This is a genomic window from Microvirga terrae, from assembly GCF_013307435.2.
Classification (GTDB): Bacteria; Pseudomonadota; Alphaproteobacteria; order Rhizobiales; family Beijerinckiaceae; genus Microvirga; species Microvirga terrae.
In genome coordinates this window covers 2,507,822-2,736,420 of record NZ_CP102845.1, presented here as the reverse complement: position 1 = coordinate 2,736,420, position 228,599 = coordinate 2,507,822, and the positions used below count along the sequence as shown (strand labels likewise).

Below are 228,599 nucleotides of genomic sequence, written 5' to 3'. Positions count from 1 at the left end.
TCGTAGAGCAGCGCGCCGGTATTCTTGTTGTAGATGATCCGGTCGCTCGCATCGTGGGCGACCGATCCCACATGGAAAGCCCCCTTCGCAAGGGCTCCTTTCTTGATCGTGCTGAAGATCGACTTCGCCAGATGGATGGTGTCGTCCTTGAACGAGAAGTCGACGATGGTGTCCAAATTGCTCTTCTTGTTGACGGAATTGGTTTTGCCGAGCATGGAATCGAAAACGAAGATGTCGCGGTCCCGCCCCCCGGTCAGGATGTCGTTCCCGAGGCCGCCGTTGAGCGTGTCGTTGCCGAAGCCGCCACTGAGCCGATCCTTGCTCGCGCCGGCGATGATCTTGTCACTTCCAGCCGTCCCATCGGTCACCTCCGGAGAAATGTCGAGAACGGCGATTGTGAAGGTCTGATCCGTGAAATGGCCGGCCTTGTCCGTTGCTCGGACTGAAACCGTGTGCGTCTTCGACTGCTCGAAATCGAGTTTGATCCCATTGGCGACCACCAGCTTGGTGCCGGACGCGTCGAGGGTGAAGCGCCCGCCGGCATCGTCGGTCAGGCTGTAGGTAACGGAATCGCCCGGATTGGGATCAACGGCCGACAATACGCCGACCTGCTCGCCGCCCGCGGCAAGCTCCGCGATAGACTTTCCGCTCAGGTTCACTTGGCCGGGCGCTTCCGGGATGTCCCGCACGTCGATCGTAAAGGCTTGGTCCCTGAAGTGACCGGCCTTGTCCGTGGCGCGCACCACAATGGTGTGCATTTTCGTCTGCTCGAAGTCGATCTTCGAGCCGTCGGCAACGACGACCTTCGTGCCAGCGGCATCGAGCTTGAAACGTCCTCCGGCATCGTCGCTCAGGCTGTAGGTGAAGGTGTCGTCGGGATTGGCGTCGACGGCCGACAGGGTGCCGACCAGTTCCCCGCTTGCGGTATGCTCGGCGACGGAAGACCCGGTCAGGTTGACCTGTGATGGCTTCTCGTCCGGGAGAACCGACACGGTGGATCGCGTCGTGTTGCCGGTGCTGTCTTCCAGCGTGATGGAGATTTCGCGCGTCTCGACGGTCTGGCCGACGCTTGTGTAGGTCAGGGAGCGGACAAGTTCCTGGATCAGGGCAGGCGTGGCTCTGAAGTTCAATGAGATCCCGAGATGAGATCCAGTCTCGTCACTGATGAAACCGATCTGCGTGCCGTTGACGGAAATGGCGGAGGAGGAATCCCGACCGACCGTGCCGGTCGTGTCGATCCCCAGTCGATCCAACGCATCGGAACCGTCGACTACATCGACCCTCAGGGACGCGATGAACGCGCTGTCATCGGAAAGAACGACATTTCGTCCGTAATCCAAGAAGGTAGGTATCTGCGGCACGGCATAGAGACGGTCGCCATTCAGTCCGGAGATTTGCGGCGCTTCGTCAATATCCGTGCCCGTGCTGTCCTGAACGAACTTGAAGCCCTGCCCGTGCAATTGCTCCCGCTCGTCTTCAGTGAAGCTCCCTCCGGTCAGAACAACCCTGAGGCCAGTGGAATAGCCGTAGGACTTGAGGGCCAAATCCTTGTCGTCAAATGTCAGGATGCTGCCAGCAGCCGAGGCGAACCCGATTGACTCAATGTTGGTGATGGTCTTGCCGGAAAAGTCGACGGAGCCGCCGGTGATGATGAGGCTGTCATCCTCTGCGTTCGGATCGGAACCTGTCCCACCATCGATTGCCGTGATACCGGACACTTGCTGTGCCGTCAGCACGATGAAGTCGTCGCCGGTTCGGCCCACGATGGCTTCGATGTTCTTCAGTTCGGCGAACAATCTGAAATCGAAATCGCCTCCAACGCCGACGAGCTGCAAAGTATCGTTGCCATCGTCACCGTCCAGAGTGTCTCCCTCATCGAGGGCGTACGCCGAGACCGCGAACGTATCATTGGCCGATGTGCCCGTTCTGGTCTCGACCCCTTCATCCAGAAACACCACTGAAGCGGGCGCCACGCGCACTGTCGTGTCGGCGAAATAGGTGTCGTTCTCGGACAAGGCGGAGATCGAGATGGTTCGCTCGAAGATTGCCGAGGGATCTGCTGAGTTGGTGTAGGTCAGAGTGTGGATAAGCTCCTCGACGGGGGTCGTGGCAACCCCCACCTCGAAATCGACGATCATGCCGAAGGAATCCAGCGCCGAGACCGTGCCGATAACCGTTCCGTCGTACAGGATTTGAACGCCCACTTCGAGAGCCCCTGACAACGTGATGTGGCCGCGGCCCGTGTCGATCCCAAGCTCGTCGGTCGGTTCGCCGGCCCAACCGAGATCAACGAAGAGAGAGATCAACGGTTCGGCGGCCGCGATCGCGGCATCACCGTCCTTGTCGATAAATACGGGTTGCTGGACGATGGTCTGGACGGCGTCTCCGTTGAGATTGGCAATCGGCAAGGCCGCGAAAGGCTGGTGGACGGCTGATGACATGGGTTTCCCTCGCAATTGGTTTTGGCCCCTGCGACAGTTCGTTTGGGGCGGGTATGCTTCCAAGTCTCCATACCATGACGCAATGATATGTTAAAATATATCATAAAACGTTTGCCATCCACTGGCTGAAGAAAGCAAAAAGGGGGCTCAAGAGCCCCCTCGTCCGGTCGGACAAAAATTGGATCTTTGGTCGGCGGACCGGGCTACCGCAAAGCCTTGAGCGCCGCCCGACCCGCATAGCGCGCCTGTGGGCCGAGCTCCTCCTCGATGCGGATGAGCTGGTTGTACTTGGCGGTCCGGTCGGAGCGGGCGAGCGATCCGGTCTTGATCTGCCCGCAATTGGTCGCGACGGCGAGGTCCGCGATGGTGGAATCCTCGGTTTCGCCGGAGCGGTGGGACATGACCGCCGTGTAGCCGGCCCGGTGGGCCATGTCGACGGCGGCGAGCGTCTCGGTCAGCGAGCCGATCTGGTTCACCTTCACCAGGAGCGAATTCGCCACACCCCGCTCGAGGCCTTCGGAGAGACGCGTCACGTTGGTGACAAACAGGTCGTCGCCGACGAGCTGGCACTTGGACCCGATCAGGTCGGTTACGGCCTTCCAGCCCTCCCAATCGTCTTCGGACATCCCATCCTCGATGGTCGCAATCGGATAGGCGGACACGAGCTTCGCCAAGTATTCGGCCTGCTGCTGCGGGTTCAGCTTCTGGCCGGTGCCTTCGTAATGGTAGGCACCATCCTTGAAGAACTCGGTGGCCGCGCAGTCGAGGCCGAGGACGATGTCCTGGCCCGGCTTGTAGCCGGCCTGCTCGACGGACTTCATGATGAAGTCGAGGGCGGCCTCCGCGGACGGGAGGTTCGGGGCGAAACCGCCCTCGTCGCCCACATTGGTGTTGTGGCCGGCGTCCTTCAGGGCCTTCTTCAGGGTGTGGAACACCTCGGATCCCATGCGCACGGCTTCCGCCAGGGTCGGGGCGCCGACCGGCATGATCATGAATTCCTGGAAGTCAATCGGGTTGTCGGCATGCGCCCCGCCGTTGATGATGTTCATCATCGGAACCGGCAGGACGCGGGCCTGCGTGCCGCCCACATAGCGGTAGAGCGGCAGGGCAGACGCGTCGGCCGCCGCCTTGGCCACGGCCAGCGACACGCCCAGGATGGCATTGGCGCCGAGGCGGGCCTTGTTCGGCGTGCCGTCGAGCTCGATCATGGTCTCGTCGATAGCGACCTGCTCCTCGGCGTCCATGCCGCCGATGGCGTCCAGGATCTCGTTGTTGACCGCGTCGACGGCCTTGAGCACGCCCTTGCCGAGATAGACGGCCTTGTCGCCGTCGCGAAGCTCGACCGCCTCGTGAGCACCCGTGGAGGCGCCGGAGGGCACTGCGGCACGGCCCATGGAGCCGTCTTCGAGGGTCACATCCACCTCGACCGTGGGATTGCCCCGGCTGTCGAGGATCTGGCGGGCGAAAACGTCGATAATGGCGGTCATTGGGCGGGCTCCTGCGGGCTGAAGTGCGGCCGGCGCGGCCCGTCCGACGGGTGCGGCCTCAAGTCATGAATTGGCTTATTGACCGAAATGCCCATGTGAGCAAGGACGGCAAGAGCTTTCCCCTTATCAATCCAAGGTCAATTCCCGATGACGGAAACCACTCTCCAGCTCGGTCAGTCGAGCGCTCAGCCCCAATCTCCCGAGGAGGCTCAGCTCGACCGGGTGCCCAACCCGCATCCCGACACCGACTATCTCGCCCGCTTTACCGTGCCTGAATTCACCTCTCTGTGCCCGGTCACGGGCCAGCCGGATTTCGCCATTCTGGTGATCGACTACGCGCCCGGCCCCTGGCTGGTCGAATCCAAGTCGCTCAAGCTCTACATGCACAGCTTCCGCAACCACGGCGCCTTCCATGAGGATTGCACGGTGGCGATCGGCAAGCGCCTCGCCGATCTGTTGGAGCCCCGCTACCTGCGGATCGGCGGCTATTGGTATCCCCGCGGGGGCATTCCCATCGATGTGTTCTGGCAGACCGGCGAGCTGCCGAAGAACCTCTGGCTGCCCGACCAGGGCGTGGCGCCCTACCGGGCCCGCTGAGCGGCGGGTCTGGTCAGGAGGACCGAAGCGGCCACGCCGACCCCGACGATGATCAGGGCGGCGATACCGGTCGCTCCGGTCAACCCGATGTTGCGCAGGCCGAACCCCATCAGGACGACGCCGAGCGCCTGACCGCAGAAGAACGAGAAGGCGTGGAGCGCGACCGCCGAGGCCCGCGCTCCCGGGGCCACTTCCGTGACCTGAGCCTGGAACGTGTTGTGGAGCATGTAGAAGCCGAGGCCCATCAGCAGCAGACCGACGGCATCGAGCTTCCAGTCGCCGCCGAGCCCCAGGACGACCAGGGCGGCCCCGGCGAAGAAGCCTCCACCGAGAAGGATCCTGCCGATCCCGAGCCGCCTCAGCATCCAGCTCACGAGCGCGGAATAGATCAGGCCGCCGACCGCAAACCCGCCGATGGCGAAACCGGCCTCCGCCGCCCCGCCCCCGCCCCGCTCCTCGAGCAGCGGCGCCACGTAGGGAAAGATCCCGAAAATCGCGATGGCCTCGACGAAGACGAGGCTGAAGAGGGTGAGCGCCCGCGGGTTCGACAGGATGTCCCGGTAGCGCAGGAGAGCGCTCTTGAGATCGAATTGCCCGCCCGGCAACGCGCCCCGGAAACCGATCACGGTGGCGGCGAAGGCCAGGGCCACCAGGCCGGTCGACAGGGTGAACACGCCGCGCCAGCCGATCAGCTCCGCCAAGAGCCCGGCGAAGGAAGAGCCGGCCAGCTGCCCGATGATCACGGCGACCAGGTAGCGACTCAGGGCGACCTGGCGCTTGGCCATCTCGACCCGGTCGCCGATCAGCGCGATGGAGAGCGGCACCGCCCCGCCGGCCGCCGCGCCGGCCACGATGCGCAGCGTGAAGAGCGTCGCCGCATTGGGGGCGAAGACAGAGCAGGCCAGGGCCAGGAAGAGGAGCGCCAGCGCCACCTTCATGACGCGCTCCTTGCCGAGGGCGTCGCCGATCGGGCCGAGGACCGGCTGGATGAAGGCGTAAGGCAGCGCGAAGGCGGCTGACAGGAGCGCGATCGTCTGCGGGGCGGAGTTCAGGTCCCGGGCGATGATCCCGACCATCGGTTCGACGGCGCGGCCGGAGAAGGTGCTCGCGAAGCCGCTGGTGGCGAGGATCAGGATCAGGTTGCGGGAGGACATGGGATCCCAATGATGAAGGCCGTGAACGGAGCTCACGCTCCATATCACGGCCTCATCGCAGCACGAGGATCAGGAATGCAGACCTGACCTCCTGAAAAGTCATGGAAACGTCAGGCCGCCCTGCCCTTGGCCAGGGAATCGAAGGCCTTCAGCTGGGCCAGCAAGCCTTCCAGTTCCTTCAGCGGCACCATGTTCGGTCCGTCCGACGGAGCGTTGTCCGGATCGTGATGGGTTTCGATGAAGACGCCGGCTACGCCGACTGCCACGGCCGCCCGGGCGAGCACCGGCACGTATTCCCGCTGGCCGCCCGAAGTCGTGCCCTTGCCGCCCGGCTGCTGCACCGAGTGAGTGGCATCGAAGATCACCGGTGCGCCCGTCTCGGCCATGATCGGCAGGGAGCGCATGTCCGACACCAGGGTGTTGTAGCCGAAGGAGGCGCCGCGCTCGGTCAGCATCACGTTGGGGTTTCCGGCCCCCGCCACCTTGGCGGCGACGTTCGCCATGTCCCAGGGTGCCAGGAACTGGCCCTTCTTCACATTGACGACGCGCCCGGTCTTGGCCGCCGCGACCAGGAGATCGGTCTGGCGGCAGAGGAACGCGGGGATCTGGAGGATGTCGACCACCTCGCCCACCGGGGCGCATTGGTCGTTCTCGTGCACGTCGGTGATCACCGGCAGGCCGTATGTCTCCTTCACCTCGGCGAAGATCGACAGGGCCTTGTCGAGGCCGATGCCGCGCGCGCTGGAGCTCGAGGTCCGGTTGGCCTTGTCGAAGGACGACTTGTAGACCAGGCCCAGACCCAGCCTTCCGGCGATCTCCTTGAGCGCGGCCGCCATTTCGAGCGCATGATCGCGGCTCTCCATGGCGCAGGGGCCGGCGATGATGCTGAGGGGCAGGTGGTTGCCGAAGCGGACGGAGCCGGCCTCGACGACGGCAGGTTGGTGTTTCTGATCGGTCATGCGCCGTCTCTAGCCTTTCTGGACCGGCAAGCAAAGCGGTGATGCGCAGGCCCTGCCTTTGCGGATTGCGGCGGCCGAGCCCTCGGCAGCCGAACCATGGCCGTTTCGGGTTTGAGGAAGCAAAGCAACCTTTAACCAAAAATCAGCATGACCATAGCGTTAATCCAAAGGTCGATTTACTTTAGGTCAATTCCAAAACAGGATGCTATCTGCCTGGAAGAATAAGATAATTTGCCTGCAGGCGATCCTGAACCTGTACCAACCCATTGACTTGGCAGCGCGTGGGGGGCGCTCTGATGTCCGAAAACAGCAAAATGCAAGAACTGGTCGCTCTCAGAACCGCGCTGGGGTTCACGCAGAGCAGAATGGCGCATGAGATCGAACTGAACCTGCGCGACTACCAGTCGTTCGAATGGGGCGAGAACGAGATCCCGGATTTGTATCTCAGGGCGATCGAGCGAATCGCCATGCTGTATGCCGTCCGGCACAAGAATCCGATGCTGGTGCCCCCCGCCATGCGCGCGGAGGCCCTGCAGTTTGCCCGCATGGTCGAGGCCAGCCTCTGACGGCGTCTTGAGGAGAAACCCTCGACGGTCCCGTCCGGGGCGAACCTCTTTCAGAAGGTCATGGCCGCCGCATTGATGATGCCGGCCGCGAGCGAAGCGGCGCCGAGGAACAGGGCCGCGGCCATCTCGCCGCCGGCGATGCGCTGCGACAGGTTCGGCATCACGATCCGGACGAGCCAGTAAACGATGATCTGGACCGCAAGGGCGACGAGGCCCCAGACGAGGCAGTCGATGATCGTCTGAGCGTGCACGATGGCGCTCGCAAGAGGAAGCGCGAAGCCGACGAGGCTGAAGCCGAGGGCCGTCGCGGCCGAGATCACGTTCTCGCGAATGAGCGCGAACTCGTTGTGCATGGTCGCGAGCGTATAAATCGCGAGATAAAGGCCGACCAGGGCGACGGCAAGGACGAAGAAGATCAGGAAGTCGGGCAGGCCCGCCAGAGATGAAGCCACGGTCAATCCCCCATACGATTCATTATTTCAGTCAGTACAGGGGATATGGTTAATATTACGTTGGTTCGAACGCGATCGCGACCCCGAACGCCGTGCTGGCCGGCACGATGAGCCTGCTGCCGATATGCTGATAGGGGATATCGGCCGAGTCGAGCCAGGTCGCCTGCCGATGGATGTCCTCGACGCGCACGGCGAAGGCCACGAAGGACGGCTGATCGAGTTCCGCCTCCACCGAGCCATAGATCTCGGCCGCGTCATCGGGCGTCATCACGTCGACGCGATCCTCCGCGAGGGAAAACGAGAGGTCGTCGCCATCGGTGCTCGAGGGCTGAGCCCCGGTGAAGGCCGTCAAGAAACCGCGGCACCGCTCCGGATCCGGCGCCGCCAGGGTCACCGAGGCGATCCGGGAGGCCTTGTTGTCGTGGCGCTGGAATTCCGGATTCCAGAAATTCTCCGGATAGTGCTGCTGGCAGACGAAGAAACCGGCTTTAGACGCGCCTTCAGCGGCGGCAAAGGCCAGGGTGAACCCGACCTTCGTCTCGCTGCCGTCAGGACGCCGTCCGCTGCGCTCGAAATGGAACGGTTCGAACGATCCGATGCCGCTCCGGGCGAACAGGGCGGCATCCGCCTTCGCGTCCTGGCTGTCGAGGACGAGCATCGCAAGACCTTCACGGTCCCTGAGATAGTCCTGGACGAAAGCTCCGAAGCTGAAGGCGCTCGCCCGATGAGGCGCGATGGCGGCCCCCTCGCCTATCGCGATCAGCTCGATGAAGGAGTTCGACAACTGGACGATGCGGTTCTCGGTGCCCCAGGGGTGCCTGTTGCGGGCGCCGACCTGGAACCCGAGACGCTGGTAGAAGCTCCCGGCCCGGTCGAGATCGCGGACGGCAATGACGAGATGGTCGATCCGGCGTGACATCGAGCTCTTTCCTGTAACGAGAGCATACACCTAGCGCGCCATGCCCGGTTTGGCGAACGCCCCACGGGAAGCCGGCCCTCCGAGCAATGATGGGCTCGGCGGCTTTACGACCGTCATCGCCAGCCTTGTGCCGGCGATGACGGGGTGGCGGCGGTTAAACCAGGCGGCTCTGCTCCACGGCCGCATGGATGAAGCTCTTGAAGAGCGGATGCGGCTCGAACGGGCGCGATTTCAGTTCAGGATGGTACTGGACGCCGATGAACCAGGGATGGTCCTCGTATTCCACGATCTCGGGCAGCACGCCGTCCGGCGAGACGCCGGAGAACCGCAGGCCCTTCCCTTCGAGCCGGTCGCGGTAGGTCATGTTGACCTCATAGCGGTGCCGGTGACGCTCTGAGATCTCCGTGCCGCCATAGATCTCTGCCACCTTGCTCCCGGGCTTGAGCGCAGCCTGATACGCCCCGAGGCGCATGGTCCCTCCGAGATCGCCCCCGGTGGCCCGCTTCTCGAGCTCGTTGCCGCGCAGCCACTCGGTCATGAGGCCGACCACGGGTTCGGAGGTCGGTCCGAATTCCGTCGAACTGGCGTCCTGGATTCCGGCGAGCGAGCGCGCCGCCTCGATCACGGCCATCTGCATCCCGAAGCAGATGCCGAAATACGGCACCTTGCGCTCACGGGCGAAGCGGGCCGCACGGATCTTTCCTTCGGCGCCGCGCTGGCCGAAGCCGCCGGGAACCATGATGCCGTGAATGCCTTCCAGGAACGGAGCCGGATCCTCGTGCTCGAAGATCTCGCTCTCGATCCATTCCAGGTTCACCTTCACCTGGTTGGCGATGCCGCCGTGATGAAGGGCCTCGATCAGCGACTTATAGGCATCCTTGAGGCCGGTATACTTGCCGACCACGGCGATCGTCACCTCGCCTTCCGGATTGTGGACGCGCCCGGAAATTTTGGTCCAGCGCGAAAGATCGGGCGTCTTCGCGCCGTCGAGCCCGAAGGCCGCCAGAACCTCGCTGTCGAGCCCCGCCTCGTGATAGGCGAGCGGGACGTCGTAGATCGAACGGGCGTCGCGCGCTTCGATCACGGCGGTCTCGCGCACGTTGCAGAACAGGGCGAGCTTGCGGCGCTCGTCTTTGGGGATCTCGCGATCGGTGCGGCAGAGCAGGATGTCCGGCTGGATGCCGATGGAGCGCAGTTCCGCGACCGAATGCTGGGTCGGCTTCGTCTTCAGCTCGCCGGCCGACGGGATGAACGGCAGCAGGGTCAGGTGGACGTAGATCGCCTGCCCTCGGTCGAGGTCGTTGCCGAGCTGACGGATCGCCTCGAAAAACGGCAGTCCCTCGATATCGCCGACCGTGCCGCCGATTTCCACGAGAACGAAGTCGAAGCCCTCATTGCCCGTGAGCACGAAGTCCTTGATGGCGTTCGTGACGTGGGGAATCACCTGGATGGTCGCGCCGAGATAGTCGCCGCGGCGTTCCTTGGTGATGATGTCGAGATAGATGCGCCCAGTGGTGATGTTGTCGGCCTTGGTGGCCGGAACGCCGGTGAAGCGCTCGTAGTGCCCGAGATCCAGATCGGTTTCAGCGCCGTCGTCGGTCACGAAGACCTCGCCGTGCTGGTAGGGACTCATCGTCCCCGGATCGACGTTGAGATATGGGTCGAGCTTGCGAAGCCGAACCTTGTAACCGCGTGCTTGGAGAAGCGCTCCCAGAGCCGCCGAAGCCAGACCCTTGCCGAGCGAAGACACCACGCCGCCGGTGATGAATACGTACCGCGTCATGGACCCCTATCCATAAACATCGGGCACCGATTCGCAATCGCGAACCCGACAACCCGAAACCCATCCACAAAAAGAGAGGGCCGGAAGGTCCGGCCCTGGTTTCGCTTACTGCTGAGGCGCTGTCGGGGCTGGCGACCCGGGCGCCGGTGCGGCCGGCTGTTCGCCCTGGAGCCGCTGAAGCTGCTCGAGCACGTTGCCGCCCTGCGGAGCAGCCGGAGCCTGTGGGCCCGGAGCCGGTGCCGCCGGCGCGGCGCCGTCGAGAATCGACCGCGGAGCCCGCGTCGTGGTCGCCATGACGGTGAGGGCGATGCTCGTCACGAAGAACAGGCCCGCCAGGATCGCCGTCGCGCGGGTCAGCGCATTGGCCTGACCCCGCCCGGTCATGAAGCCGGACACGCCGCCTCCCCCGCCGCCGAGACCCATGCCGCCGCCCTCGGACCGCTGCAGGAGAACCACGCCGATCAGGGCGAGCACGATGATCAGATGGACAATGATGAGAACTGTTTGCATCGTTTTCAAAAACCTCAAGCGGCTGCGCACAGGGCGACAGCCGCTCGCAATCCGTTCGTTGCGGCGGCCTGTAGCATAGGTGGGCGCAGGATCAAAGACCCGCAAGCCGCCTTTTCGCCGTTACCCGAGATAGGCCCCGGCGATGGCGAGGAAATCGGCCGCGACGAGGCTCGCTCCGCCGACCAGGGCACCGTTGACGTTGTCCACGGCCATCAGCTCGGCGGCGTTCGAAGGCTTCACGGAGCCCCCGTAGAGGATGCGGACCTTGGGCGCCTCCGCCTTGCCCACGAGGCGGCGCAGTTCGTCCCTGACGAGGGCATGCACCTCCGCCACGTCGGCGATCGTCGGCGTCAAGCCGGTGCCGATGGCCCAGACCGGCTCGTATGCGACCACAAGGTTGTGGCTGTTCGAATCGACCGGAATCGAACCGCGCAGCTGCCTGCGGACGACCGCCAGGGTCTTGCCGGATTCACGCTCCTCCCGGGTCTCGCCGACGCACGCGATGGCAGTCAGACCCGCGCGATGGGCCGCCACCGCCTTGGCGCAGACATCCACATCCTTTTCCTTGTGGTACTGGCGGCGCTCGGAATGGCCGACGATCACGTAGGTCGCCCCCGCGTCGGCCAGCATCTCGGCTGACAGATCGCCCGTGAAGGCACCCGATTCCTTGGCATGGCAGTCCTGACCGCCGATCGCCACCCTGGAGCCGACCGAGTGGCGGGCGAAAACGCCCACCAGGGTGGCGGGCGGACAGACGGCGAGCTCGACCTTGGCCTTGAGACCTGGGGTATAGCCGGCATGGACCTCCTCCAGGACCTTGGCCGACGACCTCAATCCGTTCATCTTCCAGTTTCCCGCCACCAGCGGGCGCGGCCTATCGACGCTCATGTAAGGCACTCCTGTCACGCTTGATGATCCGGCAGTAGCAGAGGCTAGAGCCTTCTTTCAACCAGACTTGCCCTTTTCGTAGAGCCCCTGATCGTTTATCGGCAGGTTTAACGATTTTTTGGAAAACGGGTTCACGATGCTTCGGAACATGCGCAAGGCTGGGCAGACCGTGGTCGGCAAAGCGATCGCCACCATCTTCTTCTGTGCCCTCATCGTCAGCTTCGCCATCTGGGGCATCGGCGACATCTTCCGCGTCACCCCGGCTTCCGCGGTGGCCGAGGTCGGCAGCACGACCATCACGGTCGATCAGGTCCGCAACGCCTACACCAACGAGCTCCAGCGCCTCGGGCGCCAGTTCCGCACGGTGATCAGCCCGGAGCAGGCGCGTGCCTTCGGCCTTGATCAACAGGTCGTGTCCAATCTCGTCACGGAAGCCGTGTTGGCCGAGCAGGCCAAACAGATGGGCCTCTCCGTGTCGGATCAGCTCGTTGCCGCCTCCATCATGAACAACCCGGCCTTCAAGGGCGCCGACGGCCAGTTCAACCGCGCCCAGTTCGATCAGGCTCTGCGCAATGCCGGTCTCTCCGAGGCCGGCTTCGTGCAGGAGCAGCGCTCGGCCATGGCGCGCCTCCACCTGGCGGAAGCCATCGCCGGCGACATCAATGTGCCGGTCGCCGCCAGGGAGGCCCTGCACCGCTACGCCAGCGAGCGCCGCGCCGCCGCTTATCTGCTCCTGACCCCGGCCATGGCGGGCGACATCCCGGCTCCGACGGCCGAGCAGCTCCAGAGCTTCTTCAACGAGCGCCGAAGCGCCTTCCGGGCTCCCGAATACCGGGCCGTCTCCGTGATGGCTCTCGACGCGGCGGCGATCTCCAAGCCGGAGACCGTGTCGGAGACCGATGCCCGCCAGGCCTATGAGCAGCGGAAGGCGTCCTTCGGCACTCCGGAGCACCGTACCATCCAGCAGATCACCTTCCCGTCCCAGGCCGACGCCGAGGCGGCCGCCGCGAAGATCAAGGAAGGGACCACCTTCGAGTCCCTTGCCACCGAGCGCAATGTCTCCCCGCAGGATCTGGAGCTCGGCACCTTCACCAAGGCCGAGATGCTCGATCAGGCGGTCGCGGATGCCGCATTCACGCTGGATCAGGGAGCCGTCAGCGGCCCGATCGCCGGCCGCTTCGGCCCCGTGCTAGTGCGCGTCACCCAGATCAAGCCCGAGTCGGTTCGCGCCTTCGAAGAGGTCGCGGCCGAGATCAGGCAGCAACTCGCCCAGGAGCGCGCGAAGGATCAGATCGAGCGGATCCACGACGAGATCGAGGATCTGCGCGCTGGCGCCAAGCCCCTGGCGGAGATTGCGAAGGACAAGGGCCTGACCCTGATCCAGGTGCCGGCCGTCGAGGCCGGCGGCCTCGACAAGGCCGGCAATCCCGTGAACCTGCCCGAGAAGGATGCCGTTGTGAAGGCGGCTTTCGCCTCGGACATCGGGGTCGACAACGAACCCCTGCGCACGGCGACCGGCTATGTCTGGTACGACGTGACCGGCATCGAGGCCTCCCGCGAGAAGAACCTAGACGAGGTCCGCGATCAGGTCGCCGCCCAATGGCGGGAGGATCAGGTCGCGCAGCGCCTGTCCGAGAAGGCGAACGAGCTGACGGGCCGCCTCGAGAAGGGCGAGGCCATCGAGGCCGTGGCCCAGTCGGTCGGTGCACCGGTCGTGAACGCGACGGACCTTGCCCGCAACGCCGCCAAAGACGATCTCGCGGCCGAAGCCGTGAATCGCATCTTCGCCGTTCCAGTCGGAAAGGTCGGCCATGCGGCGAACGGGACCGACGCCCGCGCGGTGTTCAAGGTCACGTCCGCAACCGTGCCGCCCCTGGTCACCACGACCCAGGCCGCGCAGAACGCCGAGAACCAGCTCCGCACCGGCTTCGGCGACGATCTGCTCAGCCAGTATATCGCCCAGGTCCGCCAGGATCTCGGCGTCACCATCAATCAGCAGGCGCTGCGTCGCGCCACGGGCAGCGAATCCTAAACCGATGACAACCACGCCCGATTTCGACACCTTCGCGGCGGCCTACGAGGCAGGCGAAGCCGGCGTCCTGCGCACGACGCTCGTGGGCGATCTCCTGACCCCTGTCGCGGCCTTCCTGAAACTGCGGCACGACCGGAAGGGCTCGGCCTTCCTGCTCGAATCCGTGGAAGGCGGAGCGACCCGCGGCCGCTTCTCCATGATCGGGCTCGATCCCGATCTGGTCTGGCGTTGTCAGGATGGCGTGGCATCGATCGACCGGCAGGCGTTGAGCCGGATGAAGGAGTTCACCGTGGAGGAGGCTCCCCCGTTGGAGAGCCTGCGCGCGCTCATCAAGGAAAGCGCCCTGCCGCTGTCCGACGATCTGCCGCCCATGGCGGCGGGCCTCTTCGGCTATCTGGGTTACGACATGGTTCGTCTCATGGAGCGCCTGCCCGAGCCCAATCCGGACGTGCTCGAGGTTCCCGACGCGATTCTCATTCGCCCGACTGTCATGGTCGTGTTCGACGCGGTCAGGGACGAGATCTCTCTCATCACGCCCGTGCGCCCGCGGGCCGGTACCTCCGCCCGGGCGGCCTATGAAGGTGCGCTCTCTCGCCTCGACGACGTGACCACCGTCCTCGAGCGTCCCCTGCCCATCGACGACCGCAGCGATCCGACCCGGATCCATTTCGATCCTCCGGTCTCGAACACGACACCGGAGGAGTTCGAGGCGATGGTCGCCAAGGCGAAGGAGTACATCCGGGCCGGCGACATCTTCCAGGTGGTGCTCTCGCAACGCTTCGAGTCGGCCTTCCCCCTGCCGGCCTTCGCACTCTACCGTTCGCTGCGGCGGGTCAATCCGGCGCCGTTCCTTTGCTACCTCGACTTCGAGGACTTCCAGATCGTCTGCTCCTCGCCGGAAATCCTGGTACGGGTCCGAGAAGGCCGGATCACGATCCGGCCGATCGCCGGAACACGCCCGCGGGGCGCGACGGCGGCCGAAGACCGGGCCCACGCGGAAAGCCTGCTGGCCGACCAGAAGGAGCGGGCCGAGCACCTCATGCTGCTCGATCTCGGTCGCAACGATGTCGGCCGCGTGGCCGAGATGGGCTCCGTCGAAGTCACGGATTCGTTCTTCCTCGAGTTCTACAGCCAGGTGATGCACATCGTGTCGAACGTGGAGGGCCGGCTCGATCCCTCGTTCGATGCCCTCGATGCCCTGGTGGCGGGATTCCCGGCCGGGACGGTCTCGGGCGCGCCGAAGGTGCGGGCGATGCAGATCATCGACGAACTGGAGAAGGACAAGCGCGGGCCCTATGCCGGTTGCGTCGGATACTTCGGCGCCAACGGCGAGATGGACACCTGCATCGTGCTGCGCACGGCAGTCGTCAAGGACGGACGCATGGCCGTTCAAGCGGGTGCCGGCATCGTGTACGATTCCGATCCGGCCTCCGAACAGCAGGAATGCATCAATAAGTCGAAGGCTCTCTTCCGGGCGGCGGAGGAAGCCGTGCGTTTCGCCAGCCAGGCCAGGGTCGGACAATGAACGGGACGCCAGGCTGTCCCTTGACCGGGAGCTTCGCTTACGCGAACGTCGGCGCGCTATGACCCGCGTTCTCGTCATCGACAACTACGACAGCTTCACCTGGAACCTGGTGCATCTGCTCGGTCCGCTCGCGACCTCCGTCGACGTGGTGCGCAACGACGCCATCACGACCGACGAGGTGCTCGCCTCGCAGCCGGACGCCATCGTGCTTTCCCCCGGCCCCTGCACGCCGAACGAGGCCGGGATCTGTCTCGACCTGGTCAAACGCGCCTCGCCCGACATCCCGACCTTCGGGGTCTGCCTCGGTCTGCAGACGATCGGCCAAGTCTTCGGTGGCACCGTCTCGCGGGCGCCCCTCCCCATGCACGGCAAGGTCTCGGACGTGGAGCATGGCGGACAGGCGGTGTTCCGCGGCATCAACGGATCGTTCAAGGCGACCCGTTACCACTCGCTCATCGTCGATCGCGAAACCTGTCCGGCCGACCTCCAGGTCACAGCGGAAACCTCGGACGGCCTCGTGATGGGCCTGTCGCACCGCTCCCTGCCGATCCACGGCGTGCAGTTCCACCCTGAAAGCATCCTGTCGGAGCACGGGGTGACGATCATGCGCAATTTCTTCGAACTCGCAGCGGATTGGAACGCCAGACACCGGGCCACCGGCAGTGCCGCAGCGTCAGCAGGACAGTGAAAGCGATGGAATCGTTCAAATCCTATCTCGCCAAGGTCGCCACGGGCGCATCGCTGACGCGCGACGAGGCGCGGGACGCGTTCGACGACCTGCTCTCCGGTGAAGTCACACCTGCCCAGGGTGGAGCCTTCCTGATGGCCCTGCGGGTGCGCGGCGAGGCTCTGGAAGAGATCGTCGGCGCCGTCACGGCCATGCGCGGCCGCATGCTACGGATCAACGCCCCCGAGAAGGCCGTCGACATCGTCGGCACCGGCGGCGACCACAAGGGCAGCTACAACATCTCCACGCTTGCCTCGATCATCGTGGCGTCCTGCGGCGTTCCCGTGGCCAAGCACGGCAACCGGGCGGCCTCCTCGAAGTCCGGCACGGCGGACGTGCTGGCGGCCCTCGGCCTCAAGCTCGGGCTCGATCCGGAAGGCCTGGAGCGTTGTCTCGACGAGACCAAGCTCTGCTTCATGTTCGCCCAGACCCATCACGCCGCCATGCGCCACGTGGCGCCGGTACGCGTTGAGCTCGGCACCCGGACGATCTTCAACCTGCTCGGGCCGCTGGCCAATCCGGCCGGCGCCAAGCGCCAGCTTCTCGGCGTCTTTTCAGAAGCTTGGCTCGAGCCGCTCACCCAGGTTCTGAAGGAACTCGGCTCTCAGAAGGTCTGGACCGTGCATGGTTCCGACGGCCTCGACGAGATGACCACCACGGGTCCGACCTTCGTAGCGGCTCTCGAGAACGGCGCGATCCGCCGCTTCACCGTGACGCCCGACGAGGTCGGGCTGCCGACCGTCTCGCTCGACGATCTCCGGGGCGGCGACCCGGAGCATAACGCGGCCCAGCTTCGCGCTGTCCTGGACGGTGCCCGGATCCCTTATCGGGACGTGGCCCTGTTGAACGCCGCAGCCTCGCTGGTGGTGGCGGACGAAGCCGACAATCTGCGCGATGGTCTCGACCGGGCGTCTCGGGCTCTGGACAGCGGCGCCTCGAAGGCGACGCTCGAGCGTCTCGTCAAGATCTCGAACAGCTGAGCGAGGCTCCCATGGCCGACGTTCTCAGCAAGATCGAAGCCTACAAGCGCCGGGAGATCGCCGCCGCGAAAGCGGCGGTTTCGCTCCACGACATGGAGCGCCGCGCACGCTCGGCTGCTCCGGCTCGCGGCTTTGGCAGGGCGATCGAGCGGCATCTCGCCGAAGGGCGCCCGGCCCTCATCGCCGAGGTCAAAAAGGCAAGCCCATCGAAGGGATTGATCCGCGCCGACTTCGACCCTCCGAGCCTCGCCCGGGCCTATGCGGAGGGCGGCGCCACCTGCCTGTCGGTCCTGACCGACGAGCCGTCCTTTCAGGGCAAGCCCGAGTACTTGGCTCAGGCCCGTGACGCGTCGGGCCTGCCGGCCCTGCGCAAGGACTTCCTGTTCGAGCCCTACCAGGTCTATGAGGCGCGGGCCTGGGGGGCAGACTGCATTCTTGTGATCATGGCGAGCGTCACCGACGACGAAGCCCGCGCCTTGATCGACACCGCCCATGATCTCGGCATGGACGTGCTGGTGGAAGTGCACGATCGGGCGGAGCTCGACCGTGCCCTGCCCCTCGGCACCAGGCTGGTCGGCATCAACAATCGGAATCTGCGCACCTTCGAGGTATCGCTCGGCGTCAGCGAGGAGTTGGCACCTCTGATCCCCGCGGACCGCATCGTCGTCGGAGAAAGCGGGATCTTTACGCTCTCCGACATCGAGCGTCTGTCGAGGGTCGACATCCGCACGTTTCTTGTGGGCGAGAGCCTCATGCGTCAGGCGGATGTGGCGAGCGCCACGCGGAAGCTCCTGTTCGGCGAGGCGACATGACGAAACTCACGCATCTCGATGCGACCGGCCAGGCCAGCATGGTCGATGTCTCCGACAAGGGCATCACCAGCCGCACCGCGATCGCCGAGGGGTGCGTGATCATGCAGGCGGAGACCCTCGACCTGATCCGCCACGGCGAGGCCAAGAAGGGCGATGTTCTGGGCACAGCCCGTCTTGCCGGGATCATGGCATCCAAGCGCACTCACGAACTCATCCCGCTCTGCCACCCTCTTCTCATCTCGAAGGTCAAGGTGGACTGCACTCTGGATGACAGCCTTCCGGGCGTACGCGTCAGCGCTGAGGTGAAGGTGTCCGGCCAGACCGGCGTCGAGATGGAAGCTCTCACCGCCGTCTCCGTCGCCTGCCTGACGATCTACGATATGGTGAAGGCCGTCGATAAGGCCATGAGAATCGAGAACGTCCGCCTGCGTCGCAAGAGCGGAGGCCGTTCCGGGGATTTCGAGGCACCATGAGCCTGATTTCGGTCGAGGATGCTCTCTCCCGCATTCTGGCAGGCGTCGAAAGGCCGGTCGGGAGCGAGCATGTGCCCCTTGCCGCCTGCGCCGGCCGGACGCTCGCCGAGGATGTCAGCGCGCTTCGCGACCAGCCCCCCTTCCCGGCCTCCGCGATGGACGGTTATGCGGTACGAAGCGCCGATTGTGCGACCGTTCCGGCGACACTGCGGGTGGTCGGGGCCAGCGCGGCTGGAAACCGGTTCTCCGGGGCAGTTGGCAGCGGCGACGCGGTGCGGATCTTCACCGGGGCTCCTGTTCCGGACGGCACGGATGCGGTGGTGCTGCAGGAGGATACGGAGGGATCGGGCGATCAGGTAATCGTGAAGGAGGCGGGCCGTCCGGGTCGTCACATTCGCGCGGCCGGCCTCGATTTCCGGGCCGGCGATGTGCTCCTGCAGGCCGGATTGCGCTTGGATTCCCGCCACGTCGCTCTTGCGGCCGCCATGGGCCATGGGGGACTCAGCGTCCACCGCAAGCCCCGCGTCGCCATCCTCGCTACGGGCGACGAGTTGGTGCGGGCGGGCGCGCCCGTCGGACCCGACCAGATCACCGCATCGAGCCTGCCGGCGACGATTCTCATGGTGGAGAGGGCGGGCGCGGAGGCGATCGACCTCGGCATTGCCCGCGACACCCTGGAGTCGCTCCACGAGCGCATCCAGGCGGCCACGAGTGCAGGAGCCGACATCCTCGTGACGCTCGGCGGCGCGTCCGTGGGCGAACACGATCTGGTGCAGGAGGCTTTGAGCCGCCACGGCATGGATCTCGGCTTCTGGCGCGTGGCGCTGCGGCCGGGAAAGCCTCTGATGCACGGGCACCTCGGATCAACCCTGTTCCTGGGGCTGCCGGGCAATCCCGTCTCCTCGCTCGTCTGCGCCGTTCTCTTCCTGATTCCGGCAATCCGCGCACTCCTCGGCGATCAGAGAGCGGCCGACGACCCGACCGAGGACGCAATTTTGGGGGCCGATCTTCCGCCCAATCGCGAGCGTCAGGATTACATGCGCGCATCGCTCTCGCTCCAGGACGTCCCGGTCGGGCTGACGAGGGGGCCCGAGCGTTTGATGCTGCCCGTCGCAACCCCGCATCTGCTGCAGGATTCCTCCATGCTGAGCATCCTCGAGCGCTCGGACGCTCTCCTAGTGCGGCCGCCCCATGCGCCTGCGGCCACGGCCGGAGAGGCCTGCCGGATCATCAGGCTCGACAGATTTTGCTGACCTCCTGTTGATTTCCGAATACCCAGGCTTGCGGAACACAGCGGGAACAGCTACCTTGTTCTCGATTTGTTTCAGAATCGCTCCGCACGGGAGCAGTAGAGGCCAGCCATGCTGACGCGTAAACAGCACGAATTGCTCCGCTTCATTCATGAGCGGCTGCGTGAAACCGGGGTTCCGCCGTCCTTCGACGAGATGAAGGATGCGCTCGATCTCAAGTCCAAGTCGGGCATTCATCGCCTGATTACGGCGCTCGAGGAGCGTGGCTTCATTCGGCGCCTGCCGAACCGCGCCCGGGCCCTGGAGGTGCTCCGGCTGCCGGAGAGCACCAGCGGTGCGGGCAGCCAGCGCCGGTTCACCCCGAGCGTCGTCGAGGGGGGCCTTGCCGGAAAGGCCAAGGCCGCGCCGCAGCCGGCGTCCGATCCCCGGGATCGGGAAACGTCGATCCCCGTCATGGGACGGATCGCCGCCGGTGTGCCGATCTCGGCCATCCAGACCCGCAGTCATTCCATCACGCTGTCAGGTGATTTCCTGGCCCAGGGTGATCACTTCGCTCTGGAAGTGCGGGGCGACTCGATGGTGGAAGCCGGCATTCTCGACGGAGATCTCGTGGTGATCCGCCGGCAGGACACAGCCAATACGGGCGACATCATCGTGGCCCTCATCGACGACGAGGAGGCGACCTTGAAGCGCTTCCGCCGTCGCGGTTCCTCCATCGCCCTCGAGGCCGCCAACCAGGCCTATGAAACCCGCGTGCTCGGCCCCGACCGGGTCAAGATTCAGGGTAAGCTCGTCAGTCTGGTTCGCCGCTACTGACGTCCTCTTCGGGAAGATCCTGCTCGGGGATCGGCTGCGCTCGACGCAGCCCTTCCCGAGCGGGCGACGGCTCAAGCGGATGCGCCTTGTTCGACCAGGATCGGATCTGAGTTCCTGTTCGGACGGAGCGCACCTCGATGGCGTCGGGTGTGAAGCGGATCGTCGTTGCCCCGCTTTCCTTCAACGCCCTGCCGTCCCAGACGAAGCGCGCCTTGCAGCCTGGCGGCGCCTGGAGCTGTGAGACCACCACCGCGGCGCGGCGGCAATCCTCCTCGAATGCCGAGACTTCCTGGACGAATGCGATCCAGCGTCCGCTGTCAGCCGCCACCACGCAGCCGGCTTTGTCGCATCTTGCATCCTGTCTGAGGCTCGCATCGTCGGCGCTCCTCGCGTCGCCGTCGGCCCGCAGCCATTGCTCGGCGACGAAGTCGGACGGGCGCCCCACAAGGGTCAGCCGCCCGTTCCGGCCGCGAATGGCCGCCCCTGCCCCGTCCCGGTCGATGAACAGGTCGTAGCGATGCGGCGTAGCCGCGAAGGCCAGCCCGACACCGGCGGGCACGATCGCAAGCCATCGCAGGGACGACGCCGGCACCGTCATCACGATCAGTCCGACGGTCAGAAGAACGAGAGAGGCACTGCCAAGGGCCGGAACGATCACGGTCGACCCGCTGAAGCTTCCAACCCAGGCCGATACGTCGAGCACCTGCGAGACGGCGAAACCCATGATCTGCCAGATCGGCCGGTCGAGCCCGAAGGGATAGGCCAGTACGCCAAGAACGGCGGACGGCATCACGACGAGGGAGACAAGCGGCAGGGCCAGCGCGTTGCCGACGAGACCGTAAGGATTCAGGCTCTGGAAGTGATAGGCCGCGAAAGGCGCGGTCGCGATGCTGGCCACCAGGGTCGTCGTCGCAAGTCCGAGCGCCGGCCGCGACACCCAGGACGCGACGCGCGCGACGATACCGGAGCCCCTTCCGTCTGACTCCTTCAGGTGCATGAGAGGCACGAGGGCCATCATGGCGGCGACCGCGCTGAACGACATCTGGAAGCTCGGGCCGAGCAACGCCTCCGGCTCCCGGGCGAGCACCACGAGGGCGGAGATCGACAGGTTCCGGATGCTCAAGGCGGGACGATCCGCCAGAACCGCCCCGAACATCACGAGGGTCATGATGAGCGAGCGCTCGGTGGCGACATCAGAGCCCGAGAAGACGCAGTAGATCGTGGCCCCGATCATCGCCGCCACGGCGGCGATCTTCTTGACCGGCAACAGCAGGGCAAGGCTCGGCGCAAGGGCCAGGAGGGCCCGCACGAGCCAGAAGAAGGTCCCTGCAGCCAGCACCATGTGGAGGCCCGAGATCGACACGATGTGATAGATGCCGGCGCCACGCAGGATCTCGTTGGTCTGCTCCGGAATGAGGCCGCGCTTACCCGTCACCAGCGCGGCGCTGACGCCTCCGGCCGCTCCCCCGATGGAGGTGGCGATCCGCTCGGTCAGGGCATTGCGGGCTCCATCGACATACGCGGCCAGCCGCAGGGCCCAAGTTGGCGCCGGTGACGCAGCGTCCGAACGGACCTGCCCGACCATGGAACCCACCGCGCCGATCCCCTTGAAATAGGCATCCCGAGCGAAGTCATAGCCCCCGGGCCATGCAGGCTGCGGCGGGGGCAGCAGCCGCGCCGTGCCGGTGATCAGCTGCCCGGGCGAGAGTTCGATCCCCAGGCGCACGGAGACCCGAACCCGCTCGGGCCGCTCCGCATCCGGGACATCCCTCATCTCGACCACATGCAGCAGCAGCCGCTTGCCCTCCTGTCGATCCTCGATCGCCTCGATGAAGCCCGTCACCGGAGTGACGACGATGCGGGCGAGCGCCGGGGAAGCCACGTTCCGCATGCGGATGGCCGCGGCCGAGAATCCCGCAAAGAGCGCCGTGATCGCGATCACGGCGCAGAAGGCGGCTGGCTTCCGGCGAAGAGCGATCGCGGCAGCAGCACAGAATAGAGCTGCGCCGAGCGGAGCCCACAGGGCCGGCTGGCCATCAGCCTGGAAGAACAGCGCGATGCCAACGCCGAAGAAGACGGGGATCCAAGGAAAGAGCCGCCGCTGGTCGATCTCGTGAGCGATGCTCTTCGAGAGCCAGCCGCGACCATCGAGAAGACGCCATTCGATGGGGTAAGCCCAAGGCCGGGGCAGCGCCACGGCCCGCGCACCACGGCGCGGGATCCGGTCGGGCATTTCGCGGTTGTCTTCCATCGTGGCTTCGGCTTAACGCAGCTCCGGTTGCATGCTAGACGACCGCACGCTCCGGCCCAAACCGCCCTGTGGATTGAGTCGGATGACGCTGCGGACGATACAAGCCGCTCGGCCCATTGAGTTTTTCCAGTCAAGGTTTCCCGCGATGACCGTCGTCACCCGCTTCGCCCCCTCTCCCACCGGCTTCCTGCATATCGGAGGGGGACGCACGGCCCTGTTCAACTGGCTCTACGCCAAGCGCCACGGGGGCAAGATGTTGCTGCGCATCGAGGATACGGATCGGGAACGCTCCACGGATGCCGCGATCGCGGCGATCCTCGAGGGTCTCAAATGGCTTGGCCTCGACTGGGATGGTGACGTGGTCTACCAGTTCTCCCGGGCCGCCCGCCATCGGGAGGTCGCCGAGACCCTGCTGGCGCAGGGCCGCGCCTATCACTGCTATGCGAGCCAGCAGGAGCTGGAGGAGATGCGCGAAACCGCCCGCAAGGAGGGCCGGCCCCTCCGCTACGACGGACGCTGGCGCGATCGGGACCCGTCAGAGGCGCCGGCGGGGGTCAAGCCGGTCATTCGCCTCAAGGCGCCGACCGAGGGCGAGACGGTGGTCGAGGACGAGGTGCAGGGCCGCGTGGTCTGGCAGAACAAGGATCTCGACGATCTCGTTCTCCTGCGCTCGGACGGCACGCCCACCTATATGCTGGCCGTCGTGGTGGACGATCACGACATGAACGTGACGCACGTGATCCGCGGCGACGACCACCTGACCAATGCGGCACGGCAGACGCAGATCTACCAGGCGCTTGGCTGGGACGTGCCGAAGATGGCGCATATTCCGCTCATCCATGGCCCGGACGGAGCCAAGCTGTCGAAGCGGCACGGTGCCCTCGGCGTCGAGGCTTACCGCAGCCTGGGCTATCTTCCGGAGGCCCTGCGCAACTATCTTGTGCGCCTCGGCTGGAGCCACGGGGATCAGGAGATCTTCTCCACTCAGGAGATGATCGACGCTTTCGATCTCGGCAGCATCGGCCGGTCGCCGGCGCGCTTCGATTTCGCCAAGCTGGAGAACCTCAACGGACATTATATGCGCCAGGCGGACGACGAGCGGCTGGTGCAAGCCCTCGAGGATCTTCTGCCGGAGCTGGACAAGGACGAGCACCATCTTGGACGCACCTTCAAGCCGGCTTTGCGCGAGAAGCTTGTCGCCGCCATGCCCGGCCTGAAGGAGCGCGCCAAGACCCTCGTGGAGCTGCTCGACAGCGCGTATTACCTCTATGCGCAGCGTCCGCTGCATCTCGACGAGAAAGCGGCGAGCCTGCTCACAGACGGCACGACGCGTCTCGCTGGGATCGCTGACAAGCTCGACCACGTCACCGACTGGTCGGCTCAAAGCGTGGAAGCCGTCGTACGCGAGCACGCGGAGGCCATCGGAGCCAAGCTCGGACAAGTGGCTCAACCGCTCAGGGCGGCCCTCACCGGACGGGCCACATCGCCTGGTCTCTTCGACGTAATGGCGGTGCTCGGAAAGGACGAAACTCTGTTGCGTCTTCGAGACCAAACCAAGGATGCGCCTGCTGCATAGCAAGGGCATCCCGCCTTTAGACGTGCTTGCTCCGTTCCAACGGATAAGCTACCGAAGGCGCCATTATCCTACCGACCGACCGGCAAACCGCGGTTGGGCAGCCACGGAGGTCTTCTCCGATCCACCGGTTGCTCTAGGTTCTGCCCGGCCTCCTTTTTGAAAGGGCCACGACGCATGAGTTCCAACACCAGCACCGTCACCGTCGACAACAAGTCCGTGGAACTGCCGGTCAAAGAAGGCACCATCGGCCCGAGCGTCATCGACATTTCGAAACTCTACGGTCAGACCGGGATGTTCACCTACGATCCCGGGTTCACCTCGACGGCCGCGACCGAGTCGAAGATTACCTACATCGACGGCGACAAGGGCATCCTGCTCTATCGCGGCTATCCGATCGATCAGCTCGCCGAGCACGGCGATTTCCTCGAGACCTGCTACCTGCTCCTTTACGGAGAGCTTCCGACCGCTGCTCAAAAGGCCGATTTCGACTATCGCGTCACGCGCCACACCATGGTGCATGACCAGATGAACCGGTTCTTCACCGGCTTCCGCCGCGACGCGCACCCGATGGCCATCATGGTCGCCTCTGTGGGCGCCCTGTCGGCCTTCTACCACGATTCCACCGACATCTCGGATCCGCACCAGCGCATGATCGCGTCCATGCGCATGATCGCCAAGATGCCGACGCTCGCCGCCATGGCGTACAAGTACTCCATCGGCCAGCCCTTCGTGTATCCGCAGAACGAGCTGGACTACACCTCCAACTTCCTGCGCATGTGCTTCGCGGTGCCTGCCGAGGAGTACAAAGTCAATCCGGTGCTCTCGCGCGCGCTCGATCGGATCTTCATCCTGCACGCCGATCACGAGCAGAACGCCTCGACCTCGACCGTGCGCCTCGCCGGTTCGTCGGGCGCCAATCCGTTCGCCTGCATCGCGGCCGGCATCGCCTGCCTGTGGGGACCGGCTCACGGCGGCGCCAATGAAGCGGCCTTGAAGATGCTGGAGGAGATCGGCACGCCTGACCGCATTCCGGAATACATCGCCAAGGCGAAGGACAAGAACGATCCGTTCCGCCTGATGGGCTTCGGCCACCGGGTCTACAAGAACTACGACCCACGCGCCCGCATCATGCAGAAGACCACCCACGAGGTGCTCAACGAGCTCGGCATCAAGGACGATCCGCTCCTCGACGTCGCTGTCGAACTCGAGCAGATCGCGCTGAAGGACGAGTACTTCATCGAGAAGAAGCTCTATCCGAATATCGATTTCTATTCGGGCATCACCCTGAAGGCGATGGGCTTCCCCACCTCCATGTTCACGGTGCTGTTCGCACTTGCCCGTACTGTCGGCTGGATCGCGCAGTGGAGCGAGATGATCGAGGATCCGTCCCAGCGCATCGGCCGTCCGCGCCAGCTCTATACAGGCGAGACGGAGCGCGACTACGTGACGGTCGCCCAGCGCGGCTGAGACAAGCACACATCCTGATCATGAAAAGGGGCCGAAAGGCCCCTTTTTGTTGTCTCTCAGGTTTGTCGATTGGAGGCTCATGCGGGCTGGCGCATGCCCGACCGCTTAACGCGTCGCATTCTCCGGATCCGGATCACCGACCCCAGACCGCGAGGCGGACCGGAGGACCGTTCATCCCTGAAGCCTTTCAGACATGCTTGTGTGATGCCAGCACCTCTTCCACTATCCGCGCCGCGCGCTCGCTCGGCACTTCGTCGCCGATCCGCATCAGCTCATCGAGCTTGCCGAACGCAGCAAGCTGCCGCTGGCGCTCGGGAGAGTCACGAAGAAGAGGAAGAAGCGCATCGGCCAGCTTCTCGGGCGTGCAGTCCCATTGGATGAGCTCCGGGATGACGTTCTCACCGAGAACGAGGTTGGTCAGCACAATCGAGGGAGCCTTGATGAGATATTTCAGCACCTCTTCGATCTTGGAGACGCGATAGGCCACCACCATGGGGACGCCCGAGAGGCCAAGTTCGAGGGTCACGGTGCCGGAGGCCGCGAGCGCCGCATCTGCCTCCCGGAAAGCCGTCCATTTCGCCCTCTCCCCCTCGACGATCCGCGGTCGCACGCTCCAGGATTCTGCCCGGGCTTTGACGTCCTGGGCGACATGGGCGACGGCCGGGATCGTTACCTCGAAGGGACGCGGCGAGCGATCTCTGAGGAGGGTCAATGCCTCACCGAAGGGCTCCATGAGGCGGCTGACCTCCGAGCGCCGGCTCCCCGGCAGGACGAGCAGCTTGAGGGGTTCGTCGTCAGCGCCGCCGCGCTCGCCGGGCGCCGGCCTGATGTCTGCAAGACGCTCGATCAGCGGATGGCCGACATAGGTGGTCGGCGGACCGCCCAGGCGCTTGTGAGCGGCCGGCTCGAAAGGCAGCAGGGCCAGCAGATGATCCACGTAGGCCCGCATCTTCGGTGCGCGGCCCGGGCGCCAGGCCCAGACGGAGGGGCTGACATAATCGATGATGGGAATGTGAGGCGCACGGCGTCTCACCACTTTGGCGACCCGATGGGTGAAGTCCGGACTGTCGATGATGACGAGCATATCGGGCTTTGCAGCCACGATGGCATCGGCCGTGAGCCGGATCCGCTTCAGGATCGAAGGAAGTCGTGCAATGACGGCGGAGAACCCCATCACGGCAATCTCTTCGAGCGGAAACAGGCTCCTCAGCCCTTCTCTTTCCATGGCGTGGCCGCCGACGCCGCCGAAAAGCAGGCCGTCGCTTCCCAGCCTGGCCTTGAGGGAGCGCATCAGTTTCGCCCCGAGCTGATCGCCCGATTCCTCACCGGAGACGATCCAGATGGTCAGCGGCTTCGTATCAGCCACGGGAATCCTCCATCCAGGGCAGGTCGACGGCGATCAGAAAAAGACCGAGCCTGTCGGCGGTCGCGAGAGTCCTCTCGTGCTCCAGCACGAAAGTGGAACCCGCCCCTATGGCGATACCGGAAAGCCCGGCCTTTGCTGCCTCAACGACCGTGCGCGGTCCGATGGTGGGCATGTCGACCCTGAGATCCTGGCCTCGTTTGGCGGCCTTGATCAGGACCCCTCCCTCCTCCCGGCGCCGAAGGCCGAACCAGGACTGGCGCATCTTCAGCACCCGGCGGATCATCCGATCCGTGCCTTCGGGTCCTTCGATCGCCAGAACATGCCTGCGGGCGATGACCGCGCCCTGGCCGATATCGAAGGCCGAGAGGGATTTGAGGAGGTCGAGGCCGAGGCCAATGGCCTCGCGGTCGTCGGCACTGGGGCTCCGAGCTCCGCTGAGAGACCGGGCGGCGACGAGGTCGGGCGCAAGCTCGTGGGCGCCGACCACACGGTGTCCGCGCTCTTCGAGCAGCATTACGGCTCCACGCAGGACCTGGTCGTCGCCGCGCGTGATGACCTCCCTGACCTCATTCATGTTCCTCAGCAGCGAGTAGGCACTGAGGAGCGCGGAGAAGCCGGGGCGCCGCACCGCCCCCACGAGAGAGACGGCCTCGGGTCGCCATCCCTCAAGGGTATCCATGATCGTCTTCAGATCGAGGAGGTCGACGGTGGCATGAGCGCGCCGCCGCAAATCGGATTCCGCAAAGCCGCGGAAGGCCAACACACGGACATCCTTTCCCATCGTCTGGAGATGATCCACCACTTGGATGGGAAGCTGCCCGCCCCCGGCGAGGATCGCGATTGTGCCCGAAGGAAGGGGAGAATCGAACCCTGAAGCGGACTGGCGCTTCGGGGGTCCATTCGATGCATCTTTGTTCGGCGAACGCATCATGCGGTGCGGAGAGCCGGAATCACTTTTCCGCACGATGCACTAACCGGACGAACTGACGGGGTCCCGCGGCGTGCAGATCGCGCGATCCTTGCCCTCGCGGATGAAGTCGAGGATCTCGTGCACGAACGGATGATCGTCGAACTCTCCGGCCACGTCCTCGACACGCTCCGCCAGGGTGCCCTCATCGGCGAACAGGAGGCGATAGGCCCGGCGGATGTCGTGGATCTGTTCGCGGGTGAAGCCGCGGCGGCGCAGACCGATGATGTTGAGGCCTGCCAGATGCGCCCTGTTGCCCATGGCCATGCCATAGGGAATGAGATCGTTCTCGAGACCCGACATGCCTCCCACGAAGGCATGAGAGCCCACGCGGGCGAACTGGATCACCGCGGAACCACCGCCGAAGATCACGAAATCACCGACCGTGACATGGCCGGCCAGCATCACGTTGTTGGACAGGATGCAGTCGTTGCCAACCTTGGTGTCGTGGCCTACATGAGAATTGGCCAGAAAGGCGCAGCGGTCGCCGATCACCGTACGCAGGCCGCCTCCCTCGGTGCCGGGATTCATGGTCACGCCTTCGCGGATCATGCAATCGGCGCCGATTTCGAGGGTCGAGGCCTCCCCCTTGTACTTCAGATCCTGAGGGATATGGCCGATGGAGGCGAATGGAAAGATCCGGGTCCGCGGGCCGATCGTCGTCCGGCCGGCCAGAGCCACATGGCTCATGAGGTGACAGCCTTCGCCCAGCTCGACCTCTGGCCCGACCGTGCAGAGCGGACCGATCCTTACGCCAGGGCCGATCTTGGCTCCATCTTCAATGACGGCTGTCGGATGAATCGAGACGTCCATTACTCGAGCACCAGCATGGCACTGACCTCGGCCTCGCACACGAGAGTGCCGTCGACCTTCGCCTCGCCCTTGTACCACCACATGTTGCGTCGGTTGTTCAGCTTGCGCATGTGGAACTCGACCCGGTCACCCGGCTCCACGGGCCGGCGAAACTTCACCTTATCGATCGTCATGAAAAATACCTGCTTCGGCTTCGCCTGCTCGGCCATCTTCGCCTTGACGCAGATGGCACCAGCCGTCTGGGCCATGGCCTCGATCAGGAAAACGCCGGGAAAAATCGGCCGAGACGGAAAATGGCCCGTGAATTGTGGCTCATTGAAGGTGACGTTCTTGATGCCGATGCACGACCTGTCGCCGTCGATCTCGATGATCTTGTCGACCAGGAGGAATGGATACCGGTGCGGCAGGAGCTCCAGAATCTCCATGATATCGGCGGTTTGAAGCGTGGTGGGCGCTTCGGACATGACGTGAACTCCCGGCGGTAGTGAGTGTCTTCAACGAACGTTATGAAGACGCGTCGTCGTCTTTGGCGGAATCGCCCTGGGATGCAAGCTTTTTCAGGGCTGTGATCTCACGGAACCACTCGCGCATCGGCCGGGCCGGTATGCCGCCCCAGCGAGCGCCAGGGGGGACATCGCCGTTGACCCCGCTGGTCGCTGCAATCTGGGCTCCCATGCCGATCCGGACGTGCCCCTTGACGGCGACCTGCCCGCCGAGAGCCACGTAATCCTCGATGGTCGTGGACCCGGCGATGCCGACCTGCGCGACGATCACGCAATGGCGGCCGATCACCACGTTGTGTGCAATCTGGACCAGGTTATCGATCTTCGTGCCCTCGCCGATCACGGTGTCGCGGCTGGCGCCCCTGTCGACGGTGGTGTTCGCGCCGATCTCCACGTCGTCCTGAATGATGACGCGGCCGACCTGCGGAACCTTGAGGTGGCCCTGAGGTCCCATGGCAAAGCCGAACCCGTCCTGCCCGATCCGGACGCCCGGATGAAGGATGACGCGGTTGCCGATGAAGGCATGGGACACCGTCACGTTGGCCGCGATCGAGCAGTCGCGCCCGATCTTCACCTGCGGACCGACGACGGAATGGGCGCCGACGAGAGTGCCAGACCCGATTTCGGCGTGAGGCCCGATGACGGCGCCGGGATCAACCCTGACTCCATGCTCCAGTCGTGCGGATGGATGAACGAAGGAGCCGGGTGAGATCCCGGTGGACGCAAAGGCGGATTCCGGCCGCATGGCGGAGGGGAACAGGATCCCGAGAACCTGCGCGAAAACCCGGTAGGCCTGGGGAGTCACGATGCCGATCGTGCCGGACGGGACCTTCGCGGCATAGCGTGGTGTCACGAGGCATGCACGGGCCCGCGTGGTCGCCAGGGCTCCGACATAGGCAGGATTGTCCATATAGGCGAGATCGCCGGGCTCAGCGCTCTCGAGAGGGGCGACGCCCTTAAGCAAAAACTCCCCGTCGGTACCGTCGGGGAGCGTTGCGTTCGCCATTTCCGCCACCTGACGCAGGGTCAACGTCTGGCTTTGCGGGAAGAAATTGGATTCTGTCATGTACCATAAGCGAGGGCGCCCGCGGGCGCCCTCCCCGATTAGAAGCGCGTGCCGCCCGTGAAGCGGAAGGCCTGGGTACGGTCTGCACCGACGCGCACGCCATCCCTGATCACACCCTCTTCCTTCGAGAGCGCGAACGCGTAATCGAAGCGGATCGGGCCCAGCGGCGAGGACCACAGGATCGACGCACCAACGGCGGAGCGGATCTTCTTGCTGTCGAGAACCTCGATGCATTCCTGCGTCGTGGTCGCACTAGCGTTGCGCGTGCAGGTTCCGGAGTAGCCGTCGATGAAGTTGTTGCCGTTCACGTCGAAGGTGGTCGGACCATCGTAGCCGTAGAGGGTACCAGCATCGGCGAAGACCGCACCCTTGAGGCCCAGTTCGCGGGGCAGGCCCCAGATCGGGAACTGCACTTCGAGCGTGCCGCCGAAGTAAGTGGTGCCGCCGATGGCGTTGGCCCGGCTGTCGAGGCTCGAAATGTCCCGCGGGCCGATGCCGTTGGGCGCGAAGCCGCGGACCAGCGACGGGCCCATGAAGAAGTGGTCGATGATGCGCAGATCGCCGCCCTGTGCGAATTCGGCGCCGTTATCGCCGAAGCCCATGATGTGGCCACCCTGAATACGGGCGATACCCACCACATCCTCGAACAGCTCGCGATAGTAGCGCGCGTCGCCCGTGACGCGGAAGTAATGCGAGTCGCCTCCGAGACCAGCAACGTCTGTCTTCAGTTCGGCATAGAAGCCGTTCCGAGGCTCGCGAATGTTGTCGAGCGTATTGTAGTTGTAGGTCAGACCAACCAGCGAGGTAATCGTGTCACCCTGCGATTCCTTGATCGCCAGAGAGGCTTCGCCGTTGCCTTCGCAGAACTGCCGGTTCGGCGTTCCATCGGCGTTGGTAACAGTATATCCTGGGATCGGGATCGAGCAGTCGTTATAAGGCTGATCGGTGTCGTTCGGGATGTCCAGGGTCTGTTGATACAGCGAGTAGCGCGCCGTGATCGTGAACTCTTCCGTCATCGGAAGCCCGAGACGAAGCGTACCGCCGGTCATGCGGTTCTCGTAACGGGAGTACCGGGTCTGATCACTGAACTTCGAGAACAGGTCGATACCGGCCGACATCCGGTAGCCGAGGAAGTACGGCTCGGTGAACGAGAAGTCGACGCCATAAGCGCGCTGGCCAAGCTGCCCGGCGAGACGGACGAACTGGCCGCGGCCCAGGAAGTTGGTCTCGGTGACCGAGACTTCGCCGATGAATCCGTCGGCTGTCGAATAGCCGCCCGAGATCGCGAACGAGCCGGTGGACTGATCCTCGACATCCACGTTCACGACCACACGGTCGGCCGAAGAGCCGGGCTCGTTGGAGATGCGAACGCGCTTGAAGTAGCCGAGATTGTTCAGCCGGCGCTCGGCCCGGTCGACCAGAACCTGGTTGTAGGCATCGCCCTCGCCCAGCTCGAACTCGCGACGAATGACGTAGTCGCGGGTGCGGCTGTTGCCGCGCACGTTGATGCGCTCGATGTAGATCCGCGGACCTTCCTCGACCACATAGGTCAGATTGACCGTGCGGGTGGAGGGATCACGCGTACCGACCGGACGCACCTGGGCGAAGGGATTGCCCTGACGGCCAACGTTGCTAGTCAGCGCCTGAACCGACCGTTCGACCGCTTCGGCGTTGTAGACCGAGCCTTCAGAGGTCGAGATGTCCCGGCGTACAGCACCCGGATCCACACCGGCGATGCGGGGATCCACGTTCACGCTGCCAAATCGGTACTGCTCGCCCTCGTCCACCGTAATCGTGATGACGTAGCCGCCCCCGTTGGGGTCGAAGGCCACATCGCTCGAGACGAGGCGATAGTCGGCATAGCCGTTCTTGAGATAGTACCGGCGGATGAGGTCCAGATCTGTGGAGAGCCGATCGGGATCGTAGACGTCCGAGCTCTTCAGGAAGCTGAGGAGGTTCGTCTCCGTCGTCTGCATGAGGCCGCGCAGGCGGCTGGACGACACCTGGCCGTTCCCAACGAAGCGGATCTCCTTCACGCCGGTCTTGTCACCCTCGTTGATGGTGTAGACCACGTCGACGGTCCCGTTGGGCAGGTCCACCAGACGAGGGGTCACCTGGGCGAGACCACGTCCGGAACGGCGATAAACCTCGAGGATCCGCTGAACGTCGGCGTCCACGGCAGCCTGATTGTAGGGAGCGCGGGCGCGGGCCTGAAGCTGTTCCTCAAGAAGGGCCTTCTCGACCTTCTTATTTCCTTCGACCACGACGCGGTTGACAATAGGACCCTGTGCAGCGGAAGCGCGGCGGTTCCCCGGGGCCACCTGCTGGGCGAAGGCGCTCTCCGCGGCAGTAATCCCTGCCATCAGCGCGCTGATCGCGACAATGGCGGTAGTGGCCGGCTTCTTCCGGCGAGGCTTGGTCGTCGACATCATCAACTGGCCCGTTCTTTATATTCTGTCCTTGGCGAGGAAGATCCCGCCGGTCGGAGACGAGTGCCCCCAACCTTATCCGTGTGGACCGCTTGTACAAACTTTCGCCGCTATTGCAAACGGCACATCCACAACAGAGTACCAATTTTTGAAGAGCGTGGCGTCCTTGTCACGATCCCTGGCCCAGAAAACTGCTGCCAAGGTGAACAAGATCATTCCAAGTGGCGAACAGCATGAGCATCGCCACCAGGGCAAACCCTATCCTGAACCCGATTTCCTGGGCTTTCTCGCTAAGGGGACGGCCCCGCGCCGCCTCAATGGCATAGAACAGAAGATGGCCGCCATCCAGCAGCGGAATGGGAAAAAGGTTAATGAGTCCGATCGAAACAGACATGAAGCCGATCAGGCTGACGAGACTATAGACGCCGCCAACATCGAAGGCCGTGCCCGACGCCCGAGCGATCCCAATGGGCCCGGAGAGCTGGTCGGCCGATTCCCAGCCCATCACTAGGCGGCGGATGAAGTTCAGGGTCCGCTCGACGAGGTTCCAGGTCTCCACCACCGCGGCCTTGACGGCGCCCCAAGGGGAATAAGTGAGGCGCTTGATCGCCGACGGATCCCTGGAAGCTTCGACTCCCAGGAGCCCGATACGCTGCTTTCCGAAGGGGCTGGTTCTCTCGACGAAGTTCGGAGTGGCCGTCAAAGCGACCGTCTGCCCGTTTCGATCGATCGTGAATTCGAGGGGCTCCCCTGCACTGGAGCTGACGATGAGCTGCATGTCGGCGAAGGTCTGAATCTGTCGACCGTCAACCGTCAGGATCAGGTCCTTGGGCTGGAAGCCTGCCTTTTCGGCCGCGCTTCCCGGCTGGACCGCCTCGATTCTCGGCTCCAGCACCTGACGGCCGTTGAAGTAGTTGAAGCCCGCGAAGATGGCGATGGCCAGGATGAAATTCGCGATGGGACCAGCCGCGACGATCGCCGCGCGCTTGGCCACACTTTGGTGGGGAAAACTGATGGCCCGCTGCTCCAGGGGCATCCGGTCGAGCTGATCCTGGTCGGGAACGCTGGCCGCGTTGAGGTCGCCAACGAACTTGACGTAGCCTCCGAGGGGAATCGCCGAGATCTTCCAGCGGGTCCCCTTTTTATCGGTCCAGCCGATCAACTCACGGCCGAAGCCGATCGAAAAGGCCGTCACTCCGACGCCGCAGAGCCGCCCCACCCAGAAATGGCCGAACTCGTGGATGAACACGACCACCGTGAGAACCACGAGAAAGGAGACCAGCGTCAGGAACAGAGAGCCTGTCGCACCGCCGATCGTTGAAAGAAAGTCCATCATTATCCCCTTCGGGCTCCTTAGAGCCGCGCCGTTCCGGTCAGGGTCGGCAGAAGCTGCCGTGCCGCCTGGCGCGCTTCCTGGTCGATCCTCAATGCATCCGCCACTGTCGACGGCGCCGCGATATTTCTTCCGAAGAAAGTTGAGCAAACTCTCTCAACAAGCTCTGAAATATCGTAAAATCCGATTGCATCCGCGATAAAGGCCTCGACCGCGATCTCATTGGCTGCATTCAGGATCGTGGGCATGGCCCCTCCGGTCCTGAGTGCAGCCTTCGCCAGAGATAGGCATGGAAAGCGCCCTTCGTCAGGCTGCTCGAAGCTTAATCGACCAATCGCGGCAAGATCGAGACGAGGCAAGTCCATCTTCAGGCGGTTCTGATTCCGAAGCGCATTGGCGATCGGAACCTTCATGTCCGGCAAGGCGAGGCCTGCCGTTACGGCACCGTCGCTCCACTGGACGAGACCGTGCACGATGGCTTCCGGGTGTACCAGCACGTCCAACCGCTCGGGCTCGAGGTCGAACAGGTGATGAGCCTCGATCAGTTCAAGCCCTTTGTTCATCAAGGTCGAGGAATCGATGTTGATCTTCGAGCCCATTGACCAGACGGGATGAGCGGAAGCCTCCCGTGCATCGGCTCTTGCAATCCGCTCTTTGGTCCAAGTGCGGAAGGGGCCTCCCGAGGCGGTTATCACGGCCTTTTCCACATCCCGGTCCGAGCCCGCTGCAAGGGCATGATCCAGTGCGTTATGCTCGGAATCCACTGGCATGACCTGGACCCCGAGGCGGCGGGCGTCGGCCATGAAGACACCGCCGGCGCAGACGAGGCTTTCCTTGTTGGCGAGGGCAATCCGCCGGCCAGGCTTCAGCGCGGCATGAGTGGGGGCCAGGCCGGCTGTTCCGCTGATGGCGGCCAGCACGATGTCGGCATCGCGATCCACGGCCTCCAGAACGGCGGCGTGCCCAGCGCCTCCCCTGATTCCGCTTCCCGATAGAGCCAGACTCAACGCCTCTCCGGCCCCCTCGTCGGCCAGGGCGGCGAATTTTGCTCCGAGGTCCTGGGCGATCTTCGCCAAAGCGGTGGCATTGCGTCCCCCGACAACAGCTTCGACACGAAACTCCTCCCGGTGAGCCTGGATGACGCCGGACGTCGAGCGGCCAATCGAGCCGGTCGCACCGAGAATCGTGATGGAGCGGGTCATTGGCGCCTAGGGAGTGAAATGAATCGTCAGCAGGATCGCCCCGACGATTAGGCAGACGGCCCAAAAGCCATCAAGGCGATCCATGACACCGCCGTGCCCTGGGATGAGATGGCTCGAGTCCTTGACGTTGCAATGGCGCTTCAGAGCCGACTCGCCGAGATCTCCGATCTGGCTTGCGACCGATGCGACCACGGACAAAATGGCGATCGCCGGAAGGCCTAGTGGCAGGCTGTGGCCGTAGGCCTCGCCGGTCCAGGCGACCAATACGCCGCACAGGGCCGCAGCGACGACGCCTCCGACAAAGCCGGACCATGTCTTCTTCGGACTGATGGGCGGACAGAGCTTCGGGCCCCCGAAGGTTCGGCCGGTGAAATAGGCCGCGATGTCGGTTGCCCATACGACGGCGAACATCCACAGCAGGCCTAGAATTCCGAGTTCGACATGGTCGCGCACGATCGGCGGGACAAGAACGATCAAGGACGCATAAAGGAAGCCCGACGCCGACCAGATCCTGTTGGCGCCTCCCCCGGTTGCAAAGGTGCCCGTCACAAGGAAGACGAGCCCTGCCAACAGGAACAGGCCGAAGCGTGCCTCCGTCAGGAAAAGGACGGTCAGAACGGCAAGCCCGACCGCAAGGATACTCTGCACCAGGGGGCGTGGCTCGGCGCCCGTCATCCGGGTCCATTCCACCATCACGGCAGTACCGGCTGCGAGCCAGAATAGGGCGAAGGGCCAACCGCCCCAGTAGGCCGTCAGCAGGGCGGCTGCAATCATGACGATGGCGGATAGTACCCGCGTCGTCAGTTCCCTGGACGAGGTGGACTTTGGACGGGTCGGCAAGGACGAGCCCTGGTCTGCGACCATCGTCAGCCTGCCCGCGCGCTCAAACCGCCGAAACGGCGATCGCGCCTGTAGTACTCGTCGATCGCGCTCTGGAACGCCGTCTCGTCGAAGTCCGGCCAGAAGCAGGGCAGGAAGACGAACTCGGAATAAGCGGTCTGCCAGGTGAGAAAATTCGACACCCGCTGCTCCCCCGAAGTCCGAATGACGAGATCCGGGTCGGGAATGCCATGGGTGTCGAGGGTCGCTCCGACCGCATCCATATCGATGTCAGCCGGGTCGAGTGCTCCCTCCTTCACCTTGACGGCGAGAGCCCGTATGGCACTCACGATCTCCTGGCGGCCGCCGTAATTGAAGGCAATGACGAGGGTCAGGCCCGAATTCGAGCGGGTGAGTTGCTCCGCTTCGTCGAGGAGCATGCGGATATCGGACGGCAGACCTTCGCGCTCGCCGATGATGCGAACGCGGATGTTGTTGGCATGCAACTCGGCGAGGTCGTGGCGTACGAAGCGCTTGAGCAGCCCCATGAGATACGAGACCTCATCGGCAGGTCTGCGCCAATTCTCCGCCGAGAAGCTGTAGACGGTGAGGTAGCGGATGCCGAGATCCGTCGCGGTTCTGACCGCCCGGCGGATCGCGTCGATCCCCTTGCGATGCCCTTCGAACCGGGGCAGCCCTCTCTGAGCGGCCCACCGGCCGTTTCCATCCATGATGATGGCAACATGGGTCGGCATCCCCTCGCCTGCTTGCTTGCAGGCAAAGCTCGGGGCCGACTTTTTGGCTTCGCCGCTCATATTTCCGTCCCAATGCGCGCCTGTCTGTCAGACGTGCATGATTTCCTTTTCCTTGGTCACGAGAAGGCTGTCGATCTCGGCCACGAACTGGTCGGTTGCCTTCTGAACCTGGTCAGCATGACGCTTGCCGTCATCCTCGCTGATCGCGCTGTCCTTCTCAAGCTTCTTGAGCAGGTCGAGGCCATCGCGCCGGACGTGTCGAACAGCGACACGGGCCTCCTCGGCGTATTTGTGGGCCACCTTGACCATCTCTTTGCGGCGCTGCTCGTTCATCTCGGGAATGCGAAGGCGGATCACCTGCCCTTCCGTCTGCGGATTGAGCCCGAGATCCGATTCCCGGATCGCCTTCTCGACGGCCGCCACCATGCCGCGGTCCCAGACCTGAACGCTCAGCAGGCGCGGCTCAGGCACGTTGACGGTGGCAACCTGGGTGATCGGCATCAGGGAGCCGTAGGCGTCGATCTGGATGGGATCGAGGAGGTTCGGCGAGGCGCGCCCGGTGCGCAGGCTAGCCAGGTCGTTCTTGAAAGCGTTGATGGCGCCCTGCATGCGGCGCTTCACATCGGCGAGATCAAAGGTCGTGGCCATCAGATTTTGTCCTTACGCGAACTATTTAAACGGGCTTACGCTTCCCAGGGTCCAGCATCAAGGCCCTTGCATCAAGGGGCGACCACGGTGGACGGCACTTTCCCCTGAAGAAGCGCTGTCACCGAACTCGGGGCGTGTACAGAGCCCACGATGATCGAAAGCCTGCTCTCGCGCGCCAGGGCGAAGGCCGCCGTGTCCATGACCTTCAAGTCCTTGGCGATGGCCTCGTCGTGGGTCAGGCGGTCGAATCGGACCGCATCGGGGTGCTTTTTCGGATCCGCCGAGTAGACGCCATCAACCTGGGTCGCCTTCAGAACCGCGTCGCAACGAAGCTCGGCGGCACGCAGGACGGCAGCGGTGTCGGTGGTGAAGAAGGGGTTGCCGGTGCCGCCAGCCAGAACCACCACCTGCCCCTTGTCGAGGTGGTGCAGCGCCGGCTGACGGGCGTAGGTTTCGCAGATCGTCGGCATGGATACTGCCGACATGGTCCTGGCCGGAACGCCGGCCGCGTTCAGGGCCGTTTCGATGGCAAGGGAGTTCATGACGGTGCCGAGCATGCCCATGGAGTCGGCCGTGGGCCGGTCGATCCAGCCGGCGGCACTCATGCGGGCGCCGCGGATGATATTGCCGCCGCCGATGACGACGGCGATCTCGAAGCCGGCGCGGGTGGCCTGGGCCAGATCCTCTGCCAGGGAGGACAGGATCTGAGAATCGAGCCAGTAGCCATCGGGTGCCATCAGGGCCTCACCGGAAAGCTTCACAAGGATGCGCCGGAACGTTGCCATCGTCAGACCTTTCTTTTCGAGCCTCTCATGAAAACGGCGGCTGAAGAGCCGCCGTTTTACTCAGGTTCGATTTAGGACTTAAGGCCGGCCTGGGCGGCCACTTCAGCCGCGAAGTCAGGGGCCTCTTCCTTCTCGATGCCCTCGCCGAGGGCATAGCGGACGAACGCCTTGAGGGTCACCGGCTTGCCGGCCTTCGACTCGGCCTCCTTGAGGACCTGGGTCACGGTCTTCGAGGGATCGTGAACAAAAGGCTGCTCCAGAAGGGTGACCTCCTTGAAGTAGCTCTTCAGGCCGCTCTCGATGATCTTCTGCATGACGTGGTCCGGCTTGCCGGCGTTCTTGTCGCGCAGGATGGCGCTCTCGCGCTCGATCGTCGTCTGGTCGACGCCGGAGGCATCCAGCGCCACCGGGCTGGTGGCGGCCACGTGCATGGCGATCTGACGGCCGAGGGTTCCGAGGACAGTCACGTCGCCTTCGGATTCGAGCGCCACGAGAACGCCAATCTTGCCGAGGCCTTCGGTCACCGCGTTATGGACATAGGACGCGATCACGCCCGTCGAGACCTCGAGCTTGGCGATCCGGCGCAGGGTCATGTTCTCGCCGATGGTGGCGATGAGCTCCTGCAGCCGATCCTTTACCGTCGTCTGCGAGCCGGGGAAGTGAGCGGCCTCGAGAGACTCGATGGTGCCGTTGCCCATGAGCCCGATCTTGGCAGCTTCGCGAACGAAGGCCTGGAACTGGTCGTTGCGGGCGACGAAGTCGGTCTCGGAATTGACCTCGAGGATCGTCGCAGTGTGACCGGAGGATTCGACAGCCACGAGGCCCTCGGCCGCAACGCGGCCGGCCTTCTTGGCAGCCTTCGAGAGACCCTTCTTGCGGAGCCAATCGATCGCGGCCTCCATGTCGCCGTTCGTTTCGGCAAGCGCGGCCTTGCAGTCCATCATGCCGGCGCTGGTCGTGTCGCGCAGCTCCTTCACCATCGCAGCGGTAATGTTCGCCATGGCTATTCCTTTCAAAGGTTCATGCATAGAGGGAGCCCGGCGCTCGTGGAACGCCGGGCTCGGTCAATCGTTCAAGCGGCGCTGCATGTTGCGGCGCCGTAAGGCTTACGCAGCAGCGGCTTCGATCATCGAGCGGGCCTGGTTGATCCAGCCGTCACGCTCCAGGCGGCCGTTCAGCTTCAGGTCCTTGTCGAGCTGGGCGACATCGCCCGACTGCATGGCGGCCAGCTGCCAATAGTGGAAGATGCCGGCCTCGTTGAGCTTCTTCTCGAGCTGCGGACCAACGCCGTTCAGCTTGGTCAGATCGTCGGGTGCGCCGCGGGGAGCCGCGAGGCGTTCGAACTGCTCGCCCTCGTAGGCGGCGACAGACGTGTCGTTCGCCGGGAGCTCCTCGGCCATCGGGTTCTCGGACTCGCCGATATCGATGCCCATGGCGCCGGCGCCACGGGAGATTCCGTCGAGAGCCGCGCGGGCGACCAGATCGCAGTAGAGCGAGATCGCGCGACCGGCGTCGTCATTGGCCGGAACCGGGAAGGTGATGCCGTCCGGATCGCAGTTCGTGTCGACGATGGCAGCCACCGGGATGCCGAGGCGCTTCGCCTCCTGGATCGCCAGCTGCTCCTTGTTGGTGTCGATGACGAAGATCAGGTCCGGCGTGCCGCCCATGTCCTTGATGCCGCCGAGAGCACGCTCGAGCTTCTCCTTCTCGCGAGCGAGCATAAGGCGCTCTTTCTTCGTGAGACCCTGGCCACCGCCGGCGAGGATCTCGTCGACCTTGCGCAGGCGCTGGATCGAGCCGGAAATCGTCTTCCAGTTCGTCAGCATGCCGCCGAGCCAGCGGGAGTTGACATAATACTGGGCCGAACGCTTGGCCGCATCGGCAACCGCATCGGAAGCCTGACGCTTAGTGCCGACGAAGAGCACCCGGCCGCCCTTGGCAACCGTGTCGCTGACGGCCTGAAGGGCCCGGTGCAGCATCGGGACCGTCTGAGCGAGGTCGATGATGTGGATGTTGTTACGAGTGCCGAAGATGTACTGACCCATCTTCGGGTTCCAACGGTGAGCCTGGTGGCCAAAGTGAGCGCCAGCCTCAAGCAGGCTGCGCATCGAGAAATCGGGAAGCGCCATAGTGTATTCTCCGGTTAAGCCTCCGCGGAACAGTGGACCGGTTCGAACCGGCCACCGGGATACCTCATGGGCTTATGAGGTGGATTCCGCGTGTGGGATAGGCGCGCATATAGGGGTAAAGGCTCGGAAATGCAAGCCAAAGGATGATGGCCCGGTGGAACGGGTCTCGTCAGGCGGGGACGGCTGGAAAACGCCGGCGCAGGAAGAAGCGGGCATGGCCCCGGGGCCGCTCCCCGTCCTGATTATCCAAGGTTGCGAAGAGTTCATAGCCGAGCTTCTCGTAGAAGCTCTTCGCCCTTCGGCTGGAGGTGTCCAGCCAGGCTCCGTGGCAGCCCTGCCGAGCGACGGTCTCCTCGGCGAGGGTCATGATTCGGGTGCCGAGGCCGTGGCTGCGCAGATCTTCCGCCACCCAGAGGACCTTGATCACGAGCCATCCATAGGAGGTCCCGCCGACCAGTCCGCCGACGATCGTGCCGTCTCGGCCATGAGCCAGAATCCCGAAAGGTGCGTAATCGCTGGCCGGTTGGTTCTGCCTCAGAGAAGACAGGAGGCGCTCCTCGATCTCGCCGGCGAATGCGTCCGGGTCGGGCTCGACCGTAATGTTAACAGCGGAAAGCTTCTCGTCCATGGGTTGATCGATGAGCCGGCGGCTCATTCCCTTCCTGGGGTGCCCCCGCGACCGGATCAGTTCATGTGCACGTCCACCACGCCCGGGACCGCCCTGAGCGCCCCAGCGACCTGGGGGCTGGCCATGTACTTGCCGGGGAGCTTGACCTCGACCTCCCGATCTCCATCATCGAGGATGAGCACGAGGGAAACCTCCCCTTCGCCCCGAACCTTGAGCCGCTCGAAGACGCTCGGAATAGGACGTTCGTCGCGCAGGAAGATGCGCATGCTCTTCTGGTGTTTGGCAACGGCTTCATCCAACGGCTCGGCCATGCCGATCCGCGCCCTCACCTCTTCGCCTTCGAGGCCGGCCTGAAGCATCAGAACCACGGCGGAGCCCGGTTCAAGCACGTCGCGGAGACGTTGCAGGCCTTCGGAAAAGATGATGGCTTCGAATTGCCCGGTCTGATCCGACAGCACGAGGATGCCCATTTTGTTGCCGGTCTTTGTGCGGCGCTCCTGCCTGTCGAGAACGGTGGCCGCGACCCGGCCCACGGAGTTGCCTGCCTTGACCGAGCGGCAGAACTCGACCCAGGTCTGCACACGCAGCTTCTTGAGGAGGTCGCCGTACTCGTCGAGAGGATGGCCTGAGAGAAAGAATCCGACGGCGTCGTATTCCCGCTGCAGCCTCTCGGCGGCGGGCCACGGCTCGTAGGGTCCGATACGCAACTGCACATCCGCCGACGCAACGCCGCCGAACATGTCCATCATGCCGCCGTTGGCCGCCTCGTGGGATTGCTGGGCGAGGCTCATCATGGCATCGATCGATGCGCAGGCCTTCGCCCGGTCGGGCTCCAGTTCGTCGAAGGCGCCGGCTGCGATCAGGTTCTCGAGCGTGCGCTTGTTGATCATGCGCGGGTTGATGCGCCGGGCGAAGTCGGCCAGGTCCTTGAACGGCTTGTTCCCTCGCGCCTCGACGACGCTCTCGATGGCTTGGCGTCCGACGCCTTTGACGGCAGCAAGAGCATACAGAATCTGGCCCCTGCCCTGCTCGTCATAAGTCACGTCGAAGACGACGCCCGAACGATTGATCGACGGCGGAATGACCTTGAATCCGAGGCGCTGGGCTTCGCGGCGGAATTCAGCCAGCTTGTCGGTATTGTCGAGATCGAGCGTCATGGACGCGGCCAGGAACTCGACCGCATAATTGGCTTTGAGATAGGCCGTCTGGAACGCCACGAGAGCATAGGCGGCGGCGTGGCTCTTGTTGAAGCCGTAATCCGCGAACTTGGCGAGCAGGTCGAAGATCTCGTTGGCCTTGGCCTTGTCGAGCCCACCCTCCTTCGCGCCGGACACGAAGCGCTCGCGCTGCGCGTCCATTTCCGCCTTGATCTTCTTACCCATGGCGCGGCGCAGAAGATCGGCGTCGCCGAGCGAGTAACCGGAGAGGACTTTCGCCACCTCCATCACCTGCTCCTGATAGACGATGATGCCGAAGGTCTCATGCAGGATCGGCTCCAGCTTGTCGTGCGGATACCAGTCCCTTTTGTTGTGCTCGTCCTTGCCGAGTTTGCGCGCGCAGTAGACCGGGATGTTCGCCATCGGGCCCGGGCGATAGAGCGCCACGAGGGCGATGATGTCCTCGAAGCGGTCGGTCTCCATCTCGACGAGGGCCTTGCGCATGCCCGCCGATTCCACCTGGAACACCCCGACCGTCTCACCGCGCTGAAGCATCTCGTAGGTCTTGCGGTCATCCAGCGGCAGGGCCGAGAGGTCGACTTCGACTCCCTTTCGTCGAATGAGATCGACAGCGGTGCGCAGCACGGTGAGGGTCTTGAGCCCGAGGAAATCGAACTTCACGAGGCCTGCTTGCTCGACCCATTTCATGTTGAACTGGGTCACCCGCATGCCGGTCTTCGGGTCTCGGTACAGTGGAACCAATTCCTGCAGCGGACGGTCGCCGATCACCACGCCGGCGGCATGGGTCGAGGCGTGACGGTGGAGGCCTTCGAGTTTTTGCGCGATGTCGAGCATGCGCTTGACGACGGGCTCCTCGTCGATGGCGGCCTGAAGCTTCGGCTCGCCCTCGATCGCTTGCGCGAGAGTGACCGGATTGGCCGGGTTCTGCGGCACCAGCTTCGTGAGCTTGTCCACCTGACCATAGGGCATTTCAAGCACGCGGCCGACGTCGCGCATCACGCCGCGGGCGAGCAGCGTACCGAACGTGATGATCTGCGCGACCTGCTCCTCACCGTAGCGCTGCTGCACATATTCGATGACGCGCTCGCGCCCTTCCACGCAGAAATCGATGTCGAAGTCCGGCATCGAGACGCGCTCCGGGTTGAGGAAGCGCTCGAACAGCAGCGCAAACCGCAGGGGATCGAGATCGGTGATGGTGAGCGCGTAGGCCACGAGGGAGCCTGCACCCGAACCACGGCCCGGTCCGACGGGAATGTTATGATCCTTCGCCCATTTGATGAAGTCGGACACGATCAGGAAGTACCCCGGGAACTTCATGTTCCGGATGATGCCGATCTCGTAGGCAAGCCGGTCCCGGTAATCCTGCTCGGTCAGACCCGGCGCAGGTCCATGCGCCGCGAGGCGCTTCTCGAGTCCCTCCTCGGCCTGTCGCTTGAGTTCCTCGCCTTCGTCGAGGGCGGCGGCGTCTGGGCCGGTGCCGAAATTCGGCAGGATGGGCTTGCGTGTCCGCACCCGCGTGGCGCATCGCATGGCGATCTCGACGCTCGCCTGGAGCGCATCCGGCAGATCCGCGAACAGCTCCATCATCTGCTGGCGGGTCTTGAAGTGATGCTCTGGGGAGAGGCGGCGCCGATTGGGGTTCGAGACGATCTGCCCTTCCGCAATGGCGAGCAGCGCATCGTGCGCCTCGTAGTCCTTCGCGGACGAGAAGAAGGGCTCGTTCGCCGCGACGATGGGCAGGCCATTCCGGTCCGCCAACGCCAGCAGCTCGTTCTCGATTACACGCTCGTCGTCCAGCCCATGACGCTGGATCTCGACATACAGCTGATGACCGAATGCGCCTTTCAGCATGTCGAGACGCGCCTGCGCGAAGTCTTGGCGGCCCCCGTTGCGCAGCGCGCAATCGAGCGGGCCCGAGAATCCGCCCGTCAGGGCGATCAATCCCTCGCTATGCGCCGAGAGCGCGGGCGCCATCACCCGCGGGTCCTCACCCAGCGGCACGCCGAAATAGGCGTGGCTCACGAGACGCATGAGGTTGCGATATCCCTCCTCCGTCTGCGCAAGCAGCACAATGTTGGATGGCTGCGGCACCACGCGGGCGACGGGATCCGGCTCCTCGAAGCAGACGGAGAGCTGTACGCCTGCGATCGGCTGGATCCCGGAGCCTGCGAGCTTCTCGGAGAACTCGAGGGCCCCGAAGAGATTGTTGGTGTCGGTGAGCGCGAGCGCCGGCTGCTTGTCGGCGGCGGCGAGTTTAGCGAGTTGCGCGACCTTCAGCGCCCCCTCGAGCAGGGAGTATGAGGAATGGACATGCAGATGGACGAAACCGATATCGTGAAGAATGCGCGCCATAAACTCTACTCATCGAATGGCACGCATAGTTGCACGATTCTATGTTAACGGAGTCCAATCACCGGTTTCGAGGACTATGTTCCTGTGAATCCCGGTGGGTTCTTGTGGATCCCGGTATCAAGCGATGGGAGAAAGGACCAGAGCCCAGATTGCCACGGCAGACCCGAACATGGCCAGGGAAGCGATTTCGGCGGTGGTCTCGAGGATGAAGCGAAGCATGGTTTGATCTCCGTGTTCCCAATATGTTCATTTTTGTTCATTGGATGTTCTGTGTAAAGCCCGTGCGAAGCTCAGGCATGGGACGGAGTCAACAAAACATTAAAGGCGACAGCAGGCATCATTTGCCGCCGACCGTGTCGTCACAGCCGATCTCACGTGGAAGAGTGATCTCTTACGGCAGCTGAACGATCAGACCGTCGCGGATCGTCACGCGCCGGTCCATCCGAGCCGCGAGTTCCATGTTGTGCGTGGCGATCAGGGCCGCGAGCTTGGACGCTCGGACGATCGCCACCAGGGTCTGGAACACCCGATCGGCCGTATTGGGATCGAGATTGCCGGTCGGCTCGTCGGCGAGAAGCAGCCGGGGAGCGTTGGCCACCGCCCGCGCGATCGCAACGCGCTGCTGCTCACCGCCGGACAGCTCCCCGGGACGGTGATCGAGACGTTTGCCGAGACCCAGGAACGTCAGCAGCTGGGCTCCGCGGTCCTGGGCTTCCGCTCTCGGTAGGCCGCGGATGAGTTGTGGAATCACCACGTTCTCAAGGGCCGAGAACTCCGGCAGGAGATGGTGGAACTGGTAGACGAAGCCGAGCTCCTCCCGCCGGACGCGCGTGCGCTCCTGGTCGTTCATGGAGGCTGTCGGCTTCGAACCCACGAAAACCTCGCCGCCATCCGGCTTTTCGAGCAGGCCAGCCAGGTGAAGGAGGGTCGACTTCCCCGTTCCTGAGGGCGCGATGAGGGCCACGATCTCGCCCGGCCAGATTGCAAGATCGGCGCGGCGCAGTACCTCGAGGAAGCTGTCTCCCTGCGGATAGCGGCGCTCGACCTTGGAGAGATAGAGGGCGGGTTGGGACTGGGCTGCCGACATACTCAACCGTAACGCAACGCTTCGACGGGATCGAGCTTCGCGGCCCGCCAGGATGGATAGAGAGTCGCCAGAAGCGACAGAACCATCGCCATGATGAGGATGGTTGCCACCTCGGTCGGATTCACCTCGGCCGGCAAGCGGCTCAAGAAGTACAGTTCCGCAGGGAAAAGATTGGTATTCGTCAGCCGGGAGATGACGTCCCGAATGGTTTCGACATTGAGCGCAAGCAGCAATCCGAGACCGAACCCGGCAATCGTGCCGACGATGCCGATCGACGCGCCCGTGATCAGGAAGACCCGCATGACGGCCCCACGGGTCGCCCCCATGGTGCGAAGGATCGCGATGTCCTCCGACTTGTCCTTCACGAGCATGATCAACCCGGAGATGATGTTGAGCGCCGCCACGAGCACGATCAGTGTCAGGATCAGGAACATCACGTTCCGCTCGACCTCCAGTGCGCCGAAGAAAGTTCGGTTGCGCTGACGCCAATCGGTCATCAGAATCGGTCGCCCCGCCGCTTCGTCGATCGCCGCACGGGCCTCGTCCACCCGATCGGCATTGTCGAGATAGACCTCGATGAGCTGCACGTCGTTGTTGCGGTTGAAGTAGTTCTGAGCTTCGGTCAGCGGCATGAACACGAACGTCGAGTCGAACTCCGACATGCCGATTTCGAAGATCGCCTTGACCGGATAGCCTTTCACCCGGGGCGCGGTGCCGAACGGTGTCGATGCTCCGCGCGGCGTGATGAGCGTGAAGGTGTCACCGGCCTGAAGCGACAGCGCATCGGCAAGGCGACGGCCGATCGCAACCCCCTCGCCTTCCTCGAAGTTCTCCAGCGTGCCCTGGCGCAGATTGCCCGCGATGTGGTCGATCTTGCGCAGATCGTCAGCCCGGATGCCGCGCACGAGAACGCCGCTGCCGTTGTACTGAGAGGAGCCGAACGCCTGCCCCTCGACGAGAGGAATGGCCCGCTTGACGCCCGGTACCGCGGCGATCCGCGCTGCAACCTCCGGGTAATCGGTGAGCGGACTTTCCAGCGGCGCCACGAAGATATGGCCGTTGATGCCGACGATCTTGTCGAGAAGCTCCTTACGGAAACCGTTCATGACCGACAGCACCACGATCAGCGTCGCAACACCGAGCATGATGCCCAGGAAGGAGAAGCCGGCAATGACCGACACGAAACCCTCACGCCGCCGCGTGCGCAGATAGCGCCCGGCGAGCATCCACTCGAAGAGCGAGAAGGGTTTGGTTCCGGCCGGCCCTGTGCTGGCTTTTCTTTCCTTGGCCATGACAGCTTATTGGCGAACCGTGAGGCGAGCGATTACGTCTTCAACCGCAAGATGTTCGCGCTGTCCCGTTGCGCGATGCTTCAATTCCACCTTGCCTTCGGCAAGACCTTTCGGCCCCACCAAAATCTGCCACGGGATCCCGATGAGATCGGCCGTGGCGAATTTTCCGCCAGGACGCTCGTCCCGATCGTCATAGAGCACGTCCCGCCCTGCCGTTTCCAGTTCGCGATAGAGGCGCTCGGAGGCAGCGTCCGTCGCTGTGTCGCCGACCTTCAGGTTCAGGATCGCCACGTCGAAGGGAGCGACGGCTTCCGGCCAGATGATTCCGTTCTCATCATGGCTCGCCTCGATGATGGCGGCGATCAGGCGGCTCGGTCCGATGCCGTAGGAGCCCATATGGACCGGCCTCTCCTGCCCATCGGGGCCCATCACCTTCGCGCCCATGGGCTCGGAATACTTGGTGCCGAAGTAGAAGATGTGACCGACCTCGATGCCGCGGGCGGACATCTTCTTTTCATCCGGAACCGCCTCGAATGCCGAGGCCTCGTGCATCTCGGACGTAGCGGCGTAGAGCGAAGTCCACTTGTCGACGGTGCTCTGGAGACCCGGGATATCGTCAAAATCCGTATCGGCCGCCGGAACGTCGAAGTTCAGATAATCCGCGTGACAGAAGACCTCGCTCTCGCCGGTCGAGGCCAGGATGATGAACTCGTGGCTGAGATTCCCCCCGATGGGACCCGTATCGGCCCGCATCGGGATCGCCTTCAGTCCCATGCGGGCGAAGGTGCGAAGATAAGCCACGAACATCTTGTTATAGGAATGAACGGCGCCAGCCTGATCGAGATCGAAGGAATAAGCGTCCTTCATCAGGAATTCGCGCGAGCGCATGACACCGAAGCGGGGCCGGACCTCGTCCCGGAACTTCCACTGAATGTGATAGAGGTTCAGCGGCAGATCCTTGTAGGAGCGCACATAGCCCCGGAAGATCTCGGTAACCATCTCCTCATTGGTCGGCCCGAACAGCATGTCGCGCTCATGCCGGTCCTGGATGCGTAGCATCTCCTTGCCGTAGGCGTCGTAGCGCCCGGATTCCCGCCACAGATCGGCGGACTGGATCGTCGGCATGAGAAGCTCGAGAGCGCCTGAGCGGTTCTGCTCCTCACGGACGATCGCGTTGACCTTGTTCAGAACCTTCAGGCCGAGCGGCAGCCAGGCATAAATTCCGGCAGATTCCTGCCGGATCATTCCGGCGCGCAGCATCAAGCGATGGGAGACGATCTCCGCCTCTTTCGGCGTCTCGCGGAGGATGGGGAGGAAGTAGCGGCTCAAACGCATGGGACGCCTTTGGGTCTCGATCAATATAGGAGAAAGGTAGCGACTCGCTTCCAGCACACAACACAGCCCCCGGGGAAAAGACAAGCTGTCATCGTCCGATCAGGCCTGCGGCGAGATGGATTAGACCAAAGATCAATACAAGAAATGCCGAAAAATGCATCAGGAGGTGCCCATAAAAGGTGACATGGTCGGGCAAGGTGACTATAAACGAAACGCTAACGTCTTAGACCTTCCAAGGTCAGAGGCTACGGTCCGAGTTTCGGGAGGAACAAGATCCCCAAGTGCCCTGAGGCGCTGGTCTGAGAAAGCCAGGGATCAAAAATTGCCAAAAGGCAGTTCAGGCAAGGCGAAAGCCTTGCTTTTCTTTTTTGTGGCTCCTCTTCTTCTTGGTTCTACAGACCGGCCAGAGGAAAAACCGCAGCAACAACGATCAGGACGACGGACGCGAGAAATGTGGTCCAGATAGCCTTTTCCCGAAGGGCCGGAAGGGCTGGGGCTCCGGGCTCGCTTCCCTGAACCACATCCCCGCTTTCGACTTGGCTGCGGACGCCGAAGGGTAGAACGGCAAAAAGCAGGATCCACCAGATCACGAAGTAGAGCGCCAAGCCCCCGCTGATCCGCAGGCCGAAGGCTTGGACAACTACCGTGACGGCCAGACCGGACACGACCATGACGACCGCGATCGTGGACCAGAGTGATCCCGCCAAGGTTTTTACGAAGTTTATCAACACCTTGTCCTCAGGCTTGCTCGAGTTCGACGAGCGTGCCGTTGAAATCCTTGGGATGAAGGAAGAGAACCGGCTTCCCGTGGGCTCCAATCTTTGGCTCTCCGGAGCCGAGCACCCTCGCGCCGGAAGCAAGAAGCCGGTCGCGCGCCGCAATGATGTCATCGACTTCATAGCAGATATGGTGCACCCCGCCGTCCGGGTTCTTCTCCAGGAACTTGGCGATAGGCGATTCCTCTCCCAGCGGTTCCAGAAGCTCGATCTTAGTGTTGGGCAGCGTGATGAAAACGACCGTGACGCCGTGCTCCTCCAGAGCCTCCGGCGCCGAGACATCGGACCCCAGGGTCTTCCGGTAGAGATCTGAAGCGGCCGCGATGTCAGGCACGGCTATGGCAACGTGATTGAGGCGTCCGATCATAGGCGTTCCCCCTTCAGGTCCTAAGCCTCGATGACGAGCACATGGCAGGCGGGCTTCTTGCCCCATTCCTGGTTCACGGCCGCGCGGACCGCCCGGTGGACGGCATTCTCGACGGCCTCGGGATCTCGCCGCTTGGCTTTGGAGAGGCCATCCAGCAGGTCGGCCACGGTGTCCGCGATGATGTCGGTCAGGTCACGACCCTGCCTGTTCTTGTCGGGGATGCCCATGGCGTCGATCACCGGATCTCCAACAAGATCGCCCCGGTCGTCGATGGCGATCGCCACGGTGACGATGCCCGCAAAGGCAAGCTTGCGGCGCTCCGGCAACGCCCGCTCGCCGGCCCCGATGACGATATTGCCGTCGCGGTAGAGACGCCCCGCGGGGACATTGTCGACAATCTCAGCAGGGCCGGGCGAAAGGCGTACCAGCGCCCCGTTCTTAGCCCGGACGACTTCCTGAACGCCTTGAGCCCTTGCGAACTTCGCGTGTTCGCTCAGGTGCAAGGGCTCGCCATGGGCCGGAATGGCGATCCGCGGACGGGTCCACTGGTACATCTGCGCCAGCTCGCCGCGCCGGGGATGTCCGGACACGTGGACCAGTTCCGTCCGGTCGGTGATCACCTCGATGCCCTGCTCGATCAGACTATTGATGATAGAGCCGACAGCTTTCTCGTTCCCGGGAATGGCCCGGGAGGAGAAGATCACCCGATCTCCTGCGGAAAGCGCGATGTCCGGGTGCTCGTCCTGGGCGATCCGGGCAAGAGCGGCCCGGGGCTCACCCTGCGACCCCGTCAGGACGGCCACGATCTTGTCACGCGGCATGTAGCCGAAGTTTTCCGCCGAACGGAACTCCGGCAGGTCATCCAGGAAACCACATTCCTTGGCGACCTCGACCACACGATCCATGGCACGACCGACAACGACCACCTCACGACCACACTCGCGGGCTGCCTCGGCAACCGAGCGAATGCGGGCGACGTTGGACGCGAAGGTCGTGACCGCGACACGGTGCGGCGCATCCTTGATCAACTGGGCCAAGTTCCTGGAGACGTCGGACTCGCTCGGACTCGTGCCGTCGCGGACCACATTGGTGGAATCGCAGACGAGCGCCAATACCCCTTCGTCGCCCAAGGCACGGAAAGCTTCCTCCGAGGTCAGGCTGCCGAGGTATGGCGTGTTGTCGAGCTTCCAGTCGCCTGTATGCACCACCAGTCCGTGCGGTGTGCGGATCGCAAGGGCGTTGGATTCCGGAATCGAATGAGCGACCGGCACGTACTCGATCTCGAAGGCACCAAGCTTCAGGCGTTGCCCGGGGACGATCTCGTTCAGGTCGACCTTCGGCGCATCGGCTTCGGACAGACGCCGTGTCTCCAGGAGGCCGATGGCGAACCTTGTCGCATAAACCGGCGCGCGGAGGCGCGGCCACATCTCGACCAGCGCGCCGATGTGGTCCTCGTGCGCATGCGTGATGAAGATACCGAGAAGGTTGTGCCGCTCCTCTTCGATGAATCGGAGGTCGGGATAGACGACATCGATCCCGGGGAGGTTCTCCTCGCCGCCAAAACCCATGCCGCAATCGACGAGGATCCACTGTCTATCGTCCTCCGGACCGAAGCCGTAGAGGGCAGCGTTCATGCCGATTTCGCCAAGTCCTCCAAGTGGGAGAAAGACCAATTCATCCTGGTGGGAAGCCATCAAGTTCCAGACCTTTTCGAGCCAACGCCAGGCTTGGCTATATCGTGCAGCAAATTGGGAAAATAAAGGTCGCCTGCGTCGATCAGTTCCATTCCGGCAGTGCTTTTCAGCTGAAGGCGTCCGGAAGGGTCAAGCCCCTCGAAGACACCGGCTTTTTCGCCTGAAGGAAGGCGAAGCGTCACCTGCTGGCCGAGCCCTGCAGCACGCTCCATCCAGAGCTGCCGGATTGCTCCGAATGGATCGGAGACGTTTCCACGAGTGGAAGTTCGCCACGCCGAGAAAGTTCGGGCGAAGGCCGAGGACAGGACGGTGAATACCTCCTCCTTCGCGAGGCGCGGTCGAACGGACCGCAAGGCAGTTGCCGGGTAAGGTGTTCCGCTCGGGGCGAACGCGACATTGACCCCGAACCCGATCACGATGGCCAGTGGCCCGTTAGGCTGCAGGCGATGCCCTTCGAGCAGAAGGCCTGAAACCTTCGCGCCGTCGAGCAGGAGGTCATTCGGCCATTTCAGGGAAAGGCGCGGTGCGCTGATTCCCGAGACCGCCTCGACGGCCTCATGGAGCGCCAACCCTGCAACGAAGCCGAGTTGCGGAGCCGATCGCATATCGCACGGATCGATCAGGAGCAGGCTAGCATAGAGGTTGCCTGGAGGCGAGGACCATTGGCGGCCATGCCGTCCCCTCCCCGCCAACTGCTCGCGGGCCGTGATCCAGAGCTTTCCCCTGTCGCCCGCGCGAGCAGCCTGCAGAGAATCGTCGTTCGTCGAGTTCGTCGCCTCGAGCGACAGAAGCCGATACCCGGCGGCCTCGGTCTCGGGCGACAGACGCACGATCAGAACAAGGAGCGCGCGGCGGCGCCCGCTGCGTTGACGATCGGGGCCGGGATCAGCCAGAACAGCAGCACCACGGCGCTCGACACGACAAGGACGAAGCTTACGCCCGGAGACATGCGCTCGAACCGCTCGACCGGTGCATCGAAGTACATGACCTTGACGATGCGCAGGTAGTAATAGGCGCCGATTACGCTCGTCACGACGCCGATGACGGCCAAGGTGACGAGATTGGCCTGGATCGCCGCGGCAAAGACGTAGAACTTCGCGAAGAAACCCGCCAGCGGCGGTATGCCGGCCAACGAGAACATCATCATGGCCAGGCAGAACGCGAGCGCCGGATGAGTTCGCGCTAGACCTGAAAGATCGTCGATGGACTCGAACATCACGTTCCCGCGGCGCAGGCCGAGGATCACCGCGAAGGTGCCGAGCGTCATGGCAAGGTAGATGGCCATATAGACCACCACGCCCTGGACGCCCTCAGGCGTACCGGCAGCCAGGCCGATCAACGCATAGCCCACGTTGCCGATGGACGAATAGGCCATCAGGCGCTTCAGATTGCGCTGACCGATGGCCGCGAAAGAACCGAGAGCCATGGAAGCGATCGAGATGAAGACGATGATCTGCTGCCACTGGACCAGGATGCCCGGGAAGGCATCGATGAACACACGGGTCGCCATCGCCATGCCGGCCATCTTCGGAGCGGCCGCGAAGAAGGCGGTCACGGGGGTCGGCGACCCTTCGTACACGTCCGGCGTCCACATGTGGAACGGCACGGCCGAGATCTTGAAGGCGATGCCGGCTGCTACGAAGACGAGGCCCACGACGGCGCCGATGCCGACGTTCCCCTGCAGGACGGAGGCGATGACCGGGAACGACACGCTCCCGCTAAAGCCGTAGACCAGCGAAGCGCCGTAGAGCAGCATGCCCGACGAAAGTGCTCCGAGCACGAAGTACTTCAGCCCGGCTTCCGTCGAACGTTCGTTATCGCGGTCGAAGGCTGCGATGACGTAGGAGGAAAGGCTGAGCAGTTCGAGCCCAAGATAAAGCGCGATCAGATCATTCGCCGAGATGACCATCATCATCCCGATCGTCGATAGCACGATCAGGATCGGGTACTCGAAGCGGTAAATCCCCTCGCGACGCATGTAGTCCAGGGAGAGGATGATGCCGCCGGCCGATGCAAGGAGCGTCAGCGCCTTCATGAACTTAGCGAATCCGTCGATCACGAAGGACCCGGCCATGGTCTCGACCCGCTCCGACGGGAGCATCAGGACCGCCACGAAGGTCACGGCGAGCAGCGCGAGCGCGATGATGCTCATGCCGAAGCCAGGGCGTTCGCCGCGGAATGCGCCGAACAGAACCAGGACGAGAACTCCGACCGCCATCAGGATCTCTGGCAGCATCGGACCGAAAGCGGGAATGGTGAGGGCGGGATTCATCGTGACCTCAGTGTGCCGCGACAGCGGCCGTTTTCACGGTGGCGAGCGCAGCCTGAACGCTGTTCATGAGCGCGTCCGTCGGTGCCGCGAAGGCATCAAGGATCGGGCCCGGCTGTACGCCGTAATAGATGATGAGCAGGATGAGCGGAGCAAACGTAATGATCTCGCGACGGTTCAGGTCCGTGATTCCCTGCAGGGCCGGCTTCTCGAGCGGTCCGTAGACCACACGACGGTAGAGCCACAGCGCATAGGCTGCCGAGAGGATCACGCCGGTCGCCGCGAAGAACGCCACCCAGGTGTTCGACCGGAAGGCTCCCATCAGGGTCAGGAACTCGCCGATGAAGCCCGAGGTCCCCGGCAGGGCCACGTTCGCCATGGTCAGAATGAGAAACACCACCGCATAAAGAGGCATGCGGTTGACGAGCCCGCCATAGGCCTTGATCTCGCGGGTATGCATCCGGTCATAGATCACGCCGACGCTCAGGAACAGCGCCCCGGAGATCAGACCATGTGAGATCATGGTGAACATGGCGCCTTGGATGCCCTGCTCGTTCATGCTGAACAGGCCCATGGTCACGAAGCCCATATGCGCCACCGACGAGTAGGCGATCAGCTTCTTGATGTCCTCCTGCATCAGGGCGACCAGCGAGGTGTAGATAATCGCGATGACGGACAGCGCATAGACCAAGGGAGCGAAATAAAGCGACGCATCCGGGAACATAGGCAGGGAGACTCGGACGAAGCCGTAGCCGCCCATCTTAAGCAGGACGCCTGCCAGGATGACCGAGCCGGCCGTCGGCGCTTCCACGTGAGCGTCCGGCAGCCAGGTGTGAACCGGCCACATGGGCATCTTCACCGCGAAGGATGCGAAGAAGGCCAGCCAGAGCCAGATCTGCAGATTCGGAGCGAATTTGAAGGCAAGCAGCGTCGGGATATCGGTGGTTCCGGCGGCCCAGTACATGGCCATGATGGCCAGGAGCATCAGGACGGACCCGAGGAGCGTGTAGAGGAAGAACTTGAAGCTCGCATAGATGCGGCGCTTGCCGCCCCAGATTCCGATGATGAGGAACATCGGAATGAGACCCGCCTCGAAGAACAGGTAGAAGAGCACCAGGTCGAGAGCGCAGAACACGCCAATCATCGTGGTCTCGAGCACTAGGAAGGCGACGAAGTACTCCTTGACCCGGCTCTCGATCGAATCCCACGAGGCCAGGATGCAGAACGGCATCAGGAACGTGGTGAGCAGCACGAGCGGCATGGAGAAGCCATCGACGCCCAGCTTGAACCGGATCGTCTCGGTCAGCCAGGAATGGCTCTCCACGAGCTGGAACGACGCGGATGCCACGTCGAACCGCGCCCATGCCACGAGCGACAGCAGGAAGGTCGCGACCGTCGTGGCAAGGGCTGCCCAGCGTGCGTTCGAGCGAGCAGCCTCGCTGTCGCCCCGCAGGGTCAGGATGAAAGCCGCTCCGACGAGGGGCAGGATGAGCAGGCCGGAGAGGATGCCGAAGCCGAGCATTAGTGGGCTCCCCTGAAGAGATAGAAGGTCACGAGAGCCGCAACGCCGATCAGCATCGCGAAGGCATAGTGGTAGACGTAGCCCGTCTGCACCCGCACCACGCCGCGCGTCACATCGAGAACGCGGGCCGAGATGCCGTCCGGCCCGAGTCCATCGATGATCCGCTGGTCACCGGTGCGCCAGAAGAAGCGTCCGATCGCCATGGCCGGACGAACGAAGATCGCGTCGTACAGCTCGTCGAAGTACCACTTGTTGAGCAGGAACCGGTACAGGATCGGGTGGTCGGCCGCCAGCTTCGCCGGCTGCTTGGCGTCAATGATGTACATGTAGACTGCAACCAGGAAGCCGAGGATCATCATGATCGTGGGCAGAAGCGGCACCCAGCCCGGAAGATGGTGCATCGTTTCCAGGATGTGGTTGTTCGGCCCCGTGAAGATCGCGCCCTTCCAGAACTCCTCGTAGCCTTCCCCGATGAACGCGCCGTGGAAGATGACGCCGGCGAGAACAGCCCCGATGGCGAGCACGAGCAGCGGCACGAGCATCACGAGCGGGCTCTCGTGCGGAAGGTGCGAGCCATGGTGCCCGTGCGCATGATCGTCATGGCCGTGCTCGTGCTGGGCCTGAGAGCCCGGCTCGACGTCGTGGCCCGACTTATCGTGCTCCACGCCTTCGTGGGCGCTCGGAGCATGGTGCCCATGGCCCCAACGGGCGGTTCCCTCGAAGGTGAGGAAGAACAGGCGCCAGGAGTAGAATGATGTCATGAATGCGGCAACGACCGTGGCCAGAAAGGCGAAGGAGCCTGCCGACGAATGGGCCGCATAGGCCGCCTCGATGATCGCGTCTTTCGAATAGTAGCCTGCCGTGAACGGGAAACCCGTAAGCGCCAGCGTGCCGACCGCCATCATGGCCGTGGTGAACGGTATGTAGCGGCGCAGGGCGCCCATATGGCGGATATCCTGCTCATGGTGCATGGCATGAATGACCGAGCCGGCGCCCAAGAACAGCAGGGCCTTGAAGAAGGCGTGCGTGAAGAGGTGGAACACGCCGGCCCCGTAGGCGCCGACCCCGAGGCCCACGAACATGTAGCCGAGCTGCGAGCAGGTCGAATAGGCGATGACCCGCTTGATATCGTTCTGAACCAGACCGATAGTCGCGGCAAAGAACGCCGTGATGCCGCCGATCACCGTCACGACCGTCAGAGCGGCCGGCGCATATTCGAAGACCGGTGACAGGCGGGCGACCATAAACACGCCGGCGGTCACCATGGTTGCGGCATGGATGAGGGCCGAGACCGGGGTCGGGCCTTCCATTGCGTCCGGGAGCCAGGTGTGCAGCAGGAACTGGGCAGACTTGCCCATGGCGCCCATGAACAGCAGCAGGCAGGCGATCGTCAGGGCGTGCCATTCGATCCCAAGGAAGGTGAAGCGCGCATTCGCAAACTCGGCAACGCGCGGGAAGATCCCGTCGAAGGTCACGCCGTTGAACAGCACAAAGATCGTGAAGATGCCGAGCAGGAAGCCGAAATCACCGACGCGGTTGACGATGAAGGCCTTCATGGCCGCCGCGTTGGCCGAGTCCTTCTGGTACCAGAAGCCAATGAGGAGGTAGCTCGCGAGGCCGACGCCCTCCCAGCCGAAGAACATCTGGATGAGATTGTCCGCCGTCACCAGCATGAGCATGGCGAAGGTAAAGAGCGAGAGATAGGCGAAGAACCGCGGACGGTGCGGATCCTCGTGCATGTAGCCGATGGAATAGAGGTGCACCAGCGCCGACACGGTGTTGACGACGACTAGCATCATGGCCGTCAGCGTGTCGATCCGGAACGCCCAGTCAACCTGGAGATCGCCGACTGACATCCACTGGGCGACCTGGACGCGGGTGGCGCCCTCGCCGAAGCCGACATGGATGAAGGAAACCCACGACAGCACCGCCGCGATGAAGAGCAGTGCCGTGGTGATGAGTTCGCTGGGACGGGCTCCGAGCACACGCCCGAAGATGCCTGCGATGAGGAAGCCGACGAGCGGCAGGAAGACGATTGCGTGATACATTGTCGTTTACTTCGCCGTTCGGGCTCAGCCCCTCAACCTGTTGACGTCTTCGACTGCGATCGAGCCGCGATTGCGGAAGAAGACCACCAGAATGGCAAGGCCGATCGCCGCCTCCGCCGCCGCGACCGTGAGGATCAGCATGGCGAAGATCTGGCCGACGATGTCGTTCAGGTGGGTCGAGAAGGCGACCATGTTGATGTTCACGGCGAGCAGGATCAGCTCGACCGACATCAGGATGACGATCACGTTCTTCCGGTTGATGAAGATACCGAACACCCCGAGCGTGAAGAGCACGGCGGCGACGGTAAGGTAATGGCCTAGTCCGATAACCATTGCGTGCCTCCTTAGATGCCCTGCCGGAAGGGAACCTTCCGAACCTCGACGGCAGTCTCCTGCGTCCTGGCGTTCTGCTTGGAAATGTCCTGGCGCCGGACGCCGACCCGCTCACGCAGGGTCAGCACGATGGCGCCAATCATGGCGACCAGCAGGATCAGGCCGGCTGCCTGGAAAAAGTAGAAGTAGCGGGTGTAGAGCACCTGGCCGAGCGCCTCGGTGTTGGTCATGACATCGGGCGCCGGAATTGGCACGGCTGGCGAGCGAACGAGGCCTGGATCGACCGTATAGGCTCCTACGACGAGGATCAGCTCAAGGAGGAAGATCACACCGATCACGCCGCCGATCGGCAGATACTGCAGGAAGCCCTGGCGAAGCGCGGCGAAGTCCACGTCGAGCATCATGACGACGAAGAGGAAGAGCACCGCGACCGCGCCCACATAGACGATGACCAGGATCATCGCCAGGAACTCGGCTCCCATCATCAGGAACAGACCCGCCGCGTTGACGAAGGCCAGGATGAGGAAGAGCACCGACTGCACGGGATTGCGGGAGGCAATCACCATGAAGCCGGAGGCGATCGTGATCGTCGCGAACAGATAGAAGAAGGCGGCGGTAACCGTCATGTTCAGCTTAAGCCGCCCGAGGCGGCCCCTTCCGACGTGGCGCCGGAGAATCCGGCGGCCTGTCTATAAAATCCGAATCCGACGGGCACAACCCGCCGGACCTGCTTGCTCCCTGCCCTGCGGGCAGAAAGCGTTCTTACCGGTAGGGCGCGGTCTTCGCGATGTTGCGCGCGATCTCACGCTCCCAGCGCTCCCCGTTTTCGAGAAGCTTGGCCTTGTCGTAGTAGAGCTCCTCGCGGGTCTCCACGGAGAACTCGAAATTCGGCCCTTCGACGATCGCATCCACCGGGCAGGCCTCCTGGCACATGCCGCAATAGATGCATTTCACCATGTCGATGTCGTACCGGGTTGTCCGGCGGGTGCCGTCATTACGGCGCGGGCCGGCTTCGATGGTGATGGCCTGAGCCGGGCAGATAGCCTCGCAGAGCTTGCACGCGATGCAGCGCTCTTCTCCATTGGGGTAGCGGCGCAGAGCGTGCTCACCGCGGAACCGGTGTCCGCGGTGGCCCATTTCGAACGGGTAGTTGAGGGTGGCCTTCGGCTTGAAGAAGTACTTCACCGTCAAGATGAAGCCTGAGATGAACTCCTTCAGCAGGAGGGATTGGGCGATGCGGTCGAGGTGCATGCCGATCTCCTTTAGCGGACGCCCGGCGCATTGCCGGTCGCCATCAGGACAGCCGCCACGATGACGACCATGGCCAGCGACAGAGGAAGGAAGACCTTCCAGCCGAGGCGCATGAGCTGGTCGTAGCGGTAGCGCGGAACCAGGGCTTTCACCATGGCGATGAGAATGAAGAGGAAGCTCGCCTTGAGCACGAACCAGATCACGCCCGGCACCCAGGTGAAGGGGGCGAACGGGATCGGCGACAGCCAGCCTCCCAGGAACAGGATCGTGCCCAGCGCACACATGGTCATGATGGCCACGTACTCGCCGAGCATGAAGAGCAGGTACGGGGTGGAGGAATACTCCACCATGTAGCCGGCCACGAGCTCGGACTCAGCTTCCGGCAGGTCGAAGGGTGGACGGTTCGTCTCGGCCATGGCCGAGATGAAGAAGACCACGAACATCGGGAACAGCGGCAGCCAGTACCAGCCGAAGAGGCCCAGGCGTGTGTTCTGCGATTCGACGATGGCCGAGAGGTTGAGCGTTCCGGCGCACATGAGCACCGTGACGATCACGAACCCGATCGACACCTCGTAGGACACCATCTGGGCTGCGGAGCGAAGCGCACCGAGGAACGGGTACTTCGAGTTCGAGGCCCAGCCGCCCATGATGACGCCGTACACGCCGAGGGACGAGATCGCGAAGATGTAGAGAATGCCCACGTTGATGTCGGCGATCGCCCAGCCCGCATTCAGCGGAATGACCGCCCAGGCGGCCAGCGAGAGCGTACACATCACCAGAGGGGCCAGCAGGAACATGCCCTTGTTGGCCGGCGCCGGGATCACCGGCTCCTTCAGGACGAACTTGAGCAGGTCCGCGAAGGACTGGAGCAGCCCCCAGGGACCGACCACGTTGGGGCCGCGACGAAGCTGGACGGCCGCCCAGACCTTGCGGTCCGCATAGAGCGCATAGGCGATGAAGATGAGCAGAGCCACGAGCATGAGCAGGCTCTTGCCCAGCATGATCGCGACTGCGACGAGGATGTCACCAAATTCCATGATCGTTCCTCTTACTCAGCCGCCTCGAGCTTCAGCTCACGGGCGAGCGCCGAGCACTCGGCCATGACGCCGGAGGCGCGGGCAATCGGGTTCGTCAGATAGAAGTCCTTCACCGGACTCGCGAACGGCTCGCGTCCGAGGGTTCCGCCAAGACCGGCAAGGGCTTGAACGGCGGCAAACCCGTCGGCCGCCTGGACCGTGTCGACGGCCGCAAGGTGCGGGTAATGGGCATAGAGTTTCGCCCGCAGAGCATTGAGCGAGTCGAACGGCAGGCGATGGCCCAGCACGTCGGAGAGCGCACGCAGAATGGCCCAGTCCTCACGAGCCTCGCCGGGCGCGAAAGCGGCCCGATTGGCGAGCTGCACCCGCCCCTCCGTGTTCACGTAGGTCCCAGACTTTTCCGTGTATGTGGCGCCCGGCAGGATCACGTCTGCGCGATGGGCGCCGCGGTCACCATGGGTGCCCTGGTAGATCACGAAGGCTCCGGGGGCGATGTCAATCTCGTCTGCGCCGAGATTGAACAGCACGTCCACTTCGCCCTGCACCATGGTCTGAGCGTTCAGACCCCACTCTCCGGGGACCATTCCGAGGTCGAGTGCACCGACGCGGGAGGCGGCTGTGTGCAGGACCGAGAAACCGCTCCAGCCATCCTTGACGGCGCCGACGTCGCGGGCGAGTTGCGCGGCTGCCGAGAGAACGGCCAGCCCGTCGGGACGGGACAGAGCGCCCTGCCCCACGATGATCAGCGGACGCTCCGCCGCACGAAGCTTCTCGATGAAGCTGTGACGACCGCCGGCCAAATCGGCCAGCGTCTCGGGCCCCGCGCCGAGATACTCGTAGGGATAGGTCAGGTCGGCGTGCTCGCCGATCATGGCGATCGGCGGCGGGGCCATGCGCCAGCGCTTGCGGATCCGCACGTTGACGAGCGATGCTTCGATCCGGGGGTTGGATCCCACGATCAGGATCGCGTCCGCATCCTCGATGCCCGTGATGGTGCTGTTGAAGAGATAGGAGCCGCGCCCATAAGCCGGTGTCAGGACCGATCCGTCCTGACGGGCGTCGATATTGGTGACGCCGAGGCTCTGCATGAGGAGCTTCAGCGCATACATCTCTTCCACGGCGGCAAGATCACCTACGATGGCGCCGATGCGCTTCGGATCCGTACCCTTCACCCGACTGGCGATGGTCGCGAAGGCTTCTTGCCAGGATGCGGGACGCAGGCGACCGTTCTCACGCACGAAGGGACGATCCAGGCGCTGCAGGCGCAGGCCATCGACGATCTGTCGGGTCTTGTCCGTGATCCACTCCTCGTTCACTGCTTCGTTCACGCGCGGCAGGATGCGCATGACCTCACGACCACGGGAATCGACACGGATCGACGAGCCGACTGCGTCCATCACGTCGACGGAATCCGTCTTGGTGAGCTCCCACGGCCGATAGTGGAAGGCTTCCGGCTTATGGGTGAGCGCACCGACCGGGCAGAGGTCCGCGACGTTGGCCTGGAGTTCAGAGCCCAAGGCACGCTCGAGATAGCTCGTGATTTCCATGTCCTCGCCGCGCCAGAGGGCGCCCAGGTCTGGCACGCCCGCCACCTCGGCGGAGAAGCGCACGCAACGGGTGCAGTGGATGCAGCGGTTCATGGAGGTGCGCACCAACGGACCGAGATACTTGTCCGTCACCGCACGCTTGTTCTCGTGGTACCGGCTGGTGTCGACGCCGTAGGCCATAGCCTGGTCCTGCAGGTCGCACTGGCCGCCCTGGTCGCAGATCGGGCAATCGAGCGGGTGGTTGATGAGGAGGAACTCCATCACCCCTTCCCGAGCCTTCTTCACCGTCGGAGACTTGGTGGAAATTTCCGGCGGCTCGCCGTTCGGGCCGGGACGGCAGTCGCGCACGCCCCAGGCGCAGGACGCGACCGGCTTCGGAGCCCCCTTCACCTCGACGAGGCACATGCGGCAATTGCCGGCAATAGAAAGCCGTTCGTGGTAGCAGAAGCGCGGAATCTCCGCTCCGGCCGCTTCGGCGGCCTGGAGCAGCGTATATTCCGCGGGAACGTCGACCTCGACGCCATCAACGATGATTTTCGCCATCTTCAATCTCACTCCGCCGCGATCAGGACGGATTCGGAATGCGGGTTTGCCGCGTAATCGTCGATCCGCTTCTCGATCTCGTGACGGAAGTGGCGGATCAGACCCTGAACCGGCCAAGCCGCGGCGTCGCCAAGCGCGCAGATGGTGTGGCCTTCGATCTGGGTCGAGACTTCGAGCAGCATGTCGATCTCGCGCTTCTGGGCGCGGCCCTCGGCCATGCGGGTGAGCACGCGCCACATCCAGCCCGTGCCCTCGCGGCAGGGCGTGCACTGGCCGCAGCTCTCGTGCTTGTAGAAGTACGAGATACGGGCAATCGCTCGGACGATGTCGGTGGACTTGTCCATCACGATCACGGCCGCAGTGCCGAGACCTGACTTCAGGTTCCGAAGCGTGTCGAAATCCATGTAGGCATCGGCAATCTGCTCGGCCGGGACGATCGGGACGGACGAACCGCCGGGAATGACGCCGAGCAGGTTGTCCCAGCCGCCGCGGATGCCGCCGCAATGGCGGTCGATCAGTTCGCGGAAGGTCAGGCCCATGGCCTCTTCCACGTTGCAGGGCTTGTTCACGTGACCAGACACGCAGAACAACTTGGTTCCGACATTGTTTGGGCGGCCGATACTGGAGAACCACGAGGCGCCGCGGCGCAGGATCGTGCCCGCCACAGCGATCGACTCGACATTGTTGACCGTCGTCGGGCAGCCGTAGAGGCCCATATTGGCCGGGAACGGCGGCTTCAGGCGCGGCATGCCCTTCTTGCCTTCCATGCTCTCGATGAGCGCCGTCTCCTCGCCGCAGATATAAGCGCCTGCGCCGTGGTGGACGTAGAGGTCGAAGGGATAGCCGTGGATATTGTCCTTGCCGATGAGCCTGGCCTCATAGGCCTCGTCCACCGCCCGCTGCAGGGCGTGGCGCTCGGCCACGTATTCTCCGCGGATATAGATGTAGGCCGCGTGGGCTCCCATGGCGAAGGACGCGATGAGACAGCCCTCGACGAGGAGATGCGGATCGTTCCGCATGATCTCCCGGTCCTTACAGGTTCCCGGCTCGGACTCGTCGGCGTTCACGACCAGGTAATGCGGACGGCCGTCCGACTGCTTGGGCATGAACGACCATTTCAGGCCGGTGGGGAAGCCGGCGCCGCCGCGACCGCGCAGCCCCGACGCCTTCATCTCGTTGATGATCCAGTCACGGCCCTGCTCGAGGAGGAACTTCGTTCCGTCCCAGGCGCCGCGCATCTTCGCGGCCTGGAGGTCCGGCGAGTGGAACCCATAGAGGTTGGTGAAGATACGATCTTTGTCCTGAAGCATTCCCGATCACTCCATCAGGACGACTTGTTGTCTTTGTCGACGATCACGTCCGGCTTGCTCTCGCTTCCGTCGCGGCGGCTCTCGGCTTGCGCGGGCGGCGTACCGGCGACTGGCGTCGTCGGGCTGCTCGGCACGGCTTCGCCTTCTTTCTTGGGCGACGCCACATAGGACTTTCCGCTCTGCGGGGCCGGCCTCGGCTCGGCCTCGGTGTGCGACCGGCCCTTCGTGGCCGTCGAGGGATCGGCGGCTTCTTTTTGGTCGGTCGGGTTGATCGGCGTCTCGCCTTCCTTGGCGCGCTTGGCCGGGGTGTCGGCCGCATCGCTCTCGATCGGGCGTCCGGCGGTCGGCTTGGCGGCCTTCACATCCTGCGGAATGGACGCCATGGCGGCGGCGGGCTCGGCCGTCTCGGCAGCCTTGGCCTGCTCCTCGAAACGCTTGCGCCAGGCGCCGACCACGGAACCGTCGTAGAGAGCCGGATCCTGAAGGGTGTTCACGGCCTCGAACGGCTCGGACCGGTTGCGGCCGATCTGGGAACCGACCTTCACAGGACGGCCTGCTGCGAGGTCATCGAGGAGCTTCTCGAAGTTCTCGGTGGTCAAGTCCTCGTAATAGTCGTCGTTGATCTGCACCATCGGGGCGTTCGAGCAGGCGCCCAAGCATTCGACCTCGAGCCAGGAGAAGTTGCCGTCGGCAGTCACATGGTTCTGATCGCCGATGCGGCGCTCCAGCACCTTTTTAATCTCGCCGGCACCACGCAGGACGCATGGCGTCGTCCCACAGAACTGGATGAAGTACTTTCCAACCGGCTCGAGGTTGAACATCGTGTAGAACGTTGCCACCTCCATGACACGGATCACCGGCATGTCGAGCTTGGCTGCGACGGCTTCGATGGCCTTACGGGGCAGCCAGCCGCCCGCCTGCTCCTGAGCCTTGCCCAGGAGAGCAATGACGGCAGAGGCCTGCCGGCCGGGCGGATACTTGGCGATTTCCTTCTCCGCGAAAGCTTCGGTCTCTGTGGAGAGGACGAAGCTCTCGGGCTGCATGTCTTCAGGCGCGAGCTTGCGAACGGCCATACACTCTTCTCCTCATCGCCATGGACGGGCATAAGGCCCGGCCATTCGCGACTTGAACTTCTCCAGCACGCCTTAAGAGCGTGGATATCCGCCCCGCGACCGGGGCGGCTTATGCTTTAACGATCGACCTCGCCGAACACGATGTCGATGGAACCCAGAACGCCCGCCACGTCGGCCAGCATGTGGCCACGGCACATGAAGTCCATGCCCTGAAGATGGGCAAAACCCGGAGCGCGCACCTTGCAACGATACGGCTTGTTGGTGCCGTCCGAAACGAGGTAGACGCCGAACTCGCCCTTCGGAGCCTCCACGGCCACATAGACCTCGCCTGCGGGTACGTGGAAGCCTTCCGTGTAGAGCTTGAAGTGATGGATCAGCGCTTCCATCGAGCGCTTCATGTCCTTACGCGAAGGTGGTGCAACCTTGCCGTCGAGGGTCGAGACCGGACCCTGCCCGTCCGGAGCCCGCAGCTTGTTCAGGCACTGACGCATGATCCGCACGGACTGGCGCATCTCCTCCATGCGGATGACCTGGCGGTCGTAGTTGTCGCCGTTCTTGCCCACGGGGATGTCGAATTCCATCTCCTCGTAGAGCGAGTATGGCTGTGACTTGCGCAAATCCCAGGCGACGCCGCAACTGCGAACGATAGCCCCCGAGAAGCCCCACTTCCAACAATCGTCCAGCGTGAGCACGCCGATGTCGACGTTACGCTGCTTGAAGATGCGGTTGCCGATGACGAGGGTGTCAAGATCGTCGAGAACTTGCAGAAATGGGTCGCAAAAGGCCTCGATATCGTCGATCAGCTCCGGCTGGATATCCATGTTCACGCCGCCGGGACGGAAGTAGTTGGCATGCATGCGCGAGCCGGAAATCCGCTCATAGAAGATCATGAGCTTCTCGCGCTCCTCGAAGCCCCAGAGGGGCGGCGTGAGCGCGCCGACGTCCATCGCCTGCGTGGTCACGTTGAGGAGGTGAGAGAGAAGGCGCCCAATTTCTGAGTAGAGGACGCGGATCAACTCGGCGCGGCGGGGGATCTCGATGCCAAGGAGCTTCTCGACCGCCATGCAATAGGCGTGCTCCTGGTTCAAAGGCGCGACATAGTCAAGGCGATCGAAATAGGGATTCGCCTGAACGTAGGTCTTGTACTCGATCAGCTTCTCGGTGCCGCGATGCAGGAGGCCGATATGCGGGTCAACGCGCTCGACGACCTCGCCGTCGAGCTCCAGCACGAGGCGCAGGACGCCGTGGGCCGCCGGGTGCTGCGGACCGAAATTGATGGTGAAGTTGCGGATGTTATGCTCGCCCATGGGTCGCCTCTCCGCTCCTTATGCCTTGGCCTTCTCGTCGCCGGGCAGCACGTAATCAGTGCCCTCCCACGGCGACAGGAAGTCGAAGTTACGGAATTCCTGATTGAGCTTCACCGGCTCATAGACCACGCGTCCCTGCCCGTCGTCATAGCGAACCTCGACGTAGCCGGTCATCGGGAAGTCCTTGCGCAGGGGATGGCCCTCAAACCCGTAGTCCGTGAGGATCCGGCGGAGGTCTGGATGACCAGAGAACAGGATCCCGTAGAGATCGTAAGCCTCGCGCTCGAACCAGTTCGCCGCCGGCCAGAGGCTGACGAGCGATGGCACAGGCGTCACTTCGTCCGCTTCCACCTTCACGCGGATACGGCGGTTATGGTGCGGCGCAAGGAAATGATAGACCACGTCGAACCGCATCTCGCGGGCCGGATAATCGGCACCGCAGATATCGATGAAGCAGACGAAGCGGCATTGCGGGTCGTCCCGCAGGAAGGTCGCCACGCGAATGATATCCTCGCGGCGGACCACGATCGTCAGCTCGTCGAAGGCAATGGCCCGGCTCTCCACCGCCTCGCCGAGGGATGAGGCGATGTAATCGCTCAGGGCTTGGAGATCAGCACTCATGCAATGACCTTATGCTCAGCGCTCGATGGTGCCGGTGCGGCGTATCTTCTTCTGCAGAAGCAGAACCCCGTACAGGAGTGCCTCGGCGGTCGGCGGACAGCCCGGCACGTAGATGTCGACCGGAACGATCCGGTCGCAGCCACGAACCACGGAATAGGAATAATGGTAGTAGCCGCCGCCGTTGGCGCAGGAGCCCATGGAGATGACGTAACGCGGCTCCGGCATCTGGTCGTAGACCTTGCGGAGGGCGGGGGCCATCTTGTTCGTGAGGGTGCCGGCCACGATCATCACGTCGGACTGACGCGGTGACGCGCGCGGAGCGAAGCCGAACCGCTCGGCGTCATATCGCGGCATGGACATCTGCATCATCTCGACGGCGCAACAGGCCAAGCCGAAGGTCATCCACATGAGCGAGCCCGTGCGCGCCCAGGTGATGAGGTCCTCGGTCGAGGTGACGAGGAACCCCTTGTCGGACAACTCCTCGTTGATCGAAACGAAATAAGGATCCGTCGAACCGGCCGGCTTGCCCGTATTCGGGTCAATGATGCCACGCGGCGCGGGAGCGACCAGGGTCGACTGGGTCTCGGAGATCAGTCCCATTCCAGGGCCCCCTTCTTCCACTCGTAAATGAATCCGACCGTCAGCACGCCGAGGAAGATCATCATGGAGATGAATCCGAACCAGCCCAGGTTCCCGAAGGTAATGGCCCACGGGAACAGGAATGCAACTTCGAGGTCGAAAATGATGAATAGGATGGCGACGAGATAGAACCGCACGTCGAACTTCATGCGGGCATCGTCGAAGGCGTTGAACCCGCATTCGTAGGCGGACAGCTTCTCGGTATCCGGACGACTGTAGGCGACGATGAAGGGCGCCACGAGCAGCGCGACCCCGATCAGGAGCGACACGCCAATGAAGATTACGAGAGGCAGGTAGTCGGCGAGGAGATTCGTCATACGACACCTAGAACGAACTGAGCTCGGCCCACGGCCGGCAATCTGAAACGCATTTAGGCCTCAGAAAGGCCCGACAAAAGCCCCTGCGACAACACGCTGATTGCGCGGTTGGCTTAGCTGAGTTCCCTTTCGCTGACAAGTGTTTGCACTGCCGCAAAAAGAACCATTCCAAACTACGACGTGGCCCTTTCCGCTGCGCTTGCAGCCTTTCGGTTGGCTGCGGCCTCTGCCTGGCCGGCAGCGGCCTCCGCTCTGGCCTTGGCCTCGCACTTGGCTCGAATCTTGTCGAGCTCTTCCTGGGTCAGGTGTTCGATACCGATGAACACGTTCTGGGCCGCGCTGGCCCGGATCAATTCGTCAAGCTTGGCCTGAATGGCCGCGCCATCGCGATTCTGGGTATTCTGGATCAGGAACACCATCAGGAAGGTCACGATGGTGGTCCCGGTGTTCACGATCAGTTGCCAAGTGTCGGAGAACCCGAACAGGGGTCCGCTGACGCCCCATAACAGGATTACGACGAGGCATAGGCCAAAGGTCATGGGTCGCCCCGCCACCTGGGCCACCCAGTTGGAGAAGCTTGTGAACCATCTGGACGTCACCATACGCGACCTCTCACCTGCCTTTCGATAACGCCCAGCTTCGCCAAACGTCTCAATACCGTGTGGAGAATGCGCCCGGAGGGGAAAAGTGCCGCTTCCTCGGAGCTTGAGCGCCATTGACCGGACGGAGCAGATCGAGGATCCGCTGATCGCGGCCCCTGAGACACTGGCGATTTAATGAGGAAAGTGGCGCGGGCGACGGGGCTCGAACCCGCGACCTCCGGCGTGACAGGCCGGCACTCTAACCGACTGAGCTACGCCCGCGCAATGGACCGCCGAAGCGGTGTGGGTGCGGTTTAAGGGTGCCCCCGACCCCTGTCAAGGGTTCAATGCACTCATTTCGGCATGCCTGCCCGAAACCGATTCCCTTTGGGTGCCGCGGCTCCAAAGGGCGGGAGAATGGCCAAGACCGGGTTATTCTCCAGCTGGCGCTTCACCTGACGTTTTCAGAGATGCGAGCACGCGGTCACATTCATAGAGATCGTCGAGGGCTGCCCGCAATCCGCGGAGAGCCTCGGAAGAGAGCCCGTGCTGGGGAGGCATCAAGGCCCCCTCTTCCTCGTAAGATTGGCCGCCGTCTGCGACCTCACCCGCCTCGGCGTCTTGTGCCGGTTCCGTCTGGAGGGCCGGAACGCTCTGTTCCCCCCGGCCGACACCCTGGACGAAGCGAACCCCTTCTTCCTTCAGGATCCGCTGAACACCCTTGATCGTGTAGCCCTCTCCATAGAGGAGCTGCCGAATACCTTTGAGCAGATCGACATCGTCCGGACGATAATAGCGACGCCCGCCGCCGCGCTTGAGAGGCTTGATATGATTGAATCGGGTTTCCCAAAAGCGCAGCACATGCTGAGGGACGTCGAGGTCCTCGGCAACCTCGCTAATCGTGCGGAATGCGTCGGGGCTCTTGTCCATGACGCCGCTCGTCATAATCGGATCAATCCTCGCCTTCGAAGGTCTCACCGTTGATATGAGCCTTCAAGACGTTCGAGGGCTTGAACACCATCACGCGACGGGGATCGATTGGGACCTCGACACCGGTCTTGGGATTGCGGCCGACGCGCTCGCCTTTGCTGCGCACGATGAACGAGCCGAACGAGGAGAGCTTCACCGTCTCGCCGGCGGCCAGGCTGTCGCAGATTTCAGCCAGCACCCGCTCCACCAGTTCAGCCGATTCGGTCCGCGAGAGTCCAACCTTCTGATAGACGGCCTCGCTCAGATCCGCTCTCGTTATCGTCTTGCCAGCCATTGAGCTCCCCAGCGCGAATGAGTTCGTTGGTCTTGTCGTCCCGGACGACGCTATGCAGATGGCTCCCTACGGTCAACCGCCAAGGTCCAAAATACCGGATACCACCGGAGTGGGTGCCCGTCCGCGCTACCAGCGGATCAAAGCGCTTCCCCAGGTAAACCCGCCACCGATCGCTTCGATCATCACGAGATCCCCATCCTGGATGCGCCCGTCTCTTCTTGCGGCATCCAGGGCCAAGGGAATTGAAGCCGCCGACGTATTGCCGTGCCGGTCCACGGTAATGACAACCTTCTCGGGAGCGATTCCGAGCTTGTCTGCACTGGCCGTGATGATGCGCTTGTTGGCCTGGTGGGGAACGAACCACTTGAGCTCCTCGGCGCTCGTCCCCGTCGCCTTGAAGGCATCCTGCACCACATCCGCCACCATCCCGACTGCGAACTTGAAGACCTCTCGGCCCTCCATCTTCAGCACGCCAGTGGTCTTCGTCGAGCCCGGTCCACCGTCGACGTAGAGCTTGTCCCGGTAGCGGCCGTCGGAACGGAGATGGGACGTCAGCACGCCGCGATCGGCTGACGTGCCCTCCCCCTCCTGGGCCTCGAGGACGATCGCCCCCGCCCCGTCGCCGAACAGCACGCAGGTCGTGCGGTCGTTCCAGTCGAGGATGCGGGAGAAAGTCTCGGCGCCGATCACGAGCGCACGCCTGTGCGAGCCGGACTGAAGGAACTTGTCCGCTGTTGCGACGGCATAGACGAACCCTGTGCAAACGGCCTGGAGGTCGAAGGCCGCTCCGTGTGTCATGCCGATTCCGGTCTGGATCATCGTGGCGGTCGACGGAAAGGTATAGTCCGGCGTCGAGGTGGCACAGATGACGAGATCGATATCGTTGGCGGTGAGCCCCGCATCGGCCAGGGCCGCTTCGGCGGCTTTGATCCCCAGAACGGATGTGGTCTCGTCATCTTCGGCGATGTGGCGCTCCTCAATGCCAGTCCTCTGCACGATCCACTCGTGCGAGGTTTCGACCAGCTTCTCGAGATCCTGGTTTGTCAGCTTGCGCCTCGGCAGATAGGAGCCGATGCCGCGTACGACGGAACGGGTGCGTTTCAAGATGCGCCTTCCTCAGGCCGGTTGGCCGACCGGATCATGATCCAACATGCTCCGGATTGTGTTCATCAGTTCAAAATGCGCCATGTCGTAGGCCACGTCGATGGCGCTGGCGAAGCCGAGATCGTCCGTCCCGCCATGGCTCTTGACGACGACCCCCTCCAGACCGAGGAAGACGCCGCCATTGACCTTGCGCGGGTCCATCTTGTCCCGAAGAGCGTTAAAGGCTTGTTTCGCAAACAGATAGCCGATCTTCGCCATCAGGGTCCGGCTCATGGCCGAGCGCAGGTACTGGGCGATCTGCTTGGCCGTTCCCTCGGCCGTTTTCAAGGCAATGTTGCCCGTGAACCCCTCGGTCACGACCACGTCGACCGTCCCCTTGCCGAGATCGTCGCCTTCGACGAAGCCCCGGTAGTCGAGGTGCGGAGGGTTCGATTCCTTCAAGATCCGGCTGGCTTCCTTCACAGCCTCGATCCCCTTGATCTCTTCCGTGCCCACATTGAGGAGCCCAACAGACGGGCGATCGAGGTCGAAGACGATGCGCGCCATGGCGGCCCCCATGATTGCCATGTCGACAAGATGCCCGGCATCCGCCCCGATGGTCGCGCCGACGTCGAGCACGATGCTCTCGCCCCGCATTGTCGGCCACATGCATGCAATTGCCGGGCGTTCGATATGCGCCATGGTCTTGAGGCATACCTTGGCGGTCGCCATCAGCGCCCCGGTATTGCCGGCCGAGACGGCCGCATCCGCCTCTCCGTCCCGGACGGCCTGGACGGCGCGCCACATGGACGACTTTCCTCGTCCCATCCGGATCGCCTGGCTGGGCTTCTCGTCCATCGCGATCGCGATCTCCGTATGGCGAAGCTCGGTGGCGTCCTTCAGCTTGGGATGAGCCTTCAGGAGAGGCGCAACAACTGTCTCATTTCCGAACATCAGGAAGCGAAGATCGGGATGGCGCTCCAAGGCCAAGGCTGCGCCTGGGATCACGACCGGGGGCCCGTGATCGCCCCCCATCGCGTCAAGCGAAATACGCACCGGCTTCGGCATGAACGATTGTTCTTTCTTTATAAGTCATTCAACAGGGGGCGGAAAATAGCGGTTTGCAGCCTCATCGCAACTGAATTCTGGATTGGCGACGTCAACCCGATCGATGCCCTGACCGCCACGGCCGCCAGTCCCTACTCCGGTCCCTTCAGCTTGTTCAAGGCGGCGAACGGGGAATCCTTCTCGTCCGCAGGATCCCGATAGCTGAAGTCAACGCCGGGCTTGCGAGGATAGGGGTCCAGCCCGAGGGCCAGGAACTCTGCGGTCAGCGCGCCAAGGTCGATCTGGCCGTTCACGATCTCGTCCGGCGGCTCATATTCGTTGATATCGGTCGGGGGCTCCGCCGGCATCCCCGAAGATTCGGCGAAGTCCACTTCGACCTCCTCCTCAATTGTCGAATCGAAGGGGTCGAGGGTCATCACGCAGATCTGCGTGATCGCAGCCCGGACCAGGCCCGTCACATGGATCCCCTTGGCGGACGCCTGGAGCTGGTAGTCTCCCGAGAGAGCCTGGATTCCGGGTAAGCCGAAATCCCGGGCCAGCGCGGCGCATTCCTCGGCGGTCGCCTCCACCTGCACGTCCTGCCCTCGGGGCGGGATCTTCATGACGTCGATGAGCCGCGACAAAGGCCCCACGGTGTCGGGTGTCATCAGGTTGCCTCCTTAAGCAAAGGTCTCGGGCTCCGGGAAGACGGGACCCGTCTTGAGGAGCGTGTCCAGGTCCAGCGCCCTCAGCCCCTGGTCGGCTGCAAGGGCATAACGCGCCAGGGGGGTGGCCGGTGCCTCGCTGCCGTATACGTTGCGCCCGAGGGCAACGGCCAGACCGGCCTCGTCGGACACATTCAGTGGCGCGTCATAGGCATGGGCGCGGCCGTAGAAGGACTCCGCGACCTTCTTCATCCGCTTCGGCACGACCGTGTCGCCGACGCCCATTTCCCGCAGGGACGCGTCCATGTCGCGGAAGAAGGCGTCCGTCAGGTCCTTGGCGACCTCGTCGGCCGGGGACGGGAGTGCGCGAAGGGCGCGCAGGATCATCACCATATGCAGCGACAGGGCTTCGAACCGCCCTTCGAGGGTATCCGGGACGCCAAGTGCCGCATAAAGCCCCGGGCTGCGCGATCCCGTCGCGATTCTCTTGTAGAGGGTCGCGATCATGGTTCGCCGGGGATCTTTGCCGAAGAGACTGACGATCACGGCTTTGCCCTTCCAAGCTTGTCAAAATCGTAACCTCGGGTTACGCCATCACGATCCGTAGGCGCAAGCTCATCCGCGCCGCATTCCTGGAAGAACCGTACGATGCGTCGATATCATACTCTTTTGGTACGCTTGGCTACTGCCACCGTACTCGCCTCGTCCCTGGCCGCCTGCACGGTGGGCGAAGAATTCCAGCGCGGCTATGTCGTGGATGAACGTGCCATCGCGTCGGTGAAGAAGGGAATGAGCGCCGATCAGGTCCTTCAGACCCTCGGATCGCCGTCGACGGTGTCCACGGTGGGCAATCGCAACTGGTATTATATCAGCCAGAAATCGCGCCGTACCCTGCAGTTCATGGGCGAGCAGGTGGTCGATCAGCAGGTCACCGCCGTCTATTTCGATCAGGGCCTGCGGGTCGAGCGTGTCGCCCTTTACGGCCTTCAGGACGGCAGGGTCTTCGACTTCATCAGCCGCACCACCCCGGCCGGCGGCGAAGAATCCAACTTCCTCGGCCAGATCTTCAAGGGCGTGGGCAACTTCAACCCATTCAGCTGATCGCACGGCTGCAAGCGAATTCAAGATGGCCGGGCTTTGCCCCGGCCATTTTCTTTGAGGGCGCGCTAAGAGAAAAGCCGCGGCGCAGGCCGCGGCTTTCCAAGGTCCCGCCTTGCCGTCCTCAAGAGTGCGCGAGGATCGCGAGGAGCAGCAGGGCGATGATGTTGGTGATCTTGATCGCCGGGTTCACGGCGGGCCCCGCCGTGTCCTTGTAGGGGTCGCCGACGGTGTCACCCGTGACGGAAGCCTTGTGAGCATCCGATCCCTTGTGATGGGTCGTGCCCGAGGCATCCGTGAAGCCGTCCTCGAACGACTTCTTGGCATTATCCCAGGCGCCGCCACCCGACGTCATCGAGATGGCGACGAACAGGCCCGTTACGATGACGCCGAGGAGCATGGCGCCCACGGCCGAGAAGGCCTCGGACTTGCCGGCGACCCAGTAGACCACGAAGTATGTCACGATCGGCGCCAGCACCGGCAGGAGCGACGGAACGATCATCTCCTTGATGGCGGCGCGGGTCAGCATGTCGACGGCGCGGCCGTAATCGGGGCGGTCGGTCCCGGCCATGATCCCTGGCCGCTCCCGGAACTGGCGGCGCACTTCCTCCACCACCGCCCCTGCTGCCCGGCCGACTGCCGTCATGGCAATGCCGCCGAACAGGAACGGGATGAGGCCGCCGAACAGGAGACCTACCACCACGTAAGGGTTCGTCAGGGAAAAGTTTGGCGCGACGCCCTGAAAATAGGGGTACTGTGCCGCGTTCTGCGTGAAGTAGTTCAGGTCCGAGGTATAGGCGGCGAACAGCACCAAGGCGCCAAGACCGGCAGATCCGATGGCATAACCCTTCGTCACGGCCTTCGTGGTGTTGCCGACCGCATCGAGAGCGTCCGTGGACTTGCGGACCTCCTTCGGCAGGCCTGCCATTTCGGCGATGCCGCCGGCATTGTCCGTCACCGGGCCGAAGGCATCGAGGGCGACGATCATTCCGGCGAGGGCCAGCATGGCCGTGACCGCGATGGCGATGCCGAAGAGACCCGCGAGCTTGAAGGCCACGATGATGCCGGCAATGATCGCGATAGTCGGAAGCGCCGTGGACTCGAGGGACACGGCAAGGCCTTGGATCACGTTCGTCCCGTGCCCAGTCACCGACGACTGGGCGATGGACCTCACGGGACGGAAGCCGACACCTGTGTAGTACTCGGTGATCACCACGATGAGCGCCGTCACGGCCAGACCGACGATCGCACACCAGAACAGGGCCTGGCCGGTGAAGTTGGCCCCGGCAATCGGACCGAAACCGATCATCTGCCAGGTCACGGCGGCGATCGCCGCGGCCGACAGGATGCCGGTCGCGATGAGCCCCTTGTAGAGGGCCCCCATGATCGACTCGTTCTGGCCGAGCTTCACGAAGAAGGTGCCGATGATCGAGGTGACGATGCAGGCCGCCCCGATGGCCATCGGATACAACAGCATGGTGTCGAGAGCCGGCTGGCCGGCGAAGAAGATCGCCGCCAGAACCATGGTGGCAACCACGGTGACCGCATAGGTCTCGAACAGGTCGGCCGCCATGCCGGCGCAGTCGCCGACGTTGTCGCCGACGTTGTCGGCGATGGTCGCCGGATTGCGCGGATCATCCTCCGGAATGCCGGCCTCGACCTTGCCCACGAGATCGCCGCCCACGTCGGCACCCTTGGTGAAGATACCGCCCCCAAGACGGGCGAAGATCGAGATCAGGGAGGCGCCGAAGCCGAGCGCCACGAGGCTGTCGATGACCACGCGGTCGGAGGGATTCAGGCCCGCGACCCGGGTGAGATAGCCGTAGTACAGCGCCACGCCCAGGAGCGCGAGGCCGGCCACCAGCATGCCGGTGACGGCGCCGGCCTTGAAGGCGACGTCGAGGCCGCCGCCCAGGGACTGTGTGGCAGCCTGAGCCGTGCGGACGTTGGACCGCACCGACACGTTCATGCCGATGAAGCCTGCGGCCCCGGACAGGATGGCCCCGATGGCGAACCCGATGGCAACGCGAATACCCAGAAGATAGGCGATGATGACGAACAGGACGACGCCGACGATCGCAATCGTGAAATACTGCCTGCGGAGATAGGCTTTCGCGCCCTCGGCAATCGCCCCGGCGATTTCCTGCATGCGCTGAGAACCGGCGTCCCGCTTCATCACATCGCTAATGGCCCAGAAGCCATAGGCGATCGAAAGAAGGCCGCCCAAGATAATTAGGGTGAGTGCCATCATGCCATCCTTGTTATGGGAAAGCAGAAAGCCGCTCCTCAAGGCCCGTTTCCTGGCCTTGACCGGCCCCTACCCCCAGCGAACGTTATATTTGGTGGCAAAAAACCGGGCAGTCCGCAACGATCCTGCGGGCGCAACTCACAGGAAGGCCTTTATACTTTAAGCGGGTGCGATGGCCTTCGTCTTCTGCTGCCAAGCTAGCAGAAGTAGTGCGACGGCGACCGGTGGGAAGACCAGCCAGTTGACGCTCTCCCAGCCACCGGCGCTCAAAAGCTTACCCGACGAGAAGGATGCGGCGGCCACAGATCCGAAGATGAGGAAGTCGTTGGCGGCCTGGACCTTGGCGCGCTCCTCCGGCCGGTAGCAATCCGTCACCATGGCGGTCGCGCCGATGAAGCCGAAATTCCATCCAAGTCCGAGGAGGATGAGCGCCGTCCAGAAATGTGGAACCCCGATCCCGGACAAGCCGATGAGGGCCGAGAGAGCGATGAGCACCAGACCCACGGCCGTCACCGGCCGCTTCCCGAACCGGGCGATCAGGCGGCCCGTGAAGAAGCTCGGCCCGAACATGGCCAGGATATGCCACTGGATGCCGAGTGCAGCGACCCCAACGGAATGTCCGCAACCGATCATCGCCAGGGGGGCGGCCGTCATGACGAAGGTCATGAGGCTATAGGAGACGAGCCCCGTCACCGCCGCCACGATGAACCGGGGCTGCCGCACGATCTCGATCAGGGGCCGGCCGGCAGCCTTCGTGGACGTCACGCCGACCGGCGCCGGTCGCAGGAACGAGACCACGACCATCGACAACAGGGCGAGGGTTGCCTGCGCCAGAAAGGCTCCCGCGAACGGAGCGGCCTGGACGGCGTCCCGGGTCCAGATCACCGTCTGTGGGCCGATCACCCCGGCCGCGAGGCCGCCCGTCATGACCCAGGAGATAGCTTTCGGCTTGAATCTCTCCGTGGCTGCATCCGTCGCGGCGAAGCGGTAGCTCTGGTTGAAGGAGCCGTAGCTGCCGATGATCAGGGTCCCGAGGCAGAACAGGACGAAGCTGAACGAGGCGATGCCGAAGGCCGCCAGGCAGCCGCCGGCCACCCCGGTGCCCGCCCCGACGATGTATCCGATGCGCCGTCCTGCCTTTCGCATCAGCATGGCGGCCGGAATGGTGCCCAGGGCCAGGCCGAGATTGAGAAGGCTCACGGGGAGCGTGGCCAGATCCCTGTTCCATGCAAGCGACTGACCGACCAGTCCGCCAAGGGACACGACGATGGCCGGACTCGAGCCACCAAGCGCCATTGCGACGGCCAGAACCACCGCGTTGTGTTTCGCGACGGCATCGCTGGATGATGTCTGGAAGGAAGTATCAGAAATGCTGGTAGGAGCCGACATCGTAGCGTCTTTCGAGACCGTTCATCCGAAAGACCGGCCGATCATGTCCGGAGACGACTCGGCCGATGACGGACAGGGACAGGCCGACCCTATCGGCCTCTTTCCGGAGAGTGTCGAGATTCTTTTCCGGGACGGTGCAGAGAATCTCGTAGTCGTCCCCGCCCGTCACGGCGAGGTCCAGCAGATCGGGTAATGTCTCGACGGCCTTCGCGGCCGCCGGCGAGAGCGGCACCCGGTCCAGGTCGACCAGGGCGCTGACGCCGCTCGCCTGCATCATCTTGGCGAGATCGCCCGCAAGGCCGTCGGACAGGTCCATGGCGGCGCCGGCATGATCGCGGAGGGCTGTCGCCAGGGCATGGCGGGGCTGGGGGTGGAGATAGCGGTCGGCCAGATGGGCTCTCTCGTCCGGCGTCAGCGCTGCGGCCCAGGCCGGGTCGGCCCGGAGCTTCAGGCCGAGCGCCGCGTCGCCGATGGTGCCGGTCACGCAGACCAGGTCGCCGGCCCTGGCCGTCGTGCGCAGCACCATGCGACCGGACGGGACCTGCCCGACGGCCGTGACCGACAGGGTCAGCGGCCCCCTGGTCTTGACCGTGTCGCCGCCGAGGAGCGGACAGCCGAAATCGCGGGACGCCTCCGCGAGGCCGGCCGCGAAGGCGGCGAGCCAGCTCTCGGTCCAGTCGCCGGGGAGAGCGAGACTCAGCAGGAACCCGGCGGGGTCGGCCCCCTTGGCGGCGAGATCCGACACGTTGACGCCGAGCGCCTTGCGGGCGATGGAGCCCGGCGCGTCTTCGGGCAGGAAATGCACGCGCTCCACGAGCGCATCGACCGTGAGGACGAGATCGTGGCCAGGCCCGGGCGTCAGGCGAGCGGCGTCGTCCGTGAGGCCAAGGCCGCCCTCGCCGGCCATGGGGGCGAAGAAGCGGGCGATCAGGCTGTCTTCCGAGGGGCGGCCGTTCGAACCCATCACGCAGCTGCCCTCGCCCGCATCGTGCTAGCGCTTGCCCTGCCCGGCCGCCTTCTTCTCGAGCTCGCCCGGACGGACGTCGCGGGCGACCTTGTCGAGCACGGCGTTCACGAGGCCCGGCTCGTCCTCGCCGTAGAAGCCGTGGGTCACGTCCACGTATTCGGTGATGACCACGCGGGCCGGGACGTCCTTGCGGAACATCAGCTCGTAGCCGCCGGCGCGCAGGATGGCGCGCAGCACCGCCTCGACCCGCTTCAAGGGCCAGTCGGTCGCAAGCGCGTTGTCGATCTTCACGTCGATCTCGCGCTGGTTCTTGACCACGCCCGAGAGGATGTCACGGAAGAACGTGTTGTCGGAGGGCTGGAATTCGATACCCTCGACCTCGCGGCCGATCCAGAAGGTTTCGAACTCGGCAAGCGCGTCCAGCACGGTCTTGCCCGACACGTCCATCTGATAGAGAGCCTGGACGGCAGCGAGGCGAGCGGCCGAGCGCTCTGCTGGCTTCGTCATGATCAGGCCTCCAATGTCTTCTTGATGCGCAGGACGGCCAGAGCCGCGTCCACCGCTCCACCGCCCTTATTCAATTCATTCACGCTCGCCCGGGTCCAGGCCTGCTGATCATTCTCGACCGTCAGGATGCCGTTGGCCAGGGGAATGCGGCGCTCGACGGAGAGATCCATCAGGGCGCGGGCGCTCTCGCCCGCCACGATGTCGTAATGACCCGTCTCGCCGCGGATCACGCAGCCCAGCGCCACGGCGGCGTCGTAGGGCCGGCCGGCCCTCTCAGCGGCGTCGAGGGCGATCGCGATGGTGGCCGGGATCTCAAGGGCGCCGTCAAGAGTCAGCACGTCCATACTGGCCTGCGCGGCCTCGACGGCGCCCTTCGCGCCCCGCAGGAGCTCGTCGGCGATGTCGTCGTAGAAGCGGGCCTCCACGACCAGGATGCGGGCGCCGGGAACCGGCGGACGGGGGCTTTTGGGCTTGTCGGATGGGGCGACCATGGCGGACTCTGCAAAGATCTTTCGTGAACAGCCTGAGGAGGGCTGGAAATTGGACCGTCTCGTCATCACCGGCCTTGTGCCGGTGATCCCGATGAAGAACGGCGTCGCGCTCCACGCGATCGGGATGGCCGGGACAAGCCCGGCCATGACGTGGGAAGCGATGGCGCCCGGCGCCCTTCACTCAAGAGGGAAACGTTGAACGTCCCTACTCCGCCCGGCGCGCATCCGCAAGCCGGGCCGCGTAGCGGGCCATGAGATCGACCTCGAGGTTGAGCCTGTCGCCGACCTGCCGGTCGCCCCAGGTGGTGACCGCCAGCGTGTGCGGAATGATCAACACGGAGAACAGGTCGTCGCTGACGGAGTTCACGGTGAGCGACGTGCCGTCGAGGCAGACGGAGCCCTTCTCGGCGATGAACGGGGCGAGCCCATGGGGCGCCTTGATGGTGAAGCGCGCCGTCGGGCCCCACGGGTCGTCGCCGGCGGTGATCGCCTCCTTGGCCACGATGGTGGCGATGCCGTCCACGTGCCCTGTCACGATATGGCCGCCGAGCTCGTCGCCGATCTTCAGGGAACGCTCCAGGTTGACCCGGGTGCCGGCTTCCCAGGCCCCCACGGTGGTGCGCTCCAGGGTTTCGGCCGCGGCATCCACGTCGAACCAGCAGCCGCCCTCCCGCGGGCCGAAAGCCACGACGGTCAGGCACGGCCCGCCGCACGCGATCGAAGCGCCGAGCGCGATCGTGGCGGGGTCGTAGGACGCATGGATCCGCAGGCGCTTCAGGGTTCCTTGGGATCCCTCGGCGGTTGCGATCTCACCGACATCGGTGACGATACCCGTGAACATCAGGGTCTCTCCCAGAACATGAAAAGGTCGGGGCCGATCTGCTCCTCGGCCCAGGGGTTCAAGAAATCCATCCGGTCCTGAAGGGCCGGGCCGAGGGCCGGCACGTCGCCCTGCCCCCGTGCCGAGCGGCCGGTGATCAGGACCAGCTCGTCGACGAGGTCGGACCTGGCCAGCGCATCCGCCAGGTCCGGTCCGCCCTCGCAGAACACGCCCGTCAGGCCCCGCGTGCCGAGGAGCTGCAGGGCCTCGGGCAGGTGGACGCGGCCGTTCGCGTCGGACGAGACGCGCAGGATCTCGACGCCGCGCGCTGCCAGCGCCCGCTCCGGCTCCACCGGCGCGTCGACGGTGGTGACGATCCAGGTCGGAATCATCCCGGCGCCGGCCACGAGGCGGGCGGTCGGCGGCGTGCGCAGGCGGGAATCGACCACGATTCGCACCGGCGAGCGGCCCTCCAGGCCCGGCAGGCGCACATTCAGCAGCGGATCGTCGGCCAGAACCGTCCCGACCCCGACCATGATGGCGTCCGCGTGAGCGCGCATCAGGTGCACCCGGCCGTTGGCCGCCTCGCCGGTGAGCATCAGCCGCGGGCCGCGGCGCGCGCCGGCAAAGCCCTCGGTGCTGCGGGCGAGCTTCACCGTGACGGCCGGGCGGCCCCTGGTCACGCGGGTGATGTGCCCGCCATGGAGCCGCGCGCCCTCGGGCGCGAGACAGCCGGTCGACAGGGGAATCCCGGCGCGGCCGAAGCGCTCCGGACCCTGCCCGGCCGCGAAGGGGCTCGGATCCGGCACGCTCACCACCAGCCGGCCGATGCCCGCCGCCACGATGAGGTCGCTGCAGGAGGGGCCGTGGCTGTGGCTGCTGCGGGCCGCGCAGGGCTCCAGGGTCACGTAGAGGGTGGCGCCGCGGGCCCGCTCGCCGGCCGCTTCGAGGGCGATGCGCTCCGCATGGGGCCGGCCGCCGGCCTGGGTGACGCCCTGAGCCAGGATCATGGGAGAATCGCCGCTTTCGTCGACCAGCACGGCGCCTACCGACGGGTTCGGCCAGGTCAGCCCGAGGTGGCGCCCGCCCAGGGCGATCGCCAGGCGCATGAAGTGCTCGTCGCGCAGAATCCGGTCAGGGGACGGCCGCTCGGCCCCGGCGGGGGTCATGGCTCGCTCGGCGCACGCTTCTTCTTGGGCGGAGGCGGCAGGTCGTCCTCGCCTTCCGCCAGCTTGCCGAGGATCTCCTCGAAATCCTTGGCCTCGCGAAAATTCTTGTACACGGAGGCGAAGCGCACATAGGCCACGTCGTCGAGGCCCTTCAGGCCCTCCATGACGAGCTCGCCCACGGTCTCGCTCGGCACCTCGCCGTCGCTCATGCTCTCGAGCTGGCGCACGATGCCGTTGATCATCCGCTCGACCCGCTCCGGATCGACGGGCCGCTTGCGCAGCGCCACCTCGACGGATTGCTGGAGCTTGTCCCGGTCGAACGGCACCCGCCTCCCTGAGCGCTTCAGCACCGTCAGCTCGCGCAGCTGCACGCGCTCGAAGGTCGTGAAGCGGCCGCCGCAATCCGGGCAGATGCGGCGACGGCGGATGGACGAGGAATCGTCCGTGGGGCGGGAATCCTTCACCTGGGTGTCCAGGCTCCCGCAATAGGGGCAGCGCATCAGCCTTCTATCCGAAATTCGAAGTCAGGGATCTTCTGGACAATCCACTTCGTCATGGCCGGGCCCGTCCCGGCCATCCCGATATGGTGAAGCGCAGCGCTCTTCGCACCGGCATCACCGGAACAAGCTCGGTGATGCCGTGGAAGGAAGCATCCGGCCGCGCTCCGATGGCCCGATCACGCGTAGATCGGGAACCGGCGGGTCAGCTCGTGGACGCGGTGCTTGACCGATTCCTCGACCGCCGCGTTGGCCTCGTCCCCATGGGCGGCGAGCCCGTCCAGGGTCTCGACGATCAGCTCGCCCACCTTCCTGAACTCGGCCACGCCGAAGCCGCGCGAGGTGGCGGCCGGCGTCCCCAGGCGGATGCCCGAGGTGACCATCGGCTTCTCGGGGTCGAAGGGCACGCCGTTCTTGTTGCAGGTGATGTGGGCGCGGCCGAGCGCCGCTTCGGCCGCCTTGCCCGTGAGCGTCTTGGGGCGCAGGTCGACCAGCATCAGGTGGTTGTCCGTGCCGCCCGCCACGATGGCGTAGCCGCCCGCGAGCATCGTGTCGGCCAGCACCTTGGCGTTGTCGACCACGGAGCGGGCATAGAGCTTGAACTCGGGCCGCAGGGCCTCGCCGAACGCCACGGCTTTCGCCGCGATCACGTGCATGAGCGGGCCGCCCTGGAGACCGGGGAAGATCGCCGAATTGACCTTCTTGGCGATGTCCTCGTCGTTGGTCAGGATCATGCCGCCGCGCGGGCCGCGCAGGGTCTTGTGGGTCGTGGTGGTGACCACGTGGGCGTGGGGGAAGGGCGACGGATGCGCGCCGCCCGCCACGAGGCCGGCGAAATGCGCGATGTCGACCATGAAGAAGGCCCCGACCTCGTCGGCGATCTCCCGGAAGCGGGCGAAGTCCCAGAACCGGGAATAGGCAGAGCCGCCGGCCACGATCACCTTCGGCTTGTGGGTCCGTGCGAGCTCGGCGACCTCGTCCATGTCGATGATCTGGTCGCTCTCGCGCACCTTGTAGCTCACCACGTTGAACCACTTGCCCGACATGTTCACGGGCGAGCCGTGGGTCAGGTGGCCGCCGCAGGCGAGGTCGAGGCCCATGAAGGTGTCGCCGGGCTTCATCAGGGCCATGAACACGGCCTGGTTGGCCTGGGAGCCGGAATTGGCCTGCACGTTGGCGAAGCGGCACTCGAACAGGCGCTTGGCGCGCTCGATGGCGAGTTCCTCGGCCATGTCGACGAACTGGCAGCCGCCATAGTAGCGGCGGCCCGGATAGCCTTCCGCGTACTTGTTGGTCATGACGGATCCTTGAGCCTCCAGGACGGCCCGGGACACGATGTTCTCGGAGGCGATCAGCTCGATCTCGTCGCGCTGGCGGCCGAGCTCGAGCCCGATGGCGCGGGCGATCTCGGGATCGCTGTCAGCGAGGCTCGCCGAGAAAAAGCTGTTGGACAGATGGTTGCGTGCCGCTTCACTCGCGCTCATGGGTCACCTCGTCTTCCTGGGGGCCCGGCTGGAACGGGCCGCTCGATCCGCTATGGCCCAGGCCTTTACCATGGCTGCCTTGACCGCGCCAACCCGCACGGGAGACATGCCCGTCCGGCGCCGAGCATGCAACGGGGCGCCGGGCATCTCGGGCGGGCGAAGCGCGGCGCTTCGGAGAGGCAGCGCCTGGTTCGCACCGCCCTACCCCGTCATGGCCGGCTCTGGGCCGGCCATCCCGATCGGAAAGGCGTGGCATTCCAAACAATCGAGATCACCGGGACAAGCCCGGTGATGACGCGGCGGGTGTCAGGGTCTCTCCGAAAGTCGCTCGACCGATGTGCCCCGCAAACGAAATCGCCGGCCCGAAGGCCGGCGATGGGATCGTCATGAGGCTGTGCTGGAGGCGTGGGAAGTCGCCTGCCCTGCCTCAGTTCTGCAGGAACATCTCCTGGTCCGGCTCGGTCGGGGTGCGGCTTGCGACCGGGATCGCGTTGCCGAGGCCGTCCTTGTTGTAGATGTCGTCGCGGAACTGGACGAGGCCGTCCGGGGTCGCCCAGGCGGTCATGTAGATCCAGTGGATCGGCACCGGCTGCGCCAGGCGTGCGTCGATGCGCTCGCCGGACTTGAAGGTGGCGTCGATCTGCTCGCGGCTCCAGCCCGGGGTGTCCTTCAGGAGCCACTCGATGTAGTCGCGCACGTTCTGGATGCGGATGCAGCCCGAGGACACGAAGCGGAAATCGTCGCCGAAGATGCCCTTGGAGGGCGTGTCGTGCATGTAGACGCCGTGCTGGTTCGGGATGTTGATGCGCACGAACCCCATGGAGTTCAGGTCGCCGCCCGGATCCTGGCGGAAGCGGTAGCGGGTCGCCTCGTCCGAGAACCAGTTGATCTGGCTGGACTGGACCTCCTGGCCGGCCGAATTGAAGATGCGGATCCGGTTCTCGGCCAGGTAGTTCGGCTCCTTCTGCATCTTGGGGATGAGGTCCTTCTTCACCACCGAGGCGGGGGCCGTCCAGAACGGGTTGAAGTTGACCTCGACCACCTTGGAGTTGAGGAGCGGCGACTGCCGATCGATCTTGCCGACGCCGGCGGCGTGGCGGGTGTGGACGACGCCGCCCTCCACGGTCTCCACCAGGGCGGCCGGGATGTTGGCCACCGCATAGCGGTTGGGAAGCCCGGAGCCCACGAGGGTGCGCAGGCGGGCCACGTTGATCTCGAGCTGGCGGATGCGCACGTCGGCCGGCACGTTCATGGCGGCGACCGTCGGGGCCGTGATGGTGCCCGTGGAGCTGATGCCGTGGCGGGCCTGGAAGCGGCGCACGGCGGACTCGACGTAGGAATCGAAGATCGGCGATTCGCCGGCCGCCTGGTCGAGGTCGCCGGTGATGATGAGGCGCTGGCGCAGGGCCACCACGGCCGGGCTCTTCGAGCCGACCCGCAGGCCCTGGACGCCCTGGACGGGCTGCCAGCCGCCGCGGGCCGCGATGTTGCGGTAGTACTCGATCATCTGCTCGGTGGCGGCGAGCGCGTCGGCGGACAGCATGGGGGTCGAGGTGCGCTGCACGCGGGTGCGCGACACGGCCTCGTAGTTCTGCGACCACTCGGCCTGGCTCTGGGCGAATTGCTGGGCCAGGGCCCCGGTAGCCGGCGTGAAGATCAGGGCGAGCGATCCGGTCAGGAGGGTACGGCGAGAGAACATGAGCGCAGGCTCTTCCCGGTTAGATGTTTCCGACGGCGGGAGCGGCGGGCGAATGCCCGCAACAGCCCCCTTCCCAGCGATAAGTGCCGGGATAGGATTAAAGAACGGTATCGAAAACGAGGAACATCGGGGCCGTTTTATGGCAAACCGACCCGCTCCCGGTTCCTGGCGCTCCGCAACCGCCTTCCGGCCACATGTAACTTTGAACTGTGCTCTTGGGGATACACTTCTGCGTGAGGAGCTTGGCCGGACCGCCCGGTCAGTGGTTTTCCCGCGCGGCGAGCCACGAGACCGCAAGATAGACCGCCATCAGGGTCAGGAAGAACGCCACGGTGACGACCCCGCCCGAGACGATCCCCGGGAAGAAGGCGGCGAGAATCAGGTGGCTCATCACGGCGAGGAGCCACATGATGCCGCCCCAGGTGCTGGCCATCCACAGGCCCACCGCCGCGACTAGGTCGATCAGCGCGAAGTAGATCATGGTGGCCTGGTAGCCGGTCGACCGGGCCTCGAACTGCCCGACCGGGGTCCAGATGCCGAGGATCACCGCCCAGGCGCTCAGGCCCTTCATGATCCATAGGATCGCCAGGACCCGCATGAACCAGGTCAGCACGAAGCCCCAGCGCATGATGGAGCTGGCGACCGGCCGCTCCTCGATCCGGTCGGAGAGGTACTCCCGGGTGGCCGGGGTCGACGGCGGCTGGGTTCCGGTGCGGGGCATCAGGCGACCTCCAGGTCCCGGTCGCCCAGGCTGGCGAAGTGTTGCTCGATCACGGCCCCGTCCACCTGGTCGAGGGCGGCGGGCTGCCAGCCGGGCCGGTTGTCCTTGTCGATCAGGACCGCCCGCACGCCTTCGAAAAAGTCGTGGCCGTCGCCGATGCGCGAGACGATTCGGAACTCGGTCCGCATGGCCTCCTCGAAATCCATCGCGGCGCCCCGGCGCACCTGCTCGAAGGCCAGGTTCAGGCTTGTGGGCGACTTCGTCCGCATGCCGGACGCGGCTTTGGCCGCGAGCGCGGAGCCGCCTGCGGCCGCCTGATCCAGGCGCGCCAGGATCTCGGCCACGCTGCCGCCCGAGAAGCAGGTATCGATGGTCTCCCGCTCGCCTTCCAGGGGCGCCGGGCCGGGATCGGTCGCGACCTGCGACAGGGCCGCCTCGACGCGGTCGCCCGCGATCAGCGCGTCGCGCAGGCCCGGAATGTTGCCGCTCGGCACCGCATGGGTGGCCAGGCCCAGCATCACGGCGTCCTCCCGCTTCACGCGATCGCCCGTGAGGGCGAGATACATGCCGGTCCGGCCCGGCAGGCGCGGCAGCGCGTAGGTGGCGCCCACGTCGGGGAAGAACCCGATCCCGACCTCCGGCATGGCGAAGAGGTAGCGGTCGCCCGCCACCCGGTGGGTGCCGTGCAGGGACACGCCGACGCCGCCGCCCATGCAGATCCCGTCGATAAGGGACAGGTAGGGCTTCGGGTAGCGCTTGATGACGATGTTGAGCTGGTACTCCTCGCGCCAGAAGGCGAGCGCGTCCTCGCGCCGGCCGGCCTTGAGGTCCTCGGTGAGCTGCCGGATGTCGCCCCCGGCGCAGAAGGCCTTGTCGCCCGCCCCCTGGACGATCACCCGCGTCACCGCCGGGTCCTGCGCCCAGGAATCGAGCGCCCGGCGCATCTCGCGCACCATGCCGAGCGTCAGGGCGTTGAGCGCCTTCGGACGGTTGAGCGTGATGAGGCCCGCCTCGCCCTGCCGCTCGCAGAGCACGTCGACGCTCTCGTCCATGGAACACTCCTTCGGTTGGTGGCGGCTTAAAACAAGGCACGCGCCGGACGTCAATGGACAGGGCGCCGTTCCGGGTTCGCGCCCCACCATGACGGATCGTGTCCGTCGCGTCATCTGCCACGTCATCACCGGCCTCGCGCCGGTAATCCCGGAGCTGCGGGGCGCCGGGCTTTCCGGATCGGGATGGCCGGGACGAGCCCGGCCATGATCTCGAGGGTGTCAGGACGGCGGGACGACAAACCCGCGCAGCCGCCAGTGCATGGCTGGGTTGAGGCCGATTCCCCCTGGATCGGCCGGATATGCGACCTCGAACCCTTTTTTAGAGCGATTTAAATGTGCTAACCCTCTCGCCATCGGCCGGCGCATCGAAGCCGGTGCTGGATGAGGACGATGTCGAAACTGTCTCCGTTCCCCCGCCGTTCCGCGGACGAAGCGCCTTCTTCTTCCCTGAACCTGTCCCACCGCCTGCGACGCAACCGCAAGGCCGAGTGGTCGCGGCGGCTGGTGCAGGAGAACGTGCTGACGGTCAACGACCTGATCTGGCCGATCTTCGTGGTCGAGGGCGCGAGCGGCCGCACGCCCGTCACGTCCATGCCGGGCGTGGAACGCCTCACCATCGCGGAGGCCGTGCGCGAGGCCGAGCGGGCCGCCGCCCTCAACATCCCGGCCATCGCGCTGTTTCCCTACACGGATCCGGCGCTGCGCGATCCGACCGGGTCGGAATCCCTCAACGGCCGCAACCTGGTCTGCCGCGCGGCGCGCGAGATCAAGAAGGCGGTGCCCGCCATCGGCATCATCTGCGACGTGGCGCTCGATCCCTATACCAGCCACGGCCATGACGGCGTGATGGACGGCGATCGCATCCTCAACGACGAGACCGTGGCCCTTCTGGTCCGCCAGGCGGTGCTCCAGGCGGAGGCCGGGGCCGACGTCATCGCCCCGTCGGACATGATGGACGGCCGCGTCGCAGCCATCCGCGCGGGTCTCGATCAGGCCGGGTTCCAGGACGTGCAGATCATGGCCTACGCGGCGAAATACGCGTCCGCCTTCTACGGCCCGTTCCGGGACGCCATCGGCACCACCGCGTGCCTCGTCGGCGACAAGCGCACCTACCAGATGGACCCGGCCAATTCCGACGAGGCCCTGCGCGAGGTGGCGCTGGATCTCGAGGAGGGGGCCGACATGATCATGGTGAAGCCCGGCATGCCCTATCTCGACATCGTGCGCCGGGTGAAGGACAATTTCGCCGTTCCGACCTTCGCCTACCAGGTCTCCGGCGAGTATGCCATGATCCAGGCCGCGGCCGGAAACGGCTGGATCGACGGAGAACGGGCGATGATGGAAAGCCTCCTGGCCTTCAAGCGTGCCGGCGCGGACGGCATCCTGACCTATTTCGCCCCGAGGGTCGCGGAAAAGCTGAAGAACCAGGGCTGATCGCCCGTCACATCCGGGGGGCGTTCCGTGTCGGGCTCAAGGCGTCTCAGAGACTGGCTCAGGACGTGAGCGTGACCGATGAGGTCCGGCAACGATCCCTGCCATGTCATCACCGGCCTTGTGCCGGTGATCTCGATGCGAAGAGCGCAGGGTTTCAAACAATCGGGATGGCCGGGACAAGCCCGGCCATGACGGGAGAACACGACTGCCGGGAGCACGTTCCGGATGAGAGCCGCAGGATCCTCCCGCTCTTCACACCCTTCCTGAATCTGGCCCGCCTCGCCTCCCTCCTGCTCGGCCTCTGCCTTCTCTCTGCCTGCGGAATCTCCACCGACGCCGAGCAGGCGCGGGTCTGCCGCTCGGTCCTGCCGGCGCTCAATCCCGGCGCGGCGATCACCGTCGAGCGGATCCAGGCGGGGCCCGCTCCGCGGAGCCTGCGGGTCGAGTATCTGGCGCAGTTTCCCGACCGGCCGATTCTCCAGCGCTTCGCGATCTGCCAGTTCGTGGCCGAAGGGCTGTCGGCCAAGAAGGCGGAGCTGGAGGGCCTCGCCACCGAGGAAGGCCCCTTGTCCGGCGCCAGCCTCTACCTGCTCAAGCGCTATTATCTCGACACCCCGGAGGGCTCGGCCGGCGATCCGGGCAGCCCGCTCGGCGCCAACGTGATCGAGATCCCCGAGGGTGCCGCCTATTGGCTGCAGCAGATCCTGGTGAGCCTGCCGCGAACGGCCATCTACGCCCTGCTGTCGGTGGCCTTCGCCCTGGTGTTCGGGCTGAGCGGGCGGATCAACCTGGCCTTCGGCGAGCTGGCGGCGGTCGGTTCGGCCGCGACCATCGCGGGCGCCTCGGTGGTGCTCGGCTTCGGCGCCAGCTCCCCGGTGCTCGGCCTCGCAGCGGGGCTCGCCGCCGCTCTCTTCGCCGGCGCCATCCACAGCGCGGTCGGGGGCTACTTCACCATCGGACGCGTCGTCAGTGCCAGCCCGCAGCCGAGCCTGATCGCCACGGTCGGATTTTCGCTCTTCCTGATGGAATACCTGCGCCTCGTGCAGAGCCCGGTGACGGTCTGGCTGCCGCCGATCTGGTCCCAGGCCTGGCCCCTCGTGCGCGCGGGCGAGTTCATCGTCAGCCTGACGCCGATCACCGTGATCACGGCCGGAATCGGCCTCGTGGCGGCTCTCGCCCTCCTCTGGCTCGTGCAGGCGACGCGGTTCGGCCGGTCCTGGCGGGCCTATGCGGACGACCCCAAGGCGGCGGCGCTCATGGGCGTCGATGGCCCACGGCTTCTCGTCCAGACGCTGGCGCTCGCCGGCGCCATGGCGGGCCTGTCCGGCATGCTGATCGTCGCGCAATACGGCGGCCTGGGCTTCGCCGGCGGCTTCCAGTACGGCCTCAAGGCCCTGATCGCGGCGATCATCGGCGGCATCGGGTCGATCCCCGGCGCGATGCTCGGCGGATTCGCCGTGGGCTTGTTCGAGACCCTCTGGTCGGCGTATCTCCCCATCGAGGCGCGCGACATGGCCCTCTACGTGGCCCTGGTCGTGTTCCTGGTCTTTCGGCCCGGTGGCCTGCTGGGATTCAGGGATCCGACACCAAGGCCCGTCTAAGGGCGTATAATGAGATTTTCGGAGGACAACGTGGCCGAGTACGCCATCACCATCGAGGACGTGGAGCGCGCGGCGGAGACGATCCGGGGTCAGGTCCTGCGCACGCCCCTGGTGCCCGCCCCGCGCCTGTCGCAGCTCACCGGCGCGACCGTTTGCGTGAAGCACGAGAACATGCAGCCCACCGGCTCCTTCAAGGAGCGCGGCGCCGCCACCAAGCTCGAGAGCCTCGATCCGGACGAGCGCCGCCGCGGCGTCATCGCCATGTCGGCCGGCAACCACGCCCAGGCGGTCGCCTATCACGCGCGCCGCCTCGGCATCCCGGCCACCATCGTGATGCCGGAGGGCACGCCCCTGGTGAAGGCCGAGAACACCCGCTCCTACGGGGCGCGGGTCATCCTGGAGGGCGAGACGCTCTACGAATCGGCCGCCCGCGCCCGCGAGATCGCCGACCAGGAGGGCCTGGTCTTCGTCCATCCCTACGACGATCCCAAGGTCATGGCCGGCCAGGGCACCATCGCGCTCGAGATGCTCGCCGACGCGCCCGATCTCGACCAGATCGTGGTCCCCATCGGGGGCGGCGGGCTGATCTCGGGAATCGCGGTGGCCGCGAAGGCGCTCCGGCCCGGCATCGAGATCGTCGGCGTGGAGGCGGCCCTCTACCCGTCCTTCCGCAATGCGATCCTCGGCGAGCACCGCCCCATCGGGGGCGCCACGCTGGCCGAAGGCATCGCGGTCAAGACCGTGGGCCAGCTCCCCCTGCCCATCGTGCGCGATCTGGTGTCCACCATCATCCCGGTCGAGGAGCCGCTGATCGAGCGCGCCGTCAACGCCTATGCGACCCTCCAGCGGACGATGGCCGAGGGTGCGGGCGCGGCGGGCCTCGCCGCCATGATGGCGCAGCCCGAGCTGTTCAAGGGCAAGCGGGTCGGCCTCGTGCTCTGCGGCGGCAACATCGACGCGCGGATCCTCGCCTCCGTGATGGTGCGCGAACTGGAGCGGGACGACCGCATCACGTCGTTCCGCATCACGTCGAACGACAGGCCGGGACTGCTCGGCCGCGTGGCGAGCCTTCTGGGGAGCCTCGGGGCCAACATCCTGGAGGTTTCGCACGGCCGCCTGTTCCTGGACGTGCCGGCCAAGGGCGTTTCCATCGACATCACTATCGAAACGCGCGACAGACAACATACATTGGAGGTGTTCGAGGCGCTGGCGGCGGAGGGACTCGCCCCGCAGCGGATCGAGTCCCGCAGCCTGCCCGAGGCCGCCTTCTGAGGAGAGAACGATGGTCAACCGACCTTACCCGCCGACGCTGAACTATCCGTCCTACGAGCTCGACACCCGTCTGACGGAAGGCGTGATCTCCCGGCGCTTCTGGGCCTACCTGATCGACCTCGTCGTCATCGCCCTCTGGGTCGTGCTGATCTCCATTGGGATCTTCTTCCTCGGGATCATCACGCTCGGCCTCGGCTGGGGGCTGTTCTTCGCCCTGCCGCTCACGGCGCTGATCTTCATCGTGTACAACGCGGTCACCATCGGGGGCTCCTCGCAGGCGACGGTCGGCATGCGGTACATGGGGCTTCGCGTGATCGACCCGCGCACCGGCCGGGGCGCCTCGCCGCTCGCCGCCGCCGTGCACGCGCTGTTCTTCTACGTGGCGGTCTCGACCTTCCTGCTCTGGGCCTGCGACGTGCTCGTCGGCTTCGTGCGCGACGACCGCCGCTTCATCCGCGACCTGCTCACGGGCATGATGGTGGTGCGGGCTTAAGACAGGGACGGAAGCGCATCGAACCTGCCACGTCATGGCCGGGCTTGTCCCGGCCATCCCGATCGTCCGGGGTACGGCGCTCGACATGATCGGGATCACCGGCACAAGGCCGTTGATGACATCGAAGGGAAACATGAAGCGCGCAGGAGCCGCGCGACATCAAACGCCTGTGACATTCGCCCTCTTTTCCTGGACGGCCCGGACACCAATGTTATCCTTGGGCGTTGATGAAGCGCTCAAGGTTTCTCCACAAGGCTTTCCCGATTGACGAGCCAGCCCCGCGACGCACCGCAATTCTATCTCACCTCCCCGTCCGCATGCCCCTACCTGCCGGGCAAGGAGGAGCGCAAGGTCTTCACGCACATCGTGGGACGACGCGGCCGGGAGCTGAATGAGATTCTCACTCAAGGCGGCTTCCGGCGATCCCAGACGATCGCCTACCGGCCCGCCTGCGACGCGTGCCGGGCCTGCGTGTCGGTGCGCGTGGTGGTCGACGATTTCGAGCCCTCCGGGAACCTGCGGCGCGTCCTCAAGGACAATGCCGATCTGATCGGCCAGCCCCTGCCCAACCGTCCGTCCTCGGAGCAGTATTCGCTCTTCCGCCGCTACGTGGACACGCGCCACTCCGACGGCGGCATGGCCGACATGACGGTGCTCGATTATTCCATGATGGTCGAGGACAGCCACGTGGACACGAAGGTGATCGAATACCGCCGGCGGGGGATCGACAGCGCCCTCACGGGGCGCGGCGCGGGCGACCTCATCGCGGTGAGCCTCACCGACGAGATGAGCGACGGCCTCTCCATGGTCTACTCGTTCTACGATCCGGAGATGCAGGACCACAGCCTCGGCACCTTCATGATCCTCGACCACATCCGCCGCGCGAAGGCGATGGGCCTGCCCTATCTCTATCTCGGCTACTGGGTCGAGGGCTCGAAGAAGATGGGCTACAAGGCCCGTTTCAAGCCGCAGGAGCGGCTCATGGCGCACGGCTGGGTGCGGGTCGGTTGACACCTGCGACCAGCCTGTCGGTGGTTCGGCAGGCGGTCGCCGCGCGGCAGCGGCTTTCCCGTCTGATCGTCAGCCGTTGTCGCGGGATATGTTGACGGGGTGCTTCCGCCGCGCCGGCTTGTCGCTGAAGGGCCGCGAGGAAGCCGGGCGGGACGGCAGGGCACGACCTTGTCCGGGCCCGCTGCCGATGACCCGGCCGGGTTCGGGGCTCGAGGCCGGGGTGCCCGCCTGCTGGGCGCGGCCGGCAGCGTTCATCATCGGACCGAGGGGCATGGACTGAGCCATCGCCGAAGTGCCGGCCGCCAGGGAGGCGCCCGCAAGGCCGGCCATCACGAGCAATCGAACGATCATGGAATCTCCTTCCGGAAAGGCGTTTGGCCATCGCGCCCCGGGGACGCGCGTGAGCCGACATCGCACCGCAGAGCGGCATCCTTCCTTAAAGGCATATCCGGCCGCGCGAGCCCTCCGGACGGAGGGGGCGGCGGATAAATCCGGAACAACCCCTCCCGCGCCTTGTTCGTTGCATAATCCTTACGAAACGGAAGGTGCGCCATGGCCAAGATCCTGGTCCTCTACTACTCCTCCTACGGCCATATCGAGACAATGGCCCGGGCCGTCGCGGAGGGTGCCCGCTCGGTCGCGGGCGCCGAGGTGACGGTCAAGCGCGTGCCCGAGCTGGTGCCGGAGGAGATCGCCCGCAAGTCGGGCATGAAGATCGACCAGGAGGCGCCGGTCGCCAGCCCGAATGAGCTCGGCGACTACGACGCCATCATCTTCGGCACGCCGACCCGCTACGGCAATATGGCCGCCCAGATGCGCAATTTCCTCGACCAGACCGGCGGCCTGTGGGTGAAGGGCGCGCTGGTCGGCAAGGTCGGCAGCGTTTTCGCCTCGACGGCCACGCAGCACGGCGGGCAGGAGACGACGATCACGTCGTTCCACACCACGCTCCTGCATCACGGCATGGTCATCGTCGGCCTGCCCTATTCCTATCCGGGCCAGACCAAGATGGACGAGGTCACGGGCGGCACGCCCTACGGGGCGACCACCCTCGCGGGCGGGGACGGCTCGCGCCAGCCGAGCGAGAACGAGCTCGGCGGCGCCCGCTTTCAGGGCCGCCATGTGGCCGAGATCGCCGCCCGGCTCGAACGCGGCGCCGGCGAGCGCGGTCCAGTCCCGCCGGACTTGGACAACCCGACCGAAACCACGGGCGGGACCGAAGGCGGCCTCGAGGGCTCCGGCATGTGATCACCGGCCTCGTCCTGACAGGTCAGGGTCGACGAGGATCATACCCTCCACGTCATCACCGGCCCTGTGCCGGTGATCCCGATCTTCCGAGGCGACGCGTCGTCCGGATCGAGATAGACGGGAGGGGCCCGGCCATGACGTCGAAACGGATTGCCGCCTATTCCCCGAACCGGTTCGACTTCGGGAAGCCCTTGGGCGGCAGACGGCCGGCCTCGGTGCGGTCGCCCATCCAGTCGCGCAGGTCCTCCTTGGCGACCGTCCAGGTGCGGCCGGCCGTGTCCTTCCAGGTCAGGCCTTCCTTCAGCTTGAAGACCTTGGCGTCGGAGACGCCGCCGTCCTTGTAGCGCTGGAGGCGCACGCCCTTGCCGCGGGTCATCTCGGGCACCTGCTTCGCCGGGAAGACCAGGAGCTTGCGGTTCTCGCCGATGATCGCCACGTGATCGCCCTCGGCCTCCGTGCACACGACCATTTTGGCCGGCGCGTCGAGGTTGAGGATCTGCTTGCCCTTGCGGGTGTTCGCCGTGATCTCGTCGGTGGGCACCACGAAGCCGCGCCCGTCGGTCGCCGCCACGAGCAGCTTGCCGCCGGCCCGGTACGGGAAGGCCGCGATGAAGTCGGCGCCCTCCTCCAGGTCGACCATGAGGCGGATCGGATCGCCGAAGCCGCGCCCGCCCGGGAGCTTGGAGGCCTCGAGGGTGAAGAAGCGCCCGTTATCCGCCACCACGACGATCTTCGACGTGGTCTCGGCGAAGAACGCCACTTTCAGCGCGTCGTCGCCCTTGAACTGAACGCCCGAGAGATCGGCCTGGTGGCCCTTCATGGCGCGGATCCAGCCCTTCTGGGACACGATCACGGTGATCGGCTCGCGCTCGATCATCGCCTCGGCGAAGTCGATGTCGGAGGTGTCGGGCGCCTCGGCGAAGGAGGTGCGGCGGCGGCCCAGAGCCGTGTCCGGCCCGAAGGTCTTGCGGACCTCCTTGATCTCGGCCGAGATCGTCTTCCACTGCACCTTCTCGGAGCCGAGAAGCTCCTCGATCTTGGCCTTCTCGTCCTGCAGGTTCTTCTGCTCGCGCTTGAGCTCCATCTCCTCGAGCTTGCGCAAGCTGCGCAGGCGCGTGTCGAGGATGGCGTTGGCCTGGACCTCGGTGAGCTGGAAGACGCGCATCAGCTCGACCTTGGGCTCGTCCTCCTCGCGGATGATCTTGATCACCCGGTCGAGGTCGAGATAGACGATGAGCAGGCCGCCCAGGATTTCCAACCGGCGGTCGATGGCCGCCAGGCGGAAGCCCGAGCGGCGGATCAGCACCTCGCGGCGATGGTCGAGCCATTCGCGCAGGCATTCGGCGAGGCTGAGCACCTTCGGCACCTTGCCGCCGGCGAGCACGTTCACGTTCATCGGGATGCGGCTCTCGAGCTCGGTGAGCTTGAAGAGCGACTCCATCAGGATGATCGGATCGACGGTTTTCGCCCGGGGCTCCAGCACCACGCGGATGTCCTCGGCGGATTCGTCGCGCACGTCGGCCAGGAGCGGCAGCTTCTTCTCCTGCAAGAGTTCGGCGATCTTCTCGATCAGGCGCGACTTCGGCACCGAATACGGGATCTCGGTGACGACGATCTGCCAGTTGCCGCGGCCGAGGTCCTCCTTGGCCCAGCGGGCGCGCACGCGGAACGAGCCGCGGCCGGTCCGGTAGGTCTCGGCCATGGCGGTCGGCGTGTCGACGATGATGCCGCCGGTCGGCAGGTCCGGCCCTGGCACGAACTGCATCAGCTGCTCGGAGGTCGCGGTCGGCTTGGCGATGAGATGGAGGGCCGCGTCGCAGAGCTCGGCCGCATTGTGCGGCGGGATCGACGTCGCCATGCCGACCGCGATTCCTTGCGAGCCGTTGGCGAGCAGGTTCGGGAACGCCGCCGGGAGCACCACCGGCTCCTCGTTGGTCTGGTCGTAGGTCTCGCGGAAATCGACCGCGTTCTCGTCGATGCCCTCCAGCAGCAGGCGCGCGACCTCGGTCATGCGCGCCTCGGTGTAGCGCATGGCCGCCGCGTTATCGCCGTCGATGTTGCCGAAATTGCCCTGCCCGTCCGCCAGCGGGTAGCGCTGGGCGAAATCCTGCGCCATGCGCACCAGGGCGTCGTAGATCGACTGGTCGCCGTGCGGGTGGAACTGACCCATCACGTCGCCGACGATGCGGGCGCATTTCTTCGGCGCCGATTTCGGGTCGAGGCGCAGGAGCCGCATGGCGTGCAGGATGCGCCGGTGAACCGGCTTCAGCCCGTCGCGCGCGTCCGGCAGCGCCCGGTGCATGATCGTGGAGAGCGCATAGGCGAGATAGCGCTCCTCAAGGGCGTCCTTGAGATTGATGTTCTCGATCTCGCCCCCGGACGGTGGATTGACCGGCTTACCCATTCCTCGAAATCCTCAATTGCGAATCGCTTCTTATCATCTGAAAAGGGAACATAACAGAAACAAACCTCATTCGTCCCCAGCCGTGGCCAGTGCGACGAAACGCGCCCTCTCGTCCGGAGCCCGCTGCCCCTGCGGGTCGAACACGTTCTGATGCAGGAAGAAATCCGTCAGGGCAAATCCGGCCCGGATCTCCTCCTCGCCGGGACGGTTGGACCGGGACTGGCCGATCAGGAAGCCCGGCAGCTTGAGCAGCCGGTCCTTGTACGGCTCCCCGGCCGCCGCCGAGACCGCCCGCCCGCTCCGGGGCGACACGTAGGTGAGGTTCCGCTCGGAACCGGTGGCCGCGCAGGACGTGAGGTCGAGCCCGAAGCCGAGCTCGGTCAGCATGGCGAGCTCGAATCTCACGAAGAGCGCCGGCGCGAGATCGGGATCATCCAGGTGATCCACCAGCACGGTCAGGGTCTCGAAAAGGGCGAAATGCGGGTCCCGCTCCGGGAAGTAGCGCAGGAGATGCGCCAGGGTGGCGAGGCCGTAGAGGGCCATGGAGGATCCCATGAGGCGCGCGGCCCGCAGGTTGATGCCCTCGACCTGATAGGTCCCGAGATGCTCGTCGAGCCTGGCCCGCCAAGTCGCCTGCACGGTGTTTCCCGGCTGGAGGACGGCCTGAAGGCTCTTCGAGCGGCCGCCGTGCACGAGGCCGAGATGCCGGCCGTGCTCACGCGTCATCAGCTCCAGGATGACGCTCGTCTCCCCATGTTTGCGGACGCCGAGAACGACGCCTTCGTCAGTCCATTGCACCGGTTCGGCTGCCTTCGTCGCGTGTCTTTCCAGGAAGCCGGCCAGTCCCCTGCCTCACCCGATCAGGATGGCCGGGACAAGCCCGGCCATGACGGAGGAAAGGGTCCGTTCGGCCGGACTCCGTCCTCCTGATGTAGGCATTCAGACGGCATTCATCCATGGTCTTCAACCCTATAGGCGAACTTCTAAAATTCTGTTTCACAAGCGGAATCCCGCTTTTTTCGGAACCAACCCGGCACCCTGTCATTGTCGATGACTTAACTGCGCCCAACGGTGAATTGAGGATCATGAAGCTCTCCCGTCTGTTTCTTGCGAGTACCGCCCTGCCCCTGATGCTGCTCCCGGCCCACGTGTCGGCGCTCCAGCCCGCACCCGCGACGCCTCTCGTCCTGGCACAGGCCGGCCCGTCGGCCGACGAGGAGCTTCCGCCTGGCGCCCGGCCGCGGCGGCAGGGGCCCGACGGCGAGCGCGGCCAGCGCCCCGGCCAGGAGCGCCGCCAGGGCGGACAGGATCAGGGCGGCCCCGGTGCTTCCGAAGAACGGGGCCCGCGTCCGGGCCGCGGAGCAGGCCCGGGCGGCCCTGGATCCGACGAGGGCCCGGGTGGGCAGCGTCCCCGCCGCGAGCCGGGCCCGCCCGCCGAGCGGGCAGTGCCGGACGCCGCGCCGGCCCGACCGGCCCAGCGGCCTCCTTCGGATGAGGCTCCCGCAGAGCGGCGACAGGCGCCGGCCGAGGCCCCGGCACGTCCCCAACGTCCCGCCGCGCAGGAGCGCGAGCAGCCGCCGGCGGAGCGTCCGCGGCCGCAGGCTCCCGCCGGCCAGACCCGTCCAACTCCGCCTGCGCCGGCCGCTCAGCCGGCGACACCACCGGCGCCTCCCGCGGCCCCACCTCCGGCCGCCCAGCAGACAGCTCCCCCGGCGCCGGCCCAGCAGCGTCCGGCTCCGGATGCAGCCCGTCCGGCCGAGCGCGACCGGCCCGGGCGCCCCGGCAGCCCGGACAATGCCGAGCGTCCACGCGGTCAGCGTCCCGGACAGGCGCAGCCCGGCGCCCCCGAGGCGCCTCCCGCGGCTCCGCCGGCGCCGACCGCCGCACCGGCCGCGCCGCCTGCCCCGGCTCCTGCAGCCCCTGCTCAGGCAGCCCCCGCCCCGGCGGCTCCCGCCCCGGCGGCTCCCGCACCGGCAACACGCGCTCAACCGCCGATTCCCGGCACTCCTCCGGCGGCCCAGCAGGTGCCCGGCCGCTTCGGGCCCCAGCAGGCGGCTCCCGGCCGCGCCGAGCCGCTCGACCCGTCGCGCGTCCGCATCGAGGATCTGCGCAGCCAGCGCCGCGAGCGGCGGGAAGGCGATCGCGTCATCATCCAGGAGCCGGGCAACCGCACGATCATCCGCGAGGGCAACCAGGTCATCATCCGCAACGATGAGACCGAACGTTTCCGCCGGACTTACCGGGATGCCGACATCCGCACCGAACGGCGCGGCGCGGACGAAGAGGTGACCATCGTGCGCCGTCCCGACGGCTCCGAGATCGTCACCGTTCGGGACGCGGACGGGAATCTCATCCGCCGCGCGCGGCGCGAGCCGGCCGGCCGCGAGACCGTCCTCATCGAGAACCGTCGCAGCGGCATCCAGCGGCGCCCCGGCTACGGGTATGTCGAGGAGGAGGTCGTGCGGCTGCCGCCGCCGGTCGTCCGCATCCCGCGCGAGCAGTACATCGTGGACGTCGAGGATGCGTCCCAGGACGACCTCGTCGAAGCCTTCACCGCACCGCCCGTCGAGCGGATCGAGCGATCCTATACCCTCGACGAGGTTCGCCGCAGCCAACCGCTGCGCGAGCGCATGCGCCGGGTCGACGTGGATACGGTCACATTCGAGTTCGGCTCCTGGGAGCTGGCGGGAGACCAGGCGGGCGCGCTCACGGGCATCGCCCAGGCGATCCGCTCCGCCCTGTCGCGAAATCCCAACGAGATCTTCCTGATCGAAGGCCATACCGATGCCGTCGGCGCGGACGAGGACAATCTCACCCTCTCCGATCGGCGGGCGGAGACGGTTGCGACCATTCTCACCGAACGCTTCCAGATCCCTGCCGAGAACCTGACGACGCAAGGCTATGGCGAGCAATACCTGAAGGTGGATACGCAAGGGGCCGAGCGGCAGAACCGCCGCGTGGCCATGCGCCGGATCACCCCGCTGCTTCAGGGCCAGAACCAGCAGTAAGAGACCGAACCGGGAGGACACGATCCTCCCGGTTTCATTTTGGGATCGTCATTCCGGCAGACCGGCCAGGCGCAGCCCTTCCGCGAAGCGGCCCATGGTTTCCTGGCTGAACGCCATGGCCTCGATGATCTGCGAGATCGTGATCCCGGGATAGTGCTTCAGGAGTTCGCCGACACTCTCCCGGGCCTTGTCGAGATCGCCCGCCAGAGCATAGGCGGGCGCGAGGGTCCGGTGGACCCAGGTGGCGCTGGGCTTTGTCCGCCACCCCTTTTCCTGCCATTGCGCGGCAAGATCGTATCGCTTCGCGATGAAATGGGCGCAGCCGATCCCCATGTCGCAGTTGAACGCCATGGGATCGAACGGACTGAGACGCAGCGAGTGCTCGAAATGCTGGATCCCGACCTCCGGATCGTGCCGGTAGTTGTGGAGCCATCCGCTGCGGTTCCAGGCCCAGGCCGAGTTCGGGTCGAGCGCGAGGGCCCGCTCCAGAAGCGATTCGGCGCGCTGGTACTCCCGGGTGATCGTCAGGGCGGCGCCGAGCACCGTCAGGATGAACGGGTCGTCGTGGGCGATCGCCGCCGCGGCCTGCGCCTGACGCAGGGTCTCGCGCTTGTCCTCCGGCACGTTCTTCGACCAGTTGTAGACGATCCGCTGCCCTCGGCACCAGGCGGCCAGCGACAGGGCGAGCGGATAGCCCGGGTCGAGGAGAAGGGCCTTGTCGATGAGCCGCGTCGCCTCCTTGTTGGCGTCGAATTCCAGGGCCCAGACATAAGGCAGGGCGCGCATGACGAGGTCGTAGGCGTCGAGGCTCTCGGGACGCTTGCGCCGCGCGCGCTCGATCTCGGCCGCCCGGATGGAGGGCTGGATGGATCCGACGACGCTCGTCGTGATCTGGTCCTGAAGGTCGAACACGTCGGCCATCACCCCGTCGTAGTGCTCCGCCCAGAGATGCATGCCGCTGACGGAATCGACCAGCTGGGCGGTGATCCGGATCTTGTCACCGGAGCGCCTGACGCTGCCCTCGAGCACGTAGCGCACCCCGAGGTCGCGCCCGATCTGCTGGACGCTCACGTTCCGGCCCTTGTACGCGAAGGTGGAGTTGCGGGCGACCACGAAAAAGGACCTGAACCGCGACAGGGCCGCGATAATGTCCTCGACGATTCCGTCCGCGAAGTATTCCTGCTCCGGGTCCTTGCTGAGGTTGATGAACGGCAGAACCGCGATGGAGGGCCTGTCCAGCGACGCGGCCGTGGAGCGCGCCTCGCGCGACGTCACGGAGGGATCCAGTCCCGCCAGGAGGCAATAGACCCGGATGAGCCGTCCGATGTTCTTGAAGCGATGCTCGCCGTGATCCTCGAACTGGTACGGGAGCCGGTCCCTCACCTCTTCATGGACCTTGCCGGAGAGGCAGATCCCACCCGGCAGAGCCATCTTCTGCAGCCGCGACGCGACATTGACACCATCGCCGAAGATGTCGCCGTCATCCTCGATGATGATGTCGCCGAGATTAATCCCGATCCGAAGCTGAAGGGGCTTGGCGTGCTCGCCGTCGGACGCCTGAGCAACCGCCTCCTGGAGGTCGACGGCACAGCGGACCGCCTCGATGGGGCTCGAGAACTCGCACAGGAACCCGTCCCCGATGGTTTTCACCAGGCGTCCCCGATGCGACCGGATCTGCGGCTCGATCACCTGGCGCCGCAGGTCCCGCAGTCGGGCCAGCGTACCCTCCTCGTCTCTGGACATGAGATCTGAATAGCCCACCACATCCGCGGCGAGGACAGCAGCGAGACGTCTTTGCGCCGTCTGATCGGAAGAGCTGCTCATGGCCTCCCCGGAACGTCGACGTCGACACTGGTGGGCTACTTCTGGAAGGTTTCACCGGATGCAACGCGCCTTCCTACTATCCTTTGAGGATAAAGCCTTACGGCTGATCTGGTTGCGTTGAGACGATGTGCGAAATCCATGAAAACTAACATGTTTCAAAGGATTGTGGGACGTCTTGCGGAATGCCAGAATTTATCCCTCTCCGCACAGGTCGATCGTAAAGCGGCGAACGCAATACTGGTCGTCTAAGACCTTAGGAGAAGATCCCTCAAGTATTCTGCCTTCTTTAACCTTTTAGCGTGACGTTTGGTCAAGAACATAAGGCATGGGGGCAGCGATGTTGGGTCTATTGCGGCGCGCTTCACACACGGATTCTTCGGACAACGTCGTTCCGATGATCCCGGAAGGACATGCGGCGGCAGCCGTGCGCGAGAACCGTCTCGACCCGGACATTCTGGATTCGCTGGAATCCGACGTCCTGAAAGCGATCGACGGCGTCACGCAGGCCATCGCGGTCGCGGCCGCGGACGTCGCGGCGGTCGAGAAGGACCTCGCGGCCATCCGGACCCATGCCGGAGAGCTCGCCGCGTCGGGCCGGACCGCCTCCGAAGAGACCCTCTCGCTAGCCTCCTCGACGGAAGAGCTCGCCGTCACGTCGGCCGAAATCGGCCGCGCGATGGATCATGCCAGCCAGCGGATCGACAACGCCGTCGAGGCGGCCCGCAAGGCGAGCGACCTCATCACGCAGCTCTCCGCCGCCACCGCGGAGATCGTCGGGATCGTCGACACCATCTCGACGGTGGCCCGGCAGACCAACCTGCTAGCGCTGAACGCCACCATCGAGGCGGCGCGCGCGGGCGAGGCCGGCAAGGGATTTGCCGTCGTGGCGTCCGAGGTGAAGGCCCTTTCCACCCAGACGGCACGCGCGGCCGACGACATCCGCCGGCGGATCGACCACCTGCGCGAGACGGCGCAGGCCTCGACCGGCGCGGTCGCCGAGGTGGTGGAGGTGATCCAGGGGGTCGGCCCGGTCTTCGAGACGGTCCGCCATGCGGTCGGCGAGCAGAATGCGGCCATCGGTGAAGCATCCCGCCTGGCGGGCCTGACGTCCTCCAGTGTCGGCAAGGTCAGCGCGTGCGCGGGGGACGTGGACGGCATCTCCCTCGAGGCCGGCCGCAGGGCCCACCAGGCCGACCGGGCGACGAAGACCGCCGACGGGCTGGCGAAGGCCTTGGGGCAGCGCTTCGTCACGGTGATGCGCCAGAGCGAGCTCGGCGACCGGCGGCGTTCGGACCGCCTGCCCGTCGACCGCCCGGCGACCCTGCGGATCGGCACACGCGGCGCCTCGACGCGTCTGATCGACATCAGCCAGGGCGGCGTCCTGCTGGCCGCAACCGGCGACCTGCGCGTCGAACCCGGCGAGATCGGCGCAATCGAGGTCGCGCAGATCGGCCAAGCCGGATTGCGCGTCGTGGCGACGAGCACCATGGGCATCCATGGTGCGTTCGAGCGATGCGATGACGAGACCCGCGCCCGCATCGACGGCTTCATCGCCCAGGTGGAAGCGGCCTATGCGCCGCGCATCCTGCTGGCGCAGGACACCGCCCGCCAGGTCGAGGCGGTCATCGAGCGGGCCGTATCGGACGGCATGGTGCCGCGGGAAGCGGTCTTCGACACGCAGTACAGGCCGGTTCCCGGCACCGATCCGGTCCAATACGCCACCGCGTATCTTCCCGTCTTCGAGCGGATCCTGCCGCCGATCCTGGAGAAGGTTCTGGCCTCCGACCCGGCGATGGCGTTCTGCCTCGCCATCGACCGCAACGGCTACATCCCGGTCCACAACAGGCTCTATTCGCAGCCCCAACGTCCGTCCGACCCGGTGTGGAACGCCGCCAACGCCCGCAACCGGCGCATCTTCGACGACCGGGCCGGCATCACGGCGGCCCGGTCCACCCGGCCCTTCATCGTGCAGGCCTATGCCCGCGACATGGGCGGCGGCAAGATCGTCATGATGCAGGAGGTCGATGCCCCGATCCGCGTCCTCGGACGCCACTGGGGCGGGCTGAGGACGGCCTACAAGGCTTAACCCCGCGGGAACTCCAGGCCCATCTCCCGGTAGCGCTCGGGATCGTCGCTCCAGTTCTCGCGCACCTTCACGAAGATGAAGAGGTGTACGGGGCTCTCGGCGATCTCGGCGATCTCCTTGCGGGCCGCCTGGCCGATGGCCTTGATGGTCTGGCCGCCCTTGCCGAGCACGATCTTGCGCTGGCTGTCGCGCTCCACGAACACGGTCTGCTCGATGCGCACCGAGCCGTCGGGGCGCATTTGCCACTGGTCGGTCTCGACCGTGGACTGGTAGGGCAGTTCCTCGTGAAGCCGCTCGTAGATCTTCTCCCGGGTGATCTCGGCGGCAAGCATCCGCAGCGGCGCATCGGAGATCTGGTCTTCCGGATAGAGCCAGGGCCCCTCCGGCATCATCTCGGCGAGCTGCCGTTTCAGGGTCTGGATGCCGTCACCCTTCAGGGCCGAGATCATGAAGGTATGAGCGAAGGGCACCTTTTCGTTCAGCCTGGAGGCGAGCTCGAGAAGCTTCGAGCGTTCGATCAGGTCGATCTTGTTGAGGATCAGCACCTTCGGGCGCTTCAGCTCAGGGAGCTTGTCGAGGATGGCCTCGGCCTCCTCGTCGATGCCTTTGCGCACGTCGAGCAGAAGGGCGATCACGTCCGCGTCGCCCGCGCCGCCCCAGGCCGACGTGACCATGGCGCGGTCGAGGCGGCGCTTCGGCTTGAAGATGCCGGGCGTGTCCACGAACACGATCTGCGCGTCGCCCTCGATGGCGATGCCGCGCACCAGGGCGCGGGTCGTCTGCACCTTGCGCGACACGATGGAGACCTTCGACCCGACGAGCGAGTTCAGGAGGGTCGACTTGCCCGCGTTGGGCGCCCCGATGAGAGCGACGAAACCGGCCTTCGTGGTGGTTTGCTCAGGCTGTTCCATGCTCTTCCTCCGTCCAGACGCCCTCTCTCAAGAGAAGGCTTCGCGCCGCCGCCTGTTCCGCGACGCGCTTCGAAGCGCCTTGGCCGAATTCGCCCTCGGTTCCCTTCACCGTCACCATGATGCGGAACTTCGGCGCGTGGTCCGGGCCAGACTGCTCGGCGATAGTATAGGTCGGCGGTGGCAGGCCTCTGCCCTGTGCCCATTCCTGCAGAGCACTCTTCGGGTCGCGGAGGGGGCGCCGGGGCGCCGCGAGCAGGGTCCGGAACGAGCGCTCAACAAGGCTCCTGGCGGCCTCGTAGCCGCCGTCGAGGAAGACGGCCCCGATGATCGCCTCGCAGACGTCCGCCAGGATCGTCTGGTTGCGGCGCTCTCCCGAATGCGCCTCGCCGGCGCCGAGCTTGAGATGGGGCCCCACGTCCCAGGCGATCGCCACCTCGGCGCAGCTTTCGCGCCGCACCAGCTCCGCGAGGCGCCGGGAGAGTTCGCCCTCGGGGGCGCCGGGAAAGGTACTGTAGAGCAGCTCGGCGATGGAGAGGCCGAGGACGCGATCCCCGAGGAATTCCAGCCTCTGATAGCTCTGGCCGGCGGCCTGCGGGGCGCTGACATGGGTCAGCGCCTCGTCGAGGAGTTCCGGTTTTTCAAAGCGGTAGTCGAGCCTCTTCAGAAGCTCGTCGAGGTTCGGCTTGCGACGTTTCACGGCTTACCGGATCCGCTCGAAGAGACGGTTCCAGCGGATCTTCTGCGGCCATTCCCACGGACGCCACAGGGAGGCGCTCTCGTCGATCGAGAAGAAGATGATCTCCGCGCGACCCACCAGATTCTCGAACGGCACCTGCCCGACGCTGGCCTCGTCCCGGGAATCCGTCGAGTTGTCCCGGTTGTCGCCCATCATGAAGAAATGGCCGGGCTGCACCGTGTAGACGTTGGTGTTGTCCCAGTACCCGCGGTCGCCGTCCCGTTCGATGACGAAATGCGCGACGCCGCCGGGTAGCGTCTCCCGGTACTGCGGCACCGAGATCGTGCGGCCGTAGAGGTCGGTTGTCTTGTAATCCTCCACCCGCTCGCGCTGGACCGGCTGGCCGTTGATGTGCAGCACGCCGCCGATCACCTGGATCTTGTCCCCCGGCAGGCCGATCACGCGCTTGATGTAGTCGGTCGAGTTGTCCTTGGGCAGCTTGAACACGGCGATCTCGCCCCGCTTCGGCTCGGACCCGAAGATGCGGCCGGAGAAGAGGCCCGGGCTGAACGGGATCGAGTGCTTCGAGTAGCCGTAGGAATACTTGGAGACGAACAGGTAGTCGCCGATGAGAAGGGTCGGGATGAGGGATCCCGACGGAATGTTGAAGGGCTGGAAGAGCACGGTGCGCACGACGACCGCGATCAGAAGGGCCTGGACGATGACCTTGATGGTCTCCCAGATGCCGCCTTCTTCGTTCTTCGCGCTGCTACCCACGTACTTGCTGCTTTTTTCGCTCACGTCTGTCGACCTATGCTCTTGGACTCCGGCGGCCGGAGCCGTCCTCGTCCGTGTGGCAGGTCGAGAGGGGTTTGCACCTCAGCCCCAGAGGCAAACCACTCTCGAAAGAATCAATCCTTACTGCAGTCGGTGCCGCGGATCGGAGCCCGTTCCGCGGCGGCCATGCTCTAACCCAAGCGGCGTCCTGCCGCAACGCGGCCCGCTCAGGCCGGAAGCGCCTCGATGATCACGAACGCTTGCGCCATGGGCGGATCGTCGGTCAGGGAGACATGCACCACCGCCCTGTGGCCGGCCGGCGTCATGGCCTCGAGACGCTCCAGGGCGCCCCCCGTCAGTCGCATGGTGGGCCGTCCGGTGGGAAGGTTGACCACCTCCATGTCGCGCCAGAAGACCCCGTGGCTCAGGCCCGTTCCCAGGGCCTTGGCGCAGGCCTCCTTGGCGGCGAAGCGGCGGGCATAGGAAGGCGCCCGGGCCGCCCGGCGGTCGCTCCTCGCCCGCTCCCCCTCGGTGTAGATGCGATGGGTGAAGCGGTCGCCGAAGCGCTCGAGCGATTTCTCGATGCGCCGGATGTCGCACAAATCGGACCCGATGCCGAGAATCACGCCGGCACCTGTGCCCGGCCCTCGTCCATCGCCGCCCTCATGGCCCTGACCGCCTCGTCGAGGCCGACGAAGATGGCCTCACCGATGAGGGAATGGCCGATGTTGAGCTCCACGATCTGAGGAATTGCCGCAACGGGTCGGACCGAGTCGAGGGCGAGGCCGTGCCCGGCATGGATCTCGAGGCCGATCCTCGCGCCGTGCTCGGCGGCGCGCTGCAGCCGCTCCAGCTCATGGGCGATCCGGGCCTGGTCGCCCTCGGCGACGGCCTCGCAATAGGTTCCCGTATGGAGTTCGACCACCGGCGCCTGCAGGTCGCAGGCGGCATCCATGACGGCGATCTCCGGCTCGACGAAGAGGGACACCCGAATGCCCTCGGCTTTCAGTTCCTGAATCACCGGACGCAGATGGGTATGGGCGCCGATGATGTCGAGGCCCCCTTCGGTGGTGCGTTCCTCCCGCTTCTCCGGCACGAGACAGGCCGCGTGGGGATGAATGCGGGTCGCGATCGCGACCATCTCCGAAGTGGCGGCCATCTCGAAATTCAGCGGCACGAAGAGCTGGCGCTTGAGCCGTTCCATGTCCTGGTCGCGGATATGGCGCCGGTCCTCGCGCAGATGGGCCGTGATGCCGTCCGCACCGGCCAGGACGGCGAGATGCGCGGCCCGGACCGGATCCGGGTGATGGCCGCCGCGGGCATTCCGGACGGTGGCGACGTGGTCGATGTTGACGCCGAGGCGGAGAGGAGGAGCTTTCATAAGGGTGTTTTAGCCTAAGGGGATCCGTTGACCAGGGTTCCATCGGTCCGCGGATGCGCTATCAACGGCAAATCGTCCGAGCGGCGGCTTGGGAGGGCCCCCTCGTTGTCATGGCCGGCCCTGTGCCGGCTATCCCGGTCGAAAGAGCGCGGCGTTTCGGGGTTGCCGGGATCACCGGCACGAGGGCTGATGACGTTGTCGGCCCGTGGCCGGACATCCCTTGCCTTCCTGGTCCAAATCGACTATAGCCCCCGCTTCGCGTTCGCTCCGGCCGGGGGCTGAACGGACGGTATGGCTTGGCCATGCAGGAGTTTCGGCTCCGTCGTCCCGTGTCTCCGCCTTCGACAACCGCTCGGGCCTTGCAGGCTCGAAGGGCTTGGCGCCGATCGGACGCGCGAAACGGCCAAGACACTCTTGAAAACAGTGCCGAGGCTTGAACCTCAAACCTGAGAAAGGCCCACTATGCCTCTCTACGAGCATATCTTCATGGCTCGCCAGGATGTCACCCCGCAGCAGGTCGAAGCAATGGTCGACCAGTACAAGGGCGTCATCGAGCAGAACGGCGGCAGCGTCGACAAGACCGAGATGTGGGGCGTGAAGTCCCTCGCCTACCGCATCAAGAAGAACCGCAAGGCGCATTTCACGATGTTCAACCTCAACGCTCCGGCTCCGGCCGTGGCCGAGATGGAGCGTCAGATGCGCATCAACGAAGACATCCTTCGTTTCATGACCATCAAGGTGGAAGAGCTCGAGACCGAGCCGTCCGTGATGATGCAGAAGCGCGACCGCGACGAGCGCAAGGACCGCGAGCGCCGTGAGCGCGACGGCGGCGGCTTCGAAGGCGGCAGCAGCGAAGGCGAGGAGGCGTAAGTCATGGCATTTGGTGCAACCGGTGGCGCCGCTGGCGGCGGCCGTCGTCCCTTCTTCCGCCGTCGCAAGACCTGCCCGTTCTCGGGCCCGAACGCGCCGAAGATCGACTACAAGGACACGAAGCTCCTGTCCCGCTACATCTCCGAGCGCGGCAAGATCGTTCCGTCCCGCATCACGGCCGTGTCGGCCAAGAAGCAGCGTGAGCTCGCCCAGGCGATCAAGCGCGCCCGCTTCCTGGGCCTCCTGCCCTACGTGATCCGCTAAGCAAGACTTCGGCGGGCCGCCTCGTGCGGCCCGCTCCCCTCATCCAAGATCGCCCAGCGGTGCGAATCCGCCGGGTCAGTTGGGGCCAGACCCCTAACCCTGCCATGAGCAGCGGGACAGCGAGACGATGAATTTTGTTGCGACAGGCATAGGCGCGGGGCTCGTATCGGCCCTTCTGACCGCAGTGGTCGTCAAGGCGACGCCGCTGGCTGCCGTGCTGTATCTCCTGGCTCCCATCCCCGTTCTGATCGTGTCGCTCGGCTGGGACCACCGGTCCGGCCTCGTCGCGGCCGTCGTGGGCGGCCTCGCGATTGCTCTGATCCTGTCCCCGCTCAGTGGATTGGGCTTCGCCCTCATCACCGCCCTTCCCGCCTGGTGGCTGTCCTATCTTTCCCTTCTCGGGCGTCCCGGAGCGGACGGGACCATGGAATGGTATCCGGTCGGCCGGCTTCTCGCCTGGATCGCCGCGACGGCCGCGCTCACCATCATGGCGGCGGGCGTGATCTCGACGGGGGGCGATTTCGGCGCCTTCGACCACAACGCCCGTGCTGTGGCCGAGGCCTTCGTGAACTCGCAGTTCAGCACCTCGGGACCGGGCGCGCTCGACACGGAAACCCGCGACGAACTCGTCGGCATCTTTGCCCGCCTGACGCCCTTTCTGTCGGCCCAGGGCTTCGCCACCGTGCTGGCGCTCTATCTCTGGGCGGCCGCCCGGATCGTGCAGGCCTCGAAGCGTCTGCCGCGCCCCTGGCCGTCGGTCCCGGAACTCGTGATGCCGCGCTCAGCCGGGCTGATCCTGATCGGCTCCCTCGTGGTGGCCAGCTTCGAGGGCTTCATCGGCGCCCTGGGAATGGCCCTCTCGGGCGCGTTCCTCATGGCCTTCGCCCTCCAGGGCCTCGCGGCGATCCACGACCGCACGCGGGGCAAGTCGGGCCGTTCCTTCATCCTGTCGGCTCTCTACGTGCTGATCTTCGTCACCCAGGGCATCCTGATGGTCGCCCTCGCCCTGTTCGGCATTGCCGACACCGTCTTCGGGCTGCGTCGCCGCTTCGGCTCGCGTCCGAACCAACCGCCAACCCTTTCCACCTGATCACGAACCTAAAGGAGACAACCATGGAAGTGATCCTTCTCGAGCGCGTCGCAAAGCTCGGTCAGATGGGTGAGACCGTGAAGGTCCGCTCCGGCTATGCACGCAATTTCCTCCTGCCGCGCGGCAAGGCCCTGCGCGCCACGGATTCCAACAAGAAGCACTTCGAGGCCCAGCGCGCCCAGCTCGAGGCCCGTAACCTCGAGCGCCGCAAGGAAGCCGAGACCGTCGGGGAGAAGCTGAACGGCCAGAGCTTCATCATCCTGCGCCAGTCCGGAGAGACGGGCGTGCTCTATGGCTCGGTCTCGACCCGCGACCTCGCCGAGATCATGACCGAGAACGGCTTCACGGTCGATCGCAACCAGATCGTCCTCAACCAGCCGATCAAGACCATCGGCCTGCACAACGTGCCGGTCTCCCTCCATCCGGAGGTCGAGGTTCAGGTGACGATCAACGTCGCCCGCAGCCCCGAGGAAGCCGAGCGTCAGGCCCGCGGCGAGCAGGTCACGACCCGCGAGGAGACCAACCTGGACGACCTCGGCCTCGAGGTCGGCGCTGCTCTGGCCGAGGCCGGCGGCGACGAGGAGCTCTGAGAGTTCGCTGTCGGTTCCGGCGGGGTCGAGACACCGCCGGAAGCTTCTCCCCCTCGCCAGTGCCGGCCCTGTGCCGGTGATCCCGATCCGAGACGCATGGCGCATCGAGCGATCGGGATCACCGGGACCAACCCGGCCATGACGGCAGGTGTGGAGATCCAAGCTGGAGCGATTGCTCAGGTTCTTGATTTGTTCTAAAATCGCGCTCTCCGTCGATTCGACGGGGAGCGTTTTTCTTTTGGGTTCGAGGCTTACCGCGAGAGTCAAGCTGCGACGCCCGCAGAGAGAGGAACGGTGTGAGAATCGAGGACAGCGAGGACAGATCGGGAGAGTCCCGGCTTCGTGTCCGCCCGGCAACCTTTAGGACACCAATTGCAGTCTAAGAGACTCTAACCCTTTCTTGTTTCCGGAGCGCCAGATGGCCACCGCCAATGCCCTGATCGCCCGCCTCGAAACCGCCGAGCCGCAGTTTCGGACGCCCCCCAGCAACATCGAGGCCGAACAGGCTCTGCTGGGTGCGATTCTGGTCAACAACGACGCCTATTACCGGGTCTCCGACTTCCTCGAGGCCGGCCACTTCATCGAGGACCTGCACCGGCGCATCTACGAGGTGGCGACGAGCCTGATCAAGGCCGGCAAGATCGCCACGCCGATCACCATGAAGACCTTCCTGGGCGACCAGGATCTCGGCGGGATCACCGTGTCCCAGTACCTCGCCCGTCTCGCCGCCGAGGCGACCACGGTCATCAACGCCGAGGATTACGGTCGCACGATCTATGACCTGGCGGTCCGCCGCAACCTCATCAATATCGGCGAGGACATCGTCAACAACGCGTTCGACGCGCCGGTCGAGAACTCGCCGCGCGAGCAGATCGAGGAGGCCGAGCGGCGCCTCTACGCGATTGCCGAGACGGGCCGCGCCGACGGCGGCTTCCAGCGCTTCTCCGACGCGCTGACCTCAGCGATCGACATGGCGGCGGCCGCCTACAAACGAGAAGGGGCGCTTTCCGGCGTTTCCACGGGCCTGATCGACCTCGACAAGTCTCTCGGTGGCCTTCAGCCCTCCGACCTGATCATCCTGGCCGGGCGCCCGGCCATGGGCAAGACCTCGCTCGTGACGAACATCGCGTTCAATATCGCCAAGGCATACCGGGCGGAGAAGCAGCAGGACGGCCATCTGAAGACCGTGAACGGCGGCATCGTGGGCTTCTTCTCCCTCGAAATGTCTGCCGAGCAGCTGGCGACCCGCATCATCGCCGAGCAGTCGGGCGTGCCGTCCTACAAGATCCGCCGCGGCGACATGCGCGAGGACGATTTCTACAAGATCACGGAAGCCGCCCGCGAGATGCAGTCGATCCCGTTCTACATCGACCAGACCGGCGGCATCTCCATCGCGCAGCTCACCGCCCGCGCCCGGCGCCTGAAGCGTCAGCGCGGCCTCGACATCCTGATCGTCGACTACCTCCAGCTCCTGTCCGGGTCCGCCAAAAAGGGCGAGAACCGCGTGCAGGAGCTCACCGAGATCACGACGGGGCTCAAGGCGCTCGCCAAGGAGCTCGCCGTCCCGCTCATCGCCCTGTCCCAGCTCTCCCGTCAGGTGGAAGCCCGCGACGACAAGAGGCCGCAGCTCGCCGACCTTCGTGAATCGGGCTCGATCGAGCAGGACGCCGACGTGGTGATGTTCGTTTACCGCGAAGAGTACTATCTGAAGAACAAGGAGCCGAAGCCCGGCACCGAGGAATACTTCAAGTGGCAGTCGGAAATGGATCAGGTCCACGGCAAGGCCGAGGTCATCATCGGCAAGCAGCGTCACGGTCCCACGGGCACCGTGCAGCTGGCCTTCCAGGCCGACATCACCCGCTTCACCGACCTTGCGGATGAAGACAAACTTCCCGATCGGATTGGCGATTGACCCAGCTCACCTCCCACATCACCGCCGCCGGCAGCATCCCCGAGACCGCCGCCGGCGGCATCCTCCACGTCGATCTCGATGCTCTCGCGTCGAACTGGCGCACCTTGCGTGACAATGCCAGCGGCGCGGAGACCGCCGCCGTGGTCAAGGCGAACGCCTACGGCATCGGCATCGAGCAGGCCGTCCCGGCCCTCGCGGGCGCCGGCTGTCGCACGTTCTTCGTGGCGCATCTGAGCGAGGCGATCCGCGTTCGCTCTGCGGCGCCCGGCGCCGCGATCTACGTGCTGAACGGCCTGTTTTCAGGCACCGGCCCGACCTATGCCGAGTTCGACCTGCGTCCCGTTCTGGGGTCCTTCGAGGAAATCGAGGAATGGGCGGGCTTCTGCCGCGCTCAACGCCGGAACCTCAAAGCCGCGATTCACGTGGATACCGGCATGAACCGCCTCGGCCTCACGGTTCCTCAGGGTCTGACCCTCAGGGACCGGACGGAGCTGAAGGATTTCGAGACCACTCTTCTCATGAGCCATTTCGTCAGCGCCGAGGAGAGCGGCAATCCGCTGAACGGCCAGCAGATCGAGGCCTTCGAGGCCGTGCGGTCGTCCCTCCCCGGCATTCCCGCATCGCTCCCGAATTCTTCCGGGATCTTCCTCGCCGACAGGCCCGGCTACGATCTCGTGCGCCCGGGCTATGCGCTCTACGGCGGCAACCCGACCCCGGATCGGGTCAATCCCATGAAGCCGGTCGTGGGCCTCGAGGCCCGCATCGTGCAGTTGCGCTGGGTCGAGGCCGATCACACGGTCGGTTACAACGGCCGCTGGCTCGCGCTCGCGAGGCGCCGCATTGCGACCCTCTCGGTCGGATATGCGGACGGCTTTCCGCGCGCGGCGAGTGCCCGTGGCAAAAGCGGCGACGAGCTGCTCGCCGGCATGACCCTCGTGGCCGGCCGCCCCTGCCCGTTCGCCGGCAACGTCTCCATGGACCTGATCACGGTCGACGTGACGGACGTGCCCGAGAACGAGATCCGGCGCGGCGACACCGTGACCCTGATCGGAGGCGATCTCACCGTCGACGAGGTCGGCCGCCGGGCCGGCACCATAGGGTATGAGATCCTGACCGGTCTCGGGTCCCGCTACGCCCGCGCCTACCATGGAGGCCAGGGCTGATGGCCAAGCGTCACCCCTCCTTCGTGTGCCAGGAATGCGGCGCGGTCTACAACCGCTGGAAAGGCAAGTGCGAGGCCTGCGGCGGCTGGAACACCATCGCCGAGGAGGCAGGCTCCGCGTCCCCGATGGCAGGCCCGGTCTCGACCCGTCCGTCGCGCGCCAAGGGCCGCATCTTTCCGCTCGAGGGCCTTTCGGGAGAGACCAAGGAGGCGCCGCGCACGCCCTCCGGCATCGCCGAGCTCGACCGGGTCACCGGCGGTGGCTTCGTGCATGGCTCGATCATCCTGCTCGGCGGCGATCCGGGCATCGGCAAGTCGACCCTCCTCATGCAGGCTTCCGCCGCGCTGGCCAACCGGGGCGAACGGGTCGCGTACATCTCGGGCGAGGAGGCGGTCGCGCAGGTGCGGCTGCGGGCCGAGCGCCTCGGCCTCGGCCATTCGCCGGTCGAGCTCGCCTCCGAGACCAATGTCGAGGACATCATCGCCACCTTGAGCCAGGGGCGTCCGCCGGCGCTGGCCATCATCGACTCGATCCAGACCATGTGGACCGAGACGGTCGAGTCGGCACCCGGCACGGTCACCCAGGTGCGCGGCTCCGCTCAGGCGCTGATTCGCTTCGCCAAGACCACCGGAACCGCCGTCATCCTGGTCGGCCACGTAACCAAGGACGGGCAGATCGCCGGTCCCCGCGTGGTCGAGCACATGGTCGACGCGGTGGTGTCGTTCGAGGGCGACACGGGCCACCATTTCCGGATCCTGCGCGCGGTGAAGAACCGCTTCGGCCCCACGGACGAGATCGGAGTCTTCGAGATGTCCGACCAGGGCCTGCGCGAGGTTTCCAACCCGTCCGAGCTGTTCCTGGCCGGCCGAGACATGGCCACGCCGGGAACGGCGGTCTTTGCCGGCATGGAAGGCACCCGCCCGCTCCTCGTGGAGATCCAGGCCCTCGTGGCCCCGTCGTCGCTCGGCACCCCGCGTCGCGCCGTGGTCGGCTGGGACCAGAGCCGCCTGTCCATGGTTCTCGCCGTGCTGGAGGCGCATGGCGGCCTGAAGCTCGGCATGCACGACGTCTATCTCAACGTCGCCGGGGGCCTGCGCATCACCGAGCCTGCCGCGGACCTTGCAGCCGCAGCGGCTCTGGTTTCATCCCTCTCCGGCAATCCGCTCCCGCCCGACACGGTCTATTTCGGCGAAATGGGCCTCTCCGGGGCCATCCGGCCAGTCGCCCAGGAACAGGCGCGGCTCAAGGAGGCGGCGAAGCTCGGGTTCTCGGGCGCGGTTGCCCCGGCGCCGCGTCTCGAGAAAGGCAAGCCGGAAAGACTGCCTCTCGCGGCATCCTCGATCGGGCATATCACCGACCTAGTCGCAGGCATCGCGGCGCGCAGGCGCAAGGCCTCCTGATTACCCGTCCCCAGACAACTGTCTTAGGCCAACCGGCCGACTTGATCACATAACGCAATGATGTATCATTTCTCATTGGACCTGCCGGATGATCTCATCGGCGAACATGGTGATGGGCCCGGGTTCCTGGAGGCAACATGGCGACGGTTTTTCTTTCGAACTCGACGGTCATCGAGAATCCCCAGGTCGGCACGATCGTGGGCTTCATCGGCATTACCGGAGAGGGTGCCAGCGAGAACGCCACCTTCAGATTGATCGATCCGGGCAGCGGCCGCTTCGAAATCAAGCCAATGTCCCAGGAAGGCATCCTGAACTGGGTGCTGGTCGTCAGGAACAACGTCAGCGGCGACGGCAGCAGCCTCTTCGATTACGAGAACGATGCCCTCAACCGGTTCACGTTCAAGATTGCCGCAACGGGAGATCTCGGCACCGTCGTCGCGACGACGACCCTCACGGTGTCGGTGACGGACAATACGGCTCCGACCGAGATCATCCTGTCGGACAGTTCCGTGGTCGAGCATGCGCAGACTGGCACCGTGATCGGTTCCCTTTGGGCATTCGATCCCGATGACGACGACACCTTCACCTATACCCTGACGGACGACGCCGGCGGACGCTTCGCTATCAAGGACGGCAATCTTGTCGTAAAGGACGGCTCTCTGCTCGACTACTCGACGGCAAAGTCGCACCATATCGAGGTTGAGGTCAAAGATTCCGACGGGAACACCTACACGACCAAACTGATCGTCGACGTGTCCGATGCGGTCGACATCCGGAACGCCGCGCCAGCGCGCGACGGTTTCCTGGGCACCGCGGGAGCGGACCTGATCACAGGCCTGTCGAGCAACGACACACTCTACGGCTTCGCCGGTGACGACACGCTCAACGGCGGCGCCGGCAAGGACAAGCTCTACGGCGGCGACGGCCACGACGTATTCGTCTTCGATACTCCCTTGAAGAAAGGGCATTTCGATCACATCGCGGATTTCAACTCCGCCGATGATAGCATCCAGATCAGCCTTTCGGCTTTGAAAGCATTCAAGGCGAAGGGGGCCAAGACGAGCGACGGGCTCCCGAAAAATGGCTCTGACGACAAGCGCGGCAAGAAGGACGTCGGCTTCGACAAGATCTTCACGAAAGGCCAGAAGCTTCAAAAGAAGTTCTTCGACGTCGGCACGAAGCTAGGGGACAGCCCCGATGGCTCCAACGATTACGTCTTCTACAACAGGAAGAGCGGCATTGTTTACCTGGATGTGGACGGCTCCGGCAAAGCCAAAGGCATCGAACTTCTGAAGGTGAAGCCGGGCACGATGCTCGGTGCCGACGACTTCCTGTTCATCTGAGACAATCGCCGCGTCGCCCTCGGCCGCTGGCGCCCTGCACATCGCCGGGTCTGCCGAAGCTCTAGTGCTGTCCCCATCGCAGGATCATTACCCATCCGGACTGGCCCGCTGCGGCGAAGCGGGCCGCGCCGGCGCGGTCAGGGTTGGTGGCTGCGGAGGAGGCGCGCAAGAAGGAAACAATCCCATAATTTCCGGTGCCTTTGTGCCATCACCGCGCAAGTCAAACGCAGGGGGAAACGTCGGTCCTGCCCCACTGCATGCATCTACAAAATCAGCGGGTTCAGGGTGTGCATGGCAGTTGACCGCCAGAAGGCCTTTACGCCTGCGTCCGAGCGAGCAGGAGACTAGACCTTTCGGCCGCATTGACACCTTAGAACCAGTCCAGGAAAGTGGCTTCTCGGTGCCCGTTCAAGGTACCCCGAAAGAAGTATCGGACCAGTTCGCGAGCCATTTTACAGGAAATCCATGGCTACCATTGTCATTTCGCCCATTCTGGAAGTGCCGGAGAACCCGCAGGCCGGCCAAGTCATTGCAACACTCACCGTCAACGGCGGCGCATCGGCTGAAACCTTCACGTTCGCTCTCTCCGACGACCTCGACGACCGGTTCGAGATCGTCGGCAGCGAACTGCGCGTGAAGACGCCGGGTCTTTTCGATTACGAGGCGAGCCAGAACGTGTTCATGCTCGCGATCACGGCGACAAGCACGAGCTCCGTCACGCCGACAACGGTGGATCCCGTTTCGGTTTCGGTCAACGTGACCAACGGTGCGGAAATCGTGACCGGCACCAACGGCAACGACAGCAAGCTCTATGGAAGCGCCGAAGCCGATATCATCAACGGCCTGTCCGGCAACGACAGGCTCAAGGGATTTGCCGGCGACGACACCCTCAATGGTGGCGCCGGCAAGGACTTCCTCTTCGGCGGCGACGGCGCGGACACGTTCGTGTTCGATGCCCCTTTCAAGAAGGGCCATTTCGACCAGATTCAGGACTTCAAGTCCGGACAGGACAAGATCCTGTTCGATCTCGATGCCCTGAAGACCTTCAAGGTCAAGGCGTCAAAGAGCGATGTCCTCGACTTGGCCAAGAAGGGCAGGCCCGACAAGAAATCCTCGGTCGGGCTCGACAAGGTCTTCAAGGAAGGCAAGCTGGAGAAGAAGTTCTTCACCGTCGGGACCGCGTCCAAGGACGGAAACGACTATCTCGTCTACAGCAAGAAGAGCGGGACCGTGTATCTCGATGTCGATGGTTCCGGCAGCGCCAAGCCGATCGAGATTCTCAAGCTGAAACCCGGCGCCGCCCTCGCCTTCAGCGACATTCTGTTCATCTGAGACCCGAAAGCGTTCCAAGTCCGGGCTCCGGCGGTCTCCGCCGGAGCTTTTCATGTTGGAGACCCGCATCGAAGAGGCTCCGAAGGCTTGACGAACGAGACAGGGACCCCATCCGTTATGGGGCCCGTTGTCCCCGCGCCATGGCAGACGGTCGCCCGAGCCGGCCCGCCGCAGGAGTCTCACCGTGACAGAGCAGAATCTCCAAGTCCTTCTCGCCTCCCGTCCGACCGGACGCCCTTCGCCCGATCATTTCGAGTTCGTGCGAACGCCTGTCCCGAGCCCCGGCGAGGGACAGGTCCTGCTCAGGATCCGCTATCTCTCCCTCGACCCCTACATGCGGGGCCGGATGAGCGCCGCGAAATCCTATGCCGCCTCGGTGGAAATCGGGCAGGTCATGGAGGGCGGCACCGTGGCCGAGGTGCTGGAGAGCCGGCATCCTGACTACGCCGCGGGTGACTGGGTCCTGTCCTATTCGGGCTGGCAGTCCTACGCCCTGTCCGATGGTGCCGACCTGCGCAAGCTGGATCCGCAGAAGGCGCCCGTCACGACCGCCTTGGGGGTGCTTGGGATGCCGGGGTTCACCGCCTATGCCGGGCTGCTCACCCTCGGGCAGCCCAAGCCGGGCGAGACCGTCGTGGTGGCCGCGGCGAGCGGCCCCGTCGGATCGGCGGTCGGCCAGATCGCGCGTATCAAGGGCGCCCGTGCGGTAGGGATCGCCGGTGGACCGGACAAATGCGCGCTGGTGCGGGATGTCTTCGGCTTCGACGTCGCCCTCGATCACCATTCCCCGACCTTCGCGGAAGATCTGCGCGCCGCCTGCCCTAACGGAATCGACGTTTATTTCGAGAATGTCGGCGGCAGGGTGTGGGAAGCGGTGTTTCCCCTGCTGAACACGTTCGCGCGCATTCCAGTCTGCGGGCTCGTGGCGCAGTACAACAGCACCGGCCCGTTCGAGGGGCCCGACCGTCTGCCGGTCTTGATGCGCGACGTGCTCACCAAGAGCCTGACGATCCGCGGATTCATCCAGCGCGAGTTTCATGCGCAGCGCCCGGACTTTTATCGGGAGATGGCACGATGGGTCGCCGAGGGCCGGATCAAGTATCAGGAGGACATCGTCGATGGTCTCGCCAGCGCGCCCGAGGCCTTCATCGGAATGCTCGAAGGTAGGAATTTCGGCAAGCTGATCGTACAGGTTTCCTGATCCAGCCCGGCTCCCACGTCTCTTCGCACAAGCCGCGCGTTCCAAGGGTGACGAAAGCCTTTCTTAACGCTATAGAGCCAAGGCTCCGAACCCGCGAAGGCGGCTCCATTCCTGTTCTATTGCGTAGGCCCGGCCCATGCCCGTTTCCGTTCTGGACCTCGTCGTCATCGGTATCGTTCTGATCTCGGCCCTCCTTGCTGCCGTGCGCGGCTTCACCCGCGAAGTGCTCGCGATCGTTGCCTGGGTCGTCGCGGCGGCCGCGGCCTGGTACCTGCATCCGACGGCTCTGCCGATCGCGCAGCAATATATCAGCAGCAACACGGTGGCGCTCGTGGCCGCCATCGGGGGCATCTTCGTCGTCACCCTGATCATCGTGTCGATCATTACCGTGCAGGTCTCCGATCTGATCCTCGATTCCCGCATCGGCGCTCTCGACCGGACGCTCGGGCTGTTCTTCGGGGCGGCCCGCGGCTTCCTCATCTGCGTGATCGGATGGGCCTTCCTGGGCTGGCTGCTCCAGGGCAAGGAGCCCGAATGGGCGGCCTCCTCCCGGACCCGGCCGGCCATGGAGAACACCCGCGACAACATCATCGCCATGCTGCCGGAAAACGCCGAAGCCCTGCTCCAGCGCCTGCGCAACAAGGAGGCGCCGACGGAAGCCGAGCCGGCCGAGCCGGATCCGCAGCGACCGGCCACCCCGGCAGCCCCGCCGGCTCCGCCCGCCCCTCAGCGGCGCAGCTAGGGCATCGGATCCGATGCTCCGCTCCGAGGCGGCGCATCGTTGAGCGTCGACCCGGAGGGCCGCGTCGGCGAAAACCGGGTCAAGACCTCACTGACGCGGGTCCGCACGATGCCCTGGCAGGCCGGATCACGTTTCCGCCAGCGTCAGATTGGCCATTGGCGTTTGGCCTGATGCCGACTACATAAGGGCGGCGCCGGTGGGGGCGCGAATCCCAAGGATTTGATCGATGTCTGCTTTGTCAGAGACGTGGCAGGTCACCCCGAAGCAGGTGAACCTCGACCTCGACGGCGATACCCTGCGCGAAGAATGCGGCGTCTTCGGCATCTACGGACACCCAGACGCGGCCGCCATCACGGCGCTCGGCCTCCATGCTCTGCAGCACCGCGGCCAAGAGGCGGCGGGCATCGTGTCCTATGACGGCTCGGTCTTCCATTCCGAGCGCAAGCTCGGCCTCGTGGGCGACAACTTCTCCGACCGGGCGACGATCGAGCGCCTGGAAGGCCTCTCCGCCATCGGCCATACCCGCTACTCGACCACCGGCGAGACGGTCCTGCGCAACGTGCAGCCGCTGTTCGCCGAGCTCGACGGCGGCGGTTTCGCGGTGGCCCATAACGGCAACCTGACCAACGGCCTGACGCTGCGCCGCAATCTCATCCGCGACGGTGCCATCTGCCAGTCCACCACGGACACGGAGGTGATCGTCCACCTCGTGGCCCGCAGCCGCAAGGACCGGGTGGTCGATCGCTTCGTCGAGGCGATCCAGAAGCTCGAGGGGGCCTATGCCCTCGTGGCGCTCACCAACAAGAAGCTGATCGGCGCCCGCGATCCGCTCGGCATCCGCCCGCTGGTGCTGGGCGAGCTCGACGGCCGCTACATCCTGGCTTCCGAGACCTGCGCGCTGGACATCATTGGGGCCCGCTTCATCCGCGACGTCGAGAACGGCGAATGCGTGGTCATCTCGGACGAGGGCCTCGAGTCCTTCCGTTTCGTGCCGGAGCAGCCGTCCCGCCCCGACATCTTCGAGTACATCTATTTCGCCCGTCCCGACTCGGTCGTGAATGGCCGCAGCGTCTACGAGGTCCGCAAGGGCATGGGCCGCGAGCTCGCGCTCGAATCGCCCGCCGATGCCGACGTGGTGATCCCGGTGCCTGATTCCGGCGTGCCGGCCGCTCTGGGCTTCGCCCAGACCTGCGGCCTGCCCTACGAGCTCGGCATCATCCGCAACCATTACGTGGGCCGCACCTTCATCCAGCCGACCCAGTCCGTCCGCGAGCTCGGCGTGCGCATGAAGCACTCGGCCAACCGCTCGGCGATCGCCGGCAAGCGCATCGTGCTCGTCGACGACAGCCTCGTGCGCGGCACGACCTCGGTGAAGATCGTCCGCATGATGCGAGAGGCGGGGGCCAAGGAAGTGCATTTCCGCATCTCGAGCCCGCCGATCACCCATCCCGACTTCTACGGCATCGATACGCCGGAGAAGGAAAAGCTGCTCGCCGCCACCCACGACCTGGAGCAGATGCGCCAGTATATCGGGGCGGATTCGCTGGCCTTCCTGTCCATCGAGGGCGTCTACCGGGCCATGGGCGAGACGGGGCGAAACCCGGCGCAGCCGCAATTCACCGACCATTGCTTCACGGGCGATTACCCGACGCCGCTGACCGACCTCACCGTCGCGACCCCGCGCCGTCTCGCCGTTCTCGCCGAAGCCGACTGAGCAATTCCATGGACAAGCCTCTTCAGGACCGCGTCGCGGTCGTCACCGGCGCCTCGCGCGGCATCGGCCGCGCGGCGGCGCTCGCGCTCGCGGAGGCCGGCGCGCACGTGATCGCGCTGGCCCGAACCCAGGGCGCGCTCGAATCCCTCGACGACGAGATCCGAGCCAAGGGCTCGTCGGCCACCCTCGTGCCGGTCAACCTGAAGGACCTCGACGCCCTCGACCGCCTTGGGGCCGCCATCTACGAGCGCTGGGGCAAGCTCGATATCCTGCTCGGCAATGCGGGCCAGCTCGGCGAACTGGCCCCCATCACCCACATCGACCAGCCGGTCTGGGACGAGGTGATGGCCGTCAACGTGACGGCCAATTACCGCCTGATCCGCTCCCTCGACCCGCTTCTTCGTAAGTCCGACGCCGGCCGCGCGATCTTCATCACCTCCGGGGCCGCTCACAAGCACAACGCCTATTGGGGCGTCTATTCGGTCTCGAAGGCGGCCCTCGAGGCGCTGGTGCGCACCTATGCGGCGGAAACCGCCACGACTCCGGTCAAGGCCATGCTGCTCAATCCGGGCCCGCTGCGCACCGCCATGCGCCGCACGGCCATGCCCGGCGAGGATCCGCTGACCCTGAAGACGCCGGACGATCTCGCTCCTCACATCGTCAAGCTCGCCCTGCCGTCCTGGACCGAGACCGGCAAGATCTACGACTTCACGCAGGACGGGAAGATCATCGAGCCGCAGCCGCCGGCCTGACCCGCCCGAACATTCGCTCGCCGAAACGGTTGAGAGCCGGACGAGGCAAGCCCGACGACCGCATCCTGGCCCCGGCCCGAATGGCCCCGTCTCCACCAAACGGTGGACGCGGCGCACGGTCTTGCCACGTTACCCTCGCTTCTCCTGAATGAGGCGGTGCGCCCACCGGCCCGCACCGGGACGACCATCCGCCTCGACACGACATGGCGAGGCGCGATCATGACGGGCACATCGGCATTTCTCTCCGGAGCGACAGTGGGATTCGTCATCACGGTGCCGATCGGCCCGATGAGCGTGCTCTGTATCCAGCGGGCCCTGATCTACGGAGCCGTGACGGGCTTCGCCACGGGGCTCGGGGCCGCGACGGTCCTGGTGATCTACACGACCTGCGCGATCCTGGGCGTCGGACCGGCGATCTCCCCGGTCCTGGGCGAGAGCCAGGCGTTCCTTTGCGCCGTTTCGGCCTGCCTTCTCTTCTGGTTCAGCGCCCGCGTGCTGCGGCGGACGGTATCGTTGGCGGGATCCATCGCGCAGGACCAGGGGGCCCTCTCGTCCTATTGCAGCGCCGTCGCCTGCGCGCTGCTCAACCCGCTGACGCCGGCTCTCCTTGCGGCGGTCCTGCCGGCCGTCGCGTCGCCCGCGCCTACCGCCGCCTCCACGATGATCGCCGGGGTCTTCGCGGCGTCGGTCACCTGGTGGCTGATCGTGAGCGGCAGCGTCGCGGCCCTGCGCTCGAAACTGAACGTGACGGTCCTCAATTTCATCAACAAGGCGTCGGGCCTGATTCTCGGTGCTCTCGGCGTGCTGATGGCGGCGAATGCCTGGGAGATGAGGATCTAGCTCGGAGGGCCGAACTGATGCGGCCAGGGATGGGCCATGTCGAAGGGGCCGTGGACCGGCTGGGTCAGCTGCATGGTCAACCGGACCAGCTCGGTCTGCCGGGACACGCCCGTCTTGGCGAAGATGTGGTCCAGATGGGTCTTGGCGGTCGACCTGGCGATGCCAAAATGCTGCGCGGTCTCGGCCAGGGTGTGTCCCGCCATGAGGCTTTCCAGAATCCTCACCTCCGCGGCGGTCAGGTTGTAGGCCTTGGCCAGCAGGCCGATGCCGGTCTGCTCGTCGGTGGCGCCGACGAAGATCGCCGCGACCGCGTTGGGCTGAAGCCGCGTCCGCAGATCTCCCGTCACCATGGGGAGCACGTGCGCATAGGCCGGCGGCTCGTCGGCGTCGTTGAGGCGGATCGCGGCATTGCCCTCACCCGAATGCGTTTCGTTGCGGGCAGCATGCAGAATCGCCCTGCGCAGTTCTCGGCTGGCGGCGGACGTGCCTGCCGCCAGGACACGGCGGACGCTGCGGATGGGAGCCCCCTTGCTCATCATCCGCTCGGCGGACCGGTTCGCGTGCAGGATTCCGGCGCGCTCGTCGGTGAGCACGACACCACACCGGAGCGCGTCGAGCGCCTCGGCCATGTGAGCCTGCTCGATGGAGTTCACATCCAGGATATCGCTGATCGTCACGGCTTTGCGCAGGTGAGGCAGAAGCAGGCGACCCAGCTCCAGTTCCCGCGCCGTGATAACTCCCTGCCGGGCGTGGCGCCCCAGACCGATCTCGGCGAACTGCCGCCGCGTGTGCATCAGGAACATGTGCATGATGTCCACGATCCCCTGGGGCTTCAGGCACTCCTCCACATAGGGCGAGGCCTGGATGTAGTCGGGCGAGAGATGGGCCGAGGTCACGAACATCTCGTCGATGGAGGATTGCTGGGCGAGCCACTCGGTGAGCCGGGCATTGATCTCGGGCACATGACGTTCCGATTTCAGGCGCAACAGGGCCGGCTCCCAGCCAGAGGCCTTGTTGATGAGGAAACGGTTGTTGTGAAGATCGTTCAGGGTCAGGGATACGACCGCGCAATCGAAGGTCTCGGCGACATCCGCCAGAGTTCCCTCCCAGCGGCCGGGATCGAGGGCGCAATCGTAGATTGACCCGATCAGCTCCGACAGCCTGCGATGCGCCAGCACCTCGCCCATCGGTGTCCCCTCCCGGGCTGGACCTTTTCCCAAATGGGCGCGTCCCGGCCTCGAAAGCCATCCGTGGACGAAATTATTCCAAGGAAACCCTTGCGTGGCAAGGGTTTCGGCGTATCAGACCTCCGACGAGGCACAAGAAGCGCGCCTCGTTCAATCAAGCGCGCGCCGCATCGGGTCAGTTCCCACCCTAACGGCCGAGCTTATCGCGGGTCGGCCGCAGCGCCCGGCGGGCCGAGACGGGAATCGAACCGACATTCAAATCAACCCCGAATGAACCGGACGCCGGATTGGCCGTTTCCTCCCTGTTCCAACCCGTCTTCACAGATGAAGTGCGATGAGCCGGCTGTCGGAGCAGAATGGAATAATCGCGGTCCCCCCGGCTCAGAGCATCCTGGACGCCATCACGGGGCCCGTGGTGGTGCTCGATCCGACCGGCACCATCATTGCGGTCAACCGGGCGTGGCACCGTTTCGGCGAGGCGAACGGAGCTCCGGCAGCCATAGGGGACGGCGTCAACTATCTCGATATATGCGACCGTGCCGTCGGGGCGGACGGTCCCTGCGCCCGGGCGGCCGCGGCCGGGATCAGGTCCGTGCTCGCCGGGAAGAGCACATTCTCGCTCGAATATCCCTGCCACTCGCCCACCGAGACGCGCTGGTTCAAACTTCAGGCCTCCCGCCTCGTCCACGACGGCGTGGTCTATGCGGTCGTGGCCCATCACGACATCACGGACCGCATTCTGGTCGAGCAGGAACGTCAGGCCCTTCTGGCTCGGGCGCACCGGCATCAGGAGCAGCTGAGATCTCTGGCGGCTGCCTGTGCGCGGATCGCCTCGGAGGAGCTGCCGGCGACAATTTTTCGGGATGCTACGGAGGAGGCGCGGCGGATCATCGGCGCACATTGGGCCTCGACCCATACGATCCCGTACGTTCTCTGGCCCGAGAATCCGATCATCGTTTCGGTCTCGGACAAGTATCGTGCATTCTCGAGCTCCGCGCTCGCGGAGAGCGGCGTCGGCATCTACACGCATGTGGTCCAGACGAAGCGACCTCTGCGCATGAGCGCGGAGGAGCTGTCCCACTATCCGGAACTCCAGGGCGTGCGGAACGCGGAGGCCGATCTCCTCATGACCGAGGGGCTGATCGCCGTGCCCATTCCCGCAGCGTCGGGCGGAATGCTCGGTGTGCTCATGCTGTCGGACAAGGAATACGGCGACTTCACGGCCGATGATGAGGCGATTCTCGTCCAGCTGTCGCAGATCACTTCCGTGGCGGCGGAAAATTCCGTTCGAAAGCGCGCCGAGCGCGAAAGCCGCGAACGCCTCTGGGCCACCCATGAGCATGCGAGCGTGGGCATCGGCGAGACGGACGCGGCCGGGCGCTTTCTGACGGTCAACAAGGGCCTGTCGTCGATTACCGGCTATTCCCGAGACGAACTGCTGGTCATGACCCTCTTCGATCTCGTCCCGTCGGACGGGGTTGAGGCCGAGAAGGCCCTATATGACCGGCAGATCGCAGGCGAGCTGAAGACCTATACGCTGGAGCGGCGCTGCATCCGCAAGGACGGCACGAATGTCTGGCTTCACGTCTCGTCGACGGCCGTCTTCGGCGAGCATGGACAATTTCAGTACAGCGTGCGGGTGATCCAGGACATCGACCAGCGGAAGCGGTTCGAGCAGCGGCAAGCCCTGCTGGTGCGCGAACTTCATCACCGAGTGCGCAATACGCTCGCGGTCGTCGAGGCCCTCGCCAGCGCGACGGCGCGCAGCGCGACGAATGTCAGGCAGTTCAATCACACGTTCTCGTCAAGGATTGCGGCACTCGCCAGGACCCAGTCCCTGCTGACGGAAGATTACTGGCAGACCGCGCTCCTGCGCGACATGCTGCTCTGCGAGCTCCGGCCGTTCGAGGAAAGACGGCATCGGCGCTTCATCCTGGAGGGGCCGGAGGTCAACCTCACGGCTGACCTGGCGATCCCCCTGAGCATGGCACTGCACGAGCTGGCGACCAATGCGGCGCGCTATGGCGCGCTTTCGGTCCGCAAGGGCTGCGTCGCGGTGAGGTGGGACGTCGGAACCACCGACGGTATGCGGGCGCTCCGTCTCACGTGGGTCGAACGGAACGGCCCTCCCGTGGAGCCTCCCGCCCATCACGGTTTCGGCTTCACCCTGCTCGAACGTGTCCTTCAGGCCCAGTGCCGGGCGACGGTGCGGCTCTCCTTCGAACCGGGTGGATTGGAGGTTCACATCGAACTTCCCTTGACGATGAACCGGGCCATCGGGAGGGTCGAGACATCGGGCGTTAACCCTGACCATCGATAGCCAAGGACGGAGCCTACCGGCTCGTTGACTTGGCGGGGTGATGGCTCATCTTACCGAGCGGGAAATTGTCCCGAAGTCCATGGCGGATTGGCGCCTCTCTGTGAGGCCGGTCCATAGGCATGACGCCGCCCCGCCATCCCGGTGAAAGACCGGATGCCTTCTTTCAATCAATCGTATTCCGACAGGCTTTTCGGCGGGGATGTTGCCGCAGCGGATCGCCAGCGAAGGCCCGTTATGCTGACCGTCTATGACTGCATCGTTTCCGACCACGATCTCCGGCTCGTCGCCTTGGCGGCCCTGGTCTGTGCGCTCGCCTCGCTGACGGCGGTCAACCTGCTGCATCACGTGCGCCGCGCCGATCGGGGCAACCGCGCATCCTGGCTCTGCATCGCGGCGGCTTCGACGGGTTTCGGCATCTGGGCGACGCATTTCATCGCGATGCTCGCCTTCTCTCCGTCCGTGCCGACCGCATACAACGTCGTCCTGACCGTGGTTTCGCTGATAGCGGCGGTTCTGCTGACCGGCATCGGATTGGGTGCGGCTCTCCGGCCCGGCCTCGTCGCGGCTCCCTGGATCGGCGGGGCGATCGTCGGCGGGGGCATCGCGGTCATGCACTACACGGGCATGGCGGCCTTCGAGGTCGCGGGTACGATCACATGGAACCATTGGCTGGTGGCGGCGTCGATCGGGCTCGGGGCTGCGATCGGCGCCGCCGCGTTGTCCGTAGCGCTCGACAGCACGGTGCTGCGAGCGAAGCTGTCGGGCGCGCTGCTGCTCACGCTTGCGATCTGCAGCCACCATTTCACCGCCATGGGGGCGGTCGCCATCACGCCGGATCCATCCATCGCTTTGTCATCCTCTTCGATCCATGCGGGGTGGCTGGCGGCCGGGGTGGCGCTCGTCAGCCTCGCCATTCTCCTCATCGCGGTCGTCGCGCTGAGCCTCGATATCCGGGATCGCAGGCGCGCCTCCCTGGAGATCGAGAGAATGCGGGATCTGACCGACGCTGCGGTGGAAGGCCTCGTCGTCTGTGCGGGCGACGTCATCGTGACGGTCAACCAGAGCTTCGCGCGGTTGACCGGCCTGACAGCCGAGCAGATCGCCGGCCGGGACCTATCGGAATGGGTGCCCGATGCCGCCAAGCGCGACACGCTCTTCACGTTCCTCGGCCGCGCCATCGAGACCGAACTGCGGAATGCGGACGGCGCTCTGATGCCCGTCGAACTGATCGCCCGCCAGATCAGCTACAACGGCGCGCCCCACAACGTCGTGGCGTTCCGGGATCTCCGCGACCGTCGGGACGCGGAAGCCCAGATCCGCTATCTTGCCCATCATGATCCCCTCACCGGCCTCGGCAACCGGGCCAGCTTCGACCATCGTCTCGACCGCGAGATCCGCTTCCATCGCAGAGCGCGCCGGCAGCTCGCCCTGCTGTGTCTCGACCTCGACGGCTTCAAGGAGGTGAACGATATCTACGGCCATGCCGCCGGCGACCGCGTGCTTCAGGACATCGCAAAGCACTTCTCATCGGTTCTCGGCGAGGGTCAGATGCTCGCCCGTCTCGGCGGCGACGAATTCGCCATCATCGCTCCCCTCGTGACCGATCCGGCTCAGGTGGGTCAGCTCGCCGACACCCTGCTGAAAAGCCTCGCATGGGAGCAGGACGGCATTCCCGCAGGCCTCGTCTCCGTCAGCATCGGTGTCGCCCTTTATCCGTCGGACGGCAAGGACCGCACGGAGCTCCTCTCCAGTGCCGACGCCGCCCTCTACCGTGCCAAGACCGAGGGCAAGGGAACCTATCGCTTCTTCGAGGCCGCCATGGGGGCCCAGATCCGGGAGCGTCGCAGTATCGAGCATGATCTGCGCGGCGCCATCGCGAACAACGAACTGAGCCTGGCCTACCAGCCGCAGGCCCAGGTCGAGACGGGCGAGGTGAACGGCTTCGAGGTTCTGCTGCGGTGGAACCATCCCGCGCGCGGCAATGTTCCGCCTGCCCTCTTCATTCCGATCGCCGAGGAGAGTGGCTTGATCCTCAAGCTCGGCGAATGGGTGATGCGCGAGGCCTGCCGCGAGGCCGCCACCTGGATGCGTCCCCTGACCATCGCGGTCAACGTCTCGGCCCTTCAGCTGACCAGCGACGGCTTCGTCGAGTTCATCGAGGCGACCCTGGGCGAGACGAAGCTGCCGTCGCATCGCCTCGAAATCGAGATCACAGAGACGGCCCTGGTCCGGGATCCCAACCGGGCGCTCCACTCGCTTCAGCGGCTGAAAGCCATCGGCGTCAACATCGCCATGGACGATTTCGGGACGGGCTATTCGTCGCTTTCGAATCTGCGCGCCTTCCCGTTCGACAAGATCAAGATCGACAGATCGTTCATCCAGGCCGTCCACGCGAACCCACAGGCGGCCGCCATCGTGCGTGCCGTGCTCGGCCTCGGGCGCGGCCTGGGCCTCCCCGTGATCGCCGAAGGCGTCGAGACTGCGGAAGAGCTGCGCTTTCTCGGTCTGGAGGGATGCGCCGAGGCGCAGGGCTACCTGTTCGGCCGGCCGGCGCCTATCAAGGAATTCGTGCCGCTGATCTCCGCGAACGTCGTGACGTTGCCGCAGCCCCACGTCAAAGCGGCCAGGAATTGAGCCTGGCCTACTTCCGCTCCTTGTCGAATGGGTTCTGTCCCATGCGCAGCGAGACGCGGATCGGCGTTCCCGGCAGTTCGAAGGCCTCGCGCAGGCCGTTGACCAGGTATCGGGTGTAGCTCTTCGGCAGGGCGTCGAGCTGGTTGCCGAAGACGGCGAAATGGGGCGGCCGCGATTTCACCTGGGTCATGTAGCGGATCTTGATGCGACGACCCGACACAGCGGGGGGCGGGTTGGCTTCCAGAGCCTCGCCGAGCCACTGGTTGAGCCGCGCGGTCGAAATGCGCGTGTTCCATGTCTGGTAGACCTGGAGGACTGCCTTCATCAACGGATCGATGCCGCTGCCGGCCAGCCCCGAGAGCGGCACCACGGGCGCGCCGCGCACCTGCGGCAGGAGGCGCGTGGCCTTCTCCTTTAAATCCTTCAGGAGACCCTGCTGGTCGGCGACGAGATCCCACTTGTTGAGGCCGATCACGAGGGCGCGGCCCTCCTGCTCCACCAAGTCGACAATGGAGAGGTCCTGTTTCTCGAACGGGATCGTGGCGTCGAGCAGAACGACCACGACCTCAGCGAAGCGAACGGCGCGCAGCGCATCGGCCACGGACAGCTTCTCGAGCTTGTCCTCGACCCGGGCGCGCTTCCTCAGGCCCGCCGTGTCGAACAGCTTGATCGGACGCCCGCGCCATTCCCAGTCCAGGGATATTGAATCGCGGGTGATGCCGGCCTCTGGGCCGGTGAGCAGGCGTTCCTCGCCGACCATCCGGTTGATGAGGGTCGATTTCCCGGCATTCGGCCGGCCCACGATGGCGACCTGGAGCGGCTTGTTAGGGTCGTCCTCCTCCTCGGCGTCGTCCGGGTGGGGGAAGTGAGGCATCAGGGCCTCGAACAGGTCGGCCATGCCTTCGCCGTGCTCGGCGGACAGGGGAACAGGCTCCCCGAGCCCCAGTCCGAACGCCTCGTAAGCGCCCGCCATGCCGCCCGAGCCCTCGGCCTTGTTGGCAATGAGGATCACGGGCTTGCCGGAGCGGCGGACCATTTCGGCGAACGGCCGGTCGGCCGGAAGAATGCCCGCCCGGGCATCGATCACGAAGAGAATGACGTCGGCATCGGCAATGGCCGCCTCGGTCTGCGCACGCATGCGGCCCAGGAGCGATTCCTCGGTGGCCTCTTCGAGGCCCGCCGTGTCGATGATGCGGAACTCCAGATCGCCGAGCTTGGCCTCGCCCTCGCGCCGGTCGCGGGTCACGCCCGGCCGATCGTCCACGAGCGCCAGCTTCTTGCCGACAAGCCGGTTGAAGAGAGTCGATTTGCCGACATTCGGCCGCCCGACAATGGCGACGGTCGCCGTCATGTCCTGTCCTATCCTGCTGGTCTTACTGGGTCGCCTGGACCGGACCGCCCGCCACGAGGGCGGTGTAGACTGCGAGCCGCTGTCTCAGGGAAGAGGGCGTCTCGCGATCGGCGGCGATCTGGTCGAACCATCGACCCGCATAATCCATATCACCGGCCTTAAGACCGGATAATCCCAAGAGTTCCCTGGCCGAATGACGCCAGGCGTTGGACGGAGCCGCCAGCGGCTCCACCGCCTGACGCAGGCGCGCCGGTTCGGCGCTGTCGATGCGTAGCCATGCGGCGCGCAGGCGCGCAAGATCCTTCCACAGCGGCGGAACGGACGCCTCGTTGGCGAGCGCGTCGAACGCGGAGGCGCCGTTCTCGGCGTTCTGCTGCCCCAGCTCGGCAGCCAAGCGGAAGCGGGCCAGCATGGCGTAGCCGGTCGCGCCGTCTTCCTTCACGACGTTCTCGAAGGCGGCCTGGGATTCCTGTCCCTTGTCCTCCGACGAGAGGCGCAGGGCCTCCTCGTAGCGCACGGCCGCTTCCTGGGCGCGGGTTTCCTGCGTGTGCTGCCAGAAGCGCCAGCCACCGACGCCCGCCACGATCAAAACCACGACCGCGATGATGATTCCGTTGTAGCGCTGCCAGATCTGGGCGATCCGGTCGCGGCGGTATTCCTCATCGACTTCGCGAATGAACTCGTCGTTCGGGGCCATCGTGTCTCTCATGCGGCTCGGGCAGCCGCCTCCTGCAATCGAAGGAGGTCGCCTAACATAGACGGTCGCACAAGGCGAGAGGCTTCATGCCCGCATGGGCAGGACCGGAACCCCGATCAGCCAGGGATGGAGCCAGAACACGAACGCCAGATACACCGCCGTGCCGATCACCACCGCCAGAACGTCGTTGCGCCATCCGGCCGGGGTCGCCGTGCCTCCGTGCTGGGCCGCCACATCCCGGCGCTTGACGCTGATGCGGGCCAGCACTGCCCAGGCCAGGATGGAGCCGAAGAGCAGGATCGACCCGAGATCCCCGTTGGCGAGAAGATGCGCCAGAGCCCAGATTTTCACGCCCACGAGCATGGGATGCTTCAGTCCCCGCTTGATGCGCCCCGGGAGATAGGCCGCGACGAAGCAGACGAAGGCCACCCAGACAAGGAGCAGGGCGAGATGGCGGGTCCAGACCGGCGGATCCCAGACCGGGACGTACCCGCCCGCGCGATATTGACCATAGCCAACCGAGATCAGCACGATGCCGGCCAGGGAAACGAGGGAGTAGAGGCCCTTGTACGGGCCCTCCCCGATCCTGGCGATCAGGGCAGCCCGCGCGCCTCGTGCCATGCTGAAGGCGTGCATGCCAAGAAAGATCACAAGGCCAAGGATCAGCAGCGTCACAGGAGGTCTCCGGGTTCTAGGAACTTATAGCCATTCCAGTCAGGGAAAACCAAGCCGAAGGCACGGGACGACCGCCATGGGACGAAAAGCCCGGCAGGGGAACCCGCAAGTTTCCTATCATCATCAAACCCTTGGACTGCCTAAACTTTTAACAAGGTGGCCGCTTGCAGCCTGAAAATTTCTCCGCTACGGACGCGTCAAACCTTGCTTTAGACTAAATCGGCACTAGCGACGCCGCCCCAAGTCCGATAGCTAGGCCGCAATATCTCAACAGATTTCAAGGGGGAGACAGGTGACGGCACTTCTTGGGCTATCCCGTGTCATCGACTCGATCAACGAGCGCGTCGGCAAGATCGCCGCCTGGGCCATCGTGGCGGCCGTCCTGGTTTCCGCGATCAATGCCATCATCCGACGCATCTTCGGCGTCTCGTCCAACGCCTGGCTCGAACTGCAATGGTACCTGTTCGGCGCCGTGTTCATGCTCTGCGCGGCCTGGACCCTGAAGGCGAACGAGCACATCCGCATCGACATCGTCTCGAGCCGGCTCTCCAAGCGCGCCCGCGACGGGATCGACATCTTCGGGCACCTGTTCTTCCTGTTTCCCTTCGTGGCGCTGCTGCTCTGGCTGTGCACCCCGTTCTTTCTGAATTCCTACCGCTCCGGCGAGGTCTCGTCCAATGCCGGCGGCCTGCTGATCTGGCCGGCCAAGGGGCTCATCCTGCTCGGCTTCATCTCGATGTTCTTCCAATGGATGAGCGAGCTGATCAAGCGGGTGGCGATCATGAGGGGCGAGCTCGTGGACGAGCACGACAGCGCCGGCCATCACAGTGCCGAAGCGGAGGCCGAGCGCCTGATTCAGGAAATCGGCACCGTCAATACGCCCGGCAAGGGCGGCACGCCGCCCGGCGATGGCGTGAGCTGATCTTCAGGCGCCAAGTCACAGTTTTCCGGAGTTCCCGTCAATGGCTGCATTGATTGCCCAGAACCTCGCGCCGATCATGTTCGCGGCGCTCGTGGTCTTCCTCCTGCTCGGCTATCCGGTCGCTTTCGCCCTTGCGGCGAACGGCCTTCTGTTCTTCTTCATCGCCGTCGAGCTCGCTCCCTACGCGCCGGAGACCATCACCCTGTCCTGGCCGCTCCTCCAGGCGCTGCCCGACCGCATCTTCGGCACCATGTCCAACGAGGTGCTGCTGGCGATCCCGTTCTTCACCTTCATGGGATTGGTGCTCGAACGGTCCGGAATGGCGGAGGACCTGCTCGACACGATCGGCCAGCTTTTCGGCCCCGTGCGCGGCGGGCTCGCCTATGCGGTGATCTTCGTGGGTGCGCTGCTGGCCGCCACCACGGGCGTCGTCGCGGCCTCGGTGATCTCGATGGGCCTGATCTCCCTGCCGATCATGCTGCGCTACGGCTATGACCGCCGTCTTGCCTCGGGCGTGATCGCGGCTTCCGGTACCCTCGCCCAGATCATCCCGCCATCGCTGGTGCTGATCGTCATGGCCGACCAGCTCGGTCGCTCGGTGGGCGACATGTACGAGGGCGCGTTCCTGCCCGGCCTGATCCTGACTGCGCTATACGCCGGATACGTCATGTTCATGTCGATCGTGTACCCGAAATCAGCCCCGGGCCTGCCCCCGGAGGCGATCGGCTACCGCGAGCCCGATGGTGCGCGCGGTGTGTGGCAGCTGGGTATCCTGGTCGTGTTCTCGGGGCTCGTCGGCTATTACGTCCTGTCGCAGACCGGAACCAAGGCCGGCGCCGACTTCGTGATCCTGACGATCTGCGTGGCGACCGTCGTGGCGTTGATCTGCGCGCTCATGAACAGGATGCTGGGCGCCAAGAGGATCGTGGTTTCGGTCATCCTCGCGGCCCTTCTGGCAGGCATTTACGCCTATCTCCACAGTCAGGGCCATGAAAACCTCGCCCTGACCTTCGAAATGATTCTGGCCGGTGTGATCTATGCGCTGATCGTCGGCATCGTCGAGCGCTTCACCGGCCTTCGCCTCATGTCGAACATGGCCCAGCAGGTCACCTTCGTGATGGTGCCCCCGCTCCTGCTCATCTTCCTGGTGCTGGGCACCATCTTCATCGGCCTTGCGACACCGACCGAAGGCGGCGCCATGGGCGCTCTGGGCTCGGTGATCCTGGCCGCCGTCAAGCGCAAGCTCGACAACAACCCTGCCCGCTTCAACTGGACTCTGGTCCGTCAGGCCACGGAGGCCACCGCGAAGCTCTCGGCCTTCGTGCTGTTCATCCTGATCGGTGCGCGCGTGTTCTCGCTCACCTTCTATGGCGTGAACGGCCACATCTGGGTCGAGCACCTGCTCACCTCGCTGCCGGGCGGTCAGGTCGGCTTCCTGGTCTTCGTGAACGTGCTGGTGTTCTTCCTGGCCTTCTTCCTCGACTACTTCGAGCTCGCCTTCATCATCATCCCGCTTCTCGGGCCCGCGGCCGACAAGCTCGGGATCGACCTGATCTGGTTCGGCGTCATCCTGGCCGTGAACATGCAGACTTCGTTCATGCATCCGCCGTTCGGCTTCGCGCTCTTCTTCCTGCGATCGGTGGCTCCGAAGGTGCCGTATATCGACCGCGTGACGGGGCGGAAGATGGATCCCGTGACCACGGGTCAGATCTACTGGGGCGCCGTTCCCTTCGTGGTCATCCAGCTGATCATGGTGGCTATCGTGATCGCCTTTCCGGGCCTCGTCACGCACTACAAGGCGGCCGGTCCCGCGGTCGATCCGGCGGCGGTGCAGCAGAAGCTCGACGAGCTCCTGGTCCCAGGCCTCGGCGCTCCCGGAAGCGAACCAGGCGGCCTGCCCGGCCTGAACTTCGACGAGCCGCCGAAGATCCAATAACGGGCGCTTCGTTCAAACAACAAAGGCGGGCTCCGAAGCCCGCCTTTTTGGTAGCGGGCAAACCGTTGCGGACCGTTCGCCCGTCCCATAAAACCACGGCGCGGCCGAGAAGAAACACGCCGGTCCAAGCGGCGCTTGAGGGGAAACCGAGGATATGCTTCGCACCACGAGCCTGGCGCTGACCGGCGTGTTCACCCTCCTGCCACAGGCGGCCTTTGCGGCCGAGTTCAACGGGGCGAGCCTCGGCTTCGCCTGGGCACTGCCTTTCGCCGGCATCCTTCTCTCCATCGCGCTGTTTCCGCTTATCGCACCCCATGTCTGGGAACACCACCAAGGCAAGATCGCTGCCGCCTGGGGCCTCCTGGTGCTGATCCCCATGGGGATGGTCTTCGGGCCCACGGCGGCAATCCACGCCCTCGCCCACACGGCCCTGCTCGAGTACATTCCCTTCATCCTCCTCCTGCTGGCGCTGTTCACGGTCGCGGGCGGCATTCTCGTGCGCGGCAACATCCACGGGGCACCGGGCACCAACACGATGCTCCTGGGCCTTGGCACCGTTCTGGCGAGCTTCATCGGCACGACCGGCGCCTCCATGGTGATGATCCGCCCGATCATGCGCGCCAACGACGACCGACGGCACAACGTCCACGTGATCGTGTTCTTCATCTTCCTGGTGTCGAACATCGGCGGCTCGCTCACGCCGCTCGGCGACCCGCCGCTGTTCCTGGGTTTCCTGCGCGGGGTCGACTTCTTCTGGACCACCAGGCACCTGCTGCCGGAGACCCTGTTCGCCAGCCTCTTCCTCCTCGCCCTGTTCTTCGTGATCGATCTCGTGGTCTATCGAAAGGAAGGCCGCGTCCGCCCCGATCCGACGCCGGACAATCCCGTACGGGTCACGGGCGGCATCAACTTCCTCCTGATTTTCATTATCATTGCGGCGATCCTGATGAGCGCCACCGCCGACCTCGGCCGCACGACCGTGCTCGGCGTGGAGATCGAGTTCGCCAATGCCCTGCGCGACCTCATCATGGTCGTCGTGACGGTCATCTCCCTGAAGACGACGTCGAAGGCGAACCGGATCGAGAACGGCTTCTCCTGGGGGCCGATCCTGGAGGTGGCAAAGCTCTTCGCCGGCATCTTCATCGCGATCATTCCGGTGCTCGCCATGCTCAAGGCCGGCGCGAATGGGGCTTTCGCACCACTCGTCGCGCTCGTGACCAACCCGGACGGCAGCGCCAACAACGCTGCTTATTTCTGGCTGTCCGGCGGACTCTCTTCGTTCCTGGACAATGCCCCGACCTATCTGGTGTTCTTCGAACTGGCCGGCGGCGATCCCCAGCGGCTCATGACCACTGGGGCGCTGACGCTCTCGGCAATCTCGGCCGGTGCGGTGTTCATGGGCGCGAACTCCTATATCGGTAATGCGCCCAACTTCATGGTCTATGCGATCGCCCGAGAAGGCGGGGTAAAGATGCCAAGCTTCTTCGGTTATCTGCTCTGGTCGGGCGCCATCCTGATTCCGACTTTCCTGCTCCTGACGCTGCTGTTCTTCAGGGGGTGAGCATCGCCGGTGTGGGCCGCTCGGCTATTGCCGCCGGTAGATCCCCGTGAAGGTGACGTTGTGGCCGCCGCACATGGCGTTGTCTCTCACGAGCAGGTAGGAGCCGAGACGGAGAAGCTGGACCCGGCAATCCGCTTCGTCGGCTTCGTCGTATGGCAGGGGGCCGTCCTCTCCCATGCCGAAGGAGAGGATCAGGCCGCGCACCGGCGCCTCCCCGTCGAGTTCACCGATATTGACGGCGCCGCGCGCGACTCGGCCGGGATCGGACGCTCCCCAGGTGGCATTACCCTTGATCGTCAGCGTCCCTTGCGCGCCTGATCCGATCGCGATCGTCTGCTCGGGTCCGCTCTGCCATGTTCCAAGCCAGCCCTGTGGCGCTGCGACGGGTTCCCCCGGCACGACCGACACCGCAGCGCGCGGCAGCCGGCCGTCGGTCACGGCGCCGTTCCGGCCGGCATAGCTGGCGCACAGAAAATCGCCGTTGCCGCCCGAGATCACCACCTCGTCGCCGGGAACGAGGTAGGGCTTGTCCCTGCAGGCGGCGCTGCTGTTGGGGCAGCCCTTCTGAAACACGTCACGCTTCACGAAATTCACTCGCGGCGCGAGAGTGTTGATCCGCCCGAGGTAGACGTCCCGGTTCGCCTCGAGGTCCTTGAGATCGTAGCCGAAGTGGAAACATCCGGCGCTCTCGGCCAGGGCAGGACCGGCCCAGGCGGCCCCTAGAAGCACGGCCGCCGCGATCCTCTTCCCGCGCCTTCGGATCATGACACCTCCCTCAGGAACGCCGCTACCCGATCTGTTCCGCGTAGAGTTCCGGCTTGAAGCCGACGACGACCCGCCCGCCATGGTCGAGCACCGGGCGCTTGATCATCGATGGCTGGTCGAGCATGAGCGCGATCGCCTTGGTCCGTTCGAGGTTCGCCTTGTCGGACTCCGGGAGCTTGCGGAACGTGGTGCCGGCCCGGTTGAGAAGCGACTCCCAGCCCACCTGGGACACCCAGGATTCGAGCCGTGCCCGGTCGATGCCTTCCGCCTTGTAGTCGTGGAAGGCGTAAGGCAAGCCTCTGCCCTCGAGCCAAGCGCGCGCCTTCTTCACCGTGTCGCAGTTCCTGATGCCGTAAAGGGTCGTCGCCATCGGCTCACTCCCACTCGATGGTGCCGGGCGGCTTCGAGGTGATGTCGTAGGTGACGCGGTTGATGCCCTTTACCTCGTTGATGATCCGGGTCGCGACCCGGCCGAGGAAGCCCATGTCGAACGGGTAGAAATCCGCCGTCATGCCGTCGATGGATGTGACGGCGCGCAGCGCGCAGACGTGGTCATAGGTACGCGCATCACCCATGACACCCACGGTCTTCACCGGCAGCAGCACCGCGAAGGCTTGCCAGATCTGGTCGTAGAGGCCGGCATTGCGGATTTCTTCGAGATAGATCGCATCGGCCTTGCGCAGGATGTCGAGCTTCTCACGGGTGATCTCGCCGGGAACCCGGATGGCAAGGCCCGGACCCGGGAACGGGTGCCGGCCCACGAAGGCGTCGGGCAGGCCGAGCTCGCGGCCGAGCACCCTCACCTCGTCCTTGAACAGTTCGCGCAGCGGCTCCACGAGCTTCATCTTCATGCGCTCGGGCAGGCCGCCGACATTGTGGTGGCTCTTGATCGTGACCGAGGGGCCGCCGGTGAAGGATACGCTCTCGATCACGTCCGGGTAGAGCGTGCCCTGCGCCAGGAAGTCGGCTCCCCCGATCTTCTTCGCCTCCTCGTCGAACACGTCGATGAAGAGCCGGCCGATGGTCTTGCGCTTGACCTCGGGGTCCGACACACCTTCCAGGGCTCCGATGAAGAGATCCTGTGCCTGCACGTGGACGAGCGGGATGTTGTAGTGGTCGCGGAAGAGCGTCACCACCTGCTCCGCTTCCGACGCGCGCAGCAGGCCGTGATCGACGAACACGCAGGTGAGCTGGTCGCCGATGGCCTCGTGGATCAGCACCGCCGCGACGGCGGAATCGACGCCCCCGGACAGGCCGCAGATCACCCGGCCGGTGCCGACCTGGGCGCGGATGCGCTCGATCGCCTCCTCGCGGAAGGCCTTCATGGTCCAGTCGCCCTTGCAGCCCGCGATGTCGCGCACGAAGTTGCGGATGAGCTGGGCTCCCTGGGGCGTGTGCACCACCTCGGGATGGAACTGGACGCCGTAGAACCTGTGCCCCTCGTCGGCCACAACCGCGAAAGGTGCGTTCTCGGAGGCCGCCAGGACCTCGAAGCCTTCGGGAAGCCTGGTGACCCGGTCGCCGTGGCTCATCCAGACAGGATATTTCTTGCCGACCTGCCACACACCCTGGAACAGCGGGCTCTCGGTGAGCACCTCGACCTCGGCGCGGCCGAATTCTGAATGGTGCCCGCTCTCGACCTCGCCGCCGAGCTGCGCCGCCATGGTCTGCTGGCCATAGCAGATGCCGAAAACCGGAAGGTCGGTGTCGAACAGCTCCTGAGGGGCCCGGGGCGACATGTCCGACGTGACCGATTCCGGTCCGCCCGAGAGGATCACGCCCTTCGGCTTCATGGTCCGGATCGCCTCGGCGGCCTTCTGGAACGGCACCACCTCCGAGTAGACACCATCCTCGCGCACGCGCCGTGCGATGAGCTGGGTCACCTGGGAGCCGAAATCGACGATGAGGATCTTGTCGTGGGTCTGGGTCATGGCGGGTTCTTACGGCTTTCCGGGTCGTGACGACAATTCAAATATGAGGCTTTTCATGGGTTTCGCACCAGGATCGCAGCATAGAAGCCGTCCGTCCCGGTCCTGAGCGGCGTCAGCTGGAGCCCATGGGCGGTCGCGCGCACGGCCTTCTCGATATGGCCGAGCCGCGAGGCGTCCAGGATCTTGGTCAGCGGCAGAGGCGTGAACCCGTCGTGGCGCTCCATGAACGCCGCCAGGGCATCGTCGTTCTCCTCCGGCAGGATCGAGCAGGTGATGTAGACGATGCGTCCGCCGGGCCTGACGAGCCGTGCCGCCCGGTCGAGGACCGCTTCCTGCTCCTTGCGCCGCACATCCAGGCTGCCGGGGCGCAGGCGCCATTTGGCATCGGGGTTGCGCCGCCAAGTGCCGACGCCTGTGCAGGGCGCGTCCACCACCACGCAGTCGATCTTCCCGTCGAGATCGGTCACCGCATCGGCCTTGGCTCGCGGGGTGCGGACCTGCACGTTGCGGACACCCGCACGGGCGAGCCGGTCGTGGATCGGCGCGAGACGGCGGGCATCGTTGTCGGTGGCGTAGATCTGGCCGTGGTTCTCCATCATGGCCGCGAGCGCCAGGGTCTTGCCGCCGCCACCGGCGCAGAGATCGACCACCTGCTCGCCGGGCTTGACTCCTGCGAGCAGCGCGACGAGTTGCGAGCCCTCGTCCTGGATCTCGATCCAGCCCTTCCGGAACTCCGGTTCGGACTGCACGGCGGGGCCGCGCCCGTCCTCGCCCGGTGCGATGCGCAGGCCCAGGGGCGAGAGCGGGGTCTCGACGGCGCCGAGATGCGGGAGGGCGTCGTGCGCCTCCTCCCGGGAGGAGACCTTCAAGGTGTTCACCCGCAGATCGAGTGGGGCCCGGGCGGTGAGCGCCCTCATCTCGGATATGAGGTCCTCCCCGAACACGCGCTGCAGCGAGAGCTCGATCCAGTCCGGGAAGTCGCCCGCCACAGCGGCCGGCGCACCGCCGAGGTCGGCGCTTTCGAGTCTGACGCTCTCATCGGCGGTCAAGGGTTCGGGGGCGAAACGCTCGCCGGAACACAGAGCCGCCACGGCCGCGGGATCAAGGCCGCGCTGAAGCCTCAACATGCCGAGGACGATGGCCCGGGGCGTCGTCTCTCCCATGATCCAAGCCGCGGAGGCCTTCCGGCGCAAGGCATCGTAGACGAGGCTCGCGATGGCGGCCCGGTCCTTGGAGCCGGCGAAGCGATGGGACAGGCCCCAATCCTTGAGGGCGTCCGTAGCCGGCCGGCGACGGGCCTCGATATCGGCCAGAACCTCGATGGCGGCGGAGATGCGGGCGGCTGGTGTCATCGAAAGAGCACATCCAAGCTTGGCCGTATAAACGACACATTGTTACCTGTTTTTCGTCTCCATCGAGAGTAGATGGTGAGGATGCGTGCATTCCGCACGATTCCTGTTTGGAGCCACTCTCGATGTTGACCCGACTGACCCGCGGCCTGATCGCCGCCGGCCTGACCCTGACGATCGCCGCCTGCGCAACGGCCCCGGCCGCCGATCTCACCCCGCCTCCCGCCAAGGCGATGGACGCCAAGACCCAGCTCGAGAGCGGCCGGAAGTACTGATGCGATCAGCGGGATGGGCGTTGCGCCCATCCCGTCCGCTCGTTCAAATGCCGGCTTCCGCCGCGAAGATGCGGATGCCGAAGATGACCCACATGGCGGCGAGGATCAGCACGCCGACTACGAAGGCCATGAACCGATGGGAGAGTTTGTTCGACGTCGTGTGGATGGCCGCGTGAACCAGACGGCTCGTCACGAACATCCAGGACATGACCACGAACAGCATGTCGGCCTTGCGGGTGATGAGCGCCAGCGTCACCAGCACGTAGAACAGGACCGGAAGCTCGAACTGGTTGTGATACGAGTTCTGGATCTGCAGGATGCGGCTCGGCCAGTTGCGCTCGCCCAGAGCGATGTCCTTCACCTGCACCTCCCCGGAGCGCAGATGCCCGACCCGGGACCGTCCGAGCCAGAGAAGGAGCAGGAAGGTGAGCCCGACCTGGACGAGGACGGGCAGGATGACGGAACTGATGCTCATGGACACTCGCTCGGCTGAAGCTTAGCTGCGAGTCGGGTAATTAGGGCTTTCCCTCGTTATCGTCACGTCGTGAACGTGGCTCTCGCGCAAGCCCGCGCTCGTGATGCGGATGAAGCGGGCCTTCTCCTGGAACTCCGGCAGGGTCGCGGCCCCGACATAGCCCATGGAAGCGCGCAGGCCGCCGGTAAGCTGGTGCAGCACCGCCGAGACCGGGCCCTTATAGGCAACCTGGCCCTCGATGCCCTCCGGAACGAGCTTGAGGGTATCGCGCACTTCGGCCTGGAAGTAGCGGTCCGCTGAGCCGCGGGCCATGGCTCCGACCGACCCCATGCCGCGGTAGGACTTGTAGGAGCGGCCCTGGTAGAGGAACACCTCGCCGGGGGTCTCGTCTGTGCCGGCGAGCAGCGAGCCAACCATGGCGCAGGAGGCGCCGGCTGCGAGCGCCTTGGCGAGGTCGCCCGAGAACTTGATACCGCCGTCGGCGATTACCGGAACATCCGCCTGGGACGCCGCCTCGACCGCCTCCATGATGGCGGTGAGCTGGGGCACACCGACGCCCGCCACGATCCGGGTGGTGCAGATGGAGCCAGGCCCGATGCCGACCTTGATCGCATCGGCGCCGGCGTCGATCAGGGCCTGGGCCCCTTCCCGCGTCGCGACGTTTCCGGCCACGACCTGGACGGCGTTGGAAAGCTTCTTCACGCGGGTGACGCTCTCCAGCACCTTGACGGAATGGCCGTGAGCGGTGTCGACCACGACCACGTCGCAACCCGCATCGATGAGGCGCTCGGCCCGCTCGAAGCCCTGCTCGCCGGTCGTGGTGGCGGCGGCCACGAGGAGACGGCCCTGCGCGTCCTTGGCGGCGTTCGGATAGGCGACCTGCTTCTCAATGTCCTTCACGGTGATGAGGCCGATGCAGCGGTAATGATCGTCGACGACCAGGAGCTTCTCGATGCGGAACTGGTGCAGGAGGCGGCGCGCCTCATCCTGGCTCACGCCCTCGCGAACGGTGATCAGGCGGTCCTTGGTCATCAGCTCGGAGATCGGCTGGCCAGGGTTGTTGGCGAAACGCACGTCTCGGTTGGTCAGGATGCCGACGAGCTTCCCCTTGGTCCCGTTCGGTCCGCGCTCGACCACCGGGATGCCCGAGATGCCGTGATGCTTCATCATTGCGAGGGCATCGGCCAGCGTCTCGTCCGGGTGGATCGTGATCGGGTTCATCACCATGCCCGACTCGTAGCGCTTGACCAGGCGGACCTGCTCGGCCTGGGCTTCCGGCTCCAGGTTGCGGTGGATTACGCCGAGGCCGCCGTTTTGGGCCATGGCGATGGCCATGCGGGCTTCCGTGACCGTGTCCATGGCGGACGCGATGATCGGCATGTTCAGGCGGATGGTCCGGGTCAGCCGGGTCGCCACGTCCACGTCGCCGGGCAGGACTTCGGAGCGGCCTGGCCGGAGGAGTACGTCATCGAAGGTCAGTCCTTCGATGAACTTATCGGCGAATACAGAGGCCATGACCAACTCCTTCAAGGGTGCGGATATGAGAGAATAACGCTTTGGCGAGTTGGCACGGGTCCGTAGCACGGGCTTGTCAATTCGCAAAGGGTCGAAGAGGCGCTTCCCCCGTAGACCTGCTCTGCGCCTTTTTGCCCTTTGCAACGGGGTTGCCGGACGCTAAGTCCTGCGAGTCATGCGTCCGTCCCGCCTTCTCCCGCTGATCATCGCGACCGCCCTGTTCATGGAGAACACGGATTCGACCGTCATCTCCACGTCGCTGCCGATGATCGCGCAGAGCCTGGGGACGGACCCGATCGCCCTCAAGCTCGCTCTGACCTCCTATCTGGTGAGCCTTGCGATCTTCATCCCGATCTCCGGCTGGATGGCCGACAAGTACGGGGCCCGGACGATCTTCACCGCGGCCATCGGGGTGTTCATGGCGGGCTCTCTTGCCTGCGCGGGCGCCAATTCCTTGGAATGGTTCGTGATCGCCCGGTTCATCCAGGGGGCCGGCGGCGCCATGATGGTTCCCGTGGGGCGCCTCGTTCTGCTGCGCAGCGTCGCCCGTAGCGAGGTGGTTCAGGCGCTCGCGACCCTGACGATCCCAGCCCTCGTCGGCCCCATCGTGGGCCCGCCGCTCGGCGGCTTCATCACCACCTATTTCGACTGGCGGTGGATCTTCTTCATCAACATCCCGATCGGCATCCTCGGCATCGTCCTGGCCACGATCTACGTGCCGAACATCAAGGAGGAGGACACGCCGCCGCTCGACGTGATCGGCTTCCTGCTCTCAGGCTTCGGGTTCGCCCTGCTCATGCTCGGCTTCGCCTCGGGCGGCCGGCATCTCATTCCGGCCGAAATCTCGACCGGCTGTGTGGTGATCGGCGCGATCTGCCTCGTCCTCTACGTCGTCCACGCCAAGCGCACCCCGTACCCGGTGCTGCATCTCGGCCTCCTGAAGATCCCGACCTTCCGCATCAGCGTGGTCGGCGGGTTCCTGTTCCGGGTCGGCATCGGGGCGATCCCGTTCCTGCTGCCGCTGATGCTCCAGGTGGGCTTCGGCCTCAGCCCCCTGGCATCCGGATCGCTCACCTTCATCGCGGCGGTCGGCGCCCTGTTCATGAAGACCATGGCGAAACGCATCCTGGAGCGGACGGGATTTCGCCGGCTTCTGATCATCAACGCCTTCATCGGGGCGGCTTTCGTCGCCGCCAACGGCTTCTTCACGCCGGAGACGCCGCACTGGCTGATCATGATCATCCTGCTGGTCGGCGGCTGCTTCCGGTCGCTCCAGTTCACCAGCCTCAACGCCATCGGGTATGCGGAGATCTCCAACCGGGAGATGAGCTATGCCACGAGCCTGTCCAGCGCCCTCCAGCAGGTTTCGCTGAGCATCGGCGTCGCATTCGGGGCCTTCGTGCTGGAGACGGCGGCCAGCCTCGACGGTGACGCTACGATCACGGCGGCCGATTTCGGCCCGGCGTTCTGGGCCGTCGCGACCGTGTCGGCTCTAGCCGGCTTCGTCTTCATCGGCCTCGCGCCGACGGCCGGCGCCGAGATGTCGGGACACAGGATTGTGAAGGAAAAACCTGCCTCCACTGGCCTCGGTGACGGTATGTCGGGACGCTAGGCCGCGCTACCTTCCGGCTGGGAATAAACGCACCGGCCCAATCCGGTGCTTCGGGAGGCCCGCATGGATCAACGCATCATCGATCTCTACGACGACTTCACGCATGGCGGCATGAACCGCCGCAACTTTCTCGACAAGCTCGCAGCGCTGGCCGGCAGCACCGCCGCCGCGACGACCCTCCTGTCGGTCCTGCAGAGCAATTACGCGAAGGCCCAGACCGTCGAGGAGAGCGATCCGCGGATCACCACGGAGACCGTGGATATCCCCGGCGTTCCAGGGCTGAAGGGCTATCTTGTCAGGCCGAAGGACAGTGCGGGCAAGCTGCCGACCGTGATCGTCATCCATGAGAACCGCGGCCTCAACCCTCACATCAAGGACGTGACCCGTCGCGTCGCCACCCAGGGCTTCGTGGCGCTCGGCCTCGACTATCTGTCGCCCATGGGCGGAACGCCGGCCGACGAGGACAAGGGCCGCGAGATGATCGGCCAGTTGAAGCAGCCGGACGTGATCGCCTCCGGAAAGGCGGCGGTCGCGTACCTGAAAGGACGTCCGGACGGCAATGGCAAGGTCGGAGCCATCGGCTTCTGCTGGGGCGGCGGCGCGGTGAACAACCTGGCGGTGAACGAGCCGAACCTCAATGCGGGCGTTGCCTATTACGGCGGGCAGCCCAAGGCGGAGGACGTGCCGAAGATCAATGCCGGCATGATGCTGCATTACGGCGGGATGGACGAGCGCATTAATGCCGGCATCCCGGCCTACGAGGCAGCCCTGAAGCAGGCGGGCAAGACCTACGAGATCTACGTCTACGAGGGCGCCAACCACGCCTTCAACAACGACACCGGCGCTGCCCGCTACAACAAGGAGGCCGCCGATCTTGCCTGGAGCCGGACGATCGGGTTCCTGAAGAAGACTTTGGCTTGAGGGGTGCCGCGGCAGCGTCGGCTCGGATTGGGCGGTTCCCTGCCTCGTCACCACCGGCCTCGTGCCGGTGATCCCGTTACGGGAGGGCGCAACGCTTCTCCCATCGGGATGGCCGGGACAGGCCCGGCCATGACGGCGTGGAGTTAATCCTGGAACGGCTCGACCTGAACCCGCCTGCCGATCATAAAGGCGTCGCCCACGAGGCGGAACGGAGCGTCGTCGACCTCGGACTGGCGGGCGTTCAGCAATTCGTCGAAGCGACGGTAGATTCCTTGGTATTCCGCGGACTCCTCCTGCACCACCTGCCGGCCGCCGATTTCCAGGCAGCTGCCGCCATGGCTGAGTTTGAGGTTCAGGCCCGCTTCCGTCTCGACCTCGATGTCCCAGGTCTGCGGCCCGGTCTGGCGCCAGTCGAACACCGCCTGCAGGTCGCCTTGTCCGTGGCTCATGGAGAACGTCAGATGGGCGGCGATCGGCGCATCGCGGTTGGCAGGAAATTCGAGTTCCGATGCCTTGATGAAGACCGGCTCGGGCATGATGCGGGTGACGATGGAGAGCGCGTTGATCCCGGGATCGAACACGCCGAATCCGCCCGCCTGCCAGATCCATTGCTGGCCCGGATGCCAGTGCCGCACGTCCTCCTTCCAGGTCACCAGAAGGCGCTTGATCGTCCAGCCGGCGAGCGCCTTCTTGGCCTCCTCGACGGCTTTGTTGTACTGGGCGTGCCAAGTGGTGAACACGACCTTCCCCACCTTGGCGGCGAGCTCCTTGAGATCCTCGAGCTCGCTCAAGGTGGCGGCCGGCGGTTTTTCGAGCAGCACGCTCTTGCCGGCGAGAAGCGCCTCGCGGGCGATCTGGTGTCGGACCTGAGGCGGCGTGCAGATCGACACCGCCTCCACCTCGGGGATCTTCAGGAGGTCCCGGTAATCCTGAAAGCTGTATTTCGCCTCGTCCGGCTGCAGCCCGCGCTGGCTCGCAACCGCCAGGAGTTCGAAGTCCGGGTTGGCCTTGATGACCGGCAGATGCTGATCCTGCGCGATCTTGCCGAGGCCGATGATGCCGATCTGGTGCGCTGCCATGGTCGTGTCCTTTGCAAAATCAGGCCTCGTGGCGAGCCCCGTCAGGCGCCCGGTGTCTCGTCGGCCCGCCCCCGGAAACCGGTCGCCATCACGTAGAGTTCCGCCGAGTCGGCTCGGCTCGCCGCCGGCTTCACGTGGCGCACCACGGCGAAGTCGCGCTTGAGATCGGCCAGCAGCTGGTTCTCGGTGCCCCCCTGGAACACCTTGGCCACGAAGGCGCCGCCCGGCGCCAGGATCTCGCGGGCGAAATAGATCGCGGCCTCCGCCAGGCCGATGATGCGCAGGTGATCGGTCTTCTTGTGGCCGGTTGTATTGGCCGCCATGTCGGACATGACGATGTCGGCCGGACCGCCGAGCATCTCGATCAGCCGGCCGGGAGCGCTCTCGTCCAGGAAGTCGAGCTGGATGAACTCGACCCCCGGCATGGGATCGATCGGCAGGAGATCGATGCCGACCACCTTGCCCTTCGGGCCGACCTTCGTGGCGGCGATCTGCGACCAGCCGCCGGGCGCGGCACCGAGGTCGACGATCCGCTGACCGGGCTTGAGGAGATGATACTTCTCGTCGATCTCCAGCAGCTTGAAGGCCGCGCGCGAGCGATAACCTTCGCGCTTGGCGCGCGCGACATAAGGGTCGTTGAGCTGGCGTTCGAGCCACTTCTGAGACGAGAGCGTCCGCTTGTGGGCGGTTTTTACGCGCTGCTTGAGATTGCGGGCCCCGGATCCCGTTTTCGCGCTCACCGCTGGCCCCCTCGCCACACGAAATCCTCTCGCATCATCTTCATCAGGATTCCTTCGCGCAATCCGCGATCCGCAATGCGCAGGCGCTCCGACGGGAAAGCCCGGCGGATTGCTTCCAATATGGCGCAGCCCGCGAGAACCAGATCGGCGCGCTCCTTGCCGATGCAGGGATTCTCTGCCCGCTGCGTAAAATCCGAATGCAGCAAACGCTGCATCACTGTCGAGATCTCGCCGTTGCGCATCCACATTCCGTCCACGCGGCGCCGGTCGTAGCGCGCGAGTCCCAAATGAATGCCCCCGACCGTGGTGACGGTTCCCGAGGTCCCGAGAAGATGGAAATTGCGGGCCCGTCCCGCCTGTGCTGCCACAAGGGCGAAATCGAGCAGAAGGTCGGACACCTCCTCGACCATTCCCTCGAAGGTCTCGGGCGTGACATCGATGCCGCCCCAGCGCTCGGCCAGGGTCACCACGCCCACGGGGAGCGAGTCCCAGGCGCGGATCCGCTTGCAGGGATCGGCGAAGGCGTGCGGCGCCTGCCCGTCGAGCCAGGCGATTTCCGTCGACCCACCACCGATGTCGAAGATGATGACGGAATGCGCCTTGGGATCGACCAGGGATGCGCATCCGGTCACGGCCAGATAGGCTTCGGTCTTGCGATCGACGATCTCGAGCTCCAGGTCGAGTTCGTCGCGCACACGGCCGATGAAGGACGGCCCGTTCTCGGCGAGACGGCAGGCCTCCGTGGCGACGAGGCGCGCCCGCGTGACGTCCTTCGCGGCCATCTTCTCACGGCACACGCGCAGGGCGTCGATCGTGCGGGCAATCGCGTCGTCACTAAGGCGGTTGCCGAGGCCGAGACCTTCGCCGAGCCGGACGAGGCGGGAGAACGCGTCGACAACCCGAAAGCCGAAATGTGCAGGTTCCGCAATGAGAAGGCGGCAGTTGTTCGTGCCGAGATCGAGCGCAGCATAGCTTTTGGAAGACCGCCGGCGAGGATCCGTCCGCGTCGGCGCGGGACGCTCCGCGACCAAGGAGGCGCCGTTTGCGGACCCGTTCAGCGGATCCGCATGTCGGTCTCCTGGTTCTGCTGTCGCGTCCACTTTGACGGTCAAAACGAATCCCCGGGCATCCCGATCGGACGCCGCATTTGACCAAGAGAGTAACCATCGCCGTGCGGTCCTGCCAAGGGCAAGCGCCGCAGATTGTACCCTACCTCTTCCGGGACGGTCAGAGCCGGAACCCCTTGAAGCGCTCCGTGAGCCCCTTCAAGACATCGGCCCCGACATTGGCGATGGCAACGCGCAGATGCTCTTCCTGCCCGGGCCCGAAATAACTCCCCGGCAGGCACAAAACCCCTCTCTCCGTCGCGAGCTTCTCCGCAACCTGCTGGGCCTTGGCCTGCGGGAACGGGTGGCGCAGATAGGCGAAATAAGCTCCCACCGAGTCGATCGTCCATTCCGGCAGTGGAGCGAGCGCCTCCTGAAAAACCTGTGCACGCCGGTTGATCTCGGCCCGGTTGTCCTCGCGCCAGTCGTGCAAGGCGTCGATGGCCCAGGGCAGTGCAGCCTGGGCGGTTCGAGGTGCACAGATCTGGATGCAGTCGAGGATCTTGGCGATCTGCTCGATGAGCGCCGCATCGGCCGTGACGGCTCCGGTGCGGTGCCCCGGGATCGCGTAGGATTTCGAGAAGGAATAGAGCTGAACAACCGTCTTGCGCCATTCCTCGCCAATGAACAGACCGTGCGCCCGGTTCATGCCCTGCGGCAGGAAGTCCCGGTAAGTCTCGTCGATCACGAGATAAATGCCACGTCTGGCGCAGAGCTGAGCGAAGGCCTCGATCACGTGGGCGGGATAGACGGCCCCTGTGGGATTGTTGGGGGTGACGAGAACGATGGCCCGGACTTTCTCGTCGATCAGAGGTTCCGCATCTTCCACGCGGGGCACGAACCCATGGTCCGCCCGGCACGGCAGCGGGCGCGGCTCGATGCCGAGCATGTCGAGGGTCATCTGGTGGTTGAAGTACCAGGGCGTCGGCAGCAATACCGCTTCGCCGCGATGCGCGAGCAGCATCATGGCGGCGAAGAACGCCATGTTGCAGCCGGCGGTCACCGCCGTGTCCTCGGGCCCGATCCGGCCCTCGTACAAGCGGGACAGATCCGCCGCGTAGGCCTGACGCAGATCCGCATCCCCATTGATCGGACCATATTGCGAGCCTGCCGCAGAGCCCGCGGCAGCGCCCATCCGGGCGAGCAGATCGGCATGGGGCGGGTTGCCCGGAACGGCCTGCGAGAGGTTGATCAGCGGGCCGAGGGAGCCGTCATAGCGCTTGGTCCAGGCCTGAGCTTCGGGAATCGGAGGAGAGCCGACATCGGCAACAAGAGGGTTGATGGGGTTCGCGAGACCGCGCGTCATGAAACCATCCGCTTCCGACATAAGAGAAAAGGGCAGGACGTCCGGCGAGCCTTCCACCGAAACCTCCTGCCCTTCAAGACCTGATTGTTCCGTCGGCCCTCGAGGCCGGCACAAGACCGGTGACGAGGGCTCGGGCCGTCAGTCCTTCGCACGCTCCACGTAGGAGCCGTCTTCCGTCATGATCACGACGCGGGTGCCGGCCGTGATGTGGGGCGGCACCAGGGTGCGCACGCCGTTAGACAGCATGGCGGGCTTGTAGGACGACGACGCGGTCTGGCCTTTCACCACCGGCTCCGTGTCGGTGATCTCGAGGGTGACGCGGGCCGGCAGTTCGATGGCGATCGCCACGCCGTTATGGGTCGAGAGCATCACGGCCATGCCTTCCTGAAGATAGGCCTTCTGGTCGCCGATGATGTCCTCGGGCACGGTCACCTGGTCGTAGGTTTCCGGGTTCATGAAATGGAAGCCCTCGCCGTCCTCGTAGAGGAAGGTGTGCTCGCGGTCTTCCACGAAGGCACGCTCGACCTGCTCGGTGGTTCGGTAGCGCTCGGACACCTTCACGCCGTCGGAGATGCGGCGCATGTCGAGCTGGGTGACCGGCGTACCCTTGCCGGGGTGGATGTTCTGAGCGGTGAGAACCACATAGAGCCTGCCGTCCATGTCGACGACGTTGCCTTTGCGGAGCGTTGAGGCGATGACCTTCACGGGAAGCTTTCCTTGTGACAGATAGGGGCGCGTCATGAGGGTCGGGTCGCCGAGCCTTCAGGAGCACCGAAAACGGTTTTCCGAGCCGCAGTAGCCTATCTTCGCGCAAATCGCCAGTCCGACCTTGATGAGCCCTTTGGAATGGATCGACCCGTACCTTCCCCCTCCCCCTGGTGGACGCCCCACGTCCATGCGGACCGCCGGCCCTTCCTTTTAAGCAGGAACCGGATCCAGGCTGGGCTCCGGGCGTTCTTCGCCTCACGGGACTTCGTGGAGGTCGATACGGCCACGCTCCAGACCTCTCCTGGCAACGAGGCGCATCTTCACGCCTTCGCCACGGAGGCCGTCGGGCTCGACGGCTCGCGGGCCCCCCTTTACCTGCATACCTCGCCGGAATTCGCCTGCAAGAAGCTCCTGGCGGCCGGCGAGACCCGCATCGCCTGCTTCGCCCATGTCTACCGCAATCGGGAGCGCGGCCCCCTGCACCACCCCGAATTCACCATGCTCGAATGGTACCGTGCGGGCGAGAGCTATGAGGCTCTCATGCGAGACTGCGCCGAGATCCTGCGTCTGGCAGCGGAAACCGCCGGCACCCGCAGCCTCGCTTGGCGGGGCCGCGAGACTGATCCGTTCAAGGAGCCGGAGCGCCTGAGCGTGGCCGAGGCGTTCGACCGCTTTGCCGGAATCGACCTCCTCGCCTCCATCGACCCGCAGGGCGCGACGGATCGGGACCATCTGGCCGCAAGCCTGGAGGCGGCGCGAATCCGGGTGGCCGAGGACGACACCTGGTCGGACCTGTTCAGTCGCGTCATCGTGGAACGAGTGGAGCCCAATCTCGGACTCGGTCGCGCCACGATCCTGGACGAGTACCCGGTCGCGGAAGCAGCCCTTGCCCGCCCGACTGCCCGCGACCCGCGGGTGGCGGAGAGGTTCGAGCTCTATGCCTGCGGGGTCGAGCTCGCCAACGCCTTCGGCGAGCTCACGGATGCAGCCGAACAGCGGCGGCGCTTCGAGGCCGAAATGGCGGAAAAGACGCGGATTTACGGGGAAAACTATCCGGTGGACGAAGATTTCCTGGCGGCACTGGCCCGGATGCCCGAGGCGAGCGGCATCGCGCTCGGCTTCGACCGCCTTGTGATGCTCGCCACCGGCGCCGCGCGCATCGACCAGGTGCTCTGGGCACCCGTGCCGGAGACAAGCCAATGAACGCGATCCGCCCCATCCGTACCCCTGTCGAACTCAGCGAGGCGGGCCTGGTCGGGCCCGAAGAGCGCGCGGGGATCGAAGCCGTGGCCGAGCGCTACGCGGTCGCGATCAGCCCCGCCATGGCAAGACTGATCGACCGGAACGATCCGAATGACCCGATCGCCCGTCAGTTCGTGCCGGATGCAGCCGAATTGACGATCCTGCCGGAAGAGCGCGCCGATCCCATCGGCGATCTCCCGCACAGTCCCGTGGAAGGCATCGTTCACCGCTACCCGGATCGGGTCCTGCTCAAGGCCGTCCATGTCTGCCCGGTTTATTGCCGATTCTGCTTCCGCCGCGAGATGGTCGGGCCGCAGGGGCTCGGCACCCTGTCGCCGGACGCCATGGACAGAGCCTTCGCCTATATCGCCGGTCACCCGGAGATCTGGGAAGTAATCCTGACCGGGGGAGATCCGCTGGTTCTCGCGCCTCGTCGTCTCGCGGAAATCATGGAGCGGCTTGCCGCCATCGATCACGTGAAGATCGTTCGTTTCCACACCCGGGTCCCCGTGGTGGAGCCGGAGCGGATTGACGATGCCCTGATCGCGGCTCTGACGGCCAGCGGCAAGACAGCCTACGTGGCCCTTCACGCCAACCATCCGCGCGAGTTGACGGACGATGCGCGGACCGCCTGCGCGCGGCTCGTCGATTCAGGCATCGTCATGATCAGCCAGTCCGTCCTGCTGAAGGGCGTCAACGACGATCCCGACACGCTCGCGGCCCTCATGCGCGCCTTCGTGGAAACGCGGGTGAAGCCTTATTACCTGCATCATCCGGACCTTGCTCCCGGGACGAGCCACTTCCGCCTGACGATCGAGGAAGGCCGGGCTCTCGTCGCTGGTCTGCGCGGGCGGATCTCGGGATTGTGCCAGCCGACCTATATCCTCGACATTCCGGGCGGCCACGGCAAGGCGGTCATCGGTCCCGATGCGATCCGGGGCACTGAGGGCTGCTACTCGGTCTCAGACTACAGGGGCCGCGAGCACGCCTATCCGCCTGAGAAATAACATAAGTTAACTCATATACTTAGCGCAGGACATTCGGGAACATTGCCCGCCAGGCAGACTTTGACTGGTGCCCTCGCGCACCCTTACCTAGCCCTGTCGGAAGAGGATTGTTCATGCGCTTCATTCCAACCCGTATCCATGGCGCCATCGACTACCTGACCGGGCTCGCCCTGATCATGGCGCCGTTCGTGCTGGGCTTCGCCGACAACGGGCCGGCCCAATGGGTGCCGATGATCCTTGGAGCCGCCATCCTGATCACGAGCCTCATGACCGACTTCGAACTGTCCTTGGGACGCCTCATCCCCATGCGGGCTCATCTGGGGGTCGATGCGGCCGGCGGCCTGCTGCTGGCCGCCTCCCCCTGGCTCTTCGGCTTCGCGGATCAGGTGCACTGGCCCCATGTCATCGTCGGACTGTTCGAGATCGCCGTCGCCCTGACGACGATCCCCGTCTCCGGCTCGGCCGAGATCGGTGTGGGCCGCGACTACGGTTGAGAACCCTTTCGACCATCGCGGGAGGACCCTGGCGGGAAAGTGCGCTAGGATCGCCTTGAAGCAGGATCATCGGAACCTGCCGGAGGCGGAGCCCGACGATGGCGAACGATGCGGTCAAGCCGGCCGAGGAGCCCCAGCGCGTCGATTCCACCTTCCGCAACGGCTCGATCACGGCGATCGGCGTGGTGGTCGGCTTCTCCCTGAGCTTCCTGAGTCGCTGGTCGGCGCTGCCGGGTGATTGGGCCAATTCAGACTTGGTATCGGTCGCGCTGATCACGATGGGCTTGGCCCTTCAGGTCAAAGCCCTGGCCGATCTGCTCCTGGTGTCGTCGCTCCAGCTCAAGCGGTACAACCGCTCGGTTCGGTTCTTCCTCACAGGGCTCAGCCTCGTCGGCCTGGGCGTGGTGCTCGCTGTCTTCGCCGACCTCCTCGGGTTCGGCGGCATCGTCCTTCAGGGATGACGCCGAGCACACCATACCCGCCCAGCGGGCCGCATCAGCGAAAAGTCGGTCCATTTTTCGGTCTGCTGCTCTAGTCGAAGCCCGGCTTGCCGCTGCGCCCTTTCTTGATCTCGGACCGCCGCCCTTTCGCCTCGAGCCTGCGCTTCTTCGAGGCCAGGGTCGGACGGGTGGGCCGGCGCGGCTTGGGGCGCTCCGTTGCCTGCCGGATCAGTTCGACCAGGCGCGCGAGTGCATCCTCACGGTTGCGGTCCTGACTGCGGAAGCGCTGTGCCGTGATCACGAGAACGCCGTCATTCGTCACGCGCCTGCCGGCAAGTCGCTCCAGCTTCTCCTTTACGAAATCCGGCAGCGAAGGGGAGTTACGGACATCGAATCGCAACTGGACGGCCGTCTCGACCTTGTTGACGTTCTGGCCTCCTGGTCCTGAGGCGCGAATGAAGCTCTCCTGAAGCTCCGCCTCGTCGAGGGCGATGGAATTCGTCACCTGGATCATCAAAGGCCTCGGTCCGGACGGATTTAAGACAAGTGGAGCATCAGAGCGTAATTCCAATGCAAGCTTATCCGGCGCTTGTCGATGGGCTCGGGACGTCTTAAGCGCCTCATACACCCCGCTTTTCCGGATCATATGATCCGGCCTCTCCCGTGGCTCTCCATGTCCGCCATCCTCGCCAGCCTGATCCCCACCTTCCTGATCATCGCCACCGGATGGCTCTGCCGGGCGACGAGTTTCGTCAGCGAGCAGCACTGGTCTGGTCTCGAGCGGGTCACCTATGTGATCTTTTTCCCGGCCCTTATCATCGATACCCTCTCCCGGGCCGATCTGACCTCGGTGCCCGTCCTCGGCGTCGGCGGTGCGTTGATCGGCGCCATTCTGACCATGGCCGTGCTGGTGCTCGGGTTGCGGCCCATCCTCGAACGCAGACTCAAGATCGACGGACCGAGCTTCACGTCGATCTTCCAGGGAGCAACCCGCTGGAACACCTTCGTCGGGCTGGCGGTCGCCGGAAGCCTCTATGGCCAGCGGGGGATCGCCCTGATCGCCGTCGCCATCGCGGCCATGGTGCCGCTCCTCAACCTGCTGGCCTTCTACGTCTTCATCCGCTTCGCCGGCAGGCCCAAGCAAAGTCCATGGGACATTCTCCGCTCGTTCGTGACCAATCCGTTCATCTGGTCCTGCGCCATCGGCCTATTGCTGAACGTCCTGGCGCCGCCACTGCCTAAGCCTCTGGCCGCCTACATCGACGTCATGGGACGCGCGGCGCTCGCGGCCGGTCTGATGATCGTTGGCGCGGGTCTTGACATCCGCAGGCTCGCCCGCCCAGGGGTCCCCCACCTGCTGACAGCCGGTCTCAAGCTCGTTCTGATGCCTGTGATGGCCGTCGCCTACGCGGGTCTCATCGGCGTGGAAGGCAACGACCTGACCGTGACGATCGTCGCAGCATCCGTACCCTCGGCCAGCGCCGCGTTCGTGCTGGCACGCCAGATGGGCGGCAATGCGGGTCTCATGGCCGAGATCCTCACCCTGCAAACCGTGTTGGCTCTGATCTCGATGCCACTTCTGATCTCAGTGTTCAGCTAATTATACAACTTGTGGCTTAACTAAATGGCCTTGTCTTATTTTTAGTTGTGCTGCTATCTAGAGGAATTGAAACAAAGAGACAGCGTCGGCATCGATGTCCAAACCTCCGCACCGATCTCTCAAAGCTCCCCTGGCGGATGAACAGCACGGGAACCGGGCAGCCGATGCGGGCCGTCTAGACACGTCGGTAATGGAGACGGCTCAGTACATTTCGGAATTCTCTGCCGTGTTGTCCTCCCTCGCTCGAGAGGCGAAGCTCGACCTTCTGGCCTACCTGCTGGACATGGCACGGTTGGAAGCCGTCCGGGCCCTCCAAGCCCCCGCCAAGGACCGTTAAGGATTGGCGATCAACGAGACCGCGTTGCCCCCGTGCCGCTCAAGGCGTCCTGCGATCTCAAGCTCCAGGAGAGCCATCTGGACGTTGCGGATCGACTGGCCGGACTGCCGGACCAGATCGTCGACCGCCACTGGCGAAGGGCCGAGGAGCGCCACAAGATCGGACTGGCGGTCAGCGGTATCCTCGTCCACCCCGGCTTCAGGCATGATCGGGCGCACGGGTGCGCGCAGGATGTCGGGAAGATCAAGTTCGTCCCAGAGCTCTTCCGAGCCGAGAATGTGGATCGGCTCCTCGGCGTTTTGATCGAGGCGGGGACCAGACGCGATCAGCGGCTCCAGGACGCTCGTCACATGCTCGACGCCGGCGCACAGGGTTGCACCGTCCCGGATCAGATCGTTGGTTCCTTCGGCGCGGGGATCGAGGGGGGAACCCGGCACGGCAAAGACCTCGCGTCCCTGCTCCAGGGCGAAGCGGGCCGTGATGAGAGAACCCGAGCGCCGCGCCGCCTCGACGACCACCACGCCGTAGGAGAGACCCGACACGATCCGGTTCCGGCGCGGAAAGTCCCGTCCGCGAGGCTCCCAGTCCATGGGCATCTCGGAGAGCACAGCCCCACCCTGCTCCACGATGATCTCTACCAATTGTGCATTCTGGACCGGATAGATCCGGTCGTGCCCTCCGGCCAACACCGCGACGGTGCCGGTTGCCAAGCTCGCCTTGTGGGCCTTCGTGTCGACGCCGCGCGCCAGTCCCGACACGACAGCGTAGCCGGCTTCGCCGATTTGCCGTGCGAGGCGCTCGGCGAAAGTCAGCCCTGACGCGGACGCGTTGCGCGACCCCACGATGGCGACCGACGGTTTGGCCAGAATTTCGGCCGAACCCCGGAGGGCAATCAGCGGCGGTGCGGTGTCGATGGCCTGAAGGGTCTTCGGGTAATCGGGCTCGCCCATGGCGATGAACCGGATGCCAAGACGCGCCGCGGCGGCCATTTCTTTCTCGGCCTCAGCCCGGCTGCAGACCTTCAGCATCAGGCGTCCGCTGCGACGGGCGAGGTCGGGCAAGGCCTCCAGTGCCCCGGCAGCGCCTCCATATTGGTTGACCAGCGCCCGGAACGTGCGGGGGCCGACCTTCTCTGAGCGGATGAGGCGAAGCCAATCGAGACGCTGCTCATCCGTGAGGATCATGCCTTATCCCTTCTGGCCGATTTTGCCTTCGGTCCCGGCCAGAAGGCGGCTGATGTTCTGGCTGTGCTTCCACCAAAGCAGTGCCACGAGGATGACCGCGATGCCGGCCATGCCGGGCTCGCCCAGGAGCCACAGGACGACCGGTGTCGCCGCGCTGGCGATCAGGGCGGAGAGCGACGAGTACTTGGACGCGAACGCCACGCCCAGCCAGATCAGGCAGAAGACGAGCGCCGCGACCGGCTTAAGCCCGATCAGCACCCCGATGAAGGTCGCCACGCCCTTGCCGCCCTTGAACCCGAGCCATACCGGGAAAAGATGGCCCAGAAAGGCGCCGAGCGCCGCCACGGTGGCGAATTGCGGCCCCCATTGCGCGGCGATGACCACCGCCGCCGTCCCCTTGAGGGCATCGCCCACGAGGGTCGCGGCCGCGAGGCCCTTGCGTCCGGTCCGCAGGACATTCGTGGCGCCGATATTCCCGGAGCCGATCTTCCTAACGTCTCCCAAGCCCGCCATGCGGGTGAAGATCAGGCCGAATGGGATCGAGCCCAGCAGATAGCCGAAGATCAGGGCGGCCAGCAGGTGGAGGAGGTTGGCTTCGTCGGACATTCTCTTCTCGTTACATGGTATCGCGTTGAAAGACCACCCTGCCCGCAACCATCGTGGTCGAAACCTGCCCCTCCAGCCGTGCCTCGTCGAAGGGTGTATTCTTGGACAGGGACCTGAGCTGTCGCTTGTCGAGCACGTAGGGCGCGTCCGGATCGAAGACGATCAGATCGGCGGGAGCGCCCACCGCGAGCCGCCCGGCCGGAAGCCCCAGAATCTCAGCGGGCCTCGTGGACATGGCACGCAGCAGTCTCGGCAGGGAAAGGCGACCTGAATGGACGAGTCGAAGGGCGGCCGAGAGCAGCGTTTCCAGCCCCACGGCTCCGTCGGCGGCCTCGGCGAAGGGCAGCCGCTTGTTTTCCACATCCTGTGGATTGTGGTCGGAAACGATCACGTCGATGGTCCCATCGGCCAGAGCTTCGATCATGGCCTGCCGGTCGTCCTCGTGGCGCAGGGGCGGCGAGAGCTTCAGGAAGGTGCGGTAATCGCCGATATCGTTCTCGTTGAGCGCCAAGTGGTTGATCGAGACCCCGCAGGTCACCGGCAGCCCCCGGTCCTTCGCATTCCGCACGATCCCGGCCGAATCGGCGCAGGAGATCATCGCCGCGTGATAGCGCCCGCCCGTGAGGCGCACGAGCCGGACGTCGCGCTCGAGCATCACCGTCTCGGCCTCCCGCGGAATGCCGGGGAGCCCGAGCCGCGAGGCGAACTCGCCCTCGTTCATGACCCCCTGCCCGACAAGGTCGGGATCCTCCACGTGATGGATGATGAGTGCGTCGAAATCGCCCGCGTAGGTCAGGGCACGGCGCATCACCTGGGCGTTCGTCACGGAGCGGGCACCGTCCGTGAAGGCGATCGCGCCCGCCTCCCTGAGACGGCCGATCTCGGCCATCTCCCGGCCCTCGAGTCCCTTGGTCAGGGCGGCGGCGGGGCGGACGTTGACGATGGAGGTGTCGCGTGCGCGGCGCACGATGAAGTCGATGACCGCCGGATCGTCGAGCGCCGGGCTGGTGTCGGGCATGGACACGACTGTGGTGACGCCGCCAGCGGCGGCGGCCTCGCCGGCGCTCTTCAGCGTCTCGCGATACGGCCCGCCGGGCTCGCCGATGAAGGCGCGCATGTCGATGAGGCCCGGGGCCAGCACTTGGCCGCCGCAATCGATCGCCTGCGCGTCGGAAGCCTCGGTCACCTGCGGTCCCACCGCCTGGATGAGGCCGTCGCGCACCAGCACGCCACCCCGCTCCTCGCGGTCGCTCGCGGGATCGATGAGACGGGCGTTCTTGAAGAGGATGAGTCCGTTGCTCATGACGCGCCTCACCGGTTCGGCAGATGGCTCGCCAGAGCCTCCAGCACCGCCATGCGCACGGCGACGCCCATTTCGACCTGTTCACGGATGAGCGACTGGGCCCCGTCCGCGACGTCCGACGAGATCTCCACGCCCCGGTTCATGGGTCCGGGATGCATCACGAGCGCGTCCGGTTTGGCGAAGGCGAGCTTTTCCTGATCGAGGCCGTAGAAGCGGAAATATTCCTTCACAGAGGGCACGAACGAGCCGTTCATGCGCTCGCGCTGCAGGCGCAGCATCATGACGATGTCGGCATCCTTCAACCCCTTCTCCATGCTGGTGAAGGTCTCGAACCCGAGACGCGCAATGCCGGGCGGCAGCAGGGTCGAGGGAGCCACGAGGCGCACCCGCGCGCCCATGGCGGCGAGCAGGATCATGTTGGAGCGCGCCACGCGGGAATGCAGGATGTCGCCGCAGATCGCCACGGTCAGGCCTTCGATCCGCCCCTTGTTGCGGCGGATCGTGAGCGCGTCCAGCAGTGCTTGCGTCGGATGCTCGTGGGCGCCGTCGCCTGCATTAACCACTGCGCAATCGACCTTCTGGGCCAGCAGGTGAACTGCGCCCGCCGCGTGGTGGCGCACCACGATGATGTCGGGCCGCATGGCGTTCAGCGTCACGGCCGTGTCGATCAGGGTCTCGCCCTTCTTCACGGAGGACGAGGCGACCTGCATGTTCATCACGTCGGCGCCCAACCGCTTTCCGGCGATCTCGAAGGAGGATTGCGTGCGGGTGGAGGCCTCGAAGAACAGGTTGATCTGCGTCCGGCCCCTGAGGGTCGACTTGCTCTTCTCGATCTGGCGGCTCACCTCGACCTGTTCGTCGGCCAGATCGAGCAGCGCCTGAATATCCAGGGGAGACAGCCCCTCGATGCCGAGGAGATGCCGGTGGGGGAAAACGGATCGGGGGGCGTCAGTCATCTTAAAGCGATGGCTATAGGCGCTCCGGGAAACCGCGGCAAGCAGGGTCTCTACGCCGGACGCCATTCGACCCTAGAATCATGAGGGATTGTGCCGAGGGGCGATCACCATGCATGCGTTCGAGACCCACGACGTTCTCAATCAGCCACCGCCCTTCAGTGACGTGAACCTGATCGCCGCCAACCAGCCCCTGCTCGATGCCTTGAAGGCGAGTGGCCTCGACACCGAGGGAGAACGGCTCCTTGAATTCGGCGGGACCTGGGGATCCGCCGAGCGGCTCGATATCGGCCGTCTCGCCAATGAGAACCCGCCCAAGCTGCGCACGCACGATTCGCGTGGCTACCGGATCGACGCGGTGGAATTCCACCCGGCCTACCATCTGCTCATGCGGGCCAGCATGGAGGATGGCCTTCACGCCTCGACCTGGGACGAGCCCGGGACAAGCCACGCCCACGTGGCGAGGGCGGCCCGGCTCTACACGGCGGCAGGCGTCGAGAGCGGACATGTCTGCCCCATCACCATGACCCATGCCTCGGTGGGGGCGCTTGCAGCCTCGCCGAACCGGCTTGCGGAGTGGCTGCCGAAAATCCGCTCACGAGTCTACGATTCCCGCTTCATCCCCTTCTGGGAGAAGGATGCCGTCACGCTCGGCATGGGCATGACCGAGAAGCAGGGCGGCACCGACGTCCGGGCGAACACGACTCGGGCTGCGCCCAAGGCCGGGGACGAATACGAGCTGACGGGTCACAAGTGGTTCATGTCGGCCCCCATGTGCGACGCCTTCCTCATGCTCGCCCAGGCGCCCGGCGGGCTCACCTGCTTCCTCGTTCCCCGCTTCAGGCCCGACGGTTCGCTCAACGCCCTGCGGCTGCAGCGGCTGAAGGACAAGCTCGGAAACCGCTCGAACGCCTCCTCGGAGGTCGAGTTCCGGGAGGCCTTCGGCTGGCGGATCGGCGAGGAAGGTCGCGGGGTGCGCACCATCATCGAGATGGTGCAGCTGACCCGGCTCGACTGCGCCGTGGCCTCGGCCGGGCTCATCCGGATGGGACTGGCGCTCGCCGCCCATCACGTCCGGCACCGCAAGGTGTTCCAGAAGCGGCTTATCGACCAGCCGGCCATGCGGATGGTGCTCGCCGACCTCGCACTGGAGAGCGAGGCCATGACGGCCCTTGCCCTGCGGGCGGCCGGCAGCTTCGACCTTCAGCAGGCGGATGGTCACGAAGCCGCCTTTGCCCGCGTTGTGACCCCGGCGGCCAAGTTCGGCATCTGCAAGGCCGCCCCGCGCCTCCTCTACGAGGCCATGGAGTGCCTCGGCGGCAACGGCTATGTGGAGGAGAGCGCCCTGTCGCGGCTCTACCGGGAGGCGCCGGTGAACGCGATCTGGGAAGGCTCGGGCAACGTGATCGCCCTTGATATCCTCCGCGCCGAGAACCGGGAGCCGGAGGTTGCTGCCTCTGTGCTGGAGCGCCTGATGAACGATGCCGGCGACCTTCCGGGCGCCTCGGATGCGGCCCGTGACATCGTCCTGGCTCTGCAATCCACCGACCCGGAGGCGAAGGCCAGATTCGTGGCCGAGCGGCTTTTCGTCCTTGCTGCCGCCGCGGCCCTGACCCGGTCTGCTCCGTCCCAGATAGTCGAGGCTTATGCCCTCACCCGCTTGGCCGCCCCGTCGCGAACGATCGGGGCCAACGACATCGGAGGAGCGGCGAATCCCTTGCTGGAGCGGGCATTCGTGGCCATATAGGAAACATACGTACAAGTCCGATTTGACTTGTCTGCAATCATCTACCACTTATCCCGCCCTGCGCTGGCCCGGGGCTGACCGGCGCATCGGCCCTGGCGACAGGGCGTCTGCCTGCTCCCGCTTTTAGGAAGTCGTTCATGAAAGTCCTCGTCGTCGAGTCGCCTGCGAAGGCCAAGACGATCAACAAATATCTCGGCAAGGATTACGAGGTCCTGGCCTCCTTCGGGCATATCCGCGATCTGCCCGCCAAGGATGGCTCGGTCGACCCGGATGCCGATTTTCGCATGATCTGGACGCTCGAGGACCGGGGCTCGAAGCGGGTCTCCGATATTGCCAAGGCGATCAAGGGCGCCGAGAAGCTCATCCTGGCCACCGACCCGGATCGCGAGGGCGAGGCGATATCCTGGCACGTCCTGGAAGCTCTGCGCGAGAAGCGCGTCCTCAAGGACCTGCCCGTCGAGCGGGTGACCTTCAACGCCATCACCAAGGACGCCGTTCAGGCCGCCCTGCGTCAGCCGCGGGAGATCGACCAGGCGCTCGTCGACGCCTATCTGGCCCGCCGGGCGCTGGACTACCTCGTGGGCTTCACCCTCTCGCCGGTTCTCTGGCGCAAGCTGCCGGGCGCCCGCTCGGCCGGCCGCGTCCAGTCGGTGGCTCTGCGCCTGGTCTGCGACCGGGAACTCGAGATCGAGACCTTCAAGCCCAGGGAATACTGGTCGTTGATCGCCACGCTCGCCACGAAAGACGGCGGGGTGTTCGACGCGCGGCTCGTCGGCGCCGACGGCAAGAAGATCCAGCGCCTCGACATCGGCAACGGCAAGGACGCGGAAGCCTTCAAGAAGGACCTAGAGCTGGCGACCTTCTCGGTGGCCAACATCGAGGCCAAGCCGGCCAAGCGCCATCCTTATCCGCCCTTCACCACCTCGACCCTGCAGCAGGAGGCCTCGCGCAAGCTCGGCCTCGCCCCGGCCCAGACCATGCGCATCGCGCAGCGTCTCTACGAGGGCGTCGATATCGGCGGTGAGACGGTCGGCCTCATCACCTATATGCGAACGGATGGCGTCGACATGGCGCCGGAGGCCGTGCAGGCCGCCCGCCGGGTGATCGGCAAGGAGTACGGCGACCGCTACGTGCCATCCGTGCCCCGCAAGTACACGACCAAGGCCAAGAACGCCCAGGAGGCCCACGAGGCCATCAGGCCGACGGACATGGGCCGTCTGCCGAAGGCCGTGGCCAAGTATCTGGAGCCGGAGCAGGCCCGCCTCTACGATCTGATCTGGACCCGCACCGTGGCGAGCCAGATGGAATCGGCCGAACTCGAGCGGACCACGGCCGAGATCGCCGCCCGGGTCGGTCCGCGCAAGCTCGACCTTCGCGCCACCGGCCAAGTGATCAAGTTCGACGGCTTCCTCACCCTCTACAATGAGAGCAAGGACGACGAAGGCGACGAGGACGAGGGACGTCTGCCCCCGATGACGGCCGGAGATCCGCTGGAGCGCCGCCGCATCAACGCCTCCCAGCACTTCACCGAGCCGCCGCCCCGCTACTCGGAGGCCTCTCTCGTGAAGCGCATGGAGGAGCTCGGCATCGGGCGCCCCTCGACTTACGCGGCCGTGCTCCAGACCCTGCGCGACCGGGAATACGTGCGTATCGAGAAGAAGCGGCTCGTGCCCGAGGACAAGGGCCGGATCGTCACGGCCTTCCTGGAGAGCTTCTTCCGCCGCTACGTGGAATACGACTTCACGGCCGACCTTGAGGAGCAGCTCGACCGGATCTCCAATTCGGAGATCGACTGGAAGCAGGTGCTGCGCGACTTCTGGCGCGACTTCTCCGCCGCCATCGGCGGCACCAAGGAGCTGCGCACCACGGAGGTGCTCGATGCCCTCAATGAGCTTCTCGGGCCGCATATCTTTCCCGACAAGGGCGACGGCTCCAACCCGCGCACCTGCCCGACCTGCGGCACCGGGCAGCTCTCGCTGAAGCTTGGCAAGTTCGGCGCCTTCATCGGCTGCTCGAACTATCCTGAGTGCAAGTACACCCGCCAGCTCGCCGCCAACGGCGTCGAGGGCGAAGGCGACGGCTCGTCGGAGAATGGTGGGCAGCCGGGCGTGAAAGTGCTGGGCACCGATCCCGAGACCGGGCTTGAAGTTACCTTGCGCGATGGCCGATTCGGCCCGTTCGTGCAGCTCGGCGAAGGCGAGAAGCCCAAGCGCTCGTCCCTGCCAAAGGGGCTGTCTCCGGCTCTGGTCGAGCTGGAAAAGGCCTTGAAGCTCCTGGCGTTGCCGCGCCAGGTGGCGACACATCCAGAATCGGGCGAACCGATCCTGGCGAGCATCGGCCGATACGGACCCTACGTTCAGCACGGCAAGATCTATGCCAATCTCGGGCCCAGCGACGATGTGCTGGAGATCGGGGCCAACCGGGCGATCGACCTGATCGTCACGAAGGAGAGCGGTGGCGGAGGCGCCCGCCGCGGCGCGGCCGATCCGGGCCGTGCGCTGGGCGACGATCCGGAATCCGGCAAGCCGATCGTCGTGAAGGCAGGCCGGTTCGGCCCCTACGTTACCGACGGCGAGACCAACGCCACCCTGCCGCGGACGATGGCCCAGGAGGCGGTGACGCTGGACGAGGCGGTCGAGCTTCTGAAGGCGCGTCGCGCCGCCGGCCCGTCGAAGAAGGCGGCCCGCGGTCGCAAGGCTCCTGCCAAGAAGGTGGCCGCCAAGGCACCTGCCGCGAAGAAAGCCGCTCCCAAGACGGCGGCAAAAAAGGCGGCCGCCAAGAAGCCGGTGGCCAAGAAGGCGCCAGCCAAGAAGACCGCCAAGGCAGGCTGATCCGGATGCGGGAGTGGCTGTCCTGGCTCTCGGTTGAGTATGCCGACCAATTTGAAATGATGCTGCGCCTGTGCGGCGCGGCCATCGCCGGCATGACGGTCGGAATCAACCGGGACATCCACAACAAGCCGATTGGGATGCGGACGCTCGGTCTCGTTGCCCTAGGGGCAGCTCTCGTGATCCTGTCCGGCTCGGTCTATGAGGGACTGCATTTTGGCCAGGATGCCGTCAGCCGCGTCGTCCAAGGCATCATGACCGGGCTCGGCTTCCTGGGCGCTGGTGCGATCCTCCGCGGTCGGGACCAGATGCAGGTTCAGGGGCTGACGACGGCGGCGACCGTCTGGATTGCGGCCGGCCTCGGCGTGACGGCAGGCTTGGGCGCCTGGTTCATTACGGTTACAGGCACCCTGGTCACGCTCTTTCTTCTGACGTTCGGCAAACGGATCGAGGAGGTGCTGATTCGGCTCTTCGGCCGGAGCGAAGAGGTTGACGAGGACGATTAGAGAACGAGCCCGAGGCCCAAAATGGCCACGGCCGCCATGGAGAGCCAGATCAGGCTCGACCCGTAGGATCGGTGGGCGGTGCGCGTGACATCCGGCTCGTCGAAAGCGAAGGCTTCGCCGGCATTGCGTGCGGCGCGGTCCAAATGAAGCTTCTGTGCCGGTCCCAATGTCGTCCGCGTCGTCACGTCCGTTTCTCCTGTCAAGCTCATGCTTAACCATTTAACGTGAATGGAATTTAAACAGTTCCTCGTGACAGCCGGAAGACATCCTTTCGAGGGAAACGTTGGTAACCTTTACGGCCTAACCTGATTGAACATTTGTCCACCCTTTAAGCTCGAAGGCCCTTCCTGTTTCCGTTTTGTTCTCGTATAAAAACGGAATGAGAAATAGTGTAAAGAAGCGCGAATCATCATCCCGGACCAAGGTCCCAATGACAGACAACGACGATCTCTTCGGAGGCGCGAGCGCCAAGCGCGCCGCGCCTGCCTCGGCCCGCAACGCCGCCGTGAAGGTGTCCCGGCCAGCGCCCCAGCAGGGCACTCCGGGGGAAGCCGGCTATGACGCTTCGGCCATTGAGGTGCTGGAGGGGCTCGAGCCCGTCCGCCGCCGTCCCGGCATGTATATCGGCGGAACGGACGAGAAGGCCCTGCACCACCTCTTCGCCGAGGTGATCGACAACTCCATGGACGAAGCGGTCGCCGGACACGCGAGCTTCATCGAGGTGGAGCTGGAGGAAGGCGGCTGGCTGTCGGTAACCGACAACGGGCGCGGCATCCCGGTTGACCCGCACCCCAAATTCCCGAAGAAATCCGCTCTCGAAGTCATCATGACCACCCTCCACGCGGGTGGCAAGTTTGACTCGAAGGTCTACGAGACCTCGGGCGGCCTGCACGGCGTCGGCGTGTCGGTGGTCAATGCCCTGTCCGAGATCCTCGAGGTCGAGGTGGCGCGCGGCCAGACCCTGTACCGCCAGATCTTCGCCCGCGGCCTTCCCCAGGGCAAGCTCGAGACGGTAGGCCGCGTGCTCAACCGGCGCGGCACCAAAGTGCGCTTCAAGCCCGATTGGCAGATCTTCGGCAAGGAGGCGCATTTCCAGCCCCGCCGCCTGTTCAAGATGGCCCGGTCCAAGGCCTATCTCTTCGGCGGTGTCGAGATCCGGTGGAAATGCGCCCCATCCCTGATCGAAGGCGTGGAGAACGTTCCCGCGGAAGCCACCTTCAAGTTCCCGAACGGCCTGAAGGACTACCTGCTCCACGACATCGAGGGCAAGGACCTGGTCACCGATCAGATCTTCGCCGGCAAGATCACCAAGCCCGGCAGCCATGGCTCGCTGGAATGGGCCGTCGCCTGGATGACCAACGAGGACGGGTTCTCGACCTCCTACTGCAACACCGTCCCGACGCCTGAGGGTGGCACTCACGAGAATGGACTGCGGATCGCCCTCCTGCGTGCCCTGCGCGAGCACGCGGAGCGCGTCGGCCAGTCCAAGCGCATGGCGGCAGTGACGACCGACGACGTGATGGCCACCTGCGCGTCCATGCTGTCGGTCTTCATTCGCGAGCCCGAATTCCAGGGCCAGACCAAGGACAAGCTCGCGACCGTCGAGGCGGGGCGCATCGTCGAGAACGCGATCCGCGACACCTTCGACCATTGGCTCGCGGCAGCCCCGCAACAGGCGAACAAGCTGCTCGACTGGGTCATCGATCGGGCGGAGGAGCGTCTGCGCCGCCGCCAGGAGAAGGAAGTCGCCCGCAAGACCGCGACCCGCAAGCTGCGCCTGCCGGGCAAGCTCGCGGATTGCTCCAATGCCGGCGCCAAGGGCTCCGAGCTGTTCATCGTCGAGGGCGATTCGGCCGGCGGCTCCGCCAAGCAGGCCCGCGACCGTGCCACCCAGGCGGTGCTCCCGCTAAGGGGAAAGATCCTGAACGTGGCCTCGGCCGGGCGGGAGAAGTTGCACCAAAACCAGCAGCTCTCCGATCTCGTGCAGGCTCTGGGCTGCGGGACGGGCTCCCACTACAAGTCCACCGACCTGCGCTACGAGAAGGTCGTCATCATGACCGACGCGGACGTGGACGGCGCCCATATCGCGTCCCTGCTGATCACCTTCTTCTACCGCCAGATGCCGAAGCTCATTGACGATGGGCATCTGTACCTGGCCGTCCCGCCCCTGTACCGGCTGACCCAGGGCTCGAAATCGGCCTATGCTCGGGACGACGCGGACCGGGAAAAGCTGATGAAGACGGTGTTCAAGGGCAACGGCAAGGTCGAAATCGGCCGCTTCAAGGGCCTCGGCGAAATGCTGCCGGCTCAGCTCAAGGAAACCACCATGGACCCGAAGAAGCGCCTGCTGCTGAAGGTCATCGTGGAGGCGGACGACAAGCCTGAGGCCAGCGACGCGGTGGAGCGCCTGATGGGCAACAAGCCCGAAGCCCGCTTCGCCTTCATCCAGGAACGCGCCGCCTTCGCCGACGAGGCCGATCTGGATATTTAGTCCCGTTCGGCCCGAGCGTCCGCCGTACAATGTCATCACCGACCTTGTGCCGGTGATCGCAGTCGGCAACGCCCTGTGCTCTTCAGGATCGGACTGGCTAGAGCAAGCCTGGCCATGACGGGCTCAGGGTACTCCTCGGGCCGCCGAAAATTTTTCGAAATTTTCCCGAATCTTTGGAACCAACCCCGGTTCAGGGCGTTTTACAAGCTCACCGGCTCATTCTGCCCCCACGGGCCGGTCCCTCAAAGGCTCCGATTTCGGGGCCTTATTTTTTGGTCGAATCGCTTCCACCTCCGTGGATCTCTTGCCGCGCGGGAACGTCTTCAGCATGGCGGACCGAACGGACTAGCCGCCGCCACGCTTGCATGCGACAAGACCCCGCGAACCCGACGAGAACTCCTCTTGCCCAAACGTCCGAAAGCCGACCAGCCGTCCCTTCCCTCCCGCGAGGAGGTGGTGTCCTTCATCTCCCATGCGCAGGGCAAGGTCGGCAAGCGGGAGATCGCACAGCGCTTCGGCATCAAAGGCGACGACCGGATCTGGCTCAAGCAGATCCTCAAGGACCTGGAGGATGAGGGTATCCTCGACCGACGGGGCAAGACGATGCACAAGGCCGGCCAGCTCCCCCCGGTCGTTCTGGCGGACATCACCCGGCGGGACCAGGACGGCGAGCTGATTGCCGTCCCGACCGAATGGGACGAGGAGGAGCACGGCTCCATCCCGACGATCATCATCCTGTCCCCGCGCAAGCCGCGCCCCGGCATGCCCGTCGCGGGCGTGGGCGACCGGGCTCTGCTGCGGGTCGACCCGCTCAAGCCCGGCGACATCCACCGCTATTCCGGCCGCGTGATCAAGATCATCGCCAAGAAGCAGGCGCAGGTGCTCGGCCTCTTCCGAGCCCTACCGGAAGGCGGAGGCCGGCTCGTGCCGGTCGACAAGAAGGCGCGCGACCAGGAACTCCAGATCAGACCTGGCGACGAGGGCGAGGCGAAGGACGGCGACCTGGTCTCCGTGGCGGTGGTGAAGCACGGGCGCTTCGGCCTTCCTACGGCCAAGGTGAAGGAGCGCCTGGGCACGATCCAATCGGAGAAGGCCATCAGCCTCATCGCGATATACGCCCACAACATTCCCAACGACTTCCCGAAAGCGGTGCTGGACGAGGCCGCGAGCGCGAAGCCCGTGACCCTGGACCGTCGCGAGGACTGGCGCACCCTGCCCCTGGTCACGATCGACCCGCCTGATGCGAAGGACCATGACGATGCGGTCCATGCCGTCCCGGACGATGATCCGAACAATGAGGGCGGCATCATCCTGACGGTCGCCATCGCCGATGTGGCGGCCTATGTGCGCCCCGGCTCGGCCATGGACCGGGAGGCGCAGGAGCGCGGAAACTCGGTCTATTTCCCCGACCGTGTCGTGCCGATGCTGCCGGAGCGTATCTCCAACGACCTGTGCTCGTTGCGGCCGCGTGAGGACCGCCCTGCCCTCGCGGTTCGCATGGTGATCGGTCCCGACGGTCGGAAGATTCGGCACAGCTTCCACCGGATCATGATGCGCTCGGCGGAGAAGCTGTCCTATCAGCAGGCCCAGGCGGCCATCGACGGCCGGCCTGACGACGTGACGAAGCCCATCCTCGACACGATCCTCAAACCTCTCTGGGCCGGCTACGAGCTGGTCAAGAAAGCCCGTGATATCCGCGAGCCGCTGTTCCTCGACCTGCCCGAGCGCAAGATCGTGCTCAATCCCGACGGCACCGTGGACCGCGTGTTCGTTCCGGAACGGCTCGAGGCGCACAGGCTCATCGAGGAGTTCATGATCCTCGCCAACGTGGCCGCGGCCGAGAGCCTGGAAAAGGCCGATTCCGATCTGATCTACCGGGTCCACGATGAGCCTTCGCTCGAGAAGATGCGGTCGCTGAGCGAGGTGCTCGCCTCGATCGGGCTGAAGCTCCCGAGCCAGGGGGCACTGAAGCCCGAACTGTTCAACCGCATCCTGCGCAGCGTCGCGGACACGGAGCACCAGCTCTTCATCAACGAAGTGGTGCTCCGCTCCCAGTCCCAGGCCGAATACTCGGCGGAGAACTACGGCCATTTCGGCCTGAACCTCCGGCGCTATGCCCATTTCACCTCTCCGATCCGCCGGTATGCTGACCTGATCGTCCACCGGGCGCTGATCGCCGCGAACAAGCTGGGCCGGGATGGATTGCCGCCTGACACGACCCGGGCCGAACTGATCGAGATCAGCGCCAAGATCTCGGCCGCGGAGCGTCGCGCCATGGCGGCGGAGCGTGAGACAATCGACCGCCTGATCGCGCACTTCCTTGCCGACCGGATCGGCGCCACATTCTCCGGACAGATCTCGGGGGTGTCGAAGGCGGGCCTCTTCATCAAGCTGAACGAGACCGGAGCGGACGGCTTCGTTCCGGCGGCCACGATCGGCGACGACTACTACCGCTATGACGAGAAGAGCCATTCCATGCGCGGAGACGACACGGGGGAAACCTATCGTCTCGGCGACAAGGTGGAGGTGAAGCTGGTCGAGGCGGCGCCCGTCGCCGGCGCGCTGCGCTTCGAGATCCTCACGAAGGGGCGCTTCACCGGCCGGAGCGGCCCGTCGCGAAAGGGCGCGAAGCGCCCCTCGCGCGGAGCAAAGGCGGGTGCCGGGCCGTCCCCGAGGGGACGCTCCCCGACGCGCGTGAAGGTCAAGCGGCGCGAACGCGGCTGATGGAAGGATCGACTGATGTCGTTGACGATCGAGACCGCCTCCCCGGCCAGTCAGCATGAGGTGAAGGCCATTCCGGCCATGAGGCGCGGGTTCATGGGTCGTTGCCCGGCCTGCAACGGGGGGCGGCTCTTCGGTCGCTTCCTCAAGGTCGTGGATCATTGCGAGGTCTGCGGAACGGAGTTTCACCATCACCGGGCCGACGACCTGCCGCCCTACATCGTGATCTTCCTCGTGGGGCACCTGATCGGCTACGGCATTCTCATGACCGAAACCAGGCTCGAGATGCCCATGTGGGTGCACCTTGCGACCTGGCCGGCACTGACGCTGATCCTGTGCCTCGCCCTGCTCCAGCCAGTGAAAGGCGCTGTCGTCGGGCTGCAATACGCGTTAGGGATGCACGGTTTCGGGGCTGACCGAGCCAAGACGAACGCCGACGAGGACCATGCCCGTGACGGACACCGAGACCCTGGCGAGGATGGATCGCCTCGTTTCCGCTGAGACCAACCCCACGCTCCCGACGCTCCGTCCCGTCGACGCCGCGACCCTCATCATCATCGACCGCAAGGGCAAGCGCCCGAAGGTCCTCATGGGCAAGCGCCATGAGGGACTGAAGTTCATGCCTGGAAAATTCGTCTTCCCGGGCGGACGGATCGAGGCCGGGGACCGATCCATGACGGTCGCCGGCGCGCTCCACCCTCGCGCTGAACGGGCGCTCATGGGGCGGATCGCACGCCCGTCGGCCCAGCGAAGCCGGGCCCTGGCGTTGGCGGCCATTCGCGAAACCTTCGAGGAGACCGGCCTTCTCCTCGGGACGAAGGATTATGGTGCACCCGAGAGCCCGCCCGCCGGAACCCCCTGGGTCGCTTTCCAGGAGCACGGCGTCTTTCCGGATCTCGAGGCTCTGCATTTCATCGGCCGGGCGATTACGCCTCCCAAACGCGTCAGACGGTTCGATACGCGGTTCTTCGCTGCCGACCGGACATCCATCGCCGCGGAGGTGGAGGGCGTGGTCGGACCGGAGGCCGAACTGGTGGAGCTCGCCTGGGTGACCATCGCCCAGGCCAAGGCTCTCGATCTCCCGCCGATCACGACCGTGATCCTGGGTGAACTGGAGGCCAGAATCGCCGCCGGCTTCACCCATGAGCTGCCGGTCCCCTTCTTCCACCAGCAGCGCGGCCGTTTCGTGCGGGAGCTTCTGTGAATCGGTGCTCTCCCTGAGGGTTTTCGGCCGCCACGTCGCCGTCAGGGGCCCGGAAAGCACCGAGAAGGTCCCCTTCTCCCTTGACTGCCCGCCCATAATCAGGCATGGGAACGACACGATTTTCCGGCCGGGTTCGCCCGGCCTTTGCGTTTCGGCCATGCCGTGGGGCCAACCGAGCGCCCGAACCGAACAAGAGGTCCCGACCATGGCCAAAGCCGCAACGATCAAAGTGAAGCTCGTCTCCACCGCCGACACGGGCTATTTCTACGTGACGAAGAAGAACTCGCGCACGATGACCGAGAAGATGAGCTTCAAGAAGTACGACCCGGTCGCGAAGAAGCACGTCGAGTTCAAGGAAGCCAAGATTAAGTGATCGGCTGACGTCAAGCTTCCGAACCATCCGAAGAACCGCCCCACGCCGGGCGGTTTTTTCGTTTTCGGCAGCGCTCAAGGCGGATGTGGACGGGCGAGATTCGCCGGGCTCGCGAAACCGCCGTTTAGGAGAAGGATATCCCGAGCCAGAGCGTGATGAATGCGAGAGACGTGGCAACGATCATCCACTCTGCCGCTGTCAGCCTGTTCGAATGTGCCGCTGTTCTGGTCTGGTCCATGGCAGGCCCCCTTTGTACCCTTGGGGCCGCTGAAGCGCGTCAGCCCCTGTTTGAACGCAGCGCACGATAGGACCGAATGGAGCACAGCGATGTGCCCGGCGGCACATGGAGGTTCAGGCGGCATCATCGTGTGTGGGACATTGCGGCCGACGACAGCGGCGCTGGGGATGAGATGCACCTGCCGGAGACCGCCCTCATCGCGGCCAGCCGGCTAGAGATCGAGCTCCAGCAAGACAGGCTGATGATCGGAGGCCTGCGTCTCCTGGTCGTAGGAGATGCGTCTGACCCGAGGAGCAATGTCGTCGGTCACAAACACGAAATCGCAGCAATGGGGCGGCCCGTTCGACTGTTCGAAAAGGCAGAACGAAGTCGGGTACGGTTGGGCTCCATGCACCACCTGCCATGCATCGAGAAGGGCAGGCACCTCATGGTCGAAATGCTCCGAGATTCGCTGCTTCACCGGATCCGGCGGACGCATGTTGAAGTCGCCGGTCAGGACGGCGGATGCCGAAGTGGGGAGACGCGCATAGGTGCCCGGCCCGTCCTCGCGCGGGGTGGCGACGCGCTCGCAGGCACAGCGATGGGCCTCACGGATACCCTCGACCTGCGCCCGCCGGAGCTTGTCGGACGAGTATTCCAGATGCGTCGTCATCACGCGAAGAGGCCCGGACGGCGTCTCGACTGTCGCTTCCAGAAGGAGACGCGGCATGTTGCGGGTCGGGGCGGCCTCCCACGGCAGGGTATGGCGCAGCACCTGCCCAACCGGCTGGCGGGACAGGATCATGTTGCCGAAGCGCCGCCGGCGCCCTGCCCCATCCGGTATATCGAGCGCCACGCCCTCCACGGCCGTGTAGTTCGGGAGAAGCCCCGCCAGTTCGGCGAACTGGTTTCCTCCATCATTGCTCTTGAGATCGGAAAAGTTGTCCGAGACCTCCTGGAGGCAGAGCACGTCGAAGTCAGCAATGGCGCGCGCCTCGTCCACCAGCCTTCGCAGATCGACGGTCCCATCGATCCCCAAGCCCCATTGAATGTTCCAGGTGATGATTCTGAGCATGCCGCGCCGCTTCCCTACTGACCGACCTTACTCAGCACGTCGGCTTTCAGGAAGCGCTCAATGACGAGCATGAAGACCACTGAGGGAACGAGCAGGATGAGAGCTGTGATGGAGGCGATCTGGTAGTTGCCGCCCATACTCGCATTGTAGAGAAGCAACGGGAGCGTCGTCACCTGAGGGACACCGACGAAGAAGGTCCCGGTGAACTCGTCGAGCGATTCGAGAAAAACGAAGATCGCGCTCGCCATGATTCCGGGTGCCGCGAGAGGCAGGGTCACGGTGAAGAACGTCCGTAGCGGCGAGGCGCCGATATTGCGCGCCGCAAGTTCGAGGTCCCGGTCGACGGCCGCAAAGGCTGCGGCTGCGATCCATACTGAATAGACCAGGCCGTGAGCCGCATGCACCAGCACGACGCCGGTGATCGTTCCGGTGAGCCCGATGCTGTAGAAGACCCGAGCCACGTTGATGTAGATTGCCACCGACGGGAACGCCTGAGGCAGCAGGAACAGGATCATCAGAGCCGTCCGCCAGGGCAGCTTGAGGCGGGCCAGTGCATAGCCTGCCGGGACCGAGACGGCGAGTGCCACCATGACCGTCAGGCAGGCGATGCCGACACTCGTCATCAGCGACGTCATGGCGTCGCCGGTCGGACGAAAGACCACCTCCCAGTAGCGGAGACCGTAGGAAACAGGCAGCTTGAACGGCGTGTACCACCGCTCCGCCACGGACCAGAGGACGAGATTGGCGAGAGGGCCGAACAGCAGGAAAGCGAACGCTGCAAGCCCCGCAACCTTCAGGACGGTGGATCCGAACGCCCAGAACTTTCTTCCGGACTCAGGGCGGGCACCTGCCTCGGCGAGCGGGAGGGCGGACGAAGCCTGGATCTTGCCGCTCATGCCTGCACCTCGCGCTTCACGCTGTGGCGGAGATAGATCCACGCCACCGTGCCCGCGATGGCATAGGAGATCACGCCGAGTGCGTTGGCGGTCGCGTAATCGCCATAGGAATTGATGCGGAACGCCATGTCGACGGTGAGCATGGTGGGCTGCGAGCCCGCGACCATCATCGGAACCGACAGGACGGACAGCATGGTGACGAAGGAGAGGACGAGGCCGACGAGGAGCGTCTGAGCCACCTGTGGCAGGACGAGTTCGACGAGAACCCGGATCCGCGAGGCCCCGAGATTCCGTCCCGCCTCGATGGTGGCGCGGTCGATCGACGCCATGGCTCCGGCCAGCATCAGCGTCACGAACGGAACCTGCTTCCACACGAACGTGATGATGATGCCGCGCCAATCGAGAAGGCTCGTGGCCTGAAGCGGCTCCATCAGCCCGAGCGCCACGAAGGAATTGTTCATGAGGCCGTTCTTGGCGAGGAAGGTCCGCATGCACTGGGCCGCCACGATGAACGGAATGAAGAGCGGCCAGCGATAGAGGGCTCGCAAAGCCGCAACGAGCCAGGGCGTCTCACCGAGCGTGAGGATGCCCGCTATCGCGATGGAGACCAGAGCGGTCAGAAGGGTCGAGACGACCACGATGAAGAGCGTGAAGAGAATGTCCGTCGAATAGAGCTCGTAGGCCTTCTGGAAGTGCGCGAGCGACAGGCCCCTTCCCGGCTCCGTGAAGGCTGCCGCGAGCGAGAAGCCGAGCGGGTAGAGAAACAGCGCGCCGATCATCGCGAGTGCCGGCGCGACGAGCAGGAGGCCGAGGAGTGACGGTTTCGCCATGATGTGGGACTGTTCCGGTCACGATGGAGCATCGGACATGGTGTCGTGCAGGCAGCCCGTCGTTCGGGCCGCCTGCCGTGGCTGATCGCCTTAGTTGGCGACCTTCTTCTCGTAGGTCTCGAGGATGTCGTTGAAGTATGGGCCGATCGGAAACGCCTTGCCGTTGGTCGCGAGCGTGTCCGGCGGAATGTCGGCGAAGAGCTGGTTCCAGGCCGCCTGATCGAGCTTCCCTTCCAGGTTCTTGGCGTCGATTCCCGGGTACCAGTTGAACCGCTTCACGATGCCCTCAGCCTGCACGTCTGGGCTCGTCGCCAGGGCGATGAACTCGGCGGCGAGCTTCTCCTGCGCCGTCTTCGAGGGAATCGCGTAATACATGGGCTGGCCGGGCATGCCAGGCGACACCAGCTTCAGGCGCATGTTCGGCGGAAGCTTGCCGTCGGCCTTCCACGTGTAGAACATGTCAACCCAGACTGGCCCCATGGCGATTTCGCCGCGGTTAAGCATGTCGAGCGTGCCGGCATTGCCGGGCGTGATGACGACGTTCTGGTTGAACTCCTTCAGATCGGCCATGGCCTTGTCCCAGCTCGCCTTCGTGGCGGCATCGTAAGGCCCCTTCTCGAGCTTCGCCGGATCGCCGCCGAAGGCCGAGATCCACCCGGTCACGAAGGCGACGCCCGACATGCCGCCCTTGATGCCGTTGTAGCCGAACTGCTTCGGATTTTTCTTCACCCACTCGCGCAGCTCGGCATAGTTGTTGGGCGGACTCTTGATCAGGTCCGGATTGTAGGCGATCGCCGTTTGCGAGTGGAACATGGGCATGACGTAGCCGGAAACGTCGGTGCCGAGCGAGTTTGTCGCGGTGTCGCGGGTCACGAGCTTGCCGGTGGGAAGCGAGTCCCGGTACTTCTTGAGCAGATCCCCCTGCACCATCGTGCCGGCGGCCTTCTGGTGGATGACCACCACGTCGAAGTCGGATGCGGCGGCAGCCTGCTTCTGCGCATCGAGCTTCTCGAAGATCTTCTGGGATCCGCCGTCTCCCGGCCCGGTGCCGACGGCCACGACCTTCACGCCCGGATGGCTCTTCTCAAAGAGCGGCCCGAGATAGTCCTTGATGTAATCGACCATGTTCTGGTCGCCGGCCGTCGCGACATTGAGCGTCTGCGCACTGGCCGCACTGCTCAAGAAAAAGGCTGCGAGACCCGCAGCCAATAGGCGTTTACGCATGGGATCCTCCCGAAGTCTGGGTTTGGGGAAACAGGTGCAACGACGCCAGCGGGAGGCGCAGGCCTACCGGGCGGTCGAGCTCGTGATAGCGGTCGTCCGTCACAGTGAAGTGACGGTCACCGACCGCGATCACGTACCTGTAGTGTCCTCCCGGATACGTTCTCTGCGTAATTCTTCCGGGCAGGACGATCGCCCCGTCGATCCGCGCGTGCAGATCGTCGAGGGAAGCGATATCGTCGCGAAAATAAGCCGTGACGGGACCCACGGGCACTTGGCCGCCATAGTTCGCGGTGCTGCCGTCGTCGACCCTCACCTCTACGCCGGTTCCGGCAGCGCGGACGTCGAGGTCGAGGGTGTTCTCAGCCCCCATGAAGCTGGCCACGAAAGGCGAGTTCGGATGGTCGTAGACCTCTTTCGGGGCTCCGACCTGCGCGATCCGTCCAGCATCCATCACGACGATCCGGTCGGCCATCGTCATGGCTTCCTCGCGGTCGTGCGTGACGTGGATCGCCGTGAAGCCGAGGCGGCCCTGAAGAGCCTTGATTTCGGACCGGAGCTGAATCCGCACCTTGGCGTCCAGATTGGACAGGGGCTCGTCGAGAAGAAGGATTTGCGGCTCGATCGCCAGCGCCCGCCCCAGGGCGACGCGCTGGCGCTGACCACCCGAGAGGTTCGTCACTTTCCGGTCCTCCAGACCGGAAAGGTTCAGCATCTTCAGAACGGCAGCGACTCGGGAGCGGATCTCGTCCTTCCGCATGCCGCGGAGGCGAAGGCCGTAGCCGACATTGCCGAGAACGGTCATGTGCGGCCAGAGCGCATAGGACTGGAACATCATCGCCATGCCGCGCTTCTCCGGCGGCGTGTTCACCACATCCCGGCCAAACAACCGGATGGCACCGCCGGCGGCCTTCTGAAATCCCGCGATGGTGCGCAACAGGGTCGTCTTCCCGCAACCGGACGAGCCGAGGATGGCGATGAACTCTCCGGGTGAGACCGAGAGGCTGACCCCATGAAGCACGCGCTGGCTGCCATAGCTGACCTGAAGATGATCGACATCGATGGCGGCAGAGACAGGGCTGTCCACGTCTAAGTATCCTCCCGAGTGCGCTTTTCGCGTCTCTTATTGGAGGAGAAGATCACATTTAAATGTCAGTGGAAAGAGTAACCGAACGTCAGCGCCACGGCTCCAAAAGGGCTATCAGGCCCGTGTGGGAACGGGCGCTGCTTCCATATCGGTAGCCTTCCAAATGAAACCGCCCCGATCGGGGCGGTTTCGGCATTGGCGTTGACAATGGACGATCCCGTCCGTGCGGGCACCGTCTATCAGCGGTAGACACCGTCGATCCGGCGGATCCGTTGAACGTCGCGCCGGTTGATCGAGCCCGTCGTCACCACATCGCGTCTGACCGAGCGTACGAACCCCGCGCGTTGGCGGTCCCTGTAGACGACGCGCGTCACCGTCCGGGGTTGCCGGTAGACAACGCGGCTGCCGTAGACCGGCTGACGGTAGATCACGCGGTTGCCATAGACGGGCTGGCGATAGACCACGCGGGTTCGGTACACGGGGGCCGGCTGGTAGACCACCCGCGTCACCGGCGCCGAGTAGTACCCATAGGCGGGGGCGCTGTAAGCGGGATAGTTGTAGGCGGCAGGATAGCCATAGCTGTAGCCGTATCCATTCGCCGGGTATCCATAAGGATAGCCATAGCCCGGATAGGCATAGGCCGGAGTGGCGGCTGCGGTCAGAAGGCCGCCGAGCACCGCACCGCCGATTAGCCCCGCCGCGACGGCCCCGCCATTGCCCCATCCGCCGCCCCGATAGTACCGGGGATAGTAACCACCATTCCACCCACCGCCGCCATGCCAGCCGCCACCGCGCCAGCCACCACCGCGCCAGTGCTGAGCATCCGCCGTGCCGATGCTCGCGACGGTGACGAGGGTAATGCCAGCCAATAAAGCAAACTTCCTCATGGTGACCTCTCAAGAAGTGACGAAGAGCATTCCTCGCAACAACAATTCAACCGCGGGATTTTGGTTCAAAGCTTGGCCGCCGAATTCATCGGATTTGTTCAATTGGAACAGTGATTTCTGACATTCTGTTCATAATCGGTTGCAATTATGGGGATCCGTTCCGATCGACCGCGGCTAGTGTTGCGGTTTCGACAATCCTATCCGATTGGCTGCCTTCCGCCAGGCTGCCTCACGTCGCTTGGCCAGGGAGATGTCGTGTCGACGATCGAACGCGACGGGATCGAGAAAAACGGCGAGGTCTTCGATGTGTTGCGAGATGCAATACGCTTCAGTCATGACGGAACTTTACCCTCATCGACGACGAATTCCGAAAGGACCGACATAATGAGGCAGGCAGCGGGAAGTTCCTGGGCCGACGTGCGGGCGTTGCGACGCTGGGGGCGGGAAACCCGCTACTGCGCGTAGATCTGCGATCTCGGGAAGATTGTGTTCCCCGCCACCACTTGGGCAATGACCGAAGCGATCTTGTCGCCACCCCTGGCCGAAGGTTCGATGGGGTTCGCATAATCATCAGGCTCGTCGCAGATCAGGCGCAGGTCGATGAGATGAAGCCGTCGCGAAAAGGCCTCACGCATGATGACATCGTTGAAGATCGCCAGCGCCGTGACGACCAGACGCTGCTCCTGCGGATCAGGGAATCGGGCGTCGTAGATCGTGCAGAGGGCGGTCGGCAGGCGCCTCTCGAGGACGGCGTCCAGCATGGTCCGGTAATTATGGGCAAACTCGTCCCTGACATCCGCCAGCTTCGTCATCACTTCGGCGACGGAGACCGCACGTTCGCGCAGAACTCCGCTGTTGCGCAAGGCATCGTTGCCGCCGGCGCTGACGATGAGATGGCTCGCATCCGTCGGAACGCGGTCGAGCTGCTGTTGGACCCCGGTAGTGACGGCACCGTCGACCGCGCAGAGGGTCGCCTTCCAGCCCTGCGGCAGCTTGGCCTGAACCTGCGCCGCCACGTCGGGTTCGCCGCGACGCACATACGCACCGTTATCGAAAATGCTGTCACCGAGCAGGATGACGTGGCTCATCGGACCCCTCCCGTCGCGCGACAACCTCCTGGGACACACCCTTGTTCCTGTCCGATTTGATGCGGCAGGTGCGCCACGAACGTTCGCGAGGCACAACCACCTTCTGACCTCCGGTTCTCCCGTCGATCAAGCTTGTGGGCCGCTGTCCGGTTGGAAGAACGGCGCGAAATGGCCAAGCCAGGAGGCGAGCCAGGCTTCCAGAGCAGCCTTGGCGGCGTGCTCTGTCGGCCCATAGCCCCACGCGTCCTCCTGCAGGGGCGTCGACCAGATCCAGAACCGATTGCTCCCATCGTAAGCCACGCTCCCGACCTCGACCGGGCCCACGAAGCCGACATGACGGTTGAGCGGCACTCCCGCGACCTGATCCTGCTGCCACCGTATCCTGCTCATCGACCCTTCTGCCGTTCCCTGAAGCATTCTGCCAATTAGCGCGTTCCCTCCCTCCCACAAGCCGCAGCCGTGCGGGCAAGGAACGCGATTCATAAAGGAACGTTGGAGCAGACGCGGTGCGGCACGAGGGATCCTGTCATGCGTTTTCTTCCGACTAAAGTGCATGGGATGATCGACTACCTTTGGGGCTTGGCGCTTCTGTCCACGCCATGGCTCTTCGGCTTTGCGGACAATTCGGCTGCGACATGGACGGCCGCCGCGTTCGGCCTTGGAGCGATTCTGTATTCGGCCATTACCGCCTATGAGGTCGGGCTACTCAAGCTCCTGCCGATGCCCCTGCACCTCATCCTCGACGGGGTCGCCGGGCTCGCCCTCGCAGCGTCGCCCTTCCTGTTCGGGTTCGCCGATCGGGTTTACTGGCCGCACGTTCTCTTCGGCCTCTTCTCCGTGGCCGCAAGCCTGAACACATACCTGGAGCCGGTCCTGCCGACAGGGCGCCGGGAACCTGCGTGACCGCCCCAAATGCTCGATTGACGGAGGCCACAGGGAGGCGCAGCATCAGGGCCCTCAAGGGAGGCGCCCATGTTCGAGCAGGCCGTCCAAGTGAGTGAGGCGTTCCGCCAAAGCGCGCATCAGATGCAGGGATCGCTCCACATGGCGTTGAAAGGCTGCCCCGAGTGCCGGACGACGCAGATGATCGCCTCCCCGGCTCTCGGCATCTGCGAGGATTGCGGATCGAGCCTGGTCGTGCTGCCTGTTGAATGAGATCAAACCGTCTTTCCCGTGGCCTGCGTCCGGTCGCACGCTCTATGCTCTGCGGGCGGAGAATCGCATGGCATCGTCCGGGTGGATCGAACGGTTAGGCAGCCTCATCGGAGTGCGCCCTGCGGAGTTGAAGCTGGCGTTTCGCGTCACCATCGCTGGCGCCCTCGCCTATGCCGTCACGAAGCTCTTCGACCTTCCGCAAGGATATTGGGCCGTCATCACGGCCGTGGTGGTGATGCAGGCAAGCGTCGGCGGCTCGCTCAAGGCTGCCGTCGAGCGGTTCAGCGGTACCCTGGCCGGGGCCGTCTATGGCGGCCTGGTCGCCGGCTTCGTTCCTCACACCTCGCCCTTGAGCTTGGGACTGGCCATCGTGGTGGCGTTGTTTCCGCTGGCGCTTCTAGCGGCGGTCAAGCCAGCATTCCGGGTCGCGCCGATCACCTCTCTCATCATGCTTCTGCCCCCCACCGGCCAGGCGATCGGCCCCATCGCCTCGGCCTTCGACCGGGTGCTGGAGATCACCCTCGGCAATATCGTCGGTGTCCTGGTCTCCCTGTTCGTCCTGCCGGCGCGGGCGCATACACTGATGGCGGAGGCGGCCGCGAAGGTCGTGTCCCTGAACGCGGACCTGTTCTCCATCTTCATCGAAGAGCTCACCGACGGTCCGAAGGGCCGCTCCGCGCTTCAGACGCTTCATCCGCAGATCCGCTCCGCTCTGAAGAAGGCGGAGGCTGCAGCCGAGGAGGCGACGCGGGAGAGAAAGAGCCGTCTCACGGAAGCGCCCGACCCGGAGCCTCTCATCCGTACCCTGTATCGGGTGCGCCACGACCTCGTGATGATCGGCCGCGCGGCTTCCGGCCCTCTGCCGCCCCTCATTCGGGAACGGCTCAGCCCCTCCCTCAATGCCCTGCACGAAGCCACCCGCAGGCTCCTTTTGGATCTTGCGCAAGCCCTCCATAATCGCAGGACACCCCAAGGAGCGGCCGCCTTCGAGGAAGCCTTGAACGCCTTTACTTTCGAAGCGGAAGCGCTCCGGTCTCCTTCCCTCATGCGGGAGCTGCCGGGAAAAGCCTTCGGACAGGTCGTCGCCCTTGGCTTTGCGCTCGAACAGTTCAGGCAGGACCTTGGCGATCTTCTTCTCCGAACCGGGGATTTGGCCTTGGACCGCACGGCCCACCCTGACGAAAGGTGAAGCGCGCGGCGGGAATGTCAGGGTTTGGCCTCCCCGGGTTCGACAGCCTCGCTCCGGGCTGCTGCTCCGCGACGAACGCTTAGCGCTCGTAGAGTGGCACGAGTTCCATCTGCGGCACGAGCACCAGCCCCTTGTCGGTGATGCGGATCTCCGGAATCACCGAGAGCGGGATGAGATTGAAGCCCATATAGGGAATCCTGCAGCCCGCCTTCTCCCAGGCGGCCTTCAGGGTCCGGGTCTCCTCGGCCACCTCGGTCACGCGCTTGTCGGAGAGAAGGCCTGCGATTGGAAGCGGCACCATGGCGACGACCTTGCCCTGATCGACCACGCAGACGCCGCCTTGCGCTTCGATGATGGCGTCGAGCGCCACCTGCATGTCGCCTTCATCCGTTCCTGCAACGATCAGGTTATGGGAATCGTGCCCGACGCTGCTCGCGACGGCCCCGCTCTTCAGCCCGAAATCCTTGAGCAGCCCGTGGGCGATTCCGGCGCCGCCGGTGCGGCCGTGGCGCTCGATGACGGATACGAAGGTGAGATCGTTCTTGGCAAGCAGCGCATCCCAATCCCGTTCAGGCTGGAGCCGGACTCTGTCATGGAAGAGGACGATGCCCGGCAGGGCGACGCGGATCACATTGGCCTCGCAGGCCTCAACGGGAAGTTCCGGGATCAGCTTCGGCCGCTTCGCAACGTGAACCGTCCGGTACGCCTCGGGAGGATAGCGATAGCGATTGGAGAGCGCCGCATCGAGCACGGGCGTAATCCTTCTGCTCTCGACGACGAGCTCGCCCCCATACCAGGTGTTCTGCACCTCGAGATCGTCGTTGAGCAGCACCACATCGGCGCGGCGTCCGCCGCCGAGGCCGCCGATCTCACCCTCCATGCCGAAGCGCGTGGCCGGGTGCAGGGCGCCCATGCTCCATGCCTGCTCGCGCCCGATGCCGGCCCGGCGCGCCTCACGCGTGACCCAGTCCATGCCGAACAACATCAGATCGTCGGCGTCACGGTCATCGGTACACACGCAGATGCGCTTGTGAGAGGAGCCGAGCTCCGTGACGGTCTTGATGGCCTCGGGAAGCGAGTGCCACGGCGTAGTCGGCGGTCCGCCCCGCAGGAAGATCCAGACACCGGCATCGAGCAGGTCGTCGGCGATGTCCCGGTCAATGGCTTCATGCGTGTCCGTCACGCCGCTGGCCGCGTAGGCGGCCACGAAATCGCGGCCGTAGATGTGGCCCGAGACCGGCTTGCCGCGCTTCAGGGCCGCCGCGAGGATCGCGTGGCTCCTCTCGTCGCCCATGGTGACGGGCACGAAATCCATCTTCTCGCCGAGCGCCGCCGCCTCCGGCCAGCGGTCGAACAGGGCCGCAATCTTGTCGGGAGTCAGGTCGCCACCCGCCGTTTCCAGGTCCGGCGAGGTGGCCGGTACGGTGCTCGGCACCGTGAGGAAGATGGAGAGCGGCGCATGGCGCGCGTCTTCCAGCATCATCTCGATCCCGGCAGCGTCCATGACGTTGCCGATCTCGTGACTGTCGCAGAAGATCGTCGTGGTCCCGTTGAGCAGCGCCGCTTCCGCATAGGCGCAGGCCGTGATCATGCTGCTCTCGATATGGATATGTGGATCCACGAGTCCCGGCGCGACGATTCCGCCCCTCGCATCGTAGACCCGGCCCGGCGCTCCATTGACCTGGCGGTGGGCGCCGGCAGGCTTCACGGCCGCGATCCGCCCTCCGGCAATCCAGACCTCGCGCTCCGGCGCGATCCGCTCGCTGTAGGTCGACAGCACCCGGGCGCCCGTAATCACCAAGTCGGCGGGTGCCCGGCCCGAAGCCACGTCGGCGAGCCGGCGGGTCATGGTCGACAGGGGAGCCACGGAGAACCGGGTTAGGGCCGTCCTGGGCGGCAGCGAAGGTGTGCGATGATCCATGATCCCTCATCCCGTTTGAACGTCGTTGCCGCAACGTAGCAGGACGAGGCAGGAATCGCATCTCGGATCAGGCCGCGTTCCGGAACTTCCCCGAGTGGGACACGCTTGGCCGCCGCTTGCCCCACGAAGTCAGGCTCCCGCCGAACGGATATGAAAAACTGTCCCTTACGAAGGGACAGGACGAGCCTAGGTCGAAACAAAAAAGGCGCCTTGCGGCGCCTGAATGCAGGATAATGAAGTTGGTGGCCAGCCGGGGACAGCGTTGAGGAGGCAACGATCTGCCCCCAGGCTGGCCGAGCCCCCGAACTCCCAGGAGATGCGGCGGACCTGAGCATCCGTAGGGCATGACTTCCGCTGAAGAGCATCGTGGAATCGAGGGACCGGAACCACTATTCGCCGGCGCGGCCCTCTAGGCCCGCACGATGCGCTAAGGCGGAGACTTGCGCTGAACGTATAGGAAACATGGAACGATGCAAGCGCCCGTGTGGCCAAAAAGCGGCATTTTCCAAAAAAACTTAAAGCCAAGTCATCTCAAGGAGATGAATCCCTGTTTTGAAGCTTCGGGTTGGACCCTGCCATGGATTCGGCCTACTTATGGCGACTTGCTGTCCGCCTCAAGGTAGGTCTTCACCGTTGCGATGAACTTGGACACTGAGATCGGCTTCGACATATAGGCTTCGCAGCCCCCTTCCCGGATGCGTTCCTCGTCCCCCTTCATGGCGAAAGCCGTGATGGCGATGACTGGGATCGACTTCAGCTCCTCATCGGCCTTAAGCCAGCGGGTCACCTCGAGGCCCGACACCTCGGGCAGCTGGATGTCCATAAGGATCAGGTCCGGCTTGTGGGCGCGGGCCAGCTCCATGGCCTCAATGCCGTGGCTGGTCTTCAAGGTCGCATAGCCGTGAGCCTCGAGGAGATCGTTGAAGAGCTTCATGTTGAGTTCGTTGTCCTCAACGATGAGCACAGTCTTCTTCATGGCCGCTTTCCCCGGGGCTCCAGATGTACTTCACCGGCCCAATGGTTCATTTGATGATATAGTTAGGTCCCAACCTATTGATGAAATGCAAATTGACAGCATGAACACTCCCTTAAAAAGAGTTACACGGCAGGAGGCCGAAAATGTCGCACTTGAGGCGTTTTCCTTCCTGACCGCCGATGAGGAGCGCCTCGGCCGTTTCATGGCCGTCTCCGGGCTGCAACCGGACACCATCCGGTCGGCGGCCTCGTCGCCCGGTTTCTTTGCCGGTATCCTGGATTACGTTGTCTCCGACGAGCCGCTGCTGATCGCGCTTGCCAAAGAACTGAACACCAAGCCGGAGCACATCATGCAGGCTCATTGGACCCTCTCGCCATCCGAGTTCGAATAATCCCATCCGCCGATGAGCGAAGCCCCCTTCTGCCGCGACTGCCTGACGCTTTCCACCGATCGATCGGCCGGACGATGCGCGGCTTGCGGGTCTCCCCGCCTCCTGCGGCATATGGAGCGGGACAGCCTCTCGATCGCGCATGTGGATTGCGATGCCTTCTTTGCCGCCGTCGAGAAGCGGGATGACCCGAGCCTTGCGGACAAACCGGTCATCATCGGCGGCGGAAAGCGGGGCGTCGTCTCGACGGCCTGCTATGTGGCCCGGACGTACGGGGTCCGCTCAGCCATGCCCATGTTCCAGGCGCTCAAGCTTTGCCCCGAGGCAATCGTGATCAAGCCGAACGGAGAGAAATACAGCAAGGCGGGCCGCGAGGTGCGCGAGCTCATGCGGGAATTGACCCCCCTGGTGGAGCCCGTCTCCATCGACGAGGCCTTTCTGGATCTGACCGGGACGGAAAGGCTGCATGATGGCAGCCCTGCCCTGACCCTCGCCCGTTTCGCCCGTAAGGTGGAGCGGGAGATCGGAATCAGCATCTCGGTCGGCCTCTCGTACAACAAGTTTCTGGCCAAGGTCGCCTCGGACCTGGAGAAGCCGCGAGGTTTCTCGATCATCGGACGCGACGAGGCGGCAGCGTTCCTCGCCGACAAGCCGGTCGGGATCATTCCCGGGATCGGAGCATCGGCCCAGAGCAAGCTTGCCAAGGTGGGAGTATCCCGGATCTCCCACCTGCGTGAGGTGCCGTTGAAAATTCTGTTCGAGGCCCTCGGCCGGGATTCGCAGCGCCTGTCCCGTCTCGCCTGGGGCGAGGACAGGCGGCCCGTCACCCCGGAGCGGGAGACGAAAAGCATCTCGGCGGAAACGACTTTCGAAACGGATCTGAAATCCTTCGAGGATCTCGAACCGATCCTGTGGCGTCTCTCGGAGAAGGTCTCACGCCGCCTGAAGATGGCCGGCCTTGCCGGTCAGAGCGTGACCTTGAAGCTGAAGGACAAGGATTTCCGGCTTCTGACCCGGACCCGGTCGGGCTTGGCACCGACGCAGCTTGCCGCCCGCCTGTTCGATCCGGCCCGGCAGCTCCTGAAAGCGGCCTGCGACGGTACCGCCTTCCGCCTCATCGGCATCGGGGCAGCCGATCTCTGCGACCCTGCCGACGCGGACAAGGGTGATCTCGCGGATCAGAGTGTCGTCCGCCAAGCCCATATGGAAGCTGCGATCGACAAACTGCGCGACAAGTTCGGAGCGAATGCCGTTCAGAAGGGCATCGTGCTGCGCAAACGGTAGAGCATCGGACCCAAACGCGGACCTACTTTTGGGTCCGATGTTCCTGCCTCTTCGAAGAGCGCGCCGTTCGAGCGGAGAACCGGATCCATTTTTCACGGACGTGGCTTTCCGGGTCGCTGACGCGGCCCACCGGGTCCGCACGATGCGTTAATGGCTGCAGGAACTTGACGCCTGCAGGTCGAGACTTTTCAGCTCTCCTTTCAGAGCAAAGTCCCCATAATCGAGCTTCAGGTCCCGGCTAACGCCGTTCTCGTGAAGCTGGAACGAGATCGTGTAGACAGGCGTGCGATCCGCCTTGCCTTCCTCGAAGTAGCTGATGGTGATGGGCCAGCGCGCGACGGAGGCGAGCTTTTCGCCCTGTGCGACGTCCTCGAGCGAGGCCGAAGCGGCGCCCGCCTCGATTTTCCGGCCGATCAGTCCGAGGGTCTCATAGACCTTGTCGCCCCTGTTGGAACCGTCATAGACCTTCACGGACAGGGTGGTGTCCCCCCGGCGTCCCGCCTCGATTAGCCGCTTCAGGTGCTCGGTCGGAAACACGGTCTCGCCCGGCGCCCCGAACGCTTTTCTCTTGGGCTGCTTCAGGTCGACATTGAGATTGCCCTGCGGCGTGAGTTTGGCGTCGCCGTCCACCTCGCCATCCTTGATCATGCCCTGCCGGAACGAGCTGGACTTGAAATGCATGGATCGGCCGTCGCCCGCCTCATACGTGGCGGTTTGGATGTCGAGCGTGTTGGAGCCGGACTCGCTGCTGTTGAGGATCGTCACCTGGCGGTACTTGAGGGTGTAGCCCTCGCAGGCATCGCCCCCGAATTCCATGGCGATCCGCCCCGTCGCGTGATCGACGCCATTGGACCCGCCGGCTCTCAACAGGGACAGGTCATAAACCGCCCTGTGAGGAACCAATTTGACCGAAGGCCTTGCCGTTTGGGCAGAGGCAGGAGCAAGCAAGGCGATGGACAGGCCGCAGGCCGCAACGAGGAAACGCATATCTTCTCCCGATCCGATGCCAGGCAGGATAGGGTCCTCGCGCGGACAGGGCAATGTTCCCGCTTGCGTCCTTACGGCTCATCCGCCACTACTCCGTCCGGATGATGTCACAAAACGAGGCTCCCATGAGTGCAGTCGACAAGAAACTTCAGGAACTGGGAATTACACTTCCGATGCCGGCCGCGCCGGTCGCGAATTATGTCCCATTCGTCAGGACCGGGAACCTGGTCGTCATCTCCGGGCAGCTCTGCCTCGGGCTGGACGGGAAGCTGGCCGATGCGCACAAGGGCAAGCTCGGTGCCGAGATCTCTCCTGAGATCGGCCAGGAGGCGGCGCGGCTCTGCGCGATCAACCTGCTCGCGCAGCTCAAGGCCGCCGTCGGCGACCTCGACAGGGTCACGCGCTGCGTCCGCCTCGGCGGCTTCATCAATGCGGTGCCGACCTTTGCGGCCCTCGCTCCCGTGATGAACGGCGCCTCGGACCTGATGGTCGAGGTTCTGGGCGATGCAGGCCGGCATGCCCGCTCCACCATCGGGGTCGCCGAGCTGCCGCTTGACGCCTGTGTCGAAGTTGAAGGGATGTTTGAAGTCCAATGAGCACCCCAAGCTGGCTCGTCGCGAAGCCCATCGCCCATCGCGGCCTCCACAACAAGGGGGAAGGCGTCATCGAGAACACCGTCTCGGCTGCTGAAGCGGCCATTGCACGTGGTTTTCCCATCGAGCTCGACGTTCAGCTGACCGCCGACAACGAGGCCATCGTCTTCCACGATTTCGAGCTCAACCGCCTGACTGGTGAGACGGGGCTCGTCGCAGAGCGCAAACTCTCCGACCTGAGCAAAATTGAGATCGTCGGCGCCACGGGCGGAGACAGGATCCCGGCGTTGACCGACTATCTCGCCACGATTGCCGGGCGTACGCCGCTGGTGATTGAGATCAAGAGCAAGTTCAACGGCGACCTGCGATTGACCAAGCGGGTCATCGAGATCCTAGCGGATTACAGCGGCCCATTCGTGGTGAAGTCGTTCGATCCGGATATCGTGGCCCATTTGCGGGCGAATGCTCCGAACATCACGCGCGGATTCATCGGCGAGCTGGAATATGGCTCGAAGGCTGACAGTTTCCTGACGCCCGAGATGAAGCACCGGATGGCCAATCTTCTGCACTTCTCGGACACGCAGCCGCACTTCCTGTCATGGCGCGTGAAGGACATCCCCTGTGCTTCGACCCATCTCAGCCGAGTCCTGGGCAACCTGCCCGTGATGACCTGGACGGTACGGACGCCGGAGGATCGCGCCCGTGCCGAAAAGCACGCCAACCAGATGGTCTTCGAGGGCTTCCTGCCCTAAGGTCCTGCCGCAACGGTTGCAAGGATCCCGCCGAGCCATTAGCTCTTGATGCCTAACGGCGGGATCCTTCGACCCAGTGACATTCCAAGCCAAAATCGCACAAGGCCTGAAACTTGTCCCGGCCGCCGACTGGGACGCCTGTGCGCTCGATACGGGTTCCGGCCACGACGACCCGTTCAACCCGTTCTTGTCCCACGCCTTCCTGTCCGCCCTGGAGGATTCCGGCTGCGTCGGCGGAAGGTCCGGGTGGGCGCCGGTTCATGTGCTCATCGAGGACGAGGCCGATAAGCTGCTTGGTGCTGCTCCCTGCTACCTCAAGTCCCATTCCATGGGCGAGTACGTCTTCGACCATTCCTGGGCCGATGCCTATACGCGGGCCGGCGGACGGTACTACCCGAAGCTCCAGGTGGCCGTTCCGTTCACGCCGGTCACAGGCCCTCGCCTGCTCGTTCCGGACGGACCGCGCTCGGCGGAGATCCGCTCCGCTCTGATTGCCGGCTTGAGGGCCCTGCGCGATCAGACCGGCGCATCCTCCATACACGCAACCTTCCTGCAGGAAGCGGATCTCCAGGCACTCACATCGGAAAAGTTTCTCCGACGGGACGACCAGCAGTTCCACTGGTTCAATGAGGGTTACGGCCGCTTCGAGGATTTTCTCGGAGCCCTTGCCTCCCGCAAGCGCAAGGCGATCCGGCGCGAGAGGCGCGACGCCCTCGCGAACGGCATCTCAGTCGAGTGGGTCTTGGGCAAGGACATCACCGAGGCGCACTGGGACGCCTTCTTCGCGTTCTACATGGATACCGGTTCCCGCAAATGGGGCCGCCCCTATCTCAACCGCCGCTTCTTCTCGCTGATCGGCGAACGGATGGCCGAGCGCATTCTCCTCGTCATGGCCAAGCGCAGCGGTCGCCACATCGCCGGGGCGATTAACTTCGTCGGCGACAAGCGACTCTACGGACGCAACTGGGGCTGCATCGAGGACCATCCCTTCCTGCATTTCGAGGTCTGCTACTATCAGGCCATCGAGTTCGCCATTGCGCACGGGCTGGATCGAGTCGAAGCCGGAGCCCAGGGAGAGCACAAGCTCGCCCGAGGCTACAGGCCCGTCATCACCTCCTCGGCGCACGACATCGCGGACCCCTCCCTGCGCCGGGCAGTTCAGGCCTATCTTGATCAGGAGCGTCTCTACGTCTCCGAGGCTGCCGGCGAACTGGCAGCCGCTACACCGTTCCGGCACCGTGAAGAGGATTAGTACCCGGCTCAAGGCATCCTGGTGTTCCGCCCTGCGGCGACGTACGCGGTGAAACCCTCGAGGAATTTGCGCAGCTGCTCCTCGACCTTCTGATCGGCAATGGTGCCATCCTGGTTGAAGACGGTTTGGGCCCGCGACACCATCAGACGTCCCCCGGCCCAGAAATCCGCTCTGAGCGTCCGCAGGACCGGAAGCCACGCGTCCTGAGAGAGAATCGTGCCGAACCCGCCCGGCGATGCTCCGATGACCGCGACCGGCTTCCCACCGAAGACGCGCTTGATGTCCGAGTCCGGTCTTGAGAGCCAGTCGATGGCGTTCTTGAACACTCCGGGGATGGAGTTGTTGTATTCGGGCGTGACGAGAAGAAGGCCGTCCGCAGCCGCGATGGTCTCTTTCAACTCCGTCACCCGCGCCGGAATACCTTCCTGCGTTTCGACATCGCCGTCGTAGAGCGGGATCCCTCGGATGGTCTCGACGACCAGTTCCGCGCCTTTGGGCATCAGGCTGGCGGCATTCCGCAGCAAGGCGGAATTGTACGAAGCTTCGCGCAGGCTACCCGAAATGCCGATCAGTTTCGCCACATCGACCTCTTTCGCCGTCGGGCTCTGCGCCCGGGAGTCGGGCCGCTCACCGAGAGCCGCGCCCGAGACGCTAAGATTCCGGATCTGGCAAGTCAAACTGCGGCTGGGCCCGCAATCGCGTCCGAAGTTGCGTCACCCGGTCTCGACCGCCACTCTAGAAAAAGCAGGACATCCGTTCATATGTGGACTATGGACCACACGACTTTCCGCTGCACTCTCAGACATTGATGAGCACCTGTTCCGCCTGCGTCATCCGCGAGCATCCCTGATGCAGGAGCTTGTGAAACCTCCACATGTCTTCCCCGCCAACGGCGGGGCCATGGGCGAGCGCATCCGCCGCCACCAGTGGTCGACCACAGCGGTTGGACCGATCGAGACATGGCCGCAGTCCCTGCGAACCGCCGTCAGCATGATGCTGCATTCCAAGTTTCCGACCTTCATGGCGTGGGGCCATGAGCTGACGAGCTTCTACAACGATGCCTACGCTCCGATGCTCGGATCGAAGCCTGAGGCACTTGGGCGCTCATTCCGGGATGTCTGGGCGGAGGCATGGGGCACGGTCGGCCCGATCGCTGAACGAGCCTTTCTGGGCGAGGCAAGCTACTTCGAAGATCTGCCGATCACCATCGAGCGCAATGGATATCCCGAGCAGACATGGTGGACGTTTTCCTACAGCCCGATCCACGATGAGACCGGCGGCGTCGGCGGCATTCTCTGTATCGTACACGACACGACCGCGAAGGTTCACGGCGAACGGCGGCTCGGGTTTCTGGTCCGCCTGAGCGACCGCCTGCGCAGTTTGAACGAACCGCTTGAGGTCATCACGGCTGCCCAGGCGATGCTGGGCGAGCACCTCAAAGCGAGCCGCGTCGGCTACGGAGAGGTCGAGGAGACGGCCCGCTACTTCACTACGGAGCGGAACTGGACGGACGGAACGGTCGAGCACCGGACCGGGACGCACGACCTGGCGGCATTCGGTCCGGAGATTCATGGCGCCCTCAAACGCGGTGAAACCCTGATCGTGCATGACGCTGCCGCCGACCCGCGGACCAATTCTCCCGAGCACCTGGCTGCCTTCGCCTTCCTCGAGTTCTCCTCCGTTGTCACCGTCAGTCTGATCAAACACGGGCGCATGGTCGCGGCCCTCTACGTTCACAACCGGGAGCCGCGCCTCTGGAGCGAGAGCGAAGTCAAACTCATCGAGGACGTCGCCGAGCGGACCTGGGATGCCATCGAGCGCATCCGATCGGAGGCGGCCCTTCGCAAGAGCGAGGAGCGCCTTCAGCTCGCCCTCGAGGCGTCGAGCGTTGTGGGAACCTGGGACTGGGACATCCAGTCCGATCTGGTTTATGCGGACGAGCGTTTCGCCACGTTGTACGGGGTCGACCCCGCACGAGCCGCGACGGGAGCGCCCATCGCCGGCTTCCTGAAAGGCGTTCATCCGAGCGACCGCGCCCGGATCGAGGACCTGATTCGGGAAGCGTTGGACACGGGGCGCACTCTGGCCGCGGAGTACCGCACGATCGACGGATCCGGACAGGTCCACTGGGTTTTCGCCCAGGGACGCTGCTACCGGGCAGCTGGGCAGCCGGTCCGGTTTCCCGGCGTCTGCGTCGACATCACCGAGAGAAAGAGAGCCGAGGAACACCGGGAGCTTCTCATCAACGAGCTGAATCACAGGGTAAAGAACACCCTGGCGACCGTACAATCCATCGCCTCTCAGAGCCTGCGCAATGCGGAAACCACAGAAGCGGCCCGCTCGGCCATGGAGGCTCGCCTGCTGGCGCTCTCCCGCGCCCACGATGTGCTCACGCGCGAAAATTGGGAGGGGGCCGGACTGGTCGAGATCGTCAGGGAGGCGCTAGCCCCCTATCGCCACGACCGCGAGAACCGGCTGCATGTGGAGGGCCCGGATGTGCGCCTCTCGCCCCGGATGGCGCTCGCTATCGCGATGGCCCTGCAGGAACTAGCGACCAACGCCGTGAAATATGGCGCTCTCTCCAATGCCTCGGGCGAGGTGCGGGTGGCATGGGTGGTCGAGCAGAAGGGTGAGAAACGCCTGCGCTTCAGCTGGACCGAGACAGGCGGCCCTCCGGTGAAGGCTCCACGGCGGCGCGGCTTCGGCACGCGCCTGATCGAGCGGAGCCTGGCTCAGGATCTCAACGGCGAGGCCCATATCACGTTCGCTCCGACCGGGATCATCTGCACGGTCGACGCCGCCTTCGCGTGAGCGCCAGAGGAAAAGCCGCACCGGCTGTGGGCCGCTGCGGCTTCCTGGGGAAGAAGTCCCAAATGACCGGTCTCACAAACTGGAGATGATTGCGTCGATCCCTTCCATGATCGCAGCCGGCGATGTGCCGACCGCGTTCAGGCCAAGGTTCAGCAGCCAATAGCAGCCGAGCAGGATCACAGGCACGAGGACCCAACCCAGGACTTCCTCGAACCAGACGCGCCGGCGCCGACGCTGGTAGCGCTTCTCGCGCCAGGACAGCTTCGCCGGAGCGTCGAAGGTTCGGGACGCCTCAAGCGGTCCCTCGTGAATCTCACTCGTCATGCTCTAACCAACGGAACTTTCGGAACAGTGCGGACGCCTCCGCCTCCATTACCATCGGATCCCTTCGGTTTCACGGCCTTTTTCGTCTTAGAAGAAGCCGACTTGGCCTTGGGCTTCTTCTTGGCCGCGTTGGTCACATCCTTCTCGGGCTTCGGCTTCACCGGACCCTCGACATACTCGAAGCCGAGGTTCTGGAGGCCGATTTCGTCCGTCTTGACCACCACGCGAACGGCTCCGCCGTTCTTGAGGCGTCCGAACAGAACCTCGTCCGCGAGCGGTGTCTTGATCGTCGATTGGATCAAGCGTCCCATCGGACGAGCACCCATGGCCTCATCGTAGCCATGCTCGACCAGCCAATCGCGGGCCTCGTCGGTGAGCTCGATCGAGACATTTCGATCGGCGAGCTGGGCATCGAGCTGCATGACGAACTTCTCGACCACCTTCTGGACCACTTCCTTCGGCAGGTGGGCGAAAGAAATGACGGCATCGAGGCGGTTGCGGAACTCGGGCGTGAACAGCTTGTTGATCGCTTCCGTATCGTCACCCTCACGCTTGGTGCGGGTGAAGCCATAGGCCGGCCGGGCCATGTCGGCGGCGCCTGCGTTCGTGGTCATGATGATGATCACGTTACGGAAATCGACCTGCTTGCCGTTGTGATCCGTCAGCTTTCCGTGATCCATGACCTGGAGCAGGATGTTGAACAGATCCGGGTGCGCCTTCTCGATCTCGTCGAGCAGGAGCACGCAATGCGGGTGCTGGTCGACGCCGTCGGTCAGCAGACCACCCTGGTCGAAACCCACATAGCCCGGAGGCGCCCCGATGAGGCGGCTGACAGTGTGGCGCTCCATGTACTCCGACATGTCGAAGCGCAGGAGTTCGACCCCGAGGGAAGCAGCCAGCTGCTTGGCGACTTCGGTCTTGCCGACGCCCGTGGGTCCGGCGAACAGGTACGAGCCGATGGGCTTCTCCGCGTCGCGGAGACCGGCCCGAGCCAGCTTGATCGCCGAGGAGAGAGCCTCGATGGCCTTGTCCTGACCGTAGACGACCCGCTTCAGGGTATCCTGCAGGTGAGCGAGCACCTCGGCGTCGTCCTTCGATACGGTCTTGGGTGGAATCCGCGCCATGGTGGCGATGGTGGCCTCGATTTCCTTGATGCCGATGGTCTTCTTGCGGCGACCTTCGGGCAGGAGCATCTGGGACGCGCCGGTCTCGTCGATCACGTCGATCGCCTTGTCCGGCAGCTTGCGGTCGTTGATGTAGCGGGCCGACAGTTCCACCGCCGCCTTCACGGCGTCGTTGGTGTACTTGAGCTTGTGGAAATCCTCGAAATAGGGCTTCAGACCTTTCACGATCTCGATGGCATCGGGCACGGACGGCTCGTTGACGTCGATCTTCTGGAAGCGGCGGACAAGGGCCCGGTCCTTCTCGAAATACTGGCGGTACTCCTTGTAGGTGGTCGAGCCGATGCAGCGGAGGCTGCCCTGAGCCAGCGCGGGCTTCAGGAGGTTCGAGGCATCCATAGCGCCGCCGGACGTGGCGCCGGCGCCGATCACCGTATGAATCTCGTCGATGAACATGATGGCGTTCGGATGAGCCTCGATCTCCTTCATGACCTGCTTCAGGCGCTCTTCGAAATCGCCACGATAGCGGGTGCCGGCCAGGAGGGTGCCCATGTCGAGGGCGAACACGGTGGCTCCCTTCAGAACCTCCGGGACCTCGCCCTGAACGATCTTGCGCGCGAGGCCTTCCGCGATGGCGGTCTTGCCCACGCCGGGGTCGCCCACCAGGAGCGGATTGTTCTTCTGGCGACGGCACAGGACCTGGATGGTCCGCTGGACCTCGGATTCGCGGCCGATCAGCGGGTCGATCCGTCCTTCCTTCGCCTTCTTGTTGAGATTGACGCAGTAAGCGTCGAGAGCATCACCCTTTTTCTTCTGGCGCGCGTCACCCTCCTCCTGCGTCGGCCGCTCGCTCGAAGATTCCTCCTCGGACCCGCGCGGAGATCGGCTCTCCGTGAGGCCGGGGCGCTTGGCGATGCCGTGGCTGATATAGTTGACCGCGTCGTAGCGGGTCATGTCCTGCTCCTGCAGGAAGTATGCGGCGTGGCTCTCGCGCTCCGCGAAAATGGCGACCAGCACGTTGGCGCCGGTCACCTCGTCGCGGCCGGACGACTGGACATGGATCACGGCCCGTTGGATCACGCGCTGGAAACCGGCGGTCGGCTTAGAGTCCTGACGCCCGTCGGCCACCAGATTGGCCAGTTCGCTGTCGACATAATCGACCAGGTTGCGCCGGAGAACATCGAGATCGACATTGCAGGCCCGCATGACGGCCGCAGCATCCTGGTCGTCGATCAGGGCCAGGAGGAGGTGTTCGAGGGTTGCGTATTCATGTCGGCGCTCTCCTGCGAGAGCGAGAGCGCGGTGAAGGGCTTGTTCAAGACTGCGAGAAAAGCTCGGCAACGGCTTGTCCTTTGTGAGACGGGGCTCGGCTAATTCTTTTCCATGACACATTGCAGAGGGTGCTGATGTTTCCGGGCGAAATCCATCACCTGGGTCACCTTCGTCTCGGCAACTTCGTACGTAAAAACTCCACACTCCCCGACGCCGTTCTGATGGACGTGCAACATGATCCGGGTCGCATCCTCGCGGTTCTTGTTGAAGAACCGTTCCAGCACGTGCACCACGAACTCCATCGGGGTGTAATCGTCGTTCAAGAGAAGAACGCGGTAAAGGTTCGGCCGTTTCGTGCGCGGTTTGGTTTTCGTGATGATAGCCGTGTTCGAGCGACCGCCGTCATCGCCGCCAGGCGGCTGCGCCCCGCCGGCAGCGGATACCGGACGGGTCTCCGACAGGGTCAAACTACCTTGTGCTAACCGCAGCATATTCGGACGACCGCCCCTTCTTCTGTTTTTGGCCCTCGGCCTCTCGCCCGTCCTGTTCCGGGCCATCGGCATCCAGCCAAATGTATAGTCGCTCCATTCGGTTTGCCAGATCAACCAGATGGGTGGTCGCAGCCGTGATGAAAAGAGCGACATCTTGGCCATGCCTGCGCCACCAGCCCGGGCGGCAGGCCAAGCCCTGAATGCATGGCAGGATCAACGCAAAACGCCCGGGACAAGCCCGGGCGCTTCATGGCAGAAGACCTTCGGATCGGCTCGTTATGCGGCTGACGCCTTGGAGAGGAGACCCTCATAAGGCTTCATCGTCTCCGCCGCGAGCGCCGAATAGAGTGCGCTCATCTTGGCCGTCTGGCTCACGAGGCTGTCATAGGCGCCTTTGACGAAGGCGGTTTGGATTTCGACAGCCTTGTCGAGGGTCTGAACGCCAAGGAGCTTTTCGACCGTGGAAGAGGTCTGCTCGAACGACTTGCGAGCGAAGTCCGCCGTCTCGGCCGCGATGGCCTGGCTGTTGCTTGAGAAGGCTCCAAGCGCCTTCACGGTGGCATCCAGGTTGTCCTGGCCGAATTTCTGAATGTGGGTAAACGGCTGAAGCATTGTGAACCTCGGCAATAAGGCGTTAAATGGCGGCTGGCGCGGCTGGATAGCCAACGAAGTCAATATGTGCAGCGCACAAAATTCTGTCAAGTTTTATTGTGCAATGCACAAAAATCAGATTGTTCTCCTTTCCTCCGTTAACGGGCCCGTAACCGCAATCTCTTACCGTCAGGGTATGTGTTGCGCCGGCAACGGTTCCTCCGAGAGAACCGGGCGCAAGGGCCTAGAACCAAACGAAACAGGGATTGTTGCAGCATGAATTCGGTTTGGATGGGACGCCGAAAGACATGGGCTCTTGTTGGTATCGTTGCGTCATTTGCCGTCGCGGTCGCCTCTCCGGCGGATGCGGCACGGCGCAAGGCCAAGCAGGCCGGCGGCGGTTATAGCCCCCTCTCTGCCTCCATCGTGGTCGACGCCAAGACCGGCAAGATTCTCCAGGGTGAGAATGTCGACGAACCGCGCATTCCCGCATCCCTTACGAAGGTGATGAGCCTTTACCTCCTGTTCGAGCAGCTCGAGCGCGGGCGCATGCGCGCCGACACGCCCCTCACCGTCTCCGCCTATGCCGCCAGCCAGCCGCCGACCAAGCTCGGCCTACGCCCCGGCTCGACCATCGAGGTCGACGATGCCATCAAGGCGATGGTGACCCTCTCGGCCAACGACGTTTCCGTTGTGGTGGCCGAGAACATCGCAGGTTCGGAGGACGCTTTCGCGCAGATGATGACCCGCAAGGCGCGGGAGCTCGGCATGAGCTCGTCGGCCTTCTACAATCCCCACGGCCTGCCGCATGAGCCGCCGAACATCACGACCGCCCGTGACCTGTCGATCCTCGGCCGCGCGATTCAGGACCGGTTCCCACGGTACTTCGCCTATTTCCAGACCCAATCCTTCCAGTATGGCAGGCGAACCATCCGCGGCCATAACCGGCTGCTCGGCAAGATCGAGGGCGTGGACGGGATCAAGACCGGCTACACCCGTCTGTCCGGCTTCAATCTGCTGACCTCGGTCAACACCGACACCCGCAGCATCGTGGCCGTTGTGCTCGGTGGCCGCTCCGGCGCGTCCCGCGACCAGAGAATGGCGGGTCTCATCGAGAGCCATCTGCCGCGGGCCTATGCGGGCACCCGGACCGCGCCTTCCGTGGTCGAGAATCAGCCGGCCATGGTGGCAGAGGCTCCGGCTCCGCGCCCGGTCGACCCGGCACCCATCGCGGCACCCGTCAAAGTGGCCTCGGCCATCGCCCAGGCTCCTGTTGCACAGGCCTCGACGCCTCAGGCCGGCCCCGACCGCAAGCCGCTCGACTTGAATACCCTGCGGCCGGTCGTGGCCTCGGCTGCCGGCGCCAGCTCGACCACCACGCCCTCCTCGGTCCGGTGGCAAAAGGGTCAGGAACCCCTGCCGCTGAATGCCCAGGCCTATGCAGCCCTTCAGACCTCCGCGCCGATCCCGGCTTCCCAGAAGGCTGCCCTGCAGGCCAAGATCGAGGCAAAGGCCTCCGAGCCTGCCCCGTCCGCGAACATTCCCGCGGCGACCAAGACAGCCTCCCTCAAGGCTGACGCTCCCAAGACGGAGGCGTCCGAGCCCAAGAAGGCCGTGACGGGCTGGGTCGTTCAGCTCGGTGCGACGGACGATGAAGACAAGGCCAAGGCCATGCTCGACTCGGCCCGCAGCCGGTTCGGCAAGGTTCTGGGCAAGGCTTCCCCCTTCACCGAGAAGGTGACGGTCGACGGGAGCACCCTGTACCGGGCACGGTTCTCGGGATTCTCGGAGTCGAACGATGCTGCCAACGCCTGCAAGCAGCTCAAGAAAGGCGGCGTCAACTGTTTCGCCGCACGTGGCTAACCGACTTTAGCGAACACTGCGACGGCGTGTGTTTTTGCGCCGTCGTGGCTTCCAGACACACCGGATCGCGCGTGGAGTATCAGCGATGTCGGCTCAGCACTTCTCTCGCCTCGTTCACGCGAGCCGCGAGGTACGCCGTTCCTCCCTGGTCGGGATGGAGTTTCTTCATCAGCGTCCGGTGCGCTTTTCGGATCTCGTCGAGGCTCGCACCCGGCTGAAGGCCCAGGATTTGATAGGCTTCCTCTTTCGTCATTACGCCCGAATGCGCCTGGGTGCGCGTCCGCGTGTCACGATCTCCCTGAGCGTTTTCACGCCAGCCGGCAAACCGGCGATCAAAATACGCCTCTAGGAGCGGCACGCCCTGCGGATCGTGGGCAGAGCATTCATCGTAGAGACGGCGGAGGCTCTCCGGGTCGAGGCTCGAGAGCCGGCGCCCTGCAAAAGCTCCCACCAGAATGGTGCCCTCGACGGCCCCGGTGGCGTGGTCGATTTCCATCTCGATCATGGCTGACCGAATTCGTGAAAAACGGCCCCGCGCCTGCTGGAAGTTGCGCCAAGGTCCTGGCAAATTCAGAGCGCTCCAGCCTAAAGCCCAGGCGGCGAAGCCGCCGAGGAGGAGCGCCATGTCGAAGCGTCCCTTGACCCCCAGGAGCACGGCGGCACCGAGCGCCGCGATGCCGGCCACGGCTTTGAGACCCTTGGCCAAGGACTTCGGGTCGGTCAGGGTATAAGACTTGGCGAGCCACCACAGAAGTGCGACCGCCAATATTCCAAGAAGCAGCATCATCGTTTTCTTCCCCACCCCAACATGTGGGCCGGGATGGGACAGATGTAAATTGCCGTTCAGGGAATGGGCCCTGCGGCGAAGGGCTATTCAGGCCGCTTGGGGATGTCCAGGCCGCGCTGGACGGCCGGTCGAGCCAAGCCACGTTCGAGCCAGGATGGCACGCGCTTCAGGCTGTCGAACTCCACGAGTTCCCCTGCGCCGTAGAACCCGACCAGGTTCCGGACCCAGCCGAGCAGGGAGATATCGGCGATCGTGTAATCGTCGCCCATGATCCAGTCACGCCCTTCGAGCCTCGTTTCGAGGACACCGAGCAGGCGCTTCGATTCGTTGCGATACCGTTCGAGCGGACGCTTGTCCTCGATCTCCCGGCCGGCGAACTTATGGAAGAAGCCAAGCTGACCGAACATCGGCCCAACAGCCGCCATCTGGAAGAACACCCACTGGATCGTTTCATACCGCCTCGCCGGATCCGACGGCAGGAACTTGCCGGTCTTCTCTGCCAGGTAGAGGAGGATCGCACCGGACTCGAACAGGGCAAGCGGCCGGCCACCGGGTCCGTCGGGGTCGATGATCGAAGGGATTTTGCCGTTGGGGTTCAGGGACAGGAATTCGGGGGTCCAGGTTTCGTTCTGCCCGATATTGATGAAGTGAGGCTCGTACGGCAGGCCGGTCTCCTCCAGCATGATCGAGACCTTGACCCCGTTCGGCGTCGGTGTGGAATAAAGCTGGATCCGGTCGGAATGCTGGGCAGGCCAGCGGGTCGCAATCGGAAATGAGGAAAGATCTGCCATAGGAACTCCATCGTCGGCGTGAGTCGTGATGGAGCGATGCTAGAGGGAGCGGCCCGGCTTGCAAACGCGGCCAGGCCTTATCCCAATCAACATTCAGTGCAGCAGGCCGGCCCGACTGCGCTGGCTCTCCCGCTCCCAGGCCTGAACCACGATGCCGTTGATGCCCGAATCGTGCAAACGATCGCTCAGATCGATGAAATGACGCTCGGTCGCTTCGACATCGATCTCGATCTGCTCGTCTTCCGCCTGCTCGAGTTCCGAGGCCGCGTAGCGCTCATAGGCGGCCGACATCTCGGCATAGGCGAAAGCGACGGGCAAGGTGCGAAAGATGGTGGAGAATTCCTCGTCGAGCTCGCCGGTGGCAAGGTCGCGCATCTGGACCAGGTAGCCGTCATCGTGCTCGCAGACTTCGTAGCGCCAGTGCCGGCCTTCGGATGCACACATCAGCATCGGAACCTCCACTCAACTGTACTGCTGAGCCAATGCTGTTCGAGCCAGCGCGGTTCCAAGAAGATCCCCAGCAAAAAAGTTTAACGACGGCCCATGACTTCCGTCCGAACGCGACCGCCGATCCGCACCTGAGTTCCGTTTCCTAGATTGACGAACCCCTGGTTTCCATTGAGGGAATCGGGCCGCTCGGCCCTCGCCTCCCGCCCTTCAAGCCGCGCCCTGCAGCTGGGAGGCAGCTCCGGGCGAACGCCCGGCGCCGGATCGGGCATGCGGCACTCTTTCGCAAGGGCAGGACTGCCCGTGGCGATCAGAATGACAGCAGCGACGGAGCGGAACCTCATCAAACCATCCCCACAGATTCACATAAGTTAGAGAAGCCCGAGTTCAGCGAGTTCGCGCCGCATGTCCTCTGGCATCCTGGCGAGGTCGCCGGCTTTCAGGTCGATGTCACGCGGGGCGTCCGTAGTGACAAGATAGCGCCAGCCCTGAAACGGTCTGAAGGGACGCGGTTCGACGGCAATCACCGCTTGGTCCAGCACAAGACGGCAGCGGCCAATCCCGTCCGCGTCCGTGAAAGGTCGGACATCCAGAAGCTGCTGACGAGCCGCGACCTGCCCTTTGATCACCCAGTACAGGGAACCGCCATCCAGCAGTTCGTCGACCCGCTTGGGCACCATCCGCGTCGTGTGCGTCTGCTCGTACTCGCGCCCGAGCCGCCGGTGCAGCGCACGGTTTTCCTCGATCCACTCTTCGAGATTCGTAATCGAGTCACAACCGACGCAGAGTTTGATCAGGTGAAGTGCCATGTCCTTTTTCAACCATGCACCAGTCGGTTTGTCATCCGACGATGCGACGCAGGCTATTCCTCCGTCTTCAGCACGATCAGGCGCGCCCCTTCGGCCACCTGTGCCCCCGGGTCGGCGGCAATCTCCGCCACCTCCGCATCCGAAGGCGCCACCAGCACATGCTCCATCTTCATCGCTTCCACGATGGCGAGGCGCTGTCCCTTCTCGACCCGATCGCCAGGCTGCACGAAGACGGCGATGAGCTTGCCATGCATCGGCGCCTTGACGGTGCCACCCTCATCCATGTGCTCGAGATCGACGTCGAAGGGATCATAGGGCTGAACCAGGGTCTGGCGTCCGTTGCGGATGATGTAGACGCCGTGCGGCGCGTCCACTTCCTGGTCAATCTCCTCGACCGCCCAGGGATCGCTCCCACCGAATGCGACGGTGCTCGCACCCCGATGCTCTTGGCTGAACACCTCGCGCGCTTCGACGCGCTCCCCGTCGACCCGAAGAGGCACGCCGACGTTGCGAAGTCCGAGAAGCTGAAAACCATCCGGCATGGACCACGACGACGACGGCTCGTCGCTCTTCTGGAGCTCGGCCATGCGCAACCGTTCGATCTCCCGGGAGATCAGCGCCGACGCACCGAACGACACGGCAACTTCGTCGACGGGCTGCGGCCCGACCCCGAGGCTGTCGAGGTTACGGTCGATGAACCCGGTGTCGAATTGGCCTGCCCTGAAGCCCTCAGCCTCGCAGAGACGCTTCAGGAACGCCGCATTCGTCTTCGGGCCCGCCACGATCGTTCGTCCGAGCGCTTCCGCCAGCTTATCCAAGGCTTCGAGGCGGCTCGCTCCATGGGCGATGACCTTCGCAATCATGGGATCGTAGTACGGTGTCACCTCGGCACCGGCCTCGACCCCTGTGTCGATGCGGACACCCTCCCGGTCCGGGAACTCCAATGCCCAAAGTTTTCCTGTGGAGGGCAGGAATTCCTTTTCCGGATCCTCCGCATACAGACGCGCCTCGACCGCATGGCCGTCGATGGCGAGGTCGTCCTGCGAGAATGGCAGGACCTCGCCCGACGCGGCGCGAAACTGCAGGTCGACGAGATCAAGCCCGGTGATTGCTTCCGTGACCGGATGCTCCACCTGAAGGCGGGTGTTCATCTCCATGAAATAAAAGCGGTCGGGCCGCAGACCCTCGCGACCATCGGCGATGAACTCCACGGTTCCGGCCCCTACATAGCCGACGGCCCGGGCGGCCTCGACGGCTGCCTGTCCCATGGCCTGGCGCATTTCCGACGTCATCCCGGGCGCCGGGGCCTCTTCGATCACCTTCTGGTGGCGGCGCTGGAGCGAGCAGTCGCGCTCGAAAAGATGCACCACATTGCCATGCCCGTCGGCAAAGACCTGGATCTCGATGTGGCGCGGCGAGAGGATGTACTTCTCCACCAGTACCCGTGGATCACCGAAGGCATTCTGTGCCTCACGCTGGGCGCTCTCCAGCGCCGCGTCGAAATCGGCCGCCTTCTCGACACGCCGCATCCCCTTGCCGCCGCCGCCGGCGACCGCCTTGATCAGGACCGGATACCCGATCTCATATGCTTTCTGACGCAGGAAATCCGGATCCTGCTTCGAGCCGTGATAGCCCGGAACGACGGGTACGCCAGCCTGCTGGACCAGCGCCTTGGCGGCGTCCTTGAGCCCCATCGCCTTGATCGCGGAGGCTGGCGGTCCGACGAACACGATGCCGTTCGCCGCACAGGCCTCGGCAAATTCGGCCCTCTCGGACAGGAATCCGTATCCGGGATGGATGGAGGCGGCCCGGGTGCGCTTGGCGACGTCAATGATTTTGTCAATGCGGAGATAGCTCTCGCGCGCGGGGGCTGGTCCGATCAGATGGGCCTCGTCCGCCATCTGGACGAAGAGCGATTCCGCATCGGCTTCCGAATAGACCGCGATGGTCCGCATCCCCAGGCGCTTGGCGGTGCGAATGATGCGGCACGCGATCTCGCCGCGATTGGCGATCAGGACACTTTCGAGCATTTCGATCCCTGTTCCAGCTGACCCGTCTGGTTTTGCAAGACCTAGAGCAAACCTCGCGGGCGTTGTCACGCCCGAAACGCATGAGCGCGACCGGAGCCCACCGGGTAGGCGTCCCCTTCGGGATATGACAGGCCTCCTGATGCAACTTTGTGCATTTCTCCTCTTGCCGCAACCGAGGACACACGCTAGATTCTTCTTGCAAATGGTTTGCAACTGCAGAAAGACGCCATGGATCAGTCCGCTCCCGTGTCCCTCGTGCAAAAGGCCGCATGGCGGCGATCGTCGGACCTTGCCTCCCTGCCGGAGGTAAACCGTTCAATCGCCGTGAGGCCGGGATCGGTATGGCGTCGCGCAGCCGCGTTCCTGGGGCCAGGCTATCTGGTGGCCGTGGGCTACATGGATCCAGGCAACTGGGCGACCTCGATCGCCGGCGGCTCGAAATACGGCTACGCCCTTCTGTCGGTGGCGCTGATCTCCAACATCATGGCGATCATCCTGCAGTCCCTTTGCGCCAGGCTGGCGGTTGCGACCGGCCGTGACCTCGCTCAGGCGTGCCGTGACGCCTATCCGAGGCCGGTCGCCTGGATCCTGTGGGTTCTGGCGGAGCTTGCCATCTGTGCAACGGATCTTGCGGAGGTGATCGGCACGGCGATCGGCCTCAATCTCCTTTTCGGAATCCCGCTCGAAATCGGCGTCATCATCACGGCGCTTGACGTATTCCTGATCCTGTATCTGCAGAATCTCGGCTTCCGATGGGTCGAGGCCTTCATCATCACGCTGCTCGGCGTGATCGCAATCTGCTTCGGGATCCAGATCGCCATGGCCGATCCGGACTGGGCGGGCGTCATCACCGGATTTGCTCCAACGACGGAAATCGTCACCAATCCCGACATGCTCTATCTCGCCCTCGGCATTCTGGGCGCCACGGTCATGCCGCACAACCTCTACCTGCATTCAGGCATCGTGCAGACCCGCGCCTACGGCGACACCCTGTCCGAGCGACGCGAGGCTCTGCGCTTCGCAACCCTCGACTCGACCATCGCGCTGATGTTCGCTCTGACCATCAATGCGTCTCTGCTCATCCTCGCCGCGGCTGCCTTCCATCACACCGGCCGCTCCGAGATCGCAGAACTCGGCGAGGCCCATACCCTGCTCAAGCCGATTCTCGGCAGTGCGATCGCGCCGATGCTCTTCGGTCTGTCGCTGCTCTGCTGCGGCCTAAATTCGACGGTGACCGCCACCATGGCAGGACAGATCGTCATGGAGGGTTTCATCAGCTTCAAGATGGCGCCCTGGATGCGCCGCCTGATCACCCGCGGCATCGCCATCATCCCCGCGGCGGGCGTTACCATCGCATACGGAGAGGGGGGCACGGCGAAACTGCTGATCCTGAGCCAGGTGATCCTGAGCCTTCAGCTTCCGTTCGCGGTCATCCCGCTCGTGACGATGACGGCCTCACGGGCCAAGATGGGCGCCCTCGTCACGCCGCGGTGGCTCACCGCGATTGCGGGCTTCATCGCCGCTGTCATCGTGGCCCTCAACGTGAAGCTCTTGGTGGATTTCGCGACCGGGTGAGGCGCAGAAGCGGCGGAAGGAAATCCATGGCTCCGCGTCGGCTCATCGCGGTTCCCTTGCCTTCTCTTGGGGTGTGAGCTGCCTTGGGTTCATGGCCGGGCTCGTCCCGTCCATCCCGATCGGTGGGCGTGGCGCTTGACCGATCGGGATCACCGGAACAGGGCCGGCGATGACGGGTACTTGGAAAGGAGACTGCCTCAAGCGTCCTTGAGACGTCTCAGTGCCTCTTCCATTTTGGCCTTGCGCATCACAGCCTCGTCGCGGCGCTCGCGCTGTTCTTCGACGACCTCCTCCGGCGCGCGCTTGATGAAATCCGCATTCCCGAGCTTTGCATCGATCTTGCCGATCTCCACGTCGAGCTTCTGGATTTCCTTGGCGAGGCGCGCGCGCTCGGCATCGAGATCGATCACGCCCTCCAGCGGCAGAGCCGCGGCCTCACCGCGGATGAGGAGTTGGATCGAGCTCTTCGGAGCCGCGTCGGCGAACGAGATCTCGGAGATCCGGGCAAGCCGCTTGACGATGTCGCCCCAGCGCCCGGCGCGAGCCCTCACGTCGTCCGACGACGCCACGAGGACCAGGGGGATCTGCGCACCGGCCGGCACGTTCGTCTCCGAACGGGCGGAGCGGATCTCCGTCACGAGGTCCACCACCCAGCCGATCTCGGCTTCAGCCTGCGGATCGATCAGGTGATCGAGGTTCGACCAGGGAGCCAAAGCCAGAATTGTGTCGCGCTTCGGCCCCTCCTGCCCTTTCACCTCCCACAGCTCCTCCGTGAGGAACGGCATGATGGGGTGGAGAAGCTTGCAGATCTCGTCCAGGATGTACGCGATCGTGGCGCGCGTCTCGTCCTTGGCGGGCGAATCCGCGCCCTGGAGCACGGGTTTGGACAGTTCGAGCGTCCAGTCGCAGAATACGTTCCAGACGAAGCGGTAGGCCGCACCTGCCGCTTCGTTGAACTTGTAGCTCTGGATGCCCGTGGCAACCTCATTGATTGCTTTGGCGCACTCGCTGAGCGCCCATTTGTTGAGCGTCTCCTTCACGGACTTCGGATCGAAGCCGGTAACGCGTTTGCACTCGTTCATCTCGGCGAAACGCGCCGCGTTCCAGATCTTGGTCGCGAAATTGCGGTAGTTCTCGACCCGCTGAACCGACAGCTTGATGTCGCGCCCCTGCGCGGCCATGGACGTGAGCGTCATGCGCAGCGCATCGGCCCCGTACTGCTCCACCACATTCAGCGGATCGATGACGTTGCCTTTCGACTTCGACATCTTCGCACCCTTCTCGTCGCGGACGAGGGCATGAATATAGACCGTGTCGAAGGGAACCTCTTCCATGAAGTGCAGGCCCATCATCATCATCCGGGCGACCCAGAAGAAAATGATGTCGAAGCCGGTGACGAGGGTATTCGTCGGGTAGTAGCGCTTCAGCTCCGGTGCATCGTCTGGCCAGCCCAGGGTCGAGAACGGCCACAGGGCCGAAGAGAACCAGGTGTCGAGCACGTCCTCGTCGCGCCTGAGCGGCACATCGCGGCCGTTCTTTGCGCGTGCCTCGGCCTTCGCCTCCTCCTCGCTCATGGTGACGTAGACATTGCCCTGATCGTCATACCAGGCCGGAATCTGGTGGCCCCACCAGAGCTGACGCGAAACGCACCAGGGCTCGATGTTCTCGAGCCACTGGAAATAGGTCTTTTCCCAGGTTTCGGGCACGAACTTGGTCTGGCCCTTGCGCACGGCATCGAGCGCCCTGTCGGCCAGAGGTTTCACGTTCACGTACCACTGGTCGGTGAGGTAGGGCTCGATCACCACATTGGAACGGTCGCCGTGCGGCACAGTATGGGCATGCGGCTCGATCAGGACCAGAAGCTCGCGCTCCTCCAGCATGGCGACGATCCGCTTGCGTGCCTCGAAGCGATCAAGACCGTCGAGAGCCAGCACAGCGTTCAGATCGTCGGTCCGCTCGACGCCTTCCAGGAAAGCGTCGTTCCCGGCGACGGCAAGCTGAGCCTCGGTGCCGAAGATGTTGATCAGCGGCAGCTTGTGGCGCTTGCCCACTTCGAAGTCGTTGAAATCGTGCGCAGGCGTGATCTTCACCGCGCCGGTGCCTTTCTCGGGGTCGGAGTACTCGTCAGCCACGATCGGGATACGCCGACCGACCAGCGGCAGGACGGCGAACTTGCCCACGAGGTCCTTGTAGCGCTCGTCCTCGGGATGAACGGCAACGGCCACGTCGCCGAGCATGGTTTCCGGGCGCGTGGTGGCGACCGTGATGGAGCGATCCGGCATTCCCTCCACGGCATAGCGGATGTGCCAGAGATGACCCTTCACCTCGACCTGCTGGACCTCCAGGTCCGAGATTGCGGTCTGGAACTTGGGATCCCAGTTCACGAGGCGCTTGTCTTTGTAGATCAAGCCCTGCCGATAGAGATCGACGAAGACCTTCAGCACGGCGCGGGACAGCCCCTCGTCCATGGTGAAGCGCTCGCGCGACCAGTCGCAGGAGGCGCCGAGGCGCTTGAGCTGGCGAACGATAGTGCCGCCGGATTCCTCCTTCCACTCCCAGACGCGCTTGACGAACTCGTCACGGCCGAGGTCGCGACGCTGGATCTGGCGCTCAGCCAGTCGACGCTCGACGACCATCTGCGTGGCGATGCCCGCATGATCCATGCCGGGCTGCCAGAGCACGTCTTTGCCCCGCATGCGCTCGAAACGGCACAGGATATCCTGGATCGTGTTGTTGAGGGCATGCCCCATGTGGAGCGAGCCGGTCACGTTGGGCGGCGGAATGACGATCGTGTAGGGTACCGCGTCCTGGCGATCCGCGCGGCCGGCCTTGAAAGCGCCAGCCTCCTCCCAACGGGAGGAAATGCGTGCTTCGACGGAGGTAGGATCGAACGTCTTGTCCATCATGATGAGTACCGGCCTGTGGGCGCGAACAACGCGCGAGCAAGACGGCTACAAACCGGACGGATGGGACGAAGTCAACAGAGGCGCGGCAATCTGAACCCGCCGAACCGAAAACTGCCCCGGTTTTCAGGCCAGGGCTCGGTTCTAACTCCGGGAGCGGGTTACGCGCTCGATCTCGCCGCGCACCAGGCGCTCGACCATGGAAGGAAGATTGTCATCGAGCCATGCCTTCAGCATGGGCCGCAGCATCTCCTTCATGAGATCCTCGACGGTCTGAGGCTGACTTGGCTTCACGGAAACGCTGAGACGGTCGAACGCACCGGAAACCGCGGCACTGGCCTCCTTGGAGAGGAGAAGGTCGGCGGTTGCAGGCTGGGGCAGCGTGATGGGTGCGGCCGCCCGAGTGGCAGCCTCCGAGGCCGCAATCTGGGCCAGGGCCAGGGTGGACTGCCTGGGTTCGCGACCATCGTGGAAATGCTCTGAGCCCTCATCCGTGGGCCGCTCGTCCAGCATAGCCTCACCGCGGCTCCAGGGGCCGAGCACCGACTCGTTGGGGCCCGGCGCGATCAGCGGCGACATATGCATCTCGGCAATGTCGAGGACGTTCTTCAGCGGCGAGGATGCCGGCTGCTCCGGCTCGGGGGATTGCAGCGCCTCATCGTCGGAGATGATGCGCCGGATGGAAGCCAGAATTTCTTCCATCGATGGCTCGTTAACTTTCAGGCTCGTAGAACCCATTGCCGCATCCAAATCAAAATACGCAAGAATCACATTCGAAAGAATGCAAATGAAGTATTTTACGCAACCTTAAAGAAAACAAGCGGGGCCAGAACTTTTTGGTTCTGGCCCCGAAACTTATCAACGGCCGTCGGGCGTACTTGTGCCGACCCAAAGATCCTTGACCTGATCGTAATGGATCTTCGGGCTGTAATGATTGACCTTGAGCCCGAGCGCCCGTGAGTTGAGGCGTCCCATGGCGTTGACCAGGCTATAGGAGGCCACCACCCGGTCGCGCTGGGCCGTGATGAGGTTGACCCGAGCGTTCAGCAGTTCCTGCTGTGCGTTCAACACGTCCAGGGTCGTACGCTGGCCGACGCGGGCTTCCTCGCGGACGCCGCTCAGGGCCGTCTCGGCAGCGTCGATCTGAGCCTGGGCGGCGACGATCTGGGCGCGGGCCGCCTCCAGCCGTCCCCAGGAGGAACTGACGGCGGCACGGACCTGATCGCGGACCGAATCTGCCTCGAGCCGGCGCTGTCCAGCCACTTCCTTGGCTTGACGCGTCGCGGCATAAACCTGACCGCCTTCATAGATCGGCACGGTAAGCCGCGCGACCACGGAGCCCGACAAAGATGCATCGCCTCCCGTCTGCCGGTCGTAGCGCTGGTCGATCGCGCCGACGACGCCCAGCTGTGGAGCAAGGGCGCCCTCCTCGATCTTGACCTGCAGTTCGGCCACGTCGACCGCATGCTGGCGCGCCTTGATGGCAGGATGCTCGTTCAGCCCGATCTTGAGAGCCGCATCGACCGTGCGCGGGGTCAGCCGGTCCAGGGGGCGCCCGGGCGCGAGCTGCGCGGGCTCGACGCCCACGACCTGCCGGTAGACCGCAATGCTGTTGCGCAGCGTGGCCTCGGCCAGGCTGGCCTCGGACCGTGCGGCCGCCAGGCGGGCTTCGGCCTGGGCGACGTCGGTTCGGGTCACTTCGCCGACGTTGAAGCGGTCCTGGGTCTGGCGCAGCTGCTCGTCGATGACTTCGACGTTGTTGCGCTGCAGATCGAGAATGGCCGTATCCCGCAGGACGTCCATATAGGCCGTTGCGGCGTCGAGCAGGGTGCTCTGCTCGGTGCTGTTCAGGGTTTCGCGGGAGCCGAGGACCGAAGATTCCGCTGCACGGACCCGGTTCTGGGTCCGGTAGCCATCGAAGATCGTCTGGTTAACCTCGACGCCGAACCCACGCGGGTTGAGAGCGCTCTGGGTCGTCGTATTGGGCGAAAACCGGGACGAGGGCTGCTCGACCGAGGCCCAGCTGCGGCCGACATCGGCCGTTCCGTTGATGACCGGTCGGTAGCCGGATTTCGCCTGGGCCACTGTTTCATCCGTCGCGCGGACGTTCGCACGCTGAGCATTCAGGTCCGGATTGTTCCCGTAAGCGCGGGACAAAGCGCCTTCCAAGGTCTCAGCCGAAGCCCCAGCCGGGCCCATCAGCACGAACACCGAGGTCATCACCCCACAGAGCCAGCGATACGTCTTCTTGGAATGCTTATTCTTCACGCGCACCTGCCTAGCGACCCAAACGGAATATCCGCAAGAGACGCCGATTTCAGAAACCACTGCGACTCAAAGCGCAACAATACCCAAGGGAACGGAGTCGGCAACAACGCGTTGGGGCCGGCTCGATTTTAGCTTGGGAGTGGCGCAAAAAAGCGACACTGCCGGACAGGGGAAATTAAGGATCTGGAAGGAATTAGAACGTGAAACCGGCCGGCTGAACGAACGGGGCCAGAAGGGGCGCGGCGGCTTCGAAGAGACTCCGCTCACCGATCGCGTCTCCGGTGCGGACATAGAGGGTCGCCCGGGCGGCGCGCCCGCGCCCCTTGACGCACACCAGACGGCCACCCTCGCCGAGCTGCTGGAGGAGCGCTTGCGGGCGAACCTCGACCGAGCCGTTCACGAGAATGGCGTCGAAGGGAGCATTCGCGGCATAGCCCTGTTCGAGCGCACCGGCCGCGACGGCAACGTCGTCACATCCGGCTGCGCCGAGGCACTGCTTGGCGGAAGTAGCAAGCGCTTCGTCCGATTCAAGGAAGGTCACCCGAGCACCCAGCCTGCGAAGGACCGCAGAAGCGTAGCCGCGGCCGCCGGCGACATCGAGAACATTGTCGCCTGCGTCGATCTCGAGAGCCTGGATCATGCGACCCAGGATCATCGGAGAAAGCATGTAGCGGCTCTCGCCGCCGTTGCTCACGAGAATGTCCTGGTCGATGTAGGCAAGGCTCTCGCGGCCCGGGAGCACGAAAAGCTCTCTCGGAACGCTGTCCATAGCATCGAGGAGAGGCATGTCGTTCACGTCGAAAGTGCGCAGCTGGCCATCAACCATCATGCGGCGCGCTTGGGTGAAATCGACCATGGATAGTGCCTTCAGAATTCGTTGGAGGCCTCGCCCGGAATCGAACCGGGGTGCAAGGATTTGCAGTCCTCTGCGTAACCACTCCGCCACGAGGCCATCCGGGGCGTGCCGCGAACGCGACGGGTGCTCCATAGCAACCATCCCCCCAAAGAGCAACAGCCCCTTTTCACGCTTGCTCGACAACAATGCGCTTGCAACCGTCGAAACCCGTGCTATATGCCTCCCACCTCGCCGGCGGACATGTCCCACGGACCTCCGCGGCGCTCAAGAAGCTGAGCGATAAGGCTTCTTGGAAAGGTATGGCTTATTCCGGCGTGGCGCAGCGGTAGCGCAGCGGACTGTTAATCCGTTGGTCGTAGGTTCGAATCCTACCGCCGGAGCCAACCTTCCCGTCTCCCCGCATTCGAGCTCAGTCCGCACGGTTTCGTCTTGGCCTTTCGCGGGATGGAACCTTGGCTATGATCCGCTGCCATGAGCACCGATTCACAGTCTCCCGTCCTGGTCTGGTTTCGCGACGATCATCGCCTTTCCGATCACCCTGCCCTCGCTGCGGCCGTCGCGACGGGTTCGCGGGTTCTATGCTTCGCGGTCCTGGATGACGACTCGGACGGGCTACGCCCGCTCGGCGGCGCCACGCGATGGTGGCTCCACGGCTCTCTCGAAGCTCTTGACGATGCGCTCCGGCGGACCGGGTCCGGGCTTCTCGTGTTCAAAGGGTCGGCGCTTTCGATTGTCGGCAGAATCGCGATCGAAGCGGGTGCCTCCGCGATCTTCTGGAACCGGCGCTATAGCGCGGCCGAGATCGCCGTCGACAGGGCGATCAAGAAGCACCTGACCGATTTGGGCATCCGAGCCCACAGCTTCAACGGACGGCTCCTGCACGAACCTTGGACGATTGCCAACCAGGCCGGAAAGCCGTTTCAGGTTTTCACCCCCTATCTGAGGGCCGTCATGGCCCGGCCCGTTGCCGCTGCGCTGCCTCCTCCGAAGCGGATCCCCGGAGGAACGTGGCCGTCAGCGCTCCTGGATGCCGCCATCCCTGTCGGCGCACTAGGCCTCGAACCCTCATCCCCCGACTGGGCCGACGGCATGCGTGCCGAGTGGCGCCGGGGCGAACGGGCCGGTCAGGAAGGATTCGAGCGCTTCTGCCGGGAGAGCCTGAGAGGCTATGCGGACAATCGGGACCACCCGTCGGTTCAGGGCACGTCGCGTCTTTCCCCTCATCTGCGCTTCGGTGAGATCAGCCCCAGGCAGATCTGGCATGGCGTGACGGCAGAAGCCGCCCGCGAGCCCAGCCTAGCACGTGATGCGGAGAAATATCTGAGTGAAATCATCTGGCGCGACTTCAGCCACCAGATGCTTCACTATTACCCTCACATGCCTGATCGGCCGCACAGCAGCCGGTTCGACCGCTTTCCATGGAGCGAAGATGCGAAAGCCGTCAGGGCTTGGCAGAAGGGTCGGACAGGCTATCCGATCGTCGATGCCGGAATGCGCCAACTCTGGCAGACGGGTTGGATGCACAACCGGGTGCGCATGATCGCTGCCTCGTTTTTGGTGAAGCACCTCCTGACCGACTGGCGCCGGGGCGAGGCCTGGTTCTGGGACACCCTGGTCGACGCCGACCCCGCCAACAATGCCTTCAGCTGGCAATGGATTGCGGGATCGGGACCCGATTCGGCGCCCTTTCACCGGATTTTCAACCCGGTCGCCCAAGGCGAGAAATTCGACCCGGACGGCGACTACATCCGCTCTTTCGTCCCTGAGATCGCCGAGCTGCCCTCGGGCTTCATCCACAAGCCCTGGGACGCGCCCCCCGCTGTTCTGCATGCGGCCGGAGTCAGGCGGGGTGAGACCTACCCTGATCCGATCGTCCCCCACGGCCCGGCGCGCGAAAGAGCCTTGCAGGCGTTTCGCAGCCTTCGCAGTGTGGCCGATCTGCCTTCGTAACCTTCGCCAAGGGAGCTTGACCCGACATGCTCCTTGACGTCAGCATCCCGGTCGCTTTTTCGAACGGGACGATCCGGCCCCGTCCAACCCGAGACGATCATGACTGCGACCAAGCTCCTCTACCGCGACGACGCCTATGCCACCTCCTGCGAGGCCCAGGTCCTCGGGACGACGCCCGAGGGTGGCGTCATCCTCGATCGCACGGTGTTCTATGCTCAAGGCGGCGGGCAGCCGGGAGATGTCGGCGCCATCGTGAGTGCCAACGGCGACGGTTTCCCGATCACGAACACGGTCTATGGCCCGGATCGGTCGCAGGTTGTGCATCTCGTCGGACAGGAGGCGGCCGCCCGGTTCACCGAGGGTGAGACCGTCCAGCTGCAGCTTGACTGGCCACGTCGCCTCAAGCGCATGCGCGTCCACACGGCCCTGCACCTGCTCAGCGTGGTTCTTCCCTATCCGGTGACGGGCGGTGCGATCGGCGACGGCGACGGGCGGCTCGACTTCGACATCCCGGATGCCGGCCTCGACAAGGCCGAGATCACGGAAAAGCTGAACGCCCTTATCGCTCGGGACGCGCCGGTCACCGAGCGGTGGATCACGGATGAGGAACTCGATGCCAATCCGGGACTCGTGAAGACCATGTCGGTCAAGCCGCCACGTGGATCCGGCCGCGTCCGTCTGGTCGAGATCGAGGGAATCGACCTCCAGCCCTGCGGCGGCACCCATGTGCGCCGCACCGGCGAGATCGGTACGGTCGCGGTCACCGACATCGAGAAGAAGGGCAAGCAGAACCGCCGCGTTCGCATGTCCCTGGTCGATTGATTTCGTATGACAAGGAGCTTTGTCATGTCCCAGCCTTTCGTTTCGACCTCCTGGCTGCAGGAGCACCTGAACGATCCGAATCTCGTGGTCGTCGACGCCTCGTGGTACCTTCCGAACCAGAACCGCGATCCCCAGTCCGAGTACCTCGCCGGCCATATTCCGGGAGCCGTGCGCTTCGACATCGACACGGTCAAGGACATGCGCTCTGCCCTGCCCCACATGCTCCCTTCGCCGGAGGACTTCGCCAAGGCTGTCGGCGCCATGGGCATCAGCCAGGACATGACCATCGTGGTCTATGACGGCCTGGGTCTCTTCTCGGCCCCGCGGGTCCGCTGGATGTTCCAGGTTTTCGGCGCCCGTGATGTTTCGATTCTCGATGGCGGTTTCCCTGCCTGGATAGCGGAAGGACGAGCGATCGAGACGGGCCCGGAGGCGCCGCGCTCGCCAAAAACCTTCACGCCTTCCGTCGCGGGTTCGGCCGTCGCGGATGTCGCGAGAGTGCAGGACGCCATTCAGTCCGGCTCGGCGCAGGTCGTCGATGCCCGCGCGGCGGATCGCTTCAGAGGAGAGGCGCCGGAGCCTCGTCCAAGTCTCAAGGCAGGACACATTCCGGGCAGCGCGAACCTCCCCTGGAGCGACATCGTCGACAACGGTCGCTTGAAGGACAGCGCAAGCATCGAGCAGGCCGTCCGTAACGCCGGCCTGGATCTGCAACGCCCGATCATCGCGAGCTGCGGCTCAGGCGTTTCGGCCGCCATTCTCTCGGTTGCCTTCGAAACCCTGGGGCGCCCCGCTGATGCCATCTACGACGGCTCCTGGTCCGAGTGGGGTGCACGGGACGACCTGCCGATCGCGACGGGCCCGGGAACGAAAGCCTGAACCGGCCAGCGCAGAAAAAAGGCCCCGGAGATTGCCGGGGCCTTTTCGTTTTGCACGATCCGCTCAGTGCAGGATCTGTGACAGGAAGAGCTTGGTCCGCTCGTGCTGCGGATTTCTGAAGAACTCGTCGGGTGTGTTCATCTCGACGATCTGTCCGTAATCCATGAAGATCACCCGGTCGGCCACTTGGCGGGCGAAGCCCATCTCGTGGGTGACGCAGAGCATGGTCATGCCCTCGTCGGCCAACCCCACCATGGTGTCGAGCACCTCCTTGACCATCTCGGGATCGAGCGCCGAGGTCGGCTCGTCGAACAGCATGATCTTCGGGCTCATGCACAGCGAGCGGGCGATCGCCACGCGCTGCTGCTGGCCGCCGGAGAGCTGGCCGGGATACTTGTTCGCCTGTTCGGGGATCTTGACCCGCTTCAGGTAATGCATGGCGATCTCTTCCGCCTCCTTCTTGGGCATCTTCTTCACCCAGACCGGAGCCAGCGTGCAATTTTCGAGAATCGTCAGGTGCGGGAACAAGTTGAAGTGCTGGAACACCATACCCACGTCGCGACGCACCTCGTCGATCCGCTTGAGATCGTTGGTGAGCTCCGTGCCGTCGACGATGATGCGGCCCTTCTGGTGCTCCTCCAAACGGTTGATGCAGCGGATCATCGTGGACTTGCCGGAGCCCGAGGGACCGCAGATCACGATTCGCTCGCGGCGCCGCACGTTGAGATTGATGTCGCGCAGGACGTGGAACTCTCCGTACCACTTGTGCACGTCGATCATCTGGACCGCGGCCTCGGCTTTCGGGTCGACGTCGACGGAGCGGATGGTTTGGGATGAAAGTGTCGTTGCCATGTGTGTTTACCGTTTCTGACCAGCCGCAAGGCGCCGCTCGACTCCCAGCGAGTACCGCGACATGCCAAAACAGAAGATGAAGTAGAACAGAGCCGCGAAGGCATAGCCCGTGATGCCGATCGTCGGAGCCGCCCAGTTCGGGTCGATGCGGGAGGCTTCAATAGTCTTCACCAGATCGAAGATACCAACGATGGCCACCAGCGACGTGTCCTTGAACAGGCCGATGAAGGTGTTCACGATGCCGGGAATGACGATCCGCAGGGCCTGGGGCAGGATGATGAGGGTCATCATCTGCGGGTAGTTGAGTCCCAGCGACATTGCGCCTTCGTACTGCCCCTTCGGCATGGCCTGGAGGCCACCGCGGACGACCTCGGCCATGTAGGCGGAGGCGAAGAGCGCAGTGCCGATGAGGGGCCGGAGCAAGCGGTCCACCGTCATGTCGCCCGGAAGAAACAGCGGCAGCATGGTGTTGGCCATGATCAGCACCGTGATCAGCGGCACGCCGCGGACGAACTCGATGAAGATCACCGAGGCCATGCGCACGATGGGTAGCTTCGAGCGCCGCCCCAGGGCAAGGACGATGCCGAAGGGCAGCGAGACCACGATGCCGACAGTCGCGACCAGCAGCGTCACGAGAACGCCGCCCCACAAGGAGGTGGGCACATGGGCGAGGCCGAAATCGATATCGACGACGGCGAGGGTAATGCCGATCACCGCGACGATGCCGCCGCCCATGATGAGGGCGGGACGCATGGCGGTCTTGAGCAGTGCCGCGAAGAAAGCGAACAGGGCAATCACCAGCGCGCCGAAGATCGCAAACCCCATCCAGAAGCGCAGGCCGAAATCGGCATTGCCGCCCGTCAGAAGCACGTAGGAGACGACCGGGAAGATCCAGAAGAAATAAACCGCTCCGAGATCCCTGCGCGGCGCCCTGAGCCATAGCAACCAGGCGACCCCGATGGCCAGAAGCGCGAAGAAGATGTCGACCCGCCACCGCTCGGACACCGCATAGGAGCCATAGATGAAGTAGTTGATCTTGTCCCAGATGAACGCCCAGCAGGCGCCGGTTTCGCTGCCGCCCGTATCGGCCCGGCAGGCAGCCCGATCGGTACCGGTCCAAACCGCATCGATGAACAGAAATCTCACCAGTGGAGGAACGGCGACGTACAGGAGGTAGAACACCACCAGGGTCAGGATGGTGTTGAAGGGGCCGGAAAAGAGGTTCTCCCGAACCCACGCGATGGGCCCGCGGGCCAGGTTGGGCGGAGGCAGCGCCTCCACCTGCTTGGCGCGGACGAAACGGGGAATGTCGACGGCGGTGCTCATGCGATCTCCTACCGCTCGACGATCGCCACGCGGCGATTGTAGATGTTCATGATGAACGACGTCACGAGGCTGATTGTCAGGTAGACGCCCATGGTGATGACGACCACCTCGATGGCTTGGCCCGTCTGGTTCAACACGGTTCCCATGAAGACCTGCACGAGGTCGGGATAGCCGATAGCGACAGCCAGGGAGGAGTTCTTCGTCAGGTTCAAGTATTGGCTGGTCAGCGGCGGAACGATGACGCGCATGGCCTGGGGGATCACCACCAGACGCAGGGTCTGTCCCGGCGTGAGGCCGAGGGAGCCTGCCGCTTCCGATTGCCCCTTCGACACGGCCAGGATGCCAGCGCGGACGACCTCGGCGATAAAGGCGGCCGTATAGGTGACGAGACCCAGGAGCAGCGCCACGAATTCCGGCAGGATCTGCATGCCGCCCGTCAGATTGAACGTTCCCTTGCGCGGCAATTCGAAGGTGATCGGGTTGGCTCCCGTCACGGCAAGGACGATCCAGGTCAGGACGGGTAGGCCGAGGACCAAGCCCAAGGTGACCTTCCCCACAGGGTATTGCCGCCCGGTCTGCTCCTGCTGCGCCTTGGCCCAGCGGCGGTACACGAAGGTCCCGACGAGGCCGATTACAAGGGCCGCAACGACAACCGAGATATTGCTGCCCCAGACGGGCTTGGCCATGAAGAGACCGCGCGAGTTCAGGTAGAACCCAGCGCCCATCTCAAGGGAGTTGCGCGGCTGCGGCAGGGTTCCGAGGACTGCGATGTACCAGAACAGCAGCTGCACCAGCAGCGGGATGTTGCGCAGCACCTCCACGTACACCATGGCAACCTTGGCCACCATCCAGTTCTTGGACAGGCGCGCGATGCCGATCAGAAAGCCCAAGATCGTGGTGAAGAAGATGCCGATGGCGGAAACGACCAGGGTATTGAGGAGGCCGACGATGAACGCGTCGCCATAGGTCCCGCCGGCTGCGCTGAACTGGATTAGCGTCTGGCTGATATCGAAGCCCGCGGTGTTGTTGAGGAAGCCGAATCCCGAGGCGATCTTGGCGCGCTGCAGGTTCTCGACGGCATTCGTAGCGGCGACGTAGAAGAGATAGACGATCGCGAGAACGAGAACGACCTGGTAGAAGATCCCACGGACCTTGGGATCGTATAGGAACGATTTTTTGGGGGGCGATGTCTGACTGACAACGGTTTGCACTGAGTTCATCCTCTGACGGCTTTTTTATTTATGCCCAGCCGTCCTCCCCTGTTCACGGTATGCATAATCCCATGAACGGGCGGCTTTTTGTTGTTCGTGTCTGAGAGGGGCGCCCGGAATGTCCGGACGCCCCATCTTCTTCAGCTTAGCGGATCGGGATGCCGTACTGCAGGCCGCCCTTCGTCCACTGCGCATTCTGGCCGCGCTTGATCTTCAGGCGGGAGCCTTCGCCGACGTTCTTCTCGAACACTTCGCCGTAGTTGCCCACCTGCTTGATGATGCGCACGGCCCAGTCGTTGGTCAGGCCGACGGCCTCGCCGAACTTGCCTTCCGTACCGAGAAGACGCTTGATCTCCGGGTTCTCGGAGGTCTTCATCTGGTCGACATTGGCCTTTGTCACGCCGAGCTCTTCCGCGTTCAGCATGGCGTTGTGGGTCCAGCGGACGATATCGCCCCACTGGTTGTCGCCGTGGCGGACGGCCGGGCCGAGAGGCTCCTTCGAGATGATCTCGGGCAGAACGATATGATCGTCCGGAGCCGAGGCGCGCAGACGCTCGGCGTAGAGGCCCGAAGCGTCGGTCGTGAAGGCGTCGCAGCGGCCGGCGTCATAGGCCTTGAACGTCTCGTCCGAGGTGGCGAATGCCACCACTTCGTACTTCATGTTGTTGGCACGGAAGTAGTCGGCGAGGTTCAGCTCGGTGGTGGTGCCCTGCTGGGTGCAGATCGAGGCGCCGTTCAGCTCCTTGGCGGAGGAAACGCCGAGTTTCTTGCGGACCATGAAGCCCTGACCGTCGAAGTAGTTGATCGCCGGGAAGTCGAGGCCGAGCTGGGTGTCGCGCGACATCGTCATGGTGGAGTTGCGGGACAGCACGTCCACTTCGCCGGATTGGAGGGCCGTGAAACGGTCCTTGGCGGCGAGCGGAATGAAGCGAACCTTGGTCGGATCGTCGAAGATGGCTGCGGCGATGGCGCGGCAGAAATCGACGTCGAGCCCGGTCCAGTTGCCCTGAGCGTCCGGCTGGCCGAAACCGGCGAGACCCGTGTTCGAGCCGCAGGTCAGGAAGCCCTTCTGCTTCACGCTGTTGAGCGTCGCCTGGGCGGATGCGCCCGTCGCGAGCAGGCTGGCTGTCAGGCCGAAGGCAATCGATACGAGAGCCTTTTTCATGTTTGTATCTTCTCCCAATAGTTCGACTTGGCTCGGCCGCTTATGGTTATGACCCCCCAGCCGGGCCCCGGATAGACCGGTCCACGCCGCCTCGGCTGAGACGGCATCGGGATCCATCACATTCCATGATTAATCACTGGTCAAGTCTTGATGGAAGGCATTTCTTGCCTGACTTGACGGCAGGAGCTGCCCGGTCTCAGATCGGAATCTCCTCAGCAAGCCCTTGAAGCGATGTCAAAACTCCCTCCAAAGCCCCAAAACCTATCCGAACGAACCCGCCTCGTGCATGCCGGACGGGAGCCGTTCGAGCAGCACGGATTCATCAATACGCCGATCTACCGCGGCTCGACCGTCCTGTATGCGACGACCGACGATCTGCTGCACCGGCGCGGGCGATATTCCTATGGGACGAAAGGGACGCCGACCACCAACTCCCTTGAAGTCGCCTGGACGGAATTGACCGGCGCCGCCGGAACCGTGCTTGCTCCATCGGGGCTCGCCGCCGTTACGGTTGCCCTAATGTCATGCCTGAAAGCAGGCGACCATCTTCTGATGACGGACTCGGTCTACCTGCCGACCCGGCAATTCTGCAACGGCGTACTCAAGAATTTTGGTGTGGAAACCACCTATTACGACCCGCAGATCGGCCCAGGGATCGAGGCTCTCATCCGACCGAACACCACTGCGGTGTTCACGGAGGCACCAGGTTCCCAGTCCCTCGAGATGCAGGACATCCCCGCCATCGCCGAGGTGGCGCACCGTCATGGGGCCGTCGTCCTCATGGACAACACCTGGGCGACCCCCCTGCTCTTCCCGCCTCACGAACGCGGGGTGGACATCGCCATCGAGGCCGGCACCAAATACCTGAGCGGGGGATCCGACCTGCTGCTCGGCATGGTGTCGGCCAATGAGCGCTGCTTCAAGCGCCTGCGTGAAACCTACGATTCCTTTGCCATGTGCCCGGGACCGGAAGACGTGTTCCTGGGTCTGCGGGGCCTTCGCACCATGGCCCTTCGCCTGAGGGAGCACGGGAACCAGGCCTTGGAGATGGCCCGCTGGCTCGAGGCTCGCCCGGAGGTGGCAAGGGTCCTGCACCCGGCTCTCGAAAGCTATCCCGGTCACGAGATCTGGAAGCGCGACTTCAAGGGTTCGTCGGGCCTCTTCTCGGTTATCCTGAAGCCCTTCTCCGACCGAGCACTCGCGGCCATGCTCGACGGACTGTCGCTGTTCGGAATGGGTTATTCCTGGGGCGGGTTCGAGAGCCTTGTGATCCCCTTCAACTGCGCCACCTATCGGACGGCAACCGCATGGGAGCCCGGCGGCCACGCCCTGCGCTTCCACATCGGCCTCGAGGACCTGGAGGACCTGAAGCGGGACCTGGATGCCGGGCTCGCCCGCCTTCGCGAGACGGACGCCAAGGCAGCGTAGATTCTTTCAGGCTCCGGTGACCCTTAAGCTGCCGGAGCCTCCACTTGGGACCCGGAAACTGCCGTAGCGGCAAGTTTTCGCTTCTCTTTCGCGATCAACATCAGGTTGCGAACATAGATGAAGATCGAAAACGCCTGCCCCAAAATGATGACGATGTCGCTGCGGGCGAAGCCGTAGACCAGGGTCATCAGCCCGCCGGAAATCGACAGCATCCAGAATCCGACGGGAATCACGCTCTTTTCCGCCTTCTCGCTCGCGATCCACTGCACGATGAAACGGGCCCCGAAGACAAACTGGGCCAGAACGCCGAAGGCGGCCCAAAGGTCGAACCGGGCGACCACCAGGTCATAGAAATAGAGTCCCAGATCGTGAGAAAGGCGCATCAACATCAGACGATTTCCTGAGCAGCGGGAACGCGGCGGCGGCGGCGGATCAACCACCAGACTCCGGCTAAATCAAGGATGCCGACCCAAAGGCGGTCGAACATCCCGTAATTCGACCGGCCGGCATGCCGGGGCCGGTCGACCACGTCCACATGAGCAATCCGATACCCTTCGCGCTTGACCAAAGCCGGCATGAAGCGGTGCAGGGCATCGAAATAGGGAAGCCGCAGGTAGACGTCGCGTCGAAACGCCTTGAGGCCGCATCCCGTATCACGCGTCCCGTCCTTCAGGATCCTCCCGCGCACGCCGTTGGCGATCCGGGACTGCCATTTCTTATAGGTGCCGTCCTTCCTGCCGACCCGCTGCCCGGCGACGAGGGCGATTTGAGGATCGTCCAGGGCCGCCACGAGCTCCGGTATGAAGGCCGGGTCATTCTGCCCGTCCCCGTCGAGGGTGATGACGATAGGCCCCCGGGCCGCGTGGACGCCGGTCCGGACCGCGGCACTCTGCCCGCAGCTCGCCTCATGCCGAACGAGTCGCAGCCAGGGCCGTGTCGCCCGGGCTTTTCGAACCTCGTCCCCGGTCGCGTCGGTCGAGCCGTCATCCACATAGATCACCTCGAAGGGCGAGAGCGACGCGCAGGCGCGCTCGATCTCCTCCACCAGCGGGAGAATGTTGAGCGCCTCGTTCTTGACGGGCACCACGACGCTGATGCGGGGCCCCGGAGAAAGGTCAGTCATCCGTTACGGGCCATCTCTGGCCGCCTCTTCACAATCGCCATCTAGGCTAGAAGCCCGTCGCATAGGCCGCGATATCGACCCGCCGACCGCTGTTGATATTGAATCCCTGGATCCGGGTCGAGAGGGCGGGCTGCTGCTTCAGACGCGCGTTCTCCGCCCGGAACTCCGTCTCGTATCGTTTCTCCACGAAAACGACCCGGCACCCGCCCCGCCGCAGGAACGCCGACGCCTCGGCCCCTGTCTCGACCATGTCGAGGTTCGTACCGGTCAGGAAGACGAGACTGGGTTCCCGGTAGCCGAGGGTTGCGACCTGCGGGCTCTCGCACGGGACGTTGCGGGCAACCTCGGCCAAACGGTCCGAGATCTTGAGGGAGCGCAGATCGAGCTGCGCGAACCCGAAAACACCCATGGATAGGAAGGCTGCCGAGATGAAGCTGGCCCATAGGGCCGGGACCAGCCGGCTTCTGACGAAGAGCCACCAGGCCCCGAGGGCCAGTACCGAGGAGATCGCGAGGAATGGAAGGGCCCGGAAGGGCGGCATTCCGTCGAAAGCCCAGCCGACCACCGAAAGGCCGATGGTCAGACCGACCGGGATGAATGGAATCAGCACGGTTGCCAGCTTGGCCGCCGGCCGATGCGGTCCCACGAAATGGCGCGAGATGGCCATGACCGTGATGATGGCCACCGCCGGCAGCAGAGGCAGTGTGTAGTGCGGCAGCTTGGTCGGCACGGCCTCGAAAACGATCCAGGAAGGGATGAGCCAGGCAAGCACGAAGGCGACCGGTTCCTCCCGGCGATGTTTCCAGGCAAATGGCACTGCAATGGCAGCCAGGACAGCGCCGGGCCAGAACGTGGCGAAGAACGAGATCAGATAGAAACCGGGGGGCGCCCAATGGTAGCGCTGCGCCGTCCCGACCTTGCCGAGCATGTCGTGCCCGACCGCCTCGGAATAGAAGGCGCCGCCGGTCTTGAGGGCGATGGCGACGAACCACGGCAGCACGACCGCCAGGGTGAAAAGGGCGCCAATCCAAGGTCGCAGCGTGAGAAGCCAACGCGCCGAGCGCTCCTTATACGCCAGGACCGCGGCGGCAAGACCTGCGAACATGATGACCAAGGGGCCCTTGATGAGGATGCCCAAGGCGAACCCGGTCCAGAAGATCAGCAGGGCCCTCCGGGGCAGGACCCCGGCGCCGCGGCTCAGATAGGCCCTCGCGAGCCCACCCATCACAGCCACCGAGCAGGCGGTCAGCATGGCGTCCGTCTTGGCGAGGCGCGCCTCCACCATGAGAATCACGCAGGTTGCCATCAGGGCCGCGGTCAGGAACGCCCCTCGTCGCCCGAAGAACCCCAAAGCGGCCCAGTAGGTCAGCAGAACCGTCGCGATCGCCCCGAGCAGCGATGGGACTCGGTAGAGCCCGATGGTTGTCCGCGCCTCGGACACTCCCAGAGCCTGCCCAATGGCAACGCTCGCGCTCTGCATCCAGTAGATGCCCACCGGCTTCTTGTGCCGGGCCTCGTCCTGGAAGCGGATGTCCACGAGATCGGCGGATTCCAGCATCTGCTTGGAAGCCTGGGCATAGCGCGGCTCGTCCCGGTCCATGGGCTGAAGGGTTGTGAAGCCCGGCAGGAAGCAGACGAGCGACAGCAGGACGAGGACGGCGCAGAGCCGGGCATGGCTCCGCTCGACCACGCTCGTGAGCTGGGCCACGGAGAGATAGCGCAACGACATCCGCGGCTGGGGGACAGAACCGTCCATCGATGACTCCGGGGCGGGCAATCCTGCGTTCTGACGGGATATCCCATCGGCACAGGTCGATCAAACCGCGTGATGTCCCCTAAACCGGAAGGGAAGTCAAATTGACGGATGGTAGCGGGCCGGCTGGCAGGAACACGGGCCGGCGGGCTGGCATTCCCTGGAGGGACAGGTTCATTTTGGAGCTTTCGCCGTGACCATGTTTCTCCGTTGGTGCGCCCTTCCCATCCTTATTCTGTCGGCATATCCGGCTGCCGCTCTCGACCAGCCCGTCGTCTGGCGGGACGAGGATACGGGCTGCGCCTACCTGCTCACCCCTCAAGGGGGCATCTCACCCCGGCACCGACGGGACGGGACACTGGATTGCCCGGACGTGGCCGCCGGAACGGGCGTCGTCGAGAACATGGGCAGGGACGTTGCGCGTGGCCTCGATGCCCTGCAGCGCGAGATCGAGCGCCTGCGCGAGCGGTACAACCGCCCCTAACCGGGAGATCCATCTTGACGGCAAAGACCCGAATCTTTGGCGAGCATGACGAGAAGACGATCCGGCAGCTGGACCGGTGCATGGAGGTCGGGAGCGCCGCCAAAGGCGTGCTCTGCGCAGACGGACACCTTGGCTACGCGCATCCGATCGGCGGCGTGATCGCCTACGAGGAGCATGTCTCCATCAGTGGGGTCGGGTTCGACATCGCATGCGGGAACATGGCCGTCCGGCTCGACACCCGCTACGAGGAGGTCGCCGCCCAGGCGGGGCGCATCCTGTCTGACATCGGACGCGCCATCAGCTTCGGCATCGGGCAGAAGAACGCCGTCACGGTGGACCATGAGTTGTTCGAATCCCCCCTCTGGGAGGAGGCCGGCGTCCGAGACCTCAAGAAGCTGGCATCGGGACAGCTCGGGACGGTGGGTTCCGGCAATCATTACGTCGACCTATTCGAAGACGAGGAAGGTTATGTCTGGATCGGGGTGCATTTCGGCTCCAGAGGGCTTGGCCACAAGATCACCACGAAACACCTTGCCTTGGTCGGGGCGAAGGACGGGATGGAGGTCGATCCCGCCCTCGTCCATCAGGATAGCGATCTCGGGCGCAGCTACATTGCCGGCGTGAAGCTCGGCGGGCTCTATGCCTATGCCGGGCGCGAATGGGTGGTCGAGCGCGTGCGTCGGATCATCGGCGGCCGGGTCACGGACACGGTTCACAACCACCACAACTTCGTCTGGCGGGAGAGCCATGGCGGCAGGGAGTACTGGGTTGTCCGCAAGGGCGCGACGCCGGCATTCCCGCGGCAGCGCGGTTTCGTCGGCGGATCCATGGGGGACAACGCGGTCATCCTGCATGGAATCGAGGGTCCGGAGAGCGCCGACAGCCTCTATTCGACCGTTCATGGGGCAGGACGCCTCTTCGGCCGCATGGACGCGAAGGGCAAGAAGAACAAGGCGGGAGAATGGGTGCGCCCTCCCCGGTTCACCCGCGACGAGATGGATGCTTGGCTGCGCGAAAAGGGCATCCTCCTGCGCGGAGGCGACGTGGACGAGAGCCCGATGGTCTACCGGCGCCTCGACGATGTACTCGCCTATCACAAGGGCACGATCGGAATCGAGCACACGCTCCGGCCCTTTGCCGTCGCGATGGCCGGCCCTGGCGAGTTCGATCCCTACAAGGACTGATCCCGAACCAGGGCGGCCGAGCGGCTAGCGAAACCAGCCGAAATAGAGAGCCCAGAGGCTGGGGGAGCGAATGCCGCGTACCCGGCGTGCAGCTTCATCTGCGCGCATCGATTCGCCGCCATGGCAGGAGCAGAGAACGATATGGGCGTCGTGCTCCGAGATCTCGAAGAAGTCCACGGCATCCCCGAACCTGTCGCTCAGGAGCCCTGCCCTACGGAGCACCGGGTCGGAATAGGCCACCGTCAGGGCGGAGCCGTCGGCGCGCAACGCTCGACGCTGCGCCCTCGGCTTCCACTCAATCTCATCCAGGGTCCTGAGAATACGGTCGGGCTCCTGCTCCAGCAGGTCGACCCAACGGTCGAGACGCTCCCGCTTCGATAGGACCTGCGCTTGAACTTCCTCGGGAATTTTCAGGTCGGCGACGCTACTGAGTTCGGACAGAGGCCTGTGTTCCATGCTCCCCTCCTTGGCAGAAGAGCGGTTTCGAGCACCCACCAGCTACAAGCTCAACCTTGAAGCCTGTGGAAAAGTTCGAAACGGGAGCTAGTGCGGCCGCCGATATTTTAGGCACCGTGGCGGGAAGGCGCGGCGTGCGGAATCGTCGAGATCCGAACGAGAGTGTCAGGCCAGCCAAAGATCCTCGGCTGGCCCGGTGAGATCAGAGCGCAGCAGAGTGGTCGTGCTCCGCGCGGCTCGTTCCCATCAGCTCGGCGAGCCGGTTGCGGGCCCTGTTGACCCGGCTCTTGATCGTGCCGACCTTCACGCCGAGGGCCTCGGCGGCATCCTCGTAGGACATCCCTTCGGCGCCGATGAGAATGATCGCTTCGCGCTGCTCCTGCGGCAGCTTCTCGAGCGCGGTCGAGAGATCCTGAAGCGCCAGCTTATCCTCCTGGTCGGGGATCGCGATCATGCTGGCCGCATGGGTCCCGTCCCCATCCTCGACCTCGCGGCTGGTCTTCCGGTGGGTCGAGTAGAAGCCGTTGCGCAAAATCGTGAAGAGCCAGGCCTGAAGGTTCGTCCCGGCTTCGAAGGTGTCCTGCTTCGTCAGGGCCTTGAGCACGGTGTCCTGAACCAGATCTTCCGCCTGATCGACCTTCCCGGTCAGGGAGAGAGCGAAGGCGCGCAGGTTCGGCAATGCATCCATGACGCCATTGATGAACTCCTGGTCGACGGGCTCGGTATGAGCACGGATGACCTGGGCCACGCGGTCGGCGAGACGGGCGAGGTCGCGCGGCAGCTTCTCCTCCGCGGGATCGCCATAGAGGGCACGCAGTTGCTTTCCCAGATGCAGCCGCACGGCAGCGCTCAGCGCAGCCGCCGAGGTGGGTGCGTCGGGATGGGTGAACTCGGACTGGTTTTTGGAATTCTCTGGCATGCGGAATTATTTGGTGCATGCCGCCGTCATTTAAATATCCGAGCGACATTTCGACCATGAGTTTTTTTCATGGCCACGCCTCTGGATATCATCTCCTGTATGCCCAAGCGCCTAGGCTGGGTTATATGCTCCTCCGAACATGCGGCCAAACCAAGGCCGACGACCATCCAAGGAGCATGCGGCGTGGCTCATTACCTCGGTATCGATGTCGGCACCTCAGCGGTGAAAGCCATTCTTGTCGATGATGCGCAGGCCGCGGTTGCCGAGGCCGACGTTCCCCTCAATGTCTCAAGGCCGCATGATCTCTGGTCGGAACAGGATCCCGAAGCCTGGTGGGAGGCCGTGCAGACCGCGCTCGATCAGCTTCGAGCCCAGGCGGCCACGGCACTCTCCGACATCCGCGGCATTGGCCTCTCGGGGCAAATGCATGGCGCCGTGCTGCTCGACGAACACGGTCACCCCCTTCGTCCGGCAATCCTCTGGAACGATGGCCGCTCATTCCGGGAGGCGCAGGAACTGGCGGACAAGCATCCGGAGCTCTCCCACGCCATGGGCGTAATCCCCATGCCCGGCTTCACCGCTCCGAAGCTCGTCTGGCTGGCCCGGCATGAACCCGACATCTTTCGGGCCGTGCGCAAGGTGATGCTGCCCAAGGATTATATCCGGTTCAAACTCACCGGCGAGACCGTGACGGACATGTCCGATGCGGCCGGCACCTGGTGGCTGGACGAAGCCAAGCGCGATTGGTCCGATGCTGCACTGGCGGCGACCGGCCTCACCCGTGACCACATGCCGAGACTTGTCGAAGGCTCACAGCCCTCCGGTACGTTGCGCGCCGATATGGCTGGGCGTTGGGGGCTGCGAAACGACGTGGTGGTGGCAGGCGGCGCAGGCGATGCGGCTGCCGGCGCGGTTGGGCTCGGTGCCATCGAGGATGGCTCGGCCTTCATCTCTCTCGGGACCTCCGGGCAGCTTTTCGTCACCACCCGGGACTTCAGCCCGGCGCCCGAGGCCGTGGTTCATTCCTTTTGTCACGCGGTCCCGGGACGATGGTTTCAGATGGCTGCAATGCTGAATGCAGCAAGCTGCCTGGCGTGGGGCGCCCATCTCCTGAAGAGGGACATCGACGAATTGCTCCGGGAAACCGAAGCCGCGTATCGCAAGCCCTCCGCTGTTCTTTTCCTGCCTTACCTCGCCGGCGAGCGGACCCCTCACAACGATCCCTACGCACGCGGCGTCTTCTTCGGTCTTTCGCCCCAGACCGACCAGACCGATCTGGTACAGGCCATCCTGGAAGGTGTCGCGTTCAGTTTTGCCGACGCGAAGCAATGCCTCGAGCAGGCTGGTACGCCCCTCACCTACGCGGGCATGATCGGCGGCGGATCCCGAAGCGTCTTCTGGGCCAGAATTTTCGCGAACGTCCTGAACGTTCCCATGCTGCGGTATCGGGGCAGCGACAAGGGACCGGCCTTCGGGGCCGCCCGCCTTGCACGGCTCGCCGTGACCGCGGAAATGCCTGAAGCCGTCTGCACGCCGCCCGACATCCTCGAGACGATTGAGCCCGACTCCCGCCTCGTTGAACTCTATGGTCCGCGGATCGAGGCTTTTCGCAGCCTTTATCGCGCATTGAAGCCGGAATTCACGCGACACTGACAGAACCTAGAGCAACCCCCATCATCGTTACAATGTAGCTATGACATCTGTTCGGTGACGCAGACGACTGTCAATGCACGCGAAAAGTTGTGGGCTGTCGTCCACGGCTAAAAAGGAGGGATTGAAACGCGATTGAAATGAAGCATTTAGGGCAGTCACAATCCCTTCTGATCCGGTCCAACTTTTGGCATGATAGAGTCTTCAGAATTCAAGGCTGAAAACTGCCGCTTGAACAAAGCGCCTTTAGGGAAACGCCAATGACAGGATCCGCTCCGATCCTCGAGATGAAGGACATCTCCAAGACGTTCCCGGGCGTGAAGGCACTCTCGAACGTCTCCCTCACCGTGTATCCCGGCGAGATCCATGCTCTCATGGGAGAGAACGGCGCCGGCAAGTCGACGCTGATGAAGATCCTGTCCGGCGCCTACCAGGCCGATTCGGGCGGGGAGATCCGGATCAACGCGCAGCCCGTTACGATCGACGGACCGCTGACGGCACGCCACCACGGCATCTCCATCATCTATCAGGAGCTCTCACTCGCCCCCAACCTGAGCGTGGCGGAGAACATGCTGCTCGGGCGGGAGCATACGTCGGGTCCGATGGTCGACCGTCGCTCCATGGAGAAGGCCTGCCAGACGGTGCTGGAACGTCTCGGCGTGCACTTCAAGGCGACCACCAAGGTCAGCGAATTGTCCATGGCTGAGCGGCAGCTCGTGGAGATCGCCCGCGCACTCATCGCGAATTCCCGCATCCTGGTCATGGACGAGCCCACGACCTCCCTATCCTCCCGCGAGACCGAGGCGATGTTCGCCCTCGTGCGGCAGCTTCGGGCGGAAGGGCTCGCCATCATCTATATCAGCCATCGGATGGCCGAGATCTACGAGCTGGCCGAGAGGGTCTCGGTGCTCCGCGACGGCTCCTATGTCGGCACGCTCGTGGGCGACGAAATCTCGGCCGAGCGCCTCGTTCAAATGATGGTCGGCCGGGACCTCTCATCGTTCTACAAGAAGGAGCACGACGCCCACCAGAGCCGCGGCCCCGTGATGTTCGCCGTTCGCAACATGGGTGACGGTGTGCGCGTGCACGATTGTTCGTTCGAGCTGCATGAGGGCGAGGTTCTCGGTATCGCGGGCCTGGTCGGAGCGGGCCGCACCGAACTCGCACGCCTCATCTACGGAGCCGATCCTCGTACGAGCGGCGAGGTCTTCCTGCAAGGCAAGCGTCTTTCGATCGACGAGCCGGAGGACGCCATCGAGGCCGGTGTCGTCTATCTAACCGAGGATCGCAAGAACCTCGGCCTCTTCCTCGACCTGACCGTCCGGGACAACGTGAATGTGAACGTGCTGAGCCGCGATGCGCGCACGGGCGGCGTCCTGAACCTGAAAGCCGCCAAGCAGAGAGCAGCGGCGGCAATCCGGGCGCTCGGCATTCGTGTAGCAGGCGACGTGGTGCCGGTCGGCAGCCTCTCGGGCGGCAACCAGCAGAAGGTCCTGCTGTCGCGCCTGCTTGAGACGAAGCCGAAGGTCCTCATCCTGGACGAGCCCACGCGCGGCGTCGACATCGGGGCCAAGTCGGAGATCTACCGTCTGATCGACAGCTTGGCCCGCAACGGTGTCGGAGTCATCGTGATCTCCAGCGAGCTGCCGGAGATCGTCGGCATCTGTGACCGGGTGCTCGTCATGCGAGAGGGCCGGCTTGCCGGCGAGGTCGGCGGAGCCGGTCACCCGCCCGTGACGCAGGAAAACATCATCACCATCGCGACAGGTGTAAGGGAAGCGGCCGAATGACATCCCCGAACGAGTCCAGCGCCGGCATGCAAGCGACCGGAGTCAAAGGCGCCGATGCGGCGCAGCAAAGCCTTCAGCGCCGCCTCGCCTGGCGCTCGACCCTGCAGGCCATCGGCATGCTGCCGGTGCTCATCATCCTGGGTATCGTGTTCGAGCTCATGTCCGGTCGGTTCCTGAGTTTCCAGAACCTCTCGATCGTGATGCAGCAGGCCTCGATCAACACCGTGCTGGCGGCTGGCATGACCTTCGTGATCCTGACCGGCGGCATCGATTTGTCCGTCGGCTCGATCCTGGCCGCTGCCGCCATGGTGGCGATCCTGGGCTCCCTGATCCCGGAATGGGGCATGCTCGGAATTCCCGCTGCCCTTCTGGCGGGTTTGGGCCTTGGCCTGGTGAACGGTGCGCTCATCGCTTTCGCGAAGCTGCCGCCCTTTATCGTGACCCTGGGCTCCCTGACCGCCGTGCGCGGTTTGGCACGCCTTCTCGGCGGGGACACGACCCAGTTCAATCCGCAGCTTCCCTTTGCGTTCATCGGCAACGGCACGCTGTTTGGCCTGCCCTGGTTGGTGTGGATCGCCTTCGCGGTCGTGATCATTTCCTGGTTCATCCTTCGAAGAACGGTTCTCGGCGTTCATATCTACGCGGTCGGCGGCAACCCGGACGCCGCGCGCCTGACCGGCATCAAGGTCTGGGCGGTGCTGCTCTTCGTCTATGCCTTTTCGGGGCTGGCGGCGGGTCTCGGCGGCGTCATGTCGGCGGCACGCCTTTTCGCCGCGAACGGATTGCAGCTTGGGCAGTCCTACGAACTCGATGCCATCGCGGCCGTGATCCTCGGTGGCACCAGCTTCGTGGGCGGCATCGGGTCGATCTGGGGCACCCTCATCGGCGCGCTCATCATCGCCATCCTGTCGAACGGCCTGATCCTGGTGGGCGTCTCTGACATCTGGCAGTTCATCATCAAGGGGCTCGTGATCATCGGGGCCGTGGCGCTCGACCGCTACCGCCTCAAGGGATCGGCGCGCACCTGATCAAGGAATACCAGCGCCCGTCTCGGGCGCTCGTATATGCGATCCCCGGAAGGCAAGCACAGGTCCCGGGGGCGCGGAGCCTAAGACACCCGTAAGGGACACTTGCAAAGGATACTTGGAGGAACCCATGGCACTTTCCCGTCTCACACTCGGCCTTGCCGTCGTTGCCGGCCTGGCCGCTCCGGCCTACGCCAAGGACGTCAAGAACGTCGGCATCTCGGTCGGCCTTCTCGGCAACCCGTTCTTCGTCGCGACCATCAAGGGCATCGAGGCCAAGGCCAAGGAGATCACTCCCGGGGCCAAGATCACGTCCGTGTCGGCGGACTACGACCTGAACAAGCAATTCACCCAGATGGACAACTTCACGGCGGCCGGGACGGACATCGTGATGATCAACGCGGTCGACCCCAAGGCCATCGAGCCGTCGGTCAAGCGCGCCCAGGCGGGCGGCATGGTCGTGGCGGCGTTCGACGTGGCGGCCGCCGGAGCCGACGTCACGGTGATGACGGACAACGTCAAGGCGGGTGAACTCGCCTGCCAGTACATTGCCGACCATCTCAAGGGCAAGGGCGACGTTCTCATCGTGAACGGCCCGCAGGTCTCGTCGATCACGG

Annotated in this window: 209 protein-coding genes and 3 tRNA genes (2 of these 212 running past the window's edge); 80 read left to right on the top strand and 132 right to left on the bottom strand. The window is 64.6% G+C overall.

Going from position 1 to position 228,599, the window contains the following annotated elements:
* On the bottom strand, positions 1-2,441 hold the 5' portion of the coding sequence (locus HPT29_RS12955; RefSeq protein WP_173950534.1) for a cadherin domain-containing protein. The gene continues 94 nt to the left of window position 1, outside the view; the window shows 2,441 of its 2,535 coding nt (coding positions 1-2,441); it begins with the start codon at positions 2,439-2,441; its stop codon lies off the left edge, out of view.
* Positions 2,442-2,644: 203 nt separating this feature from the next.
* Positions 2,645-3,928, bottom strand: a complete 1,284-nt coding sequence (eno, locus tag HPT29_RS12950) for a phosphopyruvate hydratase (RefSeq protein WP_173950533.1) — start codon at positions 3,926-3,928, stop codon at positions 2,645-2,647.
* 147 nt (positions 3,929-4,075) lie between these two features.
* Between eno and queF the strand changes: the two genes are divergently transcribed.
* Complete coding sequence (gene queF, locus HPT29_RS12945) at positions 4,076-4,525, top strand: preQ(1) synthase (protein WP_173950532.1); 450 nt, start codon at positions 4,076-4,078, stop codon at positions 4,523-4,525.
* Here the strand turns inward: queF and HPT29_RS12940 are convergent.
* Complete coding sequence (locus HPT29_RS12940; RefSeq protein WP_173950568.1) at positions 4,510-5,679, bottom strand: MFS transporter; 1,170 nt, start codon at positions 5,677-5,679, stop codon at positions 4,510-4,512. The genes queF and HPT29_RS12940 overlap by 16 nt on opposite strands.
* 110 nt (positions 5,680-5,789) lie before the next feature.
* Positions 5,790-6,638 carry a 3-deoxy-8-phosphooctulonate synthase gene (gene kdsA / locus HPT29_RS12935; protein WP_173950531.1) on the bottom strand — a complete coding sequence of 283 codons (849 nt, stop codon included), beginning with the start codon at positions 6,636-6,638 and terminating at the stop codon, positions 5,790-5,792.
* Positions 6,639-6,934: 296 nt separating this feature from the next.
* On the opposite strand from kdsA, the gene HPT29_RS12930 reads away from it, so the two are divergent.
* The gene (locus HPT29_RS12930) at positions 6,935-7,204 is read left to right on the top strand and encodes a transcriptional regulator (RefSeq protein ID WP_173950530.1); all 270 of its coding nucleotides are present in this window, start codon (positions 6,935-6,937) and stop codon (positions 7,202-7,204) included.
* 50 nt (positions 7,205-7,254) lie between these two features.
* On the opposite strand, the gene HPT29_RS12925 is transcribed toward HPT29_RS12930, so the two are convergent.
* The 5 genes from HPT29_RS12925 to tpiA form a co-directional block, all read right to left on the bottom strand.
* Positions 7,255-7,656 carry a DUF350 domain-containing protein gene (locus tag HPT29_RS12925; RefSeq protein WP_173950529.1) on the bottom strand — a complete coding sequence of 134 codons (402 nt, stop codon included), beginning with the start codon at positions 7,654-7,656 and terminating at the stop codon, positions 7,255-7,257.
* Positions 7,657-7,711: 55 nt separating this feature from the next.
* A complete protein-coding gene (locus HPT29_RS12920; protein ID WP_173950528.1) occupies positions 7,712-8,575 on the bottom strand; it encodes a VOC family protein in 864 nt (287 codons plus the stop codon).
* A gap of 154 nt (positions 8,576-8,729) precedes the next feature.
* Complete coding sequence (gene pyrG, locus HPT29_RS12915) at positions 8,730-10,358, bottom strand: CTP synthase (RefSeq protein WP_173950527.1); 1,629 nt, start codon at positions 10,356-10,358, stop codon at positions 8,730-8,732.
* Positions 10,359-10,463: 105 nt separating this feature from the next.
* A complete protein-coding gene (secG, locus tag HPT29_RS12910) occupies positions 10,464-10,868 on the bottom strand; it encodes a preprotein translocase subunit SecG (RefSeq protein WP_173950526.1) in 405 nt (134 codons plus the stop codon).
* Positions 10,869-10,988: 120 nt separating this feature from the next.
* Positions 10,989-11,756: a triose-phosphate isomerase gene (gene tpiA, locus HPT29_RS12905; protein ID WP_173950525.1), complete on the bottom strand. Its 768-nt coding sequence runs from the start codon at positions 11,754-11,756 to the stop codon at positions 10,989-10,991.
* 136 nt (positions 11,757-11,892) lie between these two features.
* On the opposite strand from tpiA, the gene HPT29_RS12900 reads away from it, so the two are divergent.
* The 8 genes from HPT29_RS12900 to lexA all read left to right on the top strand — a co-directional run bounded on the left by HPT29_RS12900 (position 11,893) and on the right by lexA (position 20,371).
* Positions 11,893-13,788: a SurA N-terminal domain-containing protein gene (locus HPT29_RS12900; protein ID WP_173950524.1), complete on the top strand. Its 1,896-nt coding sequence runs from the start codon at positions 11,893-11,895 to the stop codon at positions 13,786-13,788.
* Positions 13,789-13,792: 4 nt separating this feature from the next.
* Positions 13,793-15,313, top strand: a complete 1,521-nt coding sequence (trpE, locus tag HPT29_RS12895; RefSeq protein WP_173950523.1) for an anthranilate synthase component I — start codon at positions 13,793-13,795, stop codon at positions 15,311-15,313.
* A 58-nt stretch (positions 15,314-15,371) separates the two neighbouring features.
* Positions 15,372-16,001, top strand: a complete 630-nt coding sequence (locus HPT29_RS12890) for an anthranilate synthase component II (RefSeq protein ID WP_173950522.1) — start codon at positions 15,372-15,374, stop codon at positions 15,999-16,001.
* A 5-nt stretch (positions 16,002-16,006) separates the two neighbouring features.
* On the top strand, positions 16,007-17,020 hold the full coding sequence (gene trpD / locus HPT29_RS12885; RefSeq protein WP_173950521.1) for an anthranilate phosphoribosyltransferase: 1,014 nt from the start codon (positions 16,007-16,009) through the stop codon (positions 17,018-17,020).
* A gap of 11 nt (positions 17,021-17,031) precedes the next feature.
* Positions 17,032-17,832 carry an indole-3-glycerol phosphate synthase TrpC gene (trpC, locus tag HPT29_RS12880; protein WP_173950520.1) on the top strand — a complete coding sequence of 267 codons (801 nt, stop codon included), beginning with the start codon at positions 17,032-17,034 and terminating at the stop codon, positions 17,830-17,832.
* A complete protein-coding gene (gene moaC, locus HPT29_RS12875; protein WP_173950519.1) occupies positions 17,829-18,305 on the top strand; it encodes a cyclic pyranopterin monophosphate synthase MoaC in 477 nt (158 codons plus the stop codon). The genes trpC and moaC overlap by 4 nt, the downstream gene beginning before the upstream one ends.
* Positions 18,302-19,558 (top strand): molybdopterin molybdotransferase MoeA, encoded by a 1,257-nt coding sequence (locus HPT29_RS12870; protein WP_173950518.1) that lies wholly within the window; start codon positions 18,302-18,304, stop codon positions 19,556-19,558. Before moaC ends, HPT29_RS12870 begins: the two co-directional genes overlap by 4 nt.
* A 108-nt stretch (positions 19,559-19,666) precedes the next feature.
* Complete coding sequence (gene lexA, locus HPT29_RS12865; RefSeq protein WP_173950517.1) at positions 19,667-20,371, top strand: transcriptional repressor LexA; 705 nt, start codon at positions 19,667-19,669, stop codon at positions 20,369-20,371.
* Here the strand turns inward: lexA and HPT29_RS12860 are convergent.
* Entirely contained in the window at positions 20,349-22,622 is a 2,274-nt protein-coding gene (locus HPT29_RS12860; RefSeq protein WP_259059974.1) for a ComEC/Rec2 family competence protein, read from the bottom strand. The two genes, lexA and HPT29_RS12860, sit on opposite strands and share 23 nt — an antisense overlap.
* A 145-nt stretch (positions 22,623-22,767) precedes the next feature.
* On the opposite strand from HPT29_RS12860, the gene gltX reads away from it, so the two are divergent.
* Positions 22,768-24,198, top strand: a complete 1,431-nt coding sequence (gene gltX / locus HPT29_RS12855; RefSeq protein WP_173950516.1) for a glutamate--tRNA ligase — start codon at positions 22,768-22,770, stop codon at positions 24,196-24,198.
* 174 nt (positions 24,199-24,372) lie between these two features.
* Positions 24,373-25,665: a citrate synthase gene (gltA, locus tag HPT29_RS12850; protein ID WP_173950515.1), complete on the top strand. Its 1,293-nt coding sequence runs from the start codon at positions 24,373-24,375 to the stop codon at positions 25,663-25,665.
* A 187-nt stretch (positions 25,666-25,852) separates the two neighbouring features.
* Here the strand turns inward: gltA and lpxB are convergent, their stop codons facing one another.
* The 45 genes from lpxB to HPT29_RS12625 all read right to left on the bottom strand — a co-directional run bounded on the left by lpxB (position 25,853) and on the right by HPT29_RS12625 (position 72,192).
* A complete protein-coding gene (gene lpxB, locus HPT29_RS12845) occupies positions 25,853-27,031 on the bottom strand; it encodes a lipid-A-disaccharide synthase (RefSeq protein ID WP_173950514.1) in 1,179 nt (392 codons plus the stop codon).
* Positions 27,024-27,830, bottom strand: coding sequence for an LpxI family protein (locus HPT29_RS12840; protein ID WP_259059973.1), 807 nt, complete (start codon positions 27,828-27,830; stop codon positions 27,024-27,026). The genes lpxB and HPT29_RS12840 overlap by 8 nt, the downstream gene beginning before the upstream one ends.
* Positions 27,831-28,001: 171 nt before the next feature.
* Positions 28,002-28,811 carry an acyl-ACP--UDP-N-acetylglucosamine O-acyltransferase gene (gene lpxA / locus HPT29_RS12835; RefSeq protein ID WP_173950512.1) on the bottom strand — a complete coding sequence of 270 codons (810 nt, stop codon included), beginning with the start codon at positions 28,809-28,811 and terminating at the stop codon, positions 28,002-28,004.
* The gene (fabZ, locus tag HPT29_RS12830) at positions 28,811-29,275 is read right to left on the bottom strand and encodes a 3-hydroxyacyl-ACP dehydratase FabZ (RefSeq protein WP_173950511.1); all 465 of its coding nucleotides are present in this window, start codon (positions 29,273-29,275) and stop codon (positions 28,811-28,813) included. Before fabZ ends, lpxA begins: the two co-directional genes overlap by 1 nt.
* 40 nt (positions 29,276-29,315) lie before the next feature.
* A complete protein-coding gene (gene lpxD, locus HPT29_RS12825) occupies positions 29,316-30,380 on the bottom strand; it encodes a UDP-3-O-(3-hydroxymyristoyl)glucosamine N-acyltransferase (protein WP_173950510.1) in 1,065 nt (354 codons plus the stop codon).
* A gap of 38 nt (positions 30,381-30,418) precedes the next feature.
* Positions 30,419-32,812 (bottom strand): outer membrane protein assembly factor BamA, encoded by a 2,394-nt coding sequence (bamA, locus tag HPT29_RS12820; RefSeq protein ID WP_173950509.1) that lies wholly within the window; start codon positions 32,810-32,812, stop codon positions 30,419-30,421.
* A 166-nt stretch (positions 32,813-32,978) separates the two neighbouring features.
* Positions 32,979-34,142, bottom strand: a complete 1,164-nt coding sequence (rseP, locus tag HPT29_RS12815; RefSeq protein WP_173950508.1) for an RIP metalloprotease RseP — start codon at positions 34,140-34,142, stop codon at positions 32,979-32,981.
* A 20-nt stretch (positions 34,143-34,162) separates the two neighbouring features.
* On the bottom strand, positions 34,163-35,344 hold the full coding sequence (dxr, locus tag HPT29_RS12810; protein WP_173950507.1) for a 1-deoxy-D-xylulose-5-phosphate reductoisomerase: 1,182 nt from the start codon (positions 35,342-35,344) through the stop codon (positions 34,163-34,165).
* Positions 35,345-35,350: 6 nt separating this feature from the next.
* Positions 35,351-36,208 carry a phosphatidate cytidylyltransferase gene (locus HPT29_RS12805; RefSeq protein ID WP_173950506.1) on the bottom strand — a complete coding sequence of 286 codons (858 nt, stop codon included), beginning with the start codon at positions 36,206-36,208 and terminating at the stop codon, positions 35,351-35,353.
* 2 nt (positions 36,209-36,210) lie between these two features.
* On the bottom strand, positions 36,211-36,918 hold the full coding sequence (locus tag HPT29_RS12800; protein ID WP_247654573.1) for an isoprenyl transferase: 708 nt from the start codon (positions 36,916-36,918) through the stop codon (positions 36,211-36,213).
* A gap of 87 nt (positions 36,919-37,005) precedes the next feature.
* Positions 37,006-37,566, bottom strand: a complete 561-nt coding sequence (gene frr, locus HPT29_RS12795) for a ribosome recycling factor (protein ID WP_173950504.1) — start codon at positions 37,564-37,566, stop codon at positions 37,006-37,008.
* A gap of 71 nt (positions 37,567-37,637) precedes the next feature.
* Positions 37,638-38,351, bottom strand: coding sequence for a UMP kinase (gene pyrH, locus HPT29_RS12790; RefSeq protein WP_371823202.1), 714 nt, complete (start codon positions 38,349-38,351; stop codon positions 37,638-37,640).
* Positions 38,352-38,422: 71 nt separating this feature from the next.
* Entirely contained in the window at positions 38,423-39,352 is a 930-nt protein-coding gene (gene tsf / locus HPT29_RS12785) for a translation elongation factor Ts (RefSeq protein WP_173950503.1), read from the bottom strand.
* A gap of 105 nt (positions 39,353-39,457) precedes the next feature.
* On the bottom strand, positions 39,458-40,480 hold the full coding sequence (locus HPT29_RS12780; protein ID WP_173950502.1) for a 30S ribosomal protein S2: 1,023 nt from the start codon (positions 40,478-40,480) through the stop codon (positions 39,458-39,460).
* Between the two features lie 169 nt (positions 40,481-40,649).
* Positions 40,650-41,135: a GNAT family N-acetyltransferase gene (locus HPT29_RS12775; RefSeq protein WP_173950501.1), complete on the bottom strand. Its 486-nt coding sequence runs from the start codon at positions 41,133-41,135 to the stop codon at positions 40,650-40,652.
* 29 nt (positions 41,136-41,164) lie between these two features.
* Positions 41,165-44,638, bottom strand: coding sequence for a DNA polymerase III subunit alpha (gene dnaE / locus HPT29_RS12770; protein WP_173950500.1), 3,474 nt, complete (start codon positions 44,636-44,638; stop codon positions 41,165-41,167).
* Between the two features lie 391 nt (positions 44,639-45,029).
* Positions 45,030-45,725, bottom strand: a complete 696-nt coding sequence (locus tag HPT29_RS12765) for an ABC transporter ATP-binding protein (protein WP_173950499.1) — start codon at positions 45,723-45,725, stop codon at positions 45,030-45,032.
* 2 nt (positions 45,726-45,727) lie between these two features.
* Entirely contained in the window at positions 45,728-47,017 is a 1,290-nt protein-coding gene (locus HPT29_RS12760) for a lipoprotein-releasing ABC transporter permease subunit (RefSeq protein WP_173950498.1), read from the bottom strand.
* Positions 47,018-47,023: 6 nt separating this feature from the next.
* The gene (proS, locus tag HPT29_RS12755; protein ID WP_173950497.1) at positions 47,024-48,352 is read right to left on the bottom strand and encodes a proline--tRNA ligase; all 1,329 of its coding nucleotides are present in this window, start codon (positions 48,350-48,352) and stop codon (positions 47,024-47,026) included.
* Between the two features lie 392 nt (positions 48,353-48,744).
* Entirely contained in the window at positions 48,745-49,083 is a 339-nt protein-coding gene (locus tag HPT29_RS12750; protein ID WP_173950496.1) for a DUF1467 family protein, read from the bottom strand.
* Positions 49,084-49,090: 7 nt separating this feature from the next.
* On the bottom strand, positions 49,091-49,495 hold the full coding sequence (gene mce / locus HPT29_RS12745; RefSeq protein ID WP_173950495.1) for a methylmalonyl-CoA epimerase: 405 nt from the start codon (positions 49,493-49,495) through the stop codon (positions 49,091-49,093).
* 20 nt (positions 49,496-49,515) lie between these two features.
* On the bottom strand, positions 49,516-51,189 hold the full coding sequence (locus tag HPT29_RS12740) for a ribonuclease J (protein WP_173950494.1): 1,674 nt from the start codon (positions 51,187-51,189) through the stop codon (positions 49,516-49,518).
* On the bottom strand, positions 51,189-52,019 hold the full coding sequence (locus tag HPT29_RS12735; protein ID WP_173950493.1) for a biotin--[acetyl-CoA-carboxylase] ligase: 831 nt from the start codon (positions 52,017-52,019) through the stop codon (positions 51,189-51,191). The genes HPT29_RS12740 and HPT29_RS12735 overlap by 1 nt, the downstream gene beginning before the upstream one ends.
* A 2-nt stretch (positions 52,020-52,021) precedes the next feature.
* Positions 52,022-53,461 (bottom strand): NADH-quinone oxidoreductase subunit NuoN, encoded by a 1,440-nt coding sequence (nuoN, locus tag HPT29_RS12730; RefSeq protein ID WP_173950492.1) that lies wholly within the window; start codon positions 53,459-53,461, stop codon positions 52,022-52,024.
* 7 nt (positions 53,462-53,468) lie between these two features.
* On the bottom strand, positions 53,469-54,980 hold the full coding sequence (locus HPT29_RS12725; RefSeq protein WP_173950491.1) for an NADH-quinone oxidoreductase subunit M: 1,512 nt from the start codon (positions 54,978-54,980) through the stop codon (positions 53,469-53,471).
* Positions 54,980-57,028 carry an NADH-quinone oxidoreductase subunit L gene (gene nuoL, locus HPT29_RS12720; protein ID WP_173950490.1) on the bottom strand — a complete coding sequence of 683 codons (2,049 nt, stop codon included), beginning with the start codon at positions 57,026-57,028 and terminating at the stop codon, positions 54,980-54,982. Before nuoL ends, HPT29_RS12725 begins: the two co-directional genes overlap by 1 nt.
* Before the next feature lie 24 nt (positions 57,029-57,052).
* Complete coding sequence (nuoK, locus tag HPT29_RS12715; RefSeq protein ID WP_173950489.1) at positions 57,053-57,361, bottom strand: NADH-quinone oxidoreductase subunit NuoK; 309 nt, start codon at positions 57,359-57,361, stop codon at positions 57,053-57,055.
* 11 nt (positions 57,362-57,372) lie between these two features.
* Positions 57,373-57,987: an NADH-quinone oxidoreductase subunit J gene (locus tag HPT29_RS12710; RefSeq protein WP_173950488.1), complete on the bottom strand. Its 615-nt coding sequence runs from the start codon at positions 57,985-57,987 to the stop codon at positions 57,373-57,375.
* A gap of 136 nt (positions 57,988-58,123) precedes the next feature.
* A complete protein-coding gene (gene nuoI / locus HPT29_RS12705) occupies positions 58,124-58,612 on the bottom strand; it encodes an NADH-quinone oxidoreductase subunit NuoI (protein ID WP_173950487.1) in 489 nt (162 codons plus the stop codon).
* Between the two features lie 11 nt (positions 58,613-58,623).
* The gene (gene nuoH / locus HPT29_RS12700) at positions 58,624-59,649 is read right to left on the bottom strand and encodes an NADH-quinone oxidoreductase subunit NuoH (RefSeq protein WP_173950486.1); all 1,026 of its coding nucleotides are present in this window, start codon (positions 59,647-59,649) and stop codon (positions 58,624-58,626) included.
* A gap of 11 nt (positions 59,650-59,660) precedes the next feature.
* Positions 59,661-61,739 (bottom strand): NADH-quinone oxidoreductase subunit NuoG, encoded by a 2,079-nt coding sequence (nuoG, locus tag HPT29_RS12695; RefSeq protein ID WP_173950485.1) that lies wholly within the window; start codon positions 61,737-61,739, stop codon positions 59,661-59,663.
* 8 nt (positions 61,740-61,747) lie between these two features.
* The gene (gene nuoF / locus HPT29_RS12690) at positions 61,748-63,049 is read right to left on the bottom strand and encodes an NADH-quinone oxidoreductase subunit NuoF (RefSeq protein WP_173950484.1); all 1,302 of its coding nucleotides are present in this window, start codon (positions 63,047-63,049) and stop codon (positions 61,748-61,750) included.
* A 14-nt stretch (positions 63,050-63,063) separates the two neighbouring features.
* A complete protein-coding gene (gene nuoE, locus HPT29_RS12685; RefSeq protein ID WP_173950483.1) occupies positions 63,064-64,122 on the bottom strand; it encodes an NADH-quinone oxidoreductase subunit NuoE in 1,059 nt (352 codons plus the stop codon).
* Positions 64,123-64,238: 116 nt separating this feature from the next.
* The gene (locus HPT29_RS12680) at positions 64,239-65,429 is read right to left on the bottom strand and encodes an NADH-quinone oxidoreductase subunit D (RefSeq protein WP_173950482.1); all 1,191 of its coding nucleotides are present in this window, start codon (positions 65,427-65,429) and stop codon (positions 64,239-64,241) included.
* 18 nt (positions 65,430-65,447) lie between these two features.
* Positions 65,448-66,050 (bottom strand): NADH-quinone oxidoreductase subunit C, encoded by a 603-nt coding sequence (locus tag HPT29_RS12675; protein WP_173950481.1) that lies wholly within the window; start codon positions 66,048-66,050, stop codon positions 65,448-65,450.
* A 15-nt stretch (positions 66,051-66,065) separates the two neighbouring features.
* Positions 66,066-66,650 (bottom strand): NuoB/complex I 20 kDa subunit family protein, encoded by a 585-nt coding sequence (locus HPT29_RS12670; RefSeq protein ID WP_173950480.1) that lies wholly within the window; start codon positions 66,648-66,650, stop codon positions 66,066-66,068.
* Positions 66,641-67,006 (bottom strand): NADH-quinone oxidoreductase subunit A, encoded by a 366-nt coding sequence (locus HPT29_RS12665; RefSeq protein ID WP_036351452.1) that lies wholly within the window; start codon positions 67,004-67,006, stop codon positions 66,641-66,643. The genes HPT29_RS12670 and HPT29_RS12665 overlap by 10 nt, the downstream gene beginning before the upstream one ends.
* Before the next feature lie 173 nt (positions 67,007-67,179).
* Complete coding sequence (locus tag HPT29_RS12660) at positions 67,180-67,608, bottom strand: low affinity iron permease family protein (RefSeq protein WP_173950479.1); 429 nt, start codon at positions 67,606-67,608, stop codon at positions 67,180-67,182.
* Positions 67,609-67,792: 184 nt separating this feature from the next.
* Positions 67,793-67,869 (bottom strand) — tRNA-Asp (locus tag HPT29_RS12655).
* A 150-nt stretch (positions 67,870-68,019) separates the two neighbouring features.
* Positions 68,020-68,517, bottom strand: a complete 498-nt coding sequence (locus HPT29_RS12650; protein ID WP_173950478.1) for a MerR family transcriptional regulator — start codon at positions 68,515-68,517, stop codon at positions 68,020-68,022.
* 22 nt (positions 68,518-68,539) lie between these two features.
* Positions 68,540-68,851, bottom strand: a complete 312-nt coding sequence (locus HPT29_RS12645; protein WP_009491113.1) for an integration host factor subunit alpha — start codon at positions 68,849-68,851, stop codon at positions 68,540-68,542.
* A gap of 126 nt (positions 68,852-68,977) precedes the next feature.
* Positions 68,978-69,955 (bottom strand): beta-ketoacyl-ACP synthase III, encoded by a 978-nt coding sequence (locus HPT29_RS12640; RefSeq protein WP_173950477.1) that lies wholly within the window; start codon positions 69,953-69,955, stop codon positions 68,978-68,980.
* 12 nt (positions 69,956-69,967) lie between these two features.
* Positions 69,968-71,002 carry a phosphate acyltransferase PlsX gene (gene plsX, locus HPT29_RS12635; RefSeq protein WP_173950476.1) on the bottom strand — a complete coding sequence of 345 codons (1,035 nt, stop codon included), beginning with the start codon at positions 71,000-71,002 and terminating at the stop codon, positions 69,968-69,970.
* A gap of 131 nt (positions 71,003-71,133) precedes the next feature.
* Positions 71,134-71,649 carry a YceD family protein gene (locus tag HPT29_RS12630; RefSeq protein WP_173950475.1) on the bottom strand — a complete coding sequence of 172 codons (516 nt, stop codon included), beginning with the start codon at positions 71,647-71,649 and terminating at the stop codon, positions 71,134-71,136.
* A 12-nt stretch (positions 71,650-71,661) separates the two neighbouring features.
* A complete protein-coding gene (locus HPT29_RS12625) occupies positions 71,662-72,192 on the bottom strand; it encodes a ubiquinol-cytochrome C chaperone family protein (protein ID WP_173950474.1) in 531 nt (176 codons plus the stop codon).
* Positions 72,193-72,294: 102 nt separating this feature from the next.
* On the opposite strand from HPT29_RS12625, the gene HPT29_RS12620 reads away from it, so the two are divergent.
* Complete coding sequence (locus tag HPT29_RS12620; RefSeq protein WP_173950473.1) at positions 72,295-72,747, top strand: outer membrane protein assembly factor BamE; 453 nt, start codon at positions 72,295-72,297, stop codon at positions 72,745-72,747.
* 121 nt (positions 72,748-72,868) lie between these two features.
* On the opposite strand, the gene HPT29_RS12615 is transcribed toward HPT29_RS12620, so the two are convergent.
* The 5 genes from HPT29_RS12615 to ribH all read right to left on the bottom strand — a co-directional run bounded on the left by HPT29_RS12615 (position 72,869) and on the right by ribH (position 78,346).
* The gene (locus tag HPT29_RS12615; RefSeq protein WP_173950472.1) at positions 72,869-74,995 is read right to left on the bottom strand and encodes a sodium-translocating pyrophosphatase; all 2,127 of its coding nucleotides are present in this window, start codon (positions 74,993-74,995) and stop codon (positions 72,869-72,871) included.
* A gap of 156 nt (positions 74,996-75,151) precedes the next feature.
* Complete coding sequence (locus HPT29_RS12610; RefSeq protein ID WP_173950471.1) at positions 75,152-76,381, bottom strand: MFS transporter; 1,230 nt, start codon at positions 76,379-76,381, stop codon at positions 75,152-75,154.
* Positions 76,356-77,345 (bottom strand): thiamine-phosphate kinase, encoded by a 990-nt coding sequence (gene thiL / locus HPT29_RS12605; RefSeq protein WP_173950470.1) that lies wholly within the window; start codon positions 77,343-77,345, stop codon positions 76,356-76,358. Before thiL ends, HPT29_RS12610 begins: the two co-directional genes overlap by 26 nt.
* A 27-nt stretch (positions 77,346-77,372) precedes the next feature.
* The gene (gene nusB / locus HPT29_RS12600) at positions 77,373-77,855 is read right to left on the bottom strand and encodes a transcription antitermination factor NusB (RefSeq protein ID WP_173950469.1); all 483 of its coding nucleotides are present in this window, start codon (positions 77,853-77,855) and stop codon (positions 77,373-77,375) included.
* Positions 77,856-77,857: 2 nt separating this feature from the next.
* A complete protein-coding gene (gene ribH / locus HPT29_RS12595) occupies positions 77,858-78,346 on the bottom strand; it encodes a 6,7-dimethyl-8-ribityllumazine synthase (protein ID WP_173950468.1) in 489 nt (162 codons plus the stop codon).
* Positions 78,347-78,395: 49 nt separating this feature from the next.
* Between ribH and HPT29_RS12590 the strand changes: the two genes are divergently transcribed.
* Positions 78,396-78,545 (top strand): hypothetical protein, encoded by a 150-nt coding sequence (locus tag HPT29_RS12590; RefSeq protein WP_259059966.1) that lies wholly within the window; start codon positions 78,396-78,398, stop codon positions 78,543-78,545.
* Positions 78,546-78,551: 6 nt separating this feature from the next.
* Here the strand turns inward: HPT29_RS12590 and HPT29_RS12585 are convergent, their stop codons facing one another.
* The 7 genes from HPT29_RS12585 to HPT29_RS12555 form a co-directional block, all read right to left on the bottom strand.
* Entirely contained in the window at positions 78,552-79,187 is a 636-nt protein-coding gene (locus HPT29_RS12585) for a riboflavin synthase (protein WP_173950466.1), read from the bottom strand.
* Positions 79,187-80,335 carry a bifunctional diaminohydroxyphosphoribosylaminopyrimidine deaminase/5-amino-6-(5-phosphoribosylamino)uracil reductase RibD gene (ribD, locus tag HPT29_RS12580; RefSeq protein WP_173950465.1) on the bottom strand — a complete coding sequence of 383 codons (1,149 nt, stop codon included), beginning with the start codon at positions 80,333-80,335 and terminating at the stop codon, positions 79,187-79,189. The genes HPT29_RS12585 and ribD overlap by 1 nt, the downstream gene beginning before the upstream one ends.
* Positions 80,332-80,835: a transcriptional regulator NrdR gene (gene nrdR / locus HPT29_RS12575; RefSeq protein WP_173950464.1), complete on the bottom strand. Its 504-nt coding sequence runs from the start codon at positions 80,833-80,835 to the stop codon at positions 80,332-80,334. Before nrdR ends, ribD begins: the two co-directional genes overlap by 4 nt.
* A 176-nt stretch (positions 80,836-81,011) precedes the next feature.
* Positions 81,012-82,316, bottom strand: coding sequence for a serine hydroxymethyltransferase (gene glyA / locus HPT29_RS12570; protein ID WP_173950463.1), 1,305 nt, complete (start codon positions 82,314-82,316; stop codon positions 81,012-81,014).
* A 427-nt stretch (positions 82,317-82,743) separates the two neighbouring features.
* Positions 82,744-84,015: a L,D-transpeptidase family protein gene (locus HPT29_RS12565; protein WP_173950462.1), complete on the bottom strand. Its 1,272-nt coding sequence runs from the start codon at positions 84,013-84,015 to the stop codon at positions 82,744-82,746.
* Positions 84,016-84,274: 259 nt separating this feature from the next.
* Positions 84,275-84,736, bottom strand: a complete 462-nt coding sequence (locus HPT29_RS12560; RefSeq protein WP_173950461.1) for a DUF6163 family protein — start codon at positions 84,734-84,736, stop codon at positions 84,275-84,277.
* A complete protein-coding gene (locus tag HPT29_RS12555; protein WP_173950460.1) occupies positions 84,736-85,788 on the bottom strand; it encodes an enoyl-CoA hydratase/isomerase family protein in 1,053 nt (350 codons plus the stop codon). Before HPT29_RS12555 ends, HPT29_RS12560 begins: the two co-directional genes overlap by 1 nt.
* Before the next feature lie 390 nt (positions 85,789-86,178).
* On the opposite strand from HPT29_RS12555, the gene hemB reads away from it, so the two are divergent.
* The 6 genes from hemB to HPT29_RS12525 all read left to right on the top strand — a co-directional run bounded on the left by hemB (position 86,179) and on the right by HPT29_RS12525 (position 91,599).
* A complete protein-coding gene (hemB, locus tag HPT29_RS12550; RefSeq protein WP_173950459.1) occupies positions 86,179-87,222 on the top strand; it encodes a porphobilinogen synthase in 1,044 nt (347 codons plus the stop codon).
* A gap of 188 nt (positions 87,223-87,410) precedes the next feature.
* On the top strand, positions 87,411-88,823 hold the full coding sequence (locus HPT29_RS12545) for a branched-chain amino acid ABC transporter permease (RefSeq protein WP_173950458.1): 1,413 nt from the start codon (positions 87,411-87,413) through the stop codon (positions 88,821-88,823).
* Positions 88,824-88,832: 9 nt separating this feature from the next.
* A complete protein-coding gene (locus HPT29_RS12540) occupies positions 88,833-90,095 on the top strand; it encodes a threonine ammonia-lyase (RefSeq protein ID WP_173950457.1) in 1,263 nt (420 codons plus the stop codon).
* Positions 90,096-90,105: 10 nt separating this feature from the next.
* Complete coding sequence (locus tag HPT29_RS12535; protein ID WP_173950456.1) at positions 90,106-90,588, top strand: RDD family protein; 483 nt, start codon at positions 90,106-90,108, stop codon at positions 90,586-90,588.
* A gap of 34 nt (positions 90,589-90,622) precedes the next feature.
* The gene (locus HPT29_RS12530) at positions 90,623-90,856 is read left to right on the top strand and encodes a hypothetical protein (RefSeq protein ID WP_173950455.1); all 234 of its coding nucleotides are present in this window, start codon (positions 90,623-90,625) and stop codon (positions 90,854-90,856) included.
* Complete coding sequence (locus HPT29_RS12525) at positions 90,853-91,599, top strand: arginyltransferase (protein ID WP_173950454.1); 747 nt, start codon at positions 90,853-90,855, stop codon at positions 91,597-91,599. The genes HPT29_RS12530 and HPT29_RS12525 overlap by 4 nt, the downstream gene beginning before the upstream one ends.
* A 69-nt stretch (positions 91,600-91,668) precedes the next feature.
* Here HPT29_RS12525 and HPT29_RS12520 read toward each other — a convergent pair whose 3' ends face one another.
* Complete coding sequence (locus HPT29_RS12520; protein WP_173950453.1) at positions 91,669-91,950, bottom strand: hypothetical protein; 282 nt, start codon at positions 91,948-91,950, stop codon at positions 91,669-91,671.
* Between the two features lie 201 nt (positions 91,951-92,151).
* Between HPT29_RS12520 and wrbA the strand changes: the two genes are divergently transcribed.
* Positions 92,152-92,847, top strand: coding sequence for an NAD(P)H:quinone oxidoreductase (gene wrbA, locus HPT29_RS12515; RefSeq protein ID WP_173950452.1), 696 nt, complete (start codon positions 92,152-92,154; stop codon positions 92,845-92,847).
* Between the two features lie 157 nt (positions 92,848-93,004).
* Here wrbA and parC read toward each other — a convergent pair whose 3' ends face one another.
* Together parC and recO are read right to left on the bottom strand one after the other, a co-directional pair.
* Complete coding sequence (gene parC, locus HPT29_RS12510; protein WP_173950451.1) at positions 93,005-95,251, bottom strand: DNA topoisomerase IV subunit A; 2,247 nt, start codon at positions 95,249-95,251, stop codon at positions 93,005-93,007.
* 66 nt (positions 95,252-95,317) lie between these two features.
* Positions 95,318-96,049 (bottom strand): DNA repair protein RecO, encoded by a 732-nt coding sequence (gene recO / locus HPT29_RS12505; RefSeq protein ID WP_173950450.1) that lies wholly within the window; start codon positions 96,047-96,049, stop codon positions 95,318-95,320.
* A 287-nt stretch (positions 96,050-96,336) separates the two neighbouring features.
* Between recO and HPT29_RS28630 the strand changes: the two genes are divergently transcribed.
* The gene (locus tag HPT29_RS28630; RefSeq protein ID WP_210272492.1) at positions 96,337-98,259 is read left to right on the top strand and encodes an OmpA family protein; all 1,923 of its coding nucleotides are present in this window, start codon (positions 96,337-96,339) and stop codon (positions 98,257-98,259) included.
* Between the two features lie 48 nt (positions 98,260-98,307).
* Here the strand turns inward: HPT29_RS28630 and HPT29_RS12495 are convergent, their stop codons facing one another.
* On the bottom strand, positions 98,308-100,083 hold the full coding sequence (locus HPT29_RS12495; protein WP_173950449.1) for an adenylate/guanylate cyclase domain-containing protein: 1,776 nt from the start codon (positions 100,081-100,083) through the stop codon (positions 98,308-98,310).
* Positions 100,084-100,477: 394 nt separating this feature from the next.
* Between HPT29_RS12495 and HPT29_RS12490 the strand changes: the two genes are divergently transcribed.
* Positions 100,478-102,169, top strand: coding sequence for a methyl-accepting chemotaxis protein (locus HPT29_RS12490; RefSeq protein WP_173950448.1), 1,692 nt, complete (start codon positions 100,478-100,480; stop codon positions 102,167-102,169).
* On the opposite strand, the gene era is transcribed toward HPT29_RS12490, so the two are convergent.
* From era to HPT29_RS12465, 5 genes are all read right to left on the bottom strand, one after another.
* Positions 102,166-103,080 carry a GTPase Era gene (gene era, locus HPT29_RS12485; RefSeq protein WP_173950447.1) on the bottom strand — a complete coding sequence of 305 codons (915 nt, stop codon included), beginning with the start codon at positions 103,078-103,080 and terminating at the stop codon, positions 102,166-102,168. The genes HPT29_RS12490 and era overlap by 4 nt on opposite strands.
* On the bottom strand, positions 103,067-103,777 hold the full coding sequence (gene rnc / locus HPT29_RS12480) for a ribonuclease III (protein WP_173950446.1): 711 nt from the start codon (positions 103,775-103,777) through the stop codon (positions 103,067-103,069). Before rnc ends, era begins: the two co-directional genes overlap by 14 nt.
* Before the next feature lie 3 nt (positions 103,778-103,780).
* Positions 103,781-104,533: a signal peptidase I gene (gene lepB, locus HPT29_RS12475; protein WP_259060642.1), complete on the bottom strand. Its 753-nt coding sequence runs from the start codon at positions 104,531-104,533 to the stop codon at positions 103,781-103,783.
* Between the two features lie 227 nt (positions 104,534-104,760).
* The gene (gene acpS, locus HPT29_RS12470) at positions 104,761-105,159 is read right to left on the bottom strand and encodes a holo-ACP synthase (RefSeq protein ID WP_173950444.1); all 399 of its coding nucleotides are present in this window, start codon (positions 105,157-105,159) and stop codon (positions 104,761-104,763) included.
* Positions 105,156-105,914, bottom strand: a complete 759-nt coding sequence (locus HPT29_RS12465; protein WP_173950443.1) for a pyridoxine 5'-phosphate synthase — start codon at positions 105,912-105,914, stop codon at positions 105,156-105,158. Before HPT29_RS12465 ends, acpS begins: the two co-directional genes overlap by 4 nt.
* Before the next feature lie 462 nt (positions 105,915-106,376).
* Between HPT29_RS12465 and rpsF the strand changes: the two genes are divergently transcribed.
* The 14 genes from rpsF (at position 106,377) to HPT29_RS12395 (ending at position 121,127) form a co-directional block, all read left to right on the top strand.
* Entirely contained in the window at positions 106,377-106,784 is a 408-nt protein-coding gene (gene rpsF / locus HPT29_RS12460) for a 30S ribosomal protein S6 (RefSeq protein ID WP_173950442.1), read from the top strand.
* A 3-nt stretch (positions 106,785-106,787) separates the two neighbouring features.
* Positions 106,788-107,048 carry a 30S ribosomal protein S18 gene (gene rpsR, locus HPT29_RS12455; protein ID WP_036353512.1) on the top strand — a complete coding sequence of 87 codons (261 nt, stop codon included), beginning with the start codon at positions 106,788-106,790 and terminating at the stop codon, positions 107,046-107,048.
* A 127-nt stretch (positions 107,049-107,175) separates the two neighbouring features.
* Positions 107,176-108,138, top strand: coding sequence for a DUF2232 domain-containing protein (locus HPT29_RS12450; protein ID WP_173950441.1), 963 nt, complete (start codon positions 107,176-107,178; stop codon positions 108,136-108,138).
* A 23-nt stretch (positions 108,139-108,161) separates the two neighbouring features.
* Entirely contained in the window at positions 108,162-108,728 is a 567-nt protein-coding gene (rplI, locus tag HPT29_RS12445) for a 50S ribosomal protein L9 (protein WP_173950440.1), read from the top strand.
* Positions 108,729-109,146: 418 nt separating this feature from the next.
* Positions 109,147-110,640 carry a replicative DNA helicase gene (locus tag HPT29_RS12440; RefSeq protein WP_173950439.1) on the top strand — a complete coding sequence of 498 codons (1,494 nt, stop codon included), beginning with the start codon at positions 109,147-109,149 and terminating at the stop codon, positions 110,638-110,640.
* Entirely contained in the window at positions 110,637-111,803 is a 1,167-nt protein-coding gene (alr, locus tag HPT29_RS12435; protein ID WP_210272491.1) for an alanine racemase, read from the top strand. Before HPT29_RS12440 ends, alr begins: the two co-directional genes overlap by 4 nt.
* Complete coding sequence (gene radA / locus HPT29_RS12430; protein WP_173950438.1) at positions 111,803-113,203, top strand: DNA repair protein RadA; 1,401 nt, start codon at positions 111,803-111,805, stop codon at positions 113,201-113,203. Before alr ends, radA begins: the two co-directional genes overlap by 1 nt.
* A gap of 137 nt (positions 113,204-113,340) precedes the next feature.
* Entirely contained in the window at positions 113,341-114,546 is a 1,206-nt protein-coding gene (locus HPT29_RS12425; RefSeq protein WP_173950437.1) for a calcium-binding protein, read from the top strand.
* 465 nt (positions 114,547-115,011) lie between these two features.
* Positions 115,012-115,878: a calcium-binding protein gene (locus HPT29_RS12420; protein WP_173950436.1), complete on the top strand. Its 867-nt coding sequence runs from the start codon at positions 115,012-115,014 to the stop codon at positions 115,876-115,878.
* Positions 115,879-116,062: 184 nt separating this feature from the next.
* On the top strand, positions 116,063-117,079 hold the full coding sequence (locus tag HPT29_RS12415; protein ID WP_173950435.1) for an NADPH-dependent curcumin/dihydrocurcumin reductase: 1,017 nt from the start codon (positions 116,063-116,065) through the stop codon (positions 117,077-117,079).
* A 136-nt stretch (positions 117,080-117,215) separates the two neighbouring features.
* A complete protein-coding gene (locus HPT29_RS12410) occupies positions 117,216-117,821 on the top strand; it encodes a CvpA family protein (protein ID WP_173950434.1) in 606 nt (201 codons plus the stop codon).
* A 226-nt stretch (positions 117,822-118,047) separates the two neighbouring features.
* Positions 118,048-119,535, top strand: a complete 1,488-nt coding sequence (gene purF / locus HPT29_RS12405) for an amidophosphoribosyltransferase (RefSeq protein WP_173950433.1) — start codon at positions 118,048-118,050, stop codon at positions 119,533-119,535.
* Between the two features lie 8 nt (positions 119,536-119,543).
* The gene (locus HPT29_RS12400) at positions 119,544-120,287 is read left to right on the top strand and encodes an SDR family NAD(P)-dependent oxidoreductase (RefSeq protein WP_173950432.1); all 744 of its coding nucleotides are present in this window, start codon (positions 119,544-119,546) and stop codon (positions 120,285-120,287) included.
* Positions 120,288-120,506: 219 nt separating this feature from the next.
* Complete coding sequence (locus HPT29_RS12395; RefSeq protein ID WP_173950431.1) at positions 120,507-121,127, top strand: LysE family translocator; 621 nt, start codon at positions 120,507-120,509, stop codon at positions 121,125-121,127.
* Here HPT29_RS12395 and HPT29_RS12390 read toward each other — a convergent pair.
* A complete protein-coding gene (locus tag HPT29_RS12390; RefSeq protein WP_173950430.1) occupies positions 121,124-122,314 on the bottom strand; it encodes a helix-turn-helix transcriptional regulator in 1,191 nt (396 codons plus the stop codon). The two genes, HPT29_RS12395 and HPT29_RS12390, sit on opposite strands and share 4 nt — an antisense overlap.
* 334 nt (positions 122,315-122,648) lie before the next feature.
* Here HPT29_RS12390 and HPT29_RS12385 point away from each other — a divergent pair, with 334 nt between their 5' ends.
* Together HPT29_RS12385 and HPT29_RS12380 are read left to right on the top strand one after the other, a co-directional pair.
* Positions 122,649-124,634 carry a sensor histidine kinase gene (locus tag HPT29_RS12385; RefSeq protein WP_173950429.1) on the top strand — a complete coding sequence of 662 codons (1,986 nt, stop codon included), beginning with the start codon at positions 122,649-122,651 and terminating at the stop codon, positions 124,632-124,634.
* A 234-nt stretch (positions 124,635-124,868) separates the two neighbouring features.
* Entirely contained in the window at positions 124,869-127,268 is a 2,400-nt protein-coding gene (locus HPT29_RS12380) for a bifunctional diguanylate cyclase/phosphodiesterase (RefSeq protein WP_173950428.1), read from the top strand.
* A gap of 7 nt (positions 127,269-127,275) precedes the next feature.
* Here the strand turns inward: HPT29_RS12380 and der are convergent, their stop codons facing one another.
* The 3 genes from der to HPT29_RS12365 form a co-directional block, all read right to left on the bottom strand.
* A complete protein-coding gene (gene der / locus HPT29_RS12375; RefSeq protein WP_173950427.1) occupies positions 127,276-128,619 on the bottom strand; it encodes a ribosome biogenesis GTPase Der in 1,344 nt (447 codons plus the stop codon).
* A 22-nt stretch (positions 128,620-128,641) separates the two neighbouring features.
* On the bottom strand, positions 128,642-129,316 hold the full coding sequence (locus tag HPT29_RS12370; RefSeq protein WP_173950426.1) for a tetratricopeptide repeat protein: 675 nt from the start codon (positions 129,314-129,316) through the stop codon (positions 128,642-128,644).
* Positions 129,317-129,400: 84 nt separating this feature from the next.
* A complete protein-coding gene (locus tag HPT29_RS12365) occupies positions 129,401-129,991 on the bottom strand; it encodes an NnrU family protein (RefSeq protein WP_173950425.1) in 591 nt (196 codons plus the stop codon).
* A gap of 292 nt (positions 129,992-130,283) precedes the next feature.
* Between HPT29_RS12365 and HPT29_RS12360 the strand changes: the two genes are divergently transcribed.
* The 3 genes from HPT29_RS12360 (at position 130,284) to HPT29_RS12350 (ending at position 134,410) form a co-directional block, all read left to right on the top strand.
* Positions 130,284-130,913, top strand: coding sequence for a TRAP transporter small permease subunit (locus HPT29_RS12360; RefSeq protein WP_173950424.1), 630 nt, complete (start codon positions 130,284-130,286; stop codon positions 130,911-130,913).
* 40 nt (positions 130,914-130,953) lie between these two features.
* Positions 130,954-132,849 carry a TRAP transporter large permease gene (locus HPT29_RS12355; RefSeq protein WP_173950423.1) on the top strand — a complete coding sequence of 632 codons (1,896 nt, stop codon included), beginning with the start codon at positions 130,954-130,956 and terminating at the stop codon, positions 132,847-132,849.
* A gap of 154 nt (positions 132,850-133,003) precedes the next feature.
* Positions 133,004-134,410, top strand: a complete 1,407-nt coding sequence (locus HPT29_RS12350) for a sodium:proton antiporter (protein ID WP_173950422.1) — start codon at positions 133,004-133,006, stop codon at positions 134,408-134,410.
* A gap of 24 nt (positions 134,411-134,434) precedes the next feature.
* Here HPT29_RS12350 and HPT29_RS12345 read toward each other — a convergent pair whose 3' ends face one another.
* Genes HPT29_RS12345 through HPT29_RS12330 form a run of 4 tightly spaced genes read right to left on the bottom strand, consistent with a single transcriptional unit; the run spans position 134,435 to position 138,458 of the window.
* Positions 134,435-135,175 (bottom strand): hypothetical protein, encoded by a 741-nt coding sequence (locus tag HPT29_RS12345; protein WP_173950421.1) that lies wholly within the window; start codon positions 135,173-135,175, stop codon positions 134,435-134,437.
* A gap of 22 nt (positions 135,176-135,197) precedes the next feature.
* Positions 135,198-135,545 carry an ArsC family reductase gene (locus HPT29_RS12340; RefSeq protein ID WP_173950420.1) on the bottom strand — a complete coding sequence of 116 codons (348 nt, stop codon included), beginning with the start codon at positions 135,543-135,545 and terminating at the stop codon, positions 135,198-135,200.
* A gap of 4 nt (positions 135,546-135,549) precedes the next feature.
* Positions 135,550-137,106 (bottom strand): glutamine-hydrolyzing GMP synthase, encoded by a 1,557-nt coding sequence (gene guaA, locus HPT29_RS12335; protein ID WP_173950419.1) that lies wholly within the window; start codon positions 137,104-137,106, stop codon positions 135,550-135,552.
* A gap of 53 nt (positions 137,107-137,159) precedes the next feature.
* Positions 137,160-138,458 (bottom strand): RsmB/NOP family class I SAM-dependent RNA methyltransferase, encoded by a 1,299-nt coding sequence (locus HPT29_RS12330; protein WP_173950418.1) that lies wholly within the window; start codon positions 138,456-138,458, stop codon positions 137,160-137,162.
* 122 nt (positions 138,459-138,580) lie between these two features.
* Between HPT29_RS12330 and HPT29_RS12325 the strand changes: the two genes are divergently transcribed.
* Positions 138,581-138,730, top strand: a complete 150-nt coding sequence (locus tag HPT29_RS12325; RefSeq protein ID WP_173950417.1) for a hypothetical protein — start codon at positions 138,581-138,583, stop codon at positions 138,728-138,730.
* A gap of 43 nt (positions 138,731-138,773) precedes the next feature.
* Here HPT29_RS12325 and HPT29_RS12320 read toward each other — a convergent pair whose 3' ends face one another.
* A complete protein-coding gene (locus HPT29_RS12320; RefSeq protein WP_173950416.1) occupies positions 138,774-139,205 on the bottom strand; it encodes an MAPEG family protein in 432 nt (143 codons plus the stop codon).
* Positions 139,206-139,226: 21 nt separating this feature from the next.
* The gene (guaB, locus tag HPT29_RS12315) at positions 139,227-140,720 is read right to left on the bottom strand and encodes an IMP dehydrogenase (protein ID WP_173950415.1); all 1,494 of its coding nucleotides are present in this window, start codon (positions 140,718-140,720) and stop codon (positions 139,227-139,229) included.
* A gap of 175 nt (positions 140,721-140,895) precedes the next feature.
* Here guaB and HPT29_RS12310 point away from each other — a divergent pair, with 175 nt between their 5' ends.
* Together HPT29_RS12310 and HPT29_RS12305 are read left to right on the top strand one after the other, a co-directional pair.
* The gene (locus HPT29_RS12310) at positions 140,896-142,332 is read left to right on the top strand and encodes a DHA2 family efflux MFS transporter permease subunit (RefSeq protein WP_173950414.1); all 1,437 of its coding nucleotides are present in this window, start codon (positions 140,896-140,898) and stop codon (positions 142,330-142,332) included.
* Positions 142,333-142,395: 63 nt separating this feature from the next.
* The gene (locus HPT29_RS12305; RefSeq protein WP_173950413.1) at positions 142,396-143,253 is read left to right on the top strand and encodes a dienelactone hydrolase family protein; all 858 of its coding nucleotides are present in this window, start codon (positions 142,396-142,398) and stop codon (positions 143,251-143,253) included.
* Positions 143,254-143,396: 143 nt separating this feature from the next.
* Here HPT29_RS12305 and HPT29_RS12300 read toward each other — a convergent pair whose 3' ends face one another.
* The 5 genes from HPT29_RS12300 to efp all read right to left on the bottom strand — a co-directional run bounded on the left by HPT29_RS12300 (position 143,397) and on the right by efp (position 148,225).
* Complete coding sequence (locus HPT29_RS12300; RefSeq protein WP_173950412.1) at positions 143,397-144,332, bottom strand: Gfo/Idh/MocA family protein; 936 nt, start codon at positions 144,330-144,332, stop codon at positions 143,397-143,399.
* Between the two features lie 41 nt (positions 144,333-144,373).
* On the bottom strand, positions 144,374-145,072 hold the full coding sequence (locus HPT29_RS12295; protein WP_173950411.1) for an RlmE family RNA methyltransferase: 699 nt from the start codon (positions 145,070-145,072) through the stop codon (positions 144,374-144,376).
* The gene (locus HPT29_RS12290; RefSeq protein WP_210272489.1) at positions 145,069-146,184 is read right to left on the bottom strand and encodes a Ppx/GppA phosphatase family protein; all 1,116 of its coding nucleotides are present in this window, start codon (positions 146,182-146,184) and stop codon (positions 145,069-145,071) included. The genes HPT29_RS12295 and HPT29_RS12290 overlap by 4 nt, the downstream gene beginning before the upstream one ends.
* A gap of 115 nt (positions 146,185-146,299) precedes the next feature.
* Positions 146,300-147,484: an aminotransferase gene (locus HPT29_RS12285; RefSeq protein ID WP_173950410.1), complete on the bottom strand. Its 1,185-nt coding sequence runs from the start codon at positions 147,482-147,484 to the stop codon at positions 146,300-146,302.
* Positions 147,485-147,622: 138 nt separating this feature from the next.
* On the bottom strand, positions 147,623-148,225 hold the full coding sequence (efp, locus tag HPT29_RS12280; RefSeq protein WP_173950409.1) for an elongation factor P: 603 nt from the start codon (positions 148,223-148,225) through the stop codon (positions 147,623-147,625).
* A 105-nt stretch (positions 148,226-148,330) separates the two neighbouring features.
* Here efp and epmA point away from each other — a divergent pair, with 105 nt between their 5' ends.
* The 4 genes from epmA (at position 148,331) to HPT29_RS12260 (ending at position 151,396) form a co-directional block, all read left to right on the top strand.
* Positions 148,331-149,395, top strand: a complete 1,065-nt coding sequence (gene epmA, locus HPT29_RS12275; protein ID WP_173950408.1) for an EF-P lysine aminoacylase EpmA — start codon at positions 148,331-148,333, stop codon at positions 149,393-149,395.
* Complete coding sequence (locus tag HPT29_RS12270) at positions 149,392-150,441, top strand: lysine-2,3-aminomutase-like protein (RefSeq protein WP_173950407.1); 1,050 nt, start codon at positions 149,392-149,394, stop codon at positions 150,439-150,441. Before epmA ends, HPT29_RS12270 begins: the two co-directional genes overlap by 4 nt.
* A gap of 113 nt (positions 150,442-150,554) precedes the next feature.
* Entirely contained in the window at positions 150,555-150,935 is a 381-nt protein-coding gene (locus tag HPT29_RS12265) for an SPW repeat domain-containing protein (RefSeq protein ID WP_173950406.1), read from the top strand.
* 98 nt (positions 150,936-151,033) lie between these two features.
* Complete coding sequence (locus HPT29_RS12260; protein ID WP_173950405.1) at positions 151,034-151,396, top strand: hypothetical protein; 363 nt, start codon at positions 151,034-151,036, stop codon at positions 151,394-151,396.
* Positions 151,397-151,466: 70 nt separating this feature from the next.
* On the opposite strand, the gene arfB is transcribed toward HPT29_RS12260, so the two are convergent.
* Positions 151,467-151,889, bottom strand: a complete 423-nt coding sequence (gene arfB, locus HPT29_RS12255) for an alternative ribosome rescue aminoacyl-tRNA hydrolase ArfB (RefSeq protein WP_173950404.1) — start codon at positions 151,887-151,889, stop codon at positions 151,467-151,469.
* A gap of 159 nt (positions 151,890-152,048) precedes the next feature.
* Between arfB and HPT29_RS12250 the strand changes: the two genes are divergently transcribed.
* A complete protein-coding gene (locus HPT29_RS12250) occupies positions 152,049-152,975 on the top strand; it encodes an AEC family transporter (RefSeq protein ID WP_173950403.1) in 927 nt (308 codons plus the stop codon).
* 333 nt (positions 152,976-153,308) lie between these two features.
* Here HPT29_RS12250 and dprA read toward each other — a convergent pair whose 3' ends face one another.
* Genes dprA through HPT29_RS12230 form a run of 4 tightly spaced genes read right to left on the bottom strand, consistent with a single transcriptional unit; the run spans position 153,309 to position 157,361 of the window.
* Positions 153,309-154,496 (bottom strand): DNA-processing protein DprA, encoded by a 1,188-nt coding sequence (gene dprA, locus HPT29_RS12245; RefSeq protein WP_173950402.1) that lies wholly within the window; start codon positions 154,494-154,496, stop codon positions 153,309-153,311.
* A gap of 3 nt (positions 154,497-154,499) precedes the next feature.
* Positions 154,500-155,102 (bottom strand): glycerol-3-phosphate 1-O-acyltransferase PlsY, encoded by a 603-nt coding sequence (gene plsY, locus HPT29_RS12240; protein WP_173950401.1) that lies wholly within the window; start codon positions 155,100-155,102, stop codon positions 154,500-154,502.
* Positions 155,103-155,112: 10 nt separating this feature from the next.
* Entirely contained in the window at positions 155,113-156,405 is a 1,293-nt protein-coding gene (locus HPT29_RS12235) for a dihydroorotase (RefSeq protein ID WP_173950400.1), read from the bottom strand.
* An 8-nt stretch (positions 156,406-156,413) separates the two neighbouring features.
* On the bottom strand, positions 156,414-157,361 hold the full coding sequence (locus HPT29_RS12230) for an aspartate carbamoyltransferase catalytic subunit (protein WP_173950399.1): 948 nt from the start codon (positions 157,359-157,361) through the stop codon (positions 156,414-156,416).
* 109 nt (positions 157,362-157,470) lie between these two features.
* Here HPT29_RS12230 and HPT29_RS12225 point away from each other — a divergent pair, with 109 nt between their 5' ends.
* The 3 genes from HPT29_RS12225 to HPT29_RS12215 all read left to right on the top strand — a co-directional run bounded on the left by HPT29_RS12225 (position 157,471) and on the right by HPT29_RS12215 (position 162,439).
* Entirely contained in the window at positions 157,471-159,105 is a 1,635-nt protein-coding gene (locus HPT29_RS12225) for an isovaleryl-CoA dehydrogenase (protein WP_173950398.1), read from the top strand.
* Between the two features lie 137 nt (positions 159,106-159,242).
* Positions 159,243-161,936 (top strand): type I DNA topoisomerase, encoded by a 2,694-nt coding sequence (gene topA, locus HPT29_RS12220; RefSeq protein WP_173950397.1) that lies wholly within the window; start codon positions 159,243-159,245, stop codon positions 161,934-161,936.
* 5 nt (positions 161,937-161,941) lie between these two features.
* On the top strand, positions 161,942-162,439 hold the full coding sequence (locus HPT29_RS12215; RefSeq protein WP_173950396.1) for an MgtC/SapB family protein: 498 nt from the start codon (positions 161,942-161,944) through the stop codon (positions 162,437-162,439).
* Here HPT29_RS12215 and HPT29_RS12210 read toward each other — a convergent pair.
* Positions 162,436-162,624 (bottom strand): hypothetical protein, encoded by a 189-nt coding sequence (locus HPT29_RS12210; protein ID WP_173950395.1) that lies wholly within the window; start codon positions 162,622-162,624, stop codon positions 162,436-162,438. The two genes, HPT29_RS12215 and HPT29_RS12210, sit on opposite strands and share 4 nt — an antisense overlap.
* A 245-nt stretch (positions 162,625-162,869) precedes the next feature.
* Between HPT29_RS12210 and parE the strand changes: the two genes are divergently transcribed.
* The 5 genes from parE to rpmG all read left to right on the top strand — a co-directional run bounded on the left by parE (position 162,870) and on the right by rpmG (position 169,228).
* Positions 162,870-164,930, top strand: a complete 2,061-nt coding sequence (gene parE, locus HPT29_RS12205) for a DNA topoisomerase IV subunit B (protein ID WP_173950394.1) — start codon at positions 162,870-162,872, stop codon at positions 164,928-164,930.
* Positions 164,931-165,332: 402 nt separating this feature from the next.
* On the top strand, positions 165,333-167,654 hold the full coding sequence (gene rnr / locus HPT29_RS12200; protein WP_173950393.1) for a ribonuclease R: 2,322 nt from the start codon (positions 165,333-165,335) through the stop codon (positions 167,652-167,654).
* 15 nt (positions 167,655-167,669) lie between these two features.
* Positions 167,670-168,152 carry a DUF983 domain-containing protein gene (locus tag HPT29_RS12195; RefSeq protein ID WP_173950392.1) on the top strand — a complete coding sequence of 161 codons (483 nt, stop codon included), beginning with the start codon at positions 167,670-167,672 and terminating at the stop codon, positions 168,150-168,152.
* A complete protein-coding gene (locus tag HPT29_RS12190) occupies positions 168,130-168,855 on the top strand; it encodes an NUDIX hydrolase (RefSeq protein ID WP_210272501.1) in 726 nt (241 codons plus the stop codon). Before HPT29_RS12195 ends, HPT29_RS12190 begins: the two co-directional genes overlap by 23 nt.
* Positions 168,856-169,060: 205 nt before the next feature.
* Positions 169,061-169,228 (top strand): 50S ribosomal protein L33, encoded by a 168-nt coding sequence (gene rpmG / locus HPT29_RS12185; protein ID WP_173950390.1) that lies wholly within the window; start codon positions 169,061-169,063, stop codon positions 169,226-169,228.
* Positions 169,229-169,677: 449 nt separating this feature from the next.
* Here the strand turns inward: rpmG and HPT29_RS12180 are convergent, their stop codons facing one another.
* The 8 genes from HPT29_RS12180 to HPT29_RS12145 all read right to left on the bottom strand — a co-directional run bounded on the left by HPT29_RS12180 (position 169,678) and on the right by HPT29_RS12145 (position 176,919).
* Complete coding sequence (locus tag HPT29_RS12180) at positions 169,678-170,520, bottom strand: endonuclease/exonuclease/phosphatase family protein (protein ID WP_173950389.1); 843 nt, start codon at positions 170,518-170,520, stop codon at positions 169,678-169,680.
* A 14-nt stretch (positions 170,521-170,534) separates the two neighbouring features.
* Positions 170,535-171,416 (bottom strand): ABC transporter permease, encoded by an 882-nt coding sequence (locus tag HPT29_RS12175; protein WP_173950388.1) that lies wholly within the window; start codon positions 171,414-171,416, stop codon positions 170,535-170,537.
* Entirely contained in the window at positions 171,413-172,246 is an 834-nt protein-coding gene (locus tag HPT29_RS12170; protein ID WP_173950387.1) for an ABC transporter permease, read from the bottom strand. Before HPT29_RS12170 ends, HPT29_RS12175 begins: the two co-directional genes overlap by 4 nt.
* A 90-nt stretch (positions 172,247-172,336) precedes the next feature.
* Positions 172,337-173,470, bottom strand: a complete 1,134-nt coding sequence (locus HPT29_RS12165; protein ID WP_173950386.1) for an ABC transporter substrate-binding protein — start codon at positions 173,468-173,470, stop codon at positions 172,337-172,339.
* Complete coding sequence (locus HPT29_RS12160; protein ID WP_173950385.1) at positions 173,463-174,554, bottom strand: ABC transporter ATP-binding protein; 1,092 nt, start codon at positions 174,552-174,554, stop codon at positions 173,463-173,465. Before HPT29_RS12160 ends, HPT29_RS12165 begins: the two co-directional genes overlap by 8 nt.
* Before the next feature lie 239 nt (positions 174,555-174,793).
* Positions 174,794-175,441, bottom strand: coding sequence for a hypothetical protein (locus tag HPT29_RS28720; RefSeq protein ID WP_315974850.1), 648 nt, complete (start codon positions 175,439-175,441; stop codon positions 174,794-174,796).
* Between the two features lie 452 nt (positions 175,442-175,893).
* Positions 175,894-176,529: an SGNH/GDSL hydrolase family protein gene (locus tag HPT29_RS12150; RefSeq protein WP_173950384.1), complete on the bottom strand. Its 636-nt coding sequence runs from the start codon at positions 176,527-176,529 to the stop codon at positions 175,894-175,896.
* Positions 176,530-176,655: 126 nt separating this feature from the next.
* Positions 176,656-176,919 carry a hypothetical protein gene (locus tag HPT29_RS12145; protein WP_173950383.1) on the bottom strand — a complete coding sequence of 88 codons (264 nt, stop codon included), beginning with the start codon at positions 176,917-176,919 and terminating at the stop codon, positions 176,656-176,658.
* A gap of 138 nt (positions 176,920-177,057) precedes the next feature.
* On the opposite strand from HPT29_RS12145, the gene HPT29_RS12140 reads away from it, so the two are divergent.
* From HPT29_RS12140 to HPT29_RS12130, 3 genes are all read left to right on the top strand, one after another.
* Complete coding sequence (locus tag HPT29_RS12140; RefSeq protein ID WP_173950382.1) at positions 177,058-177,432, top strand: SPW repeat domain-containing protein; 375 nt, start codon at positions 177,058-177,060, stop codon at positions 177,430-177,432.
* A 69-nt stretch (positions 177,433-177,501) separates the two neighbouring features.
* Positions 177,502-177,684, top strand: a complete 183-nt coding sequence (locus tag HPT29_RS12135; protein WP_173950381.1) for a hypothetical protein — start codon at positions 177,502-177,504, stop codon at positions 177,682-177,684.
* A gap of 67 nt (positions 177,685-177,751) precedes the next feature.
* Entirely contained in the window at positions 177,752-178,873 is a 1,122-nt protein-coding gene (locus HPT29_RS12130; protein WP_173950380.1) for an FUSC family protein, read from the top strand.
* A 79-nt stretch (positions 178,874-178,952) separates the two neighbouring features.
* On the opposite strand, the gene HPT29_RS12125 is transcribed toward HPT29_RS12130, so the two are convergent.
* Complete coding sequence (locus tag HPT29_RS12125) at positions 178,953-180,794, bottom strand: adenine deaminase (protein ID WP_173950379.1); 1,842 nt, start codon at positions 180,792-180,794, stop codon at positions 178,953-178,955.
* A 592-nt stretch (positions 180,795-181,386) separates the two neighbouring features.
* Complete coding sequence (locus tag HPT29_RS12120) at positions 181,387-181,770, bottom strand: response regulator (RefSeq protein ID WP_173950378.1); 384 nt, start codon at positions 181,768-181,770, stop codon at positions 181,387-181,389.
* A gap of 100 nt (positions 181,771-181,870) precedes the next feature.
* Between HPT29_RS12120 and HPT29_RS12115 the strand changes: the two genes are divergently transcribed.
* Positions 181,871-182,161 (top strand): DUF3572 domain-containing protein, encoded by a 291-nt coding sequence (locus HPT29_RS12115; protein ID WP_173950377.1) that lies wholly within the window; start codon positions 181,871-181,873, stop codon positions 182,159-182,161.
* 12 nt (positions 182,162-182,173) lie between these two features.
* The gene (locus tag HPT29_RS12110; RefSeq protein WP_173950376.1) at positions 182,174-183,442 is read left to right on the top strand and encodes a DNA polymerase IV; all 1,269 of its coding nucleotides are present in this window, start codon (positions 182,174-182,176) and stop codon (positions 183,440-183,442) included.
* Positions 183,443-183,589: 147 nt separating this feature from the next.
* On the opposite strand, the gene HPT29_RS12105 is transcribed toward HPT29_RS12110, so the two are convergent.
* Positions 183,590-184,429: a cell envelope integrity EipB family protein gene (locus HPT29_RS12105; RefSeq protein ID WP_173950375.1), complete on the bottom strand. Its 840-nt coding sequence runs from the start codon at positions 184,427-184,429 to the stop codon at positions 183,590-183,592.
* 125 nt (positions 184,430-184,554) lie between these two features.
* Here HPT29_RS12105 and HPT29_RS12100 point away from each other — a divergent pair, with 125 nt between their 5' ends.
* From HPT29_RS12100 to HPT29_RS12090, 3 genes are all read left to right on the top strand, one after another.
* On the top strand, positions 184,555-185,025 hold the full coding sequence (locus HPT29_RS12100) for a RidA family protein (RefSeq protein ID WP_173950374.1): 471 nt from the start codon (positions 184,555-184,557) through the stop codon (positions 185,023-185,025).
* Complete coding sequence (locus HPT29_RS12095) at positions 185,022-185,774, top strand: glycerophosphodiester phosphodiesterase family protein (RefSeq protein WP_173950373.1); 753 nt, start codon at positions 185,022-185,024, stop codon at positions 185,772-185,774. Before HPT29_RS12100 ends, HPT29_RS12095 begins: the two co-directional genes overlap by 4 nt.
* Positions 185,775-185,850: 76 nt before the next feature.
* Positions 185,851-187,026 carry a GNAT family N-acetyltransferase gene (locus HPT29_RS12090; protein ID WP_173950372.1) on the top strand — a complete coding sequence of 392 codons (1,176 nt, stop codon included), beginning with the start codon at positions 185,851-185,853 and terminating at the stop codon, positions 187,024-187,026.
* An 8-nt stretch (positions 187,027-187,034) separates the two neighbouring features.
* On the opposite strand, the gene HPT29_RS12085 is transcribed toward HPT29_RS12090, so the two are convergent.
* Positions 187,035-187,607: an NADPH-dependent FMN reductase gene (locus tag HPT29_RS12085; RefSeq protein ID WP_173950371.1), complete on the bottom strand. Its 573-nt coding sequence runs from the start codon at positions 187,605-187,607 to the stop codon at positions 187,035-187,037.
* 268 nt (positions 187,608-187,875) lie between these two features.
* Between HPT29_RS12085 and HPT29_RS12080 the strand changes: the two genes are divergently transcribed.
* Entirely contained in the window at positions 187,876-189,837 is a 1,962-nt protein-coding gene (locus HPT29_RS12080) for a PAS domain-containing sensor histidine kinase (RefSeq protein ID WP_259060616.1), read from the top strand.
* Positions 189,838-189,909: 72 nt separating this feature from the next.
* Here HPT29_RS12080 and HPT29_RS12075 read toward each other — a convergent pair whose 3' ends face one another.
* The 4 genes from HPT29_RS12075 to HPT29_RS12060 form a co-directional block, all read right to left on the bottom strand.
* Entirely contained in the window at positions 189,910-190,161 is a 252-nt protein-coding gene (locus HPT29_RS12075; protein ID WP_173950369.1) for a hypothetical protein, read from the bottom strand.
* Positions 190,158-192,623 carry an ATP-dependent Clp protease ATP-binding subunit ClpA gene (gene clpA, locus HPT29_RS12070; RefSeq protein ID WP_173950368.1) on the bottom strand — a complete coding sequence of 822 codons (2,466 nt, stop codon included), beginning with the start codon at positions 192,621-192,623 and terminating at the stop codon, positions 190,158-190,160. Before clpA ends, HPT29_RS12075 begins: the two co-directional genes overlap by 4 nt.
* A 29-nt stretch (positions 192,624-192,652) precedes the next feature.
* Positions 192,653-193,045 carry an ATP-dependent Clp protease adapter ClpS gene (clpS, locus tag HPT29_RS12065; RefSeq protein WP_247654722.1) on the bottom strand — a complete coding sequence of 131 codons (393 nt, stop codon included), beginning with the start codon at positions 193,043-193,045 and terminating at the stop codon, positions 192,653-192,655.
* Positions 193,046-193,321: 276 nt separating this feature from the next.
* The gene (locus HPT29_RS12060) at positions 193,322-193,657 is read right to left on the bottom strand and encodes a phasin family protein (protein ID WP_173950367.1); all 336 of its coding nucleotides are present in this window, start codon (positions 193,655-193,657) and stop codon (positions 193,322-193,324) included.
* A gap of 255 nt (positions 193,658-193,912) precedes the next feature.
* Between HPT29_RS12060 and HPT29_RS12055 the strand changes: the two genes are divergently transcribed.
* On the top strand, positions 193,913-195,499 hold the full coding sequence (locus tag HPT29_RS12055; protein ID WP_173950366.1) for an SPOR domain-containing protein: 1,587 nt from the start codon (positions 193,913-193,915) through the stop codon (positions 195,497-195,499).
* A gap of 79 nt (positions 195,500-195,578) precedes the next feature.
* Here HPT29_RS12055 and HPT29_RS12050 read toward each other — a convergent pair whose 3' ends face one another.
* The 5 genes from HPT29_RS12050 to HPT29_RS12030 form a co-directional block, all read right to left on the bottom strand.
* Positions 195,579-196,286 (bottom strand): DnaJ domain-containing protein, encoded by a 708-nt coding sequence (locus HPT29_RS12050; protein WP_173950365.1) that lies wholly within the window; start codon positions 196,284-196,286, stop codon positions 195,579-195,581.
* Positions 196,287-196,369: 83 nt separating this feature from the next.
* Positions 196,370-197,077, bottom strand: a complete 708-nt coding sequence (locus HPT29_RS12045; RefSeq protein ID WP_173950364.1) for a glutathione S-transferase N-terminal domain-containing protein — start codon at positions 197,075-197,077, stop codon at positions 196,370-196,372.
* 93 nt (positions 197,078-197,170) lie between these two features.
* A complete protein-coding gene (locus HPT29_RS12040) occupies positions 197,171-197,527 on the bottom strand; it encodes a hypothetical protein (protein ID WP_173950363.1) in 357 nt (118 codons plus the stop codon).
* A 368-nt stretch (positions 197,528-197,895) separates the two neighbouring features.
* A complete protein-coding gene (locus HPT29_RS12035; protein WP_173950362.1) occupies positions 197,896-198,333 on the bottom strand; it encodes a DUF1489 family protein in 438 nt (145 codons plus the stop codon).
* Between the two features lie 53 nt (positions 198,334-198,386).
* Positions 198,387-200,363, bottom strand: a complete 1,977-nt coding sequence (locus HPT29_RS12030) for an acetyl-CoA carboxylase biotin carboxylase subunit (RefSeq protein ID WP_173950361.1) — start codon at positions 200,361-200,363, stop codon at positions 198,387-198,389.
* Positions 200,364-200,591: 228 nt separating this feature from the next.
* On the opposite strand from HPT29_RS12030, the gene HPT29_RS12025 reads away from it, so the two are divergent.
* On the top strand, positions 200,592-201,938 hold the full coding sequence (locus HPT29_RS12025; RefSeq protein ID WP_173950360.1) for an Nramp family divalent metal transporter: 1,347 nt from the start codon (positions 200,592-200,594) through the stop codon (positions 201,936-201,938).
* Positions 201,939-202,135: 197 nt separating this feature from the next.
* On the opposite strand, the gene HPT29_RS12020 is transcribed toward HPT29_RS12025, so the two are convergent.
* The 5 genes from HPT29_RS12020 to HPT29_RS12000 all read right to left on the bottom strand — a co-directional run bounded on the left by HPT29_RS12020 (position 202,136) and on the right by HPT29_RS12000 (position 208,061).
* Complete coding sequence (locus tag HPT29_RS12020) at positions 202,136-204,844, bottom strand: valine--tRNA ligase (RefSeq protein WP_173950359.1); 2,709 nt, start codon at positions 204,842-204,844, stop codon at positions 202,136-202,138.
* 141 nt (positions 204,845-204,985) lie between these two features.
* The gene (locus HPT29_RS12015) at positions 204,986-205,543 is read right to left on the bottom strand and encodes a DUF2497 domain-containing protein (protein WP_173950358.1); all 558 of its coding nucleotides are present in this window, start codon (positions 205,541-205,543) and stop codon (positions 204,986-204,988) included.
* Positions 205,544-205,699: 156 nt separating this feature from the next.
* Positions 205,700-207,115, bottom strand: coding sequence for a TolC family outer membrane protein (locus tag HPT29_RS12010; RefSeq protein ID WP_432807295.1), 1,416 nt, complete (start codon positions 207,113-207,115; stop codon positions 205,700-205,702).
* Positions 207,116-207,302: 187 nt separating this feature from the next.
* Entirely contained in the window at positions 207,303-207,965 is a 663-nt protein-coding gene (locus tag HPT29_RS12005) for a protein-L-isoaspartate O-methyltransferase family protein (protein WP_173950356.1), read from the bottom strand.
* Positions 207,966-207,987: 22 nt separating this feature from the next.
* A tRNA-Cys gene (locus tag HPT29_RS12000) sits at positions 207,988-208,061 on the bottom strand.
* 212 nt (positions 208,062-208,273) lie between these two features.
* On the opposite strand from HPT29_RS12000, the gene HPT29_RS11995 reads away from it, so the two are divergent.
* From HPT29_RS11995 to sseA, 4 genes are all read left to right on the top strand, one after another.
* Positions 208,274-208,348: transfer RNA gene (locus HPT29_RS11995), tRNA-Asn, on the top strand.
* 88 nt (positions 208,349-208,436) lie between these two features.
* On the top strand, positions 208,437-209,915 hold the full coding sequence (locus tag HPT29_RS11990; protein ID WP_173950355.1) for a cryptochrome/photolyase family protein: 1,479 nt from the start codon (positions 208,437-208,439) through the stop codon (positions 209,913-209,915).
* 99 nt (positions 209,916-210,014) lie between these two features.
* Positions 210,015-210,737 (top strand): alanyl-tRNA editing protein, encoded by a 723-nt coding sequence (locus HPT29_RS11985; RefSeq protein ID WP_173950354.1) that lies wholly within the window; start codon positions 210,015-210,017, stop codon positions 210,735-210,737.
* A gap of 24 nt (positions 210,738-210,761) precedes the next feature.
* Positions 210,762-211,616: a 3-mercaptopyruvate sulfurtransferase gene (gene sseA, locus HPT29_RS11980; RefSeq protein WP_173950353.1), complete on the top strand. Its 855-nt coding sequence runs from the start codon at positions 210,762-210,764 to the stop codon at positions 211,614-211,616.
* A 63-nt stretch (positions 211,617-211,679) separates the two neighbouring features.
* On the opposite strand, the gene HPT29_RS11975 is transcribed toward sseA, so the two are convergent.
* From HPT29_RS11975 to HPT29_RS11960, 4 genes are all read right to left on the bottom strand, one after another.
* Positions 211,680-212,396, bottom strand: a complete 717-nt coding sequence (locus HPT29_RS11975) for an amino acid ABC transporter ATP-binding protein (RefSeq protein ID WP_173950561.1) — start codon at positions 212,394-212,396, stop codon at positions 211,680-211,682.
* A gap of 78 nt (positions 212,397-212,474) precedes the next feature.
* The gene (locus HPT29_RS11970; protein ID WP_173950352.1) at positions 212,475-213,794 is read right to left on the bottom strand and encodes an amino acid ABC transporter permease; all 1,320 of its coding nucleotides are present in this window, start codon (positions 213,792-213,794) and stop codon (positions 212,475-212,477) included.
* An 8-nt stretch (positions 213,795-213,802) separates the two neighbouring features.
* Positions 213,803-215,014, bottom strand: a complete 1,212-nt coding sequence (locus tag HPT29_RS11965) for an amino acid ABC transporter permease (protein ID WP_173950351.1) — start codon at positions 215,012-215,014, stop codon at positions 213,803-213,805.
* Between the two features lie 136 nt (positions 215,015-215,150).
* Complete coding sequence (locus HPT29_RS11960) at positions 215,151-216,170, bottom strand: amino acid ABC transporter substrate-binding protein (RefSeq protein WP_173950350.1); 1,020 nt, start codon at positions 216,168-216,170, stop codon at positions 215,151-215,153.
* Positions 216,171-216,401: 231 nt separating this feature from the next.
* Here HPT29_RS11960 and metC point away from each other — a divergent pair, with 231 nt between their 5' ends.
* Positions 216,402-217,598 (top strand): cystathionine beta-lyase, encoded by a 1,197-nt coding sequence (metC, locus tag HPT29_RS11955; RefSeq protein WP_173950349.1) that lies wholly within the window; start codon positions 216,402-216,404, stop codon positions 217,596-217,598.
* A gap of 23 nt (positions 217,599-217,621) precedes the next feature.
* Here the strand turns inward: metC and HPT29_RS11950 are convergent, their stop codons facing one another.
* Genes HPT29_RS11950 through HPT29_RS11940 form a run of 3 tightly spaced genes read right to left on the bottom strand, consistent with a single transcriptional unit; the run spans position 217,622 to position 220,477 of the window.
* Positions 217,622-217,987: a lipid-A-disaccharide synthase N-terminal domain-containing protein gene (locus tag HPT29_RS11950; RefSeq protein ID WP_173950348.1), complete on the bottom strand. Its 366-nt coding sequence runs from the start codon at positions 217,985-217,987 to the stop codon at positions 217,622-217,624.
* Positions 217,987-218,721, bottom strand: a complete 735-nt coding sequence (locus HPT29_RS11945) for a glycosyltransferase family 2 protein (RefSeq protein WP_173950347.1) — start codon at positions 218,719-218,721, stop codon at positions 217,987-217,989. The genes HPT29_RS11950 and HPT29_RS11945 overlap by 1 nt, the downstream gene beginning before the upstream one ends.
* 46 nt (positions 218,722-218,767) lie before the next feature.
* Complete coding sequence (locus HPT29_RS11940) at positions 218,768-220,477, bottom strand: ArnT family glycosyltransferase (protein WP_173950346.1); 1,710 nt, start codon at positions 220,475-220,477, stop codon at positions 218,768-218,770.
* Between the two features lie 190 nt (positions 220,478-220,667).
* Between HPT29_RS11940 and HPT29_RS11935 the strand changes: the two genes are divergently transcribed.
* Both HPT29_RS11935 and HPT29_RS11930 read left to right on the top strand, forming a co-directional pair.
* Positions 220,668-220,958 (top strand): hypothetical protein, encoded by a 291-nt coding sequence (locus HPT29_RS11935; protein ID WP_173950345.1) that lies wholly within the window; start codon positions 220,668-220,670, stop codon positions 220,956-220,958.
* Positions 220,959-220,972: 14 nt separating this feature from the next.
* Positions 220,973-222,142, top strand: coding sequence for an RtcB family protein (locus HPT29_RS11930; protein ID WP_259060611.1), 1,170 nt, complete (start codon positions 220,973-220,975; stop codon positions 222,140-222,142).
* A gap of 24 nt (positions 222,143-222,166) precedes the next feature.
* On the opposite strand, the gene HPT29_RS11925 is transcribed toward HPT29_RS11930, so the two are convergent.
* Positions 222,167-222,598: a hypothetical protein gene (locus tag HPT29_RS11925; protein ID WP_173950344.1), complete on the bottom strand. Its 432-nt coding sequence runs from the start codon at positions 222,596-222,598 to the stop codon at positions 222,167-222,169.
* 202 nt (positions 222,599-222,800) lie between these two features.
* On the bottom strand, positions 222,801-223,517 hold the full coding sequence (locus tag HPT29_RS11920; protein WP_173950343.1) for a sigma-70 family RNA polymerase sigma factor: 717 nt from the start codon (positions 223,515-223,517) through the stop codon (positions 222,801-222,803).
* 183 nt (positions 223,518-223,700) lie between these two features.
* On the opposite strand from HPT29_RS11920, the gene xylB reads away from it, so the two are divergent.
* The 4 genes from xylB to HPT29_RS11900 form a co-directional block, all read left to right on the top strand.
* On the top strand, positions 223,701-225,170 hold the full coding sequence (gene xylB, locus HPT29_RS11915; RefSeq protein WP_259060608.1) for a xylulokinase: 1,470 nt from the start codon (positions 223,701-223,703) through the stop codon (positions 225,168-225,170).
* A gap of 257 nt (positions 225,171-225,427) precedes the next feature.
* A complete protein-coding gene (locus HPT29_RS11910; RefSeq protein ID WP_173950341.1) occupies positions 225,428-226,957 on the top strand; it encodes a sugar ABC transporter ATP-binding protein in 1,530 nt (509 codons plus the stop codon).
* Positions 226,954-227,985, top strand: a complete 1,032-nt coding sequence (locus HPT29_RS11905; RefSeq protein ID WP_173950340.1) for an ABC transporter permease subunit — start codon at positions 226,954-226,956, stop codon at positions 227,983-227,985. The genes HPT29_RS11910 and HPT29_RS11905 overlap by 4 nt, the downstream gene beginning before the upstream one ends.
* Before the next feature lie 127 nt (positions 227,986-228,112).
* On the top strand, positions 228,113-228,599 hold the 5' portion of the coding sequence (locus tag HPT29_RS11900; protein WP_173950339.1) for an ABC transporter substrate-binding protein. Its footprint extends 449 nt past the window's final position; the window shows 487 of its 936 coding nt (coding positions 1-487); it begins with the start codon at positions 228,113-228,115; its stop codon lies beyond the right edge, outside the window.

Bases quoted from the DNA above. Each gene is read 5' to 3' on its own strand.
- eno (WP_173950533.1), bottom strand. From the start codon at position 3,928: ATGACCGCCATTATCGACGTTTTCGCCCGCCAGATCCTCGACAGCCGG.
- queF (WP_173950532.1), top strand. From the start codon at position 4,076: ATGACGGAAACCACTCTCCAGCTCGGTCAGTCGAGCGCTCAGCCCCAA.
- HPT29_RS12940 (WP_173950568.1), bottom strand. From the start codon at position 5,679: ATGTCCTCCCGCAACCTGATCCTGATCCTCGCCACCAGCGGCTTCGCG.
- kdsA (WP_173950531.1), bottom strand. From the start codon at position 6,638: ATGACCGATCAGAAACACCAACCTGCCGTCGTCGAGGCCGGCTCCGTC.
- HPT29_RS12930 (WP_173950530.1), top strand. From the start codon at position 6,935: ATGTCCGAAAACAGCAAAATGCAAGAACTGGTCGCTCTCAGAACCGCG.
- HPT29_RS12920 (WP_173950528.1), bottom strand. From the start codon at position 8,575: ATGTCACGCCGGATCGACCATCTCGTCATTGCCGTCCGCGATCTCGAC.
- pyrG (WP_173950527.1), bottom strand. From the start codon at position 10,358: ATGACGCGGTACGTATTCATCACCGGCGGCGTGGTGTCTTCGCTCGGC.
- secG (WP_173950526.1), bottom strand. From the start codon at position 10,868: ATGCAAACAGTTCTCATCATTGTCCATCTGATCATCGTGCTCGCCCTG.
- tpiA (WP_173950525.1), bottom strand. From the start codon at position 11,756: ATGAGCGTCGATAGGCCGCGCCCGCTGGTGGCGGGAAACTGGAAGATG.
- HPT29_RS12900 (WP_173950524.1), top strand. From the start codon at position 11,893: ATGCTTCGGAACATGCGCAAGGCTGGGCAGACCGTGGTCGGCAAAGCG.
- trpE (WP_173950523.1), top strand. From the start codon at position 13,793: ATGACAACCACGCCCGATTTCGACACCTTCGCGGCGGCCTACGAGGCA.
- HPT29_RS12890 (WP_173950522.1), top strand. From the start codon at position 15,372: ATGACCCGCGTTCTCGTCATCGACAACTACGACAGCTTCACCTGGAAC.
- trpD (WP_173950521.1), top strand. From the start codon at position 16,007: ATGGAATCGTTCAAATCCTATCTCGCCAAGGTCGCCACGGGCGCATCG.
- trpC (WP_173950520.1), top strand. From the start codon at position 17,032: ATGGCCGACGTTCTCAGCAAGATCGAAGCCTACAAGCGCCGGGAGATC.
- moaC (WP_173950519.1), top strand. From the start codon at position 17,829: ATGACGAAACTCACGCATCTCGATGCGACCGGCCAGGCCAGCATGGTC.
- HPT29_RS12870 (WP_173950518.1), top strand. From the start codon at position 18,302: ATGAGCCTGATTTCGGTCGAGGATGCTCTCTCCCGCATTCTGGCAGGC.
- lexA (WP_173950517.1), top strand. From the start codon at position 19,667: ATGCTGACGCGTAAACAGCACGAATTGCTCCGCTTCATTCATGAGCGG.
- HPT29_RS12860 (WP_259059974.1), bottom strand. From the start codon at position 22,622: ATGGAAGACAACCGCGAAATGCCCGACCGGATCCCGCGCCGTGGTGCG.
- gltX (WP_173950516.1), top strand. From the start codon at position 22,768: ATGACCGTCGTCACCCGCTTCGCCCCCTCTCCCACCGGCTTCCTGCAT.
- gltA (WP_173950515.1), top strand. From the start codon at position 24,373: ATGAGTTCCAACACCAGCACCGTCACCGTCGACAACAAGTCCGTGGAA.
- lpxA (WP_173950512.1), bottom strand. From the start codon at position 28,811: ATGGACGTCTCGATTCATCCGACAGCCGTCATTGAAGATGGAGCCAAG.
- fabZ (WP_173950511.1), bottom strand. From the start codon at position 29,275: ATGTCCGAAGCGCCCACCACGCTTCAAACCGCCGATATCATGGAGATT.
- lpxD (WP_173950510.1), bottom strand. From the start codon at position 30,380: ATGACAGAATCCAATTTCTTCCCGCAAAGCCAGACGTTGACCCTGCGT.
- bamA (WP_173950509.1), bottom strand. From the start codon at position 32,812: ATGATGTCGACGACCAAGCCTCGCCGGAAGAAGCCGGCCACTACCGCC.
- rseP (WP_173950508.1), bottom strand. From the start codon at position 34,142: ATGGACTTTCTTTCAACGATCGGCGGTGCGACAGGCTCTCTGTTCCTG.
- dxr (WP_173950507.1), bottom strand. From the start codon at position 35,344: ATGACCCGCTCCATCACGATTCTCGGTGCGACCGGCTCGATTGGCCGC.
- HPT29_RS12805 (WP_173950506.1), bottom strand. From the start codon at position 36,208: ATGGTCGCAGACCAGGGCTCGTCCTTGCCGACCCGTCCAAAGTCCACC.
- HPT29_RS12800 (WP_247654573.1), bottom strand. From the start codon at position 36,918: ATGCCGACCCATGTTGCCATCATCATGGATGGAAACGGCCGGTGGGCC.
- frr (WP_173950504.1), bottom strand. From the start codon at position 37,566: ATGGCCACGACCTTTGATCTCGCCGATGTGAAGCGCCGCATGCAGGGC.
- pyrH (WP_371823202.1), bottom strand. From the start codon at position 38,351: ATGGCAACGTTCCGGCGCATCCTTGTGAAGCTTTCCGGTGAGGCCCTG.
- tsf (WP_173950503.1), bottom strand. From the start codon at position 39,352: ATGGCGAACATTACCGCTGCGATGGTGAAGGAGCTGCGCGACACGACC.
- HPT29_RS12780 (WP_173950502.1), bottom strand. From the start codon at position 40,480: ATGGCGCTTCCCGATTTCTCGATGCGCAGCCTGCTTGAGGCTGGCGCT.
- HPT29_RS12775 (WP_173950501.1), bottom strand. From the start codon at position 41,135: ATGAGCCGCCGGCTCATCGATCAACCCATGGACGAGAAGCTTTCCGCT.
- dnaE (WP_173950500.1), bottom strand. From the start codon at position 44,638: ATGGCGCGCATTCTTCACGATATCGGTTTCGTCCATCTGCATGTCCAT.
- HPT29_RS12765 (WP_173950499.1), bottom strand. From the start codon at position 45,725: ATGTCGGCAGCCCAGTCCCAACCCGCCCTCTATCTCTCCAAGGTCGAG.
- HPT29_RS12760 (WP_173950498.1), bottom strand. From the start codon at position 47,017: ATGGCCAAGGAAAGAAAAGCCAGCACAGGGCCGGCCGGAACCAAACCC.
- proS (WP_173950497.1), bottom strand. From the start codon at position 48,352: ATGCGTTTGAGCCGCTACTTCCTCCCCATCCTCCGCGAGACGCCGAAA.
- mce (WP_173950495.1), bottom strand. From the start codon at position 49,495: ATGATCGGACGCCTCAATCACGTTGCCATAGCCGTGCCTGACATCGCG.
- HPT29_RS12740 (WP_173950494.1), bottom strand. From the start codon at position 51,189: ATGGCTTCCCACCAGGATGAATTGGTCTTTCTCCCACTTGGAGGACTT.
- nuoN (WP_173950492.1), bottom strand. From the start codon at position 53,461: ATGAATCCCGCCCTCACCATTCCCGCTTTCGGTCCGATGCTGCCAGAG.
- HPT29_RS12725 (WP_173950491.1), bottom strand. From the start codon at position 54,980: ATGCTCGGCTTCGGCATCCTCTCCGGCCTGCTCATCCTGCCCCTCGTC.
- nuoL (WP_173950490.1), bottom strand. From the start codon at position 57,028: ATGTATCACGCAATCGTCTTCCTGCCGCTCGTCGGCTTCCTCATCGCA.
- nuoK (WP_173950489.1), bottom strand. From the start codon at position 57,361: ATGGTTATCGGACTAGGCCATTACCTTACCGTCGCCGCCGTGCTCTTC.
- HPT29_RS12710 (WP_173950488.1), bottom strand. From the start codon at position 57,987: ATGACGGTTACCGCCGCCTTCTTCTATCTGTTCGCGACGATCACGATC.
- nuoI (WP_173950487.1), bottom strand. From the start codon at position 58,612: ATGCACCTCGACCGCATCGCCCAATCCCTCCTGCTGAAGGAGTTCATC.
- nuoH (WP_173950486.1), bottom strand. From the start codon at position 59,649: ATGGAATTTGGTGACATCCTCGTCGCAGTCGCGATCATGCTGGGCAAG.
- nuoG (WP_173950485.1), bottom strand. From the start codon at position 61,739: ATGGCGAAAATCATCGTTGATGGCGTCGAGGTCGACGTTCCCGCGGAA.
- nuoF (WP_173950484.1), bottom strand. From the start codon at position 63,049: ATGCTTCAGGACAAAGATCGTATCTTCACCAACCTCTATGGGTTCCAC.
- nuoE (WP_173950483.1), bottom strand. From the start codon at position 64,122: ATGGCCGTTCGCAAGCTCGCGCCTGAAGACATGCAGCCCGAGAGCTTC.
- HPT29_RS12680 (WP_173950482.1), bottom strand. From the start codon at position 65,429: ATGGGCGAGCATAACATCCGCAACTTCACCATCAATTTCGGTCCGCAG.
- HPT29_RS12675 (WP_173950481.1), bottom strand. From the start codon at position 66,050: ATGAGTGCTGATCTCCAAGCCCTGAGCGATTACATCGCCTCATCCCTC.
- HPT29_RS12670 (WP_173950480.1), bottom strand. From the start codon at position 66,650: ATGGGACTGATCTCCGAGACCCAGTCGACCCTGGTCGCTCCCGCGCCG.
- HPT29_RS12665 (WP_036351452.1), bottom strand. From the start codon at position 67,006: ATGACGAATCTCCTCGCCGACTACCTGCCTCTCGTAATCTTCATTGGC.
- HPT29_RS12660 (WP_173950479.1), bottom strand. From the start codon at position 67,608: ATGGTGACGTCCAGATGGTTCACAAGCTTCTCCAACTGGGTGGCCCAG.
- HPT29_RS12650 (WP_173950478.1), bottom strand. From the start codon at position 68,517: ATGGACAAGAGCCCCGACGCATTCCGCACGATTAGCGAGGTTGCCGAG.
- HPT29_RS12645 (WP_009491113.1), bottom strand. From the start codon at position 68,851: ATGGCTGGCAAGACGATAACGAGAGCGGATCTGAGCGAGGCCGTCTAT.
- plsX (WP_173950476.1), bottom strand. From the start codon at position 71,002: ATGCCGAAGCCGGTGCGTATTTCGCTTGACGCGATGGGGGGCGATCAC.
- HPT29_RS12630 (WP_173950475.1), bottom strand. From the start codon at position 71,649: ATGACACCCGACACCGTGGGGCCTTTGTCGCGGCTCATCGACGTCATG.
- HPT29_RS12620 (WP_173950473.1), top strand. From the start codon at position 72,295: ATGCGTCGATATCATACTCTTTTGGTACGCTTGGCTACTGCCACCGTA.
- HPT29_RS12615 (WP_173950472.1), bottom strand. From the start codon at position 74,995: ATGATGGCACTCACCCTAATTATCTTGGGCGGCCTTCTTTCGATCGCC.
- HPT29_RS12610 (WP_173950471.1), bottom strand. From the start codon at position 76,381: ATGTCGGCTCCTACCAGCATTTCTGATACTTCCTTCCAGACATCATCC.
- thiL (WP_173950470.1), bottom strand. From the start codon at position 77,345: ATGGGTTCGAACGGCCGCCCCTCGGAAGACAGCCTGATCGCCCGCTTC.
- nusB (WP_173950469.1), bottom strand. From the start codon at position 77,855: ATGACGAAGCCAGCAGAGCGCTCGGCCGCTCGCCTCGCTGCCGTCCAG.
- ribH (WP_173950468.1), bottom strand. From the start codon at position 78,346: ATGGTCGCCCCATCCGACAAGCCCAAAAGCCCCCGTCCGCCGGTTCCC.
- HPT29_RS12585 (WP_173950466.1), bottom strand. From the start codon at position 79,187: ATGTTCACGGGTATCGTCACCGATGTCGGTGAGATCGCAACCGCCGAG.
- ribD (WP_173950465.1), bottom strand. From the start codon at position 80,335: ATGACCCCCGCCGGGGCCGAGCGGCCGTCCCCTGACCGGATTCTGCGC.
- nrdR (WP_173950464.1), bottom strand. From the start codon at position 80,835: ATGCGCTGCCCCTATTGCGGGAGCCTGGACACCCAGGTGAAGGATTCC.
- glyA (WP_173950463.1), bottom strand. From the start codon at position 82,316: ATGAGCGCGAGTGAAGCGGCACGCAACCATCTGTCCAACAGCTTTTTC.
- HPT29_RS12565 (WP_173950462.1), bottom strand. From the start codon at position 84,015: ATGTTCTCTCGCCGTACCCTCCTGACCGGATCGCTCGCCCTGATCTTC.
- HPT29_RS12560 (WP_173950461.1), bottom strand. From the start codon at position 84,736: ATGCCCCGCACCGGAACCCAGCCGCCGTCGACCCCGGCCACCCGGGAG.
- HPT29_RS12555 (WP_173950460.1), bottom strand. From the start codon at position 85,788: ATGGACGAGAGCGTCGACGTGCTCTGCGAGCGGCAGGGCGAGGCGGGC.
- hemB (WP_173950459.1), top strand. From the start codon at position 86,179: ATGTCGAAACTGTCTCCGTTCCCCCGCCGTTCCGCGGACGAAGCGCCT.
- HPT29_RS12545 (WP_173950458.1), top strand. From the start codon at position 87,411: ATGACGGGAGAACACGACTGCCGGGAGCACGTTCCGGATGAGAGCCGC.
- HPT29_RS12540 (WP_173950457.1), top strand. From the start codon at position 88,833: ATGAGATTTTCGGAGGACAACGTGGCCGAGTACGCCATCACCATCGAG.
- HPT29_RS12535 (WP_173950456.1), top strand. From the start codon at position 90,106: ATGGTCAACCGACCTTACCCGCCGACGCTGAACTATCCGTCCTACGAG.
- HPT29_RS12530 (WP_173950455.1), top strand. From the start codon at position 90,623: ATGGCCGGGCTTGTCCCGGCCATCCCGATCGTCCGGGGTACGGCGCTC.
- HPT29_RS12520 (WP_173950453.1), bottom strand. From the start codon at position 91,950: ATGATCGTTCGATTGCTCGTGATGGCCGGCCTTGCGGGCGCCTCCCTG.
- wrbA (WP_173950452.1), top strand. From the start codon at position 92,152: ATGGCCAAGATCCTGGTCCTCTACTACTCCTCCTACGGCCATATCGAG.
- parC (WP_173950451.1), bottom strand. From the start codon at position 95,251: ATGGGTAAGCCGGTCAATCCACCGTCCGGGGGCGAGATCGAGAACATC.
- HPT29_RS28630 (WP_210272492.1), top strand. From the start codon at position 96,337: ATGAAGCTCTCCCGTCTGTTTCTTGCGAGTACCGCCCTGCCCCTGATG.
- HPT29_RS12495 (WP_173950449.1), bottom strand. From the start codon at position 100,083: ATGAGCAGCTCTTCCGATCAGACGGCGCAAAGACGTCTCGCTGCTGTC.
- HPT29_RS12490 (WP_173950448.1), top strand. From the start codon at position 100,478: ATGATCCCGGAAGGACATGCGGCGGCAGCCGTGCGCGAGAACCGTCTC.
- era (WP_173950447.1), bottom strand. From the start codon at position 103,080: ATGGAACAGCCTGAGCAAACCACCACGAAGGCCGGTTTCGTCGCTCTC.
- HPT29_RS12465 (WP_173950443.1), bottom strand. From the start codon at position 105,914: ATGAAAGCTCCTCCTCTCCGCCTCGGCGTCAACATCGACCACGTCGCC.
- rpsF (WP_173950442.1), top strand. From the start codon at position 106,377: ATGCCTCTCTACGAGCATATCTTCATGGCTCGCCAGGATGTCACCCCG.
- rpsR (WP_036353512.1), top strand. From the start codon at position 106,788: ATGGCATTTGGTGCAACCGGTGGCGCCGCTGGCGGCGGCCGTCGTCCC.
- HPT29_RS12450 (WP_173950441.1), top strand. From the start codon at position 107,176: ATGAATTTTGTTGCGACAGGCATAGGCGCGGGGCTCGTATCGGCCCTT.
- rplI (WP_173950440.1), top strand. From the start codon at position 108,162: ATGGAAGTGATCCTTCTCGAGCGCGTCGCAAAGCTCGGTCAGATGGGT.
- HPT29_RS12440 (WP_173950439.1), top strand. From the start codon at position 109,147: ATGGCCACCGCCAATGCCCTGATCGCCCGCCTCGAAACCGCCGAGCCG.
- radA (WP_173950438.1), top strand. From the start codon at position 111,803: ATGGCCAAGCGTCACCCCTCCTTCGTGTGCCAGGAATGCGGCGCGGTC.
- HPT29_RS12425 (WP_173950437.1), top strand. From the start codon at position 113,341: ATGGCGACGGTTTTTCTTTCGAACTCGACGGTCATCGAGAATCCCCAG.
- HPT29_RS12420 (WP_173950436.1), top strand. From the start codon at position 115,012: ATGGCTACCATTGTCATTTCGCCCATTCTGGAAGTGCCGGAGAACCCG.
- HPT29_RS12410 (WP_173950434.1), top strand. From the start codon at position 117,216: ATGCCCGTTTCCGTTCTGGACCTCGTCGTCATCGGTATCGTTCTGATC.
- purF (WP_173950433.1), top strand. From the start codon at position 118,048: ATGTCTGCTTTGTCAGAGACGTGGCAGGTCACCCCGAAGCAGGTGAAC.
- HPT29_RS12400 (WP_173950432.1), top strand. From the start codon at position 119,544: ATGGACAAGCCTCTTCAGGACCGCGTCGCGGTCGTCACCGGCGCCTCG.
- HPT29_RS12395 (WP_173950431.1), top strand. From the start codon at position 120,507: ATGACGGGCACATCGGCATTTCTCTCCGGAGCGACAGTGGGATTCGTC.
- HPT29_RS12390 (WP_173950430.1), bottom strand. From the start codon at position 122,314: ATGGGCGAGGTGCTGGCGCATCGCAGGCTGTCGGAGCTGATCGGGTCA.
- HPT29_RS12385 (WP_173950429.1), top strand. From the start codon at position 122,649: ATGAGCCGGCTGTCGGAGCAGAATGGAATAATCGCGGTCCCCCCGGCT.
- HPT29_RS12380 (WP_173950428.1), top strand. From the start codon at position 124,869: ATGCTGACCGTCTATGACTGCATCGTTTCCGACCACGATCTCCGGCTC.
- der (WP_173950427.1), bottom strand. From the start codon at position 128,619: ATGACGGCGACCGTCGCCATTGTCGGGCGGCCGAATGTCGGCAAATCG.
- HPT29_RS12370 (WP_173950426.1), bottom strand. From the start codon at position 129,316: ATGGCCCCGAACGACGAGTTCATTCGCGAAGTCGATGAGGAATACCGC.
- HPT29_RS12355 (WP_173950423.1), top strand. From the start codon at position 130,954: ATGGCTGCATTGATTGCCCAGAACCTCGCGCCGATCATGTTCGCGGCG.
- HPT29_RS12350 (WP_173950422.1), top strand. From the start codon at position 133,004: ATGCTTCGCACCACGAGCCTGGCGCTGACCGGCGTGTTCACCCTCCTG.
- HPT29_RS12345 (WP_173950421.1), bottom strand. From the start codon at position 135,175: ATGATCCGAAGGCGCGGGAAGAGGATCGCGGCGGCCGTGCTTCTAGGG.
- HPT29_RS12340 (WP_173950420.1), bottom strand. From the start codon at position 135,545: ATGGCGACGACCCTTTACGGCATCAGGAACTGCGACACGGTGAAGAAG.
- guaA (WP_173950419.1), bottom strand. From the start codon at position 137,106: ATGACCCAGACCCACGACAAGATCCTCATCGTCGATTTCGGCTCCCAG.
- HPT29_RS12330 (WP_173950418.1), bottom strand. From the start codon at position 138,458: ATGACACCAGCCGCCCGCATCTCCGCCGCCATCGAGGTTCTGGCCGAT.
- HPT29_RS12325 (WP_173950417.1), top strand. From the start codon at position 138,581: ATGTTGACCCGACTGACCCGCGGCCTGATCGCCGCCGGCCTGACCCTG.
- HPT29_RS12320 (WP_173950416.1), bottom strand. From the start codon at position 139,205: ATGAGCATCAGTTCCGTCATCCTGCCCGTCCTCGTCCAGGTCGGGCTC.
- guaB (WP_173950415.1), bottom strand. From the start codon at position 140,720: ATGGCCTCTGTATTCGCCGATAAGTTCATCGAAGGACTGACCTTCGAT.
- HPT29_RS12310 (WP_173950414.1), top strand. From the start codon at position 140,896: ATGCGTCCGTCCCGCCTTCTCCCGCTGATCATCGCGACCGCCCTGTTC.
- HPT29_RS12305 (WP_173950413.1), top strand. From the start codon at position 142,396: ATGGATCAACGCATCATCGATCTCTACGACGACTTCACGCATGGCGGC.
- HPT29_RS12300 (WP_173950412.1), bottom strand. From the start codon at position 144,332: ATGGCAGCGCACCAGATCGGCATCATCGGCCTCGGCAAGATCGCGCAG.
- HPT29_RS12285 (WP_173950410.1), bottom strand. From the start codon at position 147,484: ATGACGCGCGGTCTCGCGAACCCCATCAACCCTCTTGTTGCCGATGTC.
- efp (WP_173950409.1), bottom strand. From the start codon at position 148,225: ATGACGCGCCCCTATCTGTCACAAGGAAAGCTTCCCGTGAAGGTCATC.
- epmA (WP_173950408.1), top strand. From the start codon at position 148,331: ATGGATCGACCCGTACCTTCCCCCTCCCCCTGGTGGACGCCCCACGTC.
- HPT29_RS12270 (WP_173950407.1), top strand. From the start codon at position 149,392: ATGAACGCGATCCGCCCCATCCGTACCCCTGTCGAACTCAGCGAGGCG.
- HPT29_RS12265 (WP_173950406.1), top strand. From the start codon at position 150,555: ATGCGCTTCATTCCAACCCGTATCCATGGCGCCATCGACTACCTGACC.
- HPT29_RS12260 (WP_173950405.1), top strand. From the start codon at position 151,034: ATGGCGAACGATGCGGTCAAGCCGGCCGAGGAGCCCCAGCGCGTCGAT.
- arfB (WP_173950404.1), bottom strand. From the start codon at position 151,889: ATGATCCAGGTGACGAATTCCATCGCCCTCGACGAGGCGGAGCTTCAG.
- HPT29_RS12250 (WP_173950403.1), top strand. From the start codon at position 152,049: ATGTCCGCCATCCTCGCCAGCCTGATCCCCACCTTCCTGATCATCGCC.
- dprA (WP_173950402.1), bottom strand. From the start codon at position 154,496: ATGATCCTCACGGATGAGCAGCGTCTCGATTGGCTTCGCCTCATCCGC.
- plsY (WP_173950401.1), bottom strand. From the start codon at position 155,102: ATGTCCGACGAAGCCAACCTCCTCCACCTGCTGGCCGCCCTGATCTTC.
- HPT29_RS12235 (WP_173950400.1), bottom strand. From the start codon at position 156,405: ATGAGCAACGGACTCATCCTCTTCAAGAACGCCCGTCTCATCGATCCC.
- HPT29_RS12230 (WP_173950399.1), bottom strand. From the start codon at position 157,361: ATGACTGACGCCCCCCGATCCGTTTTCCCCCACCGGCATCTCCTCGGC.
- HPT29_RS12225 (WP_173950398.1), top strand. From the start codon at position 157,471: ATGCATGCGTTCGAGACCCACGACGTTCTCAATCAGCCACCGCCCTTC.
- topA (WP_173950397.1), top strand. From the start codon at position 159,243: ATGAAAGTCCTCGTCGTCGAGTCGCCTGCGAAGGCCAAGACGATCAAC.
- HPT29_RS12215 (WP_173950396.1), top strand. From the start codon at position 161,942: ATGCGGGAGTGGCTGTCCTGGCTCTCGGTTGAGTATGCCGACCAATTT.
- parE (WP_173950394.1), top strand. From the start codon at position 162,870: ATGACAGACAACGACGATCTCTTCGGAGGCGCGAGCGCCAAGCGCGCC.
- HPT29_RS12195 (WP_173950392.1), top strand. From the start codon at position 167,670: ATGTCGTTGACGATCGAGACCGCCTCCCCGGCCAGTCAGCATGAGGTG.
- HPT29_RS12190 (WP_210272501.1), top strand. From the start codon at position 168,130: ATGGATCGCCTCGTTTCCGCTGAGACCAACCCCACGCTCCCGACGCTC.
- rpmG (WP_173950390.1), top strand. From the start codon at position 169,061: ATGGCCAAAGCCGCAACGATCAAAGTGAAGCTCGTCTCCACCGCCGAC.
- HPT29_RS12180 (WP_173950389.1), bottom strand. From the start codon at position 170,520: ATGCTCAGAATCATCACCTGGAACATTCAATGGGGCTTGGGGATCGAT.
- HPT29_RS12175 (WP_173950388.1), bottom strand. From the start codon at position 171,416: ATGAGCGGCAAGATCCAGGCTTCGTCCGCCCTCCCGCTCGCCGAGGCA.
- HPT29_RS12170 (WP_173950387.1), bottom strand. From the start codon at position 172,246: ATGGCGAAACCGTCACTCCTCGGCCTCCTGCTCGTCGCGCCGGCACTC.
- HPT29_RS12165 (WP_173950386.1), bottom strand. From the start codon at position 173,470: ATGCGTAAACGCCTATTGGCTGCGGGTCTCGCAGCCTTTTTCTTGAGC.
- HPT29_RS28720 (WP_315974850.1), bottom strand. From the start codon at position 175,441: ATGAGGAAGTTTGCTTTATTGGCTGGCATTACCCTCGTCACCGTCGCG.
- HPT29_RS12150 (WP_173950384.1), bottom strand. From the start codon at position 176,529: ATGAGCCACGTCATCCTGCTCGGTGACAGCATTTTCGATAACGGTGCG.
- HPT29_RS12145 (WP_173950383.1), bottom strand. From the start codon at position 176,919: ATGAGCAGGATACGGTGGCAGCAGGATCAGGTCGCGGGAGTGCCGCTC.
- HPT29_RS12140 (WP_173950382.1), top strand. From the start codon at position 177,058: ATGCGTTTTCTTCCGACTAAAGTGCATGGGATGATCGACTACCTTTGG.
- HPT29_RS12135 (WP_173950381.1), top strand. From the start codon at position 177,502: ATGTTCGAGCAGGCCGTCCAAGTGAGTGAGGCGTTCCGCCAAAGCGCG.
- HPT29_RS12130 (WP_173950380.1), top strand. From the start codon at position 177,752: ATGGCATCGTCCGGGTGGATCGAACGGTTAGGCAGCCTCATCGGAGTG.
- HPT29_RS12125 (WP_173950379.1), bottom strand. From the start codon at position 180,794: ATGGATCATCGCACACCTTCGCTGCCGCCCAGGACGGCCCTAACCCGG.
- HPT29_RS12120 (WP_173950378.1), bottom strand. From the start codon at position 181,770: ATGAAGAAGACTGTGCTCATCGTTGAGGACAACGAACTCAACATGAAG.
- HPT29_RS12115 (WP_173950377.1), top strand. From the start codon at position 181,871: ATGAACACTCCCTTAAAAAGAGTTACACGGCAGGAGGCCGAAAATGTC.
- HPT29_RS12110 (WP_173950376.1), top strand. From the start codon at position 182,174: ATGAGCGAAGCCCCCTTCTGCCGCGACTGCCTGACGCTTTCCACCGAT.
- HPT29_RS12105 (WP_173950375.1), bottom strand. From the start codon at position 184,429: ATGCGTTTCCTCGTTGCGGCCTGCGGCCTGTCCATCGCCTTGCTTGCT.
- HPT29_RS12100 (WP_173950374.1), top strand. From the start codon at position 184,555: ATGAGTGCAGTCGACAAGAAACTTCAGGAACTGGGAATTACACTTCCG.
- HPT29_RS12095 (WP_173950373.1), top strand. From the start codon at position 185,022: ATGAGCACCCCAAGCTGGCTCGTCGCGAAGCCCATCGCCCATCGCGGC.
- HPT29_RS12080 (WP_259060616.1), top strand. From the start codon at position 187,876: ATGCAGGAGCTTGTGAAACCTCCACATGTCTTCCCCGCCAACGGCGGG.
- HPT29_RS12075 (WP_173950369.1), bottom strand. From the start codon at position 190,161: ATGACGAGTGAGATTCACGAGGGACCGCTTGAGGCGTCCCGAACCTTC.
- clpS (WP_247654722.1), bottom strand. From the start codon at position 193,045: ATGCTGCGGTTAGCACAAGGTAGTTTGACCCTGTCGGAGACCCGTCCG.
- HPT29_RS12060 (WP_173950367.1), bottom strand. From the start codon at position 193,657: ATGCTTCAGCCGTTTACCCACATTCAGAAATTCGGCCAGGACAACCTG.
- HPT29_RS12055 (WP_173950366.1), top strand. From the start codon at position 193,913: ATGAATTCGGTTTGGATGGGACGCCGAAAGACATGGGCTCTTGTTGGT.
- HPT29_RS12050 (WP_173950365.1), bottom strand. From the start codon at position 196,286: ATGATGCTGCTTCTTGGAATATTGGCGGTCGCACTTCTGTGGTGGCTC.
- HPT29_RS12045 (WP_173950364.1), bottom strand. From the start codon at position 197,077: ATGGCAGATCTTTCCTCATTTCCGATTGCGACCCGCTGGCCTGCCCAG.
- HPT29_RS12040 (WP_173950363.1), bottom strand. From the start codon at position 197,527: ATGCTGATGTGTGCATCCGAAGGCCGGCACTGGCGCTACGAAGTCTGC.
- HPT29_RS12035 (WP_173950362.1), bottom strand. From the start codon at position 198,333: ATGGCACTTCACCTGATCAAACTCTGCGTCGGTTGTGACTCGATTACG.
- HPT29_RS12030 (WP_173950361.1), bottom strand. From the start codon at position 200,363: ATGCTCGAAAGTGTCCTGATCGCCAATCGCGGCGAGATCGCGTGCCGC.
- HPT29_RS12025 (WP_173950360.1), top strand. From the start codon at position 200,592: ATGGATCAGTCCGCTCCCGTGTCCCTCGTGCAAAAGGCCGCATGGCGG.
- HPT29_RS12020 (WP_173950359.1), bottom strand. From the start codon at position 204,844: ATGATGGACAAGACGTTCGATCCTACCTCCGTCGAAGCACGCATTTCC.
- HPT29_RS12015 (WP_173950358.1), bottom strand. From the start codon at position 205,543: ATGGAAGAAATTCTGGCTTCCATCCGGCGCATCATCTCCGACGATGAG.
- HPT29_RS12005 (WP_173950356.1), bottom strand. From the start codon at position 207,965: ATGGTCGATTTCACCCAAGCGCGCCGCATGATGGTTGATGGCCAGCTG.
- HPT29_RS11990 (WP_173950355.1), top strand. From the start codon at position 208,437: ATGAGCACCGATTCACAGTCTCCCGTCCTGGTCTGGTTTCGCGACGAT.
- HPT29_RS11985 (WP_173950354.1), top strand. From the start codon at position 210,015: ATGACTGCGACCAAGCTCCTCTACCGCGACGACGCCTATGCCACCTCC.
- sseA (WP_173950353.1), top strand. From the start codon at position 210,762: ATGTCCCAGCCTTTCGTTTCGACCTCCTGGCTGCAGGAGCACCTGAAC.
- HPT29_RS11975 (WP_173950561.1), bottom strand. From the start codon at position 212,396: ATGATCGACGTGCACAAGTGGTACGGAGAGTTCCACGTCCTGCGCGAC.
- HPT29_RS11970 (WP_173950352.1), bottom strand. From the start codon at position 213,794: ATGAGCACCGCCGTCGACATTCCCCGTTTCGTCCGCGCCAAGCAGGTG.
- HPT29_RS11965 (WP_173950351.1), bottom strand. From the start codon at position 215,014: ATGAACTCAGTGCAAACCGTTGTCAGTCAGACATCGCCCCCCAAAAAA.
- HPT29_RS11960 (WP_173950350.1), bottom strand. From the start codon at position 216,170: ATGAAAAAGGCTCTCGTATCGATTGCCTTCGGCCTGACAGCCAGCCTG.
- metC (WP_173950349.1), top strand. From the start codon at position 216,402: ATGTCAAAACTCCCTCCAAAGCCCCAAAACCTATCCGAACGAACCCGC.
- HPT29_RS11950 (WP_173950348.1), bottom strand. From the start codon at position 217,987: ATGTTGATGCGCCTTTCTCACGATCTGGGACTCTATTTCTATGACCTG.
- HPT29_RS11945 (WP_173950347.1), bottom strand. From the start codon at position 218,721: ATGACTGACCTTTCTCCGGGGCCCCGCATCAGCGTCGTGGTGCCCGTC.
- HPT29_RS11940 (WP_173950346.1), bottom strand. From the start codon at position 220,477: ATGGACGGTTCTGTCCCCCAGCCGCGGATGTCGTTGCGCTATCTCTCC.
- HPT29_RS11925 (WP_173950344.1), bottom strand. From the start codon at position 222,598: ATGGAACACAGGCCTCTGTCCGAACTCAGTAGCGTCGCCGACCTGAAA.
- HPT29_RS11920 (WP_173950343.1), bottom strand. From the start codon at position 223,517: ATGCCAGAGAATTCCAAAAACCAGTCCGAGTTCACCCATCCCGACGCA.
- HPT29_RS11910 (WP_173950341.1), top strand. From the start codon at position 225,428: ATGACAGGATCCGCTCCGATCCTCGAGATGAAGGACATCTCCAAGACG.
- HPT29_RS11905 (WP_173950340.1), top strand. From the start codon at position 226,954: ATGACATCCCCGAACGAGTCCAGCGCCGGCATGCAAGCGACCGGAGTC.